Here is a 227418-nt window from a genome sequence, read left to right as displayed (position 1 = left end):
GCGGCCGGGTTCATCGCGGCCGTGCTTGAACACCGACCCGACGGCTTCGAGGGCCATCTTGAACGGGTAGCGGGCCAGGTCGTTGCTGATCGTCTCGGCTTCGGCGCTCATGACCTTGACGTCGAAGCCCGCCGATTCCTGCTGGCCACCGCGCAGGACGTAGCTGATGGCGTCGAGGCCGTGCTCGGCCAGGCCCTCGCACCAACGGTCCCAGCTCTCGGCGAGCACGGTTTCCGCGAAGGGAGCGGTGATGACGACCGGTTCGCCGATCGGCTTCTCGAGGACGGTGCGGGTGCGGCCTTCGGTGCCCCACGGGACCTGCTTGCGGGTCCATTCACGGGGGTCGCAGAGCAGGAACACGTGCATGTGCGGGTGCCAGCCGGCCTCGTCACCGACGGTGCACTCGAAGGCGCGCAGCACGAACCGCACCCCGAGCCGTTCTTTGAGCCGGCGCCACGGCCGGTCGCTGGTGACGTGCTTCCAGGCGGTGCGCTGCGCCTGGACCAGGGTCCGCAGCGAGTGCCCGAGGTGGTGGCGGACGGAGAACGTGGCCAGCACCACGGTGCCGCCAAGGGCTCCCCACAACGAGAAGGCGTGCGCGAGGTCGCGGGCGCGTCCGACGGCAATCTTCGCGCCGCAGCACAGGCACGAGTGCCACGTCGCGCACGTCTGCAGCCCGCCGACGCCGACGTCGACCGAGCCCCGGTCGTCGGTCTCCAGCCCGCGCAGCGGCAGCTCTTCGGCCTGGGCGTCGAACCGGAAGCGGCGGCAGGTGCGGACCTTGCGCAGCGGCGTCACGCTCCACATTGCCCGATGCACCGCCCACCGCACGTCGGCGTCGTCCGGGGGCGGCACCGCGGCCACAGCCGGCCCCGCGGCGGCGGTGTCGGGGGCGGGGGAGCTAAACCCCTCATTACCAAGGCGCGGTGCGCTCACGGTGCATCACCGCCAGCGGTGTAGGCCGGCGCTGGCGCGCCGGTGCCCGGCCCTTCCGGGCCGGGCACGCTTCCGCTCCTGTCTTCGACCCGCGGCGCGCGCCCGGCCCGAGGGCCGGGCGGGGCGAGGGCAGCGGCGACCACGACCACGACGGGAAGCACGGGGAGCAGCCCGGGCCAGGGAACGTGGGGGAGGGCCCGCGCGCCCGACTCACTGGCCGTGGGGCTGCTCAAGGCCGCGCGGCCGAGACCCCGGAGGAACCACCTACGGCGGGGCGGGGCGGCGGCGCGCGAGCTTGCACGGCCGTCCCTCACCAGCAAGGGCCGCCAACCATCTTCACCGGCAGACCGACGACGAACGCCGCGGATCAGAACGAGGGGCCGCTGAAGATCGTCGGCTTCCTCCCTTGCTGGCGAGCCTCCGACGGCCGAAGGGCCCGCAGGCGCGGTGGGGCCGGGACGGACCCCACCCGGGGCGCGCACCGCCGCCCCGCCGATCTCACGGGCGTTGGAGGTGGCCGGGATGCGAGTCCTCGTAGCCGGCTCGAAGTTCTGGACCGACTGGCAGACCCTGATGGCTGCGCTGTCGCTCGTGCGGGAGCCCGACGTCTTGGTGACTGGGGCGTGTTCCGAGGGTGCCGAGGACCTGGCGGTGCGCTGCTGGCGGCACTGGGGCGGACGGGTCCAGCGATGGGAGTTCGACTGAGACGAGCCGCAGGGGACCGTGGTCGCGAGCCGGCACCGGCGGATGCTCGAGGCGGGCGCCGACGTCTGCTTGGCCTTCGGCAGCGCCACGGGTCCGCACGCGCTCTCGACGATGAGCCGCGAGGCCGGCGTCCCGACGTACGCCTGGGATCGAGCGTGAGCCCAAGATCGACTCACTCCGTACCTACCGGAATCGTGCCGTAGGCACTCCGGGATGCCCGACAACCTTGAGAGTGCCGGATGAGTGTCCGTACAGCTCAGCGGCATACCGCGGGCACCAGCGGTCAGTCGAGAGAACTCATCGACTAGATGCGAAAGGTCCGGGGTTCGATTCCCCGCGCCGGCTCCAGGTCGACGAGGGCGCGCTCCGGCGAGGGATCAGGAGGGCTCGCGGCCCCGCAGGGTGGCGCGGCGGTAGTACTCGTAGAGCCCGTCGAACAGTGGCCCGGTGTGGCTGAGCAGAGTCACGTCGTCGCAGACCATCCCGAGGGCGCGGGCGACGACGTCGACGCCGGGAGCTTCCGGGGCGTCGAAGCGTTCGTCGTCGAGGTCGGCTTCGTGGACGATCTCCGCGATCCGCCACAGCACCGGGTCCGTGATCTCGTAGCGGCGCAGGATCGTCTCGAAGCTGCAGTCGCCACCGTGGTGGGACAGCTCGACCCCACGCATGTCGAACGCGGTCGCGTCGGCCGGGACCTCGGCGGGGTCGCCGACGAACACGAACTCGGCGTCCTCGTCGACGACCCGACGGATCAGCCAGGCGCAGGCCACCCGGTCGATGTGCATGTGTGCCCGGGTCGCCCACCTCATCGGGTCGCCTCCTCGTGGTCGCCGGAGGCGGCCAGCTCGTCGACCGCTCTCCGGGCCTCGGCGCGTTCCGGTGGGGGGAAGTAGTCGCGCCGGCCGATCCTGCGGAGCTCGCCGCGCAGCCGGCGCACGGTGTTCTGTCTGGCACCCTCGTCGAGGCCCGCGGACCGCGCCCGAGCGACCACGGCGCGGTACTCCGCCGCCCGGGCCTCGCTCATCGCCTCCGCCAGCTCGCGCTCGGGGTGCCGGCCGCCCGGTCGGGCGTCCCAGACGGTGGCCGCGCCTCCGCCCTCGACGACCTCGTCGGCGAGCCATTCCAACTGCTCGCGGGTGCGTGCGTCGGCGGGCAGCGCGACGACGCCGTCGGCGAGCTGGGCGACCCCGAGCCGTTTGAGCTTGCGCCACACCCCGACGCGGGCGGTCGACGGCTCCCGCGGGATCCGATAGGTCAGCAGCACCCACGCGCCCGCGCCGTCAGGATCCGCGCCGGGCATCCTCGTCCCCGTCCTCCGGGAGCCACTGCTCCAGCCACCCGCTGAGCCTCCAGGCGGCCCACGCCGAAGCGACGGACGCCACCGCGAACACCTGCAGAGCGAGCGGGGCCATCAGCAGCAGCAGGCCCACCACCAGCGCCGCGAGCCCGAGAGCGTCACGACCGCCCACGGCGGGCACGGAGTCCGGACGTCGACGACCGACCTCGGCATGCAACCACGGTTGCACAGCAACCGGGGTTTCACCAGGTGTCCGAGATGACCGATTCTTGATCACAAAGGGTGACCATGTCACCCGAAAGGGGACTGCTACCGTCGCGTCGTGGACCCCACGCGAGCGCGGAGAGCAGCGAGCTCGCTGCGGCGTGTGCGCTCGCTGGCCCTCATGGCGTCCTCGCTCGGGGTCGTGGCGGTCGCCGGCGCGTTCGACCTCCTCGCCGATGAGCGACCGGACCACACGCTGAGCCTCGTCATGGTGGCCACCGCCGTCGGCGTGCTGCGCTGGCTGCTGCGTGGCCGACTCCGTGGGCTGTTCTTCCTGGTCAACATCGCCGTGGTCGTCCAGCCCGTCGCCCACGGCATGGGCGAGCTGACCCAGGCCACCGCGGGATTGCTGCCGCACTCCCACGAGGTCCCCGAGGAGTTCTCGGGCCTGGCCCTCCAGCTCGCCGTCGCCCTCCTCGTGGTCGTGGTCGCCGGCAGCGAGCCGATCGCGACCTTCGTCGCCTCCGCCGTGATCACCGTCGCGGCTGCCGTCGCCCGGCTCCCCCTCGCGGAGTCGGCCGGGCCGGCACCGACCCCCACGGGTCCCCACCGGGTGTGGGTCCCTCCCGACGACGACGGGCTGACGCGATGTCGTCCCCGACGCGGTCCGCCCCGAGGGGTCGGGCTCACGGCCTGACCTCGTGGGCTGCCCGAGCGCGTCTCGGGTCGTCCTGCGCCGCGCTGCGCGGCGAGGTCTCGGTGTGCCCTCGCGCTGACCTCGTCCACCGGCCCGCCCGGGCCCTGCTTCTCCTGAGGCGCACCTGCCATGTCCACACCAGTCGCACATGTCCCGTCGGACCCCGCCCTCGCGCCGTCCATCCCCGCTCCCACGCCCCGAGGCGACGACGAGCCGACCCACGAGCTCGCCGGCCGGCGGGTCCTCGTCACCGGCGCGACCGGGTTCCTCGGCCGTCACCTGTGCCGCCGCCTGATCCGGCTCGGCGCCGAGGTCCACGCGCTCTCCCGCCACGCCGGACCGCACGTCGGCCTCCCACCGGCGATGTCGTGGCACCGCGGCGAGCTCGTCGACGCCGACCGCTTCACCGACATCGTCCAGCGGGTCCGCCCGGCCGCGATCATGCACCTGGCCAGCCTCGTGCAGGGCCACCGGGAGACCGCGCTCGCCCTGCCGATGCTCGACGCCAATGCCCGCGCCGCGGTCGCCGTCATGACCGCCGCGCACGCCGTCCCCGACTGCCGAGTGGTGCTCGCCGGCTCGATCGAGGAGCCCCGCGGGGAGACCCCACCGGTCTCGCCCTACGCCGCGGCGAAGAGTGCGGCCACCGGTTATGCGCGCCTGTTCCACGCCCAGTGGGAGCTGCCGGTCACGGTGCTGCGGATCGCCATGGTCTACGGCCCCGACCAACCGGACGACCGCAAGCTCGTGCCCTACGTGTGCTCCTGCCTGCTCGACGGCAGCACGCCGTCACTCAGCAGCGGCACGCGGCCGGTGGACTGGGTGTACGTCGACGACGTCGGTGACGCCTTCGTCCGCGCCGCGGCGAGGCCCGACGCCATCGGCCGCATCCTCGACATCGGCTCCGGTCACACGTCCACGATCGCCGACCTCGTCCGCACCCTGGCGGACCTCGCCGGGTACCGCGGGCCGCTCGGCTTCGGCGAGGCGGGCGACCGGCGCCACGACCTGGCGCACGTCGCCGACCCGGCGCCCGCGAGCTACTACCTCGGGTGGCGTGCCACCACCTCGCTGCGCGCCGGCCTCGCCCAGACCCTGGCGTGGCACCGGGAGCAGAACGGCCGTGCGGCGGCCGGCGCGGCTCCCGGCGCCCTGACCGTCGTTCCACGGCCCTCGCGCACGACCTGACCCGGGGAGGCGCCGCACCGTCGTCGGTCCGTCGCGCATCGTGCAAGTGCTGCTCAGAGCGCTGAGCGGATCGAGTGAGGGTCGGGTCGGGTCGCTCGTCGCGCTGCCACACTCGGCGGGACCGAACGGCGAGCAACGGAGCGCCCGATGTCGATGATCGTGATCTCGATGCCCATCCCGCCCGAGAAGTACGCGGAGTGGCGGGGTGCGATGGAGGAGTTCGCCGGGGCGCGGAGGGACGAGTACACGGCGGCCCGGGCGCGGCAGGGCGTGACCCGCCAGGGCGTCTTCGTCGACCACACCCCGGACGGGCCCCGGGAGATCATGGTGATGGAGGCCGCCGACCCCGGGTGGGCGCTCGAGCTCATGGCGACGTCCCAGGAGCCGTTCGACGTGGAGTTCCGGGACTTCCTCATGAACATCTACGGCCTGGACCTCGCGGAGCCGCCGCCCGGCCCGATGCCCGAGCTGGTCCTCGACTGGCGTGCGCCCGTCCCCGCCCAGGACGGCTGAGCCGACGACGATCGGCGATCCTCGTGTCCCTCGACGACGTCCGCGCGGCCATCGACCGCATCGACGACCAGATCGTGGCGCTGCTCGCGCGGCGGCAGGAGCAGGTCCGGGCCGCCGCCGCGTTCAAGGCCGACGACGCGGCGGTGCGGGCTCCCGACCGGCGCGCCGCCCTCCTGGCCCGCGTGCGGGAGCGGGCCGAGGCCGACGGCGCCGACCCGGACGTGGTCGCGGCGACCTACGCCGCGATGGTCGACGCCTTCATCGCCCTGGAGCTCGGGGAGCACCGCGCCCGCGGAACCCCGCGTAGGGGCGGGCGGGGACGGCCGCACATCCGGAGGAGGGGTCCATGGACCAGGAGACGGTCACGTCCCGCGACGGCACGCGCATCGCCTACCGGCGCAGCGGCCACGGACCGCCGCTCGTGCTGGTGCACGGGACGTCCGCCGACCACAGCCGGTGGGCTCCCGTCCTGCCGGCGTTCGAAGAGCGCTACACGGTCTGCGCGATCGATCGCCGCGGCCGCGGCGGCAGCGGCGACGCGGAGCACTACGCGCTCGAGCGGGAGTTCGAGGACGTGGCCGCCGTGGTGGACTCGCTGGGGGAACCGGTGACCCTCCTCGGCCACTCGCACGGTGGGCTGTGCGCGCTCGAGGCCGCCCTGCTCAGCTCCGGCATCCGGGCGTTGGTGCTCTACGAGCCCCCGTTCGAGGTGGCGGGCGCGGAGATGAACCCTCCCGAGGTCCTCGAGCGACTCGAGACGTTGCTGCAGGAAGGGGACCGGGACGGGGTGGTGGCGACCATGGCGCGCGAGGTCGCGGGAGTGCCCCCGGAGGTGATCGCGTCCATGCGGTCCCTGCCCGTGTGGCGGGCGCGGATGGCGACGGCGCACACGATCCCGCGGGAGCTGCGGGCGGTGAAGGCGTACCGGTTCGATCCGGAGCGGTTCCGGGAGCTCGCGGTGCCGACGCTGCTGCTCACCGGGAGCGAGAGCTCGCGGGAGCTGCACCTGGCGACGGAGGCCGTGGACAGGGCGCTCCCGGACTCCCGCATCGTCGTCATGGCCGGGCAGGGGCACGTGGCCATGGACACCGGCACCGACCTCTTCACCGCCGAGGTCCTCCGGTTCACCGAGAGTCCCTGACGGTGCCTCAGGCGCGCAGCGTCTCGCTCGGCGAGCAGCCGTAGCGCCGCCGGTAGGCGACGGAGAAGCGCCCGGGGTGGGTGAAGCGCCAGCGGGAGGCGATGTCGGCGACGGTCCGGCCGTCGCGGGGGTCGGCGGCGCGCAGCTCCTCGTGGGCCCCGGCCAGCCGGACGTCGCGCAGGTGGGCCAGCGGCGTGGTGGCACGCCAGCGGCGGAACGCCATCTGCAGGCCACGGGTGCCGAGCCCGGCGGCCGCGGCGACGTCGGCGACGTCGACGTCCTCCGTCGCGTGCTCCTCGAGGTAGGCGAGCGCCCGGCGCACGTTCGCGGGCTCGGCGGGGTGGACCGGTCCGGCGACCTGCTCCTGACCGAGCTCGTCGACCACCTGCTCCGCGCACGCCAGGATCGATGCTCCGGCCTCGCTGGCGCGCTCGAGGAGCAGGTCGAACGCCGCGTCGGGCGTGATCGCGTGGTGGCGGGAGAGCAGCGCACGAGCCGCGACGACGAGGTCGCGCGCCCGGACCCCCATCTCCGAGTCCGACGGGGTGAGGAGACGGTGCACGTGACGGGCGAGCTCGGCGGCGACCGCCCGGGTCGCGGCGTCGAAGGCCGCGCGCGTGTCGGAGGCGAGCGTGAGCGCCCCGTCGCCGCCGGGGAGCGGGAGGACGAGCAGCGACGCGGGCGTCCGGGTGCCGTCGCGCAGGCCGGTCCAGCGGGGGTCGGCGGCGACGTCGTCGACGACGACCGTGGTGCCCGACCGGCACGCCGCCGTGCGGGGCCCGCGGGCCAGGGCCTCGGCGGTGGTCGGCGACACGTCGCCGGCGGATGCGACCACCGGAGGCGCGCCCCGGACGGCGACCACGACCTGGGCCCACTGCACCGAGCCCGCGACCTGTAGCGCGTGCCCGCACATCCGCTCCAGGGCGCCGACGGGCACCGCCTCCGCCTCGAGCCGGGGCCGCCCGGCGCCGGGGTCGCGCTCCGGGATGCGACGGGCCTCGCGGGCCATCACCGGGGCGCGCCCGTCGAGCAGGTCGGCCAGGCCGAGGGCGTCCGACGACACGGGCGAACGCTGCTGGGTGCTCACGATCCCGGATCCGTCCCACGCGACATCCCCGCGATTTCCGGGGCGCAGTGGCTGGGCGGTCAACCGGCCCGTCACGGTAACCCACGACGGCGCCGTCCGGGAACGCACGTCGGGAGGATCCCGTCGGCGCCGATACCCTGCACGACATGCCGATCGGGACGGCCTCCGACGACGGTGCCGCGCGCGTGCGCCGGGCCGGGTGGCTGGTCACCGCGGCCGCGCTGCTCGTCGCCGTCGCCACCCTGGTCCTGGTGGGCCTCGTCCCGCCGAGCCCCGGGCGCACCGTCGCGATCGTCGTCGCGGTGGTCCTGGCCTTCGCGCTCGCCGGCTGGCGGGCGGTGCGGGCGCGCCGGGACCCGACGACCGTCGCCGGCCTGCGGCCGATCTCGAGCTGGCTCGCGGCCTTCGGATGGGGCGCGACGGTGTTCTCGGCGCTGGTCGCCCTCGCCGCGCCCGACTCCGGGGGCCGCGCGGTGATCGCCGGGATCCTCGCCGGGTGCCTGCTCGTGCTCGTCGGGCGCTCGAGCGAGCAGGTGGCGGCGCGGCGCTGACCCAGATGCTGACTCAGATCAGCCCGGCGCGCCGCCAGACCAGCTCCGACGGTCCGCCGACCATGCCCACGCCCCGCAGGAAGTCCAGCACCTTCTCGAGCATGAAGCGCTTGGTGGCGAGGTGGTGCGGGTTGGCCAGCGCCGCGGCGCGCCCGACCCGCCCGGAGATCCCGACGGAGCGGTAGACCCGGGCCTGGACCAGGGCGTTCACCACCTCCGTCGACACGAGCGCGGTCAGCCAGCGCTCCCGCTCGAGCGCGGCCCGCGACAGCGTGGGGACGAGCCGGACGAGCTCCTCGCGGGCGAACCGCACGTGGCGGGCCTCCTCGACGACGTGCACCCGGCTCACGGCGCGCAGCATCGGCTGGATGCGCTCGTCGCGCATCGACTCGCGCTGCAGGCGGTCGGTGGTCTCCTCGGCCACCAGGACGCTCGCGAACATGCTGGGCCCGGCCCCGATGTGGCCGTACAGCCCGCCGAAGCGGTGCAGGAGGCCGTGCGGGCGGTAGTCCGGCGTCCCGAGCTTGCTGACGGCCCGCGCGAACATCACCGAGTGCCGCGTCTCGTCTCCGACCTCGGTGAGCGCGTACTGGGCGTGGCCCTCGCGGAGGTCGAGGTCGTAGGCGTAGCGGGTGAGCATCTGCATGAGGATCACCTCGAACCACAGCCCGACCGAGAGCATGCTCGCGACCTCGTGCTCGGAGAGCGTGATCCGCTGCTGGTCGTCGAGGCTGTCCCACAGCTCGGTGCCGTAGAGCGAGGTGCGTTCCGGGGGCATGCCCCAGCCGCCGGGCACGAGCGGGGCGTCCCAATCGACCTCGAGGGACGGGTCGAGGGTGTGGCGGGCCGAGGACGCCAAGAGCCGGGCGGCCGTGTGCTCCCGGTCGGTCGGTGCGAGCGCGCGGGTCATGGCGTGCCTCTCGTGCCGCGGGTAAGTGCGACGCAATGTAACAGATACATGATGTTACCTGTAGTTGGTACGGCCCTGTCGGCGGTGGGACCCTCGGGAGACCATGAGCGAGACGCCCACCACCGACGGCCGGGCGCGGCGGTGGGCCGGGCACCGGGAGGCACGGCGCCTGGAGCTCGTCGACGCCGCGTGCTCGGCGATCGCCGAGCACGGTCCCGAGGTCACCACCGAGCAGATCGCCGCGCGGGCCGGGGTGTCCCGTCCCGGGCTGTACCGCCACTTCGAAGGCCGTGACGACCTGCAGAGCGCCATCGCCGCGCGCTCGGTCGAGCGGCTCGTAGCCGAGCTCGAGCCGGTGTGGCGTCCGTCGGGACGCCCGTTCGACATGCTCGCCAAGGCCCTGCGGGCGCACCTGCGCTGGCTGGGCGCCAACGGCAACGTCTACCGCTACCTCAAGCGCACGTCCTTCGGCACCGGCGGCGAGTCGGCGACCACCAACGTGCGCGCGACCGTCGCGGCGCACGTCGCCGGGATGCTCGTCGACGGCTCGCTGGGTGCGGAGATCGAGCCCGCGGTGGCCCACCCGCTCGCCTTCGGGCTCGTCGGGATGGTCGACTCGGCCAGCTCGCACTGGCTCGACGAGCCCCACGGCGCGAGCCTCGACCAGCTCGTGAGCCAGCTCACGGAGTCCTGCTGGGCGGTCATCCGCGCCTCGGTGGGGACGGACGCCGTCGCCGGTCCGTGATCGGCCCCACGCTCCGGTGCCCGACGGCGGTGCGCCACGATTGGGGCCCCCGCCGGAGAGAGGATCCGACGCATGGCGATGCGCCGCTCGTTCCCCACCGTCCTGTCCGACCGGCTGCCCGAGACGCGTGACTTCTACGTCGCGCTGCTCGGCTTCGAGGTCGCGTTCGACAGCGACTGGTACGTGGCCCTCACCCTCCTCGACGGGGACGAGGCCCACGAGCTGGCGATCTGGGCGGTCCGCCACGAGCTGGTGCCGCCCCCGTACCGCGCCGACCCCGCCGGCGTGATCCTCACGTTCCTCGTCGACGACGTGGACGCGGTGCACGCCGACGCCCGCCGGGCGCGGATCCCCGTGGTCGCCCCGCCGCGTGACCTGTTCCACGGCCGTCGCCAGATGCTGGTGACCGACCCCAACGGCATGCTCGTGGAGGTCTCCAGCCCGAGCACGCCGTCGCCCGCGTTCGCCGCGGAGCTCCTCCGCCGGGGCCGCGCCCCGGAGACCACCGGCTGAACGTGCCCCACGGTCGGGGTCCCGAGACGAACCCGCTCGCCGAACTGCTCGGTGGCAAGGGCCAGGCGATCGACGCCTCGGTGCCGTCGGTGGCGTTCGTCGCCGTCTGGCTCGCGGCGGACGCGCTCGGGTGGCCGCAGTCGGTGCTGGCGGGCGGGATCGCCGCCGTCGTCGTCGCGGGCGGGGTGGCCCTGTGGCGCCACCGGCGCGGGGAGCGTCCGCGCGCGGTCGCGGTGGGGCTGCTGCTGGCGGTCGGTGCGGCGCTGCTCGCCCTCTACACCGGACGGGCGCAGGACTTCTTCCTGCCCCGCATCATCGCCAACGCCGGGAGCCTCGCGGCCTGGCTGGTCTCGATCGCGATCCGCTGGCCCCTGCTCGGGCTGGTCGTGGGCGCCCTCACCGGCCACCCCACGCTGTGGCGCCGCGACCCGGACCTCGTGCGCGGGTACTGCCGGGCGAGCTGGGTGTGGGTCGCCCAGTACGCGGTCCGCGTGGTGGTGTTCACGGGCCTCTGGGCGGCCGACCAGGTCGTCGCGCTGGGGATCGCCCAGGTGGTGCTGACCTGGCCGCTCGTCGTGGCGTGCATCGCAGCGTCGTGGCCGTTGGTTCGCTCGGCCCTGCCGCCCGGGCACCCGGGCCCCCGGCGGCCCGTCGTCCATGAGTGAGAGCCGTTCGGATCAGCGATTGGGCCGAGTGGTGGAGACACAGATCGTCCGTGGGTGAACGCCCTCACCGACGGACAACGAGGCACGATGGGAGACGTCGTCCGTAGTGGTCGACGTGATGTCGACCTGCCCTCCGGTGCCCGCACACGGCGCCGACCGCCCCCGATCCGCGCAGCCCGGGAGCCATGTCCGACAAGACCTCCGAAGAGAAGTCCGCCGCACCAGCGTCCGGTATGGGACTGACCTTCCCGCAGATCGCAGCCAGTGCGCTGGCGGCCGCCACGGCGGCGATCCTCGGGTCGTTCATGGGTGTTCTCGGCACCATCGGTGGCGCCGCCGCCGCGTCGATCATCAGTACCGTCGGGTCGGCGCTGTACCAGCGCTCCCTCGAGGCCACGCGTGACCGGGTCAAGCAGAAGCTCGTCGTCACGAGCGCCGGCAACACCCGCGTCGCCGCCGCCGTCGGCAAGGTCGCCGGTGCCGCGGGCCCGGCGGCGGCGCCGCCCGGGCCGACCCGCGTGCAGGGCGGCCGGCCGATGGTCGGCCCGCCGACGCCCGGTCCCGGCGTGCCGATGCCGCCGCCCCCGCAGGGGCGCCCGGGCATGCCGCCGGCCGACCCGACGCGCCGCGTCCCCACCGGTCTGCCGACGGCGCGTCCCGGGCAGCCGGGCCAGCCGCAGGTGCCGCCCGGCAGGGTCGCGCTGCGGGCCGAGGGGCTCGCGGACCCGACCCGGGTGCACCCGCGGATGGACCCGAACGCGGACCCGCACGCCGCGCCCACCGAGGTGCGTCCCACGACCTTCATCCCGCAGAGCCGCCAGACCGGTACGCCGCCCGGCGGCGGCCCGACCGCGGTCATGGGGCAGCCCGGGCGTCCCGGCCCCGGCGGTCCGGGTGGCCCCTTCGGTCCGGGCGGGCCCGGCGGTCCGGGCGGGCCCGGCGGTCCGGACGACCCGGCCACGCGCGTCGCGCCGGTCGAGCCGGAGCCCGCGCGTCCGAAGTTCAGCCTGGCGGCACTGAAGGCGGGCCTGAAGGGCCTCGGCTGGAAGACCTGGCTGACGCTCGGCGGCGTCGCGGCCAGCGTGTTCGTCATCGCCCTGCTCGCCACCATCGGCGTCGAGACCGCCACCGGGCACCCCTTGTCCGGCGGATCGGGCGGCACCTCGGTGGGCAGCCTGTTCGGTCAGGAGACCGGCACGAGCGAGGCCACGACCACGCCGGCCGAGTCGTCCACCGACGACCAGGACACCGCGACGACGACGCAGGAGACCGAGCAGCAGCAGGCTCCGACGGACGGCGACACCACGACGTCGCAGTCCACGCGGTCGACCACGCAGCCGCCGCGGACCTCGCAGAACGGGATCCTCCCGAACCTCGGGGGCGGTACCGGTGGCCAGGGTTCCGGAGGCGGTTCCACCAACGGCTGACTTCTCCGGTGATCTCCCACCGACGGCCGGACGAACGTTCTAGCGTTCGTCCGGCCGTCGTCGTCTGTACGCCGGACGGCCGAACGGGCAGACGAGTCGGGGGTACGGATGGGTCGGCGGGTCCTGCTCCTGCTGGTCGTCGCCGCCGCTCTGCTGGGTGCTCCGGTCCCGGCGCTCGCGGCGCCGGCCGACACCCCCGCGGAGCTGGGGCAGGTCAAAGAGGCGATCGACGCGCTCGCCGAGCAGCGCAGCGCCCCGACGGCGGTCAGCGCGTGGTGGGTGGATGCGACGAGCCGCTCGGTGGTCCTGGCGCTCAACAGCACCCCGCGCGACGCCCGCACCTCGGGGTGGGTGGACGAGGCCCGCGCCGTCGACCCGGCCGTCCGGGTGATCGACGGTGTCGCCGCGCCGACGCCGCGCGCGGACCCGCCCGTCTACGACCTCGTGGGCGGTGACGCGATCCGGATCACCGGACGGCGCTGCTCCGTGGGCTTCTCCGCGACGGCCGCCTCCGGCGCGCAGCGGCTCGTCACGGCCGGGCACTGCACGCAGCGGGGCGGCGAGGTCGCCGGCGCCAACAACGTGCCCATCGGGCCCGTGCGCAGCTCGGTGTTCGACCGCACCGGCGACTGGTCGGTCGTCGACGTGGGCCCCGGCTGGCGCGCGACGCCGTCGGTGGCCGCCGAGGGGTCGAGCACGCGCTCGATCACCGGGACCGCGACCGCCCCCGTCGGCGCGTCCGTCTGCCGCTCGGGCTCCACCACCGGCTGGCGCTGCGGCACGGTGACCGCCGTCGACGTCACCGCCAACTACGCGGCGGGTCCCGTCCAGGGCCTCGTGCTGACCACGGCGTGCAGCGAGGGCGGGGACTCCGGCGGGCCCTTCGTGTCCGGCAGTTCGGCGCTCGGGGTGCTCTCGGGCGGGACGGGCGACTGCACCACCGCCGGCGGCACGAGCCTCTACCAGCCGATCGACGAGGTGCTGCGCGCCGAGGGGCTCCGATTGTCGACCGCCTCGTGACGAGTGCTCACAGGCGCGTGCGCAGACGGCGGGCCGCCGCCTCGGGGTCGTCGGCCTCGGTGATCGCGCGGACGACGACGACGCGGGTGGCGCCGGCGGCGAGGACCTCGTCGAGTCGGGCGTCATCGATCCCGCCGATCGCGAACCACGGCCGGGCCGGTGCCCGGGCCGCGGTCTCCCGGACCAGGTCGAGGCCGGGGGCCGGGCGCCCCGCCTTGGTCGGCGTGGGCCAGCAGGGGCCGGTGCAGAAGTAGTCGGCGCCGGGCTCGGTCGCGGCCGCGGACGCCTGGTCGGCGTCGTGGGTCGAGCGCCCGATCAGCACGTCGTCGCCCACCACCCGGCGCGCCCACGGCACCGGGAGGTCGTCCTGCCCGAGGTGCAGGACGTCGGCGTCGGCGGCGAGGGCGAGGTCGGCACGGTCGTTGACCGCCAGCAGCGCGCCGTGGCGCCGCGCGGCCCCGCCCAGCACCGCGAGCGCGGCGAGCTCGTCGCGCGCCTCGAGGCCCTTCTCGCGCAGCTGGATGATGTCGACGCCACCCCGCAGCGCCGCGTCGGCGAACTCCGCGAGATCGCCCTGCGCGGCGCGGGAGTCGGTGCACAGGTACAGCCACGCTTCCCCGAGGCGGGCGCGTCGGTCGGTGCGGCCGGCGGCTCCGGCGATCGGCGTGGCACTCACCGTGACGACGCTAGCGCGTAGCGTCGGCGGGCGTGTCGGACCGGCTCGTGATCGTGGGCGCGGGGGCGGTGGGTGCCGCCGTGGCGTGGGTCGCGGCGCGCGACGGGCTCGCGGGCGAGGTCGTGCTCGTCGACCCCGACCCGGGTTCCGGGGCCTCGCGGGTGGCGGGCGGGATGCTCGCGCCGATCAGCGAGGCGTGGCCGGGGGAGCGCGAGGTCCTCGAGCTGGGTGCGGCGTCGCTGGCGCTCTGGCCGGGGTTCGCCGAGGCCGTCGCCGCCGACGGCGGGCTCGCGGTCGGGCTGCGTCGCGAGGGCACGGTGCAGGTGGCGATCGACGCCGCGGACGTCGCCGACCTCGACCGCGTCGTCGAGCACCTGCGCGCGTGGGGCCGCGACGTCGAGCGGTGCGGGGGCCGCGAGCTGCGGCGTCGCGAGCCCACGCTGGGGCCCGCGGTGCGGGCGGGCCTGCTGATCCCCGACGACCTCGCCGTCGACAACCGCGCGCTGCTCGCCGCCCTCGAGGCCGCGGGCCGTGCGCACGGGGTGGTGGTCTCCCGGCGTTCCGTGTCGCGGGTCCTGGACGACGGGGTGCGGGTGACGGGCGTCGAGCTCGAGGACGAGGTGCTCGAGGCCGACCGGGTCGTCGTCGCCGCCGGCGCCTGGTCGGGCGCGCTGCACCCCGTCCTCGAGGGGCGGGTGCGCCCGGTGAAGGGCGAGATCCTGCGCGTGCGGGCGCGCCGGTCGTCGCTGCCGCCGCCGTCGCGCACCGTGCGCGCGGCGGTGAGCGGGCGGCCGGTGTACGCCGTGCCACGCGAGGGCGGGCGGCTGGTGGTCGGGGCGACGCAGTACGAGGCCGGCTTCGATCCCGACGTGCTCGTGGGCGGGGTCCGCGACCTCGTCGGCGACGTCGAGCGTGTCCTGCCGGGCATTGCCGACTACGCGCTCGAGGAGACCGCCGCGTCGTTCCGTCCCGGCACGGACGACAACCTGCCGCTGCTCGGGCCGGTCGGTCCCTCGGGCCTGTTCGCCGCCACCGGGCACGGGCGCAACGGGATGCTGCTGGTCGCCGTCACGGTCGGCGCGCTGGCGGCCGCCCTGCGCGGGGACCCGCTCCCCGACGAGGCCCGCGCGGCCGCGGCCGACCGCTCGGCCGTCGCGCCGGGCTGAGGTCCGCGCGTACGGTGGAAACGGACACCACGGGAGCCCCGTCAGGGGGCTGAGAGGGGGCCATCAGGGCCCCGACCGTCGAACCTGATCCGGGTCATGCCGGCGCAGGGAGTGAGGGGTAGCGATGACCACCGTCTGGCTGAACGACGAGAGCCGCGAGGTGCCGGCCGGGACGACGGTCGCGGCCCTGATGGCCGAGCACGGCGTGCCCGAGCGGGGCGTGGCCGTGGCCCTCGACGGCGCGGTGGTGCCCCGGGCGAGCTGGGCGACCGTCCGGCTGCTCGAGGGCGCGCGCCTCGAGGTGCTCACCGCGGTGCAGGGAGGATGACCATGGACCCGCTGGTGATCGGCGACCGCAAGTTCGGCTCGCGACTGATCATGGGCACCGGCGGCGCCTCCGGGCTGGCGGTGCTCGAACGCGCGCTCGTCGCGTCCGGCACCGAGCTGACGACGGTGGCGATGCGGCGCCTCGACGCCGGCGGGGGACCGGGGGTGCTGGCCCTGCTCGAGCGCCTCGGCATCGAGGTGCTGCCCAACACCGCCGGCTGCCGGACCGCCGCGGAGGCCGTGCACACCGCCCGGATGGCCCGCGAGGCGCTGGAGACCGACCTCGTCAAGCTCGAGGTCGTCCACGACGAGCGGACCCTGCTGCCCGACCCGATCGAGCTCCTCGACGCCGCCGAGCAGCTCGTCGACGACGGCTTCACCGTCCTGCCCTACACGAACGACGACCCGGTGCTCGCGGCGAAGCTCGCCGACGCCGGGTGCGCGGCGGTCATGCCCCTGGGCGCCCCGATCGGCACCGGGCTGGGCATCCGCAACCCCCACAACATCGAGATGATCACGTCGGCGGCCTCCGTGCCGGTCGTGCTCGACGCCGGGATCGGCACGGCGTCCGAGGCCGCGCAGGCGATGGAGCTGGGGTGCGACGCGGTCCTGCTCGCCACCGCCGTCACCCGCGCCTCCGACCCGGAGGCCATGGCGCACGCGATGCGCCTGGGCGTGGAGGCGGGGCGCCTGGCTCGCGGGGCGGGGCGCATCCCCCGCCGCCACTGGGCGCAGGCGTCGAGTCCCTCGGTGGAGTAGCGGCCGTGCAAGCCCTGCGTCCACGCTTGCACTGAGCGCCAGGAAATCCACATCCTCGCGAGCGCCTAGAGACCCGCGACGGCCAGGCGCCCCGCGGCGTGCATCGGCTCGGTGGAGCGCAGGGCGCGGCTGAGGACGAACGCGCCCTCGAGGGCGCAGAGGATCGCCAGCGCCCGGTCGCGGTCGCCGTCGAGGCGCTCGGTCAGGGCGTCGGTCCAGGCCGTGAACACCTCGGCGGTCGCCTGCCGGAGCAGCTCGTCGGTGCTCGCCACCTCGAGCGCGACGGTCGCGATCGGGCAGGCGTCGACGTAGTCGGTCGCCTCGAGCGTCTCGGCGGCCCCGGCGAACACGGCGCGGACGGACTCCGCGGTGGTCGCCTGCTCGTCGTAGACCGCGACGACGAGCGCCTGGAAGAACGCCCCGCTGGCCCGGATGACCTCGCCCGCCAGCTGCTGCTTCCCGCCGGGGAAGTGGTGGTACAGGGAGCCGAACGGGGCCTCGGCCTCGGCGACGACGGCCTTGAGCCCGGTGCCGGCGTAGCCCTGGCGCCGGAAGAGCTCGGCGGTGGCGACGAGGATCCGCTCGCGGGTCGGGGTCTTGTCCACGGTCACATCCTATGCTCTTCTCTCACTAGAGCGTTCTACCTAGAAGCGGGGAGTGAGTGCGATGCGAGGGATGCTGACGGGGGTCGGGATCGGCGTGGCCGCGGGCCTGGGGGCGCGGGCGGCGCTACCGGTGGTGCTGCGGAGGAAGTTCGCCGGGGACGTGGCGCGGCTCAACGAGGGCGACCCGACGGCGCTGCTCGAGGCCTACGCCGACGATGCGGTGCTGCACTTCCCGCAGGGCGACCACCGTTTCTCGGGGCCGTGGGCGGGCAAGCCGGCGATCGAACGCTTCCTGCGCATCTTCGTCGCCGCGCGGATCCAGGGCGAACTGCGCGGCGTCGCGGTCAGCGGGCCGCCGTGGGCGATGACGATCTGGGTGCGCTTCGACGACCACGCCGACGCCGAGGACGGCACGCGCCTCTACGAGAACCGGACGGTGCTCGTGCTGCGCACGCGCTGGGGCCGCGTCGTCGACCACGAGGACTTCTTCACCGACACCGAGCGGATCGCTGCCTTCGACCGCGCGCTGGCCGAGCGGGAGCCCGAGCTCGCGGTGGTCGGGTCAGCGCGCCGCTGACCGTCGAGGATGCGGATTTCCTGGCGTTGAGTGCAAGCGTGGGCGCAGGGCTTGCACCGGGTCAGTGCAGCGCGACCGGCAGGGCGTCGACGCCGTAGACGATCGAGGTCGTGCGGAAGGGCTGGTCGTCGAGGGTGCCGGCGTCGTCGGCGAGGTGCAGCTCCGGGAAGCGGCGCAGGAGGGCCGGGTAGGCCGCGCGCAGCTCCATGCGGGCGAGCTCGGCGCCGATGCAGCGGTGGATGCCGTGGCCGAAGGCGAGGTGCGGCGTCGGGGCGCGGCGGGGGTCGAAGCGCTCGGGGTCCGGGGTGAGACGCGGGTCGCGGTCGGCGCCCGAGAGCGACACGAGCAGTCCGTCGCCCTTGCTGATCGTGACGCCGCCGAGGGTCATGTCCTCGGTGGCGAACCGCGGGAACGCGATCTGGACGACGGTCAGGTAGCGCAGCAGCTCCTCGACGAACCCGTTCACGGCCTCCGGCTCGTCGCGCACGAGGGCGAAGCTGTCGGGGTCGCGCAGCAGGACCATCGCGCCGAGCGCCAGCATCGACGCCGAGGTCTCGAGACCGCCGGTGAGCAGGCCGTCGGCGAGCTCGGCGAGCTCGTCGGTGTCCAGCTCGTCGCCGTGCTCACGGATCAGCTGCCCGAGCAGCCCCTCGCCCGGCTCGATCCGCTGGCGCTCGACGACGCCGCGCAGGTACTCCAGCGAGCCGGAGATGTTGTCGAACACCGCGCCCGCGCCGCCGAAGAGGTCGAACCGGGCGGTGGAGAGCGCCTGGAACTCGTCGCGCTCCTCGTAGGGGATGCCGAGCAGCTCGCAGATGGTCAGCGACGGGATGGGCGTGGCGAAGTCGCGCACCAGGTCCACGGGCTCGCCCGCCGCCGCCAGCTCCGCCATGGCGTCGAGGCGGCCCTCGACGATCTCGGCGATCCGGGGGCGCAGTCGGCTCAGGCGCCGGTAGGTGAACTCCGGCGTCAGCAGCCGGCGCAGCCGCGTGTGCTCCGGCGGGTCGGTGAAGCCCAGCCCGCCGGGGTTCTGGCCGCCCTCGATGCCGGCCTGGCCGACGAGGTGACCGAAGTCGTTGGAGAGCCCGCGGGTGCGGCCGAGGACGGCGCGCGCCTCCTCGTGGCCGGTGATCAGCCACGCCGTCACCCCGAAGGGCAGCGGGAAGTGGCGCACCGGTGCCTCCTCGCGCGCCTCGCGCAACGCCGGCACCGGGTCCAGGCCCTCGCGCCGCAGGGGCATCAGCGCGTGGTCGGGGAGCAGCGTCACCGGGTCCAGGCCGCGGCGGCTACGCCACGCGAGGTACTGCCGGGCCGCCCACCCCACGACGCGCGACCGCAGTGCGGCCAGTCGTGAACGGTCCACCACCGTGTCCACTGTGCCCTCCCTGCCCGGTGCGACGCCGATCGGGGACCGAGGCTAGGCCGTGTGTCCCCCGGTCGGACCCGGTGGAGGGGGTGTGTCACCCCACCGTTCGTCGGGGTCGCCCCCGGGGAGATGTCCGGGCGACCGCCGTACCGGGCTGTCCGGATCGTCCCCGATGTCGCCGTTGCCGTCCACCGTCCGGGGCATCACGGGGCCCCGGACCAGCGTCGGACTGCCCAGACCGAGCCGCGAGAGCTCGAGATCGGCCAGGCGTGCGAGCACGTGGGGGTCGCCCCGACGCCATCCGCTCGCCGCACCGGGTACCGATCGGGTGAGCCTGCGGGGCGACGCGTGGGCGAGCGCCCGCAGCGCGAGGAGGTCCGCGTCGGCCTCCCCGCCGCGCAGGCCGTCACGCAGCAGGAGCACCGCGCGGGCCGAGAGCATCCACCGCACGCGCAGCCACGCCCACGCCACGACCACGGGGACGATCGCGAGCAGGGCGACCGCCCACGAGAGGCCGGAGGCCAGCGCCTCGACCGCGGCGATCTCCTGGTCCCCGGCCGCCACCAGGCCCTCGCCCGCCTGCGTGCCGTTCGAGAGCGCGCGGGCGAGGTCGTCGCCGACGAACGGGACCCCGGAGGCGGTGTCGGCGGCGCCGCCGAAGGTGTCGCGCACCTGCACCCCCGCCGCGCCGAGCTGGCGGCCCGGTCCCTGGAGGGTCAGCACCGCGTCGTAGAGCAGGATCGCGATCGAGACGACGACGGCGACCCAGGTGAGGACGGCGACGTCGGCGACGAACTGGCGCGCCCGCCGCCGCGGCCGCTCGGCGTAGACCGGCCAGCGGGCCTGCGTGGGGTTCAGGACGGGCACCGGGTCGCCGGCGTCGGGACGCACGGCGGGTGTGTGCCCCCGGGGCGCGGAGGGCACACCCGGCGCGTGCCGCAACCCCGTCGTGTCGCCGTCCTGGACGACTACCAGCAGGTCGCCTCCACCTACGCCGACTGGGACGCTCTCGGTGCGGACGAGGTGACGTTCTTCGCCGAGCACCTCGGTGACGCCGACGGCGTCGTCGCCGCACTCGAGCCCTACGACGTCGTCGTCGCGATGCGCGAGCGCACCGCGTTCCCGGCCGACGTCCTCGGCCGCCTGGGGAACCTGCGGCTGCTGGTGACGACGGGCCCGGCCAACGTCGCCATCGACGTCGAGGCCGCCCGGGCGCGGGGCGTCACGGTGTCGGGCACCGGCGGGGTCAGCCCGTCCACCCCGACCGTCGAGATGACCTGGGCGCTGATCCACGCGCTCGCCCGCCACGTCCCCGCCGAGGACCGCGCCGTGCGCGAGGGGCGCTGGCAGCACACCGTCGGGCGCGACCTCTCCGGTCGACGTCTCGGCGTGATCGGGCTCGGGGGACTCGGACGGCCCGTCGCGACCGTCGGCCTGGCCTTCGGGATGGACGTCGTCGCCTGGAGCCAGCACCTCGACCCCGAGGACGCCCGCGCCGCGGGCGTCACCGCGGTGGGCAAGGACGAGCTGCTGGAGACGTCCGACGTCGTGACGATCCACCTCAAGCTCTCGGAGCGCACCACGGGTCTGCTCGGACGTGACGAGCTGGCGCGGATGAAGCCGGACGCGCTGCTGATCAACACCTCGCGCGGGCCCGTCGTCGACGAGGACGCGCTGGTCGAGGCGCTGCACGCGGGCACGATCGGCGGCGCCGGGCTCGACGTGTTCGGCACCGAGCCGCTCCCGGCCGACTCACCGCTGCGCACGGCCCCCCGCACCGTGCTCACCCCGCACCTGGGCTACGTCACCGAGGGCACCTACGACGTCTTCTACCGCGAGGTGGTCGAGGACATCCGGGCCTGGGCGGACGGGGAGGCGATCCGCGAGCTCTGAGGGGCCGAGGGCCGTCGGCCTCGTGAGTGTTCCGGGTCGCCGGAGCGACCCAGAACACTCACGTGCGGCGGAGCCGCATCACACGTGCGCCTGCACCGCCCAGAACGGCGACACCGGGCCCACGCCGGCGCCGAGGGGGTAGGACTCGGCGACGGCGCGGCGGATGTAGCGCTCGGCGGAGGCGACGGCGTCGGGCATCGACAGGCCCCGGGCCAGCGCGGCGCAGGTCGCGCTGGCCAGGGCGTCGCCCGCGCCGTGGACGTGCGGGGTGTCGATGCGCGGCCCCGAGAACTCCCAGGTCTGCTCGCCTTCGAAGAGCAGGTCGACCACCTCGGGCGAGCCGTGCAGGTGCCCGCCCTTGACCAGCACGTACCGCGGGCCCATCGCGTGCAGGGCCTCGGCGGCCTCGCGCGCCGTCGCCGGGTCGGTCACCGTGATCCCGGCGAGCAGGCGCACCTCGTCGAGGTTCGGGGTCGCGAGCTCGGCGCGCGGGAAGAGCCGGGTGCGGATCGCCTCCATCGCGTCCTCGGTGAGCAGCGGGTCGCCGCGCATCGAGGCCGCGACCGGGTCGACGACGAACGGCGTCCGGTCCGGTCCGCGCCCGATGCCCACCTCGTCGACGACGTCGGCGACCGCGTCGATGATCTCCCGCGAGGCGAGCATCCCGGTCTTGGCGGCGCCCACGCCGATGTCGGTGACCACCGCCCGCACCTGCGCCGCGACCGTCTCGGCGGGCACCAGGTGCACGCCGGACACACCCAGCGAGTTCTGCACGGTCACCGCGGTGACCGCGACGCACCCGTGCACCCCGCAGGCGGTCATCGCCCGCAGGTCGGCCTCGAGGCCTGCGGCGCCGCCGGAGTCGGAGCCGGCGATGGTCAGCGCGCGCGGCGGGGTGGGGTTCACGGCGGTCATCCTGACCCGTCGGGGCACGGCGTCGCGCCGCCGGGACCACCGTCGCTAGCGTGGCCCGGCTCACCCGCGTGCAAGGAGGCTCCATGACCCGCGACGTCCGCGTCACCGTGCTCGGCTCCGGATCCTGGGGGACGACGGTCGCGGGCCTGGCCGCATCGAACGCGCCGACCCTGCTCTGGGCCCGCTCGCCGGAGACCGCGGAGGAGATCACCACCCGGCACACCAACAGCCGCTACCTGGGCGACCGGCGGCTCTCCTCGAAGCTGCGGGCCACCTCGGACCTCCAGGAGGCCGCCGAGCACGCCGACGTGCTCGTCGTCGGCGTGCCGTCGCACAGCATGCGGGCGGTGCTCACCGAGGCGTCCCCGCACCTGCGGCCGTGGATCCCGGTGATCTCGCTGGCCAAGGGGCTGGAGCCGGACAGCCGCAAGCGCCCCACCCAGGTCCTCGAGGAGTGCCTGCCCGGGCACTCGGTCGGTCTGCTCGCCGGCCCGAACATCGCCGGGGAGATCGCCGAGGGCCTGGCCGCCGCGGCGGTGATCGCGACGCCGGACACCGCGGTGGCGACCGCGCTGCAGCCGCTGTTCGCCCGACCCCGCTTCCGCGTCTACACCAACCATGACGTCCTGGGCTGCGAGCTCGGCGGCATCCTCAAGAACGTCGTCGCCATCGCGTCGGGGATGGGCGACGGCCTCGGGGTCGGCATGAACACCCGTGCGATGGTGATCTCCCGCGGGCTCGCCGAGATGACGCGGATCGGCGAGGCCATGGGCGCCGACCCCCGCACGTTCGCGGGGCTCACCGGCCTCGGCGACCTCATGGCCACGTGCATGAGCAGCGCGTCGCGCAACCGGCGGGTCGGCGAGGAGCTGGCGAGCGGGAAGAGCATCGACGAGGTGCTCGACGGGATGACCCAGGTCGCCGAGGGGGTCAAGACCGCACGCAGCGTCGTCGAGCTCGCCGAGGAGCACGACGTCGCCGCCCCCATCGCGGGCGAGGTCGACGGCGTCGTCAACGAGGGCCGCACGCCCGCGCAGGCCTACCGCGGCCTGCAGAAGATCGCCGCGGGCAGCGAGTACGAGGCGGCCTGAGACCGGACGGCCGGGCGCATCACGGCTCCCAGTCGGCCACCGACCACAGCGCCGACACCGGGCCGTGGCCCGCGCCGAGCGGGTAGGCGTACTCGACGGCACGGGTGATGTAGGCCTTGCCCAGCGCGACGGCGTCGACGAGCGGGAGCCCGCGCGCGAGGCCCGCGGTCACCGCCGACGCGAGCGAGTCGCCGCCACCGTGGCTGTGCTTGGTCTCGCGGCGCCGCGAGGTGAACCGGTGCTCGGTGCCGTCGGCGGTGAGCAGCAGGTCGACGACCTCGGGCGAGCCCTCGAGGTGCCCGCCCTTGACCAGCGCCGCCCCGGCGCCCAGCCCCACGAGCGCGCGGGCGGCCTCGCGCGCGGTGTCGTCGTCGACGACGTCGACGCCCACGAGCAGCCGGACCTCGTCGAGGTTGGGCGTGACGAGCGTGGCGCGCGGGATCAGGTCGTCGCGCAGCGCGCCGAGCGCGTCCGGCGCCAGCAGCGGGTGGCCGTGCATCGAGGCGGCGACGGGGTCGACGACGAACGGGATCCGCGTCCCGAGCCCGACCTCGTCCCCGGCCGCCACGACCGCATCGATGATCTCCGTCGAGGCGAGCATGCCGGTCTTCGCGGCGTCGATGCCCATGTCGCTGGCCACGGTGCGGATCTGGTCGGCGACGACGTCGGGCGGGATCGGGTGGAACCCCGAGACGCCGACGGAGTTCTGCACGGTCACCGCCGCGATCGCGACGGCGGCGTGCACCCCGCAGGCGGTGAAGGCCCGGACGTCGGCCGTGATGCCGGCGCCCCCTCCGGAGTCGGTGCCCGCGATCGCGAGGGCGACGGGCGGGGTGCGTGGTTCCGCGGTCACCCGGCCAGCTCACCCCGCGGGTCGCGAGCAGGCAACTCCTGGGGGGACAGCTCAGTGGTCGGCGAGCTCCGTCGGCACGGCGAGCACGTCGACCATCGCGGCGCCGCGCAGCACGGTGACCGGCATCGTCCGCCCGATCGAGGCCGCGAACAGGCGCCGCTGCAGGCCCTGCGCGTCAGAGACCGGCTCGCGGTCGGCGGAGACCACCAGGTCGCCCGCGCGCAGCCCGGCGAGGGCGGCGGGGCTGCCGGCGACGACCTCCGCGACGCGCAGGCCCCGCGGACGCCCCAGGCGCGCGGCGATCTCGGCCGGCAGCGGCGCCGGCGCGCCGACGAGACCGAGGTAGCCGCGCCGCACCCGGCCGTCGGCGCGCAGGGACTCGAGGATGCGCCGCGTCGTGGCCGACACCGGCACGGCGAGCCCGAGGCCGACGCCCGCGACGGCGGTGTTGATGCCGACCACGCGCCCCGAGGCGTCGGCCAGCGCGCCGCCGGAGTTGCCGGGGTTGAGCGCCGCGTCGGTCTGGATGACGTCCTCGACGACCCGGCTCGCGCGGCCGCTGCGCACCGGCAGCGCCCGTCCCAGCCCGCTGACCACGCCCGCCGTGACCGACCCGGCCAGGCCCAGCGGGTTGCCGACGGCCACCACCAGCTGGCCGACGACGAGCTCGGCGGCGTCGCCGAGCTCCAGGGGCGGTGGGGTGGGGTCGGGGGTGAGGAGGACGGCGAGGTCGGAGAGCGGGTCGGTGCCGCGCACCGTCACCGCGCCCTCCGTGCCGTCGGCGTAGGCCACCGAGCCCTCGCGGTGCCCGCCGACGACGTGCGCGTTGGTGACCAGGACCCCGTGGTCGACGACCACCGCCGATCCGCTGCCGCGCCCCGCCTGCACCGCGGCCACCGACGGGCCCACGTGCGCCGCGACCGCGCTGACCGTCCGTGAGTAGGCATCGAGCTCGTCCACACCCTCGTGCTTACACCGTTGCACGTGCTCGTGGCCGCCCTGTCCGCTGTGGGTGAACCCGTCTTCCCGCGAGCGGCGGAGCGCATCTCCTCGGCGCGGCCGACTAGTGGCCGAAGGGGTCCGGGTCGACGCCGGGCGTCCAGGAGTGGCCGGGGAGGCCCCAGCCGTGGTCGCGGACGGCGCGCTTGGCGGAGCGCCGGTACCGGCCGACGAGGCGGTCGAGGTAGGTGTAGCCGTCGAGGTGGTCGGTCTCGTGCTGCAGGCACCGGGCGAGGTAGCCCGTGCCCGTCACGACGACCTCGTGGCCCTCGACGTCGACGCCGCGGACCTCGGCGTGCTCGGCGCGGCCGGTCGGGAACGACTCGCCGGGCACCGACAGGCAGCCCTCGTGGTCGTCGTCGGGGTCGGGCATGGTCTCCGGCGGCGGGTCGGCGGTGAGCACCGGGTTGACGACGACGCCGCGGCGGTTCTCGCCGTCGAGCTCGGGGTCGGGGCAGTCGAAGACGAAGACGCGACGGTCGTCGCCGATCTGGTTCGCGGCCAGCCCGACCCCGTTGGCGGCGTCCATCGTCTCGAAGAGGTCGTCGACGAGGGTGCGCAGCGAGTCCCCGCCGAACTCCTCGGGCGTCACCGCGCGGGTCGGGCGGTGCAGCACCGGTTCTCCGACGATGACGACGGGCCTGACGGTCACGGCGGGCACCGTAGTGCCCCCGCTCGGAGGAGTTGCGGGCGAGGAGCGCCCGCGCTGTCGGGGCGCCGTGCTTGAATGGAGGGGCCCGAATGACAGGCGTGTCATTCGAGGGCCAGCGCCGGGTGAGCGGGAGGCGAGAAGCGTGGCGGACGCCGTACGGGTGCATCCTCCTCAGGACGAGCCGTCGGACGGGCTCGACCGTCGCGACCGGGAGATCCTCGCGTTCGAGCGCCAGTGGTGGAAGTACGCCGGCGCCAAGGAACAGGCGATCCGCGAGCTCTTCGACATGTCCGCGACGCGCTACTACCAGGTGCTCAACGCCCTGGTCGACCGTCCGGAGGCCCTCGCGGCCGATCCCATGCTCGTGAAGCGCCTCCGCAGGCTCCGTCAGAGCCGGCAGCGGGCCCGTGCGGCGCGTCGCCTCGGAGTCGAGCCCCGTTGATGTTCTCCTGACTCCGAGGCGGTTCTCCGCCGAGCGAGCAGGGCGGACACGGTCCGCCGAGGGGAGCACGAGATGACAGGGCCCGGGTCCGCCGACGCCTCGCGGATGCGCATCGCGGGCATCGTCCTGCTCGCGATCGCCGGCGTGGCCGCCGTGGTCGGTCTGCTCGCGCTCGGCGGGGAGGGGCCCTCGAGCCCCACGGCCGCGCCCGCGAGCCCGACCGCGACACCGCTCCCCGGTGCCAACGGCGCCCCCGCGCCCGGCGGCCCCGTCGCCCCGAACCAGGCCGGTCTGCCGCCGGCTCCGGGCACGCCCGGTGGTCCTGCCCTTCCCGGCGGCCCGGTCCCCGGTGGACCCGGTGGACCCGGTGCGCCCGCTCCCGGTACCCCCGGCGCCCCCGGCGGCGGCCCTGCCGTCGGCGCGCCGATCGTGCCCGGCGGCGGTCCCGGCGGTCCCGGCGGTCCCGGCGGTCCCGGTGGCCCCGGCGCCCCGGGCGGTGCGGGCGCGCCCGGCGGTGGCGGCGGCGTGGTGGCGGGCGGCTCGGGCGGTGGCTCCGGCGGAGGCGGCGGCGCCGTCTCGGCGGTCGGGGTCCGCGTGCTCAACAACTCGACGATCCCGGGTCTCGCCGACCGGGCGGCGGGCGAGATGCGCGCGCAGGGCTGGAACGTCGTCGAGGTCGGCAACTACCCGTGGGGCACGATCCCCGTGAGCACGGTCTACTACCGCCCCGGCACCGACGAGCAGGGCGCCGCGAGCGCCATCGCGGGCGAGTTCGGCCTGCGCTCGGAGCCCCGCTTCGACGGCATCCAGAGCGCCTCGCCCGGCGTCATCGTCATCGCCACCAACAACTGGGGCTCGAGCTAGTTCTCCCCGGCAGCTAGTTCTCTCCGGCAGCTAGTTCTCTCCGGCGTACGCCTCGAGCGCGGCGAGCTGCCGGGGGTCCAGCGAGGGCCGGACGGCCTCGCGGGCGGTGGCCAGGTCGCGCGCCGACACCTCGGTGGACTCCAGCGACGTCCGCATCGCCGTCAGGGCCGCCTCGCGGATCAGCGCGGCACAGTCGGCCGCGGAGTAGCGGTCGAGGTCCTCGGCCAGCGCGTCGATGTCGACGTCGTCGGCGAGCGGCGTGTCGCGGGACGAGGCGCGCAGGATGTCCGCGCGGGCCGCGGCGTCCGGCGGCGGCACGTACACGCGGCGCTCGAGACGCCCGGGACGCAGCAGCGCGGGATCGATGAGCTCCGGGCGGTTGGTGGCCGCGAGCACGACGACGTCGCGCAGGGGCTCGGCCCCGTCCAGCTCGGTGAGCAGGGCGGCGACGACCCGGTCGGCGACCCCGGCGTCGGTGGACCCGCCCCGGCGTGGCGCCAGGGCGTCCACCTCGTCGAGGAACACCAGCGCGGGGGCGGCGGCCGCGGCCCGGCGGAACAGCGCGCGGACCGCCCGCTCGGACTCGCCGACGTACTTGTCGAGCACCTCGGCGCCCTTGACGACGAACACGTTGAGCGCGCCCGTGCCGGCGAGCGCCCGCACGAGGAACGTCTTGCCGCAGCCGGGCGGCCCGTAGAGCAGCACGCCGCGCGGAGGCGACACCCCGAGCCGGGCGAACGAGTCGGGGTAGCGCAGCGGCCACAGCACGGTCTCCGTGAGCGCCTGCTTCGTCTCGACCATGTCGCCGACCCGCTCGAGGGTCAGCCCGCCCGAGGACAGCGTCTGCGAGCCCGACGACAGCGACGCCGGGCGCACCGAGGTCACCGCGCCGAGCAGGTCGTCGGTCTCCAGGGTGGGGTCGGGGTCGTCGGAGGAGTCGCCGGCGCCCACCCGCAGCGCCGCCCGGACCGCCGCCTCCCGTCGTAGCGCGACGAGGTCGCCCGCGACGAAGCCCGGGGTCCGCGCGCCGACCGAGGCGAGGTCGACGTCCTTCGCGAGCGGCACCCCGCGCAGCAGCACCCGGAGCAGCTCGGCGCGGTCGCGGTCGCCCGGGGCGGGCAGGGTCAGCTCGCGGTCGACGAGGTCGGGGCCGCGCAGCCGCGGGTCGAGGGACTCGGCCCGCGACGAGGTGACCACCAGCGCCACGCCCGGCGTGTTCACCGCGCGCCGCAGGGACTCGAGGACCAGCGTCGCCAGCGGCGGCGGCTCGGAGGCCGGCAGCAGCACCTCGGCGTCGGTCACGAGGAGCACGGACGGCATCGACGAGGTGGCGTCGTCCACGGCCTCGCGCACCCGGGCGGCGGCCGCGCCGGCCTCGATGGCGGCGGCGCCGGGCCCGTCGAGGCGCACCACGCGGGCGTCGGTGTCGGCGGCCACGGAGCGCACGAGCGTCGTCTTGCCCACGCCCTCGGGCCCGCTGACCAGCACGCCGAGGCGCGGGGCCGCGCCGAGGCGTTCGAGCAGCTCGGGGCGGCGGAAGACGAGGTCGAACCACTCGCCGAGACGGCGCGCGGGGTCGGCCTGCCCGACGAGGTCGCCCACGGCGACCACGGGCTCGGTGGGGACCGACTCGACGGGCTCGGTGACCACCGCCGATCCTGGCTGCGTCCCGGCGGCCTGCGTCCCGGCGGCCTGCGTCCCGGCGGCCTGCGTCCCGGCGGCCTGCGTCCCGGCGGCCTGCGTCCCGGCGGCCTGCGTCCCCGCGATCTGCGTCGGCCGGGCCTGTGCCGGCGCGACGGAGGCCCCCGCAGCGGTGCCCGTGCTCGCCCCGTTGCGCCACCGCACGACCGTCGTCGGCCCGACGCAGAGCGCCGCGGACGGGTCGGCGCTCGCGGGCGGCTCGGCGGCCGTCACCGTGACGAGCTCGGTGGTCCAGGTGCCGCCCAGGGCCGCCGCGAGCCCGCGACGGGCGCCCGCGGCGTCGGAGCCCGGGATCGGCGCGAGGTCCTGGGGCAGCAGCGAGAGCGTGTCGCCGGGCAGCAGGACCTTGCCGGTCAGCGCGAGGCGCAGCGTCTCCGGGGCGAGGGCGACGGTCGCGAGGCGGGAGCCGGCCAGCTCGATCCCGCGCGCCACGGCCACGGGCGCGGCCGCGACGCCCACGATGGCGCCGTCGACGACGCCGGCATTGACCATCGTGGTCTCGTCGAGCACCGCCGCGCCCGGTGCCGCCGGCGCGGGCGCGGGGGCGACGAGGGCGGCGGTGGTGCGCGCCCCCGTGACCCGCACGGCGTCCCAGGCCTCGACACCCAGGGCGGTGATGACCTCGGGATGCAGGCGGACGACCCCGCGGCGCGCGTCGCCCGCGGACGTGCCGAGACGCGCGAGGAGGTCGACCCCGTTCGGCGAGGTCACGGCCGGTCGTCCCGGGGCCGGTCCTCGCGGGGCCGGTCGTCGCGGTGCCGGTCGTCCCGGTGCCGGCGCAGGCCGAGCCTGCGGGAGCCCCGGGGGCGACGCCCGTCGGGGATGCCGCGCTGGGCGGGTGGCGGCGGAGGCGGCAGCGGGCCGGTGCGCTCCGGGCCCCGGGCGCGGTCGCGCTCGTAGTCCCGCTGGTAGTCGAACTCGCGGGGGTAGTCGCCGTCGCCGTTGCGGTCGCGGTCCCGGTCGCGGCCGATGTTGCGGGCGGCGGTCCCGGCGCGCGCGGCGGCGCCGGCGACCCGTCGACGCAGCGGGCGCCGGGGCGGGGCCAGCCCGAGCCGGCGGTGGGCGCGGCGCACCGCGCGGCGCTGGCGCGGGGGCACGTGCCAGACCTCGGGGTGGCGGCCCAGCCAGCGGTAGCGGTTGGCCGCGTAGGGGATGTGCAGCAGGTAGGCGCCGACGGCGACGGCGTAGACGACGAACGGGAAGGTCACCAGCGCGGCGGCCGCGAGCGCGACGGCCACGAGCAGTGGGGCGACGAGCCGCGGCGGCACCCGCACGCTCTTCAGCGACGCCGTCGGCACCCGACTGATCATCAGCGCACCGACCATCACCGTCCACACCGACACCACGATCGGCTGCGACCAGAAGCCCGGGCCGAGCTGGACGTCGAGTGCCAGCGGGGCCAGCGCGACGAGCGCGCCCGCGGGCGAGGGGACGCCGACGAAGAACTCGCCCGCGTACGGCGGGGCCTCCTCGTCGTCGGAGAGCGTGTTGAAGCGGGCGAGACGCAGCGCCGCCGAGACGACCATGGCGAGCGCGACCACCCAGCCGATGCGGATGTCGTTGAGCGTCCAGAGGAACAGGATCAGGGCGGGCGACACCCCGAACGAGATGCAGTCCGAGAGCGAGTCGAGCTCGGCGCCCATGCGGCTGGTGGCGTCGAGGAGACGGGCCAGGCGCCCGTCGAGGGCGTCGAACACCGCGGCGAGGGTGATCGCGGCGAGGGCGGCGGCGCGGTTGTCCGTGAGCATGAACTGCACGCCGGAGAGCCCGGAGCACAGCGCGAGGACGGTGACCGCGTTCGGCAGCAGGCGCACCCCGCGGCCGCCGCTGCGCTCGGCGATGTCGGGCGTCACCGGGAGAGTGTCCCGGGATCCGGGAGATCCGCGAGCACCGTCTCGCCGCCGACGGCGCGCTGGCCGGGTTCGACGCGGACGGTGCTGCCCGGCGGCAGCAGCAGGTCGACCCGCGAGCCGAACCGGATGAGCCCGTAGACGTCGCCCGCCCGCACCTCGTCACCCGGCGCCGCGTCACACAGGATGCGCCGCGCCACCAGCCCGGCGATCTGCAGGACGGCGAGGTCGTGGCCGTCGGTGCCGTGCACCCACATCGCGGTGCGGGCGTTGGTGTCGCTGGCCGCGGGCAGGTCGGCGGACAGGTAGCCGCCGGGGCGGTGCTCGACGGCCTGGACCTGGCCGTCGATCGGCACGCGCTGCACGTGGACGTCGTAGACCGAGAGGAAGACGCTCACCCGCGGTCGCGGGCCGGGCGGGAGGCCGAGGGCGACGAGGTCCTCGGGCGGCTCGGCGGTGTCGACGAGGCTCACCGTGCCGTCCGCGGGCGCCACCGCGATGCCGGCGCGGCGCGGTGTCTGCCGGTGCGGCGCGCGGAAGAAGGCGGCGACGCCTGCGGTGACGGCGAGGGCGGCGAACGTGCCCCGCCCGCGCAGGGCACGCAGGCCGAACGCGGCAGCGGCGACCGCGCCGATCACGGGCCGGCCGCCGGGGTGCAGCGGGGGCAGGGTGTCGCGGACCAGGGTCAACGCGTGGCGCACCGTGCCGCCGGGCGGGCCGGACGGGCGGTCGGCCTCTCGGGGGGAGTGGTCGGACAGGACCATCGTCGGTACGGATCCCTCTCGTCGACGGCGCGAGCAGGCAACCTATCGGCCGGGCGGGAGGTGCGACGAGGTGGGAAGGCCCGGGATGGGGCCGGGGCCGCCAACCCCCGAGTCGGCGACCCCGGCCGGGAACCGCTCGTCCGCTCCCCAGCGACAAGCGGTTGGTCCTGTGAGGGGCCCACCCGGTCAGGTGTCCGGACGCGTCGAGACCGGTCCATGACACCTGTCACACATGGTGCCCGATGTCGCGTCACGGCGGAAGTCCGGGTCGCCCCAACGGCGCAACCGAAGCGCTCGACAGGAGGGTGGACCCCCGATCGAGCCCCCTGCGTGGGGCTCCATCGAGCCCCACGCGCATCACCCGTCCAGGAGCCACACCTCGACGACCTCGCCGGCCTCGACGCGCGTCGTCTCCTCGCCGACCACGAGCAGGCAGTCCGCGCGGGCCAGCGCGGCGAGCAGGTGCGAGCCCGGCGCACCCACCGCGGTCACCGTCCCGTCGACGGCGTTCAGGCGTCCGCGCCGGAACTGGCGGCGCCCGGGCGGGGAGGCCAGGGGCTCGGTCAGGCGGGCCCGCACGCGTGGGCGACCGGGCTGCGGGTGGCCGAGGGCGGCGCGCAGGACCGGCCGGACGAAGACCTCGAACGACACCAGCGAGCTCACCGGGTTGCCCGGCAGCGTCACCACCGCGACGTCGCCGGTCGGACCGTGGTGGTGCCCGAGCCCCTGCGGCATGCCCGGCTGCATCGCGACCTTGGCGAACGTGATCCCCCGGCCCGTGAAGGCGTCCTTGACCACCTCGTAGGCCCCCGCGCTGACCCCGCCCGAGGTCAGGACGAGGTCGACGGGGTCGTCGCCGCGGGCCGCGAGGGCCTGGTCGAGGGTCCCGAGGAACTGCTCGACGTCGTCGGGCACGAAGCGCAGGAGCTCGGCGACCGCACCCGCGTCGGTGACCGCCGCGGCCAGCATCGGGCCGTTCGACTCGTGGATCTGACCGTGGCGCAGCGGCTCGCCCGGGGCGACGAGCTCGGAGCCGGTGGAGAGCACCAGCACCCGCGGCCGGCGGCGCACCGCGAGCGACCCGGCGCCGACGGCGGCGGCGAGCCCGACCTGGGCCGGACCGAGCACCGTGCCGGCGGGCAGCACGACCTGGCCCGCGGTGACGTCCTCGCCGGCGACCCGCACGTTCTGCCCGACGGCGACCGCCCGGTCGATGCGCACCCGGTCGGTGCCGGCGTCCGTCCACTCGACCTGCACCACCGCGTCCGCGCCGTCCGGCATCGCGGCGCCGGTCATGATCCGGTGCGCCGTGCCGTCGTCGAGGGCGGGGCCGTCGGTGCGCCCGGCGGGGATGTCGGCGGCGACGGGCAGCTCGGCGGGTACGTCGGCCAGGTCGGCGCTGCGCACCGCGTAGCCGTCCATCGCCGAGTTCGAGAACGGCGGCAGCGCCAGGGGGGAGACGAGGTCCTCGGCGAGGATCCGTCCCATTGCCCCGGCCAGCGGCACCGTTTCCGTCGCCGTCGGCCCCAGGAGGGCGGCCACGGCCTCGGCGTGCTCGGCGACCGGCCGCATGGCCGAGGGATTGCCGTGGTCGTGCCCGTGTCCCGTCACGGCGCGCATCGTCCCGCCCGCCGCGTGACCTCGCGATCGGGCCCCGCGATCCGGACCGGGGGAGCACCCCCGCGGCGTTAGGGTCGGCGGCGTGGCGGACCGGAACACGCAGGACCTGATCGGGCAGCGGCTCGGTCACTTCCGCGTGGACGGGGTGATCGGCCGCGGCGGGATGAGCGTGCTCTACCGCGCCACCGACACGCGTCTGGGGCGCCGCGTCGCGCTCAAGGTCATCGACGAGGCCCTCGCCGCCGACCGCGAGTTCCGCGAGCGCTTCACCGACGAGGCCCGCAACACCTCGGCCGTCGACCACTCCCACGTCGTGCCGCTCTACGACTTCGACGAGACCGACGGCCACCTCTACATCGCGATGCGCCACGTCGAGGGCCCGGACCTCGCGAGCGTCATCGACGGCAGGCCGCTGACGGTGGCGCGGACGCTGCGCCTGCTCGGACAGGTCGCCGACGCGCTCGACGCCGTGCACGCCCGCGGCCTCGTGCACCTCGACGTCAAGCCCGCCAACGTCCTGGTGACGACGCGGGAGTCCGCCGGCGAGCACGTCTACCTGGCCGACTTCGGCCTCACCCGCCGCGGCGCCACCGGCCACCGCACCTCGGGCGGCGACTTCCTGGGCTCGCCCACCTACGCGGCGCCCGAGCACCTGCGCGGTGAGCCCGTCGACGCGCGCACGGACGTCTACTCGCTGACCTGCGTCCTCTTCACCTGCCTCACCGGCCGCGCGCCCTACCTCGGCTCGGTCACCGAGGTCATCGACGGCCACCTGGGCGGCGAGGTCCCGTCGGCCGCCGAGCTCGCCGGGCTCGACCCGCGCATCGACGACGTCGTCCACCGGGGCATGGACCCCGACCGCCCGCGCCGCCACGAGTCGGCCAGCGCCGTGATCGAGGCCGCCCGGGGTGCCCTGATGGTCCCGGGCCCGGCCCCGCTGGTCGGTCCCCCGCCCCGTCGTCCCACCGCGGGCCCGCCCCGCCGGGCGGGCGTGCCCCCGGTGCGTCCGGTCGCACCCGTCGCGCCCCTCGCCCCAGTGCCGCGCGTCCCGGCCGCGAGGAACGGGACCTCGCCGGCCCGGGACGAGGCCCCCGCCGGCGAGCGGCCGTCGTCCGAAACCGAGGCCGCCCCGGTCGCGGCCTCCGCGAGCCCCCCGCCGTCGACCCCGCCGTCGCCCCCGCCGTCGACCCCACCGTCGACCTCACCGCGGGGTGCGCCGTCCGGGCCCCCGCCTGCGGGGCGTCCGCCGTCCGGTCCGTTCCCGGCGCCCGGCCGGCCCGGACACGTCGGCCCGGCGGGACACCCCGGCCCGGCGGGACACCCCGGCCCGGCGGGACACCCCGGCCCGGCGGGACACCCCGGCCCGCCGTCGGGTCCGTTGACGCGGTCGTCGGTCGCACCCCCGGTGCGCCTGCGCGACCCCGTGCCGCCGGACCGCGACGGATCGTTCGCCCGCAACACCGGGGCCGTCCCGCCGCGGGTCGTCGCCCTCGGCGGGGCCGCCGTGCTCCTGGGGCTCGTGGTGCTGCTCGTCCTGCTCCTGGCCTGAGGCCGACACCCGGGACCACGTCGGTTGCACTCGCCCGACCCGAGTGCCAGCATGAGGTTGGCACTCGGTAGTGTCGAGTGCCAGGTCGGGCCGGTGAGGCCGGCGCAATGGAGCCGGTCGTCCGTCGCGGGCACCTCCCGACCGCGCACACGTGTCCACATCGGAGGACCACCCGTATGGCCAAGATGATCGCGTTCGACGAAGAGGCCCGTCGTGGCCTCGAGCGTGGGATGAACACCCTCGCGGACGCCGTCAAGGTGACCCTCGGCCCGCGCGGCCGCAACGTCGTCCTGGAGAAGAAGTGGGGCGCCCCCACGATCACCAACGACGGCGTCTCGATCGCGAAGGAGATCGAGCTCGAGGACCCCTGGGAGAAGATCGGGGCCGAGCTCGTCAAGGAGGTCGCGAAGAAGACCGACGACGTCGCCGGTGACGGTACGACCACCGCGACCGTCCTCGCCCAGGCGCTCGTGCGCGAGGGTCTGCGCAACGTCGCCGCCGGTGCCAACCCGATGGCCCTGAAGAAGGGCATCGAGAAGGCCACCGAGGCTGTCTCGCAGCAGCTCCTGAAGTCGGCCAAGGAGGTCGAGACCAAGGAGCAGATCGCCGCCACCGCGTCGATCTCCGCCGGCGACTCGCAGATCGGCGAGCTCATCGCCGAGGCGATGGACAAGGTCGGCAAGGAAGGCGTCATCACGGTCGAGGAGTCGCAGACCTTCGGGCTCGAGCTCGAGCTCACCGAGGGCATGCGCTTCGACAAGGGCTACATCTCGCCCTACTTCGTCACCGACCAGGACCGGATGGAGGCGGAGCTCGACGACCCCTACATCCTGCTCATGTCCTCCAAGATCTCGTCGGTGAAGGACCTGCTCCCGCTGCTGGAGAAGGTCATGCAGTCCGGCAAGCCGCTCGCGATCATCTGCGAGGACGTCGAGGGCGAGGCCCTGGCCACCCTGGTCGTCAACAAGATTCGCGGCACCTTCAAGTCGGTCGCCGTCAAGGCCCCCGGCTTCGGTGACCGCCGCAAGGCGATGCTGGCCGACATGGCCATCCTCACCGGCGGCGAGGTCATCTCGGAGGAGGTCGGCCTCAAGCTCGAGACCGCCGACCTGAGCCTGCTGGGCCGCGCCCGCAAGGTCACCGTCTCCAAGGACGAGACCACGATCGTCGACGGCTCGGGCGCCGCGGACCAGATCCAGGGCCGCGTCACCCAGATCCGCTCGGAGATCGACCGCAGCGACTCGGACTACGACCGCGAGAAGCTCCAGGAGCGTCTCGCGAAGCTGGCCGGCGGCGTCGCGGTGATCCGCGCCGGTGCCGCCACCGAGGTCGAGCTCAAGGAGCGCAAGCACCGCATCGAGGACGCGGTGCGCAACGCCAAGGCCGCGGTCGAGGAGGGCATCGTCGCCGGCGGCGGCGTCGCCCTGCTGCAGGCCTCGGTCGGCGACGTCTTCTCGGGCCTCGGGCTCGACGGGGACGAGGCCACCGGCGCCAACATCGTGCGCACCGCGCTCGAGGCGCCGCTGAAGCAGATCGCCCACAACGCCGGCCACGAGCCCGGCGTCGTGGCGGAGAAGGTCCGTGGCCTCAACACCGGTGAGGGCCTCGACGCCGCCACCGGCGAGTACAAGGACCTGATCGCCGCGGGCATCATCGACCCCGCCAAGGTCACCCGCTCGGCGCTGCAGAACGCCGCGTCGATCGCCGCGCTGTTCCTGACCACGGAGGCCGTGGTCGCGGACAAGCCGGAGAAGGCCGGCGCCGGCGCCGGCGGCGACCCGACCGGCGGCATGGGCGGCATGGACTTCTGATCCACGCCACCTAGGCACTCGCGAAGGGCCGCACCCCACGGGGTGCGGCCCTTCGTGCGTTGCCGCCCGGGTACGGGTGCGCGCGCGCCGGGGAAGCAGCGAGGGACTCCCTGCCTGCCTCTCACGCAGCGAGGGAGGCCCTCGCTCGGGACCCGGACCACCCGTGGGGCTTTGGGACGCCCTCGCAGGCGACCGGAGATCACGGGCGCCTGGTGCCACCGGAACGTGTCCGTGGGGTGCGTGAGGTCGCCCGTGACAGGCGGGCGGCGTCGACGCGAACGGGGAGTTCGTGCGCCTAGAAGCAGCGGACAGCGCGTTCGCTGCAAACCCCGAGGCGACTCAGCGCGCCGGGCTCGACTCCGGACGGCGTGCCGACGAGGCCGCCGCGTCCTCCTCCGCCGAGGTCTCGTAGAGGTCGCGGCGGAAGCGCTCGCGGATGGTGGCGACGGCGAGGAACGTCACCACGGCGGTGCCGATGATGTAGAGCGACACCGACCAGGACGCGCCGGTGGCGGCGAGGAGCGCGGTCATGATGAACGGCGCGAGCCCACCCGCGAACACCGAGGCGAACTGGTAGCCCAGGGACGCGCCCGAGTAGCGGACGTCGGCCGGGAACATCTCGGCGTAGAGGCTCGCCTGCGGCCCGTACATCGTCGCGTGGATCGTGAAGCCGACGAGCAGGGCGAGGAAGACGAGCGGGACCGATCCGCTCTCGAGCAGCCAGAACAGCGGGAACGCCCAGATCGCCATCCCGACCGTGCCGGCGAGGCAGAGCCGCTTGCGCGAGCCCATCCGGTCGGTCAGCGCGCCGAAGAACGGCATCGTGATCACCTGGGTGAGCCCGGCGCCCATGACGCACAGCAGGATCGAGGTGCGCGTCATCCCGACGGTCTTGGTCGCGTAGTCCAGGACGCCGCTGATGAGGATGTAGAAGGTCGCGTTGACGACGAAGAACGCGCCGGTCGCCTGGAGGATCTCCTTCCAGTAGCGCCGGATCGCCTGGAGCAGCGGCGCCTTGCTCAGTCCGGCCTCGCGCTTCGCCGCCGCCGAGCTGGCCTGGAGGGCCTTGAACACCGGGGTGTCCTCGATCTTGAGCTGCACGTAGAGCCCGATCAGCACGAGCACCACGCCGGACAGGAACGGGACGCGCCAGCCCCAGCTCGTGAACTGCTCGTCGGACAGGGTGGCGGTGAGGACGAGGAAGAAGAGGTTGCCGGCGACGGCCCCGAGGACGGCGCCGGTCTGCACGAGGCTGCCGTAGAACCCGCGGCGCTCCACCGGCGCGTGCTCCGTGAGCAGCAGCGCCGCCCCGCCCCACTGCGCGCCGACGCCGAGGCCCTGCACGAGACGGGCGACGACGAGCAGGATCGGCGCCCAGACGCCGATGGCCGCGTAGTTCGGCAGCACGCCGATCGCGAACGTCGCCACGCCCATGACCAGCATGGCCGCGACGAGCGGGGGCTTGCGGCCGTACCGGTCGCCCGCGTGCCCCGCGATGATGCCGCCGAGGGGTCGGGCGACGAAGCCGACGGCGAAGGTCGCGAACGACGCCAGCGTCCCGGCGACCGGGTTCGACGACGGGAAGAACTGCGGCCCGAGCACCAGCGCGGCCGCGGTGGCGTAGATCAGGAAGTCGAACCACTCGAGGGTCGTCGCGAAGACGGCGGCCGTCGCGAGCCGGCCCATGCGAGGTGGGGTGTCGGGGTGGGTCTGGGTCACGGCAGGAGCCCTCCGATGGCGACGACGGCGTCGCGACGTCGGTACGAACGATCGTTCGTACGATAGGAGGGCGACACCGGGTCCAGCAAGGCTCAGCGCGGCAGCGGGCTCTCCAGCAGGGCGAGGGCGTAGCGCGCCTGCTGCTCGGCGAGCTGACCGCGCGAGAGGCGGCCGTCCGGCCGATACCAGGCGGCGACACCCGCGAGCCCCGAGAGCACGCTGCGGGCCGCGTCGGCCGGGAACGGCGTGCGGAACTCCCCGGACGCGACGCCCTGGGCGACGATGTCCTCGAACACCGCCTGGGTCGCGTCGCGGTCGAGCACCAGGCGCTCCCGGTCCTCGCCGTCGAGGTAGCGCACCTCGTTGGTGGACACGACCATCGCGAGCTGGTGGTCGACGACGAAGCGCACGTACGCGCGTACCGCCTCGCGCATCCGCGGCACCGCGTCGTCGCCGGCCTCGTCGACCGCGACGTGCAGGCGCGTGACCAGCTCGTCGTTGGCGTGGCGGAGGACCTCGGCGAGCAGGCGTGACTTCGACGGGAAGTAGTTGTAGAGGTTCGACAGGCTCGTGCCCGCCCCGCGGGCCACGTCGCGCATCGACGCCCCGTGGAACCCCTTGGCGCCGAACGCCTCGAGGGCGGCGTTGAGGATCGCGGCCTCGTGGCCCCGGCCGGTGTCGCTCACGAGCGAGGCCGTCGAACGCGCGTTCACGTCGGCCAGCCTAGAGGCCCGTCGGGCCCTCCTTGACGCCTCGGACGGCCGGATGATGGATTGGCACACGAACAGTCGTTCGTGTGCTGGGCGGAGGAGCCTGCGTGACCGATCTCGGTGAGCGGACCGTCGTGTCCGCGACGACGTCCGACGGGACCGCGGAGGGGGGTCGGTGGTTCGAGGACTTCGCGGTGGGCCAGCGGTGGACGAGCCCGCCCCGTCCGGTCACGGACGACGACCTCGCGACCTTCACCCGGCTCAGCGGCGACGACCACCCCCTGCACGCGGGCCCGGACGCGATGCTGCAGGGGCCGTTCGGGATCGCCGTGGCGATGGGCCTGCTCCAGGGGCTCGGGATCCACGGCGAGGCGGTGCTCGGGCTCCTCGACACCCACTGGGCCTACCGCCGCCCGATCCGGGTCGGCGACGTCCTCACCCTCGACGTGACGATCGTGCGTTGCCACCGGACCTCGGCGGGCGACCGCGGCGTCGTCACCCGGCACATGCGGCTCCTGGCCGACGACGGCACGACGGTCCAGGACGGGACGACGAGCGCGCTCCTCGCCGCGCGGGGCACCGGCCCCGACCCGGCCGGGCGCGCCTTCGGCACGGTGACCTGGGCCGAAACGATCACCGCGACGCTGGACGTCGCCGAGGACCTCGCCAGCTGGGACGGCACGATCGGCCTGCGGTCGGGCGACGACGAGGTGCACCTGCGCGTCTACCGAGGGCGCGTCATCGACGTCGCCCGACGCGCCCCGCGCGGTGCGACGTTCGTCCTGGGCGCCGACGCCGCGACGTGGCTCGAGATCGTCGAGGCCCCCGAGAACCCGTTCATGCGCCTGGCGATGGCCGGGCGCTTCACGGTCACCGGCGACGGCTACGAGTACCTGCGCCTGACCTCCGCGCTCCACCATCTCGTCGACGCCGCCCGGGAGATCGCGTGATGCGCGCCGAGTACCTGAGGGTGGGTGGCACCCTCGCCTTCGTCGAGCAGCACGGCGAGCCCGACGCCCCGCCCGTGCTCTGTCTGCACACCGCCGGTCAGAGCGGGGTGCAGTGGCGTCACACCGCGCCCGCCCTCGCCGCCCGCGGGTACCGGGTCGTCGTCCCCGACCTGCCCGGTCACGGCCGCTCCGAGCCCGCGCCCGGCGGGCCGGTCACCGACCTCGGTGACTACGCCGCCTGGTGCCTGGACCTCGTCGCGCACCTCGGCCTGGAACGGCCCGCGGTGGTCGGCTGCTCGATCGGCGGGAAGATCGCGCTCGACGTCGCGGTCCGCGCGCCCGACCGGCTCGCCGGCGTCGTCGCCATGGCCGCCGACGCGCACACGGGCGGGCGCCCGTCGGTGCGCGGACTGCGCCGCGAGCTCTCCGACGTCGCCGCGCCCAGCCGCACCGATCGCACTCACCTCGGGACGCTCGCGGTGATCGGCCGCCGGGTGCCCCGCGAGCGGGCCGAGCTCATCGCGACCATGCACCGGCGGGAGGATCCGGCCGTGTCCACCTCCGACCTGCTGGGCTGGGCGACCCACGACCTGCGCGAGGACCTGTCCCGGATCACGTGTCCCGCGCACCTCGTCGTGGGCGACGACGACCTGTGGCTCGACGTCGAGCGCACGCGACGGGCCGCCGCCGGCATCCCGGGCGCGCGCTGCACCGTGCTGGAGGGCATCGGGCACTACCCGATGGAGGAGATCGCGGACTTCGACGCGGTCCTCGACGGCTGGCTCCGCGAGCTCGCGCCGGCCCGGGAGGCCTCGTGACCGCCGCCGTGACCCCGCACGCCGTGAGCGCCTTCCCCGCCCCGGGCGAGCCCCCGGCCGACGTCAGTGACCTCCTCGGTCGCCTCGCCCGCCGGGACTCCGACGTCACCGCCGTCCTCGACACGACGCCCGACGGCGTGACCCACCCCGTGAGCCGAGGCGAGCTCTGGCGGCGGACCCGCGCGCTCGCCGAGGAGCTGTGCGAGCACGGGATCGGGCGCGGCGACGCCGTGGCGGTGTGGATGCCGAACTGGAGCGACGCGCTGGTCTGGCAGGCCGCCGTCGCGGCGCGCGAGGCGCACGTCGTCGGCATCAACACCCGCTACGGTCTCGAGGAGGTCACCCACCTGCTCGAACGCGCACGGCCACGGCTCGTCGCCCTGGCCCAGGGGTTCCACGGGCTCGACCTGCTCGACCGCCTCCGCGCGGCCGTCGAGCGCTCCGGTGTGGTGCCCGAGGTCGCCGTCGTCACCGGGCCGGGTGGGCCGACCCCCGAGCCGGGGACGTGCGACGTCGGCGCCGGCGCCTGGACCCCGCGGCGCGCCGACGGTCCGGACCCCGCGCCGTCGGACCCGGACGCGCTCGCCGTCGCGTTCACGACGTCCGGCTCCACGGGCCTGCCGAAGCTCGCCGCGCACACCACGCGGGCGGTGCTGACCCACGCCGCCGCCGACGCCGCCGTGCTCGGGCTCGGCGAGGGCGACGTGGTGCTCGGCGCGCTGCCGCTGTCCGGGGTCTTCGGCTACAACGCGATCATGGCGGGGCTGGCGGCCGGCGCCACGGTGCTGCTCGAGCCCACGTTCGACGCCGACCGCGTGCTCGACCACGTCGCGGCGCACCGCGTCACGCACCTCGCCAGCGGCGACGACCTCGTCCTGCGGCTGCACGAGGCCTGGTCGGCGCGGCCCCGTGACATGTCGAGCTGGCGGTGGTGGGGCGTCGCGGACTTCCAGGGCCGCTCGCACGAGCTGGCCGCCTGGCTGGGTGAGCAGGGCACGCGGGTCGCCGGGGTCTACGGCTCGTCGGAGGTGTTCGCGCTCGCGGCGACCTGGCCCGACGACGAGCCCGCGCCCGGCCGCCTCGCCGGCGGCGGGCGCGTGGTGCACCCCGACATCGCCGTCCGCGTCGTCGACCCCGACACCGACGCCGTCCTCGAGCCCGGACGCGAGGGCGAGGTGCAGTTCCGCGGCCCGAACGTCGTCGACGCCTACCTCGGCGCCGAGGTGCCCGACGCGTTCACCGCCGACGGCTGGTTCCGGTCCGGCGACCTCGGCGTGCTCGTCGACGAGGGCGCGTTCGTCTACGTCTGCCGACGGGGCGACGCCCTGCGGCTGCGCGGCTTCCTCGTCGACCCCGCCGAGATCGAGCGTCGCCTGGCGGCGCACGACGACGTCGCGACGGCGAAGGTGGTCGGTGTGCCCGGCGAGGACGGGGCCACGATCGCGGTCGGCTTCGTCGTCGCGACGGCGGGGCGGGCGCCGGTGGGGGAGGATCTGGTGGCCTGGTGCCGCGCGACGCTCGCGGGGTTCAAGGTGCCGGCGGCCGTGCACGTCGTCGAGGCCATGCCCACGACGTCCGGCACGAACGGCACCAAGATCAAGGCTGCGGAGCTGCGCCGGTGGGCGACGGAGCGGGCTCGCGAGAAGGGGTGAGGCGCCGGTGCGAGGCGTGTACCTGCCGGGCGGGCGCCGGGTGGACCTGCGCGAGGTGCCCGACCCCGAGCCCGGGCCGGGCGAGGTGGTCCTCGCGGTGCGGGCCTCGACGATCTGCGGCAGCGACCTGCGGGCGATATACCGCGAGCACCTGGGCGAGGGCCCCGAGGCCTACCAGGACGTCATCGGCGGGCACGAGCCGTGCGGGCAGGTGCTCACCGTCGGCCCGGAGGTCGAGCGGGTGCGGGTCGGCGACCGCGTCGTCGTCCACCACATCAGCGGCTGCGGGCAGTGCGACGAGTGCCGGCGCGGCTACCAGATCAGCTGCACCTCGCCGCGCCGTCAGGCGTACGGCTGGCAGCGCGACGGCGGGCACGCGGAGCAGCTGCTGGCCCGCGAGCGCGATCTCCTGCCGCTGCCCGACTCCCTGACCTTCCTCGACGGCGCGTGCGTGGCCTGCGGCTTCGCCACCGCCTACGAGGCGCTGTGCCGGGTCGCGCTCGCCGGCGGCGAGCAGGTGCTCGTCACCGGCCTCGGCCCGGTGGGACTCGCAGCCGGGATGCTCGCCTCGGCGATGGGCTCGCCGTGGGTGGTGGGCACCGATCCCTCGCCCGAGCGCCGGGCGCTGGCCCGCGAGCTGGGTGCGGTCGACGTCGCGGTGGAGTCCGACGACGAGCTCGGCGACCTCCTCGGCGACGGCGCCGAGGTGAGCGTCGAGTGCTCCGGCGCGGGCGCCGCCCAGCTGACCGCCCTGCGGCACACCCGCCGGCACGGGCGATGCGCGCTCGTCGGGGAGGGCGGGACGCTGACGGTCGACGTCAGCGAGGTCCTCATCCACCGCCAGCTCACCGTCCACGGCTCGTGGGTGGCGCCCACCTGGCGGATGTCCGAGCTCCTCGAGCGCCTCTCGCGCTGGGATCTGCACCCCGAGCGCGTGGTCACCCACCGGTTCCCGTTGGCCGAGGCCGCGCAGGCCTACGAGACCGCCGACGCCGGCGTCGGCGGCAAGGTCGGCATCGTCGCGGAGTGATGGCCTGTACCGCGAGCGCCCGGTCGCCTACGGTGCGTCGCAACAGGGCCGAGCGGGAGGGGCACGGATGAGTGAGGCGTCCGCATCGACGAGTACCGAGCGCCACCAATTACCGGTCCGCACGCTCGTGGCGGCCAGCATCGGCAACGCGGTCGAGTGGTTCGACTGGACGATCTACGCGACGTTCGCCGTCTACTTCTCCTCGCAGTTCTTCGACAAGAGCAACCCGACGCTCGCGCTGATCGGGACGACGAGCACCTACGCGCTCGCCTTCTTCTTCCGGCCGCTGGGCGGGGTGCTCCTCGGGCGCCTCGCCGACCTGCGGGGTCGCAAGTTCGCCATGCTCGTCACGATCATGCTGATGGCGGGCGGCTCGCTGCTCATCGCCGTGCTGCCCACGTACTCGGTGGTCGGCTGGCTCGCCCCGATCCTGCTGCTGCTCGCGCGCATCGCCCAGGGTCTCTCGCTGGGGGGTGAGGTCTCCAACGCCAGCGCCTACCTCGCCGAGATCGCCCCGCCGAACCGCCGCGGGCGCTACTCGAGCTTCTTCTACATCTCCACGGGCACGGCGCTGCTCGCCGCGTCGCTGCTCGGTCTACTGCTCACGACCACGCTCAGCCGCCCCGAGCTCGAGACGTACGGCTGGCGCATCGCATTTGCCGTCGGCGGGGTCCTCGGCATCGTGGGGCTCTACCTGCGCCGGACGCTCGTCGAGACCGAGCAGTTCGAGGAGAACGTCGAGAAGGCGAAGGCCACCAAGAACCCGCTGCTCAAGACGCTCACCCACTACCCGCGGTCGGTCCTGCAGCTCTTCGGCTTCACCCTGCTCTCGACGCTGTGCTACTACACGTTCTTCAGCGCCCTGACCCCGTTCGCGGTGCAGTTCCGCGACGCCGCCGGGAGCGACGTGTTCCTGGCGCTGTCGATCGGTACGGTCGTGTTCATCCTCGGCCAGTACCCCTTCGGCGCCCTGGCCGACAGATTCGGGCGCAAGCCACAGATGCTGGTGTGGTCGGGGGCGTTCGTCATCCTCACCGTTCCGCTGAGCCTGCTCATCACCGAACGTCCACCACTGATCAACCTGATCATCGTGTTCACGGTGGGCCTCGGGCTCTACTCGGTGTTCTCCTCGATCGCCCCGGCGATCATGAGTGAGATCTTCCCGACCGAGCTCCGGGCGCTGGGGATCGGCGCCTGGTACAACCTCACCGTCGCGATCTTCGGCGGCACGGCGCCGCTGCTGATCGCGGCGCTGTCCGGTGCGGGGCGTCCCGACCTGTTCTTCTGGTACGTCTCCGGTGGCGCGCTGATCGCGTTCCTGATCATCCTCACGCTGCCCGAGACGAAGGGCCGGGAGCTGACGTAGGGGACGTTTCACGCGCGTGGTGGCACCCTGGTGCCATGGCGCTGCTGCGGACCCTGCTCAACCTCGTCTGGCTGGTCCTGGCGGGGGTGTGGATGGCCCTCGGCTATCTGCTCGCCGGCATCATCTGCTGCATCCTGATCATCACGATCCCGTGGGGGATCGCGTCGTTCCGGATCGCCCTGTTCGCGCTCTGGCCCTTCGGCAGCCGCATCGAGCGCCGCCAGGACGCCGGCGTGGGCTCCACGCTGGGCAACGTCGTCTGGATCATCGTCGCCGGCTGGTGGCTGGCGATCGGGCACATCGTCACGGCCATCCCGCTGGCCGTGAGCATCATCGGCATCCCGTTCGCCTGGGCGAACCTCAAGATGATTCCGGTGTCTCTCACCCCGCTCGGCCGGCGGATCGTCGACACCGACGACCCGCAGGGCTTCGGGGTGGACGGGCACCACGCCGCACCCCCGATGGCCGCGCGCCGCTGAGCGCGTGGCCCTATCGGCGTGCTCCCTTCACTCGGACACTCGACGTCTGCGGCGCCACGCCGCTGACGCCTGTCAGTCCGTGACCGGCAGGTCGTAGCGCCGGCGGATGCTCGACCCGAGACGACGGACGTCGACGCCGTAGACGTGCAGCGAGATCGTCGTGACCGACGCGGTGTTGGTGACGCGGTGGATGTCGCCCGGTGGCAGCAGCCCGCTGACGGTCCCCGGGCCCGCGACGTCCTCGCCGTCGACCACGAGGTGCTCGGCCACCCGGCGGTAGCGGATCTCGTGCTCCGCCCCGGTGTGGACGCCGACCACGCACCACGAGAGGTGGTCGTGGATCAGGGTCGTCTGCCCGGGCAGCCACACGAGCGCCACCAGCGAGAACGCGCCGTCGGGGGCGACGTGCAGGACGTGCTGCCGGTAGTGCGCGGGGTCGCCGACGCACTGTTCCGGCCGGAGCAATCGTGGATCACCGAGGTGCGGAGCCAGGGCTCGGGCGACGGCGTCGACCCGGACCTGGCCGGGGTGTGCGCCGCGCACGGCGGCGTCGAGGTCGTCGGTCAGGGCGGTCAGCGGGGTGACGAGTGCGGTGGTCATGGTGGCCTCCTCAGGCGGCGGCGGTGAGGTGTGCGGCGGTGCGGGTCGCGCTGCCGGCGGTGAGGTCGGCGGTCAGGGTCGTCTCGTGGCCCTGGGTCTCGACGGTGACGATCGGGAGCACCGAGGCGAGCAGGACGCGCATCCCGGTGTTCTCGGTGAGCACGTCGGCGACGAGGCGCGAGTAGCCCTCCTCGCGGCCGCGGGTGGCGACGGCGCGCAGCAGGCGTCCTCCGACGCCGCGGCCCTGCCAGGTGTCGACGACCTCGATGGCGAGCTCGGCGTCACGCAGACCCAGGGAGATGAGGCGTGCGATGCCGATCGGCGCGCCGTCCGGGCCGAAGGCCGCCACCGCGATGTGTCGCCGGCCGTCGACGGCGGCGAGCTTCGTGCGCACCGCCCGGATCAGGCGCGGGGTCGCGCCGTGGAAGCGCAGATAGCGGCTGTGGTCGGAGAGGCCGGCGAACACCGTGTCCAGCACGTCGACGTCGCCGGGCCCGAGCTCGCGGACGGTGGGGGCACGACCGAGGGGCCGGGGCCCGGGTGTCTCCGGAGCCCCGGTGGTCCAGGTGCTGACGAGATGCATGGTGGGTCCTCCGTCGCGGGGCCGGACACCTCGTCCGGCGACAGGACCGAGCCTGCGGCTCGAGCACCCCCCGCCTCGTCGGTGAGCACTCCCCATCTCGGCGCGCGCCGGTCCCCATGCCGGGGGCGCGGTGCCCACGCCGAAGCGGATTTCCTGTCACCCAGTGCCAGCGAGGACGCAGGGCTTGCACGGGCACGTGCTCCGGGCGGGGAGCCGGACCACGGGGTGCTCACAGTGGTGCCAGGTCCCGGTACATCCGGATCGCGGGCCCGAAGCGCGTGGGCGCCTCGCCGACCGTGCGGAAGCCGCAGCGGGCGTAGAAGGCCTCGGCGCGGGGGTTCGCGGTGACCACGAGCAGCGGGGCGCCGGCCGCGCGGGCCGCCCGCACCGCGTCCTCGACGAGCCGGGCGCCGATGCCGTGGCGCATCAGGGCCGGGCGTACGAACAGGGCGTCGAGCTCGGCGGTCCCGTCGGGCAGGGGCAGCACTGTGGCGAAGCCGGTCACGGTGCCGTCGACCTCGTGGACGCGGACCCGACCCGCCCGCAGGTCCGCGCGCGGCACCTCGATCGCGTCGGGGTGGGCGAGCAGGTCCTCGCGGTGGTCGTCCCAGATCATCGAGGCCTCGCGCATGAGGTCCTCGAGCGCGGCGGCCTCGTCCATCCGGGCCGGGCGGAGGCGGCCGTCGTCCATCCGACGATGGTGCGGGCCGTGTCGAGCGGGTTCACAGCCCGGGAGATCGGTCGCGGAACGGTCCCCGCGGCGGCGCCCGGCTCCCCAGCCTCGGAGAACACCCCGGCACCAGGAGGACACGGTGACCACTTCTCCGACGACGCCGACGAGCGGCGCCGACCTCGTGACCCGGTTGCTGGATCTCTGGTCGCGCCCGCTGCCCGCCGACGACACCGCCGCCCTCGCCGAGTTCGGCGAGCTCTACTCCGACCCCGTCGACGTCCGGTCATCGACGTCCTGACCCTCACCGACGGCCGGATCACCGGCATCGTGATGGCCGGCGACGAGCTCGGGAACCTCGTCCGGCTCGGAGCCGTCGCGCTCGCCGACACCAGCTGAGTCGGGACGACCCGCCTACGAGGGGTCGGGCCGCTCCGTCTCGGGCTCGCCCTCGGTCTCGGTGGGCACGTCGGGGATGGCCGGCCCGAGAAGGTCGTCGGCGTCGACGATCCGGTAGGCGTAGCCCTGCTCGGCGAGGAAGCGCTGGCGGTGCGCGGCGTACTCGGCGTCGACCGAGTCCCGCGCGACCACCGAGTAGAAGTGCGCCTGCCGGCCGTCGGTCTTCGGGCGCAGGATGCGGCCGAGGCGCTGCGCCTCCTCCTGGCGGGAGCCGAACGTGCCGGACACCTGGATGGCCACCGACGCGTCGGGGAGGTCGATCGAGAAGTTCGCGACCTTCGACACCACCAGCACCGGGAGCTCGCCGCGCCGGAACTGGTCGAACAGGAGCTCGCGCTCCTTGGTCTTCGTCGAGCCCTGGATCACCGGGGCGTCGAGGGCGACGCCGAGCTCGTCGAGCTGGTCGAGGTACGCGCCGATGACCAGCGTCGGCTCGCCGGGGTGGCGCGCCAGGATGCTCTTCACCACCGGGATCTTGGTTCGCGCGCACGCGCAGAGCCGGTAGCGCTCCTCGGCCTCCGCGGTGGCGTAGATGATCCGCTCGTTGTCGGTCATCGTCACGCGGACCTCGACGCAGTCGGCGGGCGCCACCCAGCCCTGGGCCTCGATGTCGCGCCACGGCGCGTCGTAGCGCTTGGGCCCGATGAGCGAGAAGACGTCGCCCTCGCGCCCGTCCTCGCGCACGAGCGTCGCGGTGAGGCCGAGGCGGCGGCGCGACTGCAGGTCGGAGGTCATGCGGAACACCGGCGCGGGCAGCAGGTGCACCTCGTCGTAGATGATCAGGCCCCAGTCGCGGGTGTCGAACAGCTCCAGCGCCCGGAACTCGCCCTTCGTCTTGCGGGTCATCACCTGGTACGTGGCGATGGTGACCGGGCGGATCTCCTTGCGCTCGCCGGAGTACTCGCCGATCTCGTCCTCGGTGAGCGACGTGCGCGCGACGAGCTCGCGCTTCCACTGCCGCCCGGCGACGGTGTTGGTGACGAGGATCAGCGTCGTCGCCCCGGCCCGCGCCATCGCGGCGGCACCGACGAGCGTCTTGCCGGCGCCGCACGGGAGCACGACCACGCCGGACCCGCCGTGCCAGAAGCCCTCGACGGCGTCGGCCTGGTAGTCGCGCAGCTGCCAGTCGGACTGGTCGAGCTCGATCGCGTGGGCCTCGCCGTCGACGTAGCCCGCGAGGTCCTCGGCGGGCCAGCCGACCTTGAGCAGCGCCTGCTTGAGCCGCCCGCGCTCCGACGGGTGCACGACGACGGTGTCGTCGTCGATGCGGTCGCCGATCATCGGGCTGATCTTCTTGTTGCGCAGGACCTCCTCGAGCACGGCGCGGTCGTTGGAGATCATGACCAGGCCGTGCACGGGGGAGTTCGTCAGCTGCAGGCGCCCGTAGCGACCCATGGTGTCGACGACGTCGACGAGCAGGGCCTGCGGGACCGCGTAGCGGCTGTACTGCACGAGCGCGTCGACCACCTGCTCCGCGTCGTGGCCCGCCGCACGGGCGTTCCACAGCGCGAGCGGGGTGACGCGATAGGTGTGGACGTGCTCGGGTGCGCGCTCGAGCTCGGCGAACGGCGCGATCGCCTGGCGAGCGGCGGGCGCCGCCTCGTGGTCGACCTCGAGCAGCAAGGTCTTGTCGGACTGCACGATGAGCGGTCCGTTGCCGGGCTGGCTCAACCTCTCGACCTCCGGGCACATCGACGGGTGGTCCGTCCCATTGTCCTCGTCGGTACGACACACCGTCGGGCGGAGCTGGGACGCCGCTCGGGGAGCGCACGGACACGCCCGGTCATTCCCGGGGGGCACGGCGGATACAGTGAGCGCGCTCGACCCCGCCCTCGAGGAGTGACCACCCGACCCGATGGGCTCACGGCGCAGTGCCGGGGCCCGTCACCAGCGAGGACCGCCCTGCGGCCCTCGCGACGACCGCCCTGGACGCCTGACCACTCTGATGCGCCCGTTCGCCTCGTTCCCCGATCGTCGCACCGACGTGTGCCCGCGTGACGTCGCGGTGTCACCCGTGTGCCATCGCTCGATCCGGTCGGCGGCGACTGTAGACCATCGCCGGTCACCGAGCGTGGACCAGGCAGGTCTTCGGCGTGGGGGAGGGTCGGGCGAAGTCCGACCGACCGGAGGAACCGGGAGGACCCGTCCGTGACCACCCCCGAGCGAAGCCCGGACCGGGCCTCCGTCCGGTACCACGATCCGCGCGACGGTCGTCCCGGTCCGGACGGCCCCGGCGGCGGTGACTGGACGGACCGCCTGGCGCTGCGCAACTGGAGCCTGCCGGTCAAGCTCACCGCGGTCCTGCTGGTGCCGACGCTCTTCGTGCTGACCCTCGGCGTCCTCCGGATCATGGAGCAGACCCGGGACGCCGCCGAGTTCGACGGCGTCCAGCAGGCCGTGGCGCTCGAGGACGGCACGGCACGGGTGATGGGCAGCCTCGCCGACGAGCGCTCCGCCGCGGCGGTCTACGTGGCCGCGGGGCGCGCCGGCGGCTCCGGTCCGGTCGAGGAGCGCATCGGCGCCACCCGCGACGCGACGTCCGAGCTGCGGCGCTCCTCCGGGCTGGCGGACTCGCTCGACGAGCAGACCCGCACGTCGTTCGACCAGGCCGACGCCGAGCTCGACCAGCTCGACCGCCTGCGCGACGACGTCATCGACGGCCGGGTGGACGCCGCGGGCGCCATCGCCCGGTACACCGAGGTCGTCGACACCCTCGAGATCTTCGACCGGTCGCTGTCCCGGGAGGCCGCCGACCCGAGCGTCGCCGGGCTCGCCTCCGGTCTCTACTCCCTGTCGGTGGTCCGCGAGGAGGACGCCTACGTCCAGGCCGTCGTCGCCGCCGGCATCGCCGCGGGCCGCATCGACGCCCCGTCGATCGACCAGGCGCGCAATGCGACGCTGCGCCGCTCGATCGCCGTCGACGACTTCCGCTCGGCGGTGGGCACGGACAACGCCGGGCTCGCCGACGCCGTCGTGGGCCCGGACGTCGACAACCGCGACCTGCTGGCCCAGGTGGTCCTCGGCCGCGGCGCCGCGGGGCTCCCGCTGCAGGTCTCGGGGCCGGACTGGGAGCGCGCGTCCTCGGCCGTCGAGGACCGGGACGCCGCGACCTCCGAGCAGCTGCGCGGCCAGCTCCAGGAGCAGGCGGGCGCCCTGCAGCAGGCGGCGCGCAACGGCGCCGGCGTGGCCTCGGTGATCCTGCTGCTGGCCCTGATGGCCGGCGCCGCGGTGGTCTTCTTCGTCACCCGCTCGCTGCTGCGGCCGCTGCGTCTGCTGCGCCGCAGCGCGCTCGACGTCGCCGAGCGTCGCCTGCCCCAGGCCGTCCGCAGCCTGCGCGAGGGCGAGGCACCGGACACCACGATCGTCCCGACGCCGATCACCACGCGGGAGGAGATCGGCCAGGTCGCCCGCGCGTTCGACCAGGTGCACGAGCAGGCGGTCCGCCTGGCCGCCGAGCAGGCGGGTCTGCGGTCGGCGTTCAACTCGATCTTCGTGAACCTGTCGCGGCGCTCGCAGGCGCTGGTCGAGCGCCAGCTGCGCCTCATCGAGCAGCTGGAGAACTCCGAGGAGGACCCGGAGGCGCTCTCCAACCTCTTCCAGCTCGACCACCTCGCGACGCGGATGCGCCGCAACTCGGAGAACCTGCTGGTGCTCTCGGGCACCGACCTCTCGCGGCGGGGCAGCCGCCCGGTGCCGCTGGTCGACGTGCTGCGCGCCGCCGCGTCCGAGGTGGAGCAGTACCAGCGCATCGACCTCGCGCCGCCGCCCTCGGCCCAGCTGCTGGGCCGCACGGCGAGCGACGTCGTGCACCTCGTCGCCGAGCTGCTCGAGAACGCCACCACGTTCTCCGCGCCCGACACCCGGGTGCGGGTGCAGGCGACGCAGAACGGCGACGGCTCCCTGCTCGTCGAGATCATCGACTCCGGTGTCGGCATGAGCGAGGAGGACCTGCACGACGCCAACGTGCGGCTCGACTCGCCGCCGACCGTCGACGTGTCGGCCTCGCGGCGCATGGGCCTGTTCGTGGTCGGGCGCCTGGCCACCCGCCACGGCATCACCGTCTCGCTGCGCAACCGCGAGGACGGCGGCGTCGCCGCCACGGCCCTGGTGCCCGCGTCCGCGGTGCTCGCCGTCGCGCCCGAGGGCGCGGCGAGCCCGGCGGTCACGGCCGGGGCGTCCGCGGGGGCCTCGAGGTCCGTTCCCGACCAGGCCCGCGGTGGCGGCTCCGGGCTGCCGCAGCGCGGCCAGCGCCAGGGTGGCGGCGCGCCCGGGTCCTTCTTCGCGCCCGGTGTCGACCCCGAGCAGGGTGGCGGGGACGCCGCCCGCCCCGGCGGCGCGCGCGAGCGGCGGTCGATGCTGCCGCGGCGCGGGTCGGCGCCCGGCACCAACGGCTCGAACGGCCACGGGACGAACGGCACGAACGGGTCGGTGCCGGGGCCTGCCGGTCCCGGACGTCCGGGAGGACCGACCGGCCCGGGGCGTCCCGGGCCCACGCCCTCCGAGCCGCCGCGCGAGCCCGTAGGCCGCGCCCCGGCCGAGGAGCCCGACGCCCCCGAGGCGCCCGCCGAGGACACGGCCGGCGACGGCGCCGGCGAGCAGGACGAGCGGGGTCGTCACGGCCTGGTCGGTGGCGCTGCCGCCGGTGGGGCCGCGGCCCTGATCGGTGCGGCCGCCGCCCGCCGTCGCAGCCGCCGTTCCGAGGACGGCGAGGAGGGCGCCGCCTCCGACGCGGAGGCGCCCGAAGCCGACGAGGTCGCCGAGGCGGACGGCGCCGACGGCGACGCGCCGGAGTCCGGCGAGGCGGACGCGGGTCGGCACGTCCTGCGTCCCACCGGGCTCGCTCCGGGCCAGGGTCCGGGTCAGGCGCCTGGTCAGGGGCCCGCGCCGTCGCCCGGCCCGATGCCCGCGCGCCCGGGACCGGGTGGACCGGCCGGACCCGGCTGGGGTCCCCCGCCGCCCCGCGCGGCGGGCCGCCCCCGGCTGGCGCGGTCCCGGCGCCCCTCCCGGCCGCGGCCCCGCCGGTCCCGGCTGGGGCCCGCCGCCCGCGGGTCCCGGACGGCCCGCCGCCGCCGGCCCGCCGATGTGGAACGGTGCGCCCGTCGTGCCCCCGCCCGGCCCGGGTCCGGCGGAGTCGGACGAGGCGCCGGCCGAGGTCGTGGAGGACGTCGAGAACCCGGTCGAGACGCCGGCCGAGGCCTCGGTGGAGACCCCGGTCGACACGCCGGTCGACACTCCGGCCGACGAGCGGGTCGAGGAGTCGCCCGGGGCCCCCGCCACACCGAGCGAGGCCCCGGAGGCCGCGGCACCGCTGCCGACGCGGCGCGGGACCTTCCCGCTGCGCCCCCGGGTCGTGCGGCCCCAGCCGCAGGCCGACGCCGCCGAGAGGCCGGCCGAGAGCCCGGCCGACGCGACCGCGGCGACGCCCGCCGGCCCGCCCCCGGAGCCCGAGCAGGCCGTCGAGGAGCCGGCGGTCGTGGACGCCGCCGAGCCCGCCGCCGAGGACCCGGCGGCCTCCGCGGAGCCGGAGGAGTCCGAGGACGCCCGTCGCACCCGCCCGTCGGGTCGTCGCCTGTCGCCCAGCGGCGTGCCGTTCGCCCCGGGCATGGCGCCCCGCCTGCGTCCGCGACGCACGGGACCGCCGTCCGAGGGTGAGGAGGTCCCCGCCGAGCAGCAGGAGACGCCGGTCGCGGAGACCCCGGCCGACGAGCCCCCAGCTGACGAGACCCCGGCCGACGAGACCCCGGCCGGCGCGCCCGACGAGGTCGCGGCGGCGGAGCCGGAGACACCGGAGACCCCCGCCGGGCCCCCGCCCCTCCCGGGCGGGCTGCCCCGTCGCACCGCCGGTCCGCCGGCGCCGAACGGCGCACCGGCCCCGGGTGGGCTGCCGCAGCGGCCGTCCGGACCGCCGGCCCCGTCCGGTCCGTCGGCGCCCGGCGCCCTGCCGCAGCGGTCGCCCAGGCCGCCGCAGGTCCCGGCCGGCGCGAACGGGTCGGCCACCGGGTCGGGCGACGGCGCACGGCTCTTCGACGCGCCGCCACCCGCGAACGGCGAGGGCCGCACCCGCAACGGCGGCGGCGCCCCCGGCCGCGCGACGCCCGAGCGGCCCCCGGGCCGCCCCGGTGCGCCGCAGCGGGAGCGCACGCCGATCTACGACGAGGTCGCGTCGGCCTGGTTCCGGGAGGCGCCGCCCTCGGCGGGCCCGGACGAGGCCGAGTGGGCCTCGAGCTCGGGCGACGAGGGCTGGCGCGCGGCCGCGGCCACCGCGGACGCCCTGGACGCCGGCGTCAGCGCCGACGGCACCACCGAGGCGGGCCTGCCCAAGCGGCGTCCCCGAGCACAGCTCGTGCCCGGCGCCGCCCGGACCGGGGCCGCCGGTGCACCCGGCGGCGCCCCGGACGGAGCCGCCGCCGGACCGCGTCGCAACGCCGACGCGATCCGTGGGCGTCTCGCGAGCTACCAACGAGGCGTGGCCGACGGGCGTACCAGCCGTCAGGCCCGACCGGCCGACACCGGAGCAGAGCGCGACGCGCGCTCCGGGGATGAGGAGGAGCAGTGACGGGAGCCCAGTCGCAGCCGAGCCGGTTCGGCTGGTTGGTCTCGAACTTCGCCGAGCGGGTGCCCGGGGTGGCGCACGCGGTCGTGGTGTCCGCCGACGGGCTGCTGCTCACGGGGTCCAGCCGACTGCCGCGCGACCGTGCGGACCAGCTGGCGGCCGTGGCGTCGGGGCTGATCAGCCTCACGCAGGGCGCCGCGCGGTGCTTCGAGGCGGGCGATGTCGTGCAGACGGTGGTCGAGATGGAGCGCGGGATCGTGCTGCTCATGTCGATCAGCGACGGCTCGTGCCTGGCCACGCTGGCGGCCCCGAACTGCGACATCGGGCTGGTGGGGTACGAGATGACGTTGCTGGTCGACCGGGTCGGCCAGCTGCTGACCCCCGAGCTCCGTGCCGAGCTTCAGGGGTCGGCGGTGCGATGAGCACGTCGAGGGGGTGACGACCCGTGAGCGATGAACCCGGCGAGTCCTTCGCCGACGTCCTCAACGGGATCAGCGGACCGCCGCGGTCGAAGGGGCCGCGCGGCGAGCGGCGCGGGCTGTTCCGGCGTCGCCGCGACGAGCCGTCGGACGTCCCGGACGGGTCCGACGGCTCCGACGGGTCCGCCGAGGTCGCCCCCGAGACCGCGCCCGGCACCGTCGCCGCGGACGGCCACCTCGACGGGAGCGGCGAGCCCGACGGCGCGCACGCCCTCGCCGAGGGCGAGCCGCCGACCGCGCCCTACGGCGTCCCGAGCCCGGGCGGCGTGCCGCGCCACGAGCTCCCGGAGCCCGAACCGCCGGACGAGCGCGCCGACGACGTCGCGATCGTGCGCCCCTACGCCTGGACGGGCGGGCGCACCCGTCCGGCCTACGACCTGGCCATCGAGACCCTGGTCTCGGTCGGCAACGCGGGCCGCGACCCCTCGCGGTTCCCCCAGTACGAGCACCGTGCCGTGGCCGAGCTGTGTCGCGAGCCCCGATCGGTGGCGGAGGTGGCGGCGTTGCTGACGCTGCCGCTGGGCGTCGCCCGGGTCCTGATCGGCGACATGGCTTCGCAGGGCACCGTCGTGGTGCACCAGACCGCCTCGACCTCGGGCGACGTCCCGGACATGGCGTTGATGGAGAGGGTGTTGAGTGGACTTCGACGGCTCTGACGCAGCGGTCGCGGACCCCGTCCCGACCACCACCTCGGCCAAGATCGTCGTGGCCGGGGGATTCGGGGTCGGCAAGACGACGTTCGTGGGCTCGGTCTCCGAGATCGACCCGCTGACCACCGAGGCCGTGATGACCGACGCGAGCGCCGGCGTCGACGACCTCTCGGCGGTGCCGAACAAGCGCACCACCACGGTCGCCATGGACTTCGGTCGCGTCTCCCTGGACTCCGACCTGATCCTCTACCTGTTCGGCACGCCCGGGCAGGACCGGTTCTGGTTCATGTGGGACGACCTCGTGCGCGGCGCCATCGGTGCCGTGGTGCTCGCCGACACCCGCCGACTGGCCGACTGCTTCGCCGCGGTCGACTTCTTCGAGGACCGGCGCCTGCCCTACGTGCTCGGCGTCAACCTCTTCGACGGGATGCTCCGCCACGACATCGAGGACGTCCGCGAGGCCCTGGCCATCGACCCGTCCGTGCCGATCCTGACCGTCGACGCCCGCGATCGGGAGTCGACGAAGCAGGCGCTCATCTCGCTCGTCGAGCACGCCATGCAGGTCTGGGCGGTCGGCGCCCGCGCCTGATCCCCGAGGCAGCGAACGCGCTGTTCGCTGCTTCTAGGCGCACGAACTCCCCGTTCGCGTCGGCGCCTCGCCTCCGGGTCGCGTGATCAACGGGGACTTTGCGCGCGTAGAAGCAGCGAGATACCCGTTCGCTGCGAAACACCGGGACCTAGCGGTCGGCGAGGACGCTGACCGAGGTGATGCGGTGCAGGGCGAAGGACAGCGGCGAGCCGCCGATCACGTCGCCGTTGGTCTCGCCGTCGTCGGTGTCCTCGACGCCCTCGAGCACCCCGCCGCCGACGCGCAGGGGGCGCACGACGCGCTGGGACGCCGTGCCGTGGGCGTCGACGTAGCCGATCCACACGCTGCGCCCCGAGCGCGCCGCCTCGGCGAGGACCGCGACGGTGGCCGAGGTCGTCGCCGAGCGCGTGGGGTTCCCCGTCGCCCCGCGGCCCCGGGCGGCGCTCGCGGCGCGGTCGCCGGCGCGCAGCTGGGCGACGAGGGCGGTGATCTGGTCGTCGGAGAGCGTCGGCGTGGTGCCCACCGCGCGCTCGGGACGCCGCGCGGCGGTGCGCCGGCCCTTGGGGCGCAGGTCGAGCACGCCGCCGACGTCGTCCTCGGCGACGGGGGAGAGCCCCGCGGCACGCAGGGCCTCGAGCACGTCGACCAGCGGCTGGGTGCTGATCAGCACGGTGGGGGCGATGCGCCGCAGCTCGAGGCGCTCGGCCTCGGGGTGGACCATCACCTCGGCGATCAGCGCCTCGTCCTCGGAGCGCAGGAACGACGCCGCCGCCCCGCCGCGCAGGCGTCCGTGGCGGCGGGCGACGTCGTCGACGAGGTAGGTCAGGCCCTGGGGGACGGGCGTGGCCGAGCGGGTGCGGAAGAGCTCGTGCAGGTCCGCGGCCGTCTGCCCCAGGTCGAGCGCGCGGCGCACCGAGCCCTCGCTGATCCGGTAGACGGTCGCGCTGCCCGCGGACTCGACGTCGGCGACGCGGTCGAGCGCCGCCGCGAGCTCGGGTTCGAGGCGTCCGGGGGCGACGGCGGTGAGGTCGGCCTGGAGGAGCACGTGGTCGATCGGGTCGGGCAGCGCGCGGCGCAGCGCGGCGGCCGCGGCGCCGTCGGGGTCGTCGCCGGGGCTGCGGGCGACGACGAGCAGCTCGCGGGTGGCGGAGGTGACCGTGTCGTGGGCGACGAGCCCGAGCGTCGTCGCCTCGCGCAGCACCGTGCGCGCCATCTCGTCGCGCTGCCGCCCGCCCTTGCGCGGGGCGCGCCACGCGAGGGACGCGACGAGGTCGTCGGCGCTCGGGGGGCCGTCGCCGTCGTCGAACTCGCAGAGCCGGTCGAGCACCCGGCGGCGCAGCGCGGGCGCCCAGGGCCGGCGTGCCTCGTCGGAGAGCGGGCCGATGAGCTTGTCACCCACGTCGCGGGCGCCCACCAGCGACGGTGCCCGGGGCGTGTCCAGCCAGCCACGGGCGAGCGTCACCCAGCGCACGTCGGGGCCGGCGGCGAGCCACCGGTCGACGGCGCTGGTGGGCGTCCAGGCAGGATCGTTGCCCTCGGAGACGGCGACGAGCCCGGCGCCGGCGAGCACCTCGACCAGCAGGGCCGCGTCCTGCTCGGTGAGGCCGAGGTCGCGGGCCACCCGGCGCATGTCGCGCACGCCGAGCCCGCCCGAGCGCAGCACCGCGGGCGGGTGCGCCGACCACGCGGTGAGCACGGCCTCCGCGCGCCGGGTGACCTCGAGGATCTCGCCGGCGGCGGTGGCGTCGACGTCGGCCGGGTCGCGGTGGCGCGGCGGAGGCATGGGGTCGGTGACCGCGACGTCGCCGAGCGGGCGGTCGCCGCGCACCGCGAGGGCCGCCTCGCGCGTGAGCTCCACGGTCTCGAGGTCGACGCGCACGAGGATGCCCGCCGCGAGGAGCCGGCCCACCGGCCCCCTATCGGCGTGCTCCCCTGAACCGGTCCCCTGCGCGCGGCTGCGGCCGACGGGCCCGTCGGTGGCCAACGCGTCGACCACCCCGCGCTCGTCGGGGGGCAGGGCGTCGACGATCTCCGCGGGGTCGTCCGCGGTGGCGATCGCCGAGAACTCCGGGGCCGGCCGCCCGAGACCACCGGGATAGCGCACCGAGACGTCGCGCAGCGCGGGGACCGCGCGCACCCCCGCGGTGGCCGACGGGTCCGCGCGCGCCAGCTCCGGCGGCACGGTGGCGCCGTCGAACCAGGCCAGCGCCCGGCGCTCGAGGTCGGCGAGCGCGGCCCGGCCGGCGTCGGCGCGGTCGGGGCCGAGGAGCGCGAGCACGTCCCCGAGGGCGGCGGACATCTCGTCGGCGCGCACCACCAGCAGCGCGTCGACCACCTGGAGGGTGAACGCGTCGAGGTCCTCGCACGCCCGGCCCACCGACATCCGCACGCTCGCGCGGGTGGCCACGACGCCGGTGTCGGCGGGGGCGGGCAGCGCCAGGTCCGGACGCGCGCGCAACAACGCGCCCAGGGTGTCGTCGTCCTGGGCGCGCAGGTGGTCGAGCAGGGTCCGGCCGGACATCGCCTCCCCACGGTAGTCGGGCTCCGGCGCGCGCACCCTCGAGGTGCGGCAGACTGGAGCCCCGCCGTCCCGGCGGGTGTGTGTACGAGACGGCGGGAGGAGCCAGCGGCCATGGCAGACGACGACGAGACCACGACCCCGCGCCAGGATCCGTGGTGGCCCGCGGACGAGGGGGATCACCCGATCACCGAGCTGATGGCGCCCACCCAGGGCTCGCCGTCGCCGTACGGGGAGACGCAGTTCCCGCTGTCCGCCGACCAGCTCGGCTACGAGCACCCGGTCACCGAGATCAACCGCTGAGTACCACCGCCGGTCTCCTGCTCGCCGCCGGTGGCGGCCGGCGGATGGGTCGGCCCAAGGCGGCCGTCGAGCTGGACGGCGAGCCCTTGGTGGCCCGAGGCGCGCGGACGCTGCGCGACGCCGGGCTCGACCCGGTGGTCGTCGTACTCGGGGCGGGCCTGCCGGACGTCGCGGAGCTGCTGCCGGCCGGGACGCGCTGGGTGCCCGCGCCGGGCTGGGACACCGAGGGGCAGGCCGCCTCGCTGCGCGCCGGCCTGGACGCGCTGGACGCCACCGACGCGGACGCGGTGCTCGTGGCGCTCGTCGACACCCCGGGCATCGGGCCGGCGGCGCTGGCCCGGGTGGCCGCGCACGCGAGCGGCCCCGACGCCCTGGCCCGCGGCGCCGTCGACGGGCGGGCGGGGCACCCGGTGCTGCTCGGCCGGACGCACTGGGCGAGGGTGCGGGCGGCGGCCGAGGGCGACGCCGGCGCGCGGGGCTTCCTGCGCGGCCGGGACGACGTGGTGGCGGTGGACATCTCCGACGTGGCGGTGCCCGACGACCTCGACACCCCGGAGGACCTCGCGCGCTGGACGGGCGAGCAGACGACAGGAAGGGGCACACCGTGACCGTCCCGGGACCGGGGTACGCGATCACGGCCCGCGTCGAGGCGCCGGCCAGCGCCACGGCGGCGGGCGACCTCGCGGTGGCCGTCGGCCGCGTCGGCGGGGTCATGACCGCGTTCGACGTCGTCGAGTCGCGCACCGACTCGATCATCATCGACATCAGCTGCAACGCCCTCTCCGAGGAGCACGCCGGGCAGATCACCGACGCGCTCGACGTCCTCGACGGCGTCCGGGTGCGCAACGTCTCCGACCGCACGTTCCTCGTCCACCTCGGCGGCAAGATCGAGGTGACGCCGAAGGTCGGCCTGCGCACCCGCGAGGACCTCTCCCGCGCCTACACCCCCGGTGTCGCCCGCGTCTGCCAGGCGATCGCCCGCCGTCCCGACGACGCCCGCAGCCTCACCATCAAGCGCAACACGGTCGCCGTCGTCACCGACGGCTCGGCGGTGCTCGGGCTCGGCAACCTCGGCGCGGCGGCCGCGATGCCGGTGATGGAGGGCAAGGCGGCGCTGTTCAAGCGCTTCGCCGGCGTCGACGCCTGGCCGGTGTGCCTGGACACCCAGGACACCGAGGAGATCATCCGCACCGTCGAGGTCCTCGCCCCGGCGTACGGCGGGATCAACCTCGAGGACATCGCCGCGCCGCGCTGCTTCGAGATCGAGGAGCGCCTGCGCGACAAGCTCGACATCCCCGTCTTCCACGACGACCAGCACGGGACCGCCGTCGTCGTCCTCGGCGCGCTGCGCAACGCGCTGCGCGTGGTGGAGAAGGAGATGAACGACTGCCGGATCGTGGTCTGCGGCGTCGGCGCCGCCGGCTCGGCGATCATCCGGCTGCTGCTGCCGCTGGCGCCCGCCGACCTGATCGCGGTGGACGTCGACGGGATCATCCACCCGGACCGCGAGGGCCTGCACCCGAGCCTGGAGTGGGTCGCCGAGCAGACCAACCGGAAGAACCGCACCGGGACGCTGGGCGACGCGATGCCCGGCGTCGACGTCTTCATCGGGGTCTCCGCGCCGAACCTGCTCCACGAGTCCGACGTCGCCGCCATGGCCGACAAGGCGGTCGTGTTCGCGCTGGCCAACCCCGACCCCGAGATCGACCCGTCGCTGGCGCAGCGGCACGCGTCGATCGTCGCCACCGGGCGGTCGGACTACCCGAACCAGATCAACAACGTCCTCGCCTTCCCCGGCATCTTCCGCGGGCTGCTCGACGCCCAGGCCCGGGGGATCACCGACGACATGCTGCTCGCCGCCTCGGCCGCGATCGGCGACGTCGTCGCGGAGCCCAACCCGCTGTTCATCGTGCCCAGCGTCTTCGACAGCACCGTCGCCTCGGCGGTGGCCGGCGCGGTGCGCAAGACCGTCGAGCGGGCCCGCGAGCAGGGGACCGAGGCCGTCGACGTGGGCGCCGCCCTGGCTCTGGGCGAGGAGACGGCGAAGGCGGTGGAGGGTGCTGATGAGTGAGGGTCCGGGCGAGCGGAGCGACGGGGGAACGGCCAGCGGTCTCACGCACGTCGACGCCACCGGCGCGGCACGGATGGTCGACGTGGGGGACAAGGAGGTCACGCGCCGCACGGCGACGGCCACCGGGGTCCTGCGCACCACCACCGAGGTCGTCGCGGCGCTGCGGGACGACACCGTGCCGAAGGGCGACGCGCTGGGCACGGCCCGGGTCGCGGGCATCATGGGCGCGAAGCGCACGCCCGACCTGATCCCGCTGTGCCACCCGATCCCGCTCACCGGGGTCACCGTCGACCTCGACGTCGGCGACGACCACGTCGCGATCACCGCGACGGCGCGCAGCGCCGACCGCACCGGGGTGGAGATGGAGGCGCTGACCGCCGTCACCGTGGCCGGGCTGACCCTGCACGACATGATCAAGGCGCTGGATCCGGCGGCGACGCTGGACGGAGTGCGCCTCGAGCGCAAGGAGGGGGGACGTTCCGGTGTCTGGACCCGACCCGACGGCCGCTGAGGACCCCACGACCAACCCCGCGGCCGACCCCGCGGCAGACCCCACGCGCCGCGCGCGCGTCGTCACCGCGTCCAACCGTGCCGCGGGCGGTGTCTACACCGACCGCGGCGGGCCGATCATCGTCGACTGGCTGCGCGAGCAGGGCTTCACCACACCCGACCCCGTCGTGGTGCGCGACGGGGAGCCCGTGGCCGCCGCGCTGCGCGACGCCGTCGCCGACGGTGCGCACGTCGTCCTCACCACCGGCGGCACCGGCATCTCCCCGACCGACGCGACGCCGGAGGCGACGCGCGCGGTCCTCGACTACGAGATCCCGGGGCTCGCGGACGCGATCCGGCGCGCCGGCGCCGACGTGGTGCCGACGTCGGTGCTCTCACGTGGCGTGGCAGGGGTCGCGAAGCGCACCCTGGTGGTGAACCTGCCCGGCTCCCCGGGCGGGGTGCGCGACGGGCTGACGGTGCTCGCACCGGTGCTGGCCCACGCCGTCGACCAGATTCTCGGAGGGGACCACCCGTGACGTCCACAGCCCCGGCCCGCGTCCTGCGCGCCACCGTCACCGAGGAGCTCCTGGACGTCTCGGAGCACGCGGCGCTGGTCGACGACGCCGCCGCGGGCGCCGTGGTGACGTTCGCGGGCGTCGTCCGCGACCACGACCACGGCCGCTCGGTGACGGCCCTGGACTACGAGGGCCACCCGAGCGCCGCGGCCGTGGTGGAGAAGGTGGCCGCCGACGTCGCCGCCGCGTTCCCCGGGGTGCGCGCGCTCGCCGTCACCCACCGCGTCGGAGCGCTGGGCATCGGCGACGTCGCGCTGGCCTGCGCGGTCGCCGCGGAGCACCGCCGTCAGGCGTTCGACGCGTGCAGCGAGCTCGTCGACGCCGTGAAGCGCGAGCTGCCGGTGTGGAAGCGCCAGGAGTTCACCGACGGCACCGAGGAATGGGTCAACTGCCCCTGAGCCTCAGCTCATCGTCAGCGTCTGCCCCGGGAAGATGAGGTCCGGGTCGGTGGCGACGTCGGGGTTGGCCTGGGCCAGCGTGCGCCAGGTCGCGCCCTGCGAGGCGGCGATCGAGCTCAGCGTGTCCCCGGCCTTCACGGTGTAGGAGCCGGCCGAGCCCGACGTGGGCGTGTCACGCACGGTGCGGGTCTCGGGGGTGGCCTCCTCCGAGGACGAGCCGGACGACGAGCCGGAGTCGGAGTCCTCGTCGTCCGAGGCGGAGCCGGAGCCGGCATCGGAGTCGGCGTCGCTGTCGGAGGACCCCGCCGACGGCACGCTGCTGTTGGGCGAGTCGTCGGTGTTGCCCGTCTTCTTCGAGCACGTCGGCCAGGCGTTCATGCCCTGCTCGGCCTTGACGCGCTCGGCGACCTGGATCTGCTCCTCGCGGCTGGCGTCCTCGGGCTGCCCGGAGCCGCCGAAGGAGCGCCACGTCGAGTCGGTGAACTGCAGGCCGCCACCGAAGCCGTTGCCGGTGTTGATGGCCCAGTTCCCGCTGCTCTCGCACTCGGCGAGCGCGTCCCAGTCGGTGTCCGCGTGCGCGGCGGGCGCGGCGAGCAGCGCGGCGGGGACGACCGGCGCGCCCGCGGCGACGACGGCGAGGGTCGCCCGCCCGAGCAGGCCGGGACGGCGCGGCGCGCGGTGACGTCCGGTGGTGGCGGTGGGCAGCACGGCACGAACGAGGTCCACGGGTCTCCCGGAGCCGCGCCGACGCCGACGTGCTCCGGGGCCGTCGCGGGAGGGGAGCGGACGGCGCTCGGTGGTCGGTCCCTGTCCGGGCCGTGCGTCGCGGGGAGCGGGAGGCCCGTCGGACAGGGTGGCGCCCGGGCTCCGGTCGGCACCGCTCGAGCGGACCGACGCGTCGAGGCTAGATCCGCGCCGGGGCCACGGTGCGTGGCTCTCAGCTTCGTGAACCGGCCGCGAGGTCACGAACGAGTGACGAAGACGCTGCTCCGCGGTCTCGATGTCACCGAGGGCAACGTCCTTTGCACAGCCCGTCGCTGAGAAGACGTGACCGGCGTCACACACGACGGCCCCGGCTCCTGGGTGGAGCCGGGGCCGCCGGACGTGCGGGGAGGGGTCAGCCCAGCTTCAGCTGCTGCCCCGGGGAGATCGCGTCGGGGTCGGCGATGGCGTTGTTCTGGGCGATCGACTGCCACGAGACGCCGTGCGCGGCGGCCACCGAGCTCAGGGTGTCGCCGCTCGCGACGGTGTAGGCGCCGCCGGCGGAGGCCTTGGCCGGCTGGGCCGGCTGGGCCTGCGTGGTCGCGGCGATGCTCTCGGTCTCGGAGGAGCCCGAGTCGGACTCCGAGTCGGACGAGCCCGAGCCCTCGGTGTTCGCCGAGCTGTCGGTGTTGCCCGTCTTCTTCGAGCACGTCGGCCAGGCGTTCATGCCCTGCTCGGCCTTGACGCGCTCGGCCACCTGGATCTGCTCGGAGCGGCTGGCGTCCTCCGGGTCGCCAGAACCGCCGAAGGCCTTCCAGGTGGAGTCGGTGAACTGCAGACCGCCGCCGAACCCGTTGCCGGTGTTCGTGCTCCAGTCGCCGCTGCTCTCGCACTGGGCGAGTTCGTCCCAGTCGGTGTCGGCCGACGCCAGGCCGGTGCTCAGCGCCAGCGGTGCCGTCGCCATCGCGCCCACCAGGACGACCTGGGCCGCCCGCCGGGTGAAGGCGCGCGTCAGCGACTCATCGGTGTTCCGAAGCATGACCTCTCTCCGTACCGCGCCCCGCGGGAGGGACCACACGGGCGGGGTCGACGGCCGGTTCCACGCGGCCTCACCGCCCGCGGGTGCCAGGCACCCTCGGTCTCACGTCCTCGCGCCCGTCCGGTCCGCCACTTTCGTTCCGGGTCACCCGAGGCCGCTGGACGGGCATCCGGCGCGGCGACCTCGGGGGTGTCAGGCACCCGCACACACCGGTCCGGCGCGTCGTCGGGAGCCGTGTCGAACGGTACGGAGCACAGTGCGTCTTTCAAGCCGTGCAGTTGCGAGCGCGGTCACGTCGCCGACACCGTTTCGTGACCCGTCGTTGTGGACAGCGCCTGCTCAAGGGCCGACATGATCTCCCCGAAAGGCCTGTTCCGCCCGCGTGTCGCAGATCCAATCTGTGCGTGGCCTCACGGTGGGACACGGCCGTTCGGAGCAGCCGAATCTGAGGACCGCGACGGGGCGTCCTCATGGAGTGGACCGTCCGGTGGCTGTCGGAACACGCCTGCGGGATGCTGGGGGGGTGACCGCGAGTACCACACCGACCAGTCCGGACGACCTGGCGAAGGCCCTGGACGGCACGGGGTACCTGGCCGACGCGGGGCTCGCGTCGGCCGCCTTCCTCGCGCTGCGCATGGGCCGGCCCCTCTTCTGCGAGGGCGAGCCCGGGACGGGCAAGACCGCGCTGGCGCAGGCGCTCTCCGAGGCGCTGGGGCTGCCGATGGTGCGCCTGCAGTGCCACGAGGGCATCGACGCCGCCCAGGCCCTGTACGACTGGGACTTCCCGCGCCAGCTGCTGCACCTGCGTGCCCTCGAGGCCGCCGCGACCGCCTCGCAGTCGACGCTCGACGTCGACGCCGTGGAGTCCTCCCTCTACGACCGCCGCTTCCTGCTCGCGCGACCCATCCTGCAGGCCCTGCAGGACGCGCCGTGCGTGCTGCTCGTCGACGAGGTCGACCGCGCCGACGACGAGTTCGAGGCCTTCCTGCTCGAGGTGCTGGCCGAGAACTCGGTGACCATCCCCGAGGTCGGCGTCGTCCGCGCCGAGACGCCGCCGCTGGTGGTGCTGACGTCCAACCGCACGCGCGAGGTCCACGACGCCCTCAAGCGCCGTTGTCTCTACCTCTGGCTCGAGCACCCCGACCTGGCCCGAGAGACCGCGATCCTGCGTCGCCGCCTGCCCGACCTGCCCGCGGAGCTCGCCGACCAGGTCGCCCGGGCGGTGCAGGCCCTGCGCGGGCTCGACCTGCTCAAGCCGCCGGGCGTCGCCGAGTCGATCGACTGGGCGCAGGCCCTGCAGCTCGTGGGCGCGCGTCACCTCGACCTCGCCTCGGCCACCGCGACGCTGGGCGCGGTGCTGAAGTACCGCGAGGACGCCGACCGGGCGCGCGACAAGCTGGACGCCCTGCTCGCCTCATGAGCACCAGCGGCGAGCGGAGCGACGGGGCATGAGCACAGGTGACAGGGGCGGGAGCAGCGACGGGCTCGCTCCTCGCCCGCACGCCGGCGCGGTCCTGGCCTCCGGCGTCGTCGAGACGCTCGGTGGAGGCACCGACCCAGCCACCGACGCCGCCACCGGGGCCGACGGCGGTCCCGACGCCGTCCTCGAGGACTTCGTCGCCTTCACCCGCCTCGTCCGCAACGCCGGGGTGCCCGTCACCACCGACCGCGTCGCGGCGTACCTGCAGGCGCTGCGCCTGTCCGACCTCACCAGCGAGGTCTCCACGTACTGGGCGGGCCGCCTGACGCTGTGCGCGGACCCCGACGACGTCGTGCGCTACGACCACGCGTTCGCCGCCTGGTTCTCCGCCGATCCCCGCGACCAGCGGATGGGACGGCCGGCACCGCCGAAGCCGCGCATCTCGACCATGGCCGCGCTCACCGAGCCCCCGCCGGGCTCGGGCCAGGACGGCGAGGAGGAGGAGACCCCCGAGCTGCGGGTGGCCGCCTCCGGCGAGGAGATCCTGCGCGACCGGGACATCGCCGAGCTCTCGATCGGCGAGCGCGAGCACCTCAAGAGCCTCCTCGCGCTCCTGCGCCCGGCACCCCCGAAGCGCCGGGCCCGGCGGCGCCGCCCGGCCCGCCGCGGCGAGCCGGACCCGCGCCGCACCCTGCGGGCGGCGCTCGCCAACGGCGGCGAGATCGGCGAGATGCGCCGTCGCCGGCGCCGGGAACGCCCGCGTCGTGTGGTGCTGCTGGTCGACGTCTCCGGCTCGATGAGCCCCTACGCGGACACCCTGCTGCGCTTCGCCCACGTCCTCACCCGGCGCACCCCCACCTCGGTGGAGACGTTCACCCTCGGCACCCGGCTCACCCGCGTGACGCGCGAGCTGCGCCAGCGCGACCCCGAGCGTGCCCTGGGCGACGCCGCCCGCGCGATCCCCGACTGGTCCGGCGGCACCCGCCTCGGCGAGGCGCTGCGGGCGTTCCTCGACCGGTGGGGCCAGCGTGGCGTCGCGCGCCGCGCGGTCGTCGTCGTGTTCTCCGACGGCTGGGAGCGCGGCGGGGCGGAGCTGCTCGGCGAGCAGTCGGCGCGCCTCGCGCGGTTGGCCCACAAGGTCGTCTGGGTGAACCCCCACGCCGGCAAGAGCGGCTACGCCCCGGTGCAGGGGGGAATCGCGGCGGCCCTCCCGCACGTTGACCGTTTGCTGGCGGGCCACTCCCTCACCACGCTGGCCGAGCTGCTGGAGGTGCTGCGGGATGCGTGACGTTCTCCCGACCCTGGAAGGCTGGTGGGCCGAGGGCCGGCCGGTCGCCCTGGCGACCGTGGTCGGCACCTTCCGGTCCGCCCCGCGACAGCCCGGGGCGTCGATGCTCGTCGGCGACGACGGGCAGGCCGTGGGCAGCGTGTCCGGCGGCTGCGTCGAGGGCGCCGTGTACGAGCTCGGCTCCGGCATCCTCGAGGGCACCGACGACGCGACGCTGCAGCGCTACGGCGTCTCCGACGACGACGCCTTCGCCGTCGGTCTCACCTGCGGCGGCATCCTCGACGTCTACGTCGAGCGCGTCGACCGCGAGTCCTTCCCCCAGCTCGGGGCGATCGCCGAGGCCGTGCGCGAGCACCGGTCGGTCGCCGTCGCCACCGTGGTCTCCGGGCCCGCCGAGCGCGTCGGGCGCCGCCTGGTCGTCTGGCCCGACGAGGTCGAGGGCAGCACCGGGTCGGTCCGTCTCGACGACGCGCTGCGCGACGACGTCCGCGGCCTGCTCGCCGCCGGCCGGTCCGCGCTGGTGTCCTACGGCACCGACGGCGAGCGCCGCGGCGAGGGCCTGCAGGTCTTCGTGGAGTCGTTCGCGCCGCCGCCGCGCCTGATCGTCTTCGGCGCCATCGACTTCGCCGCCGCGGTCGCCCGCATGGGCACGTTCCTCGGTATGCGGGTCACGGTCTGCGACGCGCGTCCGGTGTTCGCGACGTCGAGCCGCTTTCCCGAGGCGCACGAGGTCGTCGTCGACTGGCCGCACCGCTACCTCGCCGCCGAGGCCGAGGCCGGGCGGATCGACGGGCGCACCGCGCTCGCCGTGCTCACCCACGACCCGAAGTTCGACGTGCCGCTGCTCGAGGTGGCGCTGCGCCTTCCCGAGATCGGCTACATCGGGGCGATGGGCTCGCGGCGTACGCACTCCGACCGCGAGCAGCGCCTGGTCGAGGCCGGGGTCACCGAGGCGGAGCTGGCCCGCATGTCGAGTCCGATCGGCCTGGACCTCGGGGCCCGGACGCCCGAGGAGACCGCGGTGTCGATCGCCGCGGAGATGATCGCCCACCAGTGGGGCGGACGGGGCACGCCGCTCTCGCGTCGCGACGGCCCCATCCACACCGAGTCCAACGTCGAGCCGGTGGTGTCGGCGGCCTCGTTGGGCTAGATCACGCGTGCGGTGAGCAGCAGGTACTCCCAGTCCATCACCGTCGTGCCGCTGCCGCGGTCGTGGCGCTCCGCCACCGCGGCGATGTCGGCGTCGAGCGCGGCCGTGCGCTCGGCGTCCTCGGCGTTGTTGCGGTAGGCCACGATCGTCGGCCCGTAGGTCTCCTTCCAGTACGAGCGGAAGGTGTCCGGGGAGTCGAACATCGTGACCGTCACCGTCTGCTTGCGGGCCTCGACGTCGGTGACGCGGTCGCCGAGCAGGGCGCGGACGTGCGCCTCGTCGCCCCACAACGGCGGGGGCTGGGCTCCCGGCGGAGGCGGCGGCATGTAGGCCTTCATGGTCTTGAAGAGGTCTCCGACGAAGCCCTCGGGGGTCCAGCTGATCAGGCCGATGCGTCCGCCGGGACGGGTGACGCGGGTGAGCTCGTCGGCCGCCTGCTGGTGGTGGGGCGCGAACATGACCCCGACGGACGAGGTGACGACGTCGAAGGTGTCGTCGGCGTAGGGCAGTGCCTCCGCGTCGCCCTCCTCCCAGCGCACGGCGACGCCCTGGCGCTCCGCGAACGCGCGCCCGGCGTCGAACAGCTCCGGGGTGAGGTCGGACGCGACGACGTCGGCGCCGGCGAGCGCGGCGGGCACCGCGACGTTCCCGGTCCCCGCGGCGACGTCCAGCACCCGCTCGCCGGGGCGGATCCCGGCCGCGGTGACCAGGACGGGGCCGAGCTCCGGGATGAGGCGGGAGGCCACGTCGGGGTAGTCGCCCAGGCCCCACATCGTGCGGTGCTTGGCCTTGAGAGCCCGGTCGGCGGCGGTGTCGGTGACGGTCTCGGTCATCGTGGTTCTCCCTCGTCGGTGTGATCCCGGGGACCACGGACCGTGTCGACCCCGAGGGGTCACAGAGTTCCGCGACGAGGACACCCCGGACATCGGGAACGCCTCCCCATGTTGTGGGGAGCGGACACTAGGCCATTCGGGACGTTCCCCCCGTGAGGTTGATCACGTACCGTGACGCGGGTGGAGCTGCTCGAGCGCGAGGACGAGCTGCGCCTCCTCGGCCGGGCCTGGCAGGAGGCGCGCTCCGGGGCGGGGTCGATCGTCGTGCTGGGCGGCGAGTCGGGGATCGGGAAGACCTCGCTGGCCCGCCTGTTCGCCGCCGATCCGGACGTCGGTGACGTCCTGTGGGGCGTCTGCGACCCGCTGGGCGTGCCCCGCCCCCTCGGCCCGCTGCACGACGTCGCCCACGACCTCGGCGAGCCCGCCGCGGGGCTGCTGCGCGCCGGAGCCCCGCCGCACGAGCTCCACCGCGTGCTCCTCGAGGCCCTCACCGCCCGCCCGGTGCTGCTCGTCGTCGACGACCTGCAGTGGGCGGACGAGGCGACGATCGACCTGCTGCGCTTCCTGCTCCGCCGCATCGCCGGCACCTGCTCGCTGGTCCTGGCCACCTACCGGGCGGACGAGCCGGACCCGCAGCCGGCGCTGCGCGCGCTGCTCGGGGACGTCGCGCGCACGCCCGCGGCCACGCGGATGGAGCTCGGCCCGCTGTCCGTGGCGGCGGTGACGACGCTCGTGGGGGAACGGCACATCGACCCCGACCGTCTCCACCGGCTCACGCGTGGGAACTCGTTCTTCGTCACCGAGGTCGTCAGCCAGGATCCCTCCCTGATCGACGGCGCGCTGCCCGTCTCCGTCCGCGATGCGGTGCTCGCCCGGACCGCCGGGCTCGACCCGGGCGCCCGGGACCTGGCCGACCTGCTCGCCTGCGCTCCCGGCGCCGTGCCGGACGCGCTGCTGCCCGCCCTCGGGGTCGGGATCGGCCCGCTGCGCACGCTCGACGGCGCCGGCCTGATCGCCCGCGACCGCCGGGGGATCACCTACCGCCACGACATCTGCCGGCTCGCCGTCGCGGGTGCGATCCCGCCGGGCGGCGAGATCGACCTGCACCGCCGGATGCTCGAGGCCCTCGAGACGCTGCCGGACCCGGACCCGGCGGTGCTCGCCCACCACGCCCTCGCCGCGGGCGACGACGGCCGGGTGTTCCGCTACGCCGCACGGGCGGGGCGCGTCGCGGCCGGATCGGGCGCGCACACCGAGGCCGCGCGGTTCTTCACCCAGGCCCTCGAGCGGGCGCCCCGGGAGGCCCTCAGCGCCCGGGCCGGACTCTGCGAGCTGCTCGCGCACGAGCTCTTCCTCACCAACCGGCTCGACGAGGCGATCGCGGCGTGCCACCGCGCCATCGCCTGGCACCGGGCGGAGGACGACCTCGACGGCGTCGGTGCCGGACACCGGTCGCTGGCCTCGTTCGAGTGGTACCACGGCAACCGCGACCGAGCCGTCGCGCATGCGGCCACGGCCATCGAGGTGCTCGAGCCCCGGGCCGCGCCGGGCAGCCCCGCCGCCGCCCTCCTCGGCCACGCGCTGTCGATCCAGGGGTTCCTGGCGATGCAGGACAACGACCTCGCGACTGCACGCGAGCTCCTCCGCCGCGCCCACGACGTCGCCGACGGCGTCGAGGACGACGCCCTCGAGGTCAGGATGCTGGTGGTCGACACCGTGGCCGGGATGATGGAGGGCGACCCGTCGGCGCGGGCGCGGCTCCTGGACGCGCTCGAGGCGGTCGGCGACGAGATCCAGGTCGAGCACTCCACCTGCTGGACCCAGCTCGCCCACCTCGACGTCGAGCAGCGGCGTCTCGACGCGGCCGAGACGGTCCTCGGCCGGAGCCTGCCGCTGACCGTGCAGTGGGAGTACCCGCTGTGCGAGCACTGGCAGCGCGGGATGCGTGCGCGCCTGCGCGGGATGCGCGGCGACTGGGACGAGGCCGTCCACGACGCCCGCGGCGTGCTCACCGACAGCGATTCGGTGCTGACCCACACCTGGCCCTCGCTGGTGCTGGGACTCGTCGCCCTGCGTCGCGGGGGCGACGGCGCCGACGCCCACCTCGAGCGGGGCTGGGAGCTCGCGCTGCGGTTCGGCGAGCCCCTGCGGCTGCTCCCGGCCGCGTCGGCGCTCGCCGAGCGGTGCTGGGTCACCGGCACGGCCGACCCCCGCCTCGACGGGGCGCCCGGGATCCTGGCGGGCGCGGGCGCACGGCCGGGGACGGAGTGGTCCGCGGGCGAGCTGGCGGTGTGGCTGGTCCGCCTCGGGTACACCGCGACGGTGCCGGACCTCCCGTCCGACTCCCCGTACGCCCTGGTGCTCGCGGGCGACCCGAGGGCGGCCGCCGAGCGCTGGGCGGAGCTCGGGTCGCCCTACGACCAGGCGCTCGCGCTGGTCGACACGGGCGAGCCCGCCGACGTGTTCACGGCGCTCGAGATCCTCGACCGCCTCGGGGCCGACGCCGTGGCCGCCAAGGTGCGCCGCGACCTGCGGGGACGCGGCATCACCGGGGTGCCCGCCCGGCCGCGCGCCACGACGCGCACCAACCCCGGGGGGCTCACCGCCCGCCAGGTCGACGTGCTGCGCCTCGTCGCCGAGGGCCTCACGAACGCCGGCATCGCCGCGCGGCTGTTCATCTCCGAGAAGACCGCCGACCACCACGTCTCGGCGATCCTCGCGAAGCTGGACGTGCCCACCCGCCGCGAGGCCGCGGTCGTCGCCCGCCGCCTCGGCGTCGTCCCCGAGCGCCGGCGGCGCGACCGGGGCAGCAACGGCGACAGGCCGCCGGTCGCCCAGGCCTGACCTCTCGGTGGTCGGGGCGCCGGCCTCCGGCCCTCCGGTGACCACGGGTCCGGCCGGGGGGCCGGCATGGGGACACCCCGGCGCGCGAGATGGGGAGGCGGCACCGATGTGCCCGCCACCCGGACGGCGGCATCGTCGCCGGCATGGACATCACTCTCCGTCACACCCGCCGGGTCGACGGGGTCACGGACGCCGTGCGCGACCTGGCGCCGGTCCTCCTCGGCCTCGCCCCGTTCGCGATGCTCATCGGCGTCACGGCCGTGCGCTCCGGCGTCGGCGCCGGCACCGGCGTCCTGTCGTCCGCCCTGCTCTACGGCGGCAGCGGCCAGCTCACGGCCATCACGCTGATGGGCAGCGGCGCCGGGGCCGGCGCCGTGCTCGCCGCGGTGACGCTGGTCAACGCGCGCTTCCTGCTCTACGCCGCCGCGCTCGAGCCCCACTTCCGCGACCAGCCGCGCTGGTTCCGCTGGGCGGCGGCGCACTTCGTCGTCGACCCCACCTACGCGATGGTGACGCGCCGGACCGACCTCACCGACCCGACGCGCTTCCGCCGCTACTGGCTCACGGCCGGCGGGGTGCTCGCGGTGGCGTGGGTGGCGATGACCGCCGTCGGCGGCCTGCTCGCCCCGGTGCTGCCGGCGTCGTCGGCGCTCGACGTCGCGGCCCCGGCGATGTTCCTCGCGATGCTCGTGCCGCAGCTGCGCGCCCGCCCGGCCGTGGTCGGCGCCGTCACCGCCGCCGTCACCGCCGCCCTCGCCTCGCCCCTGCCGTCGGGCCTCGGCCTGATGTGCGGCATCGGCGCCGGCGTCGTCGCCGCCAGCGTCACCCCCACTCGCACCCCCCTCACCCGCACCAGCGCCCCGTCGGAGAGCCCGTCATGACCCTGCTCGTCTCGGCCGCCGCGACCTACGGCCTGCGGGTCGTGCTCATCACCCTCGTGCCCGCGCACCGGCTGCCCGCCGTGCTGCGCCGCGGGCTGGCCCATCTGGCGCCGGCCGCGCTCGCCGCGCTGGTGGTCACCGCCCTCGTCGGCCACCGAGGTGCGACGGCCCTGGTGGTGCCCGGCCCGATGCACCTCGCGCTCGGCGTCGCCGCGGTCGTCGCGTGGCGGTTCCGCAACCCCGCCCTGCCGGTCCTGGCCGCCGTCGCGGTGATGATCGTCGTGGAGGTGCTGTCGTGACCCGCACCCTGCTCGGCGTCTGGGCCCACCCCGACGACGAGACCTTCCTGTCCTCCGGGCTCATGCTGGCCGCCCGCGAGCGGGGCGACCGCGTCGTCGTCGTCACCGCCACCCGGGGCGAGCACGGCACCGACGACCCGGACCGCTGGCCGGCCGACCGCCTCGGCGCCCTACGGGCCCGCGAGCTCGCCGAGGCCCTGGCCCTCCTGGGCGTCACCGAGCACCGCTGGCTGGGCTACGAGGACGGCGCGTGCCCGCTGGTCCTGCGGCGCACCGCGGCCGACCGCGTCGCCGCGATCGTCGACGAGGTCCGGCCGGACACGATCGTGACCTTCGCCGACGACGGGGTCACCGGGCACGCCGACCACCGGACGGTGGGCCACTGGGCCCGCCGCGCGTGGCGCGCCGCGGCACCGCACGCCGAGCTCCTCGAGGCGGTGCTCCCACCCGGCTTCACCCGGCGCTTCGCCGACATCAACGAGGCCTTCGGGGTGTTCATGGACGACCCCGCCGCGGAGGTCGATCCCGACCTGCACCTGCGGCTCGACGGTGAGCACCTCGAGCGGAAGATGGCGGCGATGCGCGCGCAGGACAGCCAGACGCGCCGCCTCGTCGACGGCGTCGGGCTCCCGACGTTCCGGCAGTGGTGGGGCGAGGAGGCCTTCCTCCGTACGACACCCGTCGCCGTGAGAGCAGCCTGATACGGACGGTGCCGAAGGATCGCTGGCCCGGGCGGAGCAGCACGAGAACCCGCTGCTCACCCTGCCGTCGCCTGCCGTCCGTCTGTAACGTGGGCAACCGTCGTCGTCCGGCAGACAAGGGGGCAGCGTGGTCCTCGTCCACAGCGTCACCCGCGCGGGGGACTCCGTCATCGCCCACCGTCGGTCCCCCGAGTCCGCGGTCGGTGCGGCGGTCACCCCGTCGCGGAGCCCGGCCGACCGGGCCACGACGCGGCCGCGGACGGAGACGCCCCGCCTGGCGAAGTTCCACGTCCCCGAGATCCTCTTCGGCCCCGGCTCGCTGAGCGAGGCCGCGCACGCCGCGGTGCGCCTGGGCGCACGTCGCCCGCTGCTCGTCACCGACCCCGGGCTCTGCGCCGCCGGCTGGCCCAACCAGCTGAGCGCGCACCTCGCGGAGGCCGGGCTGCGGACGTCGGTGTGGGAGGGGGTGACGCCCAACCCCAAGGACCACGAGATCGCCGCCGGGCACGTGCACTACCTGCAGGAGGGGTGCGACGTCATCATCGCGCTCGGCGGGGGCTCGGTGATCGACGCGGCCAAGGGCATCGCGCTGCTCGCCGGCAACGGCGGCACGATCCTCGACTACGAGGGCGTCGACCGGATGGCGCTGCCGATCCCGCCGATGGTGATGGTGCCGTCCACCTCGGGCACCGGCGCCGACGTCTCGCAGTTCTGCATCGTCACCGACACCGCCCGCAACACCAAGATCACGATCCTGGGCCGCGCGCTGGTGCCGGACATGTCGATCGTCGACCCGCACCTGCTCACCACGATGCCCGACTGGCTCAACGCCGCCACGGGCCTCGACGCGCTGACCCACGGCATCGAGGCCTACGTGTCGCGCGCGCACAACCCGCTCACCGACCACCACGCGCTGCAGGCGATCGCGCTGGTCGGCGAGAACCTCGAGCGCACGATGGACCACCCCGGCGAGGAGGCGGCGCGCACCTGCATGGCGCAGGCCGCCCTCGAGGCCGGGCTCGCGTTCACCAACGCGATCCTGGGCGCGGCGCACGCCATGAGCCACCAGGTCGGCGGCCTGCTCGACCTGCCGCACGGCGTCATCAACGGGGTGCTGCTGCCGCACGTCATCCGCTTCAACGCCGAGCCCGACCCGCACCGCTTCGTCCCGATCGCCCAGGCGCTGGGCCTGCCCGGCACCATCACGCCGGACTCCGACGCCGGGGCCGCCGAGGCCGCGGAGTGGGCGGCGCTCGAGGTCCGGCGGCTGGCCGACGAGCTCGGGGTGCCCAAGGGGCTCGCCGAGATCGGCGTCGGCGAGTCCGACATCGGCGTGCTCTCGGCGATGACGCTGGCCGACGCCTGCCTCTCGACCAACCCGCGCGAGGCCGACCAGGCGGACATCGAGACCCTGTTCCGGGCGGCGATGTAGTGGCAGCCCTGTAATGACGGAGGCCCCGCGAGGGGTGGCCAGGCGGTGAGCAACCCGATGTCCACGGATCACCACGACCTCGACCAGCTCACCGGGATCCGGTCCGGGAAACCGTCCTTCTACGTCGAGTACCTGGCCTCCGCGGAGCGCCTGCGCCGCGTCATCCACGCGCTCGACCGCATCTCGCGCGCGCTCGTGCGCACCACCGAGGGCCCCGGCACGCTCGTGCGGGCGGTGGCCGAGGCCGCCGCCGACCACCTCACCGCCCACTGGGTCGTGTTCGCGCTCGCCGACGGCGCGCTGCCCGAGGCCGCGCCGCGCCACCTCGTGCTCGGCCCCGCCGGTGAGGAGGTCGACGCCGACGACCCCGACGTGCCGCCGTGGGTCGCGGTGCACCTGCGGGCGGTCCGCTCCGGCGAGGGCCACACCCACGCCGACGACGGGGGGCCCGGCAACGGCGTCGCCGAGGCCGCCACGGACCCGCACCACCTCCACGTGCCGGTGCACCTCGACGGCGACGTCGTCGGCGAGATCGTCGCCTGGACCGGGGCCGACCGCGCGATCGACGCCACCGACGCCTCCGTGCTGCGCGTCCTCGCCGGCCAGACCGCGGCCGCGCTGCAGAACTCGGCGCTGCACCAGCGCACGATGCGGCTCTACGGCGAGGCCAGCCAGCAGGCCGACGACCTCGCGGCGCGCAACGAGCAGCTCCAGCGCACCCGCGACGCCCTCACCGTCGCGCGCCAGCGCGAGGTGCTCGACTCCGAGCGGCACCGGATCGCGCGCGAGCTGCACGACTCGGTCACCCAGTACGCGCTCTCCGCCGGCATGCAGATCGAGGTCGTGCGCTCGGAGATCCGCGACGAGCGCCAGCGCGAGCGCCTGGAGACCGCCAAGGCCCTCACCCGGCGCGCGGTGGAGCAGCTGCGCTCGGCGATCTACGCCCTGCACCACCACGGCGACCGCGGGCGGCAGAGCCTGCCCGCCATGCTCGAGGAGCTCTCCACCGTCCACATGCCCTCGGACCTGCGGGTCGAGGTGCGCATCGAGGGCCGGCCGGTGATGCTGCCGTCGGCCGCCGAACGCTCGCTCTTCCGCGTGGCCGGCGAGGCGCTGTTCAACGCCGCCGTGCACGCCGAGGCGGGCGTCGCCGTCGTGCGCCTGGCCTACCGCAAGGACCGCCTGGTGCTGTCGGTGTCCGACGACGGCCACGGCGACCCCGAGCACGTCCGCCGCTCGCTGCGCATCGCCTCCGCCGGGGACCTCGACGGCTCCCACCGAGGCCTGGTCAACATGGCCGAGCGCGCCCGCGAGATCGGCGGCACCCTGCGCATCCGGCGCGCACCCCAGGGCGGCATCCGGGTCGAGGTCGGCGTGCCCCTGGCCCCCGCCGGCCCGGCTCCCGAGCCCGTTGACACCTCCGACACCTCCGAGACGTCCGGGAGGCCGTCATGACCGAGATCCGTGTCCCCGCCCGCGCCACCGCCCGCCGGGGCGAGGTGCGCATCGTGCTCGTCGACGACCACGCGATCGTCCGCCAGGGCCTGCGCTCGGTGCTCGAGCGCGAGCCGCAGTTCGCGATCGTCGGCGAGGCGTCGAGCGCGCCCGAGGCGCTCGCCGTCGTCGCCCACCAGCGCCCGACGATCGTGCTGCTCGACCTGAAGCTCTCGACGAGCTCGGACTCCGAGGGCCTGCAGCTGTGCCGCCAGCTCACCCAGGCGCACCCCGGGGTCGGCGTGCTCGTGCTGACGACGTTCCTCGACGACCGGCTCGTCGTCGAGGCCGTCCACGCCGGCGCCCGCGGCTACGTCGTCAAGGACGTCGACACCACCGAGCTGACCAGCGCGATCCGGGCCGTGTCCCGCGGCGAGTCGGCGTTCGACTCCCGCTCGGCCGCCGCCGTCGTCCGCTCGCTCAACGGCCAGCAGCCCCACGGCGACCCGCTCACGAGCCGCGAGCTCGACGTCCTGCGCCTGCTCGCCCGCGGCATGTCGAACCGCACCATCGGCCGCGAGCTCTTCATCTCCGAGACCACGGTGAAGTTCCACGTCGGCAACCTCATGCGCAAGCTCGACGTCACCCGCCGCGCCGAGGCCGTCTACGCCGCCTCGAAGATGGGCCTGATCTAGCACCTCCGGTGCAAGCCCTGCGTCCTCGCTGGCGTTCCAACACAGCACGCCGATAGGGCCAGGAAAGCCGCTTCGTCAGAGCTGCTCGACGTCCAGGTCGGCGAGCACCTCCGGGTCGGCCATCATCTCGATCGCGGCGATGCGCCCGTCGACGATGACGAGCTCGAACGCCGAGTAGACCTTCCCGCCCGGGGCGAAGACCGCACCGAGCGCGCCGTCGAGCAGCGCCGGCCGGGCCGCGCGGGCGCGGCCGCAGAACACGCGCGCCACGGCGTCGGCACCGTGCACGGTCTCCTCGACCTCGGGGGCGCCCGGGCTGGCCTTCGCGGCCGCGACGGCGACGCGGTCGGCGCGCAGCTCGACGTCGGGGTCGAGGACGGCGAGCAGGCCGGCGAAGTCGCCCTCGCGGGCGGCGGTCAGGAACGCCTCGACCACCTCGCGGCGCCGCGCCGGATCCACCTCGGCGTCGGGCGAGCCGCCCTGGACGCGGCGACGGGCGCGGCTCGCGAGCTGGCGGGCCGCGGCGGGGCTGCGCTCGACCACCGTCGCGATCTCGGCGAACGGCACGGCGAACAGGTCGTGGAGCACGAACGCGAGGCGCTCGGCGGGGTCGAGGCGCTCGAGCACGACGTGCAGCGCCGCGCCGAGCGCGTCCGCCTGCAGCGCGCGGGTCTCGGGGTCGGGCTCGGTGTCGGGTTCCGCGCCGGCCTGGTCGAGGTCGGACTCGGCCCGGGTGCCGCGGGTCCGCAGCATCGACAGCGCGACGCGGCTCGCGACGGTGGTGAGCCAGGCGCGCAGGTTCTCCACCTCCGAGACGTCGGTGCGCGCGAGGCGCAGCCACGTCTCCTGCACCGCGTCGTCGGCCTCGGCGGGGCTGCCGAGCAGGCGCATCGTCACGGCCCGCAGGTGCGGGCGGTGGCTCTCGAAGTCCGTTGCAAGAACCGTCTCGTCCATCGGTCACATCCTCCGCTCGTGGGACGTCTCCAGGGAGAGACCGCCGGGGACCGGCGGATGTGACCACCGAACGAGGAGCTTGTCATGACCGGACGACTCGACACCTTCACCCGCGCCCTGCCCGGTCTCGGCGAGGGGATCGGCACCGTGATCGGCGCGATCCGCGGCGCCGGCGTGCCGGAGACGACGCTGGAGCTCGTCCACCTGCGCGTCAGCCAGATCAACGGCTGCGCGTTCTGCGTGGACACGGGCACGAAGGGCCTGCGCAAGAACGGGGAGCCCGACGAGCGCATCGACCTCGTCGCCGTCTGGCGGGAGGCGCCCGGCTTCACCGACGCCGAGCGCGCGGCGCTGGCCCTCGGCGAGGCGGCGACGCGGATCGCCGACCGCCCGGACCCCGTGTCGGACGACGTCTGGGATGAGGCGGCCCGGCACTTCGACCCCACGGCGCTGGCCGGGCTCGTCGCGCAGATCGCCCTGACGAACCTGTTCAACCACGCCAACGTCACCATCCGCCGGCCCGTGGGCGCCTGGTGATGGCTCCGCCACGTGAGTGAAATGGGTCGTTCTGGCCACCTACATCACTCACGTGGCCGGAGGCCCTCAGGGCAGCGGCACCAACAGGCGGTGCGGGCGGCGCAGGGCGAGGCTGACGGCGTCGTCGCGGACGTGGCGCTCGGCGTCGGCCCCGGCGTCCGGATCCAGCGGTCGCGTCTCCAGGCTCGCCGGGGCGGGCAGCGTGCCGCACGCAGGGCAGACGCCCCCGTCTGCGAGGTCGGCGCCGCCGGCCGGGCAGTCGGCGTGGCGGAAGCGTCGCCGGCCCCCGTCCGGGCCCACGCGGTGCCGGTCGCCCCACCGGGCGAGGCTGAACACCACGGGCCAGAGGTCGAGACCCGTCTCGGTGAGCATGTACTCGTCGCGCCCGGCGGCGTAGGGCCGGCGCTCGAGGATGCCGGCGTCGACGAGTGTGCCCAGACGCTCGGAGAGCACCGCGCGGGGAATGTCGAGGTGGGCGCGCAGGTCGGCGAAGCGGCGCACGCCGAAGAAGCAGTCGCGCAGCACGAGCAGCGTCCAGCGCTCGCCGACCACCTCGAGGGCGCGGGCGAGGGCGCAGTCCTGACGGTCGTAGTCGCGGCCCAGCGGCACGGTGACCAGGCTAGCAGTTCGGTTCGACCATCGAACCTGACCTGCTAGCGTCCCCCGACGTGACCCCGAGCCCGGTCGACCGGCCCCGCGCCACCCTCGCCGTCGCCGCGGCGGCCACGTTCCTCGCGCTGGTCGCGTTCACCGTGCCCCTGGCGGCGCTCCCGTCGACGGCCACCGCGCTCGGCGCCGGCCCGGGGGCGCAGGCCTGGATCCTCAGCTCGATGAGCATCGGGCTCGGCGTGGCGCTGCTGTCCGTCGGCGCGCTGGGCGACGATCTCGGCCGGCGCCGCGTCCTCGTGCTCGGCGCGACCGTCCTGGCGGCGTCCTCGGTCCTCGCCGCCCTCGCGCCGTCCGCGCTCGTCCTCGTGATCGCCCGCATCCTGCAGGGCGTCGGCGCCGCCGCGCTGGTGGCCTGCAGCCAGGGACTGCTGGGCCACGCGTTCCCCGCCGGCACGCCGGAGGCCCGCACGGCGAGCAGCGTGTGGGGCGCGAGCCTCGGCGCCGGCATCGCCTCGGGGCCGTTCCTGGCCTCGGGCCTCGATCGCCTCGTGGGGTGGACCGGGCCCTACTGGGCGACCGCGGTCGCCGCCGTCGTCCTCGCTGTCGTCACCCGGCGGGCGGTGCCCGAGTCACGCGCCGCGCAGCCCCGGCCCATCGACCTGCCGGGCGTGCTGGTCCTCGCCGCCGGGCTGGCGGCGCTGCTCGCCGGGCTCGTCGAGGGACGCTCGGGCTTCGGGCGCCCGGGTGTCGTCGCGCTGCTCGCGGTCGGGGTGGCGCTGCTCGCCGTCTTCGTGGTGCTCGAGCGCCGGCGCGCGGCGCCCATGCTCGACATGGCGCTCTTCGCCTCGCCCGCGTTCGTCTCGGCGACGGTCGGTGCGCTCGCGACCGGGATGGGCATCATCGCCACGACCTCGTTCCTGCCGACTGTCGTCGAGCGGGGCCTCGGCAGCACCGCGCTGGTGGGCGCACTGCTGCTGCTCGCGTGGTCGGGCACGAGCGTGGTGACGGCCGTGCTCGCCCGGCGTCTGCCCGCCGCGTGGTCCGGGCGGCTCCAGCTCGCCGCCGGGCTGCTCGTCGTGGCGGCGGGGCAGGCGCTGCTGCTCGGGCTCGCGCCCGGTGACGCCCCGCTCTCGCTCGTCCCGGGGCTGGCGGTGGCGGGGGCGGCGAGCGGGGTGGTCAACGCCGCGCTGGGACGCGAGGCCGTCGCGAGCGTGCCCGCCGGTCGCGGTGCCATGGGCGGCGGCGCCAACAACACCGCCCGCTACGTGGGCTCGGCCATCGGCACCACCGTCGTCGCCGTCGTGGCCACCCGCCCCTCGCTCGGCGGGGGAGCGGCCGGGCTCGTCGCGGGCTGGAACGACGCCCTGCCGATCGCGATCGCGTTCTCGCTGGTCGGGGCGGCCGCCGTCGCCGCCTGTCGCCCCCGTCGGGTGCGCCAGTCCGTGACCACCGGGTGACGGACGGGCACGACCGAGGCAGGATCGGGGTCATGGACAAGTCGAAGCTCGCCGAGACCCAGGGCCCGCTCAAGTCGCAGTACAAGGACGACCCCGAGTCGGCCGTCGTGACGCTCAAGGCCGACGGCGACGTCGACGGCTCGGGCATCGCGTGCCGGGTGCAGACGTCCCAGGCGCTCGTCGAGGCCGGCCTGCACCCCGCCACCGGCGGCGACGGCACCCAGCTGTGCTCCGGGGACATGCTGCTCGAGGCCCTCGTCGCGTGTGCCGGGGTGACGCTGCGCGCGGTGTCCACCTCGATGGGCGTCGAGATCCGCGGCGGCAACGTGCACGCCGAGGGCGACCTCGACTTCCGGGGCACGCTCGGCGTCGCCAAGGACGCCCCCGTCGGGTTCCGCGAGGTCCGCCTGCGCTTCGACATCGACACCGATGCCGACGCCGACACCCTCGCCACGCTGCACAAGCTCACCGAGCGGTACTGCGTCGTCTTCCAGACGCTGGCCAAGCCGCCGGAGCTGTCGGTCGAGATGAGCCCGCGCCAGACCGCGAGCGCCTGACCGCCCGCTCCACAGACGACACGGCGCCCCCGCTCTCGAGAGCGGGGGCGCCGTTCGTCGTGCCGGACGGGATCAGTCCGTGTGGTACGGGTCGTAGTGGATGTTGCGGAACGGCGTCCCCGCGTCGAGGAGCGCGTTGGTGGTCGCGCGCACCATGGGCGGCGAGCCACTGATGGTGATCTCGCGGTCGGCCCAGGCGCCGTAGCGGGCCACGACCTCGCCGACCGTGCCCGTCTCCGCCCCGTGCGGGCGTCCGTCGTCCTCGACGACCGGGACGACGGTGAGCCAGGGGTTCTCCTGGGCGCTGCGGCGCAGGCTCTCGATGTCGTAGAGGTCGGACCACGTGCGGCCGCCGACGAACAGGCAGACCTTGCGGTCGGTGCCCTCGAACATCAGCTGCTCGATGATCGAGCGCGCCGGGGCGAGGCCCGTGCCGCCCGCGACCATGAGCAGGTCGGAGCGCCCGCGGGGGTCGAGCGTCATCTGGCCCATGGGCGGGCCGATGCGCCACACGTCGCCGACGCGGGCGTGGGACACGATCGCGCGGCTGACCCACCCGCCCGGCACGGTGCGGACGTGGAACTCGAGCACGCAGTCCGGCCCGGGGGCGTTGGCCGGTGACATCGAGCGCCACATGCGCGGGCGCTGCGGGGTCTCGACGCTGACGTACTGGCCGGCCAGGTAGGGCACCGGCTGGCTGGTCTGCACGCGGACCACGGCGAGGTCCTGGTTGATGCGCCGGTGCTCCATGACCCGGGCCATCCACACCGCGGGCCCGCGCTCGGCGTCGGCCGCCTCGCGCATCGACTGCGCGACGATGCTGTAGGCGCCGCTCCAGGCCTCGTCGACCTCCTGGGTCCACAACGCGGGACCGGAGATCTCGCGCAGGGCGCCGAGCAGCGCCTCGCCCACCCGGTCGTAGTGCTCGCCGATGACCCCGAACTTGCGGTGGTCGCGGCCGAGCTGGCGCAGGAAGATCGAGAGCTCGTCGGGACGGTCGACCATCTGGACGACGTGCACCAGGGCCCGCAGGAGCCGGGTGCGCTGCAGCTCCATGGTGACCGGGAAGAGCTCGCGCGTCTCCGGCGCGATGCGGAACAGCCAGCCGTAGAACAGCGACGTCAGCTCGTCGGTGCGGTGCGAGATGGCGTTGAAGCTCGTCCGGATGGTCGTGACCATGTCGTGGACGTCGTTCGACGCCGCGGCCTCACGGGGCGCGGGCAGGCCGACGCCCTCCGGCGGCCCGGCGGGTACGGCCGATGCCGGCATGGGCGGCGGCGGCGCGGTCGGGATGTGACCCGGGCCCGACGGCGGGCCGGACAGCTGCCCGCCACCGCCGTACTGCGGCGGGGCCGCGACACCGGGGTAGCGGGACCGCACGCCGGCGGGCGGGCCGTGCGGCCCGGACGGGTAGGTCATCGGGCTCCCCTCGGACGCGGAGCGGAACGAACCCGTGCGATCGAGTCCGGTGCCTGACGGTACGGCGGACCCGTACGGAGCTTCGCGGCGGTCGTCGGCAATGTCGAAGACCGAGCTGTCGGTCTGGTCGGACCCACCCCGGCGGTCTGCACCGAGAGGGCGGGAGGGGGCCGGCACGGACGTCTCGTACCCGTCCGGCTCGGAGCGCCCGGGGCCACCGTGGCCGCCGCCGTACCCGGCGTCGCCGTGGCGGGGGCCGTGGTCACGGTCGGAGCGCACCCCCGTGGTCGGGTGCCCGCCGAGCGGTCCCCCGGCCAGGGAGCGATCGTCCCTCGCTGCGGTCACGTCTGGTCGACTCCTCGTCCCGGATGAGTGGGCTCCCCCGACGCCGCGCCACCCTAGCGGTTGTCCCCGACCACGAAACGCTACGCCGCGTCCCGGGCAGGACCGCTCTGCGGTGTGTTCGTGCGGTCAGCGTAGGGCCACGCCCGGTGAGCGGGATGCGGGCCCGCCCCCATCGGGTGACAGGGCCGAACGGCCGCGTCACCCGTCGTCGCCCGTCGACCGTTCCCCGTGATCTCGCCACGGCCGGCCGCGGCGGACTCGCCGTCCGTCGCCGGACGGGCCTCAGCCCGCGGTGGCGTCCTCGCCGCCGAGCGCGGATCCGGCGCCCGGGCCGTCCTCGAGGCCGTCCAGCTCGCGCTCGTCGGCCGCGGACCCCTGGTCCGACTCGTCCGCCCCGTCGGAGCGGGTGGTGGGACGCGGGGACGACGTCGAGCGCGGGGTGGGCGACGACGTGACGGTCGTCGGCTCGGCCCGCGTCGACGGGGTCGGGGACGTGGTGCTCCGCGGGCGCGACGTCGGTGTGGTCGCCCTCGGCGGACCCGCCGGGGCCGGGCGCGCCGCCTCCGCGGCCACGGACGACGGGGACACGACCTGCGCGCCGCCCGCGTCCGGCTCGAGCGCCTCGACGACGCCGGTGTTGACGGTCGGGCTCACGGCCTCGGCGGTCCCCGTGCCCTCGCCGGTCTCCGGCAGCGGGGTCTGCTCCGCGGGGACGTCGGGCATGTCGGGCAGCGCGACGCCGGTGCGCTCGGCGTCCAGGCCCAGGGCGATCCCGACGCCGCCGACGGCCACCGCGCCCATCACCGCGGCCACCGCCGGCAGCGACGACAACGACGACAGCCCGCGCCGGGTCCGCGACGAGGGGGTCGCGCGCGCCAGCAGGCGGGCCATCTCGTCGGCCCGGGCGCGCATGTGCCGCGACGGGCGGGGCCGGTGCCGGGCGGGCTCCTCGTCGGCGACGACGGCGTCGACGTCGGGACGCCCGGGGGCGGCGAGGTCGGCGATCGCGGGCACCTCGGGCACCGCCGGAGCCGTGCGCTCGGCGGGCGGCGGGGCCGGGGGCGTTCCCGGGCGGACCACCGGCAGGGCGACGGTCGGGGCGTCGGCCGGGCCGCGGGGCGCGCCCGTGGTGGGCGCGTGCGTCAGCCGCGTGCCGTCCGGCTCGTGGGCCGCGGGCCCCGGGGCTCGCGTCACGGTGCACCTCCCGGCCCCGTCCGCGCGTCGTCCCCGACGACGTGACGCGCTGTGCACGAGGCCATTACACGTTGTCGACCGGTCAGGGTGCCAGATGCGATCGACCGGCCGCTGACGACCCGCTCCGTGGGCGTCCGGGTGACGCGCCCGGTGTGTGCAGGGGGTGCCCGGACGACCCACTACAGTGGGCGCACGTGGAGCCGTCACGGGGAGCCGGGACGCGGGCGCGCCCGAGATCGGGACGCCGCGTGGCCGTCGTGGTCGCCGCGTACTCGATCGTGGTCACCGTGTTCGGGGCCACCCTGTCCACCGACATCGGCACCCGGAGGCGCTGGGGACGCAGGTTCGCGGACCACCGTCCCGGGGCGCCCGGTGCCGGCGGCGCGGCGCGGATGCGCCGAACAGACCATCAGTGTGCGCACGCCCTCGGGTGTGATTGATCCGAACGGCGAGATCCGCTTCGAGCACAGGGGCGGCACAGTGGACGACGGCCGCGCGGGGACGGCACGAGACACGGAGGTGGCATGACGCGCGGCGCGGCGATCGATGTGGTCGGCTCCGGGGACCCCGTGGTCCCCACCCCGCACCCGCGGGACCGTCGACCACAGCCCCGACCCCGGGTCCCCGAGGTCGTCGGGGCGGCCGGACCGCCGGCTCCCGTGGTGCCCCCGGGACCGCTGCACGGACCCGACCCCGCCCCCGCGGCCACGCCTCCGGCGGGTACCCCCGCGCCCCGGTCCGCCCCGGTCCCGGTGCCGGAGCAGGGCGCGCTCGCGACCGCCTCTCCCGAGAGCACGATCGAGGTCGAGCCCGGGGCGCTGCCCGCGACCGACGTCCCGGCGACCGACGTCCCGGTGCCCGGTGTGGATCCCGAGGTGGCCGAGGAGTTCGTGCGGCTGTTCCACACCGAGAACCCCACGGCCGGTCCCGCCGAGCCGCGGGTCGCGGCGGTGCGCGAGGAGATCGCCCGTACCGGCACCTATGTGCACACCCACGCCGAGCTCGAGTTCGGCGCGCGGATCGCGTGGCGCAACTCGGCGCGGTGTATCGGGCGGCTGTACTGGCGCAGCCTGCACCTGCGCGACCGGCGGCACGTCACCGCGCCCGAGCAGGTCGCGGCCGAGTGCGTGGGGCACCTGCGTGAGGCGACCCGTCGGGGGCGGATCCGCTCGACGATCACGATCTTCGCGCCGGACGGTCCGGCGGGGCCCGGGCCGCGGGTGTGGAACGAGCAGCTCATCCGCTACGCCGGCTACCGCGCCGGGGGTCGGGTGCTCGGCGACCCGCGCTATGTGGGTTTCACCGACACCGCGCGGTCGCTGGGGTGGCTGCCGCCGAGCCCGATGGGGCGCTTCGACGTGCTGCCGCTGGTCGTGAGCGGCGGCGGTGAGCACGCGGCGGCGGACCCGCAGTTCTTCGAGGTGCCCCGCGACGCGGTGCTGGAGGTGGCGCTGGCCCACGCCGAGCACCCGTGGTTCGCCGAGCTGGGGCTGCGCTGGCACGCCCTGCCCGTGATCAGCAACATGCGCCTGGACATCGGGGGCGTCTCCTACCCGGCGGCGCCGTTCAACGGCTGGTACATGGCCACCGAGATCAGCGCCCGCAACCTCGCCGACAGCGACCGCTACGACATGCTCGCCGAGGTGGCCGAGGCGATGGGCCTGGACACCTCCAGCGACCGCACCCTGTGGCGGGACCGGGCGGCGATCGAGCTGACCGCCGCGGTGCAGCACTCCTTCGACGAGGCCGGTGTCTCGCTCGCCGACCACCACGGCGAGTCGCGGCGCTTCCTGCGTTTCGTGGAGAAGGAGGAGGCCGCGGGCCGCCACTGCCCGGTCGACTGGAGCTGGATCGTCCCGCCGATCTCCGGCGGGCTCACCCCGGTGTTCCACCGGTACTACGACGAGCCCACCGACACCGGCCCGATGTTCCGCCTCGACGACCAGGCCGCCGCTCGCGGACAGGGCTGCCCGGTCTGACCTCCCCGCGTCGGGCCCGGAGCGGACCCGTCGGTCGGCCGAGCCAACCCGCTGCTCAAGGGCCGGGAGATCGAGTACTACCTCGACGACGCGGGCATCTCGGTGGTGTTCGCCTGGGACCGGGCCGCCGACGCCTCGCGCGAGGCCGCGCAGGGCCGTGACATCGAGGTGGTCGCCGTCGGCGCCGCCGGGCCCGACGCCGAGCAGTACGACGTGTCGTCCCTGCGCTCCTGCATCTCCGGCGGCTCGGCGATGCCGGTCGAGGTGCTCCGCGAGTTCGAGGAGACCTTCGGGTGCGTGGTGCTCGAGGGCTACGGGCTCTCCGAGACCTCGCCGGTGGCCTCGTTCAACCACCCCCACGCCGAGCGCAAGGCGGGGTCGGTGGGCACCCCGGTCGACGGCATGGAGCTGCGCCTGGTCGACGACGACGGCTACTACTTCATCGTCGACCGCAAGAAGGAGCTGATCATCCGGGGGGGGGCTACAACGTCTACCCGCGCGAGATCGAGGAGGCCCTCTACGAGCACTCGGCGGTCGCCGAGGTGGCCGTGGTCGGGATCCGGGACCGGGATCTCGGCGAGGAGGTCGGCGCGGCCGTCGCCCTGCGCCCCGGCGCCGAGGTCGGTGTCGACGAGCTGCGCGCCTTCGCCAAGGAACGCGTCGCGGCCTACAAGTACCCCCGCCACGTCTGGCTGCTCGACGAGCTGCCGAAGGGACCGACCGGCAAGATCCTCCGCCGCGAGATCGAGCCGCCCGAGGACCTCTAGAGGGGATGGGCGTCAGCCCACCTCGACGACCAGCCAGCCGCCGTGGTCGTCGGCGACGGCGAACGGGTGCCCGGACCGCTCGCCGAGCGCCTGCAGGGCGGCGTGGTCGAAGGTCCTCAGGTGCCCGTACACGGGCTCGGTGACGTCCTCGTAGGGCACGGCCACCACCACGCGGCGGCGGGCGACGCGCAGCGTCTCGTCGAGCACCGTCGCCGTGTCCTGCGCGGGCAGGTGCTCGAGCAGGTGCACGGCGGTGACGGTGTCCACCGAGCGGTCCGCGGCGGGCAGCCGCCGGGCGTCCGCGACGACGGTGCGCACGGCCTCGTCGCGGCGCCGGGCGACGGCGCCGAGCAGGCCCATGGTGCCCGGGGTGTGGTCCGTCGCGACCACCGCGAACCCCTCCTGGGCGAGGCGCAGCGGGAGGAACCCGAAGCACGAGCCGACGTCGAGGACGGTGCTCCCTCGGATCTCGGCGACCGCGCGCTCGTGCACCGGGGCGAAGCCCGCGAGCGACGACTCCGGCGGCGCGAGGGGGTCGGCGGGCTCGCGGGGGTGGCGGAGCACGGCGAGGCTGTTCGCGTAGAACGTCGACCACGCCGTGAGCGGGTCGCTGATCGTCGAGCGCACGATCCCGGTGAACACCCGCTCGAAGTCGGCGGCCGAGGTCACGACGCCGGTGAGCTCGCTCGCGACGAGCCCGGCGATGTCGTCGTCGAGCTCGTCGGGGCGCAGCCGGTGCAGCACGAGCAGGCGGTCGCCGGGCCGGTGGACCTCGAAGTGATCGGTGACCCGCTCCGGGGGACGCGCGGCCACCAGCCGGACGGGCACGGGGGCCCGGTCGACGTGGCAGACGACGATCCCCGCGTCCTCCCACCGCCCCGGGTGGGACGGGGCCAGCGGATCGATGCGGATCGAGCCCGCGGCCGGAGGGGTCGTGGGGGAGACGGTCATCGCCCCGTCAACGCCCGATCATCTCGGCCGCCATGTCGTGGCTGACCTCCGAGAGCCCGGTGAGGTCGCGGACGACGCGGATGCGGTCGACGAACTCCGCGTAGCGCGGCAGGTCGCACGCCCCCAGGCCCCACGAGTAGCGGGGCTCCGGGGTCAGCCAGATCGTCTCCCGCGCGCGGCGGGTGATCTCGGCGAACGCCTCCATGTTGGCGTCGTTGCCGTTGCCCCGACCGTCACCCAGGACGATCACCGTCGAGCGCCGGTTCACCGCCGACCCGTGGTCGGAGAGGAACGTCCCGAACGAGGTCCCGTAGTCGGAGTTGGCGTCCACGTCGAGCAGGTCGCCGCCGAAGATCAGCCCCAGGGCGTTCTCGACGGTGTGGTCGGCGAACAGGTCGGTGACCTCGATGAGGTCGGCCACGAACGCGAACGAGCGCACCTGGCCGAACATGTCCTGCAGGCCGTGGACGAGGTGCAGCGTGAACCGCGCCGTCGCCCGTACCGACAGCGACACGTCCGCGAGGATCACCAGGCGCGGCTTGTCCTCGGTGCGCTCGACCGTCACCGGCCGGAACGGGATGCCGTCGAAGCGCATGTTGCGCCGCATCGTGCGCCCCGGGTCGATCCGCCCGCGGGCCGACTCGCGCCGCTTGTGGGTCAGCGCGCCGTGCAGCGTCTTGGCCAGCCGGCGCAGGGAGTCCTCGAGCTGCTGGCGCTCGTGCTCCTCGGCCCGGTTGACCTCGGCCATGTGCGCGTCCTCGTCCGCGTGCCCGCCGTCCATCACCCGCTGCTCGATCTCCAGCAGGCGCTCGAGGTGGCGCTTGATGGCCTCCGGGAGGTTCTCGAGCATCCCGGCCAGACGCCGGCGCAGCGCCGTGGCGTCGCTCTCGTCACCCTCGTCGGAGATCCCGTCCTCGACACCCTGCAGCCACCCCAGCAGGGCCTCCTGCTGCGCGACGTTGAGGTCGGCGTCGACCTTCGTGCCCGACTCGGTGGCGATGTCCCCGGGCAGACCGCCGCCGTGCAGGCGGTCGGTCTCGATCTGGACCTTCTCGGTCGTCCCCGTCTGGTCGGTGGCGCCGTCCTTGGAGAAGACGATCTCGTCGGTCATCGCCGCGAGGTCGATCTTGTTGGCCTCCTGGTGCAGGTTGTACTGCTGCGCCATGTCCTCGGGGTCGAAGAACTCCTTGATGTCGACGGGAGCGCCGTGGTCGTGACCCTGCTCGGGGGTCTCGCTCGGCTCGTCGGAGAGCGTGAAGTTCTCCAGGGTCCCGTCGTCGGAGAGGTCCTCGTGGCCGTGCCCGTGGCCGTGGCCCCGGTCCTCGTCGCCGATCCGCACCAGGGCGAAGAACGCGTCGAAGATCTCGTCGAACGCCTCCTCGTCGCGGATGTCCTTCACCAGCGACACCCGCAGGGCGGCTTTGAGCGTCTCGCGGTCGGCGAGCACGCCCGGCTCCCGCGCACAGCGCATGGCATCGAGGACCTCCGAGGTGGAGATCCGCACCTGCCGGACGCGGAGCAGCCGGACGAAGCGATGGATGCTGGCCTCCATGAGCGGGGCCCTCCTCTCCGTCGGTGCGGCTAGAGCGCGCGGCGCTTGCCGAGGCCCGCGCCGAAGGAGCGGGTGCCCTGGCCGGAGCTCACCGGACGCTTCTTGGGCGGCTCGGCCTCGCCGCTGCGGGCCTTCTCCTGGTGCTCGCGACCCGGCGCGCCGTAGACGCCGGCGTGCCGGCCCTCCTGGTCCTTGGCCGCCCGGACCGCGCGGCCGTCGGGGCCGTCGTCCTCGTCATCGGCGACGGGCCGCGACGTGGCGGGCGCAGGGCCGCTCGAGTGCCCGTTGTCCTCGTGGCCGTGCCCGTGACCATGCCCGTGCCCGTGCCCGTGGCCGTGCGCGTCGGCGATCTCCGCGTTGGGGTCGACGAGCTTCGGCAGGGCGCCGAGCGCCTTGGTGACGTCCTTGTCGTACTTGACGACGACGCTCACCGTGTCGGAGAGGACCTGCGAGTTCAGCTCGTCGACGCCGAGGACGGCGAGCGTGCGAGCCCAGTCGATGGTCTCGGAGATGCTCGGCGCCTTGCGCAGCTCGAGCTCGCGCAGGCCGCGGACGACCTCGACCAGCTCGCGCGCGGCGGCCTCGGGGAGCCCGGTGTCCTTGGAGCGCACGATCTCCAGCTCGCGCTCCGCGGTGGGGTAGTCCAGGAACAGGTGCAGGCAGCGGCGCTTGAGGGCGGCGGCCAGGTCACGCGTGTTGTTGCTGGTCAGGATGACGTACGGCGCGTTCTTGGCGACGAATGTGCCGATCTCGGGCACCGAGACCTGGAACTCGCCGAGGGTCTCGAGCAGCACCGCCTCGAGAGCCTCGTCGGCGCGGTCGACCTCGTCGATCAGCAGCACGACGGGCTCGTCGGAGCGGATGGCCTCCAGCAGCGGGCGCTCGGCGAGGAAGTCCTCGGAGAAGAACACGCTGTCCTGGTTCTTGATCTTCTGCACCGAGGACGGGATGTCGGGGGCGTCCTGCACGATCTCGGCGATCTTCTCGCGGAGCATCTGCGTGTAGAGGAGCTGCTTGCCGTAGTCCCACTCGTAGAGGGCCTTGGTCTCGTCCTGGCCCTCGTAGCACTGGAGTCGCAGGAACCGGCGACCGGTGGCGACGGCGAGCATCTTGGCGAGCTCGGTCTTGCCCACACCGGCGGGGCCCTCGAGCAGCAGCGGCTTCTCGAGGCGGGTCAGCAGGAACACCGTCGTGGCCAGGCGCCGGTCGGCGATGTAGCCGTGCTCGGCGAGCGCGTCGATGACCTCGTCGACCGAGCCGAAGGGGGACGCGGTCTGTTCGGTCGGGGTGCTCACGCAGCGCTTCCTCTCGTTCGGGAGACGGGGCCCGGCCCCGTCCTCATCAGTGTGTCCCGGAAGACACGCCGGTGCCCGGCAGGGCTGAAGAAGCTCAGTCCCGCCGGGCACCGGGTGGTACATCAGCTCAGCAGGTCGTCGAGGTCACCGTTCATGCAGTGGTCGACGACGGGGCGCACCGTGGTGAAGGTGCACTCCTTGGGGTTGCCCGGCGTGCAGGCGTCCCCGAGGACGTGGTTGGTGATGCGATCCACGTCGGCGTCGTTGCCCGTGATGGTCTTCTCGTTCTCGTAGAACTTCGTCGGGCCCTTGCCCAGGCGGTTCTTCGAGTACGAGTCCTGGGTGACGTCGGTGAACTTCTCCGGGATGCCCACGTCGCGCAGCAGACGGATGGACGCGGCGAGCGCGGCCTCCGCGGCCTGGACGTCGGTCATGTGCGTGGTGTCCACGCCCATGGCCTGGGCGATGCGGGCGAAGCGCTTGTAGGCGACCGGCATGTTGAACGCCCAGACGCGGGGGAGCGCGACGGCGTTGTTCAGGCCGTGGTGGGTGTCGTAGAACGCCGACACCGCGTGCGAGATCGAGTGGATGATCCCGAGGCCACCGGAGTTGAAGGCCTGCGCGGCGATGTACTGCGCGTACATCATGCCCTGGCGGCCGGGGAGGTCCTGGCCGTTCCACACCGCTTCGCGCAGGTGGTTGTTGGTCAGCTCGATGGCGTGCAGGGCGTTGCCCAGCGACGGCTCGAAGTTCAGACGGGAGACGTAGGGCTCGGAGGCGTGCGCGAGCACGTCGAAGCCGCACTGCGCGGTGAAGTCGACCGGGCAGTCGTAGTAGAGCACCGGGTCGTCGATCGCCAGGCTGGTCACCGAGGCGTCGTCGAACGCGACGTACTTGTGCGGGTTGTTCGGGTCGGTCGTCGTGTCGGTGATGACGTACGCCCAGGAGGTCTCCGAGCCGGTGCCGGCCGTCGTGGAGACCGCGATGTGCGGGGGGTTCTTCGGGTTCTCGGACTGGTTGAAGCCCTCGAACTCGTTGACGTTGCGGCCGTCGTGGGCGACCGAGACGCGGGCGCCCTTGCAGGCGTCGTGCGAGGAACCGCCGCCGATGGAGACGAAGCTGTCGCAGGAGTTCTCCTGGTACAGCTTCACCGAGTCCATGACGTTGTAGTCCTTGGGGTTGGACTCGACCTGGTCGTAGATGACCGTCTCGATCCCGTGCCACTTCATGGACTCGGAGATCTTGTGGACGATGTCCGTCCCGCGCAGGCCCGACGTCATGATCAGGGTCTTCTTGAAGCCCATCTTCAGGGCTTCGGGGCCGATCAGCTCGTGCGATCCCGGACCCATGAGCGCCCGCGGGAACGGGTGGAACTCCTTGATCGGGAACGGCTTGAGCAGCTCGTCAACCTGCATCGGGATCCTCTCGTCGGCGTCCTGTCCGCGGAACCCGCACCGGTGCGGGTCCTCTCGCGATCCGGCGCGACGCTAAGCGTGGCCCCGGTCACGACGACAGGGGTTCGCGGTGATCCCGACCACGGCGACGGTGCCCGTCCTGCACCTTCGGACAGGTCCGGCGCCTGCCCATCGTGCAGCGTTGTCGATCGCTCGCTGTTGCCAGTCCTACGCGACAAGCGTAGCGGGTGGAAGAGTCGATCGCGGGGAACCTCCGGCGGGTGACCGAGGACCTGGCCGGCCGGTGCGCGCTCGTCGAGCCGGGGGCTCGGGCACGCGATCGCCACCGGGCTGGCGGCCTCCGGGGCCCGCGTGATCGGGATGGCCCGCGACGCCGACGCGCTCGCCGAGGCCACCGCGGCGTTCGGTGGTGAGGCGCTGGCGCACGACCTCGCCGACGTCGACGGGATCGCCGCGCGTGTCGACGGGCTCGAGGTCGACGTGCTGGTCAACGCCGCCGCGGTGATGAGCGCGAAGCGCTCGAAGACCCTCGACACGACGCTGGACGAGTGGCGCGACGTGCGCGCCGTCGACCTCGACGCCCCCTTCGCGCTGATCTCGGCGCTGGCGCCGGGGATGGCGAAGCGCCGGTGGGGTCGCGTGATCAACCTGTCGGCGTGTCTCGGGCGCATGTCCGGGCCCGGCACGGCCGGCGGGCTCGCCCCCTACCGCGTCGCCAAGGCGGGCCTCAATGCGCTGACCCGCAACCTGGCCCACGAGCTGGCGCTCGGCCGCCGCGGCGTCCTCGTCGACGCCACCTGCCCCGGCCACTGCCGCACCGACATGGGCGGGCCCGAGGCACCCCGGTCGATCTCCGACGGCGCCGACACGGCCCTGTGGCTCGCGCGCCGGGACTCGACCCCCTCCGACCCCGCGCCGACCGGGCGCCTCTGGGAGGACCGGGTCGAGGTGCCGTAGTGACCTCGGTGCCATAACCCGCGCCGAGCGCGGGTTCCGCCACCGAACCCGGCTGGCCCGCACGAGCTGGTGCCGGCCGGCGATCAGAGGTCGGCGAGGGCGGCCCTGGCGAGGTCGAGCGCGCGTTCGGGGGAGACGCCGAGGGCCGTGACGCGGTGGGCGTACTCCGCGGCCAGCTCGCGCGCCGGGTCGGGCCTGCCCTCGTCGCCGACGACGAACGTGCCCAGGCGCCCGCGGGTCTCGACGACCCCGGCGGCCTCGAGCTCGCGGTAGGCGCGGGCGACGGTGCCCGGCGCGATGTTGAGGTCGGTGGCGAGGCGGCGCACCGCCGGCAGGCGGGTGTGGGGCGCCAGCCCACCGGTCCTGGCGAGCTCGCTGATCCGCGCACGGAGCTGCTCGTAGGGCGGGTCGGTGGACGCCGGGTCGAGATCGATCAGATCGCTCACGTCGCCGAGAATCCCTGCGAGAGGGTGTCGAACGCTTCCTCGACCAGCGCGCCGAGCGCGTCGGCGTCGGCCTCCGGGCGCGTGTGCCAGGCGCTGAACACCGCGCGCATGGCCGCCACCACCGCTCGCCCGAACACCTGCGCGCGCAGCCCGCTGACGTCGACGCCCCAGCGACGAGCCGCGTCGGACGCCAGGGCCTGCTCCCAGTCGCGGTAGCGCACCGCGGCCCGGGCGGCCAGCTCCGGGACGTCCTCGATCAGCCCGAGACGCCGGCGCAGGGCGGGCAGCTCGGCGTCGGCGTAGTGGTTCACGGCGAGGAAGGCGGCGCGGGCCGCGGCCACGGGGTCGACGCCCGGCTCGGCGGCGAGGGCACGGACCAGCCCGGCCCGTCCTTCATCCAGCTCGCCGAGCACCACGTCGAGCTTGGTCGGGAAGTACCGGAAGAACGTGCGCCTGCCGACGCCCCCGGCGACCGCGAGCTCGTCGACGGTGGTCTCGTCGAAGCCCTGCGTGGCGAACAGCTCGAGCGCCACGTCCTCGAGGCGCTGGGCCACCGGGACCCGTCGCGCGCTCCTCGTCGTCACCCCAAGAGCATCGCCTACCAAGCCGCGCCCGTGAACGCCCCCACCGAACGGACAGAGGTTTCCCACCCGGTCAACCTCTGGCGGTGGCACTGAGTGCCGCTTAGCGTTCCCAGCGCCCGAGGCACCCGCTGGTGAGGAGGACGGCCATGGAGATCAAGGACGAGCACGCCGATAGGGAGCAGCTCGTCGAGGAGACCCTCGTCGAAGAGGTCTCGATCGACGGCATGTGCGGCGTCTACTGATGACGACGACGGCGGCGGGGGCCGGCCCACTGAGTCAGATCTCGGGCTCAGCCCCCGCCGGCGTCGACGACTTCGACGCGGCCGCCCCGTACCGGATCTCCGGTTCGGTGTCCGTGCGCCCGGAGTCGTTCGGCGCCCTGGTCTACGACTTCCACACCCGTCGGCTGTCGTTCCTCAAGACGCGTGCGCTCGTGCGGGTCGTCGAGGCCCTCGCCGACCAGCCCGACGTCCACGGCGCCCTCGAGGTGGCCGAGGTTCCTGCACACCAGCGGGAGCAGTACCTCAAGGCCCTCGCCGGCCTCGCGAAGGCAGGCACGATCCAGCCTCGCTCCACCACCGAGGGGGACACCACCTCATGAAGCTCGTCGAGCACTTCGTCGAAGGCCTGACCTCCCCGATCTGCCTGACCTGGGAGCTCACCTACGCCTGCAACCTGTCCTGCGTGCACTGCCTGTCCAGCTCGGGGCGGCGCGACCCGAACGAGCTGTCGACCGACGAGGCCAAGGCCGTCATCGACGAGCTGCAGCGCATGCAGGTCTTCTACGTCAACATCGGCGGCGGCGAGCCGACCGTGCGCAGCGACTTCTGGGAGCTGCTCGACTACGCGATCGCCCACGACGTCGGCGTCAAGTTCTCCACCAACGGCGTGAAGCTGGACAAGGCGCGGGCCGCCCAGCTCGCGGCGACCGACTACGTCGACGTCCAGATCTCCCTCGACGGTGCGACGGCCGAGGTCAACGACCACGTCCGCGGCCCCGGCTCGTACGCCACGGCGATCCGCGCGATGGAGAACCTGTACGAGGCGGGCTTCGGCCAGTTCAAGATCAGCGTGGTCGTCACCCGCCACAACGTCGACCAGCTCGACGACTTCAAGGCGATCGCCGACCGCTACGGCGCCCAGCTGCGGATCACCCGCTTCCGCCCGTCCGGTCGCGGCGCCGACTCGTGGGACGAGCTGCACCCCACCCGCGAGCAGCAGCGTCAGCTCTACGACTGGCTCGTCGCGCGCGGCGAGGACGTCCTCACCGGCGACTCGTTCTTCCACCTCTCCGCGTTCGGCGAGGAGCTGCCCGGGCTCAACCTGTGCGGCGCCGGGCGCGTGGTGTGCCTGATCGACCCGGTCGGCGACGTCTACGCCTGCCCGTTCGCCATCCACGAGCAGTTCCTCGCCGGCAACGTCCGCTCCGAGGGCGGGTTCAAGACCGTCTGGCAGGAGAGCGAGCTGTTCGCGGAGCTCCGCGGGCCGCAGTCGGGGGGCGCGTGCACGAAGTGCTCGCACTACGACGCCTGCCAGGGCGGCTGCATGGCCGCGAAGTTCTTCACCGGCCTGCCCCTCGACGGGCCCGACCCGGAGTGCGTGCTCGGCAACGGCGAGCGCGAGCTGGCGAAGCTGGAGATGGACACGGTCATCCCCAAGCCCTCGCTGGACCACTCCCACCGGACCAGCCCGCAGAAGAAGGACGCCGGCGGCCCGGTGCCGCTGACGTTGTCGGTGCGGCGGCCTGACCAGGATTCTCGACCGGACAGAGCGTGCGACTCCGACCCCCTGGCCGGGGAGGGCACCCGCCTGCCGGCCGGCATCCGGGTGGGCTGACCGCCCGCCGGAGAGCACCGGTCGCGACCGCGGAGGTTCCCCGCGCGCGTCCGTCGGGCCGGCCCGGGCACCCCCGGGGTCCGGGTCGGCCCACCCCACCGGCGACGTACGTAGTTCCCGCCGCAGCGATCCCTCCGTACCGGTGGGCGCGCGAACCTGAGGTGTATGCCCACGATCGCGGCCAACGGCACCACGCTCTACTACGAGCGACGGGGCGACGGCCCGCCGCTGATGTTCATCTCGGGCGCCACGGGCGACGCCGGACACTGGACGGACGTCGCGGATCTCCTGGCGGACCAGTACACGGTCGTCACCTACGACCGGCGCGCCAACTCGCGCAGTTCACGGCCCGAGGGCTACACGATCGCCTCGGTCACGCAGCAGGCGGATGACGCCGCCGCCCTGCTCGAGGAACTCGACCTCGCGCCCGCCGTGGTCTACGGCAACAGCGCGGGGGCGATGATCCTGACCGATCTCGTGGTGCGCCGTCCCGATCTGGTGCGCGGGGCGGTCCTTCACGAACCGCCGTACGTCGGCATGACATCGAGCGGCGACGAGGTCGTCGCCGGTCTCCAACAGCTCATCGGTGAGGGAATGGCCGAGGGCGGGCCGCCGAGGGCGACCGAGCTCTTCCTTCGGTGGGTCTCCGGGGACGAGGTGTACGAGTCCTTCGACGCCGACCTCCGTACCCGGATGCTGGGGAACGGCGAGGTCCTGTTCGGGATCGAGCTGGAGCCGATCTTGAGCTACAAGCCCACCGCCGAACAGATCGCGGGCGTGCACGTCCCCTGCGTCGTGGCCTCCGGCGCCGAGAACCGTGATCCCTCGGCGCCGCGGCACTGGTTCTGGGAGGCATCGGAGGGGATCGCCGAGAGACTGCGGGTGCCCGTCGTCGAGGCGCCCGGGTCGCACGTGCCACAGGCATCGCACCCCCGCGAGCTCGTGGCGACGCTCCGTCCGATTCTCGCCCGCCTCGCGACGTCCTCGTCGATCACGGCCTGACTCCGATCTGGCGAGCCGGTTCCGTCTCTTGCTGAAACAGGCCGGGGCCGAACGCACCCAATACCGATCCGTGTCGATCCGATCCCGTGGCCAGCACGGATGACGGTGCATGACCGGGTCATCACAGTCCGCGCCCGAGCCCCGGGCCGCCCTGCCGTTGCTGGCGGAGGCCGGGGTCAGCGTCTACTGGGTGCCGCTCGACGGGCGGACGGCCTGGGTGGCCGACGCGGACACCCGCCAGGTGTGGATCTCGCGCGCGATCCCGCGGGAGGCGTTGCTGCGCCACCTCGTCGAGGCTTTGCAGTTCCTCGACGACGGGGCCGTGTCGGAGCCGGAGGAGCCCGCGGGACCCGACCTGCGCCTGGTCCACTCGACGGATCGGGTCGAGCGCCGCTCGCGTCGCCGGCGGCCGGCGTTGGATGTCGTCGCCGACGGGTGAGGCGCTCAGTCCGACGAGCTGCTCGACGAGCCGGAGTCGGACGACGACCCCGAGTCGGTCGAGGAGCCGGAATCGGACGACGACGAGCCGGAGTCCGACCAGCCGGAGTCCGACCAGCCGGAGTCCGACCAGCCGCCGTGGTCGTGGTGGCCGTGGTGGTGCCCGTGGGCGTGGTGGTGGCCGGGGTGGTGGTGGCCGGAATCGGGCCACGTCTCCCACGTCGGGTCGGGCCACGGGACGCCGCCGGGACCACCGGAGCCGGAGCGCGTGCCGTACCCCCCGCCGTACCCACCGCCGGAGGACCCGCCGGCGACCCGCCCGCCGGGACCGCCCGTCCCGTAGCCACCGCCCGGCGTCGCCCGTGCGGCGACGTCGTGGAACATCACGGCCATCCGGGTGCGGATGTAGTTGATCACCGCGAGCACGGTCAGCATCGAGGCGAGGGCGAGGCAGACCACGACGGCGACGAGCGTGCCGACCGGGGAGGCGGTCAGCAGGACCGCCACGAACGCCAGCACGACGACCACCTCGAGGGCGATCGCGGCGACGAGGAGCACGAGGGCCGACCGGACGCGCCCCGTCCACGGCCGGTCGGGCTGGGGGAGCATGGCCGGGGATTGTGTCGAGGTCCCCGCCGGAGGGACAACCACCGCAGGGACGAGCACCGCAGGGGCGAGCGCCACCCCCGAGCCGGCGACCTCCCCCGCCTCCTCCACCGCGCAGGGGACGTGCGGGCGCGGCCCGGCTCCTAGCGTCGAGGACGGCCCGGGGCGGCGTTCGCGGCCCCGGATGCCACCGACGAGGGAGGCACCCGTGTCCACGACGATCGCCACCAGCCCCGCCCGCCCCGGCAGCCCCGCCCGCCCCGGCAGCCCCGCCACCACCGACCTCCGCGCGACCGCCGCGTCGCTGGTGACCGGCGGTCGCGGCATCCTCGCCGCCGACGAGAGCCCGGGGACGATGTCGCGACGTCTCGAGGGTGTCGGCGTCGAGCCGACCGAGGAGCACCGCCGGGCGTACCGCGAGCTGCTCGTCACGGGCGAGGGCCTGGCGGGTCGCATCAGCGGGGTCATCCTGTGCGACGAGACGCTGCGTCAGCAGCTCGCCGACGGTCGCCCGTTCCCGCGGGCGCTCGCCGACGCGGGGCTGCAGGCCGGCATCAAGGTCGACACCGGCACGACGGCCCTCGACGGCCCCGACGACGGGGAGACCCTCACCGAGGGGCTCGACGGCCTCGCCGAGCGGGTCGCGGAGTACGTGGCGCTCGGGGCGACGTTCGCCAAGTGGCGCGCCGTCCTGCACCTCGGCGCGGGCCGTCCGTCGGTCCGGGCGCTCGACGCGAACGCCGAGGCCCTGGCCCGCTACGCCCGCGTGTGCCAGGACGGCGGCCTCGTGCCGATCGTCGAGCCGGAGGTGCTCTCCGCGGGCGGGCACCGGCTCGAGGTGTGCGCTGCGGGCACCGCGCGGACGCTGGCGACGCTCGGCCGCGCGCTCGACGCCGCCGGTGTCGACCCGGCCGCGATGGTGCTCAAGCCCAACATGGTCACCTCGGGCGAGGGCTCGCGGCAGCCCGCCGACCCGTACGAGGTCGCCCGCGCGACCGTCGACACCCTGCGCGCCACGATGCGCCCCGAGCTGGCCGGCGTCGCGTTCCTCTCCGGCGGCCAGTCCTCGGAGACCGCGGCCGCGAACCTCGCCGCGATCCGCCGGCGGGGCGGGCCCTGGCCGCTGACGTTCTCGTTCGGCCGGGCGCTGGTCTCGCCCGCGCTGGCGGCCTGGGCCGGGGATCCGGGGCGGGTCGACGCGGGGCGTTCCGCGCTGCGCCGCGAGGTCGACCGCAACGTCCCCGCGGCCTGAGTCACGCCGGACGCCATCCCAGCGCCTCGTCGGCGAGGAGATGGCCGACGAGCAGTTCGGTGCTGGCGGTGGCGTCGGGGTGGGTCACGACGTGCCAGGGCCGCGAGATCGGGACCCCGGGCATCGGCAGCTCCACCAGCGCGCCCTCCGCGAGCAGGCGCGCCACGCCCTCGCGCGCCACCAGCGTCACCCCGAGCCCGGCCCGCGCCGCGGCGATCGTCGCCCCGTGCGACCCCATGATCAGCTGCGACGTCTCGCCGGGCAGGTCCTCGAGCAGGTTCGTGAGCGTCGTGCGGATGCCCGAGCCGTGCTCGCGCAGCAGCCACGTGGCGGCGGCGGGGTCGAACCCGTCGGCCGCCGCGGGCGCGCCGACGACGGTGAGCGTGTTGTCCCGCACCGCGCGCACGCGCGCCGGGAGGTCGCTCGGCGGGCTGCCGGCGACGACGACGTCGACCTCGTGGTGGCGCAGCATCGGCCACACCACCGCACTCGGGGCGACCTCGACGCCGAGGGTGACGTCCGGCTGGCGGGCGCGGAACGACGCCAGCAGCGCGGGGAGCAGGTGCTCGCCCGCGGTGGTCACCGCGCCCAGGCGCACGTGGCCGCGACGCGGGTCGGCCTCGCTCCACGCGGCGGCGGTGGCCTCGTCGAGCAGGCCGAGGATCCGCCGGGCGTAGCTCGCGTAGCGCGCGCCGGCGGCGGTGAGGCGCACGCCGCGCCCCTCCTTCACGAGGAGCGCGACCCCGACCTCGTCGACCAGCGCGCGCACGGCGGCGGAGACGGTGGACTCGGTGACCACGAGGGCCGACGCGGCCGCGCGCACCGACCCGTGGTCGGCGAGGGCGACGAACGCCCGCAGGCGCGCGGTGGTGGTCACGCGCGCCAGCCTCCCCCGTGAGTGGAATTCCCGGCTATAGCCGGGAATTCCACTCACGTACGGGCGAGCTACTCCGCGCGGTGGCCGCCCGCGAAGACGCGGCTGGCGCGGAGGTCGGGCGCCTCGAGGGTCGTGAGGTCCGCGAGGCCGACCTTGGTGTCCCCGCCCTCGCCGAGACGCCGGGCCTGGCGCATCCGGGCGCGGTCGAGAGCGTTGCGCACACTGCGCGCTCCCGCGAACCACGGTTGCTCGCGGCGTAGCTCCAGGTACTCGTGGAGTGCGGTGTGCGCCTCGGACGAGAAACGCAGCCCCTGGTCGGCGACCATGCCCTCGGCGATGGTCACCAGCTCGTCGGCCGAGAAGTCCGGGAAGTCGACGTGGTGCGCGACCCGGCTCTGCATCCCCGGGTTGGCCTCGAAGAACGTGGCCATCCGGTCGGCGTAGCCGGCGAGGACGACGACGAAGTCGTCGCGGTGGTCCTCCATCGCCTGCAGGAGGATCTCGATCGCCTCCCCGCCGTAGTCCCGCTCGTTGCCCGGGCGGTGCAGGTAGTACGCCTCGTCGACGAACAGCACGCCGCCCCGGGCCTTGCCGACGATCTCCTTGGTCTTCGGCGCGGTGTGCCCGACGTACTCGCCGACCAGGTCGTCGCGCGTGGCCGTGACCACGTGGCCGCGGCGCAGGAAGCCGAGGCCCGTCAGCAGCTCGCCGATCCGCTGCGCCACCGTCGTCTTGCCGGTGCCCGGGTTGCCGGTGAAGCACATGTGCAGGGTCGGCCGGTCGGTCGTGATCCCGAAGCGCTCCCGGACGCGGTCGACCACCAGCAGCGCCGCCAGCTCGCGCAGCCGCTCCTTCACCGGCGCCAGCCCGACCAGGTCGCGGTCGAGGGCGTCGAGGACGTCGTCGACACCGGCCTCCCGGCGGACCTCGCCCAGGTCGACGGTGTCGTCGGCCGAGAGCGCCTCCTCGTTCCGCCTCCGCTCCTCGGCCTCGGCCCTACTCATCTCGTTCGTGGCTGCCTCCCGCGAGACGGCGGCCGAGCGCCCGGAGGTCCCGAACGAGGTGCGTCCGTCAGCCCCGGCCATCGCCGTTGCTCCGGGCCCCGTCGTGCGAGCCGTGACGCCCGTAGCGCTGCCCCGACGGACGGTCGGTGGCGTACGCGTGGGTGGTGTAGGCGATCTGGCGGTCCTTGCCCTCCTGGCGCTCCAGGCGGAAGCCCGGTTCCTCGGAGGGCCGGTTGACCAGGAACGACAGCGCGACGGTCTGCCGGCCCAGCGAGGCGTCGTAGGCGATGACCCGGACGTAGTGCTCCGGGTGCTCGTCGCGGCAGGCGCGGACCTCGTCGAGCAGGGCCGCCGGGTCCTGCAGGTCGAACATCGGCAGGCCCCACATCTCCCAGTAGGTGTTGCGGGGGTGCGGGTCGTCGGTGAACTCGATCGACAGCGGCCACTCGTGGGCGAGCGCGTAGTCGATCTGCAGCCGGATCTCGTCGTCGGTGAGGTCCGGCAGGAACGAGAAGGTGCCCTGGGTGATGCGCACGAGAGCCTCCTTACGAGGGGGTCGGGGTGGCGTCGACGGTGTCGGTCGAGGCGTAGTCGAAGGTGATGTCGCCCCAGGTCGAGAGGGCCATCTCGAGCGGCTTGTTGCGCTTGCCGGCGTCGCGCAGGATGTCCGGGCCCTCGGCCAGGTAGTCGCGTCCCTCGTTCCGGGCCTTGATCATCGCCTCGACGGCGACGCGGTTGGCCTCGGCGCCCTGGGCGATGCCCATGGGGTGGCCGATGGTGCCGCCGCCGAACTGCAGGATCGTGTCCTCGCCGAGGTGGTGCAGCAGCTGGTGCATCTGCCCGGCGTGGATGCCGCCCGAGGCCACCGGCAGGGTCGCCGGCATCGAGGCCCACTCCTGGTCGAAGAAGAGCCCTTTCGACGGGTCGGCGGCATAGGAGTTCTTCCGCAGCACGTCGTAGAAGCCGTGGACCGACGCCGGGTCGCCCTCGAGCTTGCCGACGACGGTGCCCGCGTGGATGTGGTCGACGCCGGCGAGGCGCATCCACTTGGAGATGACGCGGAAGCTCACGCCGTGGTTCTTCTGCCGCGTGTACGTCGCGTGCCCGGCACGGTGCAGGTGCAGGATCACGCCGTTGCGCCGCGCCCACTTCGACATCGACTGGATGGCCGTGTAGCCGACGGTGAGGTCGAGCATGACGATGACGCTGCCGAGGTCGCGGGCGAACTCGGCCCGCTCGTACATGTCCTCCATGTCGCCGGCGGTGATGTTGAGGTAGTGGCCCTTCACCTCGCCCGTCTCGGCCTGGGCCTTGTTCACCGCCTCCATGCAGGCCAGGTAGCGGTCCCGCCAGCGCATGAACGGCTGCGAGTTGATGTTCTCGTCGTCCTTGGTGAAGTCCAGGCCACCGCGCAGGGCCTCGTAGACGACGCGGCCGTAGTTGCGCGAGGAGAGCCCGAGCTTGGGCTTCGTGGTGGCACCGAGCAACGGGCGCCCGAACTTGTTGAGGTACTCCCGCTCCTGGACGATGCCGTGCGGCGGGCCCTGGAACGTCTTGACGTAGTGCGTCGGGATGCGCATGTCCTCGAGGCGCAGCGCCTTGAGCGGCTTGAAGCCGAAGACGTTCCCGATGATGGAGCTGGTCAGGTTCGCGATCGACCCCTCCTCGAACAGGTCGAGGTCGTAGGCGATGTAGGCGATCCACTGGCCCTCGACGCCCGGCACGGCGTCGACGCGGTAGCACTTCGCCTGGTAGTGCTCGAAGGTCGTGAGGCGGTCGGTCCACACGACGGTCCACGTGGCGGTGCTCGACTCACCGGCGACGGCGGCACCCGCCTCCTCCGGCGGCACCCCCTCCTGCGGCGTGACGCGGAACGCGCACAGGATGTCGGTGTCCTTGGGTTCGTAGTCGGGCTGCCAGTAACCCATCTCCGCGTAGGGGATGACACCCGCACTCCATCGGTCGGCCATGCCCCGAGAGTGGGGGGTGTCCCTGAGAAGGACAATCAAGTGTTGTGCGGCGACTCTTCGTCTAAAGGCTCAGAGTCGACGGGTGCCGTGACGGTCACCGTCGTGCCCGTCCCCGGCCGCGAGGTGACCCTGACCGAGCCCCCGACGAGCTCCGCGCGCTCGCGGACCGAGGCGAGGCCGTGCCCCGTGCCGTCCCGGCCGGCCACGTCGAACCCCACGCCGTCGTCGGCGAGCTCGAGCCGCACGCCGGTCGATCCGGTGGTCAGGCGCACCGTGACCTCCTCCGCGCCGGCGTGCTTGAGGACGTTCTGCAGCGTCTCCTGGGCGATCCGGTAGAGCGCGACCTCGACGTGCTCGGGCAACCGGCGGTCCTCGAGGTCGAGGGCCACGCGCACGTCGGGCAGCCCGCGGGCGAGCGCCGCGAGAGCGCCCGCCAGGCCGAGGTCGTCGAGGACGGGCGGGCGCAGCGCCCCGATCGCGGCGCGGGCCTCGTCGAGGGTGGTGAGGACCATGTCGGACGCCGTGGTCAGGTCCTCGCGGGCCGCCGCGGCCTCGTCGCGGTCGAGGAAGGTGCGGACGGCGTCGAGGTGGTACGAGAGCGTCACCAGGCGCTGGGAGATGCCGTCGTGGATGTCGCGGGCCAGCCGCTGCCGCTCGGCCTCCTGCGCGGCGACCATCTGCTCGGCGAACCGGCCGTGCGCCTCCTCGCGCGCCGCGAGCCTGCGGTGCATCCGCGCCTGGTGCAGCGCCCCGGCGACGAGGCTGCCGATCGCGGTGAGCACGCGGACGTCGCGGTCGTCGAACTCCCGGTGCGCCACGGTGTGCACGTTGAGGACCCCGGCCAGTCCCGCAGGCTCGCTCTCCATCGGCACCGACACCATCGACGTGTACTGCTCGCCGTGCAGCTCCGGGATGGCGACGTAGCGCGGGTCCGCCCGCTTGTCGCCGGTGATCACCGCGGGTTCGCGGTGGCTCGCGACCCAGCCCGCGACGCCGGTGTCCAGCGGAAGCCGGACACGGCCGACCTGGGCGTCGAACGGCGGCGTGGCCCCGGCGAGGGTCAGCGAGCGCTCGGTGTCGTCGAGGACGTGCACGAAGCAGACGTCCGTCGCGGTGGCCCCGGTGATCACCCGGGCCACCGCCGCGGCGAGGGGCTCGACGCCCGGGCCGCTCGTGGTCGCCTCGATGATGGCGAGCAGGACCTCGTTCTCGCGCTGCGGGTCGTCGAGGCCCAGCCCCCGCGTGGTCACCGGAACACCCCCTCGCGCAGCGCCGCCGCGACGGCCGCGGTGCGGTCCGGGACCTGCAGCTTGCGCAGCAGCGAGCGCACGTGGCTCTTGACCGTCTCGTCACCGATGACGAGCTGGCCGGCGATGGCCCGGTTGCTGTGACCCGCGACGAGCAGGGCGAGGACCTCGCTCTCGCGTTGGGTCAGCCCCAGGTGCGCACCGGGCCAGAACTCGTCGCGCTCCATCCGCGCGGCCGACGCCGCCGCCCGGCCGGCCATCGTCGCGTCGACGACGGTGGTCCCCGCGGCGGCGAGCTCGAGGTGGCGCACGAGCTCCTCGCCGCCCGTGTGCTTGAGCAGGTAGCCGGCCGCGCCCGCGCGGAGCGCCTGGTAGAGGTACTGCTCGTCGTCGTACACCGAGAGCAGCACGACCTTCTGGTCCGGCGCCCGCTCGGCCAGGGTGCGGCACAGGTCGAGCCCGCTGTCACCGCGCAGCCGGACGTCGCACAGCACGATGTCGGGGGTCAGCGAGAGGGCGACGTCGAGGGCCTCCTCGGCGCCGTTCGCGGTGCCGACCACGCGGACCCGGCCCGAGAACGGCGTGAGCATGGCCTTGAGACCGACGACGACCATCTCGTGGTCGTCCACCACGACCACCCGCAGCGGACCGGCGTGCTGCGCTGTGGTCCCGGTCATCGGTCCACCCTATGGCTGTTCTCCCCCGTACCGCCCCCCGTCACGGGGGAGAGGCGAGCGGCGCGTCGCCCTAGGGTCCGTGCCGACGAGAGGAGACCTCGTGCCCGACAAGTCCCTGCGCATGCGGCGCGCCGGCGGTGACGGCCTGGTCAAGCGGCCGGTGATGCTCGCGATCGCCGGTGACAGCGCCGCGGGCAAGACGACGATGACCCGCGGGCTCGTCGAGGCCCTCGGTCCCGATCGGTGCGTGTCGCTGTGCACCGACGACTACCACCGCTACGACCGGGAGGAGCGCAAGGAGCTGCCGTTCACGGCGCTCCACCCGGACTGCAACCACCTCGACATCATGGAGCAGCACCTGCAGCTGCTCGCGACGGGCAACCCGGTGCTCAAGCCCGTGTACGACCACGCCACGGGCGAGCTGGTGCGCCCCGAGCTGGTCGAGCCGGCGGAGTTCGTCATCGTCGAGGGACTCTTCCCGCTGTGGAGCAAGCTGTCGCGGGCGTGCTTCGACGTCACCGCGTTCCTCGACCCGCCCGAGGAGATCCGGCGCGGCTGGAAGGTCGCGCGCGACACGGCCAAGCGCGGCTACACCGAGGAGAAGGTGCTCGCCGAGCTCGAGCGCCGCGAGGAGGAGTCGGCGGCGTACATCCGCCCGCAGCGGCAGAACGCCGACCTCGTCGTCCGGTTCGCGCCGGTCGAGGGCCGTGACGATCCCGAGGGCACGCCCCTGTCGGCGTCGCTGATGATGCGCCCGACCATCGACCACCCCGACCTCAACGAGGTACTGCAGTCCGGGCTGACCCGCGCGATGCACCTCAAACTCGAGCGCGACCCCGACGGTCGCCCGGTGGAGACCCTCCACGTGCACGGTTACGTGCCGCGCGAGGAGAGCCTCGCGGTGGAGAAGGCGATCTGGTCGGCGCTCGGCGAGCCCGACACCGCGACCCCGGAGTGCCTCGGGCGCCTCGGCGACGCCCGCAGCGAGCCGCTGGCGATCGCCCAGCTCCTGCTGCTCTACCACCTGACGGACGCGGCCCGGTGAACGCCGTGACCCACCTCCCCGCCGCCGTCGTCTTCGACGTCGACGGCACCCTCGCCGAGACCGAGCGCGACGGCCACCGGGTCGCGTTCAACGAGGCCTTCGACCGGCACGGCGTGGACCTGCGGTGGGACGTCGAGCGCTACCGCGAGCTCATGGTGCTCACCGGCGGGCGCCGCCGGGTCGCGTACGCGCTGCGCCAGGAGGGCGTCCCGGCGGCCGAGGCCGACGAGGTCGCCGCGCAGGTGCACCGGACGAAGACCGATCTGTTCGTCGACATCGTCCGGCGCGGCGAGATCGATCCCCGCCCGGGCCTGCCCGAGCTCCTCGACGACATGCGCTCCCACGGGGTGCGGATCGCGGTCGCGACCACCGGCCGTCGTGCGTGGGTGGAGCCGCTGCTCGCCCACCTGATCGGCGCGGACACCGCCGAGGTCGTCATCTGCGGCGACGACGTCACCGGTCTCAAGCCCGACCCCGCGGCCTACCTGCTCGCCCTGTCGCGCCTCGGTCTGGACGCCACGTGGACGATGGCGGTCGAGGACTCCGGGCCCGGGCTGCGCGCAGCTCTGGCCGCCGGGATGGCGACGGTGGTGGTCACCAACGACGACACCGCACGCCACGACGTCACCGGCGCGGCGATCGTGCGGGAGGCCTTCGACCGGCCGACCCTGCTCACCGCGGCGTGCATGGCCGAGGCCCTCACGGCGGTCCGTTCGTAGGGCCCTACCGGCCCGGCGTCGCGCCGCCCTGCTCCGAGCCGCCGCTGCCCGGCGTCGAGCCGGACCCGGAGCCGGAGCCCGAACCGGACCCGGAACCGGAGCCGGACCCGGAGCCGGAACCGGAGCCGGACCCGGAGCCGGACCCGGAGCCCGAACCGGAGCCGTGGCCGGAGCCACCGCCGGTGCCGTGCTCGCCGCCGCCGGTGGTGCCGCCGTGGCCGGTCGTTCCGTGCGAGCCGGGGCGGCTCGGCGACCCCTGGCCGCTCGACGAGCCCCCGGTGGTCGAGCGGGGGGCCCGCTCGGTGGTGGTGGTGGTGGTGGTGGTGGTGCTGCTCTGCTCGGCGACCGGGGCGACGGCTGCGGCCGTCGTGGTCGGGGTGGGCTCGGCGACGGTCGCACTCGGGGTCACCGGCGGCGGCGACGGTGCGGAGGAGACCTGCGGCAGCGGCGCCGCGGCGGCGGCCGGGGACGCGGCGCCGGTCAGCGCGAAGGCGCCGCCCCCGGCGATCCCGAGGACGATCGCCCCCGCGGCGAGGCCGATCGTGAGCCCGCGACGGGGGGCGCGGCGGCGGGGCGCCGGTGCGAGGGCGGGCGCCGGGACGTGCGCGTCGGCCGGGGCGGCCGGGAGGCTCGCGGTGTTCCGGGGACCCTGCGGAGAGGCCGGCCGGGGCCGCGCCGCCCGCGCGGCGACCACCTGGGTACGGGGGACGGGCACGGATGTCGTGGCCCCGTTCTGCTGGCCCCGCGCCGCGAGGCCGGCGGCGCCGAGCGCGACCGTGTGCTCGGGCTCGTTCTCGAGGGAGACCGGGCGCCCGAGCTCGTCGGCGAGCGCCGCCGCGATCGCGCCGGTGCGGGTGCTCCACCCCACGAGCACGACGGCGTCGAGGTCCCCGGGCAGGCGGCGGGCGCTCGCGAGGGCGCGGTGCAGGCCGGCGACGGCGGTGCCGTCGGAGGGGTGCGTGTCGGTCGGGTACGGCACGGCCTCGGGGCGCCCGCCGATCGTGAACGCCCCGCCCCGGTGCACGAGGACGGTGGCGTCGACGCTGCCGCCGCCGAGATCGACGACGGCGACCGCGCCGCCGTCGCGCAGCCCCTCACGGGCGGCGTACCGCGCCGCGGCGGCCTCCGGCTCGGAGACCAGGGAGACCGCGCCGAGCCCGAGGCTGACCGCGACGCCCGCGAACGCCTCCTGCTCCTCGTCACCCCAGGTGGCGGGGTGGGTCAGCACGATCCCGTCGGGGGCGCCGCCCTCGCGTTCGGCGACGAGGTCGACGACGCGGCGCAGCATGGCGCCGAGCAGGGCGGTGGCCGCGAAGGGCGCGCCGTCGAGGAGCAGCGGGGTCGGGTCGGCGACGCGGGGCCGCACCTCGCGCGCCGCGCGGGACGGGTCCGTCGCGGCCGCCCGCACGGCGGCGTCGCCGACCAGCGGGGGGCCGGACGCCCCCCAGTACAGGACCGAGGGCATCGCCGCGCTGTGCTCGCCGAGCGTGACGACGCCGACCTTCCCGTCCCGCGCGACGGCGGCGGTGGTGATCGTCGTGCCGAGGTCGACGCCGAGGTGGTAGGTCATGGTCGTCTCCGTGTGCGGGGTCGTGGAGGAGCGGGACGACCACGAGCCTCGCGGCGCGGCGACGATCGGGGAGTAGGGAGAACCCCACGTCAGGAGGGTGTGGACCCTCGTTCCCGGGAGACCGCCCGTGCCGCGCGGGCACCGGCGGCCGCGGCGACGGTCTCGAGCGGACCGCGGCCCGCGGTGGCCCGCCAGGCAAGGCCGAGCAGCAGCACCGCGACGACCTGCACGACGTAGCCGGGCACCGGCGCGTACACGTCGAACGGCGAGTTCAGGAACAGCACGTGCGCCGTGTAGAGGGTCAGCGTCATGGCCCCCGCGGCCGCGAGGGGCGCCCGCAGCACCGTCACGGCGGCGCGCAGCGACGGCCGCTGCACGGCGTCGAGCCAGAGCATGACCCCGATGACGGCCAGCGCGATGCCGGCGGTGCGGGCGAGGTCGAGCGGCGTCGAGGTGTGCGGGGCGTCCACCGCGAGCCACCACCACGTCGTCGTCGGGGTGGTGCCGTCGGCGCCGGACGCGAGGATCTCCTGCACGTCGGCCGGGTCGAGGCCGGACGTCGCGGACAGGGCGGCGAGACCGCCGGCGGGCCCGAGCAGGAACGCCGACGCGCCGGACGCGGCCGCCGCGAGGGCCGCGCCGCCGGCCGCGAGCCCGGCGGCGAACCGGGGCGAGCGCAGGTGGGCCCGGCCGAGCGCGAGACCGATCGCGAGGTAGGGGATCCACGTCAACGCGGGGTAGGTGCCCGTGAGCAGGAGCTCGCGCAGGAGCCCGGCCGGGTCGGTGACCAGCCGGCCCAGCGACGGGTTGTCGAGCACCGGCGGGGGCATCCCGGCGCGCACGAGGTGGCTGAGCGCGGGGAGCCCGGCCGCCCCGAGCACGGCGCCGCCGACGAGCACGGGGGTCGGCAGGAGCACGAGCGGCACGGCGAGCACGAAGAGCACGGCGTAGGCGGGGAGGATCACCGCCGCGACCTCGGCGTCGGTGACCACACCGAGCGCGAGCCCCAGCAGCCCGATCACCGCGGCGCGGGCGACCAGCGCGGCGCCCGCCCGCCGGGCCGGCCCGGCGCCCGTGACGCGGGTGCGGCCGGTCATGAAGGCGACGCCGACGCCGGCGAGCACCGCGAACAGCGCCGCGGCGTTGCCCGACGCGATCCGCCCGACCCAGGTCGGCGCGCCGGCCGCGTCGGAGACGTAGAGGGCGTGGACCGCCATCATCCCGAGCAGCGCCAGGCCACGGGCGGCGTCGATCCCGACGACGCGCCCGCGGCTGCCCGGGACGATGGGGGCCGCGTGCCGGGCGCGGCCCGGCGTGGCGGTGCCGGGGTCGCGCACCGGGGTCTCGGTGGGGGACATCGCTGTCGCTCCTGGGGACTGCTCGGGGGACTGCTCGGGGGTGGTGTGCTCAGCCGGGTGGGCGCAGCGCGCCGGCGCGGGTCAGCTGGTCGGTGACGGCGGGCAGCTCGGCGAAGCCGCGGGCCACGTCGTCGCGGGTGACGACGCGGTGGGCGTTCGCGGCGACGTAGGCCCGCACGGCCTCGTCGAAGCGGTCCTCGCCCGCCTGCTCGCGCGCGGCGACGAGGGCGGCCGCGCCCTGGGTGTAGACGCCGACGTTGTAGGGCCCGAAGCCCCGGTCGGCCCACACGGCCATCGGGTCGCCGAGCCGGCCGCGCAGGCGTGCGGGGACGTCGTCGAGGTCGTAATCGTCCTGCGTGCCGGTGGCAACGGCCTGGGCGTAGGTCGCGAAGGCCTCGTCGATCCACGGGTCGCGGCCCTGGTCGTTGCCCACCAGCGCGTAGAACCACTGGTGGGCGAGCTCGTGGGCGGCCAGCTCCCCGAGCTCCCGCGGCGGGGTGTCGCCGAACTGCAGGGCCCCGGGGTACTCGAGGCCCGACGTCTGCGAGGGCGCGATCGCCACCCACAGGTCCGGGTACGGGAACGGGCCGAACAGGTCCTGCAGCCGGCGGACCGCCCCGTCGAGCTCGGCGGCCCACCGCTCCGGGTCGGTGCGCGTGCCGGCCACGGGCGTGAACAGGTGCAGCCGCGTGCCGGCGATGTCGCGCTCGAGGACGCGGTAGGCGCCGACGGCGACGGAGACGTCGCGGACGGCGTCGGCCCGGAAGACGTGGGTCGTGGTGCCGGCCCGCGGGCCCGGGGCCGGGGGATCGGCACGTCCGGCGCCCGAGACCGCCGCGCCCTCCGGGGCGGTGACGCGCAGCGCGTCGAGCCGGAAGTCCTCGCTGACGGCGGTCTCGCCGGGGATGCGCACCGCGTCGTCGCGGACCCAGCCCTGCCCGCGCACCCAGGCGAGCATCGGGAACGCCGAGCCGAACCACGCGGTGCCGGTGGCGGGGGAGGTGCCGAGGCGCTCGTCGGCGTCGACGCCCAGGCGCAAGGTGAACCCGAGCTCGGCGCGCACGACCTCGCCGGCCGCGACGCACGCGGGCAGCGGCAGCTCGACGAGCGTGCCGGGCGCCCCGGCCGTCGCGCCCGCAGGCCGCACGACCGGGGCCGTCGGGCGTCCGCCGACCGACGCGTCGGTCACCTGCAGTGCATTGCCCTCGCCGGCGGGCGACGGCGCGTTCGGCCACGCCCGGAACACCAGCTCGCAGATCGGCTGGTCGGGCGTGAACGTCACCGTCTCGCGGCCCGTGACGCTGCGGAGGTCGGGCGCGACGTCCATCGCGAGGTCGACGGCGGGCCGCTGGTCCCATGGGGCGGCGGCCTCGGCGGGCCCGACGGAGCAGCCCGCGAGCGCGGCGAGGGCGGTGAGCAGGGACAGGAGGGCGAGCTTCACGGGCGGCCACGCTCCAGGGTGCGGTCGACGAGGTCGCGGGCGAGCTCCCGGGCGTCGTGGACGGGCAGGCCGGCGTCGGTGAACCAGTCGGGTGTGGCCTCGGGGTGCGGCCCCACCACCCCGACGCGGCCGTGGCCGTGCGGGGCGACGAGGGCCGCCGGGGGCCCGTCGGGGTAGTGGGCCAGGATCTCCACGTCGGCGTCGGCGCGCTCGTCGAGGACGAACGTCGCCGGGTCCTGGGCGAACACCGTGCGCCGGTGCCCGCCCCAGTCCACGTCGACCAGCGTGTCGTCCTCGGTGTCGAGCACGGCGTCGTCGCCGGCGACGTACTGGTCGGTGTCGCCGGGCAGCAGGCCGAACCCCGGGGACTCGCCGGCGAGGTAGGCGCCGAGACAGAAGCCGAGGTAGCGCCCGCCGCCGTGCACGTAGCTCCGCACGGCGCGGCGGTGGCGCCGCATCCGCCGCCAGCCCCGGCGCAGCGTCCCGCCGCCGGGCTGGGCGTAGAGCTCGGCCCCGGCGAGGGTCTGCTCGGTCAGCGCCAGGTCCTCCTGCGGGCCGACGAACCGCACGTCGAGGCCCCATCGCGGCTCCGCCAGCAGGGACGCGACGGCCTCGGGACATCCGGGGACGCTCGCCGGGCCCCGGTACACCAGCGCCGTCACGCCGCCTCCCCGATCCGGTCGGTCGTGACCGGCAGCTCGATGGTCTCGGGTTCGGGTTCCGCCACCCCGCGGGCCGGGATGCCGCGCCAGCGGGTGCCCTCGCCCAGCTCCTCGCCCTTCATCAGCAGGGTCAGGCCGTCGAGGTCGACGTCGCGGCCGACGCCGGCGTCGTAGAGCACGATGCTGCGCGCCCCGACGGTCGCGCCGTCGCCGACGCGGACCGTCGACATCTTCATGACGCGGTCCTCGAACAGGTGCGTCTGCAGGGACACCCCCGGTCCGACCGCGGCGTCGTCGCCGATCTCGACGAGGTCGAACTCGGTGAGGTAGGTGGTGGCGAGGTAGGTCCGCCGCCCGATGCGCGCCCCGAAGCGGCGCAGGGCCACCGGCAGGAACGGGGTGCCCACCAGGAGGCTGAGCAGCGTCGGGACGGCGGCCGCCTCGTAGAGCCCGGTGACGAACTCGGTGCGCCGTACGAACGGGTCCCACAGCGGCGCGACGCGCGGCCGGTAGGTGCCGACGACGTGGCGCTTCACCGCGACGACGTAGGCGACGACCGCGACGCTCGCGGCCGCGGCGATCAGCGGGGCGCCGAGCGCGGTCGGCAGCAGGTCGCGCCCGCGGGCCAGCGCCGAGAGCGCGAGCAGGTAGAGGTAGAGCCCGACCCCGAGCAGCGAGGCGGGGAGCGTGGCCCGGACGAACTCGACGGCCAGGCGCTCGCGCACCCGCCGGCGGGTGGGGTGGAACGTCTCCTGCTCGTCGTGGTCCCCGGAGTCCTGGCGCTGCGGCAGGTGCATGGCGGGGGAGCCCAGCCAGGAGCTGTCGTCGGGCACGCCCGCGGGCGGCGGCACCGTGTGCACGCCGACCAGCGAGCCGTGCCCGGTGCCGGTGCCCGACGGGACGAGCGCGGCGTTGCCGACGAAGGCACGGTCGCCGACGGACGTGGGGCGCAGCAGCATCCGGCCGTCGGCGAACGTCGCGGCGCCGACGCTGGCCATGTCGGCGACGAAGCTCCCCTCGCCGAGGGTCAGCAGGTCGGGGTCGAGGTGCGCCGCGGTGGAGACCTCCGCGCCGCGTCCGACCCGCGCCCCGAGCACCCGCAACCACGGAACGGTGTAGAGGGTGGCGTAGAGCGAGTTGGTGAACGTCAGGCTCTGCGCGAGCAGCGCGTCGGCGATCCACTTGCGCAGCCCCAGCGCGGAGCGCACCGGGTGGATCCCGACGGGCGTGCGCGCCAGGACGGCGCGGCGCCCGAGCGCAACCACCACGCAGACCGTCAGGACGAAGACGGGCCCGGACAGCAGCGTGGCCGCGAAACCGGCGAGGACACCGAAGCCGAGCAGCGCGGACCACACGAGCATCACCGAGGGCACGACCATCGCGATCGCGAGCACCTCGAGACCGACGAGACCGGCCAGCGCGGCGGCCAGGTGCCGTGCCCGCCAGCCCGGCAGCGGGCCGGCGTCGCGCATGGCGACCAGCGCCGCGTCCTGGGTCTCGTGCTCCTGCGGGGGCGAGCCCGCCCAGGTGCGCCCGGCCGGGACCACCTCGTCACGGCCCAGCGCCGACTGCTCGGCGAGCATCGCGGCGGGACCGATCCGGCTGCCCGGCGCGAGCACGGTGTTGGCGCCGGCCACGGCACGACGGTCGAGCCGGACGGGTCCGACGACGACCTGGCCGTCCTCGACCGACCACGGGTGCAGGGCCGCGCCGTAGCCCGCGGTGGCGTCGTCGTCGAGGTGGAGCATCCGGGGCAGCGTGAGGTCGGTGGTGGCGACGTGGGTCCGGCGGCCGACCCGGGCGCCGAGCAGGCGCAGGTAGGGGGCGAGCAGCGGCGACCCGACGAGCACCGGCAGCGGCGCGAGCCGCAGGACGAGGTCGAGCGTCCAGAGCCGGAGGAACGTCGGCCCCCACAGGCGGTAGCGGCCCGGGCGGATCCCGGCGGCCAGCGGCCGGGCGAGCAGCACCGGCAGCAGCCACCGCACGCCCATCCAGGCCACCGCGCCCGCGGCGAGCACCTGGGCGAGCACCTCGGTCGAGACCGTGCCGTCGTTGGCCGTGTAGACCCAGCTCACCGGCAGCGTCACGGCGAGCAGGAACAGGTAGAGCACCACCGCCTGGGCCGTCCCGGCCGCCACGACGCGACGCGTCGAGGACCGGACCGGACCGGGCCGGGGCGCCGCCGAGGTGGCGGTGGCGGACCCGGCGCCGGCCAGGTGGGTCGCGAGCGCCCGCACCGAGGGGTGCGCGTAGAGGTCGCGGACGGCGGGGCTGCCGCCGACGCCGCGCTCGCGCAGCAGCGTCACGGTGGTGGCCGCGAGCAGGGAGTGGCCGCCGAGCTCGTCGAAGAAGTCGGCCTCGACCGAGAGCTCGGTGGGGGCCAGCCCGAACGCCTCGGCCCACACGGCGGCGATCTGCTCCTCGAGCTCGCCCTCCGGCGCCACCACGGGGCCGGTGGCGGCGACCAGCCGGCGCCCGGTGGGGGCGGGCAGCTGCGCGCGGTCGACCTTGCCGCTGACCTGTGTGGGCAGCTCGTCGAGGACGTCGAGGGTCGCCGGGATCATGTAGGCGGGCAGGCGTTCGCGCAGCGCCGCGACCAGCCGCGCCGTGAGCGCCTCGGCGTCGGCGATCTCCCCGACCACGTAGGCGGCGAGGTCCCCGGAGCCGGCGTCACCGCCGCCGCCGGGGTCGAGCGCGACGACGGCGCTGCCGACCTCGGGGTCGGTGAGCAGCACGCTCTCGATCTCGCCGAGGTCGACGCGGTGGCCGCGGACCTTCACCTCGGCGTCCGCCCGGCCCAGGTACTCGATCTCGCCGTCGGCGGTCCACCGGCCGAGGTCGCCGGTGCGGTAGAGGGGATCGCCGGTGTCCGGGTGGGTGACGAACACCGCGGCGGTCTTCTCCGGCAGGCCCACGTACCCGCGGGCGACGCCGGGGCCGGCCAGGGCGATCTCGCCGACCTCGCCCGTGCCCACGAGGCGCGGCGTCGGGTCCTCGGCCTCGAGCAGCTCGACGCCGTAGGTGGGCAGGGGCCGGCCGATGGTGACGGGGCGGTCGGGCACGAGCTCGCACCACGTCGCCGTCACCGTCGCCTCGGTGGGCCCGTAGGTGTTGAGCAGGCGCCGCCCCGGAGCGCTCCACCGCTCGACGAGCTCGGCCGGGCAGGCCTCGCCGCCGACGAGGACGGTGCGCAGCCCGGGCAGGTCGCGCGGGACGGTGGCGAGCAGCGTCGGCACGCAGTACAGGACGCTGACGCGCGTGCTTTCGAGGTGGTCGGCGAGGTCCGCGCCCAGCCGCCGCTCGTCGTTCGGCCCGACGACGAGCGTGGCGCCGACCGCCCACGTCGGCCAGATCTCCTCGATCGAGAAGTCGAAGGAGATCGTCATGCCCTGGTGGACGCGGTCGGTGGGGCGCACGTCGTAGACGGTCGGCACGACCGCGGCGAAGTTCGTGATGCTCGACTGCGCGACCTCGACGCCCTTGGGACGCCCGCTCGAGCCGGACGTGTAGATGACGTACGCGGTGGGGTCGTCGCTGTCCTCGGGGGAGCGGTCGACGGGCCGGTGCGTGGGGGCGGCGTCGAGGGTGGCGGCCTCGCCGTCGACCGCGAGCCAGGCGCGGCCCAGCGGCGCGACGGTGTCGGCGAGCGCGGTGGAGGTGAGGAGCAGGTCGACGCCGGCGTCGTCGGCGACGTAAGCGAGGCGGTCGGCGGGCGACTCGGGGTCGACGGGCACGAAGGCCGCGCCGGCCTTGAGCGCGCCGAGCAGGGCGACGTAGGTCTCCGGCGAGCGCTCGAGGAACAGCGCCACCCGGGCGCCGGGCCGCACGCCGCGGTCGGCGAGCACGTGCGCGAGCTGGTTGGCGCGCGCGTCGAGGTCGGCGTAGCTGGTCGCCCGCCCCTCGTGCTCGACCGCCGTCGCCTCGGGCGTCGTGTCGGCGGTGCGCTCGAAGACGTGCTCGAGCCGTGCCTCCGGCAGGCGGGAGGGCCCCGTCGCCGGGTCCGGGCCCGGCTGCCGTGGCAGTGGCCGGGTCGCGTCCTCGGTGACGGCTCCCGTCATCGGCTGCCTCCCCCCGTCGGCGTCCCTCGGCGGCGCTCGGTGAGGTGGATCGGCACCGCGGGGACGTCATCGACGGCGTCGTCGCTCGTCGGAGCCCGGCGTGGTGACGCCGGCTGGGCGTGTCAGTACCTCGGCGGCCCCGGTCGCGAAACGCGACCGGCCCGGGCCGTCGGACTCGTCACAGTCGGGTAACGCGGTCACGGTGCGTGGCAGGAAGACGGACGAATCGGGACATCCGCACCACGATGGGGTCATTCGTAGAAGAGTGCCCCGCGGGTCTTGAAGGTCCCCATGCCGATCGAGCCCGTGACGTGGATCGTGGGCAGCCCGGGGCCCGCCGGGGCGCGGTGGCGGTTCTTGACCGTGCCCCAGGTCGCCTTCAGGTCCTCGGTGTCGACCGACCAGCCCTCGGGCAGGACGAGCACGACGCTGCCCATGCCGCCGCGGACGTCGAGGTCGATCCGGGTGCCCGTGACCGTGGCCTCGCGGAAGTCGAGCTTCACGTCGGACATGGCCGGCTCCGCGACGATGCGCGCCGGCACGCGCCAGGCGCCGGTGCGCTTCTCGCTCGACCAGCTCGCGCTCACGGTGAGCGGGCGCTCGTCCCTCGTCTCCGGCGCGGTCGCGGCCCGCCAGGGCAGCCTCGCCCCCGGGAGGTCCGCGACGATCGGTTCGAGCTCGGCGTAGGTCCGGGCTGCGTAGGTGCGGGTGAGGCGCTCGTCGACCTCGTGCAGATCGAGCCGGCCCTCGCCGAGCGCGGTGCGCAGGATCTCGGCGACGACCTCGCGGTCCGCGTCGCCGGCCCGCATCACGGGCGTCGGGTCATCGGTCGCCACGGGAGGACAACCTAGTCGTCGGCGCGTTCGGCCCCCGTGGCGAACGGCTACCGTCACGCCCGTGCTCGCCGATCCCGTCGTGCTCGGCGATCCGGTCGTGCTCGGCGGGCGGGCGGCGGGCAGCCGCGTGCTCTTCGGGCCGCACGTCACGAACCTCGCCGACCCGCGACGTCCGCGGGCGCTCGGCGCCGACCACGTCGGGCACTACCGGGCGCGCGCCGCCGGGGGCGCCGGGGTGGTGGTCACCGAGGTGGCGTCCGTGGTGGCCGACGACCACCCCTACGAGTACGCGCCGCTCGCCGCCGACTGCGCGGACGGCTGGGCCGCGATCGCGGACGCCTGCCGTCCCTACCGGACGCTCGTGCTCGCCGGGCTCGGTCACGCGGGGAGCCAGGGCTCGTCGGCGTACACCCGCGGGCCGCTGCGCGCGCCGTCGGCGGTGCCCGACCCGGCGTCCGGCGAGGTGCCGGCGGTGCTGGACGCGGACGGGATCGCGGCGGTGGTGTCCGGCTTCGCGGGCGCCGCCGCGGCGGCCGTGGCGGCGGGGTGCGACGGCGTCGAGATCCAGGCGGGCCAGCACGCGCTGCTGCGGCAGTTCCTGTCCGGGCTGACCAACCAGCGCGACGACGTGTACGGCGCGGACCGCGGGCTGCTGCTGGCCGAGGTGCTCGGGGCGGTGCGCGACGCCATCGGTGCGGACGCGCTGGTCGGGCTGCGCCTGGCCGTCGACGAGCTCGCGCCGTGGGCGGGCGTCACGCCGGGCGCGGCCCGGGCGGTCCTGGAGCGGGTGGCGGGGCTCGTCGACCTCGTCGTCCCCGTGCGGGGCTCGGCGCTGTCGGTCGGCGCGACGCGGCCCGACGCGCACACCCCGCCGGGCTTCCTGCGCCCGCTCCTGGCCGAGCTGCGCGTGCCGGGCGTGGCGATGGTGCTGGCGGGGAGCGTGGTGGACACCTCCGTCGCCGAGTCCGCGCTGGCCTCCGGCGACGCCGACGTCGTCGAGATGACCCGCGCCCAGCTCGCCGACGCCGACCTCGTCGCCCTCGTCCGCGCGGGCGACACACCCCGGCCGTGCGTGCTGACCAACCAGGAGTGCCGGGCGCGCGACGTCCGCAACCCGCGGGTGTCGTGCACGGTGGCGGCGCCGGAGGTGACCGAGCGGGTGGTCGCCCCTCGTGCCGACCCGGTGCTCGTCGTCGGCGCCGGCCCGGCGGGGCTCGAGGGGGCCCGGACGCTCGCGCGGGCCGGGTGCGCGGTGCGGGTGGTCGAGCGTGCCGACGCCGCCGGCGGGCTGCTGCGGTGGGTGGCCGGGCTGCCGGGTCGTGAGCGCTTCGCGCGGCTCGTCGACTGGTACCTCGACGAGGTCGCGGCGCTGGGGGTGGACGTGTCGCTGGGGACCTCGGTGGACGTCCCGTCGACCGGGCGCGTGCTGCTGGCCACCGGCGCGGTGGACCGGCCGGGGCGCGGGACACCGATCGCCGCGGCGCTGCGCGACGGCCTGCCGCCCGGTCCCGTCGTGCTCGACGACCCCCTCGGCGACGGCGCGGCCGTGGCGCTGGCCGAACGCCTGGCCGGAGAGGGCCGCGAGGTCGCGATCGTCGCGCCCGGCGTGCTCGTCGGCCCCGGTCTGGCGCGCACCGGCGACCTCGTCGACGCGCAGGTCCGCCTCGCGCGCGCCGGCGTCCGGCGGGTCACCGAGGCGCGGGTGGTCGGCTGGTCGTCCGGCTCGGCGACGGTGGCCGACGTCGTCACCGGGTCCTCCACGGTGCTGCCCGCGGCGGTGCTCGTCGACGCCGGCCCGCGCCGCGCACCGGCCGACCCGGCGCCGCGGGCGGGCCTGTACGTCGTCGGCGACGCCGTCGCCCCGCGCACCGTGGCCGAGGCCGTGCGCGAGGGCCGGGCCGCAGCGCAGGAATTGCTGTCGTGAGCGTCCTGGGCGACCCCGTGCGGCTCGGACCCCTCGTGGCGCGCAATCGCATCGTCTTCCCGGCGCACCTGACCAACGCGGCCGTGGCGCGCCTGCCCACCGCCCAGCACGCCGCGTACTACGGGGCGCGCGCGGCCGGCGGTGCCGGGCTGGTCATCACCGAGGAGCAGTCGGTCGACCCTGCCGACCGGCCCTACGAGAAGCTCGTCGACGGCACCGACCCCGCCGTCGTCCCGGGCTACCGCGCGATCGCCGACGCGGTGCACGCGCGCGGCGCGCTGGTGCTCGCGCAGCTCGGGCACAACGGCGGGCAGTCGTCGTCGCTGTACTCGCGTGCCCCGGTGGACGGGGCCGACGACGAGGCCGACCCGATGTTCCGGGAGGTCCCGCGGGCGCTCTCCGAGGACGGGCTGGCGCGGCTCGTCGCGGGGTTCGGGGTCGTGGCCGGCCACGTCGCGGCGGGCGGGCTCGACGGGGTCGAGGTGCAGTGCTCGCAGGCGTCGCTGATTCGGCAGCTGGCACCGTCGCGTGCGCTGCCGTTCCTGCTCGCGGTGCTGGCGGCGGTGCGGGAGGCGATCGGGCCCGACCGCGTGCTCGGCGTGCGCCTGCAGGGCGACGAGGGCATCCCGGGCGGCTCGACCGCCGCCGACGCCGTCCGGCTGGCCGTCGCCGTCGAGCCGCACGTCGACTACGTCAACACCGCCGTCGGCGTCGCCACCCGGACCCTGCGGCTGATCGAGCCGCCCATGGGCGTGCCCGCGGGGTACGCGGCGCACGTGCCCTCGGCGGTGCGCGCCACGGTGTCGGTGCCGGTGATCGGGGTGGGGCGGTTCACGACGCCCGCGCAGGCCCTGGACGCGGTGCGCTCGGGGTCGTGCGACCTCGTCGGCGTCGTCCGCGGCCAGATCGCCGACCCGTCCTTCGCGGCGAAGGCGGTGCGCGGGGCGCGGGTGCGGCGCTGCATCGGCTGCAACCAGGAGTGCATCGCCCGCGTGGGCCTCGACCAGCGCCTGGGGTGCGCGGTGAACCCGGCGGCCGGTCGTGAGTCTGTGGCAGCGAACGCCCTATCGGCGTGCTCCCCTCGACTCGCTGCTTCTACGCGCACGAACTCCCCGTTCGCCCGCGTCCTCGTGGTCGGCGGCGGGCCGGCGGGGCTGGCGGCGGCGGTCGCGGCGGCGCGGTGCGGGCACGCGGTGACGCTGGCCGAGCGGGGCGACGCCCTGGGCGGCCAGCTGGCCCTCGCCGCCCGGGCGCCCGAGCGCGGCGAGCTCGTGAACGTCGTGTCCGACCTGGCGTTCGAGGCCCGCGAGCTGGGGGTGGAGGTCCGGCTGCGAACGTCGGTCCGGGCCGCGGAGGACGTCGAGGACGCCGATGTCGTCGTCCTCGCGACCGGTGCCCACCCGTCCCTACCCGCCTGGGCGTCCGGGCTCGACCGCGTCGTCGACGTCACCGACGTCCTCGCCGGGCGGGTCACCCCGACCGGGCAGGTGCTCGTCGTCGACGCGGGGCGCTCGCACGCGGCGACGTCGACCGCCGAGCTGCTCGCCCGTCGGGGCGCGACGGTGACCACGCTGACCTCGGCGCTCGTCGCCGCGGGCGCCCTCGCGCCGACCCTGGATCGCGAGCGCTGGCGACGTCGTGCCGCCGACCTCGGGATCGTGGAGCACACGGATCGCGTGGTGCTGGGCGCCCGCCCCGGCCCGGTCCTCGACGTGCTCGATCACCTCACGGGCGAGGTGTCGCCGTGGCCCGCCGACTGGGTCGTGCACGCGGGCCCGCCGACGCCGGTGGTGCCGGAGCTGGGCGTGCCCGTCGTCCGCGTCGGCGACTGCCTCGCCCCCCGCGACCTCGGCGCCGCCATCCGCGAGGGCACGGCCGCCGGCGAGGGCCTCCGTGAGCGGGGGTCACGGCGATAGCCGACGCACGTCTCCGTGAGCGAAGTTCACGGCTATAGCCGTGAACTCCGCTCACATAGGGTCGGCACGTGGAGATCGCCCAGGCCCGCTGGCCGGAGTGCGAGAACGTGCCGGTGCTGCTCGTCCCGGTCGGGGCGACCGAGCAGCATGGCCCGCACCTGCCGCTCGGCACCGACACCGCGATCGCGGCGACGGTCGCGGCGCGCAGCGGTCTCCCCGTGGCCCCGGCCCTGCCCTACGGCGCGTCCGGGGAGCACGAGAGCTTCCCGGGCACGGTGTCGATCGGCACCGAGACCCTGGCCGCGGTGATCGTCGAGCTCGGGCGCTCGGCGTGCCGCTTCGCCCGCAGGCTCGTGCTCGTCAACGGGCACGGCGGCAACGTCGGCGCCCTGCGCGCCGCGGTCGCCCTGCTGCGCTCCGAGGGTCGCGACGTCGCGTGGTTCCCGTGCGGTGTCCCGGGCGCGGACGCCCATGCCGGGCACCACGAGACCGGCGTGATGCTCGCGCTGGCCCCCGACACCGTGCGCCCGGACCTCGCCGCCCCCGGCAACACCGCCCCGCTGCGCGAGCTCATGCCCGCGATCAGCGCCGGGTCGGTGCGCGACGTGAGCCCCTCGGGCGTGCTCGGCGACCCGACCGGCGCGACGGCCGGCGAGGGCGCCGAGACGGTCTCGGTGATCGTCGCCGCCCTCGTCACGGCCGTCGAGCGATGGGCCGTGGACGACGCCACGGGCCGCCTGACCTGAGCGCGTCCACGCAGCATCGCCGGCCGGACCCGCGGCGTTCTCCGACCCGGCGCAGGATCGGGCGGACGACCGGACTGCTCGCCGGCGACGACCGCCTCGCCCGCGCCCGCCGTCGCACTGCCCGACGCCCTGGGCGTCGAGTTCGACCCAGTACCTCCGGCCGGCGCGCGCCGGGCAGCGGGTCGTCGTGGTCGGCCGCCCGGCGAAGCGGGCCCGCGAGGTCGCGTTCGTGACGGTCACCGGTCTCGAGGACGCCCTGGACCGGCCGGTCGCGCCCGGCCAGGTCACCAAGTCGATCGTCGGCGGGACCTAGACTCCGGTCGGTGGCCGCCTTCGCCGATCGCGCCGACGCCGGCCGGGCCCTCGGTCGGGCGCTCGCCGAGCTCGACCTGCACCGCCCCCTGCTCGTGGGCCTCGCGCGCGGCGGCGTGCCCGTCGCCGCAGCGGCGGCCGAGGTGCTCGGGGACGGCGCGGAGGTCGACGTCGGCGTCGCCCGCAAGATCACGGCACCGGAGCGCCCGGAGGCCGGGCTCGGCGCGGTGGCCGTGGACGGCGAGCCGGTGTGGTTCGACCTCGCGGTGCAGAACGCCGGCCTGACTCCGGGCGCGCTGGACGACCTCGTCGCCGCCGAACGCGCCGAGGCCGCTCGCCGCGAGGAGGCGTACGGGTCGGGGTGGCGCGGCCGGGTGGCGGGCCGGGACGTCGTCCTCGTCGACGACGGCGTGGCGACGGGGATGACGGCGTGGGCGGCGCTCGGCGCGCTGGCCACCGGTGGCCCGTCGCGTCTGGTGCTCGGCGTGCCGGTCGCGGCGCCGCAGGCGCTCGAGCGCCTGGCCGACGACTGGGGCGGCACCGTCGTCGCCGTGCTCGTCCCGCCGGGCTTCCGCGCGGTCGGCGACGTCTACGACGACTTCGGGCAGCTGACCGACGACGACGTCCTGCGTGTCCTCGGTCGCTGACGACGCACCTCGCGGCTGCCTAGACTCGCCCGCCATCAGCGCCTCCACCGTCAGCCCCACGGCCCCCGCCACGCCGACCCGTCCCCCGCAGGGCTGGACGGTCGTGCTGGACCGTCGCGTCTGGCGCGCCGACGGCGGCCGCACCCTGATCGGGGGCTCGCCGCCGCGCGTGCTGCACCTCTCGCCCGCGGCGTACGGGCGCCTCGCCGGCCCGGACCGGATGGCGGCGGACGCGCGGCTCACGGTCACCGACGCGACGTCCGCGGCACTGGCGCGCCTGCTCACCGACGCGGGCGTCGCCCACCCCGAGCCCGGGCACCCGGACGCTCCGGCGCCCGGCGCGGTCTCGGTCGTCGTGCCCGTGCGCGATCGCCCCGGCGAGCTCGCCCGCCTGCTCGGTGCGCTCGCGGCGACCGCGCCGGGGATCGCCGAGGTGGTCGTCGTCGACGACGGCTCGACGGACCCGGACGCCACGGCCCGCGTGGCCGCCGCCCAGGGCGCGCGGGTGGTCCGCCACCCGGTCTCGCGCGGCCCCGCCGCCGCCCGCAACACCGGCGCCGCCGCCGCGACCGGCGAGCTCGTCGCGTTCCTCGACTCCGACGTCGTCCCCGAGCCCGGCTGGCTCGCGCCGCTCCTGGGTCACCTCGCCGACCCCGCCGTGGTCCTCGCCGCCCCCCGCATCGTCGCCTGGGAGACACCGCCACCACCGTCCGTCGCGACACCGCATCCTGCGGATGCAAGCCCTGCGTCCTCGCTGGCACTCAACGCCAGGAAAGCCGCATCGTCGATCGCGCGCCGGACCGTGGCCCGCTACGAGGAGCGACGCTCGAGCCTGGACCTCGGCCCTCGCGCCGCCCCGGTCACCGCCCGCTCCCGCGTCGCCTACGTCCCGAGCGCCGCGCTGGTCGTCCGCCGCGAGGCGCTGGGCGCCGGGTTCGCCGAGGACATGCCCGTCGCCGAGGACGTCGACCTCGTCTGGCGCCTCGCCGCCGCGGGCTGGCGCCTGCGCTACGAACCGTCGTCCCGCGTGGCGCACGAGCACCGCGACGCCGTCGGCGCGTGGCTCGGGCGCAAGGCGTTCTACGGCACCGGCGCCGCCCCGCTGGCCCTGCGCCACCCGCGCCGCGTGCCGCCGGTCGCGCTCGCCCCGTGGACCGCGACCGCCATGGCCCTGCTCGGCGCCCAGCGCCGGTGGAGCACCGCTGCCGCCGGCGCCGTGACGCTCCTGGCGACCGCCCGCCTGGCGCGCGGGCTGGCGCGGCCGGGCCGGGGGAACTCCCGACGCGCCGTCACCCTCGCCGCGGTGCTCGCGCCCTGGGGCCTGGGCGGGGCGGCGTGGCAGGCGGCCGGGGCACTGACGCGGCACTGGTGGCCTGCGGCGGTGGCGGGCGCGGTCGTGTCCCGCCGGGTCCGCCGCGCGCTCCTCGTCGCCGGCGTGGTCGAGGGCGTCGCCGACTGGGCCCGGTTCCGCTCGCCCGGCGACGGGCCGGGCGACGTCGTCGGCCACGTCGTCGCCCACCGGCTGGACGACCTGGCCTACGGGGCGGGGCTGTGGTGGGGCGCGTGGCGACACCGCACGGCCGCGCCCTTGCGCCCCGACCTCAGCGGGAAGGGCCCCGACCGATGACCCCGATCGTCCGCACCGTCGCCGTCGGCCGCCCGCGCGAGGTCCCGGGACCCCGCGACGGCGAGACGACGAGCACCGCCATCTGGAAGGAGCCGGTGGACGGGCCGGTCGAGGTCGGGCCCGAGAACCTCGCCGGGGACGAGCAGGCCGATCGCGTCAACCACGGCGGTCCGGAGAAGTCCGTCTACGCCTACGGCGAGGAGGACCTCGCCTGGTGGCGCGACGAGCTCGGCGCGCTCGACGACCAGGTCTTCGGGCAGAACCTCACGATTGCCGGCTACGACCTGCGCGACGCCGTCGTCGGCGAGCACTGGCGGATCGGGACCGCCGAGCTCGTCGTCGTCCAGCCGCGCACCCCGTGCTTCAAGCTCGGCCTGCGCGCCGCGGACCGGTCCGTGCCGCGCCGTTTCACCGCCGCCGTCCGGCCCGGCGTGTACCTGCGCGTCGCGACGACGGGCACGCTCGCCGCCGGCGACCCGATCGACGTCGTCGACCGGCCCGCGCACGGCGTCACCGTGTCCGAGGTGATCGCGATCGTCCACCACGAGCGTGACCGTGCGGCCCGCCTGCTCGAGGTGCCGGAGCTGCCGGCCGGCTACCACCACTGGGCCCGCGAGCGCCTCGCCCGGCGCCCTCACTGAACCCGGCGCCGGCGTGTCGTCGCCGCGACGCTGTGGCGATCCTGGCGTTGAGTGCCAGCGAGGACGCAGGGCATGCACGGGCCCGTGCACCGACCGCCCCCCACACACCGCACACGCCCCGTGCTGCCGCGTGCGTTCCGGGTGAGGTGCGAACCCCTCCGAACGGCCCGTTCGGCTACCGCCCGGAGTGTTCTTTTCCGCAGGAGTTCGCCTGCCCACGGCGTGTGTCGAGCCGCAGAAGCGGATGTTCCCATCTCCTTGACCCGCGCGTGCGGTGTACAGGTGAGTAACCACCCGGACCTGGCCATTCGGGTAGCCGACCCGCCCCCTGAGTGGATGTTGCGCCGCCCGGTGGTCGGCGGTGTGATGTGTCCGCCACCACGCCGGAGATGGGGGCACAGGCGCGCGCGAAGGCGGCGGGCGTCGTTCACACACCACCACCATGTCCTCGGTCTCGACGTCCGGGCTCCGGTGCCACGTCGTTCGGCCGAGTGAGGAGTGAGGTCCATGGCACGCATCCGGACCACCGTCGACGGCCTCGTCTACGAGGACGACGTCGAGCCGCGCATGTTGCTCGTCCAGTACCTGCGTGAACGGCTCGGCAAGACGGGCACGGTGATCGGCTGCGACACGAGCAACTGCGGGGCGTGCACCGTTCACCTCGACGGGATGAGCGTGAAGTCCTGCTCGGTGCTGGCCGTCCAGGCCAACGGCGCCGAGGTGCTCACGATCGAGGGCCTCGAGCGGGACGGCCAGCTGCACCCCGTGCAGCAGGCCTTCCACGACAACCACGCACTGCAGTGCGGTTACTGCACGCCCGGCATGATCATGCAGTCGATCGACCTGCTCGGTGACAACCCCGACCCCACCGAGCACGAGGTCCGCGAGGGCATCGAGGGCAACCTCTGCCGTTGCACCGGCTACCAGAACATCGTGCGCGCCGTCCAGGACGCCGCCTCGAAGATGAAGCCGGGGGCCGCCCCGACCGCCGAGGCCGGCGCCAAGCAGACCGTTGCCGGCGGGGGCGCCTGATGACCACCACCGAGAACCCGGCGGACGCACCGGCCAAGGAGATCGGGCGCGACCGCCGCCGCAAGGAGGACCGCCGGCTCATCACCGGGCGGACCCAGTGGACCGACAACAAGGCCCTCACCGGCCTGCTGCACATCGCGATGGTCCGCAGCCCGTTCGCGCACGCGACGATCAAGGGCATCGACACCTCGGCGGCCAAGCAGCTGCCGGGCATCGTCGGCGTCTACACGGCCGCCGACATCGGCGCCGACCAGGTGCAGCTCCCCTGCGCGTGGCCGGTCACGAAGGACATGCGTTCGCCCCAGCGTCCCGCGCTGGCCGGTAGCCGCGTGAACTTCGCCGGTGAGGGTGTCGCCGTGGTCGTCGCGCGCAGCGCGGCGATCGCCAAGGACGCCGCCGAGCTGGTCGAGGTCGACTACGACGAGCTCGAGCCGGTCCTGGACATGGAGGAGGCGCTGAAGGACGGCGCCACCCTCGTGCACCCGGAGCTGGGCACGAACTCGAACGCCCAGTGGGTGTTCGACTCCGGCGAGGCGGGCTCCGGCGGCAACGCGACGGAGGCCATCAGCAAGGCGGAGTCGGACGACGACCAGATCGTGGTCCGTCGCCGCTTCCGCCAGCAGCGCCTCGTGCCGGTGTTCATGGAGCCCCGCTCCACGGTCGTCGACCCCACGGGCGAGCAGCTCGTCATGTGGTCCTCGACCCAGGTGCCGCACATCCTCAAGACGATGCTCGCGCTGACCCTCGGCCTGCCCGAGCACAAGATCCGCGTCATCGCGCCGGACGTCGGCGGCGGTTTCGGCGGCAAGATCGCCGTGGCCCCCGAGGAGGTCGTCACCCTGCTGGTGGCCCAGAAGCTGGGCAAGCCGGTGAAGTGGACCGAGACCCGCTCGGAGTCCCTGCTCACGGCCCACCACGGCCGTGACCAGATCCAGGACCTGACGATGTCGGTCACCAGGGACGGCACGATCACCGGCCTGGACGTGAAGCTCCTGGCCGACATGGGCGCCTACCTCGGCCTCGTCGGACCGGGCGTGCCGATCCTCGGCGCGTTCATGTTCAACGCGATCTACAAGATCCCGTCCTACCGGTTCGACTGCACCAACGTCTTCACCACCAAGACGCTCACCGACGCCTACCGCGGCGCCGGACGTCCGGAGGCCACCTTCGGCATCGAGCGCCTGATGGACGAGGTCGCCCTGGAGCTCGGCATGGAGCCGATGGAGTTCCGGAAGAAGAACTGGATCAAGCACGACGAGTTCCCGTACACGACGGTCAGCACGCTGACCTACGACACGGGCAACTACGAGGCCGCGACCGACCAGGCCATGCAGATGTTCGACTACGACGGTCTGCGCAAGGAGCAGGCGGAGCGCCGCAGGCGGGGCGACGTCAAGCAGCTCGGCATCGGCATCTCGACGTTCACCGAGATGTGCGGACTCGCGCCGTCACGCGTGCTCGGCTCGCTCGACTACGGCGCCGGTGGCTGGGAGACCGCGGCCATCCGGATGCTGCCCACGGGCAAGGTCGAGGTCGTCGTCGGCGTCAGCCCGCACGGCCAGGGCCACGAGACCGCGTTCTCGCAGATCGTCGCCGACCAGCTCGGTGTCGGCTTCGACGACGTCGAGATCCTCCACGGTGACACCCAGTCGTCCTACCGGGGCCTCGACACCTACGGCTCGCGCTCGCTCGCGGTCGGCGGCATCGCCGTCGTCAAGGCGGCCGAGAAGGTCATCGAGAAGGCCAAGCCGATCGCCGCGCACATGCTCGAGGCGTCCGAGGGCGACCTCGAGTTCTCGGCCGGCAAGTTCTCGGTCAAGGGCACCGACAAGGGTGTGGGCATCCAGGACATCGCGCTCGCGGTGTTCGCCGCCCACGACTACCCGGAGGGCATCGAGCCCGACATCGACGCCCACGCGACGTTCGACCCGGAGAACTTCTCGTTCCCGCACGGCACGCACCTCTGCGCCGTCGAGGTCGACACCGAGACCGGGTTCGTCTCGATGTACAAGTACGTCTGCGTCGACGACGTCGGCAACGTGATCAACCCGCTGATCGTCGAGGGTCAGGTCCACGGTGGCCTGGCGCAGGGCATCGCTCAGGCCCTCTACGAGGAGGCCGCGTACGACGACCAGGGCACGCTGCTCTCGGGCACGCTGGTCGACTACACGCTGCCGAGCGCGGCGGACCTGATCAGCTTCGACACCGCGAACACCACCACCGCGTCGACCACCAACCCGCTCGGGGTCAAGGGCGTCGGCGAGGCGGGCACGATCGCCTCCACCCCGGCGGTCGTGAACTCGGTGCTCGACGCGATCCGGCACCTCGGTGTCAAGGACATCGACATGCCGACCACCCCCTACCGCGTCTGGAGCGCCATCCAGAAGGCGTCGGGGACCTCCGGTCGCGCCGACGAGGCGAACGTCGCCTCGCCGGGTGCCGGTCTCGGCTCCACCGCCCGTGACATGCCCGAGGGAGGCAACCTGTGATCCCGGCCCAGTTCGACTACGTCCGGCCCACCACGGTCGAGGAGGCGGTGCAGGCCCTGCGCGACGGCGGCGACGACGCCAAGCTCCTGGCCGGCGGCCAGAGCCTGCTGCCGGTGCTGCGCCTGCGCATGGCCGACCCGTCGCTGATCATCGACCTCGGGGGCATCCCGGAGCTGCGGGGTGTCCGCGAGGACGGCAACGAGGTCGTCGTGGGGGCCATGACGTCGCACCACGACGTCACCCGTGACGACATCCTGCGCCAGCACGTCGCCCTCATCCAGGAGGCGACGAAGACGGTGGCCGACCCGCAGGTGCGCCACCGCGGCACCCTCGGCGGGGCCCTCGCCCACGCCGACCCGGCCGGCGACCTCGCCGCGCCGGCGCTGGCCCTCGAGGCGAAGTTCGTCATCGCCGGGGAGAACGGCACCCGCACCGTGGCGGCGGCGGACTTCTTCGAGGACTACTTCTCCACCGCGATCGGCGAGGGCGAGCTCCTCACCGAGATCCGCTTCCCGAAGTACACGGGATGGGGAGCGCGGTACGAGAAGTTCAACCGGGTCGCCCAGGCCTGGTCGATCGTGGCCGTGGCCGCGACGATCAAGGTCGACGGGGGCACGATCTCCGACGCCCGCATCGGACTGACCAACATGGCGGGCACCCCGGTGCGCGCCACGGCCGTCGAGTCGGCACTGGTCGGTCAGAGCGCCACCGAGGACAATGTGCGCAAGGCCGCCCAGGCGGCCGCCGAGGGCACCAGCCCCACCGCGGACGCGGACGCCGGTACCGACTACCGCGAGCACCTCGCCAGGGTGCTCACCGGTCGGGCCGTCCTCGCCGCCGCGGGCTGAGTCCTCCGCGGTCCCACCCGTCCGACGATCCGATCGTCGCGACGTCCCGGCCCGCCCCCGCAGCAGCGGGGGCGGGCCGCCGTCGTGATCGCACAGGAGGTACCGAGTGAAGCTGGAGAACGAGTTCACCGTCCCGGTGGACATCGACACCGTGTTCGACGCCCTGAACGACCCGGAGAAGGTCACTCCGTGCTTCCCGGGCGCCACCCTCGACTCGCGCGACGGCGACGACTTCACCGGCACGGTGAAGGTGAAGCTCGGCCCGATCTCGATGACCTACAAGGGCAAGGGCACGTTCGTCGAGCGTGACAAGACCAACCACAAGGTCGTCGTCGACGCCCAGGGCCGCGACTCCCGCGGCAACGGCACCGCGTCGGCCAAGGCCACGCTGACGATGACCGACGACGGCGGCAAGACCAAGGTCAACGTCCTCACCGAGATGCAGGTGACGGGCAAGCCGGCCCAGTTCGGGCGCGGCGTGATGGCCGACGTCGGCGACAAGATCCTCGGGCAGTTCGCGTCCTGCCTCGCCGACGAGTTCGGCAGCAGCACGTCCGGCGGCCCCGCGGCCGCCACGGTCACCGGCACCGACACCGGGTCCACCGGCGGCAACGGCACCGGCCCCGCGCCGGAGGCCGTGGCCTCGGGCGACGCCGCGCCGGTCACCGGCCCGCCCGCGCCCGCCCCGGTCTCCTCCGGTTCGGGGGCGCCTGCCGCGGCCGCGATGCCGACCACGGTGGCCGAGGCCGCCAAGGGCGACTCGGGCGCCAAGCCCGGTGCCTCGGTCGGCGGGGCCGCGAGCGGCTCCGGTCAGGCCGCGGCGCAGCCCAGCCAGCCGCGTCGTCAGCAGGTCGAGGCGATCGACCTGCTCGACAGCTCGCGGGACGCCGTGCTCAAGCGCCTCGTTCCCGTGGGCGTCGGTGCGGGCGTGCTCGCCGCGATCATCGCGATCATCCTGGTGGTCCGCGGGCGCTCGTAGGCGTGTTCCCGGTTCTGCGCGAAGGGCACCTTCGGCCGCTCTAGTCGGCCGGAGGTGCCCTTCGCTCGTGTACGGGGCGCCGGGAACGGCAAGGCCCGGGGCATGAGCGCCCCGACCCTGCTCGCCGCCGTCCGTGACGGGACGCCGCTGGTGCACTGCGTGACCAACCTCGTGGCCACGAACTTCTCGGCCAACGCGCTGCTCGCCCTCGGGGCCTCGCCGGCGATGGTCGAGGACCAGGCCGAGGCGGCCGAGCTCGCCGCGGTCGCCGGGGCGCTGGTGGTCAACACCGGCACGATGACGCCGGAGCGCGCCGAGGGCATGCGGGCCGCGGCCTCGGCCGCCCGCGACGCCGGGACGCCGTGGCTGCTCGATCCGGTCGGGGTCGGCCCGCTGACGTGGCGCACCGACGTGGCCCGACGCCTCCTCGAGCTCGGGCCGACCGTGGTGCGGGGCAACGCGTCGGAGATCCTCGCCCTCGCCGGCCGCGAGGGCCGGGGCCGCGGAGTCGACGCGACCGTCGCGGTCGACGACGCCGCCGACGCGGCCGACGAGCTCGCGCGGCGGTGCGAGGGTGTCGTCGCGGTCAGCGGCCCGGTCGACCGGATCACGGACGGGACCAGGGTCGTCCACGTCCACGGCGGACATCCGCTCATGGGGCGGGTGACGGCGATGGGCTGCGCGCTCGGCGCCCTCACCGGGGCCTTCCTGGCGGCCGCCCGCGGCACCGGGGACGACCCGGTCGCCGCCACCGTCGCGGCCCACGCCGTCGTGGGGGCGTGTGGGGCGGCCGCCGGCGTCGCGGCCCGCGGGCCGGGCTCGTTCGTGCCGGCCTGGCTCGACGCGCTCGCGGCCCTCGACGCCCGGGGTGCCACCGCGGCCGACACCCTCATCGACCCGGCGTGACGGCCCTCGACCCGCGCCTCTACCTGGTCCTCGACCCCGTGCACGGGCCGGCGGACCCGCTCGCGGTCGTCCGCGGCGCCGTGGCCGGCGGGGTCACCGCCGTCCAGGTCCGGGCGCCCGGAGCCACCGGCCGCGAGCTCTGCGACGCCACCCGTGCCGTCGTCGACACCCTGGCCGGTGCGGGCGTCGCGGTCGTCGTCGACGACCGTCTGGACGTCGCCCTCGCGGCCGGTGCCGACGGCGTGCACCTGGGGCGACACGACGTCCCGCCCGGCGCCGCCCGTCGCGTCGCGGGACCGGACCTCTCCCTCGGCTGGTCGGTCACCGGACCCGACGACCTCGACGTCGCCCGCCACCTCGGCCCCGGCGTCGTGGACCTGCTCGGCATCGGCCCCGTGTTCACCACCGCCACGAAGCCCGACGCCGCGCCCGCCACCGGTGTCGAGGGTCTGCGTCGCCTGTGGGAGGCCGCGGCGGGGCTCGGCGTCACGGCGGTCGCGATCGGCGGGGTGCGCGCGGACAACGCCGCCGAGGTGCTCGCGACCGGCGTCCCCGGCATCGCCGTGAGCTCGGCGATCGCCGCCGCCGCAGATCCCGCGGCCGCCGCCCGCGAGCTGCGCGCCGCCGTCGACGGCAGGTGACAGGCTGTCCGCCGTGTACCCCGGCGCCACGAACACGCTCGTCGACGTCCCCGGTCTGCAGGTCGGGCACGCGGACCTCGAGGGCGAGGGCGCGCTGTCGGGCACGACGGTCGTGCTGCCCGGCCCCGAGGGCGCGGTCGCGGGTGTCGACGTCCGCGGTGGCGGCCCCGGCACCCGCGAGACCGACGCGCTCGACCCGCGCACCCTCGTCGAGCGCATCCACGCCGTGGTGCTCACCGGCGGGAGCGCCTACGGGCTCGCCGCCGCCTCCGGGGTGGCCGACGCGCTCGGGGCCGCCGGCCGCGGCTTCCCGGTCGGGCGGGGACCCGGCGAGGTCGTGCCCGTCGTCCCCGCGGCCGTGGTGTTCGACCTCGGGCGCGGTGGCCGGTTCGCGGCGCGTCCGACCGCGGAGACCGGTGCGCAGGCCCTCGCGGCCTGCACCGACGCGCCGCCGGCGCAGGGCGTGGTCGGCGCCGGGCGCGGCACGGTCGTCGGCGGGCTGAAGGGCGGGGTCGGCTCCGCCTCGTCGGTGCTCTCCGACGGCACGGTGGTGGCCGCCCTCGTCGTGGCCAACGCCGCGGGCTCGGCGGTCGACCCGGCCACCGGCGAGCTGTGGGCCGCCCGTCACCGCCACCCCGGCGACGTCGAACCCCCGGCCCTGCCCGCCGACCGGAGCGCGCTGCTCGCCGCCCTGCGGGAGGCCGCGGCGCCGCCGACGCTCAACACCACGATCGGCGTCGTGGCCACCGACGTCGGGCTGAGCGTCGCGCAGTGCGCCAAGCTCGCCGCGGTCGGCCAGAGCGGCCTCGCCCGCGCCGTGCGCCCGGCCCACGGCATGACCGACGGCGACACGTTCTTCGGCCTCGCGACCACCCGCCGCCCGGCCCCCGACCTCGCCGCGGTGCAGGAGCTGCTCATCGCCGGCGCCGACTGCGTGACCCGCGCCGTCGCCCACGCCGTCCTGGCCGCCCGCTCCGTCGAGACCTCCGGCGGGCACTGGCGGGCCTATCGCGACCTCGTCGGCTGACGGGCACCATGGACCCGTGGAGGGCTACCGCGAGCGGCCGGTCGGGCCCGGGATGGTGCTCTGGGCGAGCGACGGCGGCGCGACGACGATCCTGCCCGACGGCTGCCTCGACCTGATCTGGAACGGCCGCGCGCTCGTCGTGGCCGGCCCCGACGCCGGCGCCCGCCACCACGACGGCGGCGGCGCGCGCCACGTCGGCCTGCGCTTCTCCCACGGTCGCGGTCCCGTGAGCCTGGGCGTGCGCGCCGACGAGCTGCGCGACACCACGGTGCCCCTCGACGGGGTGTGGTCCGAGGCCGCCGCGCGCGAGCTCGCCGAACGCGCCGCCGAGGACCCCGTGCGGGTGTTCCGCGACGTCGCCGGCGGGGTCCCGGCGAGCGACGACCCCTTCGGCGCCCGCGTCTTCACCGCGCTGGCGCGGGGCGCCGACGTCGCCGGGCTCGCCGACGCGCTGGGCACCACCACCCGCACGCTGCACCGTCGCTGCCTGCCGGTGTTCGGCTACGGCCCCCAGCACCTCGGGCGCATCCTGCGCCTGCAGCGGGCGCTGGCCCGGGCCCGCGCGGGGACGCCGTGGGCCGAGGTGGCCGCCGTCGAGGGCTTCGCCGACCAGCCGCACCTCGCGCGGGAGGTCCGCACCCTCGCCGACACCACGCCGACGGAGCTCCTACTGCGGTAGCGCGGCGAAGAGGTCCACCGGGGCACGGTCGGGGTCGTCGACGACGGCGTAGCGCATGCCCCAGAACGCGTCCCAGGGCTCGAGCGCGCCGTGGTACCCGGCCCCCACGAGCTCGCGGTAGAGCGCGTCGACCTCGGCGGGGGAGTCGCACGCGAACGCCACGGAGCGCCGCGGCCCGCCGGTCGGCTCCGTCCAGGACGGGTCGAAGGACCGGACGGTGTCCACGGTGTCGAACGCGAAGCGCAGCCCGCCGGCGAGCTCGACCTCGACGTGGGGCGCGGTGTCGGCCTCGGGCGGCGCGTCGAGACCCAGGCGGCGGTAGAAGGCGAGCGAGGCGGCCATGTCGGAGACGACGAGCTCGACGACGGCGAGACGCGGAGGCATGAACGACACCGTAGGGACCGCCCGCGGCGCGGGGCTTGGAACGATCGGACACGATGCGGCGGTGCCTGTCGTGGGGTTGCACCGGACGCTCGGCTTCACCGCGCCCCTGTGCCCGGACAACCTGTTCGGCCACCTGGTCGCGACGGCCGTGCCCGGCGTCGAGGAGTGGCACGACGGCGCCTACCGCCGCACGCTCGCGCTGCCCGGCGGGCCGGGGGTGGTCGCGCTGCGGCCCGGCGACGCGGGCGTCGACGCCACCCTGACCCTCACCGACCCCGCCGACGCCGGCGCGGCCGAGCGCATCGCCCGGCGCCTGCTCGACCTCGACGCCGACCCGGCGGCCGTCGACGACACCCTGCGCGCCGACCCCGTGCTGGCCCCGCTCGTCGACGCCGCGCCGGGCCGGCGGGTCCCCGGCGCGCCCGACCCCGAGGAGTTCGCGGTGCGCGCGGTCCTCGGGCAGCAGGTCTCCACCGCCGCCGCCCGCACCCACGCCGGCCGTCTCGTGCGCGGGTACGGCACGCCGCTGCCCGACGGCGTCGCGGGTCCCGGCAGCACGCTCACCCACCTCTTCCCGTCGTCGCCCGCCCTCACGGGCGTCGACCCCGAGGAGCTGGCGATGCCCCGGACGAGGCGGCGCACGCTGCTGACGCTCGTCGCCGCCCTGGCCGACGGCGAGGTCGTCCTCGACCCGGCCGACGTCGCCGGTTCCCGCACCGCGCTCGGCGCGCTACAGGGGATCGGGCCGTGGACCGTCGACTCGGTGGCGATGCGCGCCCTGGGCGACACGGACGCGTTCCTGCCCACCGACCTCGGCATCCGTGTGGCCGCGGGACGCCTCGGGCTGCCGGTGAAGGACCGCGACCTCGTCGCCCGCGCCGAGGCCTGGCGCCCGTACCGGGCCTACGCGACCCAGTACCTCTGGGCGGCGCTGGACCACGCCGTCAACGTCATGCCAGGCTGATCACGGCCTCGCCCGAGGAGGTGGCCGTGGCGGTGGACGACGCCCTCTGGAGTGCTCTCGGCCGCGTGGCGGAGACGCCGACCCTGCTCGTGGCCTGCGTCTTCGACGGCGCGCTCGCCGCGGAGGACGGCGACCCCGCGGAGGCCCGGGCGGAGCAGCAGTCGTCCGAGGCGCTCAACGTCCTCGTGGCCCTCAGCGACACGACCGTCGCCGTGGTGTCCGACCGGCCTGCCGACGAGGTCGCCGAGCTGATGTTCCTGTCCGGCGCGAAGGGCGGCGCGCGCGTCGTCGCTCCCGAGGGCGTCGCGGCGCTGCGCGACGAGGTCGGCGCGACGGCCGTCGTCGCCGTCGGCCTGGTCCCCGACGACGAGCCGGGTGCCGGCGACGTGGTCATCGGTGTCGCCGCCGAGGCGCCTTACGAGGTCGAGGACGTCAACGACGTCTGCCTGGTGCTCGAGGAGCTGGCCGGCCTGCGTCGCGGCAGCAGCCGCCGACGCCCGGCGGTGTGAGCGGGGGATCAGAACAGGAGCTGGTCGCGCCCCTCGAGGTCGAGCAGCGTGCGCTTGCGCTCCAGCCCGCCCGCGTAGCCGGTGAGGCTGCCGTCGGCGCCGACCACGCGGTGGCACGGCACGACGATCGCGACGGGGTTGCGGGCCATGGCCCCGCCCACCCGCCGGGCGTCGACGGGCCCGAGGCCCACCGCCGCGGCGAGCTTGCCGTAGCTCACGGTCTCGCCGTAGCCGACCGAGGCCAGTCCGTCGAGCACCCGGCGGTCCCACGCGGGGTGGGTGTCGAGGTCGACGGGGACGGTGAACTCCCGCAGCGTGCCCGCGAAGTAGGCGTCGATCTCGCGGCGGGCGAGGTCGAGGACGCGCTCGGCGTCCGCGTCACGCGGCTCGTCGGACGCCGCGGGGGAGAACCCGAGCAGCGTCAGCCCGCGCGGCGAGGCGTCGAGGTGCAGCGGCCCGAGAGGGGTGTCGTGGACGATGCTCATGTCCGGGAGAACACCTCGGCGGGCCGGTGTGTGGCGCTCAGCCGCCGGCGAAGGGCGGCAGGACGTCGACGACCGCGCCCTCGGCGAGGACCAGGGTCCGGTCGCGCACGGCCACCTCGTCGAGCAGGAAGCTGGCGGCGGCGAGCACGCGGGCGAGCGCGTCGCCGTGGTCGGCGGCCAGCGCCGCGATCAGGTCGTCGACGGTGGCGCCCGCGGGGACCGTGACGTCCTCGCTGCGCGTGCCGGCGGCGGCCTTGGCCCCGGCGAAGTACCGCACGGTCAGGCTGACGGGCGGGGCCGTCGTGGCGGTGGTGGGAGCGGTGGGAGCGGTCATCATCCTCCGATCGCACTCATGGGCCGGTCGGGCTGCAGGAACCCGGGCTCGTCGATGCCGTGGCCGGGCTTCTTGCCCCACATGGCGACGCGCCACGCGTCGGCGATCTCCTCGTCGGAGCCGCCGCCGCGCAGGAACCGTCGCAGGTCGTTCTCGGTCTGCGAGAACAGGCAGTTGCGCACCTGGCCGTCGGCGGTGAGCCGCGTGCGGTCGCAGTTGCCGCAGAACGGACGGGTGACCGAGGCGATCACACCGACCTTGGCCGGGGTGCCGTCGTGGCCGGTCCACCCGTCGACGAGGAAGCGCTCGGCGGGTGCTCCGCCACGCTCGGCGGGGTCGTCGGAGAGCGTGAACCGTGTGCGCAGCGAGGCGAGGATCTGCTCGGCGGTGATCATGCGGTCGCGCTGCCACGAGTGCCCGGCGTCGAGGGGCATCTGCTCGATGATGCGCAGCTCGTAGCCCTCCTCGAGCGCCCAGGCCAGCAGGTCGGGCGCCTCGTCGTCGTTGAGGCCGGGCATGAGCACCGTATTGATCTTGATGGGGTCGAGGCCGTGCTCGCGGGCGGCCCGCAGGCCGGTGAGGACGTCGTCGAGCCGATCCCGCCGCGTGATCTCGGCGAAGCGGTCGCGGCGCAGCGTGTCCAGCGAGGCGTTGACCCGGTCCAGCCCGGCGGCCGCGAGACCGGCCGCGCGCCGGGTGAGGCCGAGCGCGTTGGTGGTCACCGACATCTCGGGCCGGGGCGTCAGCGCGGCGGTGGCCGCGACGATGTCCTCGAGGCCCTTGCGCAGGAGGGGCTCGCCGCCGGTGAACCGGATCTCCTGCACGCCGAGGCGCTCGACGGCGACGCGCACCAGGCGCACGACCTCCTCGTCGGTGAGCGCCTCCTCGCTCGGCATCCACTCCAGGCCCTCGGCGGGCATGCAGTAGGTGCAGCGCAGGTTGCAGCGGTCGGTCAGCGACACCCGCAGGTCGGTGGCCACCCGGCCCCAGGAGTCGACCAGACGCGCGTCGTCAGGCCGCCCTGAGGTGTCCGTGGTGGCGGTGGCGGACCCGGGGACGGCCGGCACACCGAGGTCGAGAACGCTCATCACTTCCCACCCTAACCGCGTCGGCGACCGCGAGTGGTCGGCGTCTCCGCAGGTCGGAGGCCCTCTCCGCAGATGCGGGCACCGCGAGGCGAGAAGATCGCAACTGCGGTGTGCGGCGCGGAGAAATGGTCCCTACGGAGTGGCGCACACGGGCGCCGGACCGGCCTCGGAGGGCACGGAGTGCCCGCCGGGGCCTGCGCCCACACGTCTACGGCGCCCGCAGTCCCCGGACGGCGGCGCGGGCGAGCGCCGCGGCCTCGGCGGAGGCGTCCGCGAGCGGGCCGGTGCCGCGGAAGGCCGTCAGGAACGCCGAGGCCTGGCACGCGCCGAGCAGGAGCAGCGCCGCGGCCCGGGGGTCGGCGGTGGGGTCGATCCGCCCGGCCCGCGCCTCGTCCGCCAGGTAGTCCGCGACCGCGTCGAAGGTCACGTGCGGGCCGGTGCCCAGGCGGTCGAGCGCGGCCCGGTGGGCGGTGAGCACCGCGGGCTCGGAGAACACCGAGGCCGCGATGGGGAAGGTCTCGCCGTAGAACGCCAGCGCCTCGCGGGCCACCCCGGCGAGGACCTCCTCGAGGTCGCCGGTGCCGACGCGCGCGGGCAGGCCGTCGAGGACCTCGCCCAGTCGCGAGGGCACCCGCTCGACGAGGACGGCGACGAAGAGCGCCGTCTTGTCGTCGAAGTGCTTGTAGAGCGCGGCCTCGGAGTAGCCGGCCTCCCGCGCGATCTCCTTCGTCGTCGCTCGGGCGACGCCGTGCGAGCGCATGACGGCGAGCGCCGCGTCGAGGATGCGCTCGCGCGTCGAGGTGCTTGACCGGGTCCGGGGCACCCCGTCATCCTAAGTTGGTGAGTGCTCACTAACCAAGGAGGGGCCGTGCGGATCGTGGTGTTCGGGGCGTCGGGAGGGACGGGGCGGCAGGTCGTGGCGCAGGCCCTCGCCGAGGGCGACGAGGTGGTGGCCGTGGCCCGTGCGGGCTCGGTGGTGCCGCCCGGGGTGGAGGTCGTGCGAGCCGGGTTCGACGAGGACGAGGTGATCGAGGACGCGGTCCGCGGGGCCGACGTCGTGGTGTCGGCGCTGGGCACGCGGGGGCGGGGGCCGACGAGCGTGTGCAGCGACGGGGTGGGCGCGGCGATCGCGGCGATGCGCCGCACCGGGGTCCGTCGTCTCCTCGTGGTGAGCGCGGCCGGGCTCCCGGGCGAGGGCGACGGCCCACTCCTGCGCGGGCTGGTCAAGCCGGTCCTGCAGTGGGTGCTGCGCGACCACTACGCCGACCTGACCCGGATGGAGGAGATCGTCCGCGCGAGCGGGCTGGACTGGACGATCGTGCGCCCGCCGCGCCTCACGGACGGGCCCCGCACCGACCGCTACCGGCGCGCCCTCGACCGGCACCTCGCCGGCGGGCACCGGGTCGCCCGCGCCGACGTCGCCACGGAGATCCTGCGCGCGGCGGCCGACCGGGACACCGTCGGGCACCTCGTCGCGATCGCCGACTGACGCCTCGTCGGCCGCCCTGACACGCCCGGGCGATCGGTTCCCTGGTCGGGGCGTCGCCGCCCACTACCGTCAGCGACCATGTCCACCGGTCGGCGCCGCCTGGGCTGGCTGCTGCCGATCGTGCTCGTGCTCCTGCTCGTGGCCGGGGTCGCCGGCACCTGGACCCTGCTGCGCCAGCCGCAACTGCTGGCCGGCTCGTCGGCGTCCGTGGTGCCGGTCGTGCGGGCCGACGTCGTCACCGAGGTCCGCGTGCCGGGCGCCGTGCGCAGCGCGGGCGAGGCCGAGGTGTCGTTCGCGGTGAGCGGCGAGGTCACGACCATCCCCGTCGTCCCGGGCACCGTCGTCCGTGCGGGGGACGTGCTCGCCACCCTCGACGACGGCCCGACCCGCGCGCGGGTCAGCGCCGCCCAGGTCGCCATCGCCACCGACGTCCGCGACCTCCAGGCCGCCCGCAACGCCGTCCCCTCCGACCCGGTCCTGCTCGGGCGCCTCGAGACGACGGCCGCGCGCGACCGGGCCGAGCTCGCCGAGGCGACCCGCGTCCTCGACGGCACCGTCCTGCGGGCCCCGCGCGACGGCACGGTGACCGCCGTCGCCGGGCAGGTCGGCGACCGGGTGCTCGCCGGCGCGCCCACCCCGGACGACGCGCCCAGCCGCCGGCCGTTCGTGCGCCTCGCCGACCTCGGCGCCCTCGTCGTCCGCGCGTCGGTGGCACCCCGCGACGTCGCCCGTGTCGCCCCGGGTCAGGCGACGGCCGCGGCCGTCGACGGGGTCGGCCCGACGGTCTTCGGCGAGGTCGTGGGCGTCGAGCCCGCGCCCGGTCCGGACGGCGCCTACGGCGTCACCGTCGCCACCGCCCTCCCGCCGGAGACGATGCGCGTCGGCCAGGCGGCCGACGTCCGCATCCTCGTGAGCCGGGCCGTCGGCGTGCTCGTGGTGCCGCCGTCGGCGGTGCGGCCCACCGGCCCGAACCGCGGCACCGTCCTCACGCCCCCGCCCGACGGCCGGGGCCCGAACCGGCTCGTCACCGTCACCACCGGCATCGCCGACGCGACCTCGATCGAGGTGCGCGAGGGCCTCCGGCTCGGCGACCGGGTCCTGGTCCCGCGCGACGGCGAGGAGCCGCGGCCGTGAGCGGGCGCGACGAGTACGCGGACCACCCCGACCACCCCGACGACTACCTGCCCGCGGACTACGAGACCGACCCCCGCGGGGAGCCGCTGCCCCCGCCGCCGACGGACCGGCGCCGCCGACCACGCCGCTGGGTGATCGGCCTGGCGGTGCTCACGGCCTTCGTCCTCGGCGGCGTCGGCGGGGTGATCGCCGACCGCCACCTCGCCGTCGGCTGCGAGACCTGCGCGCCACCCGCGGGCGAGGGCACGCCGCTGGTGGGCACGCTCGAGAGCACGTCGGACGGGCTGCTCGCCGTCCGCACCCCGGAGGGACGGCTGATCGCGGTGCGGACCTCGCCGGCCACGCGCGTCGTCGACCAGGAGCCGCGACCGGGCCCCGTCACGGCCCTGCCCCGCGGGACCCGCGTGAGCCTGATCGGCGTGCGCGACGTCGACGGCGTGCTCACCGCCCAGACGGTCGGCGTCCCGGGCTGACGCGCGCCTGGTGAGGCAGCGAGGGCGTCCTTCGCTGCGCCTGACGCACTCGAGGTGACCCTCGCTCCACCCGGGCCCGGGCTCAGAACGCCCGCGCCAGCCAGCCCATCAGGTCCGAGCCCCACCACGAGCTCGTCTCGCCCGCGTCCGACGCCGCGACGGGGAGGGGCACCGGCAGCGTCGTGGGCAGGGCCGGCAGCGCCGGCAGGCCCGGAGGCACGAGGCCCGGCGGCGGGATCACCGGCGGGGTGGTCGTGGTCGTCGTGGTGGTGCTCGTCGGCGTGGTGGTGCTCGTCGGCGTGGTGGTGGTCGGCTCGGTCGTGGTCGTCGAGGTGGCCGACGTGGTGGTCGTCGTGCTCGGCGGCGGCGTGGTGGTGGTGGTCGTCGGCTCGGCGGTGGTGGTCGTGGTCGGCCGCGTGGTGGTCGTGGTCGGCCGGGTGGTGGTCGTGGTCGGCCGGGTGGTGGTCGTGGTCGGCCGCGTGGTGGTGGTCGTCGGCCGCGTGGTGGTGGTCGTCGGCCGCGTGGTGGTGGTCGTCGGCTCGGTGGTCGTGGTCGTCGGCCGCGTGCTGGGCGAGACGGTGACGGTCGACGTCCGGGTGGTCACGCTGGTCGGCGGGGCCGCGGCGGTGGTCGTGAGCCACAGCCCGCGCAGGACCGGGCTCTCGCCGCCGTCGGCGCGGCGCAGCAGGATGCGGATCCCGATCTCGCCGGTCGGGTCGCCGAGGTCGACGGCGCCCTCGCGGGGCACCCGCACCCAGTCGCCCCACCGTCCGTCGCGCTGCAGACCACGGGCCTCGACGACCACGGCGGCGCCTCGGGGGACGTCGGCCGCGGGGACGCCGGCGATGCCGTCGACGAGCCCGAGGGTGCGTCGCGGCGCGAGCACGACCTCGCCGTTCGGGACGCCGTCGAGCCGGACGGCGCCGTCGGTGAGCACGACCCCCCGGTCGTCGCCGCCCTCGAGGGCGATCTCGGCGGACCAGCTCTCGCCGGGCGTCGCCGTGGTCGCGGCGGCGGGGACGGCGAGGATCACGGCGAGCCCGAGGGCCCCGGCGGCGACGGCGAGCGCGCCGCCCCGCAGGGAGGGATCAGCAGGACGGGACATCGCGTGCCTCCACGAGCTCGGCCGGGACGTACTGGGCGGTGCCGAGGCGGATCCACCGGGTGCCGACCCCGGTACGCCCGCCCGCGGCCTGCGCCGCGCACTCGTAGGACATGCGGGCCTGCGGGGCGACGGAGCCGACGACCGCGGCGTCGGGGGCCGGGGCGGCCCGGACGTCGAGCCGCGTGGCGCGGTCGAGCGCGGTGCCCGACGGGCCGCGGCCGGTCCAGAGGTAGGTGACGGTGACCCAGGCGTTGTCGGTGAGCCCGAGGTCGTCGCGGAACGTGCCGTCGGCGAGGTCGATGCCCGCGGGGTTGGACACGCGGCGCCCCCGGCCGTCGCGGCCGTCGCGGTAGCCGTCGGCGAATGCGGCCTCGGCGGCGGGACGTCCACGGGGCAGGTCGGCGAAGGCCCGGCGGAGCTCCGGCGGGTTCCAGTAGTCGTCGACGGTGTTCCAGGGGCCGACGTCCCACACCGGCGCCCAGGTGCAGCGCGTCGCAGTGGCGCAGACGCGCACCGTGTAGTCGCCGCCGCCGCGCGGGCTCAGGCCGCGGCGCGAGGGCAGGGCGACGAAGCGGTCGTTGCGCTCGACCTCGTGGCCGTTGGCGGTGTCGTTGCCGACGAGCCCGATACGGGTTGCGAAGACGCGGGAGGACAGCGCGGTGGCCGGGGCCGGGACGCCGAAGCGGACGGGGGAGCGGTCGGCGGTCAGCCAGAGCCGCCGCAGGGCCGGGCTCCGGCCGTCGGCGGACGCGACGAGCGTGATCCGGACCTGGATCTCCGAGGTCAGCTCGGAGAGCTGCGCCGGATCGCCCGCCGCCGCCTCGTCCCACTCGCCCCACGTGCCGTCGTCCCGGATGCCGCGCACCGCGACGACCACCTGCGCGCCCGCGGGCACGTCGGCGGTCACCTCGGCCGCGACCCGGTCGGTCACGGCGGCCGGACGGCGCGGGGCCAGGAGCAGGTCGCCCTCGGCCGGCACGTCGCCGGTGGACGTCCGGCGCGGAGCCAGCTCGCCCAGGCGCACCGCCTCGTCGCGGACGACGACGTTGCTGTCGTCGCCGCCGTCCACCGCGAGCTCGGCGGCCCACGACTCGCTCGACGGCAGGGCGGAGGCGGACGGGGCGATGAGGCCTGCCGCGAGGGCCGCACCCACCGCGACCGCGGCGAGCATGGGACGGCGACCCGGCATGAGCACTCCTCGGACCTCGGTGTCCCCGCGAGTGGAGGACGGTCGGCGCCTATGCAATGAGGTGGACGCAGCGTCGACAAGCGAAACGCAGGAGACGCATGTGGGTGATACCCGATCCGGCGACTTACACCCCTGTCATTTCCTTGATCGTCGCGCCGCGCGTCGATGCGTCGGAGATCGTCCCGATGAGGTACCTCTACCGGGGTGGGTGAGGACGGGGGGACCGGCGCGACCTGTGTGGTCCACGACGAGCGGCCGCAGGACCGCCGCCGCCTGCGTCTGCTCGTCCGCGCCGTCGCCGCTCCCGACCCGGTCGCCGCCGCCCGGGACGCGGACGATCTGCTCGCGAGGCTCGCCGCGACGCCCCGGGCGTTCGCGGTGGTCGGGATCTCCGAGACCGAGCCGACCGGGCTGGCGGTCGTGCGCCGCGTCCTCGCCGACGTCCCGGGCGCGGCCGTCCTCGTGGCGGGGTCGGCGGGCGCCGACGCGCCCGCCCAGCAGGCCCTCGCGGACGGGGCCGCGGGCTTCCTGCGCTGGGACGCGCCGCGCGCGATGATCCGCACCCTGGTGCGGAGCGTGGCGTCGACCGCGGCCGGGGACGACCTCGTGCCGCGGCCCGCGGGCGCCCCCGTCGGCGAGATCGTGAGCAGCGGGGCCCTGCGCGACGTGGTGGTCGACCTCGAGGCCCAGCAGCGCCTCGAGCTGTCCGTGCGCGAGGTGCAGGTGCTCATCGGCGTCAGCCGCGGGCTGACCAACGCCGACATCGGCCGGCGTCTCTACCTCTCCGACCACACGGTCAAGTCCCACACGGGGCACCTGTTCCGCAAGCTCGGGGCGAGCGACCGCGCGCAGGCGGTCAGCCACGCCTGGCGCCTCGGCCTGTTCTCGCCCGCACCGACCCGCTCGGCCCGCGCCTGACCCGTGAGCGATGTTCCCGGCCATCGCCGGGAACATCGCTCACGTACTCAGTGCGCCTTGATCTCCTGGCGGGCGACGGAGCGCAGGTGCACCTCGTCGGGGCCGTCGGCCAGGCGCAGGGCGCGCGCCCAGGAGTAGGCGTACGCCAGCGGGAAGTCGTCGGACACCCCGCCGCCGCCGTGGATCTGGATCGCGCGGTCGATGACGCTGCACGCCATGCGCGGGCAGATCACCTTGATCGCGGCGATCTCGGTGGCCGCGCCGCGCGAGCCGACGTTGTCGATCATCCAGGCGGCCTTGAGCACGAGCAGGCGGGCCTGCTCGATCTCGATGCGGCTCTCGGCGATCTGCTCGCGCACGACGCCCTGCTCGGAGAGCGGCTTGCCGAACGCGACGCGCTCGTTGGCCCGCCGGACCATGGCGTCCACCGCGCGCTCGGCCATGCCGATGAGGCGCATGCAGTGGTGGATGCGGCCGGGACCGAGGCGGGCCTGGGCGATGGCGAAGCCGCCGCCCTCCTCGCCGAGGAGGTTCGCCACCGGGACGCGGACCTCGTTGAGCTCGATCTCGCAGTGCCCGTGCTGGTCCTGGTAGCCGAACACCGGCAGGGCGCGGCTGATCGTCAGCCCCGGGGTGTCGCGCGGGACGAGCACCATCGACTGCTGGCGGTGCGTCGGGGCGTCGACGTCGGTCTTGCCCATGACGATGAAGATCTGGCAGCGCGGGTCGGAGGCGCCGGAGATCCACCACTTCTTGCCGGTGATGACGTACTCGTCGCCCTCGCGGCGGATCGAGGTGGTGATGTTGGTGGCGTCCGAGGAGGCGACCGCGGGCTCCGTCATCGCGAACGCGGAGCGGATCTCGCCGGCGAGCAGGGGCTCGAGCCAGTCCTGCTTCTGCTCGGGGGTGCCGAACAGGTGCAGGGTCTCCATGTTGCCGGTGTCCGGCGCCTGACAGTTGATCGCCTCGGGGGCGATGACCGGCGACCAGCCCGACACCTCGGCGACCGGCGCGTACTCGAGGTTGGACAGGCCCGAGACGTCGGGCAGGAAGAGGTTCCACAGGCCCCGGTGGCGGGCCTCGGCCTTGAGGTCCTCGACGATCGGCGGCAGCTCGTGCTCGGCGGTCGTCCCGCGCCGCTCCTCCCGCCACTCCTCGTAGACCTTCTCGGCGGGCAGCACGGCCTCGTCGAGGAAGGCCCGCATGCGGTCGGTGTAGTCCTGCGCCGCGGCACTGGGTGCGAAGTCCACCCCCGCACCATCCCACCGCTCTCGGCCTGCGCGCGAGGGCAGTGACGCCCGTCGCCGGGGCCGTCGCAGGCGTGGCACCGGACCTGCGGCGAGGTCCGGGGCTGTACAGGCGCATCGGCGGCTCTAGACTGCCCGCTCGTGACGCACTTCCGGATCGCCGAGGCCGCCCGCCTGCTGGGCGTCAGCGATGACACCGTCCGCCGGTGGACCGACGGGGGCGCCCTGCCCGTCTCGATGGACGCGAGCGGGCGCAAGGTCATCGCCGGGGCGGACCTCGCCGCGTTCGCCCGGGCCCAGGCGCACAGCGTCCCGGACCCCTCGGGCGTCGGGCGCTCGGCCCGCAACCGCTTCGTCGGCCTCGTCACCGCGATCGTCAGCGACAAGGTCATGTCGCAGGTGGAGATGCAGTGCGGGCCGCACCGGGTGGTGTCGCTGATGAGCACCGAGGCGGTCGAGGAGCTCGGGCTCGAGGTCGGCTCGCTGGCGGTCTCGGTCGTGAAGGCCACCCACATCATCGTCGAGACACCCGGAGGCATGGCGTGACCCGCGCCCCACGACTCGTCCTCGCGGCCCTGGCCGCCGCCGTCGCCCTCGGGGTCGCGGCGTGCGGGGGCTCCGGCGGCGAGCAGCAGGCGCCCCGGGCACGCACGCTCACCGTCTCGGCCGCGGCGTCGCTCACCGACGTCTACGGCCAGTTGAAGACGCAGTTCGAGCAGGCCGATCCGGGCACGGAGGTCCGCCTCAACTTCGGCGGCTCGGACACGCTGGCCCAGCAGATCGTGCAGGGCGCGCCCGCCGACGTCCTGGCCACCGCGAGCACCCGCACGATGCAGACCGTGCAGCAGGCCGGGCGCATCCAGGGCCAGCCGGTCACCTACGCGACGAACCAGCTCCAGATCGCGGTCCAGCCCGGCAACCCGAAGCAGGTCACCGGCCTGCCGTCCCTCGTCGGCCCGCAGGCCACCGAGTCGGTCTGCGCCCCGGCCGTGCCGTGCGGCGCCGCCACCGAGGCCGCCGAGCGCGCCGCGGGCGTCACCCTCGACCCGGTCAGCGAGGAGCAGGACGTCCGCTCCGTGCTCCAGCGCGTCACCACCGGCAACGTCGACGCGGGCCTCGTCTACGTCACCGACGTCAGGTCGGCGGACGGGCAGGTGCAGGGGATCGACTTCCCGCAGGCCACCGCCCAGGGTGCGGCGCAGAGCTACCTCATCGGCGCGGTCACCGGCAGCCAGAACCCCGACCTCGCCGACAGCTGGATCCGGTTCGTCACCGGACCCCAGGGTGACGCCGCGCTGACCCGGGCGGGATTCCAGCTGAAGTGACGCGCGCCGCCCCCTTGTCGCCGCGCGCCCGCAGCAGCCGCACCGGCTCGGCGGGGCACACCCTGCCGTGGCCGGTGTGGGTGCCCGCGGTCGTCGGGTTCGGGCTGATCGCGGTCCCGGTCGCGGGGCTGGTGCTGCGGGCCGACTGGCCGAACTTCCTCACGCTGATCACCAGCGACGCCGCCCTCGACGCCCTGCGGCTCTCGCTGCAAACGGGGCTGATCTCGACGGCGCTGTGTCTGCTCTTCGGGACGCCGCTCGCGCTCGTGCTCGCGCGCTCGGACCTGCCCGGACTGCCCGTCTTCCGCTCGATCGTCCTGCTGCCGCTCGTCCTCCCGCCGGTGGTCGGCGGCCTGACGCTGCTGTTCCTGCTCGGGCGCACCGGGCCGGTCGGACAGCTGCTCGACGCCTGGTTCGGGGTCACCGTGCCGTTCTCCACCGCGGCCGTGGTGATCGCCCAGACCTTCGTGGCCATGCCGTTCCTCGTGGTCAGCCTCGAGGGCGCGCTGCGCACCGCGGGCGACCGCTACGAGGCGGTGGCCGCGACCCTCGGAGCCTCGCCGATGACCGCCCTGCGCCGCGTCACCATCCCCGTCGTCCTGCCCGGCCTGGTCTCGGGCGCCGTGCTGGCCTTCGCCCGCGCGCTCGGGGAGTTCGGCGCGACCGTCGCCTTCGCCGGCAGCCTGCAGGGCACCACCCGCACCCTCCCGCTGCTGATCTACCTGGACTCCCAGGACGACCTCGACTCCGCCGTGGCGCTCTCCCTGCTGCTCGTCGTGGTGGCCGTCGTCGTCATCGTCGCCACCCGGACCCGCGACGCGAGCGGGGTCCGGTGAGCGCCGCGGGAGCCGGGCCGGAGTCGCGCGAAGGGCACCGTGAGCCGGATAGAGCGGTTGACGGTGCCCTTCGCGCGCACACCGCGGGCCTCGCCGCCCGCGTCACCACCCGCCGCGGCGGCTTCACCCTCGACGTCGCCGTCGAGGTGGCCCACGGCGAGGTCGTCGCGGTGCTCGGGCCGAACGGGTCGGGCAAGTCGACGCTGCTCGGGACGCTGGCCGGCCTGTTCGACCCCGAATCGGCGACGGTGACCCTGGCCGACCGGATCCTCACCGACACCGCGGCCGGCGTCACCGTGCCCGTCCACCGTCGACGGGTCGGGCTGCTCAGCCAGCAGGCGCTGCTCTTCCCGCACCTGTCCGCGCGCGAGAACGTCGCCTTCGGGCCGCGCTGCGCGGGGCAGGGTCGACGGGCCGCGGGGGCGGTCGCCGACCGCTGGCTCGCCGAGATGGGCGTCGCCGAGCTCGCCGACCGCCGCCCGTCGGAGCTCTCGGGCGGGCAGGCCCAGCGGGTGGCGATCGCCCGCGCCCTGGCCGTCGAGCCGGACCTGCTGCTGCTCGACGAGCCCTTCGCCGCCCTCGACGTCGACGCGGCGCCCGCCGTCCGGGCCGTGCTGCGCCGCGTCGTGCGCGACAGCGTCGTGGGAGGCCAGACCGTCCTCGTCGTCACCCACGACGTCCTCGACGCCGTCGTCCTCGCCGACCGGCTCGTCGTGCTTGCCGACGGCGGGGTCGTCGAGCAGGGCCCGACCGCGGAGGTGCTCGCCCGCCCGCGCTCGGGGTTCGCGGCCCGCATCGCCGGCCTCGACCTCGTCACGGGGACCGCCTGCGCCGACGGGCTCCACACCCCCGACGGGACCCTGGTCTCCGGGGCGGCCTCGGAGCCCCTCGACGACGGCGAGCCGGCCGTCGCGGTGTTCGCGCCGCGCTCGGTGGCCGTGCACCGCGAGCGCCCCACGGGCAGCCCGCGCAACGTCGTGCCGGTGCGGCTCGCGGCCATGGAGCCGCAGGGCGAGGTCGTCCGGCTGCGCGCCGGCGCCTCGGGGCGCGGCCCGGCGTGGGGCGACGGGCTGGCCGCCGACGTCACCCCGGCCGCCGTCGCCGAGCTGGGCGTCGGGCCCGGCGACGAGCTGTGGTTCGCGGTGAAGGCCACCGAGGTGGCGGTGCATCCGTCCGGTCGCTGAGAGTCATTTGGTTTGACCAGAACTAAATTCGAGTTAGTGTGGCTCCATCGGAAATGCCCTCGACGCGATGGAGACGTGCCATGGCCGCCACGACCACCCCGAACGCCCTCGTGAGCCGGACGCCGGGGGAGCAAGCGCCCGACCTGACCGACTACCGCGTCGTGCACCGCGCCATGACCATGGACATGACCCGCCTGGCGTCCGTGGCCGAGGAGCTGGTCCGGGCCCCGGATGGACGGCGCCTCCGGCTGCTGCGCCGCTACCTGCGCGGGGTCACCTCCGAGATCGTCAACCACCACCGGGTGGAGGATGACGACGTCTGGCCCCTGCTCGAGGAGATCGCCGGCGAGCGCACCGCGCTGGTCGCGCTCACCGAGGACCACGAGCGGCTCGACCCCCTGCTCGACCGGGCCGGGGTGCTCGCGACCGCCGAGGCGGCGACCCCGGAGCTCGCCGCGGTCCTGCGGGAGGTGGCGGACCTCCTCGTGCGCCACGTGGCCGACGAGGAGCGCGACGTCTTCCCGATCATCGTCGACCGGGTCCGGGTGGAGGACTACGCCCGGCTCCAGGAGTGGTTCCGCGGCACGCTCGGGCTCGCCACGCTCACGTTCGTGGTGCCCTGGGTGATCTGGCACGCCACCCCGGACGAGCGCTGAGGCGACTCCGTCGCACGTGAGTGAGTTGGGTCGTCATGACGACCCAACTCACTCACGTGGGCCGCAGGCCCCTCACAGGTCCGGCGGGCCGCCGAAGAGGGGCTCGTCGACGGCGCGGATCTCCTGGCCGGGCAGGCCCTCGGGGTGCTCGCGCCGCACCGACTCGAGGGCCGTCAGCGCGAGGTCGAGGTGGTGGCGCTTGGAGGCCTCGTAGAACTCCTGCGCGCCGGCGGCGAGCTTCGGCGACCCGTGGAGGGGCTTGTCCGAGACGCACAGCAGGGTGGCGTGGGGGACGCGGTAGCGGAAGCCGTTGGTCGCGATCGTCGCCGACTCCATGTCGACGGCGACGCTGCGGCTCAGGCGCATCGCGCGCAGCGCCGCCTGCTGGTTGAACTCCCAGTCGCGGTTGTCGGTGGTGTGCACGATGCCGAGGCGGTAGGGCCGGCCCGCGGCGGCCAGCGCGTCGAGCAGGAACGTGTTGAGCCGGTGGTTCGGGACCACGGGCACGTCGAGGGGCAGCACCTCGTCGAGGACGTGGTCGGCGCGCTGGTAGCCGGTGGCCAGCACGAAGTCGCCCTTCTGCTGGTGGTTCCGCAGCCCCCCGCAGTGCCCGATCATGATCATCGTGTCGGGTCGGAGCACCGCGATGTGGTCGGTCGCCGTCTTCGCGTTGGCCGGCCCGACCCCGATGTTCACGAGGCTCACGCCGTCGCCGGCCTCGGTGCGGTGGTGGTAGGCGGGCATCTGCATCCCGTCGCGCGCCGGCCGGTCCGCGTCGGGGAAGCGCTCGAGGAACGCCTCCACGTGCATCGCGTAGTTGGTGAAGAGCACGTGGCGCTGGAAGGCCGCGGCCGGGGTGCCGGTGTAGTGCCCGATCCGGTCCACCGAGAGCGCCATGCGCTCGGGGGAGAAGAGGAAGAGCTTCTTGGCCCGGATGTCGACGCGGTCCTCGTCGAGCGCGGCGAAGAACGCGGGGTCGTCGAACGGCGGCTGCGGGCGCGACGCCCGCGCGGTGATCCGCGCCCCGAGGGCGAGCAGGGACGCGAGCTCGCGGCACAGGTAGCGGTGGATGGCGCCCGCGCGGGCGAACTCGCCGTCGAGGCGCGGGTTGTGCGACGACCACGGCCGCTCGACCTCGAGCGCGCCGTACCACCCCGCCTCGTCGGCGTCGGCGAGCGTGGCGACGAGGGTCTCGGTGGCCTTCTCGACGTCGTCGGCGCTCAGCACGGCGCCGTCGACCGTCACGGGTTGGGGTCCGGACATGCCCGCATCGTCCCAGCACGCGGGGGCATCCCCGCGCGACGTCGCCGCCCCGGCGCCGGACGAGCCGAGGAGCGTGCGGATGACGGACCTGCTGCTGCGCAACGCGCGGATGACCGGCCGAGACGCGCCGGTCGACATCGCCGTCGAGGACGGGCGGATCGTGGCGATCGGAGCCGCTGATCACGACGCCCGGGAGACCGTCGACTGCGCCGGGGACGCGGTGATCCCCGGGCTGATCGAGCCGCACCTGCACCTCGACAAGGCGCTGCTCGACGCCCGGAGGCCGAACGTCGACGGCACGCTCGCCGGGGCGGTCGAGGTCACCCGGGAGCTCAAGCGCGGGTTCACCACCGAGGGGGTCCGCGCGCGGGCCGCCCAGGTCCTGGAGCAGGCCGTCGTCCACGGCACGACCGCGATCCGGGCGCACGCCGACGTCGACCCGGTCGTCGGGCTGCTCGGTCTCGAGGTGCTGCTCGGGCTCCGGGAGTCCCACGCCGACCTCGTCGACCTGCAGGTCGTCGCGTTCCCGCAGGAGGGCATCCTCCAGAGCCCGGGCACCGAGGACCTGCTCGTCGAGGGCCTGCGCGCCGGTGCCGACGTCGTCGGCGGCTGCAGCTACATGGAGGCGACGCCCGAGGAGTGTCGCGAGCACGTGGACCGCGTGTTCGCGCTGGCCGAGCGGTTCGGGGTGCCCGTCGACCTGCACGCCGACTTCGCCGACGACACCTCCGACCCCCGCTACGCCCTCGCCGCGGCCATCGCCGACCGCACCCGCGCCCACGGCATGGCGGGCCGGGTGACCGTCGGGCACATGACGTCGCTGGCGAGCCTGGGCGCCGACGCGCGGAAGCGCACCGTCGCCGACCTCGCCGACGCCGGCGTCGCCGTCGTGGTGCTCCCCGCCACCGACGTGCACCTGGGCGGGCGCTCCGACGACGCGAACGTGCGCCGGGGGATCGCCCCCGTGCGCGACCTGCTCGACGCCGGCGTGCGCACCGGCCTGTCGTCGAACAACATCCGCAACGGCTTCACCCCGTTCGGCAACGCCGACGTCCTCGAGATCGCGCTGTTCCTCGCCCAGACCGCGCACCTGGGCGGCCCGGACGACCTGGCGAGGCTGATCCGCATGGCGACCGACGACGCCGCGCGGATCCTCGGGATCGGGGACGAGTACGGCCTGCACGTCGGCGCCGTCGCCGACCTCGTCCTGCTGGCCGCACCCACCGCCACCGACGCCCTGCTCGACCGCGCGCACCGCCGGGCCGTGGTCAGGCGGGGCCGTGTCGTCGCGACCACCGAGCACACCACGCGGATGTACCGCTGAGGGCTACGAGCGCTGCGGGCTCGGCGCTGTCCGCCGGGCGACCTCGGCGGCACCGGGACCCGAGAGCGCGTCCAGCCCCACCGGGCGGCCGGTGGCGACGAGCAGCAGCTCGCCGATCGGCCCCCGCACCTCGGGGCCCTCGCCCCGCGCCCAGTCGGCGTCGGTCGCGACGGCCCGGACGCCCGCGAACCGCTTCTTCGTGCCCCAGACCGGGCTGCCCCAGCAGGCGTCGATCACGAGCAGCACCCGCTCGACGGGCATCGGCCGCACGAGGCCGAGGGGCCGGGTGATGTCCTGGGCGTGGACCAGGACGTCGTCCAGCGGGTCGGTGGGTCCGCTGAGCCCCAGCCGGTGCGGGACGTCGGCCGTGGCGCGCAGCCGCTCGAGGAGCGCCGCGGGGCTCATGGCGGCGGCGCGCTCGCGGGCCTCCCGGTCGAACACCGCGTTCATGTCGCCGCGGGCCCGGACGACCTCGACGAGCAGGGGCAGCGTCTTCTCCTCCACCGAGAAGGTCAGGTGCGCGAGGACGTCGTGCGCGGTCCACCTCCCGCAGAGCGACGGGGTCGCCCAGGCGGCGTCGTCGAGGGTCTCGAGCTGGTCGGCGAGGTCGCGGCGCTCCGCCGCCACGTGGGGCAGGAACTCGTCGATGTAGCGGCGCTGGGCGGCTCGCATGGGGGCCTGCCTCTCGGGTCGGGGTCACTCGGGAGGTGGACGGTCGCCGGGGCGGGAACTCATCGCTGCCCCGCGAACCCGTGCGGCGACATCGAGCGCGGGACGATCAGCCGGTGACGAGGAGTCGGGCCGCGTGACATCGTGGTCGGCACCACAACGTTCGCTCCCGGAGGTCGACGTGACGGCGCCCGCCCAGCCCCTCGTGCCCAGCTACACGTCGGGGATCTCCGACATCCCCCTGCTCGGGGACACGATCGGCGACAACCTCGACCGCACGGCGGGCGCCCGCCCGGACGCCGAGGCCCTGGTCGACCGCACCCGCGGCGAGCGCTACACGTGGACGGAGTTCGTCGCGGAGGTCGACGCGCTGGCGCTGGGCCTGCTCGAGCTCGGGGTGGCCGTCGGCGACCGCGTGGGCATCTGGGCGCCGAACTGCTCGCCGTGGACGCTGCTGCAGTACGCCACCGCCAAGATCGGCGCGATCCTGGTCAACATCAACCCGGCGTACCGCACCCACGAGCTGGCGTTCGTGCTCGACCAGGCCGGGGTGTCGCTGCTGGTGGCCGCGCGCAGCTTCAAGAGCTCGGACTACGCGGCGATGATCGAGGAGGTCCGCGGCGACCGTCCGGCCCTGCAGCGTGTCGTGATCATCGACTCCGACGAGTGGACGGGTCTGTTCGACCGCTCCGGGGACGTCGCCCGCGTGCGCGCGGTCCAGGCGGAGCTCACCCCGGACGACCCGATCAACATCCAGTACACGTCCGGGACGACGGGCTTCCCCAAGGGCGCGACGCTCTCGCACCACAACATCCTCAACAACGGCTTCTTCGTCGGGCAGCTCATCGGCTACTCCGACGCCGACCGCGTGTGCATCCCGGTGCCCTTCTACCACTGCTTCGGCATGGTCATGGGCAACCTCGCCTGCACCAGCTCCGGCGCGACGATGGTCATCCCGGCGCCCGGGTTCGACCCCACGCTCACGCTCGAGGCGGTCGCGCAGGAGCGCTGCACCTCGCTCTACGGCGTGCCGACGATGTTCATCGCCGAGCTGGGCCTGGACGACTTCGAGTCCTACGACCTGACCAGCCTGCGCACCGGGATCATGGCCGGCTCGCCGTGCCCCATCGAGGTGATGAAGCAGGTCGTCGAGCGGATGGGCATGAGCGAGGTCGCGATCTCCTACGGGATGACCGAGACCAGCCCCGTCTCGACCCAGACCCGCACCGACGACTCGCTGGACCGCCGGGTGTCGACGGTCGGGCGCACCATGCCCCACCTCGAGTCGAAGATCGTCGACCCGGAGACCGGGCGCACCGTGCCCCGCGGCGAGCCCGGCGAGCTGTGCACCCGCGGGTACTCGGTGATGCTCGGCTACTGGGAGCAGCCCGAGAAGACCGCCGAGGTGATCGACCGCGCCCGCTGGATGCACACCGGCGACCTCGGCGTCATGGACGACGAGGGCTACATCAACATCACCGGCCGGATCAAGGACATGGTCATCCGCGGTGGGGAGAACATCTACCCGCGCGAGATCGAGGAGTTCCTCTACACGCACCCGGACATCATCGACGCGCAGGTCATCGGGGTGCCCGACGAGCGCTACGGCGAGGAGCTCATGGCGTGGGTGCGCCAGAAGCCGAACACCGAGCCCCTCACCGCCGAGTCGATCCGGGAGTTCTCCTCGGGCCGCCTCGCCCACTACAAGATCCCGCGCTACGTCCGTGTCGTCGAGGAGTTCCCGATGACGGTCACGGGCAAGGTCCGCAAGGTCGAGATGCGCGCCGAGTCCGTCGAGCTCCTCGGCCTCGCGAACACCGCGACGGCCTGAGGCGGCCCGCGTCCACCTGCTCGCTCCGCCCGGGCGGCGCCCGCTCAGCCGAATCGCGGTACCCGGGCGGGGATAAGCTGGACGTCAGCGCTCCGGCGGTCGCCGGGGCGCTTCTTCGTCGTGAGCAGGCTCAGCGCAGAGAACGGGAGACGACGGTGCCGACCGGCAAGGTCAAGTGGTACGACGCCGAGAAGGGCTTCGGCTTCCTCACCCAGGAGGGTGGGGCCGACGTCTACGTGCCCAAGGGGGCGCTCCCGCGTGAGGTGGAGGCGCTCAAGTCCGGGCAGCGCGTCGAGTTCGGCATCGCCGAGGGCCGGCGCGGGCCGCAGGCGCTGCAGGTCCGCCTCGTCGACCCCTTGCCCTCGGTGGCCGAGGCCGCCCGCCGCTCGCCCGACGAGCTCCACGGCCTCATCGACGACATGATCAAGGTTCTGGAGGCCCGGGTCCAGCCCGACCTGCGCCGCGGCCGCTACCCGGACCGCCGGCACACCAAGCAGCTGGCCGAGGTCGTGCGCGCGGTGGCCCGGGAGCTCGAGGGCTGACGCCACGTGAGTGTTCCGGGTCGTCCTGGCGACCCGGAACACTCACGTGGGCCGGAGGCCCCTCAGTTCGCCGGGACCGCCGGGGTCGACGTGGCCGGGATCGGGGCGCTGGTCTCGGTGGTCGCCGGAGGTGTCGCCGAGGTCGGCGCCGCGGCCGCGCCCGGCACCACCAGCTCGGGCAGCAGCGGCTGGCGCGGTGTGCCTCCTCCGCCGACGCTGGTGGGGGAGTTGTTGTCGACGGCGGCGAGGGCCTGGCGGAGGCGCTGGATGTCGCGGCTCCACGCGTTCGCGGAGCTGGCGTAGACCTCGAAGTCCATGCCGTAGTCGCTGCGGAACTGCGTGCGGGTGTTCCCGCCCGGGCCGTTCTCCGCGTTGAGCGCGAAGGACGGGCCGTAGGTGTCGTCGACGACGTAGGCGCCGTAGTTCTGCAGCGTCCAGGCGATCTGGCGCCCGGGCTCGGTGGTCAGGCCCAGCGACGCGATGTCCACGGTCGGCGGGATGGCGAGCAGCGAGCCCATGCGCATCGCGGTGTTGGTGTTGCCGCCGACCGAGCCGTACCAGCCGACCGCGTAGCTGTCGGACTTCACCGCGGGCCAGCGGAAGCACTCGGCGCGCGTCGCGCACTGGGCCAGCTCGGCGCGGGCGTACAGGTTGATCTTCAGGGTGTGCCGGGGGCCCTCGGTGGTGCCGGGGCGCAGTTCGCCGACGCGGATCGAGCCGCCGAGCCCGCTCATGCCCGAGCCACCGTGGGAGCCCTGGATGCCGGGGCCGTAGATGTCCTGGTCGGGGTACCGCACGTAGCTCGAGGCGGGCCCGCCGGCGACGCAGCGCGCCAGCGGCTGGGTCGACACCACCGTCCGGCCGTCGGCGGCGAGGAACGACGCGCTCTCGTTCTTGTTGTTGCTCGGCAGCACATAGCTCGCCGGGATCGGCACGGTGGCGAGGGTGGTCTGCTGGAGCTTGCACCGGTCCCCGCCCCACCCGCCGGAGCTCGCCCGGATCGGGGTCAGCGGGGCGGTCGGGGTGAGCACGATCGGCTCGTCGTCGATCTGGGGGACCCGCGCGCCCGTGGAGCCGCCGGGCAGCGCGGGCAGGTTCGCAGGCACGTACACGGCGTCGCTGCCGATCGGCATGTTCCAGATCGAGGTCGACGCGAACGGCTGGCGCAGCGGGTCACGCCCGCCGGTCGGGGGCGGGGTGGTCGTGGTCGGCGGGGTCGTGGTGGTCGTCGTCGGTGGTGTCGTGGTCGTGGTGGTCGGCGGCGTGGTCGTCGTGGTGGTCGGGGTGGTGGTGGTCGTGGGGGTGGAGACGGCCGGGACGGTCCAGCGCTGCGCCGTCGCCGTCGAGCACCCGGTGATGACCACCGCGGTGCCGGGCGTGGCGCCGTTGCGCTGCGGGGCGAGGCACCGGTTCGCCTTCTGGTTGAGGATCGTCCCGTCGGTCCGGACCGACCACCGCTGCGACGTCGCCTCGGTGCGGCAGGCCGCGAGGACGACGGCCGTGTTGTTGCCGGACCCGCCGCCCGCGGTGTCCAGGCACAGGCCCGCCGGGGTCCGGATCGACCCGTCCGACCAGCGGCTGAACTGCTGGGCCGCCGCCGTGGTGGGGCCGCAGGTGTTCACCGTGATGCGGCTGCCCGGCGCCGTCGCGCTGTTCGGGTTCTCGAGACACCGGTCGGCGGCGTTCCGGAACTGGCCGAGGACGGTGTCGGCCACCGCCGTCGGTGCCACCACGACGGAGACGACCGCGAGGACGGCGCCGAGCACGGCGGACGCGGCGAGCGAGCGCCGCGCGTGACGCCGGCCGTGGACGGACGAAGGAGTGGTCGGTGTCGTCACCAGTCGGTCCCCCCAAGGCTCCGGCAGTCGCGACAGCGTTCAGTAACAGAACTGTCACGGGAAGGGCCGTATGGGTGACATGGGGGGTGGCGCAGAGGCGCTGACCAGCGACAGGTCGCAATCGGTCAGCGCCTCTGCTCCGTTCGGTGGCCTCAGTTGGCCGGAACGGCCGGGGTGGAGGTGACGGGCCCGGGGGCACTGGTCTCCGTCGTCGCCGGCGGGGTCGGGATCGTCGGCGGGATCGAGATCAGCGGCTCGACGAGCTCGGGCAGCAGCGGCTGGCGCGGCGTGCCGCCCCCGCCCACGGAGGACGGGCCGTTGTTGTCGACGACCTGGAGCGCCTGGCGGATGCGCTGGATGTCGCGGCTCCAGGCGTTCGCGGAGCTGGCGTAGACCTCGAAGTCCATCCCGTAGTCGCTGCGGAACTGCGTGCGGGTGTTCCCGCCCGGGCCGTTCTCCGCGTTGAGCGCGAAGGACGGGCCGTAGGTGTCGTCGACGACGTAGGCGCCGTAGTTCTGCAGCGTCCAGGCGATCTGGCGCCCGGGCACCGTGGTCAGGCCCATGTTCGCGATGTTCACCGACGGCGGGATGGCGAGCAGCGCCCCCATGCGCATCGCGGTGTTCGTGTTGCCGCCGTTGGCGCCGTACCAGCCGACCGCGTAGCTGTCGGACTTCACCGCGGGCCAGCGGAAGCACTCGGCGCGCGTCGCGCACTGGGCGAGCTCGGCGCGGGCGTACAGGTTGATCTTCAGGGTGTGCCGGGGGCCCTCGGTGGTGCCGGGGCGCAGTTCGCCGACGCGGATCGAGCCGCCGAGCCCGCTCATGCCCGAGCCACCGTGGGAGCCCTGGATGCCGGGGCCGTAGATGTCCTGGTCGGGGTACCGCACGTAGCTCGTCGCCGGCCCACCCGCGGCGCACCGGGCCAGCGGCTGGGTCTGCACGACCGTGCGCCCGTCGGCGGCGAGGAACGCGGCGCTCTGGTTCTTGTTGTCGCTCGGCAGGACGTAGTTCGCCGGGATGGGCACGGTGGCGAGCGTCGTCGGGTTGGTGACGCACCGGTTGCCGCCCCACCCGCCGGGGCTCGCCAGGATCGGGGTCAGCGGCGCCGTGGGCGTCAGCACCAGCGGCTCGTCGTCGACCTGCGGCACGCGGGCGCCGGTGCTGCCCCCGGGGAGCGCCGGCAGGTTCGCCGGCCGGTAGACCGCGCCGCTGCCGATCGGCATGTTCCAGATCGAGTTCGACGCGAACGGCTGGCGGATCGGGTCGCGCCCGGCCGCGGGCGGCGTGGTGGTGGTCGTCGTCGGCGGGACGGTCGTGGTCGTCGTCGTGGTGGTCGTGGTCGGGCGCGTGGTGGTGGTCGTCGGCGGGACGGTCGGCGTCGAGGCCGCGGGGACGCTCCAGCGCATCGCCGTCGACGTGGTGCAGGCCGCGATCACCATGCGCGTGCCGCTCGTCGCCGAGTTGTTCAGCGGGGCGAGGCAGCGGACGGCCTGCCGGTTGATCACGAGCCCGTCGGTACGGACCACCCAGTGCTGGGTCTGCAGGGCCGGGTTGCACGCCTGCAGCACCACCGAGGTGCCGGCCGCGGTCGCGTTGTTGAGGGTGCCGAGGCACCGCCCGGCCGGCGTCCTGATCGACTCGTCGACGGTCCAGCGGCTGAACTGCTGCGCCTGGTTGGTCGCGGTCCCGCAGACGTTGATCTGGATCTTGTTGTTCGTCGTCGTCGCGTTGTTGAGGTTCTCCAGGCACCGTCCGGCGGCGTTGCGGAACTGGCCGAGGACGGTCGCCGCGTCGGCGCTCGGGGCCGTGGTGACCGTCGAGAGCGCCAGGACGGCGGCGACGAGGACGCCCAGCGTGGCCAGCACGCGGGGCGCTCGTCCGTGGACCGTGGGCGTGCGTCGAGTGGCCATCAGGCAGCTTCCCCCCGGAGAGTCGCCTGTGCTGTCGCAGACGCTCACTCCAGTGTTACTGGTGAGACAGAACTATACGAGTGAGGCGCGCGGGCATCACTCGATGAGGTGTCGCTGGACCGGGTGTGGTTAGCCCTGGGTCAGCGATCGTCGACGCTGAGCACCCACGTGGCCCGCGTCGCGAACTCGAGGCCGTTCGGTCCCTGGCTGATGCGCGCCCCGTACTGCTGGACCTCGGCGCTCTCGAGCTGGTCCGCCGCGGCCGGCAGGACGAGCGTGAAGGCCGGGGTGGTGCCGGGCGCGAAGACCGGGCTGCGGCCCTGCTGGACCGCCCCGGTGGCGTCGCGGAAGGTGAACGCGAGCTGCCACGGCGTGCTCGCGACCTCCTCGGGGACGGTGACGGTCAGCGGGGTGTTCGGCGGGACCCGCAGGACGCCGGCCGCCTCGGGGTCGGAGCCGCAGTCGGTGACCTGGATGTCGCAGAACTGGCTGGCGCCGACCTCCACGCGCGCCCCGCCCGCGCCGAAGACGACGTCGCCGGGGGAGGACGGCCCGGCGGTGGCGCGCACGACGAGGACGACCACCACCGCGACGACGACCAGCACCGCCAGCCCGATCAGCACCTGGGTGCGACGGGAGAGCGCCCTCACCGCCCCACCCCGTCCTCGGGGTCGACCACGCCTGCGCTCCGTCTCCGCGGCAGCATCGACGAACCCCGGCTGATCAGCACGGTCTGCACGGTACCGAGGGCCACCACGACCGCGATCACGGTGAACCCGATCCACCACGTCGGCGGCAGCAGGACACCGAGCGCGCCGCCGAACACCCACGAGAGCTGCAGGATCGTCTCGGAGCGGCCGAACGCCGACGCCCGGCTCGCCTCGGGGACGTCGCGCTGGACGACGGCGTCCAGGCACACCTTGAGCAGCGCACTCGTCGTCGCGGCGACGAGCGCGGCGACCGCGGCGGTGGTGAGCCCGGTGACCCACGCGGCGACGACGACGGCCGCGAGGGCGAGCACGAGGCTCACGATGATCAGGATCTGCGGGCGCTCGAAGCGTTGTCGGGCCCCGACGAAGTTGCCGAGGAACCCGCCCGCCCCGGCGGCGGCGCCGACCACGCCGAGCAGGATCAGCTGATCGCCCGGCGCGCCCTGGGTCTCGTTCTTGACCACGAATGCCGAGAACAGCATGAGGAAGCCGGTGAGGCTGCGGATGGTGCCGTTCGCCCAGAGGGCGGTGACGACGTCGCGCCCCATCCGTGCGCGCCGGGGTTCGGGCTCCCGCCCGGGGATCGGCAGGAGCGTCGTCGGGACCTCGCCCTCGGTGACCTCCACCCACGCCGGGATCCGCAGGCAGAGCCACACCGCGGCCAGGCAGATCACCGCGGTGAGCCACGCGGCGCCGGGCGAGCCGAAGAGCCAGGCGATCCCGGCCGCGACCGCCCCGGCGACCCCGGACGCGACGAGCCCGAAGACGGTGAGCCGGGAGTTGGTGGTCACGAGCGTGATGCCGGGTGGGAGCACGCGTGGGGTCACGGCCGCCTTGAGCACGCCGAACGACTTCGACAGCACCATGATCCCCAGGGCGGCCGGATAGAGCACCCAGGTGTCCATCCACAGCGCGAGCACGACGGCGAGCACGCCCTGCCCGGCGGTCGAGGCCGCCATCGCCGCGCGCCGGCCGTGCTGGAGGCGGTCGAGCGCCGGACCGATGACCGGGGCCACGAGCGCGAACGGGGCGACGGTGATGAGCAGGTAGAGCGCGACCTTGCCCTTGCTCTCGGCGCTGGCGGCCGAGAAGAACAGGGTGTTGGCCAGAGCGACGGCGAGGGCCGCGTCGGAGGCGTAGTTCGCCATCCAGGCGTAGGTCAGGGCGGTGAGCCCGGAGCGGTCGGCGCCGTCGGCGGACGCGGCGCGGTGGAACGCCTGCGCGCCCCGCTGGGTCAGGCGCCGGGCCCGCCAGGCCGCGACCCGCGTGACCGTGATCTTGCGGGGACCGGGGTCGTCGTCGGGGCCCCCGTCGTCCGGCGGCCCGGCGGGCGTGTCCGTGCCGGTGCCGGGCTCCTCGGGGAACGGGCGGGTCTGGCGGGCCGTGGGGGGCAGCCGCCCGGGCCGGCGCGGCGGCGGGGGACCGTACGGATGGTGCCCGGACCCCGGCGGCGGGGTGGGCGGCGGCCGGTGGCGCGGGTCGTCGCCGGGCGGGCGCCGGAACGGTCCGGTCACGGGCCCATGATGACCGACCGGAGCGCCGGCCGGGACACCCTCGGTGACCGCGGGGCGACCGGGCGTGGCGGTAGGGGGGACCGGTCCCGGCTCCTGCGTCCCGTCGGGCACCGCGACCCCTCACCCTCGGCGGCGACACCCCGACCGACCGGTCCAGCCATCCCTGCCCCCCGGGCTGCGGAACCCCCGACAACGTCGCCCGCCTCTCGCGCACCGCCGGGTGACGGGCACAATCGACGACGTGGTCCCCGAGCTCGCCGACCCGACGTCCGCCACCGACACCCACGACGCCCACGACGCCCACGACACAGCCGATCCGTCGGAGACACCCGTGGCCGCCCACCTGGCCGCCGCGGGCGATCTCGCGCGCGTGGCGGCCATCGAGACCGCCGACGGCGACGCCGATCAGGTCGGCGAGGTCGTCGCGGTGCGCGGCGAGGACGTCCCCGACGCCGCGACCCACTACTTCGCGGCCGACAAGCCCGGGTACCGCGGCTGGTACTGGGCCGTCACCGTCGCCGGCCCCGAGAGCGACGTGAACGTCAGCGAGGTCGTCCTGCTGCCCGGGCCGGAGTCCGTGGTCGCGCCGAGCTGGGTGCCGTGGCACGAGCGGGTGCGCGCCGAGGACCTCGGCCCCGGCGACCTGCTGCCGGTCGAGGAGGACGACGAGCGTCTCGTCCCCGCCCACGCGGTGCTCGACGCCGACGACGAGGACCTCCCCGCCGACGAGGTCGTGCCCGGGCCCGGCGTCCGCGAGGTCGGCGACGAGCTCGGGATGGGCCGCCCCCGCGTGATGAGCCGCGAGGGACGTCTGGACGCGGCGGTGCGCTGGTCCGACGGTGACTTCGGGCCCGGGGCCGACATGGCCCGCGCGGCGTCGGCGCACTGCGGGACCTGCGGGTTCTACCTGCCCGTCGCCGGCTCGCTGCGCGCCGCGTTCGGGGTGTGCGGCAACGGCAACGTCCCGGCCGACGGCCACGTGGTGCACGCCGAGTACGGCTGCGGCGGGCACTCCGAGCTGCAGGTCGACAGCGGATCGATCATCGCGGTCGCGGACCTCGTCTACGACGACGGCGTCGAGATGGACTCCGAGCCCGCCGGATCGCGTCGCTAGACCGATGCCGACCGGGGACACGGCCGCCCTGGGCTACGCCGACCCGTTCGACACCGCCTCGCTGCGGCGCGCGGTGCTCGACGCCTGGACCGCCTCCCCGGCGCGCTTCCGCGAGGACGCCAACGCGGAGGAGGACCTCCTGCGCGGGGGCTACCGCGACCGGTGGTTCGTCGAGCTCGCGCAGAACGCCGCCGACGCCGCCGAGCGCGCCGGGATCACCACGACCCTGCGGGTGCGGGCGGTCGACGGTGTCCTGCACGTCGCGAACGCGGGCGCCCCGCTGGACGCCGACGGCGTCGCGGGCCTGGCCTCCCTGCGCGCGTCGGCCAAGCGCGGGTCCGGGGGTGTCGGGCGCTTCGGGGTCGGCTTCGCGGCGGTGACGGCGATCAGCGACGCCCCCCGGGTCGTGACCCGCGACGGCGGCGTCGTCTTCGACCGCGCCCGCACCGCGCGCGCCGTCGCCGACACCGGAGCACCGGGCCTCGCCGACGAGCTGGCGCGACGGGACGGCGCGGCGCCGGCCCTGCGGCTGGTGTGGCCCACCGGACCCGGCGAGGCGGAGCTCCCGCCGGGCGCCGACACGGAGGTCCGGCTGCCGCTGCGCGACGGTCTCGACGCCGACGACCTCGTGGCCGTCGCGGCGGCGCAGGCGCCCGACCTCCTGCTCGCCCTGCCCGCGCTGGCGGCGGTCGACCTGCCCGACGGGATCGTGCGGCGCACGGGTGACATCGAGGACGAGGAGGGCGACACGGTCCGTGTCGGCGCTCGGCGGTGGTACGTCGTGCGTGCCGAGGGCGAGGTGCCGTCCGCGCTGCTCGCCGGCCTCGCCGTCGAGGACCGCGCCCGCACGGTCTGGCGGGCCACCTGGGCGCTGCCCGGGGACGGGGTGCTCGCCGGGCCCGAGCGCCCGGACGTCCTGCACGCGCCGACCCCCACCGACGAGCGGACCACGCTGCCGGCCCGGTTGCTGGCCACCGTGCCGCTCGACCCCGACCGCCGCCACGTGCGCGACGGCCCGGTCACCGAGCACGTCCTCGCCGCCGCCGCCGCGCGCTACCCCGACCTCGTGCGGACCCGCCCCGCCGAGGAGCGCCCCGCCCTCGTCCCCGCGGCCGCGCTGCCCGCGTCGGCGGTCGACGCGACCCTGCGCGACGCGGTGCTCGGCGCGCTGCGGACCGCGCCGTGGTTGCCGCCCGCCTCGGGCGCCGAGGACCTCCCGCCCGCCGGCGCGCAGGTCCTCGACCTCGACCCCGCGGGCCCGCCCGAGGTCCTCGCCGCGCTCGCGGAGCGGCTCGCGGACGTCCTGCCGGGGCTCGTGGACGCCCGCCTCGCCGCGCCCCGGCACGCCGCCGCCCTGGCCGCGGTCGGCGTCGCCCGCGTGGGTCCGGCGGCGCTGGTCGACGCGCTCACCGGGCTGGACCGGCCGGTGCCGTGGTGGCGCGGTGTGCTCGCGGGCCTCGCCGCCCTGCCCGGGCTCACCGCGCCCGGGACGCGCGCGGAGCTCGCGGGCCTGCCGGTGCCGCTGGCCGACGGCCGGGTGGTCGCCGGCGCGCGCAGTGTCCTGCTGACCGGCGGCGACGAGGCGCTCGCCGCCCGCCTCGCCGCGGCCGCGATCCCGGGGCTGCGCGTGGCCGCACCCGGCCTCGACGACGACCCCGCGGCCCGCGAGCTGCTCGTGGCCCTCGGCGCGCGGCCCCTCGAGGGACCCGCGCTGCTGGCCGACCCGGCGCTGCGCGAGGCCGTCGACCGATCCGTGGACGACGCGGAGGAGGGCCCCGACGCCGACGGGCGGGCCCGGCTCGACGCCCTCGCCGCGCTGGTGCTGGACCTGGTCGCGGACGGCCACGCCGAGCAGGACCTCGGTGCCCTGGCCCTGCGCGACACCGCGGGCGGGTACCGCCGCGCCGACGAGCTCGTCCTGCCCGAGGGCCTGCTGCGCGGGCTGGTCGACCCGGACGGCCCGCTCGGGGTGCTCGACCCGGCGGCCGCGGACGCGCACCCGCGCCACGCGCTGATCGCCGTCGGCGTGCTCGACGGGTTCGCCGTCCTGCGCGACGACGCCCCCGCCGGCCCGGACCACGACCTCGACGACGAGGAGACGTGGTGGGCCGAGGAGGTCGATCCCGCCGCCGACCACGGGGGCGACGGCCCGGACCCGGGACCGCTGGTCGCCGTCCGGGACCTCGAGCTCGTCGCCGACGACCGCTGGGACGCCGCGTGGCCGGTGCTCGCCGCCGACCGCGAGGTCCGCGAGGCCCTGGGCGGCGCCCGCCCCGTCGAGGCCGCCGGCGATGCCCGGCCCTGGCCGTACACGGCGTGGTGGCTCGGGCGACACGGACGCCTGGCCGGGCAGCCGCCGACGGCCTGGCGCCTGCCCGGGGCGACCGCGGTGGAGGGCCTCTACGACCCGGTGCCCGACGACGTCGCGGCCCGCCTGGACCCGGCGCTCCTCGCGGCCGTCGGGGTGCGCGTCGAGGCCCGGGTGCGGTGCGCCGAGGACGCGGCCGACCTGCTCGCCCGCCTCGCCGACCCCGCCCGCACCGTGCCCCCGGCGCGCGCGGCCGCCGCGCACGCCGCGCTGGCCGAGGCCGTCGCCGCCGGCCGGGTCGCCGTCGCCGACGTCGACCCGCCGGACCGCGTCCGCACGGCCGACGGTGGTGTCCGCGACGCCGCCCCGGGACGCGCCGTGCCGCCCGCGGTCCTCGACCGCGCCCAGCTCGTCGCGGTGCTCCCGCCCGCCGCGCTCGTGCTGCCCGGCACGGGCGACCCGGCGGTGCTCGCCGACCTGCTCGACCTCGCGCCGGCCTCCGAGCGGGTGCGCGTGACGGTGCGTGAGGGCGGCCGCGCCGTGCCGTGGGACCAGATGCCGGCGGCCGTCGCCTGGGCGGCGGCGCTGGGCCGCCCGCTGCCCGAGGGCGTGCTGGTGCTCCACGACCGCCTGCGCGTGCTCGTCGTCGACGACGACCGCGGCGGCGCCCCCGTCGAGTACACCCCGACCGCGTGGGTCGACGACGCCGGCGCCGTGCACGCCGACGACCCGGTGCGCGGGCTGGTCGCCGCTCTGTCGTCCTAGAGGAGCGGACCGGGCCTGTCCGCCCCTCTCGGGAGGATCGATCTCGTCAGCACAGCGACGAGGAGGACCCGAGATGACGATCCTGGTGACGGGCGCGAGCGGCACGGTGGGCCGGTCCCTGGTGACCCAGCTGCTCGCGGCGGGGCACGCGGTGCGCGCGCTCACGCGCGACCCGGAGCGCGCCGCGCTCCCGGCCTCCGCGGAGGTCGTGCGCGGCGACATCACGGACGCCGCGGGCTTCGCGCGCGTGCTCGACGGCGTCGAGGCCGCCCACCTGATCACCTTCGGCGGCGACGGCTACGCGGCGCTGGAGAACGGCCCGGAGATCGTGGCGGCGCTGCGTGCAGCGGGCGTCGGCCGGGTGAGCGTCCTCGGCGGCTGGGACACCAGCACGCTCGAGCCGGCCCTCGACGCGGCCGGCGTCCCGTGGGCGCTGCTCAGTCCGGTCGAGTTCATGGCCAACACGCTCGACCACGCCGACGCGATCCGCGCCGAGGGCGAGGTCCGGGTCTACGACGGCGGGCGCACCAGTGCCGCGGTGCACGAGGCGGACATCGCTGCGGTCGCGCTCGCGGTGCTCACCGGCGCGGCGCCGACGGGGCGCCGGTACGTGCTCACGGGCGGCGAGGCGGTGACGCTCGAGCAGAAGCTCGCGGCCGTGTCGGACGCCCTCGGGCGGCCCGTGACCCTCACCCGGCTCTCCGAGGAGCAGGCCCGCGCCGACCTCGTCGCCGCGGGCCTGCCGCCCGAGGCGGTCGAGTTCACGATCGCCCTGGAGAACGACCCGCCGCCGATCGGCTCGATCCCGGTGGACACCGTGCGGGAGGTGACGGGACGCCCGCCCCGCACGTTCGCGGACTGGGCGCGCGACCACGTCGACGCCTTCCGGGCCCACGCACCGGTCTGACCAGGAGGTCAGGCGTCAGAACGTGACGCGACGGACCTCCTCGGGGTGCAGGACGACGCGCACCTGGTCCTCGGCGAGGAGGCCGTCGAGGTCCGCGGCCCGGACGGGGTCGTCGAGGTCCCAGTAGCGCGCGGCCAGGCGGGCGGCGAGGTCGTGCGCCCCGTCGGTCTCGATCGTGGCGCGGCCGGCGACGGACACCCAGCGCTCCCGCTCGTCGGCCGGCGCGGCGACGATGAGCGCGGCGCGGGGGTCGCGCCGCAGGCGCCGGACCTTCAGGGTGTCCGGCCCGGTGAAGAGCTGGACGGTCCCGTCCGGGGTGGCCTCGAACCACACCGGTCGCGACGGTGGCGGCGCCGGCCCCGCGGCCGTGGTCAGGAAGCCGAGCAGGGGACGGGCGAGGAAGGTGAGGTCGTCGGGGGTCAGGTGCTCGTCGGTCATCGTCCCCACGCCCCGGTCACGGCGGTGCGCAGGACGTAGTCCTCGAACGTCCGGGGCGCGCGGCCCAGGAGCCCGGCGAGGGCGTCGGTCGTCCCGGCGATGAGGCCCTGCTCCATGAGCACGAACATCTCGGCGACGTGGTGCGCGTCGTCCTCGCCCACACCCTGCTCGACCAGCGCCGCGGTGTACTCCGCGGGCGAGATCTGCTTGTAGACCAGGGGGCGTCCGGCGGCCCGGGAGATCAGGTCGACGGCCTCGCCGACCGTGATCGAGCGCGGCCCGGTGAGCTCGTAGGTGCGTCCGGCGTGGCGCCCGGGCTCGGTGAGCACCGCGGCCGCGGCGTCGGCGACGTCCTCGAGGTCGACGAACGGCTCGCCGACCGGCCCGGCCGGGAGGGCCAGCTCGCCGGCGAGCAGCGGGGCGTGCCAGAGCTCCTCGTCGAAGTTCTGCGCGAAGTTGGCCGGCCGCAGCACGGTCCACTCCAGCGCCGAGCCGCGCACGGCGTCCTCGGCCGAGCGCATGTCCTGCCCGAAGACCGAGTCGCCCCACGTGTCGGCGCCGTGCCCGGAGAGCAGGACCAGGCGCTGGACGCCTGCGGCCTCCGCCCGGGCGACGAACGCGTGCACGGGCCCGGGCACCGACGGCGGCACCACGTACACCGCGGTGACGCCCCGCAGGGTGGCGTCCCAGCCGGCGGGGTCGGACCAGTCGAAGCGGGTCTCGCTGGAGCGCGAGGCGGCGCGCACCGGGACGCCGCGCAGTCGCAGGCGGGCGGCGACCCGCCGGCCGGTCTTGCCGGTGGCGCCGAGGACGAGGGTGGAGTCCGTGGTCATGGCGACGAGTCAACGCCGCGCCCGTAGACGTCGCCATAGGTGAGGCGCCCGATCGCCTGTGCATTCGTCTAACCTGGCGGCGTGGACGCGTTCGGCGACATGATCCGCGGGGTGCGGGCGCAGGGCTCGCTGTTCGGCAGCTCGACCCTGACCCCGCCCTGGTCCCTGCACTTCGTGGACGGCGCCCCGCTGACGCTGTGCGCCGTCCTCGGGGGCGGCGGCTGGGTCGTGCCGGAGGGCCACCCACCCGAGCCGCTGCGTCCCGGCGACACCGTCATCGTGCGCGGGCCCGGGACGTTCACCTTCGTCGACGAGGTCGGCACCCGGGCGACGCCGGTCGCGTGCGGGGAGTTCTGCACGGCGCCCGAGGAGGGCGGCACGCGGCACCGGCGCGGGTGGCACGACCCGGGGGCCGGGGACGCGACAGGCGCCACCACGCTCATCGTGGGCGCCTACCCGGTGCGCGGCGAGATCAGCAGGCGGCTGCTCGACGCCCTGCCGACCGTGCTGCGCGTCGACTCCGGGGGCGAGGGTGACCCCGTGCTCGAGCACCTCGCCGCCGAGGTCGCCACCGACACTCCCGGCCAGCAGGTGGTGCTCGACCGGCTCCTCGACTGGCTGCTGGTGTGCTCGATCCGCACGTGGTTCGACCGGCCCGGTGGCGAGCCCCCGGCCTGGTACGCCGCCCAGCGCGACCCGGTCGTCGGCGACGCCCTGCGCCTGCTGCACGCCGATCCCGCGGCGGCGTGGACGGTCTCCTCGCTGGCCGGGCGCGCCGGCGTCTCGCGGGCCACGCTCGCGAAGCGCTTCGTCGACCTCGTGGGCGAACCGCCGCTGACCTACCTCACCCGCTGGCGCATGACGCTCGCCGCCGACCGGTTGGTCGAGCAGGAGTCCGCGACGCTCACCGAGGTCGCCCACGCCGTCGGCTACTCCGACGCGTTCGGGTTCAGCGCGGCGTTCAAGCGGACCCGGGGCGTCAGCCCGAGCGAGTACCGGCGCAGCGCAGGGGCTCCGGGCCCCGCTACAGCTACCGCCACTACAGTTTCTGGGCGCCCTTGACGCCGCGGCGCAGCGCACGTCGCTGCAGGGCGAGCACGGCGAGCCCCACCACGCCGAGACCCACGCCGACGAGCGTCGCGGCGAACCACACGTCGAGGGGCCGCACGCCCGTCGCGGCCAGGATGCCGAGCACGACGGCGACCGCGGCCCAGACCGCCGAGCCCGCGAGGATCACGGGCACGGGGTCGGTCAGGCGCTTCGGCAGGGGCGGCGGCTCGGCGTGCATGTCGAACCGGTTCACCCGCGGAACCCTACGTGAGTGATGTTCGGAGCTATAGCCGTGAAGATCACGCACATAACGATGATGTGATCCGGCTAGCCTGCCCGCCGTGCTGCAGCGCTACTTCCGCCTCAACGAGCGCGGGACCTCCGTCTCCCAGGAGGTCCGCGGTGGGCTCGTCACGTTCGTGACGATGGCCTACATCGTGGTCCTCAACCCGCTGATCCTCGGCAGCCTCGATCCCTCGAGCCCGTCGGCGAAGCGGGACGTGCTCGGGATGACCCTCTCGGTGCCGCAGGTCGCCGCGGTGACGGCGCTCGTCGCGGGCGTCATGACGATCGTCTTCGGTCTCGTCACCAACTTCCCGTTCGCGATGGCCACCGGCCTGGGCATCAACACGCTGGTCGCGGTGACGATCGCCCCGCAGGTCACGTGGCCCGAGGCGATGGGCCTCGTCGTCGTCAACGGCGTGATCATCGTGATCCTCGGTCTCACGGGGTTCCGCACGGCGGTGTTCAACGCCATCCCCGACCCGCTCAAGATCGCGATCGCCGCGGGGATCGGCGCGTTCATCGCCTTCATCGGGTTCGTCGACGCCGGGTTCGTGCGCCGCCTGCCGGACGCCGCGAACACGACCGTGCCCGTCGGGCTCGGCATCGAGGGCTCGATCGCCTCCTGGCCCACCGCGGTGTTCTGCTTCGGGCTGCTGCTCACCGGCGTGCTGGTCGCCCGCGGGGTGCGCGCGGGGATCCTCATCGGGGTGCTCGCGACGACCGTGCTCGCGATCGTGGTCGAGGCGATCGTCGCCGTCGGCCCGTCCAACGGCACGAACCCGAAGGGCTGGAACCTCGGCTACCCCGGGCTGCCCGAGTCGATCGTCTCGCTGCCCGACCTCTCGCTCGTCGGCGACGTCTCGCTCGGCGCGTTCGCCCGGCTGCCCGCGCTGGCGGTCACGCTGCTCGTCTTCACGCTCGTGCTCGCCAACTTCTTCGACGCGATGGGCACGATGACCGGGCTCGGCCGCCAGGCCGGGCTGCTCGACGACCGCGGCCAGCTGCCGAACATCGGCCGCGCGCTCGTCGTCGAGGGTGCCGGCGCCGTCGCCGGCGGCGCGGCGTCGTCGAGCTCCAACACCGTGTTCGTCGAGTCCGCGTCGGGCATCGCCGAGGGGGCCCGCACCGGGCTCGCCAACGTCGTCACCGGCCTGCTCTTCCTGGCCGCGATGTTCTTCACCCCGCTCTACGCGGTGGTCCCCGTCGAGGCGGCCGCGCCGGCGCTCGTCATCGTCGGCGCCCTCATGATCGGCGGCGTCCGCGACATCGAGTGGTCGGACTTCTCGGTGGCGCTCCCGGTGTTCCTGACGATCGTCGTCATGCCCTTCACCTACTCGATCGCCAACGGCATCGGCGCCGGGTTCATCAGCTGGGTGCTGCTGCGCACCGCGACCGGTCGCGTCCGCGAGATCCACCCGCTGATGTGGGTCGTCGCCGTCGCGTTCGTCCTCTACTTCGCCGTCACGCCATTGCGGGTGCTGTTCGGCCTGTGAGGTACTCGGTGGCGTGATCGAGCCCTACCAGGTGGTCGGCCTGATCCCGACGATGCGCGGGATCCGGTACCGGGACGAGATCAAGCACAACCTCGAGCACCTCGAGCACCTGGCGAAGGCGGCGTCGTGGCTCTCGGCGATGGCGCTGCCGGTCCGCCTGATCACCATCCCGGAAGGGGCGCTGCAGGGCTTCAACGACGAGGTGCTCGACCACGACCACGAGTGGTTCGCGCGCGAGTGCGCGATCGACATCCCGGGCCCGGAGACCGACGCGCTCGGTCGCATGGCAGCCACCTACGACGCCTACGTGATGGCGACCGCGAAGGCGCGGCACCCCGAGTTCCCCGGCCGGTTCTTCAACGTCGGGTTCGCGATCTCCCCGCAGCAGGAGATCGTGCTCATCCACCACAAGGTCACGCCGCTGCAGCCCGTCGAGCACTCGGTGACCCCGCACAACGTGTGGGACCGGTGGGTGGAGCTCTACGGCGACGGCCTGGACGCCTTCTACCCGGTCGCCGACACCGAGATCGGGCGCCTCGGGATCATGATGGCCAACGAGGCGTCGTACCCGGAGAACGCGCGCGGCCTGGCCATGAACGGCTGCGAGGTGGCCTACCGCGGCCCGTACCCGCACCCGCACGCCGGCAACGGCTTCTACGAGATCCAGAACAGGGCGCGGGCGCTGGACAACAACATGTACGTCGTCGCCAACCAGATCGGCACGTACTACCTGTACACGGACTCCGACGTCCCGATCGACACCTTCGGCTCGCCGAGCATGATCTGCGACTACCGGGGCTCCGTGGTCGGCGAGGTCGGGTACGCGGGCCACTCCACCTACGTGGCGGGCACCGTCGACATCGGGGCGCTGCGGGACTTCCGGGCGCGCGCCCAGTTCGGCAACTGGCTCAAGGACCTCACGACCGAGCAGTACCAGGCGATCTACCGGGACCCGATCTACCCGAAGAACCTCTACCTCGACCGCGCGCCCTACGACCACGCGGAGTACCGCCGCGAGGTGACCGAGAAGCAGATCGAGCTCCTGCACTCCCGCGACGTGTGGCGCCGCCCCGACCGGTCCTGATCGAGGCCTGATCGCGGTCTGATCGCATGACCGGGGTGTGACCGGCACCCGGGTCCGGTTGACAGGTCCCCGCGGTACCGGAAGCGTCGGACGCGATGGGTTGGACACCACTGACGCGCCGTCGGCACGTCGACCACGGGAAGCTCGCGACCACACTCTGTCGCTGAGCTCCGTTCTTCCTCCCCCGATCTCTGCGCGGGTCCTGCCGCGCGCCCCCACCCCTCTTCGAGGAGGCACACAGCCGTGTCCGTCGGTATCCCCACTCAGCCGCTCAAGTTCGCCTACTGGGTCCCCAACGTCTCGGGCGGGCTGGTCACCAGCGGCATCGAGCAGCGCACCGACTGGAGCTGGGACTACAACCGCGACACCGCGATCGCGGCCGAGAACAACGGCTTCGAGTACGCGCTCTCGCAGGTCCGGTACATGGCGAGCTACTCCGCCGAGTACCAGCACGAGTCCACGTCGCTGTCGCTGGCGATCATGATGGCCACCGAGCGCCTCAAGGTCATGGCCGCCGTGCACCCGGGCATGTGGCACCCCGGTGTCTTCGCCAACTTCGGGGCCACCGCCGACCACCTGACGGGCGGCCGCTTCGCCACGAACGTCGTCTCGGGCTGGTTCAAGGGCGAGTTCACCTCCTTCGGCGAGCCGTGGCTCGAGCACGACGAGCGCTACCGGCGCACCGAGGAGTTCATCTCCTGCCTCAAGGGCATCTGGGAGCAGGACCACTTCGAGTTCAAGGGCGACTTCTACCGCTTCCACGACTACTCGCTGAAGCCGAAGCCCCTGAACACCCCGGAGCGCCCGCACCCGGAGATCTTCCAGGGCGGCAACTCCACGGCCGCGCAGAAGATGGCCGGCCGCGTGTCGGACTTCTACTTCTCCAACGGCAAGGACTTCGACGGCGTCACCGAGCAGCTCGACGTCATCAACGCGACCGCGGCCGAGCACGACCGCACCGTGAAGTTCGGGCTCAACGGTTTCATGATCGTCCGGGACACCGAGAAGGAGGCCCGCGACACCCTGCGCGAGATCGTCGACAAGGCGAACGTCGAGCAGGTCGAGGGTTTCCGGCAGGCCGTGCAGCAGGCCGGCGCGTCGGCGTCGGACAAGAAGGGCATGTGGGCGGACTCGTCGTTCGAGGACCTCGTCCAGTACAACGACGGCTTCAAGACCCAGCTGATCGGTACCGCCGAGCAGGTCGCCGAGCGCCTCGTCGAGTACAAGAAGCTCGGCGTCGACCTCTCCCTGCTGTGCTTCCTGCACGTCAAGGAGGAGATCGAGCAGTTCGGCCAGAAGGTGCTGCCGATCATCCGCGAGATGGAGGCCGAGCTCCCCGACGCCGAGCCGGCGCCGGCGCTCGCCCAGGCCTGACCGTCATGTGAGCGAACTTCGGGGCCATCACCCCGAAGTTCGCTCACGTGGCCCGGAGGTGCTCGGCCGCGAGGGTCCGGAGGCGGACGAAGGCGTCCGAGCCGCGGGTGGCGATCTGGTCGCGCTCGCGGGGCAGGTCGACGGCGAGGTCCGCGACCAGCCGGGCCGGGCGCGGGGAGAGTACGACGACGCGATCGCCCAGGTACACGCTCTCGTCGATGTCGTGGGTGACGAGCAGGACGGTCACGCCGTAGTCGCGCCGTACACGCAGGAGCAGGTCCTCGAGGTCGGCGCGGGTCAGGGCGTCGACCGAGGCGAACGGCTCGTCCATCAGCAGCAGGGTCGGGCGGGCGGCGAGCGCCCGGGCGATCGCCACCCGCTGCTGCATGCCGCCCGAGAGCCGTCCGGGGCGCTGCCGGGCGACATCGGCGAGGCCCACAGCGGCGAGGGCCTCGTCGGTGCGCGCACGGCGTTCGGCGCGGTCGAGCGCGCGGGAGAGGCCGAAGTCGACGTTGCGCGCCACGCTCGCCCACGGCATCAGGGACCGCCCGTAGTCCTGGAACACGACGGCGAGCCCCTCCGGCACCCCGTCGACGACCTCGCCGCGCAGCCTCACCTCGCCGCGGTCGGGCCTGCGCAGGCCCGCGAGGCAGCGCAGGAGGGTCGACTTTCCGCACCCCGACGGCCCGAGCAGGCAGAGCACCTCGTCCGTCCCGACGGTGAGCGAGAGCCCGTCGAGCACCGTCGTCGTCCGCCCGCCGTCCCCGTAGGACACGGCCAGGTCGGTGACCTCCAGCATGGGCTTCACCACGCCAGCGCCCGCCGCTCGACGCCGAGCAGGGCCGCGTTCAGGCCGTAGCCCAGCACCCCCAGCAGGACGATCGCGGCCCACATCGCGGTGAAGTCGAACCCCCGCTGTGCGAGGACGAGCTGGTGGCCCAGGCCGTTCGTCGAGGCCACGAGCTCGGAGATCACCATGAGGATCAGCGCGAGAGCGAGGCTCACCCGCAGCCCCGCGAAGATGCGGGGTGCGGCCGCCGGGAGGATCACCTCCCGCACCCGCCGGAGACCGCCGACCCCGTAGACCTCGGCGGTGTCGATCTTCACGGGGTCGACCGCCGCGGCGCCGTCGGCGGTGTTGAGCAGCACCGGCCACAGGACGCCGAAGACGATCGTCGCGAGCTGCATCGGGGTGCCGGCGGCGAAGAGGATGAGGAAGACCGGGATCACCACCGGGGGCGGGATCGCGCGGGCGAAGGCCAGGAGCGGGGCGAGGTACTCGCTCGCGCGCCGGGAGCGGCCCAGGGCCAGGCCCAGGACGATCCCCACGACGGCGGCCAGCGCCCACCCGCCGAGGAGGCGCGCGAGGCTCGGCAGCACGTCGGCGACGGCGCCCTCGGTGAGGAAGAGCCGCGACGGCGGCCCGGAGAACCACGTCCGCCACCCGGACACCGCGATCGCCGACGGCGGCGGGAAGAACGCGCTGGGCGCGGCACGCGCGGCGATCTCCCACGCCACCACGGCGGCTGCGAACACGCACCAGCGCAGCAGGATCCGGCCGGTCACGCGACCTCGCTCCACGGCAGCCACCGCCGCCCGGCCGCGGTGAACGCCGCGTTGGCCGCGAGCCCGATCAGCCCGGCGACGACGGCTGCGGCCAGGACGAGGTCCATCCGTCCCCCTCCGGTCCCCGACTGCGAGATGAACTCGCCGATCCCGCGGCCGCCGCCCACGAGCAGCTCGGTGGAGACGACGAGGATCAGCGCGATCGCGGCGGACAGCCGCAGGCCGGTGAGGACGAACGGCGCGATCGAGGGCAGCACGATCTCGGTGAGGAGCCGCCGCCGGCCGACGCGGAACGCGGCCGCGGTCTCGCGCACCAGCGGGTCGACCTCCGCGACCGCGTAGACGGTGTTGAACAGGATCGGCCAGACCGCGGCGTAGACGGCCAGGGCGATCTTGCTGGTCGGCCCCTGCCCGACGAGCACCACTGCGAGGGGGATCAGCGCCACCGACGGGATCGGCCGCAGGAACTCCACGAGCGCCGCGGTGGCCGCGCGGACGCCGGGCACGCTGCCGAGCAGCAGGCCTGCCGGCAGCGCGATCAGCAGCGCGATCCCGAGGCTGATCGCCCAGGCCAGGACGGTGGCGACGACGTCGGCGAGGAACGCCGGGTCGCCGAGGATCTCCGCCAGCCGCGCCAGCACCACCGACGACGGCGGGAGGAACTCCGGCGCCACCAGCCCCGACCGGCCGAGGACCTCGCCGACGACGAGGAACCCGACCAGGCCCGCGAGCCCCCGGGCGACGGCGGTGCCGCGGCGGCCGATCGGCACGGGCAGCCGCACCTCAGCCCGGCCCGAGCATCGGCTGCACGTCGAACCGTCCCGGGGTCAGGGCGAACTGCTGCATCAGGTCGGCGACGCGCTGCAGACGGGTCGCGTCGAGCGACTGCGGGTAGGTCCCGATGGTGATCAGCGCCGCGGTCGACTGGTCGATCCGGATGTAGGTCGGGAGCACCTGTTCGACGTTGCGCCGGTCCGACGCCGCCTGCTGGCCCCGCGCCATGGCGCGCTGGAACGCCGCGACCGTGCGCGGGTTCTCCCGGGCGAAGGCCTCGGTGGTGCCGTAGCCCGCGATCGGGATGTCGGCGGTGGGACCGGACGCGGTGTCGAGGATCGGGACGGCACCGAGGCTGCGCGAGGCCGAGGTGATGAACGGTTCGACCATGGCGGCGGCGTCGACGCGCCCCGTGGCCAGCGCCGCCGCCATGTCCGGGAACGGGACCTCGACGAACTGCACGGAATTGGGGTCGACGCCGTTCGTCTGCAGGGCGGACCGGGCATTGAGCTCGACGATGTTACGGAACGTGTTCACCGCGACGCGACGCCCGGCGAGATCACGCGGGGTGCGCAGGACGCCGTCCGGGCGCGCGAGGATCAGGAATGTGTTCGCGTCCGCCTGATATCCGTCCGAGATCAGACGGAACTGCCCGACGCCCTGGCTCTGGGCCAGGAAGAACGAGACGTAGTTGCCGAATGCGACGTCCAGGCTCCCTCCGACCAGCCCCGGGGTCGACGCGGCCCCACCTTGCGCGGTGACCGGTTCGACGGTCAAGCCCTCCGCCTGGAAGAAGCCGCGCTGCTGCGCCAGGTAGAACGACGCCGTGTCGACGATGTTGAGCATCCCGACACGCAGTGTGGCGCGCTCCGGGCCACCTCCCGCAGATGCCTGGCCGCCGGAGTCGGACCCTCCGAGGGCGGAGCACCCGGCGAGCGCCAGGCTCAGCGAGATCATCAGTAGACGGACGAAGAATGATCGTCTCCGACTCGGCCGACAATTGGTTCGATTGCGCACGATCGACCTCCTTTCGGCCGATAGCGGCCGCGCCGCGAATCGACTCTTCGTCGTAATGAGGGAGCGCAAGCCACGATCGGGTGTCGTGTCACTCACGAACACGCTACCGTTCTTCCACAGAGTGTCAGCAATGGTCGCCGTTCGATGTGGGACACCCACCCACACATCGCAGCAGGCGGACGTGCATCGAGCGACGCGGTCGGGGGAGTCCGCGCTGACAGCCGGCGTGCCGTAACCCCGCCCGCCGGTCGCTCCGGCCGATGTGTGTCATCCCGACGATGGGGGTCGTCCGTGGGCGAGGACAGGACATCCGCGGGCGAGACGTCCGCGGACTCCCGGAGCCGACCGGCACCGTGGGCCCCCGGCCGCTGGCGGGTCCGCACCAAGGTCGTCGCCGTCGTCCTGGTCCCGCTGCTGCTGGCGCTGGTCCTGGCCACGGTCACCGTCGGCAACCAGCTCGCCGAGCGCAGCGCCCTGCAGCAGGTGGCCGCCGGCACCCGGCTCAGCGGGATGGTCGCGGGCCTCGTCGACGCCCTGCAGGTCGAGCGCAGCGAGGCCACGGCCTTCGTCGCCGCCGGCCGGCGCTCCGACCGCACGCCCCTCGACCTCGCCACCGACCGCGTCGACCGGGCCGTGGTGGGGCTGCGCGATGCCGCGCCGTCGGTGTCCGACCTCGACCCCGGCGTCCAGGACCGCTACGACGTCGCCGTCGCACGCCTCGACGGGCTCCAGCCCCTGCGCTCGGCCGCGGTCGCGACGCGGTTCCCCGCCCCGAGCGTGGTGACCGCGTACACGAGCCTCGTCGAGCCCCTGCTCGCCCTCGCCCGCGACGTCGCCGGCACGGCGGGCCAGACCGCCGTCGTGCGTCCGGCGACGAGCCTGGCGGCCCTGGGCCGTGCCAAGGAGCAGGCCGAGGTCCAGCACGCCCTGCTCCTGGTCGCGGCCTCCGGCGGGACGCTCCCGGCCGGCGACAGCGAGGCCCTGCGCGGCGCGGTCGCCGAGCAGGCCGCCGCGACCGCCGAGTTCGAGGCGGGGGCGTCGCCGGCGCAGGTCCAGGTCTTCGACGACACGGTGGCGGGCCCGGAGGTCGACCAGCGCATCCGCATCCTGCAGACCGCGCTGCTGCGCGACGCCGAGGGCCAGCCGGTGGGGGTCGACCCCGTCGCCTGGGACCGCGCCGCGGTCGCCACGCGGGAGGCGATGCGCACCGTCGAGACCGGCCTGTTCTCCGAGCTCGAGCGCACGGCCGACGCGCTGGTCTCCCGCGCCGGCACTGCCGCGCTGATCGTGGTCGTCGCGGTCGTCCTCGGCGTCCTGCTCGCCGTCCTGCTGGCGGCCCTGATCGCCGGCTCGTTGATCACTCCGCTGCGGCGCCTGCGCTACTCGGCGCTCGACGTGGCCGACCGCCGGCTGCCCGCGTCGATCCAGCGTCTCGAGGAGGGGAGCGACGACGAGGGGCACACCCCGTCCGACGTCGAGCCGGTCCCGATCGACACCGACGAGGAGGTCGGCGAGGTCGCCCGCGCGTTCGACACCGTCCACCGCGAGGCCGTGCGCCTGGCCGGCGAGCAGGCCCGGCTGCGCACCAACCTCAACGCGCTGTTCGTCAACCTCTCGCGGCGCTCCCAGGGCCTCGTGGAGCGCCAGCTGCTGCTCATCGACGCCCTCGAGGGCCGGGAGGAGGACCCGGACGTCCTCGCCGAGCTCTTCCAGCTCGACAACCTCGCCACCCGCATGCGTCGCAACGGCGAGAACCTCCTGGTCCTGGGCGGCTCGGCGCCGGCGCGGGGCGGCAGCGAGCCCGTGCCGGTGACCGACCTGGTCCGCGGGGCGGTCGGGGAGATCGAGGACTACACGCGCGTCGACGTGCGCCCGACGCCGGCCGTCCACCTCCGCGGGGGCCCCGCCGACGACCTCACCCACCTGCTCGCCGAGCTCCTGGACAACGCGACCACCTACTCGCCGCCCGGCTCCCCGGTGGTGGTCAGCGCCTCGCGGGCCCCCGACGGCGGCCTGGTCGTCGAGGTCGCCGACCAGGGGCTGGGCATGGACGACGACGAGCTCGCCGACGCGAACACCCGCCTGGAGCGCCCCGTGCTCCTCGACAGCTCTGTGCCGCGCCAGATGGGCCTGTTCGTGGTCGGTGCGCTCGCCCGCCGGCACGACATCGTCGCCCGTCTGCTCCCCGGCGACGACGGGGGCATCGTGGCGAGCGTGCAGGTGCCCGCCGCGCTCCTCGTCCACCCGGTCCGGGCGGAGCCGGACCCGGTCATCCCCGAGCCGCGGCCCGTGCGGCGCGAGGAGCCGCGCGAGGCGCCCGACGGCGACCCGCTGACCGACCGTCTCCCCGTCGTCGGTGAGGGCGACGGACCCGCCGAGAGCCCGATCTTCGAGGAGATGGTCTCGGCCTGGTTCTCCGAGACGTCCCCCGAGACCTCACCCGAGACAGGTGCGCCGGCTCCGCGGACGTCCACGGAGGACGCCGACGACGGGGCGCCGGCGTGGCGCTCGACCGCCGACGAGGGCTGGCGGGCCGTCGCCGCACGGACCGCGGGGACGACGGGGACCCCGCGTGAGCAGACCGGGGCCGGACTGCCCCGGCGCCGGCGGGGCGCGGAGCTCGTCCCGGGTGGCGCCACGTCCGCACCGGAGGACGTGCCCACGCCCCGTCGCGCCGTCGACGCCGAGGCCCTGCGCGGGCGGATGGGCTCGTTCCAGGACGGCATGCGGCGGGGGCGCCGCGAGGTCGACACCGACTCGTTCGAGCGGGTCGACGGCGAGACCGGACGCGAGATCGACCCGAGCTCCGAGCACGACACCATCGAGGCCTTCGACGCCGGGGCCGGCGCCGCCGCAGGCCCGGGGCACCACGACCCGGGAGGTCGATGACATGACCGGGACCCCTCCGACGCACCGCTTCGCCTGGCTCGTCGACGACTTCGTCGGGCGCGTCCCCGGCGTCGCCCACGCGGTGGTCGTCTCCGTTGACGGTCTGCTGCTGACCCGGTCCCGGCACCTGCCCGACGAGCGGGCGGACCAGCTGGCCGCGATCGCGTCGGGCCTCGTGAGCCTGGCCGGCGGGGCGGCGCGCTGCTTCGACGCCGGCGACGTCGTCCAGACCGTCGTGGAGATGGATCACGGCGTGGTCCTGCTCATGGCGATCCGGGACGGCTCGAGCCTCGTCTGCCTGGCCACCTCGGACTGCGACCGCGGCCTGGTCGGCTACGAGATGACGCTCCTCGCCGACCGGGTGGGGAAGGCCCTCACCCCCGCGGTGCGTCGCGAGCTGCGCACCGCGCGGGCCACATGACGTCCGGCGCCGGACCGCAGCGCTCGCCGCGCGTCCGGCCGTACACGATGACCCGCGGACGCACGCGGACCGGCGCGGCGCTCGCCGTCGAGACGCTGGTCGAGACGGCCACGGGCGCCGAGTCCCGGGGCGTGCCCCAGGAGCAGCAGGCCATCTGCCGGCTGTGCGTCCGCCCGATCTCGGTGGCCGAGGTGTCGGCCCGGGTCGCGCTGCCCCTCGGCGTCGTGCGGGTGCTCCTCGACGACATGGCCGGCGACGGTCTCGTCGTGCTGCACGTCCCCGCCACGGACCGCCCGGACCTGGCGCTGATGGAGAGGGTGCTCGATGGCCTCCAACGTCTCTGACGACCGGGCGTCGCCGGCGCCCGCGAAGATCGTCGTCGCCGGGGGGTTCGGGGTCGGGAAGACCACGTTCGTCGGCGCGGTTTCGGAGATCGACCCGCTGGTCACCGAGGCGGTGATGACGGAGGCGGGCGCCGGGGTCGACGACCTGTCGCTGACCCTCGGGAAGACGACGACGACCGTCGCCATGGACTTCGGGCGGATCTCGCTGCCCTCGGACCTCATCCTCTACCTGTTCGGCACGCCCGGGCAGGAGCGGTTCTGGTTCATGTGGGACGACCTCGTCCGCGGGGCGATCGGGGCCGTGGTGCTCGCCGATACCCGCCGCCTCGACGCGTGCTTTGCGGCGATCGACTTCTTCGAGGCCCGCGGGCTGCCCTACGTCGTCGGCGTCAACGAGTTCGACGGCGCCCGCCGGCACGACCTCGACGACGTCCGCGAGGCGATGGAGCTCCCGCCGGGCACGCCGTTGCGGTACTGCGACGCGCGCCGGCGCGAGTCGACGGTCGAGATGCTGGTCGTGCTGGTCCGGCACGCGATGGCGCGCGTGCCGTGAGCGGGCCCAGCGGCGTGGGCGGGCGTGACCCGTGCGCGTGACCACCCGACCCGTCGGGCGCCCCCGGCCGGCCACCGTCGCGGTCGTGGTCGGCGACCTGGCGATCGCCCTGGCCCTCGTCGTCGCGAGCGTCACGCTCGCGCCCGGACGGCAGGCACCGTCCCCCGATCCCCCGGCCGTGAGCCACGACCAGGGACACGCGACGCCGGTCGCGCCGCCGTACCCGTCGACAGGGGGAGGTCCCGATGGACGTCGCACGGGATGATCTCGAGCTCGAGCTGCTGGTCGCCCGCATGGACCGCCGGGAGCTCGATCTCCGATCCGATCGGTCCGCCGACGAGGAGTGGGACCGGCCCCGTCAGCAGCGCTTGATCGACACGATCCTGCGCGGGTGGTGCGTCCCGCCGGTCCATCTGGGCGACGCCGGGCCCGCTGAGCCCGAGGTCGTGCTCGACGGCGGCCAGCGGCTGCACACGATCGCGCAGTTCCTGCGCGACGAGCTGGCCTGCCCGGACGGGCTGCGGTTCAGCGAGCTGCCGGTCGAGGTGCGACGACGGGTGCGGCGCTTCCGGCTGCCGGTCGTCACGCTCTCGGGCTACCACGCCGCGGAGCTCGCCGAGCTGTTCGACCGGCTGCACGAGCCGTCGCGGGCGGTCGTGCCCGCCGTGCCCGCGCCGTCCACCGAGCCCGCGCCCGGGACGCACCGGGCCCCCGGCTCGTCCGAGCCGATCTTCGATCAGGTCTCCGCCTGGTTCGCCGACCTCTCCGACTTCTGGGGCCTCTCGACGTTCGACGACCGGTCGTGGTTATCGAGCTGGTCATCACCCGCCGACGCCGGTCACGACGCCGCCCGCGCGGCGGTGGACCCGCCCGACGCCGGTGTCACCGACGCCGGCCTCCCGCAGCGGGAGCCCCTCGCCCAGCTCGCCCCCGGGGCGGTCGGTACGCCGGGGGCCTCGGATCCCCGGTCCGACGCCCCGTCCGGCCCGGCTCCAGAGGACGTCGGCGACCGGCTCGCGAGCTACTGGGACGGCGTCGCCGAGGGCCGCGGGGACCGCCGCGGCGACGCCGTCCCGGAGCCGATCCGCCACTCGATCTTCGACGACCACCGGTGAGCACCGGATTCTCGGGGTGGCGCCCCGACGCGACGTCCGGCCGCACGGGCCGACCCTCGTGCCCATGACGACCACCGAGGCGGTCAGCGCGCCGCCGGACTTCCTCGCGTTCCTCGACCGCGTCGCCGCGGCGCTCGATGCGATCGTCGCCGGCGACCCGGCGCCCTACGCCGCGCTCTGGGCCGACATCGACGACGTGACCCTCTTCGGCGCCTGGGGCCCGATCGAGCAGGGCCACGAGCGGGTCACCCGCACGTTCACGTGGGTGGCCTCCCGCTTCCGTGACGGCGTGATGGAGCCGCCCGAGTACACCGTGGTCGCGGTCAGCGGCGACCTCGGCCTCACGGTCGGTGTCGAGCGCGGCGTCGTGCGGGTGGACGGGGGCGCGCCACAGCCGATGACGCTGCGGGTCACGCACGGGTTCCGGCGCCTCGACGGTCGCTGGTGGCTCACCCACCGGCACGCCGACTATCCGCCGGCCGACCAGCGCGGTTAGGGCAGGCGCGCGGCGAGCTCGTCGCGCCCGGTCACGCCGAGCTTGCGGTACGCGTGCCCGAGGTGGGTCTCGACGGTCTTGGTGGTGACGAACAGGGCCTGGGCCACGTCGCGGTTCGACAGCCCGTCGGCCGCGAGCTCGGCCACCCGCCGCTCGCTGGCGGTCAGCGCGTCGGCCCCGCTCACGGCCATCCGCCGCGGCCGGGCGCCTGCGGCGCGCAGCTCCTCGCCGGCGCGCTCGACGAGGGCGTCGGCGCCGCAGCGCCGGGCGAGGTCCTGGCCGGCGGCGAGCTCCGTGCGCGCCTCGACGCGGTGGTTGGCACGGCGCAGGGCGGCGCCCAGGTCGACCCGCGTGCGGGCGAGCTCGAGGCGCGCCGGCGTGGGCTCGAGCAGCACCACCGCCTCGCGCAGCGGCGCGGTCGTCCCGCTCACGAGGCCGCGGACCCGCAGGGCGATGCCGAGCGCGCGCGGGGCGGCGAAGCGGCGCGCGACGCGGACGGCCTCCTCGGCGGCGGCGACCGCCTCCGCCTCGCGGCCGAGGCGGTGCAGGGCCGAGGCCACGCCCGCCTGCCAGGGCAGCACACCGGGGTGGTGGATGCCGCGGTGGGCGAGGCGCTCGCCGCACGCGACGAAGTCGTCGACGGCCTCGGCCGCGCGCCCCAGCGCCAGGTGCACCCGCCCGCGCGCGGCGAGCAGGTACGCCGTGCTGCCGCGCACCCCGCTCGCCGCGAGGGCCTCCTGCGCCTCGGCGGCCAGGCCCCGCTCGACGAGCACGATCAGCAGCCAGGCGACGGTGTAGCGGCGCGCGGAGTGCGCCTCGTGCTCGACGGCGAGCGCGTCGGCGAGGCGCGCGTCGGCCTCCGCCTCGACGAGCTCGCCCTGCAGGTACCGGGTCTGGGCGCGCAGAACGGACGCCGCGATGAAGTCGTAGCTCGACCCGCGACGCCGCGCGCCGGCGAGGATCGACTCGGCGCACGCCCGGACCGGGGCGAGGTGGTCGATCGCCACCAGCACCATCGTCGCCGGCAGGATCACCCCCGGGTCCGGGGTGTGCTCGCGCAGCGTCGCGGCCAGCGCCTCGTGGGCGAGGTCGACGGCGCTCGCGTCCGTGTCGGTCTGCAGCGCCTCGAGGGCCGTGGTCGCGAGCAGGGCGGGGCCACCGCGGCGGGGGAGGCGCCCGTCGCGGCGCAGCGTGCGCGTGAGCTCGGCGGCCGCGGCACGGCGCGCGGGGTCCCGGCGGGCGAGCCCGACGGTCGCGGCGGCCAGCTCGGTGGCCAGGTCGCTGCCGTCGTCGACCCCGGCCCGGGCCTCGTCGAGCACGGCCAGCGCGCGCTCGAACGCCAGGGTGACGCTCAGGGCGTGGGCGAGCTCCAGGGCGATCAGCCCGCGCCGGTGCGGGTGCACGGCGGCGGCGAAGGCCTCTTCGAGCAGCGCCACGCCCTCGCGGTAGGACACCTGGGCGGTCGCGGCCCCGAGCTCGTGCAGCACCGCAGCCCGCTCCGGGGCCGGCGGGGGCTCGGCGACGGCGCGCCGCAGGTAGGTCATGGCGGTCTCGGGGACACCCTTCGCGAGCGCGGCACGCCCCGCGTCCCGCAGCCGGGCGACCACGGCGGGATTGCCGAGCGCCTCGGTGTGCAGCAGGTGCGCGGCCACGAGCTCGGCCCCGGCGCCGTCGGCGGCCAGGGCGTCCGCCGCGCGGCGGTGCCCGCGGTGGCGCTCGGCGGAGTCGGTGCCGTCCGCCACGGCCTGCGCGAACAGGGAGTGCGCGAACGTCAGGGGGCGGCCCGGGTGCAGCAGCTGCGCCCCGACCAGGGTCTGTGCCCCCCGGGCGACGACGGCCGGGTCGAGCCCGCTCACGGCCACGACGTGGCGCAGCTCGGCGCGGCCGTCGAGCAGCGCGACGGCCCGCGCGACCGTCGCGGCCTCGGTGCCGGCCTCGCGCAGCCGGCGCGCCACGAACGTCGCCACCACGGCAGGCGCGAGCGCCGCGACCGTCTCGGCACCCGCCCGGTCCGCGTCGCCGCCGGCTTCGGCGACGGCCGCGAGCAGGGCGTGGACCAGCAGCGGGTTGCCGCCCGTCACCTCGTGGCACGCGGCGGTGAAGGACGGGTCCGGCGACACGGGGAACCGGCACCGGACCAGCGCCTCTATCCCGTCGCGGCTCAGGGGTGCCGGGCGCAGGACGGCAGTCGACTCGGCGTCGCGCAGGGCGTCGACCAGCGGCGACGCGGTGTGCACGGCGGGCGGCTGGGCGCCCAGCACGATCGCCACCCCGAGCTCGGACACCCGGCGCGCGAGGTAGGCGATCGCCCGCAGCGAGGCCGCGTCCGCGACGTGCGCGTCGTCCACGACCAGCAGCACCGGCCCGGCGTCGGCGAGGTTCGCGGTGAGCCAGTAGAGCCCGTGCAGGGCGCTGCCGGCGTCGGTGTCGCCGTCCGGCCCGCCGCCCGACGCGGTCGCGGGCCCGGAGGAGACCACCGGGGCGGCGAGGCGGGCGGCGCCGGCGAGCAGCCCGGGCCGGCGGGCCACGAGCCCCTCGAACAGGCCGCGGACCACGCCGAACGCGAAGTCGCGCTCGAGGCGGGCGGCGCGGGCCGCGAGGACGGTCATGCCGAGGGCGGCGGCGCGCTCGCGGGCGGCGTCGAGCAACCGGGTCTTGCCGATGCCGGCGGGGCCCTCCACCCAGACCACGCCGCCGCGCTCCGAGGCCGCCGCACGCAGGACGTCCGAGAGCACGGCCAGCTCCTGGGCGCGCTCGAGGACGCCCTCTCCCGTCCTCGTCGCCGCGCGCGTCATGGGCGACTCCGTCGCAGTCATCGGCCACCGCCGTCCCCCGGGAGAACGACGCTAGGGGCCCCCGCGACCGGCCACCATCGGGAGATCTGACTAATCGGGTCGGCCAATCCTCGGGGTCCCACCCCGACGCCCGTGGCAGCCGGGGCCCGGTCTGCTGGACGGGACCGCCGGCCCGACCCGCCCCGGAGGCCCCGATGACGGCGCCGCACCGCACCCCGACCGCCGACCGCGCCGCGCGCGTCCACCACAGCCGGTGGCCCGCCGTCGAGGTGCCCGACGTCGGCGTACCCGAGTACCTGCTCGACCACCCGGCGGCCCGCGCCGACGCGCCGGCGGTGATCGACGGCCCGTCGGGCCGCGCGCTGACCTACGGCGACCTGCGCCGCGACGTGCACCGGTGCGCACGGGGTCTGGCCCGTCGCGGGTTCGTCCGCGGGGACGTGCTCGCGATCGTCGCGCCGAACGTGCCCGAGTGGCTCGTCGGCGCCTTCGGGGCGATGAGCGCCGGCGGGGTCGTCTCCGGCATCAACCCGCTCTCCACGCCCGAGGAGATCGCCGCCCAGCTCCGCGACGGCGGCGCCCGGTGGCTGCTCACGATCCCGCCGTTCCTGCCGCTGGTCCGCGCGGCGCGGGCGCTGGGGGACCGGCCCGTCGAGATCGTCGTGCTCGGCGACCCGGACGGCGAGACGGCGTGGGCCGACGTCCACGCCGCGGGCGCCGAGGGCCCGGGGATGCCGGGTGCGCTGATCGACCCGCGGCGCGACCTCGCCCTGCTGCCCTACTCGTCGGGGACGACAGGGCTGGCCAAGGGCGTGATGCTCACCCACCGGGCAATCGTCACTAACGTCGCGCAGATGCAGGTCGCGCTCGCGCAGACCGCCGACGACCGGGCGATGGCCGTCGCGCCGTTCTTCCACGCCGTCGGGCTCAACGTCGTCGCGGGCGTGACCCTGCGGACGGGCGGCACGATCGTGACGCTGCCCCGCTTCGACCTCGAGGCCTATCTCGGGCTCATCGAGACCCACCGGCTCACGATCTCGGTGGTGGTGCCGCCGATCGTGCTGGCGATGGCGCGCCACCCGGCGGTGGACCGCTTCGACCTGTCCTCCCTGCGCCTCGTCGGTTGCGGCGCCGCGCCGCTGTCGGCCGACCTCCAGCAGGAGTGCGCGGCCCGCGTCGGTGCCCCGGTCGGTCAGGGCTACGGGATGACCGAGGCCGTCGCGGCGATCACGCTGGTCGACACGGCCGCGCCGATCCCGCCCGGGTCGTGCGGGGTCCTGCTGCCGGGCGTGGAGGCCCGGATCGTCGACGTCATGACGGGCGAGGACCTGCCCGTCGACGGGACCGGCGAGCTCTGGGCCCGGGGCCCGCAGCTGATGACCGGCTACCTCGGCAACCCCGCGGCCACCGCCGCGACGGTCGACGCCGACGGCTGGCTGCGCACCGGCGACCTCGCCCGCATCGACGGCGCCGGGAACGTGTTCGTGGAGGACCGGCTCAAGGAGCTCATCAAGGTCAAGGGCCTGCAGGTCGCCCCGGCCGAGGTCGAGGCCGTGCTGCGGACCCACCCCGCGGTGGCGGACGCCGCCGTGATCCCGATCCCCGACGAGCGGGCCGGCGAGCGCCCCAAGGCGGTGGTGGTGGCGGCCGGCGGGGCCTCCGCCGCGGAGATCCTCGCCCACGTCGCGGCCCGCGTGGCGGCGTACAAGTGCCCGCGCGAGCTCGCCTTCGTCGACGTGATCCCCACCTCGCCGTCGGGCAAGATCCTGCGACGGCTGCTCGTCGCGCAGGAGCGCGCCGGGGCGCTCACCGCCGCCGCACCGTCGTCGACGGCCCCGGCTGCCACCCCTCCGGCCCCGACCGCCCCGGCCGAACCCGTGAGTGCGCCGTGAGCACCACCGGCTACGCCCTGCGCCTGTCCGACGACGAGCTCGCGCGCTACCGGATGATGGCCGTGCGGGCCCGCGAGCGGGAGGCGGACCTGTGGGACCTCGCGGGCCTGCGCCCCGGCGCCCGCGCCGTGGACGTCGGGTGCGGGCCCGGCGCGGTGCTCACGCTGCTCGCGGAGGCCGTGGCGCCCGCAGGCCGGGTCGTCGGCGTGGACGCCGATCCCGAGGCGGTGGCGACGGCCCGTGCCGGCCTGGACGCGGCGGGCGCCGTCGGCGCCGAGGTGCGGCAGGCGCGCGCCGAGGCCACGGGCCTGCCCGAGGGCGCGTTCGACGTCGCGGTCCTGCGCCACGTCCTGGCCCACAACGGCGGCGGCGAGCAGGCGATCGTCGACCACCTCGCCCGTCTCGTGCGCCCCGGCGGGCACGTCTACCTGCTCGACGTCGACGCCCTGAGCGCCAGCGTCGCGCCGGCTCCGCCCGACGCCGACGACCTGGTCGAGCGCTACCGGCGCTGGCACGCCGACCAGGGCAACGATCTGCGGGTGGGCCGGCGACTGGCCACGCTGGCGCGCGCGGCCGGCCTCGAGGTGCGTGAGTTCCGCGGCTGGTTCGAGATCGGGGCGGTCCCGCCGGGTGTGCGCGGCCCGGCGTGGGCGGCGCGGGAGGCCCTCGTCGCCGCCGGGCTCGCGGGCCCCGACGACCTCGCCCGCTGGGAGGCCGCCCACGCGACGATGGACGGCTGGGAGCCGCGTCCGGAGTACATGCTCGCGACGTTCGCGGCCGTCGCGCGCCGGCCGGAGGGCGCCTAGATCTCGGCCCCGTCCCGGGCGCTGCGCCGCGCCGCCACCCCCAGGCGCACCGCGTAGATCACCGCGCTGCCCAGGAAGAGGATCGCGGTGATCAGCAGCCAGTTGTCGAAGATGCCGGCCGTGCTCAGGCCGGACGTGAACCGCAGCGCGTCCTCGCCGCGACCGGTGATCGTCGGCAGGTAGATGAGGAAGAGGACGGCCGAGCCCAGCGCCGGCACCCGGATGTGGTTGATCGCCGGGACGCGCGGGGGGCGCTCGGGGCCGTAGCGGCGCCGCGCCCACCGGCTGATCGTCAGCGGCTGGTCGGCGAGGGCGTAGAGGGGGTAGAGCACGAGGTCGTGGGCGATCACGGCGCCGAGGAACCAGATCGCGAGCCAGATCGCGCTCGGGTCGGTGTACACCAGCGACACCACGTACCCGGAGAGGGCGAAGCACCCGAGCACCGAGAGCAGGTGCAGGGGGTTCTCGCCGTAGAAGCGGCGCCAGGACCGCAGGAACGTCGCCATCAGCCGGTCCCCGGACGGAAGTCGATCGACGAGACCCACTTGGTGTTGTGCACCCCGGGGAGCGCCGGGACGATCACCCGGGCCGGGAAGCCGTGGTCGGGGGCGAGGTCGACGGTCTCCTCGCCGGGGTTGCCGACACGCAGGGCGAGCAGCGAGTCCGGGTTGAGGACCTGGTTGTTCTGCAGTGTGGCGCGGGCGAAGGCGCCGCTGGTCTCGACGGACTGGACGAACGCGTTCGCCGGGTCGGGGACGCCCGCGAGGGCGGCGAGGTCACGGAGGCGGACGCCCGTCCACGTGCGGTACACCGACCAGCCCTCGACGCACGCGATCGGCAGGGTCGCGGTGTGCAACGCCATGCCGAGCAGCTGGTCGCGGGTCAGCGAGACCTCGGTCGCCCCGCCGCGCAGGGTCAGACGCCAGTCCGCACCGAGCCGCGCCGGGTCGATCCCGGAGCCCGCGAGCGTGCGGTTGATCTGGAAGTCGTTCGGGCCGGTGCCGTAGGACTGCCCGCGCGGGGAGAGCAGCGCGAGCGGACGCAGGGGATCCCACGTCTGGCCGACGCTCAGCACCGCGACCAGCGCGCTGCCGCCGCCGACCATCGCGAGCAGGCCGCGACGGCTCAGGGTCGGCCGGTTCGGGGCGAGCGGGGCGAGCTCCGCCTGGTCCATCGGCTCGGGCTCGGTCTCGGCGACCCCGTCGTTGAGCCAGCGTCCGAAGGCGCCGCTCCCGTCCGGACCCGCGCGCAGGGCCCGGACCATCGTCGGGACCTTCAGCACGACGTGGCTGACGAAGCCGGCGATGAACACCCACGCGCCGTAGTAGTGCGCGAGGTAGAAGCTGAAGCCGAACGAGTAGTCGTACTGGGTGTTCATCAGCCCGGTGACGAACTCGAACAGGATGCCGCCGACCAGGGCCAGCAGCGAGATCCGTTCGAGCAGTCCGCCGAGGCTGCGGACCGGGGGCCAGACGAACAGCTTCGGCACCACCGACCAGAGCTTGGCGAGCACGATCGGCGTCAGGATCATCCCGAGCGTCACGTGCAGGCCCTGGGTGAGCCGGTAGAGCCAGGACGGGTTCGACGGCCAGTCGAAGTACGGCAGGTGCAGGTAGCCGACGTCGGCGGGGATCGCCTGGCCGAACTGCGGTCCGTAGGCGATGTAGGAGAGCAGTCCCGTGACGATCACGATCGGCAGGCCGACGAGGAGGACCGCGCCGAACACCGAGGTCAGCCACGTCCCGCGCAGCGGACTGCGCCACGTCCTCGGGTCGGCCGGCGGGGGCACCGGGATCCGGGCCAGGGCGCGGAAGAGCGACCTCGGGAAGCCGTACTCGGGCTCGACGGCCACGCGTGGCGGCGGACCGGACCCGGTCTCGGGGGGATCCGTGGGGCGCACGGTCGTCATGACGGGACCCTAGCGCAGACTGTACCTATCGGTACAATCTCGTCCGTGGGGACGAGGACGGGTCGATGAGCCTCGACGCGGCGCACGGTCCCCCGACGGCGCGGGGTCGACGGACCCGGGAGGCGATCGTCGACGCGGCGGCCGACCTGATGCACGAGCGGGGGATCGCCGCCACCGGCGTCGGCGACGTGCTGAAGGTCAGTGGCACCGGGAAGTCGCAGCTCTACCACTACTTCGACGGCAAGTCCGACCTCGTGCTGGCCGTGATCGACCGGCAGCTCGAACGGGTGCTCGCCGCGCAGCCCGCGCTCGACCCCGCCACACTCGACCAGGCCGCGCGGGAGGACGACGTCCACGCCTGGGCGGCGTCGCTCCTCGAGCTGCACCGGGACGGCGGCGGGCCGTTCGCCTGCCCCCTGGGGGTCTTCAGCGGCCAGGTCGACGCCGAGCCACGGTGGCGCGAGTACCAGGCTGCCGCCTTCCGGCAGTGGCAGGAGCGCATCACGGCGCTGCTCGCGCGCGGGCAGGCGCAGGGGGTCGTCGACCCCGCCCGCGACGCCGGCGAGATGGCCGTGGCCGTCCTCGCCGCCGTGCAGGGCGGACTGATGCTCGCCCGGCTCCACCGCGACCTCCAGGTCCTCTCCCTCGCGCTCGGCGCGGCCGTCGACCACGTCCGTCCGCGGCCGGTGTGATCCCACCTCGACCGCCGTTACGTGGGTGTCCGCCGGAGAACGGGTATCGGTTCGGAGGACCAGTACATCGTCAGAGACCCAGGGAGCCCGTGTGGCGGACAACGCGTACAGCAAGACCGAGATCGTCGGCAGCTCGGCGGAGGGCGTCGACGAGGCCATCCGCGGCGCCATCCGTCGTGCCTCCTCGACGCTGCGTCAGGTCGAGTGGTTCGAGGTCGTCGAGATTCGTGGTCACGTGCAGGACGGCGAGGTCGGGCACTTCCAGGTGACGCTGAAGGTCGGCTTCGCCCTCGAGGACACCAAGTCCTGATCGTGCGGCGGGGTGGCGCCGCCCGTCGCCGCCATCCCGCCGACCCCCAACTCGTTAGGTAAGCTCAGGACCGTGGTGTGGGACGGCGAGACCCCGTGAGCGAGGTCGACACCACCCACACCGACCGCCGGACCGGCGCCATGTTCGCGGCGCTGCGCGTCCGCAACTACCGGCTCTTCGCCTCGGGCCAGGTCGTCTCGCTCGTCGGCACCTGGATGCAGCGGGTGGCCCAGGACTGGCTCGTCCTCGAGCTCTCCGGCGGCAGCCCCGTCGCCCTCGGCGTCGCCGCGGCCCTGCAGTTCGGGCCGACGCTGCTGCTCTCGCTCTGGGGCGGCGCCATCGCCGACCGCTACGACAAGCGCCGCCTGCTCATGGGCCTGCAGGTCGGCATGGGTGCGTGCGCGCTCGTGCTCGGCGTGCTCGACGTCGGCGGCCTGGTGACGCTCACCCAGGTCTACGTGCTGTGCGTGCTCCTCGGCTGCATCTCCGCGCTCGACGGGCCCGTGCGCCAGTCGTTCGCCGGCGAGATGGTCGGGTCGGGCGCGCTCGCCAACGCCGTCGCCCTGAACTCGATGACGTTCAACACCGCGCGCGTCGTCGGCCCGGCGGTCGCGGGCCTGCTCGTCGCCACGGTCGGCACCGGGTGGGTGTTCCTGCTCAACGCGATCACCTTCGTCGCGGTGCTCACCGGGCTCGCCCTCATGCGCCCGGCCGAGATGTTCGCCTACGCCCGCGCGCCCCGGGAGCGCGGCGCCGTGCTCTCGGGCCTGCGCGAGGTCCGGCGTCACCCCGACGTCGTGCTGCTCCTGGTGATCGTCTTCTTCGTGTCGACGCTCGGCATCAACTTCTTCGTGACGCTCGCGATCGTCGCCCGCAACGTCTTCGGCCGCGGCGCGGAGTCCTACGGCCTGCTGACCTCGGCCCTGGCCGTCGGCTGCCTGCTCGGGGCGTTCCACGCCGCGCGCCGCGTCGGCAGGCCCCGCCTGCGCACCGTCCTGCTGGCCGCCGCGGTCTTCGGCGTCTGCGAGGCCGCCGCCGGGCTGATGCCGAGCTACCTGGGCGTGGCGCTGCTGCTGATCCCCACCGGTGCGGCCCAGCTGCTGTTCACCAGCGCCGCCAACGCCGCGATCCAGCTGGGGGTCGACGAGTCCGTGCGCGGGCGGGTCATGGGCCTCTGGATGCTCGTGCTCCTCGGCGGCACCCCGGTGGGCGGTCCCGCGCTGGGCTGGCTCGCCGAGGAGTTCGGCGGCCGCGCGCCCCTGGTGCTCGGCGGGGTGGCGTCGGTGCTGGCCGCGGTGATCGCCGGGCTGTGGGTCGTCTGGCGGCGGACGAGGACCCCCGCCGCCGTGGCCGCCTAGGCGTCATGGCCCTGCGTGCCGCCACGCCTGCGGTGGCCGCCGTGATGGCGGCGGAACCGGCGCACGAAGTAGCCCGGGTCCCGGTACCCGACCCGGTGGGCGATCGCGGCGACCGTGAGGTCGTCGGACGTCAGGAGGCGGCGGGCCTCGCGCAATCCGCCGCTCGGTGAGCCACTGGCCCACGGTGCGGCCGGTGTGACGCCCGACGAGGGTCGTCAGGTGACCGGGCGTCAGGCCCACCTCGCGGGCGACGTCGGCCGGCGTGATCGGCTCGGCGAACCGGCGCTCGAGCACGTCGAACACCGCCGCGAGCACCGGACGGTCGGCCGGCGCGCCCGCCGGAGAACGGCGCCAGCAGCGGGTGGGCGCGCCACGACACCAGCGGCGCGGCCCCGCCCGGTTCCACCGCGTCCGCCGGGAAGAACACCGCCCACACGAGGCCGGTCGTCGTGTCCTCCGGTGGCGCGACGACCGCACCGGGCGCGATCACCACGACGTCGCCGTCCTCGAGCTCCCAGACCCGGTCGTCGACGGCATCGGACCCCGGCCGCGCTCGACGTGGAGCAGCACGAAGAAATCGTGGGCGTGGGTCCCACCGACCACCGCCGCGCGCCGGGCCGTCGCGTCGGACCAGCGCTCCACCGCCACCGGCGGGGCGCCGGGACCCGGGGGAGGCCCACGAGGGGAACCGAGGATCGTCCCGTCCCGCCCATGCTTCGTCCCTTGTCCGCAGGTGGGGTGCGCTCGCAGGGTGGAGGGGTCCCCGGAAGACCGTCCTCATGCCCCTGACGGAGGCCATCGTGTCCCAGTCCGCGCCCGCCGGCGAGCGCCCGTTCCTGCCGGCGATGGGCTTCGGCGCGCCCGCCGCCACCTACGACGTGTTCACCCGCGTCCTGGGGGCGCGCGCCATCCACTGGCAGCTCGTCGCGCAGGCCGGGGTCGCGCCCGGGCAGACGGTGCTGGAGCTCGGCACGGGCACCGGCGAGGTGCTGCTGCTGGCCGCCCGCGTCGCGCCCGGCGCGACGCTCGTCGGCCTCGACCCCGACCCGGCGGTGCTCGACCTGGCCCGCCGCAAGGCCGGACGGCACGGCGTCGCCCTGCGCCTGGAGCGCGGCTACGCCGACCAGCTCCCGTACGCCGACGGCTCCGTCGACCGGGTGCTCTCCTCGTTCATGTTCCACCACCTGCCGCCGGAGGAGCAGCGGGCGATGCTCGCGGAGGCCCGGCGGGTGCTGGCGCCCGGCGGGAGCCTGCACCTCGTCGACCCCGACGGCACCGACCCCGGGATCCTGGGCTGGTTCGCGCGCCACGACCACGGCGAGGGCCACGGGCACGGGCACGGTCAGGGCCACGGGCACGGGCACGGCTCGCCTCACCTCACCGGCGCCGACGACGTCGCGACGATGCTGCGCGACGCCGGCTTCACCGAGGTGGACGCCGTGGCCCGCCGGACCCGCACCTTCGGCCGGGTGGTGTTCCACCGAGCCGTGGCCCCCGGCTAGATCCCCGGCCAGGTGTGCACGGGCTCGTTGGCCTCCATGCCCTCGAGGTAGACGCGCATCATGTGCCGGATCGCGGTCGGGCGGTCGGCGCCGCGGCGCTCGGCCTCGCTCACGGCCCGGATCTGCCAGGCGGCGCCCGTGCACCGGCGCACGCAGCGCTGCTCGATCACCGACAGGTAGCGATCCGCCTCCGACCCGTCGACACCCCAGGCCGCGAGGCCCTCCCGCGCCAGCGGCAGCATGCGGCGCAGCGCGAGCTCGTCGGCCCGGACGGTGCCGAGCCCGGGCCAGTACAGCGCGGCGTCGATCCCGTGCCGCGCGCCGGCGGTGAAGTTCGCCTCGGCGGCGTCGAAGGACATCTGCTGCCACGGCGGGCGGTCGGACTCCGCGAGCGCGCGGATGAGCCCGTAGAAGAACATCGCGTTGGCGACGGCGTCGACCGCCGTGGGGCCTGCGGGCAGCACGCGGTTCTCCAGCCGCAGGTGCGCGACGCCGTCGGCGACGTCGTACACCGGCCGGTTCCAGCGCCACACCGTGCCGTTGTGCAGCCGCAGCTCGTGCAGGCTCGGCGCGCGCCCGGCCTCGAGCTCGGAGAACGGGTCCTCGTCCTCGGCGAGCGGGAGCAGCGCGCCGAAGTAGCGGACGTTCTCCTCGAAGAGGTCGTAGGCCGACTGGGCCCAGCGGTCGCCGAACCACACGCGGGGCCGCACGCCCTGGTTGCGCAGCTCCACGGGCCGGGTGTCGACGGCCTGGGTGAACAGCGGCACCCGCGTCTCGGCCCAGAGCCGGCGGCCGAGCAGGAAAGGGGAGTTCGCCGCGAGCGCCACCTGCAGGCCGGCGACGGCCTGCGCGGCGTTCCAGTACGCGGGGAAGGTCTCGGGGGTCAGCTGGAGGTGCAGCTGCAGCGACGTGCAGGCCGCCTCGGGCGCGATCGAGTCGACGTCGAGCACGAGGTGCTCGGCGGGCGAGCCGTCCGCCGGCCCGCCCCGGGCCGCGGGGGGCTCGGTGATGTCGAGGCGGAACGGCTCGCCGCGCGCGGTGAGCATCTGGCGGTTGAGCAGCGCGTAGCGCGGGTCCTCGGTGAGCTGGTCGGACGCGAGGTGCTCGGCGCCGAGCGTGGGCAGGATGCCGATCGTCACGGCGCTCGCGCCGACGCCGCGGGCGCACTCCCCGGCGCTCGACACCGCGTCGAGCATGTCCTTCTCGAGATCACGGGCGGTGGCACCGGGCAGCATCCGCGGCGGGAGGTTGATCTCGAGGTTCCAGCGGCCGAGCTCCGAGGTGAGCACGTCGGACGCGGAGCGGTCGAGCACGGCGTGGTTGAGCATCGCCGGGCGCATGTCCTCGTCGACCAGGGCGAGCTCGATCTCCACCCCGGTGCTGGGCTCGTCCGCGGCGAACCGGCCCTCGGTGACCATCCGCCCGAACGCCTCGAGGCAGCGGTGGATGCGGTGGCGGTACCGAGCCTGGTCCGAGGCGGTGAAGAGGGTGGCGGCGAGGTGCTGGCCCATGACCCGCCCGGCTCCCGTCCACGATCCGACTCGACCACCGGGTGTCGGCCACGACCGGCGCGGCACCCCCGACTCACGCGAACCCCGACGACCGGACACGCTGACACAGCCCGGAGATCGACGCCACCCGCCAAGGCCGTCCGCCCGCGGAAAGAGTCCGTTCAGCGTAGGGCATGCCCGGGGCCGACCGTTCGTCGACACAGGGTGACCTCTGGGCCACCAGGGGGACGATCGCACGTGCGCCGTTCGGCCTCGCGTCAGCCGCTGCGCCCGAAGTCCTCCGGCGAGATGTTGTCGAGGAACGCCCGGAACCGGTCGACCTCGTCCTCGTCGGCGCCGCCGGCGCTGCTGGCCGTGGTCGCGGCCTCCTCGGCCTCGTCGTCCTCGACCACCACGCCGGCGTCGGTGAGGACGCCCTCGGTCGCGTGGATCGGCACGTCGGCGTGCAGCGCGATCGCGATCGAGTCGCTGGGCCGCGCCGAGACCCGCAGCCCGCGGTCGAAGACGAGGTCGGCGTAGAACGTGCCGCCGCGCACCTCGGTGATCTCGATGCGCTCGAGACGCCGCCCGAGCGCGGAGACCACGTCCGAGATCAGCACGTGGGTCAGCGGGCGCTCGGGGAGCCGTCCCTGCTGCTCGAGGGCGATGGCCTCGGCCTCGGCCAGCCCGATCCAGATCTGGAGGCAGCGCTTGCCCTCGGTCTCCTGCAGCAGCACGACGGGGTGCCGGCTCTCGCCCGATCCGGCACCCGAGCCGCCGCCCTGCTGGGTCGCGTCGTCCACGGCCAGCACGCCGACCACCCGCATCTCGCTCACGGTCCCAGCCTCCCACGTCTCCGGGCGCTCCCGGAGAGCTTCCGTCCCGCCGAATCCCGCGGCGGCGCTTGCCGGACCCGGATGCCCCGCCCGGCCCGGACGACACACGGACCCGCTTGCTCGCCGCGCCCCGGACGGTGCCTCGCCGCCTCGGATCCCGCCAGTCGGGTCTGGGACGATACGCACGTGGCGCGTGTGGTGGCGGTCGACGACGCGGCCGACCCGCGCCTCGCCGACTTCCGCGATCTCGCCCGCGCCGACCGGCGTCCCGACCGCCCCGGCGGGCGCGGTCTCGTGCTCGCCGAGGGCACCGTGGTCGTCCGCCGCCTGCTGGCCTCGCCCTACCCGCCGCGGGCCCTGCTCGGCGTGGCCCGCCGCGTCGAGGACCTCGCCCCCGACCTGGCCGGGGCCGACGTGCCCGCCTACGTCACCGACGCCGCGACGATGGCGGAGGTCGTCGGCTTCCACCTCAACCGGGGCGTGCTCGCCAGCGCCGACCGGGCGCCCGCGCCCGACCTCGCCGCGCTGCTGGCCGGCGCCCGCCGGGTGGCGCTGCTCGAGGGCGTCAACGACCACGAGAACCTCGGCGCGCTCTTCCGCAACGCCGCCGCCCTCGGGGTCGACGCCGTGCTCGTGGGTCCCGAGTGCGCCGATCCGCTCTACCGCCGCAGCGTCCGCGTCTCGATGGGCCACGTGCTGCGCGTGCCGTTCGCCACGTGCGGGCTCGCGGCGGCCGTGACGGCCCTGCGGGGCGCGGGGTTCACCCTCGCGGCCCTCACACCCGGCGGGAACCCCGGGGCGCTGGCGGAGCTCGCCGGGCACGCGCGCGTCGCCCTCGTGCTCGGCGCCGAGGGCCCGGGGCTGTCCGACGAGGCGCTCGCCGCCGCCGACGTCCGGGTCCGCATCCCGATGGCCGGCGACGTCGACTCGCTCAACGTCGCCACGGCCGCGGCCGTCGCGTTCCACGCCACGGCGGGCCCGGTGGGGTCGGCGTCGTGAAGGTCGTCGAGGTCCGCGCCGAGCGGGGGCGGGCGATGGTGGCCGGGGTGCCGCTGGGGGAGGCCGGGGACACGGGTACCGGCGGCCGGACGTGGGGCCTGCCGCCCGACCTCGTCGACGCGCTGCGGGAGTGGGCGCGCGTGGCCGCGTCGGTCCCCGCCCAGCCCGCTGCCGCCCAGCCCGCTGCCGCCCAGCCCGCTGGCGCCCAGGCCGACCCGACCACGGAGACGATCAGCCGCCGTGGCCGCCGGCTCGCCGCACGCCTGTCCGTGGAGCTGGACGCGCCCGTCGACTACTGCGACCCCGTCACCGGGCACCGCGTGGCGCTCCGGGCCGTCACGCGGACCCCGCACCCGCCGCCGGTGCCGCCGCTGCCCGTGCGGGCGAGCGAGAACGGCAACGGGGCGACACCCCACCTGCCCCCCGAGGCCCAGGAGCTCGACGCGGCCACCGCGGCCGCCGAACCGACCCCCTGGGGAGTCGGGCTGCTCCTCGTCGCCCTCGTGGGCGGGGTCGTGCTGCTGGCGAACCTGGCCCTCGCCGCGCCGCTGGTCACCGGCCTCGGCATGATCGGGCTGGCCGTCGACGCCGCGGTCGTCGCCGGGCTCGTGCCGGCCCTGTGGCTCAACCGGCACGTACCCACCTGGCGCTGGGCGGTGTACGGGACGTTCGTCGGCACCGGGCTCGCGCTGGTGTTCCTCGCGGTGGCGGCGTTCTAGCCCCGTCAGGTGCGGGGCGAGCGCGTCCCCAGCAGGACGTCCTCCCACGACGGGACGATCGGGTGGGCGCGCCGGCCCCGGCGGCTGCCCTCGCCGGGGTCGGTGGTCGGGGTGGCGACCTCGGCCGCGGCGGGCCCGGGGTCGACCGCGGGCGCGTCGGTCTCGTCGCGCTGTCCCGCGCGGGGGACCGGCACCTGCTCGCCGCCCGAGGAGGCGGCGCGGGGGGACGCGGAGGTCGGGGGCATCGCCGGGCGGGCCGAGCGGCCCCCGCGGCGGGCGGCGCCGCGCTCGGGCCGGCGGGAGCCCTGTCCGGTGCCCTGCCCCGACGAGGCATGCCCAGTCGAGGCATGTCCAGTCGAGGCATGTCCAGTCGAGGCATGTCCAGCCGAGCCGTGCCCCGACCCCGTGGGCCGGCGCGGGGCGATGTCGCCGGAGGCGGCCATCGCGGGGGTCTGTTCGAGGGCCTCGTCGAGGGCGTCGTGGAGCGTGCCGTCGCGGGTGGCCGGGCCGTCGCCCGCCTCGGGGTCCTCCGGCTTCTCGACGCGGCGCGGGCCCGCGGTCGGCTCCTGGCCGAGCAGCTCGCGGGCGGGGTCGTCGCGCGGGTCGACGGTGCCGCCGGCGGCGCCGGGCTTGAACGCCCAGCGGGCGACGTTGTCCGAGCGCCCCGCCTGCCAGGACAGCGTCACGATCCACGACGCGCCCTCGGCCTTGCTGGCGTCCCACCGGCCGTCGTCGAGGTCCTGCCCGCGGGCGGCGAACGTCGCGGCGACGATCTCGCCGAGCGTGCGCTCGTCGGTGCGGGCGGCGTCGCCGGGGAGCAGCGGGTGGGCGCGGCGGGCGATCTCGGCGACCCGGGCGCGCTCGAGCAGCACCGGGTAGGCGAAACGCTCGACGTGTGCGGCGCTGACCCCGCCGGCCGCCGCGACGTCGTCGACCGACTCGCCGGCCCGCACCCGCGCCTGGATGTCGCGGGGCCGCAGGGGACTGGTGATCTCGATCTCCATCTGCCCCAGCCTCCGGACGTCGCCGCGCGCGGCGGCCCGCAGTCGCTCGTCCCCCGACACCGCGAAGCGCTCGTGGCGGATCGGGTCCTCGAGGATCACGGTCTCGTGGTCGTCTCCCAGGCCGACGACGCGCAGCTGACGCATCAGGCCTCCCCGTCGGCTCGCGGGCCCGGACCCCGGACGTCGGTGCCACCCTGCGGCGGCGGTGGGGTGCGGTGCTCGCCCACCGACGCTAGGCGAGCGGTCTCCTCGGACGAGGGAGGCGCGCCGCCCGTGTCTCTCGTCTGCGTGGGACGGGAGACACGGGCGGGGCGGGCGTGACGCCTGAGCTAGCCCGTTCGGCCCAGCCGACTGGTCACGACTGACGCTCGATGACCCAGTCGATGCACTGGGTCAGCTTCGTGACGTCGTCCGGCTCGACCGCGGGGAACATCCCGACGCGCAGCTGGTTGCGTCCGAGCTTGCGGTACGGCTCGGTGTCGACGACGCCGTTGGCGCGCAGGGTGGCCGCGACGGCGGCAGCGTCCACGTCGTCGGTGAAGTCGACCGTGCCGACCACCTGCGAGCGGTGCGCCGGGTCGGCGACGAACGGCGTCGCGACCGACGACTCCTCAGCCCACCGGTACAGCCGGTCCGAGGAGTCCTTGGTGCGCCCGGTGGCCCAGTCGAGCCCGCCGCCGGCGTTCATCCACTCGATCTGGTCGGCCAGCAGCAGCAGCGTCGCCACGGCCGGGGTGTTGTAGGTCTGGTCCTTGCGGGAGTTGTCCAGCGCGGTGGGCAGCGAGAGGAACTCCGGGATCCAGCGCTCGCCCGGACGGTCCTTGTCGATCTGCTCGACGCGCTCGAGCGCGGCCGGCGACATGATCGCGATCCAGAGCCCGCCGTCGGCGGCGAACGACTTCTGGGGCGCGAAGTAGTAGACGTCGGACTCGCTGATCTGTACGGGCAGCCCACCCGCGCCGGAGGTGGCGTCGATCGCGACGAGCGCGTCGCCGGACCCGCTCGGGCGCGTGACGGGCACGGCCACACCGGTCGAGGTCTCGTTGTGGGCCCAGCCGATGAGGTCGGCGCTCGGGTCGGAGGTCGGCTCCGGGGCGCTGCCCGGGTCGGCGGAGACGACGATCGGGTCGGCGAGGAACGGGGCGCCCTTGGTCACCGAGGCGAACTTCGAGGAGAACTCGCCGTAGGTCAGGTGGAGGCTGCGCTCGCGCACCAGGCCGGCGGCCGCGGCGTCCCAGAAGGCGGTGGTCCCGCCGACGCCCAGGACGACCTCGTAGCCCTCGGGGATCGAGAACAGGTCGCGCAGGCCGGACCGCACGCGCCCGACGATCGACTTGACCGGCTTCTGGCGGTGCGACGTGCCCATCACGTCACCGGCCTGGGCCAGGTGGGCGAGCTGCTCGGGGCGCACCTTCGAGGGACCGCACCCGAACCGCCCGTCACTGGGCAGGAGCTCGGCGGGAATCTGCAGCGTGTCGGTCGACGTGGTCACGCCGGACATCCTCCCAGCGTCCCGCGACGACCGCTGTCGTGTGGGCCACGTCCGGGGTGGCTCACGCGCTCCGCGCCACCTCCGCGACGCCCCGCGGGGCCGGCCCGATGTACTGCGTCGACGGGCGGACGAGGCGCCCGGTGCGGCGCTGCTCGAGGACATGGGCGGACCAGCCGGCCGTCCGGGCGCACGTGAACATCGCCGGCATCACCTCCGCCGGGACGCCCGCGAGGTCGAGCATCACGGCGGCCCAGAACTCGACGTTGGTCTCGATCGCGCGGTCCGGCCGGCGCTCGCGCAGGGCGCTCAGCGCGGCGGTCTCGAGCGCGGCGGCCGCCTCGAAGCGCGGCGCGGACAGCTCCCGGGCGGTGCGGCGCAGGACGCGGGCGCGCGGGTCCTCGGCGCGGTAGACGCGGTGGCCGAAGCCCATGAGGCGCTCGGAGCGGTCGAGGATGCCCGCCACCACCGCGTCGGCGTCGCCCGTGCGCTCGACGTCGGCGATCATCGGCAGCACCCGGGCCGGCGCGCCGCCGTGCAGCGGGCCCGACATCGCGCCGACCGCCGCGGAGAGCGAGGCGGCCGCGTCGGCGCCGGTCGAGGCCACGACGCGGGCGGTGAAGGTCGAGGCGTTGAGCCCGTGCTCGGCGGCCGAGACCCAGTAGGCGTCCAGGGCCCGGACGTGCGTCGGGTCGGCCTCGCCCCGCCAGCGCGTCAGGAAGCGCGCCACCGGGTCGTCGATCGCGGACAGCTCGGCCTCGGGCACGGCCGGCAGGCCGTCGCTGCGGGCCGAGCGGGCGACGAGCGCGAGCGCCGCCGCCGCGCTCCGGGCGAGGTCGTCGCGGGCACGCTCCGGGGTGGCGTCGAGCAGGGGCGGCAGCGACCAGCGCGACCCGAGCAGCGCGAGCCCGGCCTGCACGTCGACCCGGACGTCGCCCGAGAACGGCGGCTCGAGCCCCGGCTCCTCGCGGGGCAGCGGGCGCCCGAGGTCGCCGTCGACGAGCAGCCCGAACACGTCGCCGAACCCCACCTGGCCGACGAGGTCGGTGATGTCGACCCCGCGGTAGCGCAGGGCCCCGCCGTCGCGGTCCGGCTCGGCGATCTCGGTGCGGAACGCGACGACGCCCTCGAGCCCCGGGGAGAAGCCCGGCGGCGGGGGCGGGACGGTCGGCCCGGAGGCGGGGACGGAGGCGGTGACGGGGGCGGTGCTCAACGGGTCCTCCTCGCGTCGCGGCACGGGATCCCGGTCGGGGCCCCGCTGCCCGGACGGGCCCGCCGGTCCACCGGGGGTGGGTGGTCGTGGGCCCAGCAGCACCGTGCTCCGCGATCCGCGGCGTCGGCAACGGAGGTGTCGCCGGACGGCTTGTGTTGCTGCTCACGTGGTGTGCACCGCTCCGTCGCCTACGGTGCGGCGGGAATTCCGGACAGCACGGACAGGACCGGGTTCCGGACGGCGATCGGCGAGGGAGACGGATGGCGGGGGACACCACGGGGCTGCCGGGCATGCGCGAGGACTACCGGGCGGCGACGCTCGACGCCGCGGACCTCGCCGCCACCTGGCACGAGCAGCTGATCGCCTGGATCGGCGCCGCCCGGGAGGCCGGCATGCCCGACGCCAACGCGATGGTCCTGGCCACCGGCGACGACGAGGGCCGCCTCACCACGCGCACGGTGCTGGCCAAGGACGTCGACGGCGGCGGCGTCACGTTCTTCACCAACTACACCTCGGAGAAGAGCCACCAGCTGCGCCAGACCCGCCGGACGTCGGCGACGTTCCCGTGGATCGCGCTCCAGCGGCAGGCGACGGTGATCGGCACCGTCGAGCTGCTGTCCCGCGAGGAGACCCTCACCTACTGGCGCACCCGCCCGCGCGGCTCGCAGCTCGGGGCGTGGGCGTCGCCCCAGTCGGCGGTCGTGCGCGACCGCGCCGCCCTCGAGGACCTGCTCGCCGGGGTCGCCGACCGCTTCGCCGACGACGAGGAGATCCCGCCGCCGCCGCACTGGGGCGGTTGGCGGATCGTGCCCACGCACGTCGAGTTCTGGCAGGGCCGCACGGACCGCCTGCACGACCGGCTGCGCTTCCGGCGGACCGATCCGGGGTGGGTCGTGGAGCGCCTCGCGCCGTAGGGGCGCAGGATCGCCGCCGTGGCACGTACGGCTCGCGGCTTCCTGGCCGACACCACCCCGCTGCGGACGCCGGCCTTCAAGCGTCTCTGGATCGCCGCGATCGTCACGGTCGTCGGCGCGCAGCTGTCGGTCGTCGCCGTCCCGACGCAGCTCTACCAGCTGACCGGGTCGTCGGCGTGGGTCGGCCTGACGGGGCTCTTCGGGCTGGTGCCCCTCATCGTCTTCGGGCTCTGGGGCGGCGCGATCGCGGACGCGGTCGACCGCCGCGGGCTGCTGGTGTTCACCGGGACCGGGCTCGCGGTGACGTCGCTGCTGCTCGGGCTGGTCACGGTCACCGGGATCGGCGGGCCGTGGGAGGTGCTGTCCCTCTACGCGGTGCAGACCGCGTTCCTGGCGATCAACCAGCCCACCCGGGCGGCGGTGCTGCCGCGGATCCTCCCGCACGACCAGCTGCCCGCGGCGAACACGCTGCTGTTCACCGTCACCCAGCTCGGGGCCATCGCCGGGCCGCTCCTCGCGGGGGTCGCGCTGACGTTCACGTCGGTCGGCACGCTCTACCTCGTCGACACGGTGTGCCTGACCGCCTCGATCTGGGCCGCCTTCAACCTGCCCCGCCTCCCGGTCGGCGACGGGCCGGGCGGCGTGCGCGGGGCGTTCCTGGCGGTGCGGCGCAGCGCCGGGATCAGCGGTGTCCTGGCGGGCTTCCGCTACATCGCGATGAGCCAGGTCCTGCTCGTCTCGTTCCTCGTCGACACCGTGGCGATGGCCGTCGGCATGCCCCGCGCGGTCTTCCCGGAGGCGGCCGAGCAGACGTTCGGCGACCCCCCGGGCGGCGGCCCGGCGCTCGGGGCGCTGTTCGCCTCGATCGCGATCGGCGCCACGCTCGGCGGGCTGTTCTCGGGGCGCCTGCACGGCATCCGGCGCCAGGGCGTGGCGGTGACGCTCGCCGTCTGCGCCTGGGGTGCCGGCGTGGCCCTCTCCGGGCTGACGTCGATGCTCTGGCTCGCCGTCGCCCTGCTCGCGCTCGCGGGAGCGGCCGACCTCGTCAGCGCCGTGTTCCGGCAGACGATGCTGCAGGTGGTCGCCACCGACGAGATGCGCGGGCGCATGCAGGGCGTGTTCACCGTCGTCGTCGCGGGCGGGCCCCGCCTCGGCGACCTGTGGCACGGCCCGGCCGCCGAGGCGTGGGGCACCGGCGTCGCGACCACCGTCGGCGGCGTCGGCGTGATCGTGCTGACCGTGATCGTGGTCGCGATCTTCCCGGTCTTCTGGCGCTACCGGGCCCCGCTGGCCGGCGACGAGCCCTCCACCGAGGCCTCCGGCGAGGCGGCCTCCGCGGACCCGCCCGAACGGCCGGGGAAGGTCTCCGACGACTGAACCCCGCCGGTCTCCGGCGCCACCGTCCGGGTCGACGCGGGGCCGTGCGGGAAGCCCAGTCCGTGCTGCGGCACCTCGGGCGACGCCGAGTCCAGCGGCACGGCGGGGGAGCGCACGAGCCCGAGCTGGGCGGTCTGGCGCGGCAGCAGGACGTCGAGGAGCCAGTCCACGGCCGTGCGCACGCGGTTCCCCGGCATCGACATCAGGTGGTAGCCGCGGGCGACGACGTGGGCGGGCTTGCCGGTGAGCCGCACGCCCAACGGGTTGGCGGCCGCGTCGAAGCCGCCGAGGTCGACGACGAAGCCGAGGTCGCGGTGCTTGTAGGTCCGCGACCGCCCGTGACCGAGCGAGGCCGCGACGTTCCGGCCGGCGAGACGGCCCTGGCGCTCGGCGTGCTGCGCGGTCATCGCGGTGTACTCGCCGGGACGGGCCCGGTCGGGCACCGCGGCGGCGTCCCCGCACGCGAAGACGTGGGGGTGGTCGGGGACGCGCAGCCGGGTGTCGACGACCATCCGGCCCTGCTCGACCTGCACCCCGAGGTCGTCGATCAACGGGTCGGGCCGGACGCCGACGCACCACAGCAGCGTGCGGGTGGGGACGTGCTCGCCGGACGAGGACAGGCGTACCCCGTCGCCGGTCGCCTCGTCCACCTCCTCGTGGGTGCGGACGTCGACGCCGCGCTCGCGCAGCACCCGGTCGGCGGTGGCCGAGAGGTGCCCGGCCAGCCCGGCGAGGATCTCGCCGCGGCTGACGAGCACCCACCGTGGGACCTCCTCCAGGCCGCGGCTGGCCGCGAGCTCCTTGGTGAACAGGTAGCCCTGGGCGGTGACCTCCGTGCCCGTGTAGCCCCCGCCCACCACGACGACGGTCAACCGAGCGGCGCGCTCCTCGGGGTCCTCGCACACCGCCGCGAGCTCGACCTGCCGGATGAGGTGGTCGCGCAGGTAGAGCGCCTCGGGCACGCCGCGGAAGCCCTGCGCGTACTCGGTGACGCCGGGCACCGGCAGCACCTTGTGCACGCTGCCGGCCGCGATGACCAGGCGGTCCCAGTGCGTCTCGTGGTGCACGCCCTCGGGGTCGAGCCACCCGATCCTGTGCCCGTCGAGGTCGAGCTCGTCGACCTCCCCGGGGGCGTGGCGCACGCAGCGCGGCAGCGCGGCGGCGAGCGCCACCGAGATCCGGCGCGGCTCGAGGATGCCGGACGCCACCTCCGGTAGCAGGGGGAGGTACAGGAAATAGTTGGTGGGGCTGACGAGGGTGATGTCCACCTCGTCGCCCATGCGCTTCGCCAGGGATCGCGCCGCCTGGAAGCCCGCGAACCCGCCGCCGACGATGACCACCTTCGGCGGTCGTCCGTCCTCGGCCCCACCTCTGCCTGGGGTCTCCTCCGTCATGTCCGGCACAGTGACCGTTCCGACCGGTGCGCGAAACCCGAGAACGCTGGACGCAAACCGATCGTCACAACCGCTAGCGTGTCCCGCCGTGCACCCGACCGGCGAGCAGATCGACCTCGTCGCCGGCGCGACGCACGCCGTCGTCACCGAGATGGGGGGCGGGCTGCGGGCGCTCGAGGTCGACGGCCGGGCCCGTGTGGAGGACTTCGAGGCCGACGCGGCCCCGCCGATGGGCGCGGGCATGGTCCTCGTGCCCTGGCCCAACCGCATCGCCGGCGCGCGCTACACCTGGCGCGGGCAGGAGTACGTCCTCGAGGTCACCGAGCCGGCCCGGCGGCACGCGAGCCACGGGTTCCTGCGGCGCCGTCCCTGGACGGTCGCCGAGCGTGCGGCGGACTCCGTCACCCTCACCGCCGAGGTCGACCCGGCGTGGGGCTGGCCGGGACCGCTGCACGTCGCGACCACCTACGTCGTCGACCCCACCGGGCTGACCGTCACCCACGCCCTGACCAACACCGGTGACGGCGACGTCCCCGCCGCCCTCGGCGCCCACCCCTACCTGCGTGTCGGCGACACCCCGCCCGCCGACTGCACGCTCACCCTGGCCGCCGACCGGATCGTCGACGTCGACGACGTCCTGATCCCCACCGGCATCCGGCCCGTGACCGCCGACGAGGACCTCCGCGGCGGGCGCCGCGTCGCCGACCTCACGCTCGACACGTGCTTCGGCGCCGCCGCCGGGCCCGACGGCGTGCTCGGCGTGCTGAGCGCCCCCGACGGACGGTCGACCGCCCTGTGGGCCGACGCCGACGTGCGCTGGGTCCAGGTCTTCACTCCCGACGACCTCGACGGACGGGGCCGCGCGGTCGCCGTCGAGCCGATGACCTGCCCGCCCGACGCCCTGAACTCGGGCACCGATCTCGAGGTCCTCGCGCCGGGGCAGACGTGGAGGTTCTCGTGGGGGATCGCGGCTCGGGACGGCTCGTGACCGGGCGCGGCGTGACCGGGCGGATCGTGGTCGGTGGCGAGGCGCTGGTCGACCTGGTGCCGACCGGCGAGGAGCACGCCGGCGACCCCGCCCTGCAGCCCCTCGCCCCGCGGCTGGGCGGTGGCCCGTTCAACACCGCCGTCGGGCTGGGCCGCCTCGGCGTGCCGACGACGATGCTCACGCGGCTGTCGACGGACCCGTTCGGCGACGCGCTGGTGGCCCGCCTGCAGGCCCAGGGCGTCGACACCGCGCACGTCCAGCGCGGGCCGGAGCCGACGACGCTGGCGGTCGTGACGCTCGACGGCGACGGCGCCGCCCGCTACACGTTCCACGTCGAGGGCACCGCGGACCGCCTCGTCGCCGACCCCGGCGAGCTCCCCGAGGACACCGCCGCCGTGGCGGTCGGGACCCTCTCGCTGGTGCTCGAGCCCGGGGCGTCGCGCTACGCCGCGCTGGCCGCCCGCGAGGCCGCGCGCGGCCGGCTGGTGAGCCTCGACCCGAACCTGCGGCCCGGGCTCGTCGACGACCCCGACGCCGTGATCGCCCGCCTCGACGGGATCGCCGCGGTGGCGGGCCTGGTCAAGATGTCCGACGAGGACGCCGAGCGCTGGGGTCGTTCGCCGCAGGACGTGCTCGACGCCGGGGCGGGCGCGGTGGTGCTCACCCGCGGCGCCTCGGGTCTGACCGCGCACACGCGCGGCGGCGGGGTCGTCTCGGTGCCCTCGGACGAGATCGGTCCGCTGGTGGACACGATCGGCGCCGGCGACAGCGTGCACGCCGCGCTGCTGGCCTGGCTGGCCGACCACGACGCACTCGACCGCGCGGCTGTGACGGCGCTCGACGCCGACGCGTGGGCCGGCGCGCTCGGGTTCGCGGCCCGGGCGGCCGCCTGGACCGTGTCCCGCGCGGGTGCCGAACCGCCGTGGCGGGTCGAGCTGGATCAGGGCGCCTCGAACGACCGCCGGTAACATGGCTGTCACACAGTGACACGCACCACGTCCGGCAACGGGCCGCCTCGTGATGCGTCACAAGCCGCGCGGGCGCTACGGTTCGCGCTCGAACGACCCCGATGCTGCGGGAGCGCGCCGCGGGGAGAACCCCCGGCGGCCGGGCCGCCCCTCCCGCTCACACCAGCGTGAGAGGGACTGACTGCGAATGGCCAGCGAGGACTCCGAGAAGCGCACCGCCACGCTGTCGTACCCGGGCGGCGAGCACACGATGGAGATCGTCGAGGCGACCGAGGGCGCCTCGGGTGTCTCGCTCGGGAAGATGCTCGGCGACACGGGGCTGATCACCCTCGACCCGGGCTACGTGAACACCGGCGCCTGTCGCTCGGACATCACCTACATCGACGGTGACGCGGGCATCCTGCGCTACCGCGGCTACCCGATCGAGGACCTGGCGAAGAACTCCACCTTCGTCGAGACCAGCTACCTCCTGATCTACGGCGAGCTGCCGAACAAGCAGCAGCTCGAGGCGTTCACCGACCAGATCCAGCGGCACACGATGCTGCACGAGGACCTGAAGAAGTTCTTCGACGGCTTCCCGGTCGACGCGCACCCGATGCCGGTGCTGTCGTCGGCGGTCTCGGCGCTGTCGACCTTCTACCAGCGCGCCCTCGACCCGTTCGACGAGCCGAACGTCGACCTCTCGAGCGTCCGCCTGCTGGCCAAGGTCCCGACGATCGCGGCCTACGCCTACAAGAACTCGATCGGCCAGCCGTTCCTCTACCCGGACAACTCGCTGGGCCTGGTCGAGAACTTCCTGCGCCTGACCTTCGGCCTGCCCGCCGAGCCGTACCAGGTCGACCCGGACGTGGCCAAGGCGCTGGACATGCTGTTCATCCTCCACGCCGACCACGAGCAGAACTGCTCGACGTCGACGGTGCGCATGATCGGCTCGTCGCAGGCCAACCTCTTCGCCTCGATCTCCGGGGGCATCAACGCCCTGTTCGGCCCGCTGCACGGCGGCGCCAACGCGGCGGTGCTCACGATGCTCGAGGGCATCCGCGACAACGAGGGCAACGCCGACGAGTTCGTCCGCAAGGTCAAGAACAAGGAGCCGGGCGTCCGGCTCATGGGCTTCGGCCACCGCGTCTACAAGAACTACGACCCCCGCGCGGCGATCGTGCGCGACACCGCGCGCGGGATCATCGAGAAGCTCGGCGGCGGCGACCAGATGCTCGACATCGCCATGCGGCTCGAGGAGTACGCGCTCGAGGACGACTACTTCGTCGAGCGCAAGCTCTACCCGAACGTCGACTTCTACACCGGCCTGATCTACCAGGCGATGGGCTTCCCGACCGAGATGTTCACGGTGCTCTTCGCCATCGGCCGCCTGCCGGGCTGGATCGCCCACTGGCGCGAGATGATCGACGACCCGGACACCCGCATCGGGCGCCCCCGGCAGGTCTACACCGGGCCCACCGAGCGCGCGTACGTGAACCTCGACCAGCGGTGACCTGACGCAGCGAACGTGCTGTTCGCTGCTTCTAGGCGCACGGACTCCCCGCTGATCACACGTGGTGGCTGCCCAGGGCGTGCTCGGCGCGTTCCTGGGTAGCCACTGCTCATGGGCGACGATGTCGACGACACGGCGATCGTGTGGTTCCGCCGTGACCTGCGGGTGCACGACCAGCCGATCTTCGACGCCGCGGCGGCGCGGGCGAAGCGCTCGCTGGCGGTCTTCGTCCTCGACGAGACGTTGCTCGGCCCGTCCGGCAAGGCCCGGCGGACGTTCCTCTACCGCAGCCTGCGCGACCTCGACGAGTCGCTGGGCGGGCGCCTCCTCGTCGTCCGGGGCGACCCTGCCGAGGTGATCCCGAAGCTCGCCGGGGCCGTGAAGGCCGGCAGCGTGCACATCGCCGCCGACTTCGGGCCCTACGGACGCGAGCGCGACGAGGCCGTCGAGAAGGCCCTGGGGGAGCGCGACGTCGAGCTGGTGCGCACCGGCTCGCCGTACGCCGTGGCCCCGGGGCGGATCACGAAGTCCGACGGCGAGCCCTACAAGGTCTTCACGCCGTTCAGCCGGGCCTGGGTGCAGCACGGCTGGCGGGCACCCGCCGAGACCGACGCGTCGAGCGTCGACTGGATGGACCCCGGCGAGAAGGACGGCGGCCCGCGGGCCGTCAAGGTCCCCGACGACGACGCCCCGGAGGCCGAGCTGCCCGCCGCGGGTGAGCGTGCGGCCCGGGAGCAGTGGGAGGCGTTCGTCGACGAGCACCTGACCGACTACGACGACCTGCGCAACCGCCCCGATCGGCCGGCGACGTCGCGGATGTCGGTGTACCTGAAGTACGGCGTCATCCACCCGCGCACGATGCTCGCGGACCTGGGGGGCGCGGGGAAGGGCCCGGCGTCGTACCGCAACGAGCTCTGCTTCCGCGACTTCTACGCCGCGGTGCTCTGGTTCTGGCCCCGGTCGGCGCGCGAGAACTTCGACCCGAAGTTCGACCGGATCACCCTCGACAGCGGGAAGTCCGCCGACGAGAAGTTCCGCGCCTGGCAGGAGGGGCGCACCGGCTTCCCCGCCATCGACGCGGCGATGCGCCAGCTGCGCGGCGAGGCGTGGATGCACAACCGCATGCGCATGGCCGTCGCGTCGTTCCTCGTCAAGGACCTGCACCTGCCGTGGTGGTGGGGCGCGCGGCACTTCCTCGACCTGCTCGTCGACGGCGACCTCGCGTCGAACCAGCACGGCTGGCAGTGGGCTGCGGGCACGGGCACCGACGCGGCGCCCTACTTCCGCGTGTTCAACCCCGTGACCCAGGGGGAGCGCTTCGACCCGCAGGGCGAGTACGTCCGGCGCTGGGTGCCCGAGCTCGCCGGCGTCGAGGGCAAGAAGGTCCACCAGCCCTGGGCCCTCGCCGAGCCCCCGTCCGACTACCCGGCCCCGATCGTCGACCACAAGGCCGAGCGCCAGGAGGCCCTGACCCGCTTCAACGCCCTCTGAGCCGTCGGCACGCGGGCCGAGTGTGCGCCCATCATGATCGGAACGCTTCGTTGATCACGATGGACGCACACTCGACGCCCTCGTGTGGCGATCAGCCGCCGATCAGGCCCTGCTGCTGGAGGAACTCGGTCGCGACCTGCTGGGCGTCGCGGCCCTGGGACGAGATCTGGCCGTTGAGGTTGAGCATGACGTCGTCGGTCAGGCGCGGCGAGATCTGGTCGAAGACCTGGACGACCTGCGGGTTCCGGTCGACGACCTGCTTGCGGATGGTGTTCGACGCGTTGTACTTCGGGAAGAAGTTCTTGTCGTCGGCCAGCGACACGAGGTTCAGCGCAGGGATGCGGCCGTCGGTGGTGAACACCTCGCCGAAGAAGCAGGGGTTGCCGTTGGCGGTGGCCTGGTAGATCGCGCCGGTGTCGATGACGGTGAGGGCCGGCGGGGCGTCGTAGGGACGGGTGACGCCGTAGGTGGTCAGCAGGTTCGGCAGGCCGTCGTTGCGGCTGGCGAACTCGGCCTCGACGCAGGTGGTGGCCTGCGGGTTGCCGCTGTTGATGAAGTTGGCCCAGTCCGTGGTCGTGCGGATGTTGTTCTGGTCGGAGAAGGCCCGGGTCGTGGCGATCGCGTAGGTGTTGTTGAACGGCGTGGGGTTCGTCCAGACGATCTGGTTGCGCTGCAGGTCCTGGTCCCGCACGGCGACGTACTGCTGCTGGGAGTCGGGGATCGGCGTGGTGTTGCCGAGGTTCGTGATCCATCCGGTGCCGGTGTAGGACCAGCCCATGTCGATCTCGCCGGAGAGCAGGGCCTGACGGGCCGCGGCGGAGCCGGTGATGTTGCACCGGTCGTTGACGGTCGCGCCCACCGACTGCAGGGCCGACACGCTGATCTTGCAGAGCAGCAGCTGCTCGTCGAACTCCTGGCCGCCGACCGTGTAGGTCTGGCCGGCGAGGTTGATGCCACTGGCGGCGAGGCTGCCGCCCTCGGCGGCGGGCTGACCGGAGCCGGAGAGGCCACCACAGGCGGCGAGCAGGAACGCGAGGGCGGCGAGCGTCACTGCGGCGGCCGCGCGGTTGGACCTTCGGAGAAGCATCGGATGATCCTTGCAGGGCACGAGCCTCCCGGCGAGTACCGAACGATCTCGGAGCACCCCGAGTTCGCCGTCGACCACCGCGGTGGATCTACGTCCGGGCACGACCCCACGCCTCGCGGAGGCTCACCCGGGCGCCGGTGCGCAGCACCGAGTTCGCGTAGATGCGCCCGCCGAGGGCCAGCACGGCCGCCGTGAACGCGATCGTGAGGGCGAACGCCAGCACGACCTGACCGACCGGCGCGACGCCCAGCGCGATCCGCGCGGGCATGAACAGGGGGCTGAACGGCGGCAGCAGCGAGATGACCGTGATCGCCGTGCCCCGCGGGTCCGAGGTCAGCAGGTTGAAGCCGACGACGAAGCCGAGCAGCACCGTGATCGTGATTGGCGACAGGACGCTCTGCGTGTCCTCCTGGCGGGAGACCAGCGAGCCGGCGGCCGCGAAGACCGTCGCGTAGAGCGCGAAGCCGAGGAGGTACCAGACCACCACCGACACCACGGTGGACACGAGCCCCGCCCCGCCCGAGAGCACCCCGGCGGCGGCGGCGACCGCGAGGCCCGCGCCACCCAGCACCACGAGCTGCAGGAGGCCGACGGCCCCGAGACCGAGCACCTTCCCCAGCAGCAGCTGCCAGGGCCGGACCGACGACAGCACGATCTCGACGACCCGGCTCGCCTTCTCCTCGACCACCCCCTGCGCGACCATCGCGCCGTAGGTCTGGATGGAGAAGAACAGCAGGAACGCACCGGCGAGCCCGAGACCCAGCCGCTGCCCGGCCTGCGGGTCCGGCGGCTCCGCGGAGACCACGACGGGACCGGACTCGGCCACGGCGGCGTCCAGCCCGGCCGGGTCGACGCCCCGGCCCACCAGGTACGCGTCGCGGGCCACGGCCGTCGTCGCGTCGACGATCACGCGCTCGAGCGCGGCGTCGGGCTCGGATTCGACGTAGACCCGCGGGCGGACCGCGTCGGCACCGACCAGCGCGTCGAGGTCGCCGGCCCGCACGGCCGCCTCGCCCGCGGCGACGTCGGGCTGCAGCACGACGGTGAGCGTCAGGCCCTCGGTGGGCGCCGCGCGCTCCAGCGGGCCTGTGAGCGCCACGGCGGCACCGGTGACGCCGACGCGTGCGGTGTCCTCCCCGGAGGCGAGGGTGGCCACCACCGCCGCGTAGACGCCGAGCAGGAGCAGCACGACGAGGGTGCCGACGACGAACGCCCGGCCCTTGACCCGCGAGGCGAACTCGCGCCGGGCGATGAGCGCCACGGGGCGCAGGGCGCCGTTCATGCGGCGGCTCCGGGCGCCTCGGACGGGGCCGGCGTGCCCGTGTCGGCCACCGTGTCCCGGTAGATCTCGGCCAGCGAGGGCCGGAGGCGCCGGAACTCGAGCACGGGCCCGGTCCGGCGGGCCGCGTCCAGGACGGTGGTCAGCGTGGCGTCGGAGGGGTCGGCGAGCGTCAGCACCGTGCCCTCGTGCGTGAGACGCGTGCCGGCGACGCCGGGCAGGGCGTCCGCCCAGCCGGGCGGGGCCTGCGGCGCGACGACGAGGAGCCCGGGGGCCGAGGCGTCGCGCAGCTCCTCCACGGTGCCCTCGGCGACGGCGCGACCGGCGCGGACGATGCCGACGCGGTCGCAGAGCCGCTCGACGAGCTCGAGCTGGTGGGACGAGAACACCACCGGCGCGCCGGCGTCGCGGCGCTTGCGCAGGACCTCGCTCATGACGTCGACGGCCAGGGGATCGAGGCCCGAGAACGGCTCGTCGAGCACCAGCACGTCCGGGTCGGCGACGAGCGCGGCGGCGAGCTGGACGCGCTGCTGGTTGCCCAGGCTCAGGCGCTGGACCTCGTCGCCGCGACGGTCGGCGATCCCGAGGCGCTCGGTCCACCGGTCGGCCGCGGCGCGGGCATCGGCGGCCGACCGTCCGCGGAGCTCGGCGAGGTAGCGCAGCTGCGTCCCCACGGCCATCCGCGGGTACAGGCCCCGCTCCTCGGGCATGTAGCCGATCCGCCGGCGCGATGCGGCGTCGAGCGGGCGCCCGTCGAGCCGGACCTCGCCCGCGTCGGCGGCCAGCACGCCGAGCGCGATGCGCATCGTCGTCGTCTTGCCGGCCCCGTTGGCGCCGACGAAGCCGTAGAGCTCGCCGGGGCGCACGGTGAGGGTCATCCCGTCCAGGGCCACCGTGGACCCGAACCGCTTGGAGACCCCGTCGATCTCGAGCATCGCTCTCCCCCTCCGCGCAGGCGCGTCAGGATGTCGGAGATCACCAGCCCGGGCCACTCGGGGACCGGGACCACATCGTGACCCTGTTCGTCGTAACGAGATCTGGTGGCGGGGGCGACGTCCCGAGCAGAGTGCGGATCTCGCGGGTGCGGAGGGGAGCCGATGATGCGGCTGCTGACGGTGGCGGGTGTGACGATCCTGCTGTTGCTGGGCGCGGTGCCGCTGGCCGTACCCGGGGTCCCGCGCCTGCCCGGGATCCCCGCGCCCGTGGCCGCCGGGGCCCTGGCCCTCGCCGGGGTCGCGTTCCTCGTCGGGATCGTGTTCCTCCTCCGCGGGGCCCACGTCCGGCGCCGGGCGGAGGCGGCCGAGTCGTCGGCCGAGCCGATGCTCCCGGTCCCCGGCGCCCCCGTCCCCAGCGCCCCGGTTCCCGCCGCCCCGGTGGCCGCCGCCCCGGTCACCCCGGCCCCTCGTCCCGGCTTCGTCGCCGTGCGCACGCGTCTCTAGGGCGGCGACCACAGCCCGGACACCGGCGCGCCGGCCAGCTCTCCCCGCCAGGTCCAGAGCCAGGCGGGCGCCGACCCGCCCGTCCCGTGCACGAGCGCGCGCACCCGCCGGTAGTCCGGCCCCTCGTACTCGTCGAGCACCGGCAGCGACGCGACCGGATCGGCCAGGCGGAGCACCGTCCCGCGGGCCCGCCCCGGACCGCCCTGCCGCAGCGCGGGGTGGCCGCGCCCGGTGTCGTGGACGCGTCCCGGCAGCCAGGCCGGCTCCGGTTCACCGACGACGCGCGAGGCGATCAGGGGCCAGGCCCGCTGTCCCGGCATGAGCGTCCCGTAGACGAACACCCGGTCCGGCCACGCCGCGGGATCCGGCGCCCCGTCCTGGACGGTCACCGACCCCGGGTCGAGCGGCGCGGGCGCGCCGACGAGCTCCCGCGCGGCCTCCTGGTCGACGTCCCGGCACGCCACGGGGGCCCCGTCGACCAGCAGCGGCGCGCGCACCGGGGCGCCTGCCCAGTACGTCCAGACGCCGTCGAGCCGCGCGCCGTCCTCGGTGACCACGCCGACGCCGCGCCCCGGTCGCAGGCGCACCAGGTCGTAGCGCTCCCCGCGTCCCTCGCAGCGGTCCAGGACGGCCACCTGGTCGGGCGTCGCCATCCAGACCGCGTGTGTCTCGACCGCGCCCGGCACCGCGGCGAGCGTCGCCGGACGGGCCCCGTCGCGGGCGCGCAGGCCGGCGGCCCACACCGCGGCGAGCCCCTCCACCCGCGCCCGCAGCACGACGACCGGGCCCGCGAGCCCCAGGTGCTCGCGCAGCCAGGTCAGCTTGCCGGGACACCGGTTGGAGCCGAACGCGAGCACCGGCACCCGGTCGACCATGGACGCAGCACCGCGATCGGCGAGCCAGCGGTCGAGGTCGACGCCCGCCAGGGTCCAGCCGGCCCCGGCCGACGCCGACGGGTCGAGCCGGTGGCTGTGGGCGTCGAGGTGCACGAACGAGAAACCCGGCGCGACCCCGGGGTAGGGGTCGGCCGGGTACTCGTGATCCGGATGCTGACGCAGAGCTCTAGTAGCCCCGCTCGCGGTACTCCTCGAGGCGCGCGGCCTCGTCGCCGACCTTCGTGGTGTCGCCGTGGCCGGTGCGCACGATCGTGTCGCCCGGCAGCGAGAACACCTTGTCGGCCAGCTGCTCGATGAGCACGTTGAAGTCCGAGTACGACGGCCCGGTGGCGCCCGGCCCGCCGTTGAACAGCGTGTCGCCGGAGAACAGCGTGCCGATGTCCGGCGCGTAGAACACCGTCGACCCGGGGGAGTGCCCCGGCGTGTGGATCGCCCGCAGGTCGATCCCGGCGATCGTGAACGTCTCGCCGTCGGTGATCTCGCCGTCCGGCTCGCGGTCCGGGTACGTGAGGTTCCAGATCACCCGGTCGTCCGGGTTGAGGAGGATCGGGGCGTCGAACGCCTCCGCGATGGCCGGCGCCGCGTTGACGTGGTCGTTGTGCGAGTGGGTGCACAGGATGGCCACGACGTTGCGGTCGCCGACCGCCTTCTTGATCGCCTCGGCGTCGTGCGGGGCGTCCAGGAGGACGACCTCGGACGAGTCCCCGATGATCCAGACGTTGTTGTCGACGTCGAACGAGTTGCCGTCGATCTGGAACTGGCCGGACGTCGTCAGGTGCTCGACGCCCTCGCCGACCTTCTCGGCCGTCACAGGATCACCACCGATCGCAGCACGTCGCCGTGGTGCATCTTCTCGAAGGACTGCTCGACGTCGTCGAGCGAGATGCGCTCGGTGACGAACTTGTCGAGCGGGAACCGGCCCTGCAGCGCGAGGTCGACCAGCATCGGGAAGTCGCGGCTCGGCAGGCAGTCGCCGTACCAGGACGCCCGCAGCGACCCGCCGTGGGAGAAGAACGGCTGGAAGTCGGCCTCGAGCTTCATGTCCGGCGCCGGGACGCCGACGAGCACCAGGCGGCCGGCGAGGTCGCGGGCCTCGAAGGCCTGCTTCCACGTGGCCGGGATGCCCACGGCGTCGATGACGACGTCGGCGCCGAACCCGTCGGTGAGCTCGCGGATGCGCTCGACCGGGTCCTCGTTCTTGGCGTTGACGCCGTGGGTGGCGCCGAAGCCCTTGGCCCACTCCAGCTTCCGGTCCTCGGTGTCGACCGCGATGATCGTCGTGGCGCCGGCCAGCGCCGCACCCGCGATCGCCGCGTCGCCCACGCCACCGCAGCCGATGACCGCCACGGTCTCGCCGCGCTTCACCTCACCGGTGTTGATCGCCGCGCCCGTGCCGGCCATGATCCCGCAGCCGATGAGCCCGGCCTGCGCCGGATCGATGTTCGGGTTGACCTTCGTGCACTGGCCGGAGTGCACCAGCGTCTTCTCTGCGAACGCCCCGATGCCCAGCGCCGGCTTGAGCTCCTCGCCGGTCTCCTTGAGCGTCATCGACTGGGCGGCGTTGTGGGTGTCGAAGCACAGGTGGTGCTTGCCCTTGCGGCACGCACGACAGACCCCGCACACGGCACGCCAGTTGAGGATGACGTAGTCGCCGACCTCCAGCCCCTGCACGTCGCCCTCGCCGAGCGCCTCGACGACGCCCGCGGCCTCGTGGCCCAGCAGGAACGGATAGGCGTCCTCGATGTTGCCCTCGCGGTAGTGCAGGTCGGTGTGGCACACCCCGCACGCCTGGACCTTGACCACGGCCTCACCGGGCCCGGGATCGGGGACGACGATCGTCTCGACCGTGACCGGCTTGCCCTTCTCCCGGGATACGACTCCCCGGACCTCCTGCGGCATGTTGCCTCCGTCTTCCTCGCGTGTGCTACCGGTCACCTGTGCCCGGACGACCACCTTGGCATGCGCACCCGAGCATGGTCACTCCCCGCGGCGCCCCGTCCACCGGGGAGACCGACGGGCGGGGCCGCGCCCGGCTCCTCCCACCGGACGCGGCCCCGTACCCGGTTCGACGCACGCCCCGCGCCCGCGGTTCCCTCGAGACGCCGACGCGGGCGGCCACCGAGGTGACCGCCCGCGTCGTGTCGTGGTGATCGACGGAAGAATACGGACACTGGGTGTCAGCGACGGCACGCCGCTGACACCGAGATGCCCGTGAACTCAGACGTGCAGGATCAGCGCCGAGCCCTGGCCGCCGCCGCCGCACAGGCTCGCCACGGCGTAGCCGCCGCCGCGGCGCTGGAGCTCGTGGGCCGCGTGCACGGCGAGGCGGGCGCCGGTGGCGCCGACCGGGTGGCCGAGCGCGATGGCGCCGCCGTCGGTGTTGACCGCGTCGGAGGGCAGGCCCAGCTCGCGGGCGGACTGGATCGCGACCGCCGCGAACGCCTCGTTGATCTCCCAGAGCGAGACGTCCGAGGGCTCGATGCCCTCGCGGCGCAGCGCCTTGAACGCGGCGTTGGAGGGCTGCGAGAGCAGGGAGTTGTCGGGGCCGGCGACCCAGCCGTGGTTGCGGATCTCGGCCAGCGGCCGGATGCCGAGCTCCTCGGCCTTGCGGGCGGACATGATGACCGTCGCGGCCGCGCCGTCCGAGACCTGCGAGGAGCTGCCCGCCGTGATGGCGCCCTCCTTCGCGAACGCCGGCCTCAGCTTGCCCAGGCCCTCCGCGGTGGTGTCGCCACGGACGCCCTCGTCCTCGGTGACCTCGATGGGGTCGCCCTTGCGCTGCGGGACGGGCACCGGGGCGATCTCGGCCTCGAAGCGGCCGTTCTTCGCGGCGTCGGCCGCACGCTGGTGCGACGCGGCCGAGACCTCGTCCATCTCCTCGCGGCTCAGCCCGATGGAGGAGGCGAAGCGCTCGGTGGACGCGCCCATCGACTCGTGGTCGTAGACGTCGGTGAGGCCGTCGGACTCGGTGGCGTCGAGGATCGTCCCGCTGCCGTACTTGTAGCCGCGACGGGCCTTGGGCAGCAGGTAGGGGCCCTCGGTCATGGACTCCATGCCGCCGGCCACGACGATGTCGTACTCGCCGGCCTGGATCATCTGGTCGGCCAGCGCGATGGCGTCGAGGCCGGAGAGACACACCTTGTTGAGGGTGAACGACGGCGTCGACATCGGGATGCCCGCGTCGGTGCTCGCCTTGCGGGCCGGGTTCTGGCCGTTGCCGGCCTGGATGACCTGGCCCATGATCACGTACTCGACCTGCTCGCCGGAGATGCCGGCGGCCTCGAGCGCACCCTTGATCGCCACTGCCCCGAGGTCACCGGCGGTCATGCCGGCGAAGGCCCCGGAGAGCTTGCCGATGGGGGTGCGCTTGCCGGAGACGATGACGGAACCGGGCATGGAGGTCCTCCTGGTCGATGGGTGGCCCGACGGTGGGCCGGAGACGACCGATCACCGGTGTGATCGCGACGTGACGTCGACCACCACGGTGAGCGAGCCGGAGTGCACCGAACGTACCCACTCGGCCCGGGCCGATCCCAGGGTCGCGGGCGAAGGATCACCGCACGATCCCCGGAATCGGTCCAGGTCGCCCGGGGCAGGCTCAGTCCGTGCGTCGTGAGTGCTCGGCGACCGCGGTCATGAGCGGCGGCCACTCGTACCGCAGCGCCTGGTTGCCCATGAAGAGGCCCAGGTGGCCGCCGGGCGCGGTACGCCGCGTGACCTGGTCCGCCGGGGTGGAGACGTGGTCCGCGGCCGCGAAGACCTGCACCGGCGGGGTGATGTGGTCGGTCGCGCCGCCCAGCAGGAACAGCGGGCAGGAGATGTCGCGCATGTCCACGCGGCGCCCGTCGACCTCGAGGGTCCCGTTGATCAGCTCGTTGCCCGCGAACAGGTGCTCGACCAGCCACAGGTAGAAGGCCCCGGGGACGTCCTGGGTGTGCTTGAACCAGTCCTCGAACGCCTCGTAGCGCGCGATGGCGGCCGGGTCGTCGAGGTTCTTCAGCAGGTCGACGTGCTTGGCGATCTCGGCGTCGGGCCGGATCGCGATGAACCCGCCGAGGACGAACGAGCCCGGCATGTTGCCGCCGCCCGCGGCGACCATGGCGCGGTAGGGCAGCTGCCCGAAGCGCTGGGTCATCACCCGCGACGAGGCCCCGATGGGCGTTTCGCCGGCGTGGAAGTCGATCGGCGCGCCGGCCAGCGTGAGCGTGTTGACCTTGTCCGGGTGCATCGCGGCGTAGATCGTCGCGAGCCACCCGCCCTGGCAGTCGCCGACGAGGTTGACCGAGTCACGGCCGACGGTCTCGCGGCAGTGCTCGACGGCGCGGTCGACCACCGCGATGTAGTCGGAGATCGTCGTGCCGGAGGTCTCCCGCGTGGCGCCGACCCAGTCGAGGGTGAACGCGCGGGTCAGCCCCGCCTCGCGGATCACCATCATCTGCGACTGGCGGGGCTGGAAGTCGACGATGCACGAGTCGTGCCCGGCCTGCGGCGGGAGCACGAGCGTCGGGACGACGTCGTCAGCCGGATCCCCCGACGTGGCTGCGCCCTGCGAGAAGTCGCGCAGCCGCGCGATCGGCGTCTCGAAGACGATCTCGTGGTCGTTGTGCCACTGCGGCCGGCGGCGGGTGAGTACGTGACGCCACCAGCGGCGGGCGTCGCGCGTGTTCTGCCCGGGCGTCACCGACTGGGTCAGGGCCCGCTGGAGCACGTAGCCGGCGCCCTTGGTCATCGCCGTCGCGCCGCGGACCGCCGCGGTGGCGTGGTACCCGCGCAGGTAGGCGGCGGGGTCGGGGCTGGGGGCCTCGGACTGGGCCTCGAGCGGGTCGCCCGGAGCGCCCGCCTCGTCGATGGTGGCCGTCATCTCGCACCTCCTCGCGCCCGGGGACCGGGCGCTCGACAGCACCCGGCTCTGGGTGCTGCACGGAACGTACGGCTGCTTGGGATGTTTCGCAACGCGCGCGCTACCGGCGGGTAGACCGATCGGTTCCCTTCCCCTGGGCACGGGTTTGTGACTTCGATGGCACCCGGATCGTGTGGCGCGGACCACGCTCCGGGTACAGACACCCTCGACGACGGTGCCGAACAGCGAAGGAGCACGCATGGGAGACATGACCGGACAGGTGGCCCTGGTGACCGGGGGCGCGCGCGGGATCGGGCGCGCGATCAGCTCGCGTCTCGCCCGGCGCGGGATGAAGGTCGGTGTCGGCTACTCGTCGGACTCGTCCTCGGCCGAGGAGCTCAAGGCCGAGTTCCCGGACCAGATCACCATCCACCAGGGCAACATCGGCAGCCGCGGCGACTGCGAGCGGGTGATCGACGAGGTCATGCAGGCGCACGGACGCATCGACGTCCTCGTGAACAACGCCGGCATCACCGCCGACAAGATGGTCGCCAAGATGGAGGTCGACGACTGGGACCGCGTGGTCCAGGTCAACCTCTCGGGCACCTTCTACATGGCGCAGATCGCCTACCTGCACATGGCCGAGCGCGGCAGCGGCCGCATCGTCAACATCAGCTCGGTCATCGGCGAGGCGGGCAACGCAGGCCAGGTCAACTACGCCGCGACGAAGTCCGGCCTCTTCGGCATGACGATGTCGATGGCGCAGGAGGGCGCGCGCAAGGGCGTCACCGTCAACTGCGTGGCGCCGGGCTACATCGAGACCGACATGGTCGCCGCCGTGCCGGAGAAGGCCATCGAGAAGATCGTCTCCGGGATCCCGCTGCGCCGCCTCGGCCAGCCCGACGAGGTGGCCCGCGTCGTCGAGTTCCTCGCCGACCCGGAGTCGGAGTACATCACCGGGCAGGTCTACTCGGTCAACGGCGGCCTGCACATGTGAGCCGCTGCGCGGGCTCACGGGACCGTCGGGCCAGATCGTCGGGCCCGGTCAGGCCAGGCGGACCGTGAGCTCCGCGCAGACGTCGTCGAGGGCGGCGGCCGACGCCCGGCAGACGCCGGGGAACGACAGGAAGCCGTGCACCGCGCGGGCGTGGTCGGTGTGCTTCACCGGCACACCGGCCGCGCCCAGCCGTGCGACGTAGTCGGCGCCGTCGTCGTGCAGCGGGTCGACCGCCGCCGTGACGACGAGCGCCGGCGGCAGGTCCGCGACGTCCGGCGCGAACAGCGGGGAGCACAGCGGGTCCGTCGGGTCGCCGTCCTCGCCGAGGTAGTGGGTGCGGAAGACCTCCATGTCGGCGCGCGTGAGCACCGGCCCGGTGGCGAAGCGCTCGACCGACGGACGGGTGAACGTCAGGTCCAGCGCGGGGTAGAGCAGGACCTGCGCGTCGATGACCGGCCCGGCTTCCCGGGCCAGCAGGCAGACGACCGCCGCGAGGTTGCCGCCCGCGCTGTCGCCCATGACGGCGAGGCGGTCGGTCCGGGCGCCGAGCGCGGCCGCGTGGCGCGCCACCCACGTCACGGCGGCGTAGCCGTCCTCCCGCCCCGCGGGGTAGCGGAACTCGGGCGCCAGGCGGTAGTCGACCGACACCACGAGGGCGCCGACCCGCGAGGCGACGTGGGCGCACAGCCAGTCGGACTGGTCGAGGTTGCCCAGCGTGCCACCGCCGCCGTGGAAGTTGACGACGACGGGCAGCGCGCGGGCGGTGTGCGGGCGGTAGAGGCGCACCGGGACCGGGCCGATGTCGGTGTCGGCGACGCGGTCGGTGACGAACACCCCGCGCGGCATCGGGCCGAAGACCCGTGACGTGACCACGTTGTGGCTCATGCGCCGTGCCCGGGCCCGCGAGATCTCCTCGGGGCCCATGCGGCTGACCGCGACGGCCCCGGAGACGTCGGCGAACCACGTGAACATCCGCAACCGGACGTCGATGTCCACAGCGCCCTCCCGCGACCGTGCGTGTTCTCAGCGGCGGCGACAGCCTGCACGACGAGTTGCTGCTCACGCCCACTCGAACGGACCACCGATCGGGGTCTGTCGGTGACCGGCGCCCGAGGGACGGGGACGAGCGGGTGAGGCGCGTGTCGCAGCGGCGACACTCCTGGTGGTGCCGGTGGGCGGTTGCTCCGGTCAGAGGCGGCCCGTGCGTCGGTCGACCCACCTGACCGGGCGGCCACTCCGGTCGCCGTAGCGTCCGCATCCGTGAGCAGTCCGCGGCGCAGCGACCCGGCGGAGGCGCGGCAGCTCGAGATGCTGCTCGCCGCCGCGGTGGTCCTCGTCCTGCTCGTCGGGGCCGGGCTGGCCGGCGTGGTGGTGGCGGTCCGCCCGGGCCCCGACGACGCCCCGGCCTACGCGCAGCCCGCTGCGGCGCCCGCCCCGGCCGACGACGCCGCCCGCCGCACCTGGGCGGCCGCCGTCGAGCCCGCGACGGGGGTGCCGGCGCGGGCGCTCGTCGCCTACGCGCGGGCCGAGGTCGCCGCCCGCGACGAGCTCGCCGACTGCGGGGTGTCGTGGGTGACGCTCGCCGGGCTGGGTCGTGTCGAGTCGAACCACGGGCGCTTCGGCGGCACCGCGCTCGACGACCAGGGGCGCCCGGGCGACCCGGTGCGCGGGCCCGAGCTCGACGGCACGGGCGGGAACCGCGAGATCCGCGACACCGACGGCGGGCGCCTCGACGACGACACCACCTACGACCGCGCCGTGGGCCCGCTGCAGTTCATCCCGTCGACCTGGGCCCTGTACGGGGCCGACGGCGACGGCGACGGGGTGAACGACCCCGACGACCTCGACGACGCCGCCCTGGCCGCCGCCCGCTACCTCTGCGAGGACGACCGCGACCTGCGCCGCGGCGACGACTGGCGGGCCGCCGTCCTCGCCTACAACCGCTCGCAGGCCTACGTCGACCGCGTCCGCCGGGAGGCCGTGGCCGCCGCGGACGGGATGCGGTGACGCCGGCGGTGAACCGGCGGTGACCTACCGCCGCGCCAGCCGCCGCTCGCCCAGCGACCCGGTGCGGTACTCCAGCCCGTAGTGGCTGAAGACGCCCGGCTCGTCGGAGGCGTGCAGCTCGCCGTCGGGGTCGATGAACGGCGCCTCGCGGACCAGCTCCCGGCCGAACGCGACCTTGAGGTGGGCCGGGGTGACGACGGCCCCGCCGAGCGGGACGAACACGAGCTTGGTCTTCCCGAACAGCGACGACACCTTGATCGTCGCGAACACCGGCTCGTCGCCGAGGGTGTCGACGTACACGGCCTCGAGGTCGCCGATCTTCGCCTCGACGGGGTCGACGACGGGGCGGCCGCGCCAGTCGCGGATGTTCTCGGCGGGGATCACGGGCGGAACACTACGACGCCGCCCCGGCCGCGCGGAGTCAGATGGCCCTGGGGAGTCAGACCGGCGTCGCCGACGGGGCCGCGGTGTCCGGGCGGGTCTGCTGCGTCGACTCGTCGGTGGCGGGCAGCTCGTCGCGGCCGATCCGCCCGCCGCGGGCGAGGCCCCGCCCGACGGGGTAGGCGAGCGCGGTCGCGGGCAGCGGCCCCTCGTCGCCGCCGAGGTGCACCCGGACCTCGGCGGGCTCGCGCGAGGGGTCCTCGGGCACGCCGAGGCGTCGCAGCGCCTGCCCGGCGACGGCGCGCGAGCTGTCGTGCAGCGCGGTGCCGGGTGGCAGCGCGGCGAGGATGTCCTCGACCACCAGCGGGTAGTGCGTGCAGCCGAGCACCACCGAGCGGCAGCGCTCCGGCGTGCGGGAGGCCGCGAGGGCGACGGCCTCGCGCACCGCCGCGGCGTCGGCGTGCTCGACGGCCGTCGCGAGACCGGGGCAGGCGACCGACTCGGCCTGGCCGGGCGCGGCGAAGCGCTCGAGCAGGTCGCGCTGGTACTCGCTCACCGTGGTGCGCTCGGTGGCCCACACCGCGAAGGGCACGCCGGTGGCCCCGGCCGGCTTCACCGCGGGGACGGTGGCCACCACGGGGCGGTCGGGCTCGAGGGCGGCGCGCAGCGGCACCACCGCCGTCACCGACGCGGTGTTGCAGGGCACGACGACCGCGTCCGCGCCGCGCTCGACGGCGAGGTGCCCGGTGCCGACGACGCGGTCGACGATCCACGGCGACGGCTTGGAGCCCCACGGCATGCCCTCGGGGTCGAGGTAGAGGTCGAGGGCGAGGTCCGGGCGCAGGTGGCGCAACCAGCCCGCGGTGGGCAGCAGACCGCAGCCCGAGTCGATGAGCGCGATGCGCAGTGCGGAGCCCGCCGGGTGCCCGACCATCACCTCGAGTCTAGGACCCCGCACGTCGGGCCATCGCAGCCCTCGGACCATCGCGGCCCTCAGACCATCGCGGCCCTCAGACCATCGCGGCGCTGCCGACGTCCGGGTGCTCGCGGTGGTAGGCCACCATCGCGCCGACGTGCTCGGCGAAGGTCGGGCAGCGCACGCCGACCTCGGCGAGGAGCGCGGTGGTCGCGGTGACGTCGTAGTCGGTGGGGTGGGTCAGGTAGTCCAGCGTCGACGAGGGCAGCTTGAACAGCCGTCCGACGCCCGGCAGGTGGTCGATCGAGAAGCGCGACAGCGAGGTCGGCACGGGCACGACGCGCAGCTTCTTGTCGGTGTGCGCAGCGAAGGCCTCGCACATGCCGAGCACGGTCGGCGGGTGCGGGGCGGCGAGGGCGACGGTGCGGTCGAGGGCGCCCGGGTGCGGCGCGAGCGCGGCGATGGCGTCGACGACGAAGTCGCTGGGCACCAGGTTGAAGTGGACGCGCGAGGGGTCGCCGGGCAGCGGCATCACGGCCACGCGTCCCTGGCGGGCGATGAGCTGCAGCGCGTAGTAGGGCCCGTCGTACTTCTGGGTCTCGCCGGTGCGGCTGTCGCCGACGACCACCGAGGGCCGGTAGATCGTCACCGGCATGCCGGCCTCGCGCGCCTTGGCCACGATCCGCTCGGCCTCGTGCTTGGTGTGCTCGTAGTGGTTGGAGAACCGCTGGCCCAGCTCCAGGTCGTCCTCGAAGAAGAGGCCCGGGTAGCGCCCGGAGACGTAGCAGGTGCTGACGTACTGGAGCCGCACGAGCTCGTCGGCGCCGCGCGCGAGGTCGACGACGTTCCGGGTGCCCTCGACGTTCACCGACCAGGCGAGCTCGGGGGCGACGGACAGGTCGTACACCGCGGCGAGGTGGAAGATCTCCAGGGGCCCGCTCCGCAGGGCCGCGGCCTCGTCCTCGTCGAGCCCGAGCCCCGGCCGGGTGATGTCGCCGACGACGAGACGGGTGCGCCCGGCGAGCGCCGGCTCGGTGGCCTCGAGCCGCTCGAGCGTCCGGCGCGCCCGGTCGAGCCAGCGCTCCTGCACCAGCGCCACGGCCTGCGCGTCGGCGGAACGGCGCAGCGTGCGCGGCAGCAGGGCGCTGCCGAGGAACCCGGGGAAGCCGGTGAACAGCACGGTCGTCGGCAACGCGGCCTCCGGGGAGGATCGGGCCTCCACCGGGGACGATCGGGCGGGGGAGGGTCGGGCAGGGTCGGTGCTGCGAGGAGGACACCATGTCCTCCACGCGCGCGCTCGCCCGTCGCACCGTCGGGCGTTGTGAGTGCTGTCATGGGTGCGCGGTCGGTCGGTCCGGGAAGGTGTCCGGGCGCGGTACCAGGGGAAATCATCACGAACGACACTTGCGGGCGGACAATGCCCTCGGGGACTGATGGGAGGACGTTCGCATGAGCGCGCAGCGCATCGTGGTGGTCGGCGCGGGGTTCGCCGGCTTGAAGTGCGTCCAGCGCCTCGAACGTGAGCTCAAGGGCGAGCTGGCACGCGGCGAGGTCGAGATCGTGGTGGTCAACCCCCACGACTACATGCTCTACCTGCCCCTGCTGCCGCAGGTGGCCGCGGGCGTGATCACCGCGCAGTCGGTCACGGTGCCGCTGCCCCGGGCCATCCACCGCTCCCAGCGCCTGCCGGGCCAGGTGATCGGGCTCGACCTCGAGCGCAAGGTCGCCGTGGTCAAGAAGATCAGCGAGGACGTCGTCGACCTGCCGTACGACCGGCTGGTGATCTCCGCGGGCAGCGTCACCCGTCAGTTCGACATCCCGGGGCTCGAGGAGCACGGGCTGGGGATGAAGAACCTCGGCGAGGCCGCCTACCTGCGCGACCACGTGCTCTCGCAGCTCGAGCTGGCCAACGCGTCGACCGACCCCGAGGAGCGCGCCGCGCGCTGCCACTTCGTCGTGGTGGGCGGCGGCTACGCGGGCACCGAGACCGCCGCGTGCCTCGAGCTGCTCACCGACGCCGCGCTGAAGCGCTTCCCGCGCCTCGACCCGACGCTGGTGAAGTGGACCCTCGTCGACATCGCGCCGCGGCTCATGCCAGAGCTCGGGCAGCGTCTCGGCGAGGAGGCCCTCGACCTGCTGCGCCGCCGCGGCATCGGGGTGCGGCTCGAGACCGGCGTCGAGGAGGTCACCGCCGACAGCGTCACGCTCACCGACGGGGACACCCTGCCGACCAAGACGCTCGTGTGGACGGCCGGCGTCACCGCGAGCCCGCTGGTGAAGCAGCTCGGTGTCGAGCTCGTGCGCGGCCGGGTCAAGTGCGGCACCGATCTGCGTCTCGACGGGTACGACGAGGTGTTCGTGCTCGGCGACGCGGCCGCCGTGCCCGACCTGACCGCCGAGGACCCGGGCTCCACCCTCTGCCCGCCCACCGCCCAGCACGCGACGCGCCAGGCGGTCGTCGCCGCGGACAACGTCGTCGCCTCGCTGCGCGGCGAGTCGCTGCGCGAGTACAAGCACCACGACCTGGGGCTCGTCGTCGACCTCGGCGGCACCCAGGCGGTGGCCCACCCGCTGAAGCTGCGCCTCACCGGGATCGTCGCCCAGGCCGTGACCCGGGGCTACCACCTCTACGCGCTGCCGCTCATGCGCACGCGCGCCCGGGTCGTCGCCAACTGGATCCTGCACTTCTTCGGCGGCGACGACTTCATCCGCATCGGCTTCCTCACGGGGCGCAAGAGCGAGACGTCGTCCTTCGAGGAGACGCGCGACTACCTCTCGGAGGAGGAGATCGCGAAGCGCGCCGCCACCGCGGCCGGGTGACGCGTGACGCCCCCTGAGGACCCGGAGTACCGGGAGGACCTGCTCGCCCGCGACGGAACGCTCCTGCGCCGCTGGGACAACGGCGCGCAGGGCGTGCCCGTGGTCGTGTCCAACGGCCTCGGGGCGAGCCCGACGGCGTGGCCGTTCCTGCACGGCGCGGACTGCGGCTACCACGCGACGAGCTGGCACCACCGCGGTCTCGGTGGTTCGTCGCGCCCGGACGACGAGACGCGCATCGCCGTGGACGACCACGTCGACGACCTGCTCACCGTCATGGACGCGGCCGGGATGTCCCGGGCCCTCGTCGTCGGCTGGTCGGTGGGCGTCGCGATCGCGATCGAGGCCGCCCGGCGCGCGCCCGACCGCGTCGCGGGCCTGCTCGTCCTCGGCGGCGCGGCGACGGGGGCGTTCCGGGTGCTGCCCCAGCTCTCGCCGCTCCCGGCCCAGGTGCCCGAGGGCGTGCACCGCCGGGCGGCGCAGGTCGGGGGGTGGCTGCTGCGGGTGGTCGGGCCGCCGACGGCGGGGCTGATCAACCTGCTGCCCCGGAGCCTGGACGCGGGCCGCGAGGCGCTCGGGCGCGCCGGCGTGGACCCGGCCCAGCTCGACCCCACGGGCTCCGCCGCGCCGATGATCACCCTGGCCGAGGTGGCGCGGGAGTTCGCCCGCCACGACTGGACGTGGTTCTCGCGGCTCGTGCTCGCCGCGGCCGAGCACCCGACGCCGGACGACCTGGGCTCGCTCCGCGTGCCCGTCACGATCGTGTCCGGCGATCTCGACACGCTCGCCCCGCCCGCGGACATGACGGCGCTCGCGGCTGTCCTGCCCGACGCCCGGCTCGTGCGCCTGCCGGGCAGCCACTTCCTGCCCCTGCAGTTCCCCGACGCCCTCGCGGGCGAGCTGGCCGCGCTGGCGACCCGGGCTCAGGTCTGAGTCGTCGGGCCCGAGCCCGTCAGGGCCGAACCGTCAGATCCGGCGCACCAGTCGCTCGGCGAGGAAGCGCAGCGCGAGGTCGTACCCCGTCACCCCGGCCCCGGCGATCACGGCCGTGGCCACCGGGGACACGTAGGAGTGCGACCGGAACGCCTCGCGGGCGTGCACGTTCGACAGGTGCACCTCGACCACGGGGACCGGCAGCGCGGCCAGCGCGTCGCGCAGGGCCACGGACGTGTGGGTGTAGCCGCCCGGATTGATGATCACTCCGCCGTGGCCGGTCATGGCCTCCTGGACGGTGTCGATGAGCGCGCCCTCGTGGTTGCTCTGGCGCGCGTCGACCTCCAGACCGAACTCGGCGGCGGTGCGCCGGCAGCGCTCCTCCAGGTCGGACAGGGTGTCGGTGCCGTAGACCTCGGGTTCCCGGCGGCCCAGGAGGTTGAGGTTGGGCCCGTTGACGACCAGCACGCGGCGGGCGTTCATGCGCCACTCCATCGGGGGTTCATAACCACGCCTTTGTCATTCGGGGGTCAAGCGGACGGGTGGGACGGCCGATGAGAGGGACAGCGCCCAGCACGGGCGGTCTCCCCATCTCGGACGGAGTCTGTATGAGGACGGTTCTGATCTGCGACGACCGGCGCAGTGTCCGCGAGGGACTGACGCGCGTCATGTCCGCGGTCCCCGGCGTCCAGCGCATCGACTGTGTGTCCACGGCCGACGAGCTGCTCACCCGCTACGCCCGCCAGAGCGCGGACGTCGTCTTCGTGGGGACCCAGCGCGCCGTGGCCTCGGGCGCCGAGGCGACCCGTCGCCTCATGGCCGCGCACCCGCAGGCCAACGTCATGGTCTTCGGCGCCCCGGACGACGGCGGCAGCATCGCCGCCGCGATCGCCGGCGGCGCCCGCGGCTACCTGCGTTGGGACGCCTCGCGCCCCGAGCTGGTCGCCGCGCTCGCCCACTCGGCCGCAGGCGCCGAGGTCGGCGCCATGCCCATGCAGCGCGGCGCGCAGCCGGGCGCGGGGGTCAACCTCACCGAGCGCGAGATGCAGGTCCTGCGCGGGATGAGCCAGGGCAAGAGCAACGGCCAGATCGGCCGCGAGCTCTACCTGTCCGAGGACACGGTGAAGACCCACGCCCGCCGGCTGTTCCGCAAGCTCTCGGCGGCCGACCGGGCCCAGGCGGTGGCCCAGGGCTTCCGCTGCGGCCTCGTCTCCTGAGGCAGCTGCCGGGGGGAGACACCCGACGACGTCCCGCCGGGTCGGAGGCGGCAGGAGGTCAGTGGGGCAGGAAGTGGCTGGGCAGGACCGAGGACGGGTCGACCGGACCCGGTGGACGGGCGTACCCCGCATGCGCCCGCCCACCGGGTCCGGTCGGCGTGCCCGCAGGAGCCGGGCCGTGAGGTGCCGCCGTGACGTGTCTCAGGGGCCGACGACGGTCCGGATGGTGTCGTCCCGCAGCTCGGTGCGGGTGCGCGGGTGCGCCCCGAACCGGTGGCGGATGCCGTCGGGGCCGGCGAGCCAGCCCTGGTAGGCGTCGACGGCGTGGTCCTGCCGCTCGCCGCCCTCGCCCCGCACGGTGATCCGGTACGCGGTGTCGCGCGCGAACGTGAACCGGGGGGTCGGCGTCGTGCGCCCCGTCCGAGAGGCAGTGCGGGAGGGGGCACGGGAGGGAGCGGCCATCGCCGCTGATCGTACGGGCACGGAACACCCGTCCGCCGCCCTCGAACGGAGTAGTCGTGAGAAGGTGAGCGACGTCTCGGCTCGGCGCTGACGGAGAGGGTGGACGGGTGACGGAACCCCTCGATACTGGCCCCCTCGATCCGGTGCACGCGGCCTGGTCCGCGGGCCGCGCGGCACGCAACGGCTGGCTGACGGTCCCGGACGCCCACCTCGTCGAGGTCGTGGCCGCGTACGCCGCCGGGCACGACGTCCTCGACGCCCTGACGCTCGA

General features: G+C 74.9%; 219 protein-coding genes, 5 pseudogenes and 1 riboswitch (2 of these 225 running past the window's edge). Of the genes and pseudogenes, 128 read left to right on the top strand and 96 right to left on the bottom strand.

Going from position 1 to position 227418, the window contains the following annotated elements; all coding sequences use genetic code 11:
• Window positions 1-936, bottom strand: partial view of a hypothetical protein gene (locus OG774_RS15900; RefSeq protein WP_328302126.1) — the 5' portion only. Its footprint begins 486 nt before the window's first position; only the first 936 of its 1422 coding nucleotides appear in the window; it begins with the start codon at window positions 934-936; its stop codon lies beyond the left edge, outside the window.
• Between the two features lie 522 nt (window positions 937-1458).
• Here OG774_RS15900 and OG774_RS15895 point away from each other — a divergent pair.
• Window positions 1459-1641, top strand: coding sequence for an SLOG family protein (locus OG774_RS15895; protein ID WP_328302124.1), 183 nt, complete (start codon window positions 1459-1461; stop codon window positions 1639-1641).
• Window positions 1642-1659: 18 nt separating this feature from the next.
• Entirely contained in the window at window positions 1660-1800 is a 141-nt protein-coding gene (locus tag OG774_RS15890) for a hypothetical protein (RefSeq protein WP_328302122.1), read from the top strand.
• Between the two features lie 218 nt (window positions 1801-2018).
• Here OG774_RS15890 and OG774_RS15885 read toward each other — a convergent pair whose 3' ends face one another.
• Genes OG774_RS15885 through OG774_RS15875 form a run of 3 tightly spaced genes read right to left on the bottom strand, consistent with a single transcriptional unit; the run spans window position 2019 to window position 3110 of the window.
• The gene (locus OG774_RS15885; protein ID WP_328302120.1) at window positions 2019-2450 is read right to left on the bottom strand and encodes a chromate resistance protein ChrB domain-containing protein; all 432 of its coding nucleotides are present in this window, start codon (window positions 2448-2450) and stop codon (window positions 2019-2021) included.
• A complete protein-coding gene (locus tag OG774_RS15880; RefSeq protein ID WP_328302118.1) occupies window positions 2447-2941 on the bottom strand; it encodes a Chromate resistance protein ChrB in 495 nt (164 codons plus the stop codon). Before OG774_RS15880 ends, OG774_RS15885 begins: the two co-directional genes overlap by 4 nt.
• Complete coding sequence (locus OG774_RS15875; RefSeq protein ID WP_328302116.1) at window positions 2922-3110, bottom strand: hypothetical protein; 189 nt, start codon at window positions 3108-3110, stop codon at window positions 2922-2924. Before OG774_RS15875 ends, OG774_RS15880 begins: the two co-directional genes overlap by 20 nt.
• A 150-nt stretch (window positions 3111-3260) precedes the next feature.
• Here OG774_RS15875 and OG774_RS15870 point away from each other — a divergent pair, with 150 nt between their 5' ends.
• The 5 genes and pseudogenes from OG774_RS15870 to OG774_RS15850 all read left to right on the top strand — a co-directional run bounded on the left by OG774_RS15870 (window position 3261) and on the right by OG774_RS15850 (window position 6681).
• Window positions 3261-3839: a hypothetical protein gene (locus OG774_RS15870; protein WP_328302114.1), complete on the top strand. Its 579-nt coding sequence runs from the start codon at window positions 3261-3263 to the stop codon at window positions 3837-3839.
• Window positions 3840-3968: 129 nt separating this feature from the next.
• Window positions 3969-5027, top strand: a complete 1059-nt coding sequence (locus tag OG774_RS15865; protein ID WP_328302112.1) for an NAD-dependent epimerase/dehydratase family protein — start codon at window positions 3969-3971, stop codon at window positions 5025-5027.
• A gap of 147 nt (window positions 5028-5174) precedes the next feature.
• Window positions 5175-5540: a hypothetical protein gene (locus OG774_RS15860; protein ID WP_328302110.1), complete on the top strand. Its 366-nt coding sequence runs from the start codon at window positions 5175-5177 to the stop codon at window positions 5538-5540.
• Window positions 5541-5563: 23 nt separating this feature from the next.
• Window positions 5564-5800, top strand: a pseudogene (locus tag OG774_RS15855) (chorismate mutase); the annotation flags it as partial.
• An 86-nt stretch (window positions 5801-5886) separates the two neighbouring features.
• Complete coding sequence (locus OG774_RS15850; RefSeq protein ID WP_328302108.1) at window positions 5887-6681, top strand: alpha/beta fold hydrolase; 795 nt, start codon at window positions 5887-5889, stop codon at window positions 6679-6681.
• A gap of 7 nt (window positions 6682-6688) precedes the next feature.
• Here OG774_RS15850 and OG774_RS15845 read toward each other — a convergent pair whose 3' ends face one another.
• On the bottom strand, window positions 6689-7768 hold the full coding sequence (locus tag OG774_RS15845) for a helix-turn-helix domain-containing protein (RefSeq protein ID WP_328302106.1): 1080 nt from the start codon (window positions 7766-7768) through the stop codon (window positions 6689-6691).
• Between the two features lie 146 nt (window positions 7769-7914).
• Between OG774_RS15845 and OG774_RS15840 the strand changes: the two genes are divergently transcribed.
• Entirely contained in the window at window positions 7915-8319 is a 405-nt protein-coding gene (locus OG774_RS15840; protein ID WP_274196100.1) for a hypothetical protein, read from the top strand.
• A 13-nt stretch (window positions 8320-8332) separates the two neighbouring features.
• On the opposite strand, the gene OG774_RS15835 is transcribed toward OG774_RS15840, so the two are convergent.
• Window positions 8333-9229 carry an AurF N-oxygenase family protein gene (locus tag OG774_RS15835; RefSeq protein WP_328302102.1) on the bottom strand — a complete coding sequence of 299 codons (897 nt, stop codon included), beginning with the start codon at window positions 9227-9229 and terminating at the stop codon, window positions 8333-8335.
• A 103-nt stretch (window positions 9230-9332) separates the two neighbouring features.
• On the opposite strand from OG774_RS15835, the gene OG774_RS15830 reads away from it, so the two are divergent.
• From OG774_RS15830 to OG774_RS15810, 5 genes are all read left to right on the top strand, one after another.
• Complete coding sequence (locus OG774_RS15830; RefSeq protein ID WP_328302100.1) at window positions 9333-9974, top strand: TetR/AcrR family transcriptional regulator; 642 nt, start codon at window positions 9333-9335, stop codon at window positions 9972-9974.
• A 72-nt stretch (window positions 9975-10046) separates the two neighbouring features.
• Window positions 10047-10487, top strand: a complete 441-nt coding sequence (locus OG774_RS15825) for a VOC family protein (RefSeq protein WP_328302098.1) — start codon at window positions 10047-10049, stop codon at window positions 10485-10487.
• Window positions 10488-10489: 2 nt separating this feature from the next.
• The gene (locus OG774_RS15820; RefSeq protein WP_328302096.1) at window positions 10490-11152 is read left to right on the top strand and encodes a DUF3159 domain-containing protein; all 663 of its coding nucleotides are present in this window, start codon (window positions 10490-10492) and stop codon (window positions 11150-11152) included.
• Window positions 11153-11337: 185 nt separating this feature from the next.
• Window positions 11338-12579 carry a hypothetical protein gene (locus tag OG774_RS15815; protein WP_328302094.1) on the top strand — a complete coding sequence of 414 codons (1242 nt, stop codon included), beginning with the start codon at window positions 11338-11340 and terminating at the stop codon, window positions 12577-12579.
• A gap of 108 nt (window positions 12580-12687) precedes the next feature.
• Window positions 12688-13599: a S1 family peptidase gene (locus tag OG774_RS15810; protein ID WP_328302092.1), complete on the top strand. Its 912-nt coding sequence runs from the start codon at window positions 12688-12690 to the stop codon at window positions 13597-13599.
• Between the two features lie 7 nt (window positions 13600-13606).
• Here OG774_RS15810 and thiE (OG774_RS15805) read toward each other — a convergent pair whose 3' ends face one another.
• Window positions 13607-14275, bottom strand: coding sequence for a thiamine phosphate synthase (thiE, locus tag OG774_RS15805; protein WP_328302090.1), 669 nt, complete (start codon window positions 14273-14275; stop codon window positions 13607-13609).
• Window positions 14276-14307: 32 nt separating this feature from the next.
• Between thiE (OG774_RS15805) and thiO the strand changes: the two genes are divergently transcribed.
• The 3 genes from thiO to OG774_RS15790 all read left to right on the top strand — a co-directional run bounded on the left by thiO (window position 14308) and on the right by OG774_RS15790 (window position 16527).
• Window positions 14308-15441 (top strand): glycine oxidase ThiO, encoded by a 1134-nt coding sequence (gene thiO, locus OG774_RS15800; RefSeq protein ID WP_328302089.1) that lies wholly within the window; start codon window positions 14308-14310, stop codon window positions 15439-15441.
• 19 nt (window positions 15442-15460) lie between these two features.
• Window positions 15461-15570, top strand: a riboswitch (TPP riboswitch).
• Window positions 15566-15769, top strand: a complete 204-nt coding sequence (gene thiS, locus OG774_RS15795) for a sulfur carrier protein ThiS (protein WP_274196109.1) — start codon at window positions 15566-15568, stop codon at window positions 15767-15769. It overlaps the preceding riboswitch by 5 nt.
• A complete protein-coding gene (locus tag OG774_RS15790) occupies window positions 15766-16527 on the top strand; it encodes a thiazole synthase (RefSeq protein WP_328302086.1) in 762 nt (253 codons plus the stop codon). Before thiS ends, OG774_RS15790 begins: the two co-directional genes overlap by 4 nt.
• 65 nt (window positions 16528-16592) lie before the next feature.
• Here the strand turns inward: OG774_RS15790 and OG774_RS15785 are convergent, their stop codons facing one another.
• On the bottom strand, window positions 16593-17132 hold the full coding sequence (locus OG774_RS15785) for a TetR/AcrR family transcriptional regulator (protein ID WP_328302084.1): 540 nt from the start codon (window positions 17130-17132) through the stop codon (window positions 16593-16595).
• A 70-nt stretch (window positions 17133-17202) separates the two neighbouring features.
• Here OG774_RS15785 and OG774_RS15780 point away from each other — a divergent pair, with 70 nt between their 5' ends.
• Window positions 17203-17709 carry a nuclear transport factor 2 family protein gene (locus OG774_RS15780; protein WP_328302082.1) on the top strand — a complete coding sequence of 169 codons (507 nt, stop codon included), beginning with the start codon at window positions 17203-17205 and terminating at the stop codon, window positions 17707-17709.
• A 61-nt stretch (window positions 17710-17770) separates the two neighbouring features.
• On the opposite strand, the gene OG774_RS15775 is transcribed toward OG774_RS15780, so the two are convergent.
• Both OG774_RS15775 and OG774_RS15770 read right to left on the bottom strand, forming a co-directional pair.
• A complete protein-coding gene (locus OG774_RS15775) occupies window positions 17771-19057 on the bottom strand; it encodes a cytochrome P450 (protein WP_328310975.1) in 1287 nt (428 codons plus the stop codon).
• Between the two features lie 69 nt (window positions 19058-19126).
• Window positions 19127-19966 (bottom strand): hypothetical protein, encoded by an 840-nt coding sequence (locus OG774_RS15770; protein ID WP_328302081.1) that lies wholly within the window; start codon window positions 19964-19966, stop codon window positions 19127-19129.
• Window positions 19967-20008: 42 nt separating this feature from the next.
• Here OG774_RS15770 and OG774_RS15765 point away from each other — a divergent pair, with 42 nt between their 5' ends.
• Window positions 20009-20968, top strand: a complete 960-nt coding sequence (locus OG774_RS15765) for a D-2-hydroxyacid dehydrogenase family protein (RefSeq protein WP_328302079.1) — start codon at window positions 20009-20011, stop codon at window positions 20966-20968.
• Window positions 20969-21046: 78 nt separating this feature from the next.
• Here OG774_RS15765 and thiD (OG774_RS15760) read toward each other — a convergent pair whose 3' ends face one another.
• Window positions 21047-21874 carry a bifunctional hydroxymethylpyrimidine kinase/phosphomethylpyrimidine kinase gene (gene thiD, locus OG774_RS15760; RefSeq protein WP_328302077.1) on the bottom strand — a complete coding sequence of 276 codons (828 nt, stop codon included), beginning with the start codon at window positions 21872-21874 and terminating at the stop codon, window positions 21047-21049.
• Between the two features lie 92 nt (window positions 21875-21966).
• On the opposite strand from thiD (OG774_RS15760), the gene OG774_RS15755 reads away from it, so the two are divergent.
• Window positions 21967-22974, top strand: a complete 1008-nt coding sequence (locus OG774_RS15755; RefSeq protein WP_328302075.1) for an NAD(P)H-dependent glycerol-3-phosphate dehydrogenase — start codon at window positions 21967-21969, stop codon at window positions 22972-22974.
• 19 nt (window positions 22975-22993) lie between these two features.
• Here OG774_RS15755 and thiD (OG774_RS15750) read toward each other — a convergent pair whose 3' ends face one another.
• The 3 genes from thiD (OG774_RS15750) to OG774_RS15740 form a co-directional block, all read right to left on the bottom strand.
• Entirely contained in the window at window positions 22994-23827 is an 834-nt protein-coding gene (thiD, locus tag OG774_RS15750; protein WP_328302073.1) for a bifunctional hydroxymethylpyrimidine kinase/phosphomethylpyrimidine kinase, read from the bottom strand.
• A 51-nt stretch (window positions 23828-23878) separates the two neighbouring features.
• Window positions 23879-24787 (bottom strand): S1C family serine protease, encoded by a 909-nt coding sequence (locus OG774_RS15745; RefSeq protein ID WP_328302071.1) that lies wholly within the window; start codon window positions 24785-24787, stop codon window positions 23879-23881.
• A gap of 103 nt (window positions 24788-24890) precedes the next feature.
• Window positions 24891-25478: a peptide deformylase gene (locus OG774_RS15740; protein WP_328302069.1), complete on the bottom strand. Its 588-nt coding sequence runs from the start codon at window positions 25476-25478 to the stop codon at window positions 24891-24893.
• Window positions 25479-25638: 160 nt separating this feature from the next.
• On the opposite strand from OG774_RS15740, the gene OG774_RS15735 reads away from it, so the two are divergent.
• Window positions 25639-25920: a DUF3263 domain-containing protein gene (locus OG774_RS15735; protein ID WP_328302067.1), complete on the top strand. Its 282-nt coding sequence runs from the start codon at window positions 25639-25641 to the stop codon at window positions 25918-25920.
• 72 nt (window positions 25921-25992) lie between these two features.
• The gene (locus OG774_RS15730; protein ID WP_328302064.1) at window positions 25993-26784 is read left to right on the top strand and encodes a LytR C-terminal domain-containing protein; all 792 of its coding nucleotides are present in this window, start codon (window positions 25993-25995) and stop codon (window positions 26782-26784) included.
• A gap of 30 nt (window positions 26785-26814) precedes the next feature.
• On the opposite strand, the gene OG774_RS15725 is transcribed toward OG774_RS15730, so the two are convergent.
• From OG774_RS15725 to moeA, 4 genes are all read right to left on the bottom strand, one after another.
• Window positions 26815-29196, bottom strand: a complete 2382-nt coding sequence (locus OG774_RS15725) for an AAA family ATPase (protein ID WP_328302062.1) — start codon at window positions 29194-29196, stop codon at window positions 26815-26817.
• A complete protein-coding gene (pssA, locus tag OG774_RS15720) occupies window positions 29193-30326 on the bottom strand; it encodes a CDP-diacylglycerol--serine O-phosphatidyltransferase (RefSeq protein WP_442874003.1) in 1134 nt (377 codons plus the stop codon). The genes OG774_RS15725 and pssA overlap by 4 nt, the downstream gene beginning before the upstream one ends.
• A gap of 8 nt (window positions 30327-30334) precedes the next feature.
• Complete coding sequence (locus OG774_RS15715; protein WP_328302058.1) at window positions 30335-31099, bottom strand: phosphatidylserine decarboxylase; 765 nt, start codon at window positions 31097-31099, stop codon at window positions 30335-30337.
• A gap of 357 nt (window positions 31100-31456) precedes the next feature.
• Window positions 31457-32671 (bottom strand): molybdopterin molybdotransferase MoeA, encoded by a 1215-nt coding sequence (gene moeA / locus OG774_RS15710; RefSeq protein WP_328310973.1) that lies wholly within the window; start codon window positions 32669-32671, stop codon window positions 31457-31459.
• A gap of 130 nt (window positions 32672-32801) precedes the next feature.
• Between moeA and OG774_RS15705 the strand changes: the two genes are divergently transcribed.
• Both OG774_RS15705 and groL read left to right on the top strand, forming a co-directional pair.
• Window positions 32802-34268 (top strand): serine/threonine-protein kinase, encoded by a 1467-nt coding sequence (locus OG774_RS15705; protein WP_328302056.1) that lies wholly within the window; start codon window positions 32802-32804, stop codon window positions 34266-34268.
• 176 nt (window positions 34269-34444) lie between these two features.
• Entirely contained in the window at window positions 34445-36079 is a 1635-nt protein-coding gene (gene groL, locus OG774_RS15700; protein WP_328302054.1) for a chaperonin GroEL, read from the top strand.
• A gap of 339 nt (window positions 36080-36418) precedes the next feature.
• On the opposite strand, the gene OG774_RS15695 is transcribed toward groL, so the two are convergent.
• Together OG774_RS15695 and OG774_RS15690 are read right to left on the bottom strand one after the other, a co-directional pair.
• Window positions 36419-37798 carry an MFS transporter gene (locus OG774_RS15695; RefSeq protein ID WP_328302052.1) on the bottom strand — a complete coding sequence of 460 codons (1380 nt, stop codon included), beginning with the start codon at window positions 37796-37798 and terminating at the stop codon, window positions 36419-36421.
• 92 nt (window positions 37799-37890) lie between these two features.
• On the bottom strand, window positions 37891-38511 hold the full coding sequence (locus tag OG774_RS15690) for a TetR/AcrR family transcriptional regulator (protein ID WP_328302050.1): 621 nt from the start codon (window positions 38509-38511) through the stop codon (window positions 37891-37893).
• 104 nt (window positions 38512-38615) lie between these two features.
• On the opposite strand from OG774_RS15690, the gene OG774_RS15685 reads away from it, so the two are divergent.
• The 6 genes from OG774_RS15685 (at window position 38616) to OG774_RS15660 (ending at window position 44803) form a co-directional block, all read left to right on the top strand.
• Complete coding sequence (locus OG774_RS15685; protein WP_328302048.1) at window positions 38616-39458, top strand: MaoC/PaaZ C-terminal domain-containing protein; 843 nt, start codon at window positions 38616-38618, stop codon at window positions 39456-39458.
• Window positions 39458-40276 (top strand): alpha/beta fold hydrolase, encoded by an 819-nt coding sequence (locus OG774_RS15680; RefSeq protein WP_328310971.1) that lies wholly within the window; start codon window positions 39458-39460, stop codon window positions 40274-40276. Before OG774_RS15685 ends, OG774_RS15680 begins: the two co-directional genes overlap by 1 nt.
• Window positions 40273-41928 (top strand): AMP-binding protein, encoded by a 1656-nt coding sequence (locus OG774_RS15675; RefSeq protein ID WP_328302046.1) that lies wholly within the window; start codon window positions 40273-40275, stop codon window positions 41926-41928. Before OG774_RS15680 ends, OG774_RS15675 begins: the two co-directional genes overlap by 4 nt.
• Window positions 41929-41944: 16 nt before the next feature.
• The gene (locus OG774_RS15670) at window positions 41945-42958 is read left to right on the top strand and encodes a zinc-dependent alcohol dehydrogenase family protein (protein WP_328302044.1); all 1014 of its coding nucleotides are present in this window, start codon (window positions 41945-41947) and stop codon (window positions 42956-42958) included.
• Between the two features lie 67 nt (window positions 42959-43025).
• Window positions 43026-44324: an MFS transporter gene (locus tag OG774_RS15665; RefSeq protein WP_328302042.1), complete on the top strand. Its 1299-nt coding sequence runs from the start codon at window positions 43026-43028 to the stop codon at window positions 44322-44324.
• Window positions 44325-44368: 44 nt separating this feature from the next.
• On the top strand, window positions 44369-44803 hold the full coding sequence (locus OG774_RS15660) for a YccF domain-containing protein (protein WP_328310969.1): 435 nt from the start codon (window positions 44369-44371) through the stop codon (window positions 44801-44803).
• 72 nt (window positions 44804-44875) lie between these two features.
• Here the strand turns inward: OG774_RS15660 and OG774_RS15655 are convergent, their stop codons facing one another.
• The 3 genes from OG774_RS15655 to OG774_RS15645 all read right to left on the bottom strand — a co-directional run bounded on the left by OG774_RS15655 (window position 44876) and on the right by OG774_RS15645 (window position 46677).
• Window positions 44876-45403, bottom strand: coding sequence for a cysteine dioxygenase family protein (locus tag OG774_RS15655; RefSeq protein WP_328302040.1), 528 nt, complete (start codon window positions 45401-45403; stop codon window positions 44876-44878).
• A 10-nt stretch (window positions 45404-45413) separates the two neighbouring features.
• Entirely contained in the window at window positions 45414-45986 is a 573-nt protein-coding gene (locus tag OG774_RS15650) for a GNAT family N-acetyltransferase (protein WP_328302037.1), read from the bottom strand.
• A 229-nt stretch (window positions 45987-46215) separates the two neighbouring features.
• Entirely contained in the window at window positions 46216-46677 is a 462-nt protein-coding gene (locus tag OG774_RS15645) for a GNAT family N-acetyltransferase (protein WP_328302035.1), read from the bottom strand.
• Window positions 46678-46798: 121 nt separating this feature from the next.
• On the opposite strand from OG774_RS15645, the gene OG774_RS15640 reads away from it, so the two are divergent.
• The gene (locus tag OG774_RS15640) at window positions 46799-46957 is read left to right on the top strand and encodes a hypothetical protein (RefSeq protein ID WP_328302033.1); all 159 of its coding nucleotides are present in this window, start codon (window positions 46799-46801) and stop codon (window positions 46955-46957) included.
• A gap of 113 nt (window positions 46958-47070) precedes the next feature.
• Here OG774_RS15640 and OG774_RS15635 read toward each other — a convergent pair whose 3' ends face one another.
• Window positions 47071-48786 (bottom strand): DNA repair helicase XPB, encoded by a 1716-nt coding sequence (locus OG774_RS15635; RefSeq protein WP_274196133.1) that lies wholly within the window; start codon window positions 48784-48786, stop codon window positions 47071-47073.
• A 477-nt stretch (window positions 48787-49263) separates the two neighbouring features.
• Here OG774_RS15635 and OG774_RS15630 point away from each other — a divergent pair, with 477 nt between their 5' ends.
• The 4 genes from OG774_RS15630 to OG774_RS15615 all read left to right on the top strand — a co-directional run bounded on the left by OG774_RS15630 (window position 49264) and on the right by OG774_RS15615 (window position 55386).
• A complete protein-coding gene (locus tag OG774_RS15630; RefSeq protein ID WP_328302030.1) occupies window positions 49264-52767 on the top strand; it encodes a sensor histidine kinase in 3504 nt (1167 codons plus the stop codon).
• A gap of 900 nt (window positions 52768-53667) precedes the next feature.
• Complete coding sequence (locus OG774_RS15625) at window positions 53668-54090, top strand: roadblock/LC7 domain-containing protein (RefSeq protein ID WP_274189874.1); 423 nt, start codon at window positions 53668-53670, stop codon at window positions 54088-54090.
• A gap of 23 nt (window positions 54091-54113) precedes the next feature.
• A complete protein-coding gene (locus OG774_RS15620) occupies window positions 54114-54803 on the top strand; it encodes a DUF742 domain-containing protein (RefSeq protein ID WP_328302025.1) in 690 nt (229 codons plus the stop codon).
• Complete coding sequence (locus OG774_RS15615; protein WP_274196136.1) at window positions 54784-55386, top strand: GTP-binding protein; 603 nt, start codon at window positions 54784-54786, stop codon at window positions 55384-55386. The genes OG774_RS15620 and OG774_RS15615 overlap by 20 nt, the downstream gene beginning before the upstream one ends.
• A gap of 148 nt (window positions 55387-55534) precedes the next feature.
• Here the strand turns inward: OG774_RS15615 and OG774_RS15610 are convergent, their stop codons facing one another.
• Window positions 55535-57907, bottom strand: a complete 2373-nt coding sequence (locus tag OG774_RS15610; RefSeq protein WP_328302022.1) for a helicase-associated domain-containing protein — start codon at window positions 57905-57907, stop codon at window positions 55535-55537.
• A gap of 111 nt (window positions 57908-58018) precedes the next feature.
• Here OG774_RS15610 and OG774_RS15605 point away from each other — a divergent pair, with 111 nt between their 5' ends.
• From OG774_RS15605 to OG774_RS15585, 5 genes and pseudogenes are all read left to right on the top strand, one after another.
• Complete coding sequence (locus OG774_RS15605; RefSeq protein ID WP_328302020.1) at window positions 58019-58207, top strand: hypothetical protein; 189 nt, start codon at window positions 58019-58021, stop codon at window positions 58205-58207.
• Between the two features lie 44 nt (window positions 58208-58251).
• On the top strand, window positions 58252-58815 hold the full coding sequence (locus tag OG774_RS15600; protein ID WP_442873880.1) for a nucleotidyltransferase family protein: 564 nt from the start codon (window positions 58252-58254) through the stop codon (window positions 58813-58815).
• Window positions 58812-60278 (top strand): NAD-dependent malic enzyme, encoded by a 1467-nt coding sequence (locus tag OG774_RS15595; protein WP_328302018.1) that lies wholly within the window; start codon window positions 58812-58814, stop codon window positions 60276-60278. The genes OG774_RS15600 and OG774_RS15595 overlap by 4 nt, the downstream gene beginning before the upstream one ends.
• Window positions 60271-60789, top strand: coding sequence for a cyclic pyranopterin monophosphate synthase MoaC (gene moaC, locus OG774_RS15590; protein WP_328302016.1), 519 nt, complete (start codon window positions 60271-60273; stop codon window positions 60787-60789). Before OG774_RS15595 ends, moaC begins: the two co-directional genes overlap by 8 nt.
• Before the next feature lie 46 nt (window positions 60790-60835).
• Window positions 60836-61743, top strand: a pseudogene (locus tag OG774_RS15585) (molybdenum cofactor biosynthesis protein MoaE); the annotation flags it as partial.
• 3 nt (window positions 61744-61746) lie between these two features.
• Here the strand turns inward: OG774_RS15585 and OG774_RS15580 are convergent.
• Window positions 61747-62469: a LysM peptidoglycan-binding domain-containing protein gene (locus tag OG774_RS15580; RefSeq protein WP_328302014.1), complete on the bottom strand. Its 723-nt coding sequence runs from the start codon at window positions 62467-62469 to the stop codon at window positions 61747-61749.
• A gap of 391 nt (window positions 62470-62860) precedes the next feature.
• A complete protein-coding gene (locus OG774_RS15575; RefSeq protein ID WP_328302012.1) occupies window positions 62861-63484 on the bottom strand; it encodes a LysM peptidoglycan-binding domain-containing protein in 624 nt (207 codons plus the stop codon).
• A gap of 523 nt (window positions 63485-64007) precedes the next feature.
• Here OG774_RS15575 and OG774_RS15570 point away from each other — a divergent pair.
• The 3 genes from OG774_RS15570 to OG774_RS15560 are packed head-to-tail and all read left to right on the top strand — an operon-like array spanning window position 64008 to window position 67342.
• The gene (locus tag OG774_RS15570; RefSeq protein WP_328302010.1) at window positions 64008-64904 is read left to right on the top strand and encodes an AAA family ATPase; all 897 of its coding nucleotides are present in this window, start codon (window positions 64008-64010) and stop codon (window positions 64902-64904) included.
• A gap of 28 nt (window positions 64905-64932) precedes the next feature.
• Window positions 64933-66192, top strand: a complete 1260-nt coding sequence (locus tag OG774_RS15565; RefSeq protein WP_328302008.1) for a vWA domain-containing protein — start codon at window positions 64933-64935, stop codon at window positions 66190-66192.
• Window positions 66185-67342 carry an XdhC/CoxI family protein gene (locus OG774_RS15560; protein WP_328302007.1) on the top strand — a complete coding sequence of 386 codons (1158 nt, stop codon included), beginning with the start codon at window positions 66185-66187 and terminating at the stop codon, window positions 67340-67342. The genes OG774_RS15565 and OG774_RS15560 overlap by 8 nt, the downstream gene beginning before the upstream one ends.
• On the opposite strand, the gene OG774_RS15555 is transcribed toward OG774_RS15560, so the two are convergent.
• On the bottom strand, window positions 67339-68175 hold the full coding sequence (locus tag OG774_RS15555; protein ID WP_328302005.1) for a class I SAM-dependent methyltransferase: 837 nt from the start codon (window positions 68173-68175) through the stop codon (window positions 67339-67341). The two genes, OG774_RS15560 and OG774_RS15555, sit on opposite strands and share 4 nt — an antisense overlap.
• Window positions 68176-68355: 180 nt before the next feature.
• Between OG774_RS15555 and OG774_RS15550 the strand changes: the two genes are divergently transcribed.
• The 7 genes from OG774_RS15550 (at window position 68356) to OG774_RS15520 (ending at window position 76461) form a co-directional block, all read left to right on the top strand.
• Window positions 68356-71019 carry an ATP-binding protein gene (locus OG774_RS15550; protein WP_328302003.1) on the top strand — a complete coding sequence of 888 codons (2664 nt, stop codon included), beginning with the start codon at window positions 68356-68358 and terminating at the stop codon, window positions 71017-71019.
• A gap of 143 nt (window positions 71020-71162) precedes the next feature.
• Complete coding sequence (locus OG774_RS15545; protein WP_328302001.1) at window positions 71163-71900, top strand: AzlC family ABC transporter permease; 738 nt, start codon at window positions 71163-71165, stop codon at window positions 71898-71900.
• On the top strand, window positions 71897-72199 hold the full coding sequence (locus tag OG774_RS15540; protein ID WP_328301999.1) for an AzlD domain-containing protein: 303 nt from the start codon (window positions 71897-71899) through the stop codon (window positions 72197-72199). Before OG774_RS15545 ends, OG774_RS15540 begins: the two co-directional genes overlap by 4 nt.
• The gene (locus OG774_RS15535; protein WP_328301997.1) at window positions 72196-72900 is read left to right on the top strand and encodes a PIG-L deacetylase family protein; all 705 of its coding nucleotides are present in this window, start codon (window positions 72196-72198) and stop codon (window positions 72898-72900) included. The genes OG774_RS15540 and OG774_RS15535 overlap by 4 nt, the downstream gene beginning before the upstream one ends.
• Window positions 72901-73027: 127 nt before the next feature.
• Window positions 73028-74332, top strand: a complete 1305-nt coding sequence (locus OG774_RS15530) for an iron-containing alcohol dehydrogenase (protein ID WP_274196151.1) — start codon at window positions 73028-73030, stop codon at window positions 74330-74332.
• A 57-nt stretch (window positions 74333-74389) separates the two neighbouring features.
• Window positions 74390-75787: a MadS family sensor histidine kinase gene (locus OG774_RS15525; protein ID WP_328301995.1), complete on the top strand. Its 1398-nt coding sequence runs from the start codon at window positions 74390-74392 to the stop codon at window positions 75785-75787.
• Window positions 75784-76461 carry a MadR family response regulator transcription factor gene (locus OG774_RS15520; RefSeq protein ID WP_274196153.1) on the top strand — a complete coding sequence of 226 codons (678 nt, stop codon included), beginning with the start codon at window positions 75784-75786 and terminating at the stop codon, window positions 76459-76461. The genes OG774_RS15525 and OG774_RS15520 overlap by 4 nt, the downstream gene beginning before the upstream one ends.
• A gap of 75 nt (window positions 76462-76536) precedes the next feature.
• On the opposite strand, the gene OG774_RS15515 is transcribed toward OG774_RS15520, so the two are convergent.
• Entirely contained in the window at window positions 76537-77415 is an 879-nt protein-coding gene (locus tag OG774_RS15515) for a sigma-70 family RNA polymerase sigma factor (RefSeq protein WP_328301989.1), read from the bottom strand.
• A gap of 84 nt (window positions 77416-77499) precedes the next feature.
• Between OG774_RS15515 and OG774_RS15510 the strand changes: the two genes are divergently transcribed.
• On the top strand, window positions 77500-77952 hold the full coding sequence (locus OG774_RS15510; RefSeq protein ID WP_328301987.1) for a carboxymuconolactone decarboxylase family protein: 453 nt from the start codon (window positions 77500-77502) through the stop codon (window positions 77950-77952).
• A gap of 66 nt (window positions 77953-78018) precedes the next feature.
• Here OG774_RS15510 and OG774_RS15505 read toward each other — a convergent pair whose 3' ends face one another.
• Window positions 78019-78561 (bottom strand): winged helix-turn-helix transcriptional regulator, encoded by a 543-nt coding sequence (locus tag OG774_RS15505; RefSeq protein WP_328301985.1) that lies wholly within the window; start codon window positions 78559-78561, stop codon window positions 78019-78021.
• A 59-nt stretch (window positions 78562-78620) separates the two neighbouring features.
• On the opposite strand from OG774_RS15505, the gene OG774_RS15500 reads away from it, so the two are divergent.
• Window positions 78621-80018: an MFS transporter gene (locus OG774_RS15500; protein ID WP_328301983.1), complete on the top strand. Its 1398-nt coding sequence runs from the start codon at window positions 78621-78623 to the stop codon at window positions 80016-80018.
• A 32-nt stretch (window positions 80019-80050) separates the two neighbouring features.
• Complete coding sequence (locus tag OG774_RS15495) at window positions 80051-80575, top strand: OsmC family protein (protein ID WP_328301981.1); 525 nt, start codon at window positions 80051-80053, stop codon at window positions 80573-80575.
• A gap of 72 nt (window positions 80576-80647) precedes the next feature.
• Here the strand turns inward: OG774_RS15495 and OG774_RS15490 are convergent, their stop codons facing one another.
• A complete protein-coding gene (locus tag OG774_RS15490; RefSeq protein WP_442874002.1) occupies window positions 80648-81754 on the bottom strand; it encodes an FAD-binding oxidoreductase in 1107 nt (368 codons plus the stop codon).
• A gap of 867 nt (window positions 81755-82621) precedes the next feature.
• Complete coding sequence (locus tag OG774_RS15485) at window positions 82622-83533, bottom strand: hypothetical protein (RefSeq protein WP_328301977.1); 912 nt, start codon at window positions 83531-83533, stop codon at window positions 82622-82624.
• Window positions 83534-84057: 524 nt separating this feature from the next.
• Between OG774_RS15485 and OG774_RS15480 the strand changes: the two genes are divergently transcribed.
• The 3 genes and pseudogenes from OG774_RS15480 (at window position 84058) to OG774_RS15470 (ending at window position 86279) form a co-directional block, all read left to right on the top strand.
• Entirely contained in the window at window positions 84058-85512 is a 1455-nt protein-coding gene (locus OG774_RS15480; protein WP_328301975.1) for a nitric oxide synthase oxygenase, read from the top strand.
• 252 nt (window positions 85513-85764) lie between these two features.
• A pseudogene (locus OG774_RS15475) lies at window positions 85765-85938 on the top strand (AMP-binding protein); the annotation flags it as partial.
• Between the two features lie 122 nt (window positions 85939-86060).
• Window positions 86061-86279, top strand: a complete 219-nt coding sequence (locus OG774_RS15470) for an AMP-binding enzyme (RefSeq protein ID WP_328301973.1) — start codon at window positions 86061-86063, stop codon at window positions 86277-86279.
• A 12-nt stretch (window positions 86280-86291) separates the two neighbouring features.
• Here the strand turns inward: OG774_RS15470 and mftM are convergent, their stop codons facing one another.
• The 4 genes from mftM to mdo all read right to left on the bottom strand — a co-directional run bounded on the left by mftM (window position 86292) and on the right by mdo (window position 91492).
• The gene (mftM, locus tag OG774_RS15465; RefSeq protein WP_328301971.1) at window positions 86292-87230 is read right to left on the bottom strand and encodes a mycofactocin oligosaccharide methyltransferase MftM; all 939 of its coding nucleotides are present in this window, start codon (window positions 87228-87230) and stop codon (window positions 86292-86294) included.
• Between the two features lie 7 nt (window positions 87231-87237).
• The gene (locus tag OG774_RS15460) at window positions 87238-88782 is read right to left on the bottom strand and encodes a VWA domain-containing protein (protein WP_328301969.1); all 1545 of its coding nucleotides are present in this window, start codon (window positions 88780-88782) and stop codon (window positions 87238-87240) included.
• Window positions 88783-88811: 29 nt separating this feature from the next.
• Window positions 88812-90077 carry an AAA family ATPase gene (locus OG774_RS15455; protein ID WP_328301967.1) on the bottom strand — a complete coding sequence of 422 codons (1266 nt, stop codon included), beginning with the start codon at window positions 90075-90077 and terminating at the stop codon, window positions 88812-88814.
• Window positions 90078-90199: 122 nt separating this feature from the next.
• Window positions 90200-91492, bottom strand: coding sequence for an NDMA-dependent methanol dehydrogenase (gene mdo / locus OG774_RS15450; RefSeq protein ID WP_328301965.1), 1293 nt, complete (start codon window positions 91490-91492; stop codon window positions 90200-90202).
• Window positions 91493-91801: 309 nt separating this feature from the next.
• Here mdo and OG774_RS15445 point away from each other — a divergent pair.
• Window positions 91802-92449: pseudogene (locus OG774_RS15445) on the top strand (SDR family NAD(P)-dependent oxidoreductase); the annotation flags it as partial.
• 83 nt (window positions 92450-92532) lie between these two features.
• Here the strand turns inward: OG774_RS15445 and OG774_RS15440 are convergent.
• Window positions 92533-92895, bottom strand: a complete 363-nt coding sequence (locus tag OG774_RS15440) for a GntR family transcriptional regulator (RefSeq protein ID WP_328301963.1) — start codon at window positions 92893-92895, stop codon at window positions 92533-92535.
• Window positions 92892-93479, bottom strand: a complete 588-nt coding sequence (locus OG774_RS15435) for an acyl-CoA-like ligand-binding transcription factor (protein WP_328301961.1) — start codon at window positions 93477-93479, stop codon at window positions 92892-92894. The genes OG774_RS15440 and OG774_RS15435 overlap by 4 nt, the downstream gene beginning before the upstream one ends.
• A 146-nt stretch (window positions 93480-93625) precedes the next feature.
• On the opposite strand from OG774_RS15435, the gene mftA reads away from it, so the two are divergent.
• The 5 genes from mftA to OG774_RS15410 all read left to right on the top strand — a co-directional run bounded on the left by mftA (window position 93626) and on the right by OG774_RS15410 (window position 96756).
• Window positions 93626-93721 (top strand): mycofactocin precursor MftA, encoded by a 96-nt coding sequence (gene mftA / locus OG774_RS15430; RefSeq protein ID WP_116707181.1) that lies wholly within the window; start codon window positions 93626-93628, stop codon window positions 93719-93721.
• Window positions 93721-94080, top strand: a complete 360-nt coding sequence (gene mftB, locus OG774_RS15425; RefSeq protein WP_328301955.1) for a mycofactocin biosynthesis chaperone MftB — start codon at window positions 93721-93723, stop codon at window positions 94078-94080. Before mftA ends, mftB begins: the two co-directional genes overlap by 1 nt.
• Window positions 94077-95315 carry a mycofactocin radical SAM maturase gene (gene mftC, locus OG774_RS15420; protein WP_328301953.1) on the top strand — a complete coding sequence of 413 codons (1239 nt, stop codon included), beginning with the start codon at window positions 94077-94079 and terminating at the stop codon, window positions 95313-95315. Before mftB ends, mftC begins: the two co-directional genes overlap by 4 nt.
• A 165-nt stretch (window positions 95316-95480) precedes the next feature.
• On the top strand, window positions 95481-96317 hold the full coding sequence (locus OG774_RS15415; protein ID WP_328301951.1) for an alpha/beta fold hydrolase: 837 nt from the start codon (window positions 95481-95483) through the stop codon (window positions 96315-96317).
• A gap of 109 nt (window positions 96318-96426) precedes the next feature.
• Complete coding sequence (locus OG774_RS15410) at window positions 96427-96756, top strand: hypothetical protein (protein ID WP_328301949.1); 330 nt, start codon at window positions 96427-96429, stop codon at window positions 96754-96756.
• A 5-nt stretch (window positions 96757-96761) separates the two neighbouring features.
• Here the strand turns inward: OG774_RS15410 and OG774_RS15405 are convergent, their stop codons facing one another.
• Window positions 96762-97364 (bottom strand): hypothetical protein, encoded by a 603-nt coding sequence (locus tag OG774_RS15405; RefSeq protein ID WP_328301947.1) that lies wholly within the window; start codon window positions 97362-97364, stop codon window positions 96762-96764.
• 205 nt (window positions 97365-97569) lie between these two features.
• Here OG774_RS15405 and OG774_RS15400 point away from each other — a divergent pair, with 205 nt between their 5' ends.
• The gene (locus OG774_RS15400) at window positions 97570-98613 is read left to right on the top strand and encodes a class I fructose-bisphosphate aldolase (RefSeq protein WP_328301945.1); all 1044 of its coding nucleotides are present in this window, start codon (window positions 97570-97572) and stop codon (window positions 98611-98613) included.
• A 1-nt stretch (window position 98614) separates the two neighbouring features.
• Here OG774_RS15400 and OG774_RS15395 read toward each other — a convergent pair whose 3' ends face one another.
• The 6 genes from OG774_RS15395 to OG774_RS15370 form a co-directional block, all read right to left on the bottom strand.
• Window positions 98615-99490 carry a LysR family transcriptional regulator gene (locus OG774_RS15395; RefSeq protein WP_328301943.1) on the bottom strand — a complete coding sequence of 292 codons (876 nt, stop codon included), beginning with the start codon at window positions 99488-99490 and terminating at the stop codon, window positions 98615-98617.
• A 68-nt stretch (window positions 99491-99558) separates the two neighbouring features.
• On the bottom strand, window positions 99559-100494 hold the full coding sequence (locus OG774_RS15390) for an AAA family ATPase (RefSeq protein ID WP_328301941.1): 936 nt from the start codon (window positions 100492-100494) through the stop codon (window positions 99559-99561).
• Between the two features lie 67 nt (window positions 100495-100561).
• A complete protein-coding gene (locus OG774_RS15385; RefSeq protein ID WP_328301939.1) occupies window positions 100562-101029 on the bottom strand; it encodes a ribulose bisphosphate carboxylase small subunit in 468 nt (155 codons plus the stop codon).
• 10 nt (window positions 101030-101039) lie between these two features.
• On the bottom strand, window positions 101040-102464 hold the full coding sequence (locus OG774_RS15380; protein ID WP_328301937.1) for a form I ribulose bisphosphate carboxylase large subunit: 1425 nt from the start codon (window positions 102462-102464) through the stop codon (window positions 101040-101042).
• Window positions 102465-102499: 35 nt separating this feature from the next.
• Window positions 102500-103714 (bottom strand): GAF domain-containing sensor histidine kinase, encoded by a 1215-nt coding sequence (locus OG774_RS15375; RefSeq protein WP_328301935.1) that lies wholly within the window; start codon window positions 103712-103714, stop codon window positions 102500-102502.
• Window positions 103711-104388: a response regulator transcription factor gene (locus OG774_RS15370; RefSeq protein ID WP_328301933.1), complete on the bottom strand. Its 678-nt coding sequence runs from the start codon at window positions 104386-104388 to the stop codon at window positions 103711-103713. Before OG774_RS15370 ends, OG774_RS15375 begins: the two co-directional genes overlap by 4 nt.
• A gap of 100 nt (window positions 104389-104488) precedes the next feature.
• Here OG774_RS15370 and OG774_RS15365 point away from each other — a divergent pair, with 100 nt between their 5' ends.
• Both OG774_RS15365 and OG774_RS15360 read left to right on the top strand, forming a co-directional pair.
• The gene (locus OG774_RS15365; protein ID WP_328301931.1) at window positions 104489-105433 is read left to right on the top strand and encodes a phosphoribulokinase; all 945 of its coding nucleotides are present in this window, start codon (window positions 104489-104491) and stop codon (window positions 105431-105433) included.
• A 5-nt stretch (window positions 105434-105438) separates the two neighbouring features.
• Complete coding sequence (locus OG774_RS15360) at window positions 105439-106152, top strand: HAD-IA family hydrolase (protein ID WP_328301929.1); 714 nt, start codon at window positions 105439-105441, stop codon at window positions 106150-106152.
• A 4-nt stretch (window positions 106153-106156) separates the two neighbouring features.
• Here the strand turns inward: OG774_RS15360 and OG774_RS15355 are convergent, their stop codons facing one another.
• The 6 genes from OG774_RS15355 to OG774_RS15330 form a co-directional block, all read right to left on the bottom strand.
• Window positions 106157-107722: an Hsp70 family protein gene (locus OG774_RS15355; RefSeq protein WP_328301927.1), complete on the bottom strand. Its 1566-nt coding sequence runs from the start codon at window positions 107720-107722 to the stop codon at window positions 106157-106159.
• A gap of 89 nt (window positions 107723-107811) precedes the next feature.
• Window positions 107812-109080, bottom strand: a complete 1269-nt coding sequence (locus OG774_RS15350) for a heparan-alpha-glucosaminide N-acetyltransferase domain-containing protein (protein WP_328301925.1) — start codon at window positions 109078-109080, stop codon at window positions 107812-107814.
• A 49-nt stretch (window positions 109081-109129) separates the two neighbouring features.
• Window positions 109130-110521, bottom strand: coding sequence for a M1 family aminopeptidase (locus tag OG774_RS15345; protein WP_328301923.1), 1392 nt, complete (start codon window positions 110519-110521; stop codon window positions 109130-109132).
• Window positions 110518-111183, bottom strand: a complete 666-nt coding sequence (locus OG774_RS15340; RefSeq protein WP_328301921.1) for a BPL-N domain-containing protein — start codon at window positions 111181-111183, stop codon at window positions 110518-110520. Before OG774_RS15340 ends, OG774_RS15345 begins: the two co-directional genes overlap by 4 nt.
• Window positions 111180-115241 (bottom strand): Pls/PosA family non-ribosomal peptide synthetase, encoded by a 4062-nt coding sequence (locus tag OG774_RS15335; protein WP_328301919.1) that lies wholly within the window; start codon window positions 115239-115241, stop codon window positions 111180-111182. The genes OG774_RS15340 and OG774_RS15335 overlap by 4 nt, the downstream gene beginning before the upstream one ends.
• A gap of 251 nt (window positions 115242-115492) precedes the next feature.
• Complete coding sequence (locus OG774_RS15330) at window positions 115493-116077, bottom strand: DUF1707 SHOCT-like domain-containing protein (RefSeq protein WP_328301917.1); 585 nt, start codon at window positions 116075-116077, stop codon at window positions 115493-115495.
• 61 nt (window positions 116078-116138) lie between these two features.
• On the opposite strand from OG774_RS15330, the gene OG774_RS15325 reads away from it, so the two are divergent.
• The 15 genes and pseudogenes from OG774_RS15325 (at window position 116139) to OG774_RS15255 (ending at window position 132491) form a co-directional block, all read left to right on the top strand.
• Window positions 116139-118001: an oxidoreductase gene (locus OG774_RS15325; protein WP_328301915.1), complete on the top strand. Its 1863-nt coding sequence runs from the start codon at window positions 116139-116141 to the stop codon at window positions 117999-118001.
• Complete coding sequence (locus tag OG774_RS15320) at window positions 117998-119917, top strand: oxidoreductase (protein ID WP_328301913.1); 1920 nt, start codon at window positions 117998-118000, stop codon at window positions 119915-119917. Before OG774_RS15325 ends, OG774_RS15320 begins: the two co-directional genes overlap by 4 nt.
• Before the next feature lie 68 nt (window positions 119918-119985).
• A complete protein-coding gene (mftE, locus tag OG774_RS15315) occupies window positions 119986-120663 on the top strand; it encodes a mycofactocin biosynthesis peptidyl-dipeptidase MftE (protein ID WP_328301911.1) in 678 nt (225 codons plus the stop codon).
• Window positions 120664-120808: 145 nt separating this feature from the next.
• Window positions 120809-120976: pseudogene (locus OG774_RS15310) on the top strand (hotdog domain-containing protein); the annotation flags it as partial.
• A 10-nt stretch (window positions 120977-120986) separates the two neighbouring features.
• Window positions 120987-121622 carry a phosphoribosyltransferase gene (locus OG774_RS15305; protein WP_328301909.1) on the top strand — a complete coding sequence of 212 codons (636 nt, stop codon included), beginning with the start codon at window positions 120987-120989 and terminating at the stop codon, window positions 121620-121622.
• A 103-nt stretch (window positions 121623-121725) separates the two neighbouring features.
• Window positions 121726-123249 (top strand): glycosyltransferase, encoded by a 1524-nt coding sequence (locus tag OG774_RS15300; protein WP_328301907.1) that lies wholly within the window; start codon window positions 121726-121728, stop codon window positions 123247-123249.
• Window positions 123246-123890 carry an MOSC domain-containing protein gene (locus OG774_RS15295; RefSeq protein WP_328301905.1) on the top strand — a complete coding sequence of 215 codons (645 nt, stop codon included), beginning with the start codon at window positions 123246-123248 and terminating at the stop codon, window positions 123888-123890. The genes OG774_RS15300 and OG774_RS15295 overlap by 4 nt, the downstream gene beginning before the upstream one ends.
• 507 nt (window positions 123891-124397) lie before the next feature.
• The gene (locus OG774_RS15290; RefSeq protein ID WP_274192596.1) at window positions 124398-124922 is read left to right on the top strand and encodes a (2Fe-2S)-binding protein; all 525 of its coding nucleotides are present in this window, start codon (window positions 124398-124400) and stop codon (window positions 124920-124922) included.
• Window positions 124922-127411, top strand: a complete 2490-nt coding sequence (locus OG774_RS15285) for a xanthine dehydrogenase family protein molybdopterin-binding subunit (protein ID WP_328301901.1) — start codon at window positions 124922-124924, stop codon at window positions 127409-127411. Before OG774_RS15290 ends, OG774_RS15285 begins: the two co-directional genes overlap by 1 nt.
• Window positions 127408-128259, top strand: coding sequence for an FAD binding domain-containing protein (locus tag OG774_RS15280; RefSeq protein WP_328301899.1), 852 nt, complete (start codon window positions 127408-127410; stop codon window positions 128257-128259). The genes OG774_RS15285 and OG774_RS15280 overlap by 4 nt, the downstream gene beginning before the upstream one ends.
• Before the next feature lie 106 nt (window positions 128260-128365).
• Complete coding sequence (locus tag OG774_RS15275) at window positions 128366-129238, top strand: SRPBCC family protein (protein WP_328301897.1); 873 nt, start codon at window positions 128366-128368, stop codon at window positions 129236-129238.
• 102 nt (window positions 129239-129340) lie between these two features.
• Window positions 129341-130144, top strand: a complete 804-nt coding sequence (gene thiM / locus OG774_RS15270; RefSeq protein ID WP_328301895.1) for a hydroxyethylthiazole kinase — start codon at window positions 129341-129343, stop codon at window positions 130142-130144.
• Entirely contained in the window at window positions 130141-130785 is a 645-nt protein-coding gene (gene thiE / locus OG774_RS15265) for a thiamine phosphate synthase (protein WP_328301893.1), read from the top strand. The genes thiM and thiE (OG774_RS15265) overlap by 4 nt, the downstream gene beginning before the upstream one ends.
• 13 nt (window positions 130786-130798) lie before the next feature.
• Window positions 130799-131812 carry a P1 family peptidase gene (locus tag OG774_RS15260; RefSeq protein WP_328301891.1) on the top strand — a complete coding sequence of 338 codons (1014 nt, stop codon included), beginning with the start codon at window positions 130799-130801 and terminating at the stop codon, window positions 131810-131812.
• Between the two features lie 16 nt (window positions 131813-131828).
• The gene (locus OG774_RS15255; protein ID WP_328301889.1) at window positions 131829-132491 is read left to right on the top strand and encodes a helix-turn-helix domain-containing protein; all 663 of its coding nucleotides are present in this window, start codon (window positions 131829-131831) and stop codon (window positions 132489-132491) included.
• On the opposite strand, the gene OG774_RS15250 is transcribed toward OG774_RS15255, so the two are convergent.
• Window positions 132480-132875 carry a VOC family protein gene (locus OG774_RS15250; protein WP_328301875.1) on the bottom strand — a complete coding sequence of 132 codons (396 nt, stop codon included), beginning with the start codon at window positions 132873-132875 and terminating at the stop codon, window positions 132480-132482. The two genes, OG774_RS15255 and OG774_RS15250, sit on opposite strands and share 12 nt — an antisense overlap.
• Window positions 132876-132936: 61 nt before the next feature.
• Between OG774_RS15250 and OG774_RS15245 the strand changes: the two genes are divergently transcribed.
• Window positions 132937-133839, top strand: a complete 903-nt coding sequence (locus tag OG774_RS15245; protein WP_328301873.1) for a DNA-3-methyladenine glycosylase family protein — start codon at window positions 132937-132939, stop codon at window positions 133837-133839.
• Window positions 133840-133865: 26 nt separating this feature from the next.
• Entirely contained in the window at window positions 133866-134348 is a 483-nt protein-coding gene (locus OG774_RS15240; RefSeq protein WP_328301871.1) for a hypothetical protein, read from the top strand.
• Window positions 134349-134356: 8 nt separating this feature from the next.
• Here the strand turns inward: OG774_RS15240 and OG774_RS15235 are convergent, their stop codons facing one another.
• The 4 genes from OG774_RS15235 to OG774_RS15220 all read right to left on the bottom strand — a co-directional run bounded on the left by OG774_RS15235 (window position 134357) and on the right by OG774_RS15220 (window position 137078).
• Window positions 134357-134833 (bottom strand): methylated-DNA--[protein]-cysteine S-methyltransferase, encoded by a 477-nt coding sequence (locus tag OG774_RS15235; protein WP_328301869.1) that lies wholly within the window; start codon window positions 134831-134833, stop codon window positions 134357-134359.
• Window positions 134834-134870: 37 nt separating this feature from the next.
• Window positions 134871-135167 (bottom strand): MoaD/ThiS family protein, encoded by a 297-nt coding sequence (locus OG774_RS15230; RefSeq protein WP_328310965.1) that lies wholly within the window; start codon window positions 135165-135167, stop codon window positions 134871-134873.
• A complete protein-coding gene (moaA, locus tag OG774_RS15225; RefSeq protein ID WP_328301867.1) occupies window positions 135167-136255 on the bottom strand; it encodes a GTP 3',8-cyclase MoaA in 1089 nt (362 codons plus the stop codon). The genes OG774_RS15230 and moaA overlap by 1 nt, the downstream gene beginning before the upstream one ends.
• Before the next feature lie 208 nt (window positions 136256-136463).
• Entirely contained in the window at window positions 136464-137078 is a 615-nt protein-coding gene (locus tag OG774_RS15220) for a TetR/AcrR family transcriptional regulator (RefSeq protein ID WP_328301865.1), read from the bottom strand.
• A 45-nt stretch (window positions 137079-137123) separates the two neighbouring features.
• Between OG774_RS15220 and OG774_RS15215 the strand changes: the two genes are divergently transcribed.
• From OG774_RS15215 to OG774_RS15205, 3 genes are all read left to right on the top strand, one after another.
• Window positions 137124-137744 (top strand): NAD(P)-dependent oxidoreductase, encoded by a 621-nt coding sequence (locus OG774_RS15215; RefSeq protein WP_328301863.1) that lies wholly within the window; start codon window positions 137124-137126, stop codon window positions 137742-137744.
• A gap of 78 nt (window positions 137745-137822) precedes the next feature.
• Window positions 137823-138878 carry an efflux RND transporter periplasmic adaptor subunit gene (locus OG774_RS15210; RefSeq protein WP_328301861.1) on the top strand — a complete coding sequence of 352 codons (1056 nt, stop codon included), beginning with the start codon at window positions 137823-137825 and terminating at the stop codon, window positions 138876-138878.
• Window positions 138875-139351: a hypothetical protein gene (locus tag OG774_RS15205; protein WP_328301859.1), complete on the top strand. Its 477-nt coding sequence runs from the start codon at window positions 138875-138877 to the stop codon at window positions 139349-139351. The genes OG774_RS15210 and OG774_RS15205 overlap by 4 nt, the downstream gene beginning before the upstream one ends.
• Window positions 139352-139433: 82 nt before the next feature.
• On the opposite strand, the gene OG774_RS15200 is transcribed toward OG774_RS15205, so the two are convergent.
• Entirely contained in the window at window positions 139434-140456 is a 1023-nt protein-coding gene (locus OG774_RS15200) for a hypothetical protein (protein WP_328301857.1), read from the bottom strand.
• Entirely contained in the window at window positions 140440-141645 is a 1206-nt protein-coding gene (locus tag OG774_RS15195; RefSeq protein WP_328301855.1) for a hypothetical protein, read from the bottom strand. Before OG774_RS15195 ends, OG774_RS15200 begins: the two co-directional genes overlap by 17 nt.
• A gap of 204 nt (window positions 141646-141849) precedes the next feature.
• On the opposite strand from OG774_RS15195, the gene OG774_RS15190 reads away from it, so the two are divergent.
• Window positions 141850-142563, top strand: a complete 714-nt coding sequence (locus OG774_RS15190; RefSeq protein ID WP_328301853.1) for a helix-turn-helix transcriptional regulator — start codon at window positions 141850-141852, stop codon at window positions 142561-142563.
• 47 nt (window positions 142564-142610) lie between these two features.
• Here the strand turns inward: OG774_RS15190 and OG774_RS15185 are convergent, their stop codons facing one another.
• Complete coding sequence (locus OG774_RS15185) at window positions 142611-143813, bottom strand: acyl-CoA dehydrogenase family protein (RefSeq protein WP_328301851.1); 1203 nt, start codon at window positions 143811-143813, stop codon at window positions 142611-142613.
• A 138-nt stretch (window positions 143814-143951) separates the two neighbouring features.
• Here OG774_RS15185 and OG774_RS15180 point away from each other — a divergent pair, with 138 nt between their 5' ends.
• From OG774_RS15180 to OG774_RS15160, 5 genes are all read left to right on the top strand, one after another.
• The gene (locus OG774_RS15180) at window positions 143952-144356 is read left to right on the top strand and encodes a TOBE domain-containing protein (RefSeq protein WP_328301849.1); all 405 of its coding nucleotides are present in this window, start codon (window positions 143952-143954) and stop codon (window positions 144354-144356) included.
• Window positions 144353-145135 (top strand): molybdate ABC transporter substrate-binding protein, encoded by a 783-nt coding sequence (gene modA / locus OG774_RS15175; RefSeq protein ID WP_328301847.1) that lies wholly within the window; start codon window positions 144353-144355, stop codon window positions 145133-145135. Before OG774_RS15180 ends, modA begins: the two co-directional genes overlap by 4 nt.
• Window positions 145136-145197: 62 nt before the next feature.
• Window positions 145198-145971 carry an ABC transporter permease gene (locus OG774_RS15170; protein WP_328310963.1) on the top strand — a complete coding sequence of 258 codons (774 nt, stop codon included), beginning with the start codon at window positions 145198-145200 and terminating at the stop codon, window positions 145969-145971.
• On the top strand, window positions 145968-147155 hold the full coding sequence (locus tag OG774_RS15165; RefSeq protein ID WP_328301845.1) for a sulfate/molybdate ABC transporter ATP-binding protein: 1188 nt from the start codon (window positions 145968-145970) through the stop codon (window positions 147153-147155). Before OG774_RS15170 ends, OG774_RS15165 begins: the two co-directional genes overlap by 4 nt.
• Window positions 147156-147235: 80 nt before the next feature.
• Window positions 147236-147811 (top strand): hemerythrin domain-containing protein, encoded by a 576-nt coding sequence (locus tag OG774_RS15160; RefSeq protein WP_328301843.1) that lies wholly within the window; start codon window positions 147236-147238, stop codon window positions 147809-147811.
• Between the two features lie 72 nt (window positions 147812-147883).
• Here the strand turns inward: OG774_RS15160 and OG774_RS15155 are convergent, their stop codons facing one another.
• Window positions 147884-149074, bottom strand: coding sequence for a phosphorylase family protein (locus OG774_RS15155; protein WP_328301841.1), 1191 nt, complete (start codon window positions 149072-149074; stop codon window positions 147884-147886).
• Between the two features lie 79 nt (window positions 149075-149153).
• Here OG774_RS15155 and OG774_RS15150 point away from each other — a divergent pair, with 79 nt between their 5' ends.
• Window positions 149154-150398 (top strand): amidohydrolase family protein, encoded by a 1245-nt coding sequence (locus OG774_RS15150; protein WP_328301839.1) that lies wholly within the window; start codon window positions 149154-149156, stop codon window positions 150396-150398.
• Between the two features lie 3 nt (window positions 150399-150401).
• On the opposite strand, the gene OG774_RS15145 is transcribed toward OG774_RS15150, so the two are convergent.
• Window positions 150402-151070 (bottom strand): maleylpyruvate isomerase family mycothiol-dependent enzyme, encoded by a 669-nt coding sequence (locus OG774_RS15145; protein ID WP_328301837.1) that lies wholly within the window; start codon window positions 151068-151070, stop codon window positions 150402-150404.
• Window positions 151071-151248: 178 nt separating this feature from the next.
• Between OG774_RS15145 and OG774_RS15140 the strand changes: the two genes are divergently transcribed.
• Entirely contained in the window at window positions 151249-152898 is a 1650-nt protein-coding gene (locus OG774_RS15140; protein ID WP_328301835.1) for an AMP-binding protein, read from the top strand.
• A 155-nt stretch (window positions 152899-153053) separates the two neighbouring features.
• The gene (locus OG774_RS15135) at window positions 153054-153440 is read left to right on the top strand and encodes a cold-shock protein (protein ID WP_274192625.1); all 387 of its coding nucleotides are present in this window, start codon (window positions 153054-153056) and stop codon (window positions 153438-153440) included.
• A 62-nt stretch (window positions 153441-153502) separates the two neighbouring features.
• Here the strand turns inward: OG774_RS15135 and OG774_RS15130 are convergent, their stop codons facing one another.
• From OG774_RS15130 to OG774_RS15115, 4 genes are all read right to left on the bottom strand, one after another.
• On the bottom strand, window positions 153503-155278 hold the full coding sequence (locus tag OG774_RS15130) for an RICIN domain-containing protein (protein WP_328301832.1): 1776 nt from the start codon (window positions 155276-155278) through the stop codon (window positions 153503-153505).
• A gap of 152 nt (window positions 155279-155430) precedes the next feature.
• Window positions 155431-157188, bottom strand: a complete 1758-nt coding sequence (locus OG774_RS15125) for an RICIN domain-containing protein (protein ID WP_328301830.1) — start codon at window positions 157186-157188, stop codon at window positions 155431-155433.
• A 140-nt stretch (window positions 157189-157328) separates the two neighbouring features.
• Window positions 157329-157838, bottom strand: a complete 510-nt coding sequence (locus OG774_RS15120; RefSeq protein WP_328301828.1) for a DUF2771 family protein — start codon at window positions 157836-157838, stop codon at window positions 157329-157331.
• Window positions 157835-159412 carry an MFS transporter gene (locus tag OG774_RS15115; protein ID WP_328301826.1) on the bottom strand — a complete coding sequence of 526 codons (1578 nt, stop codon included), beginning with the start codon at window positions 159410-159412 and terminating at the stop codon, window positions 157835-157837. The genes OG774_RS15120 and OG774_RS15115 overlap by 4 nt, the downstream gene beginning before the upstream one ends.
• Before the next feature lie 241 nt (window positions 159413-159653).
• On the opposite strand from OG774_RS15115, the gene OG774_RS15110 reads away from it, so the two are divergent.
• The 3 genes from OG774_RS15110 to OG774_RS15100 all read left to right on the top strand — a co-directional run bounded on the left by OG774_RS15110 (window position 159654) and on the right by OG774_RS15100 (window position 164506).
• On the top strand, window positions 159654-160526 hold the full coding sequence (locus OG774_RS15110) for a DUF3027 domain-containing protein (RefSeq protein WP_442873879.1): 873 nt from the start codon (window positions 159654-159656) through the stop codon (window positions 160524-160526).
• A gap of 4 nt (window positions 160527-160530) precedes the next feature.
• Window positions 160531-163599, top strand: a complete 3069-nt coding sequence (locus OG774_RS15105) for a sacsin N-terminal ATP-binding-like domain-containing protein (RefSeq protein ID WP_328301824.1) — start codon at window positions 160531-160533, stop codon at window positions 163597-163599.
• A 73-nt stretch (window positions 163600-163672) separates the two neighbouring features.
• On the top strand, window positions 163673-164506 hold the full coding sequence (locus OG774_RS15100; protein ID WP_328301822.1) for an NmrA family NAD(P)-binding protein: 834 nt from the start codon (window positions 163673-163675) through the stop codon (window positions 164504-164506).
• Between the two features lie 15 nt (window positions 164507-164521).
• On the opposite strand, the gene OG774_RS15095 is transcribed toward OG774_RS15100, so the two are convergent.
• Both OG774_RS15095 and OG774_RS15090 read right to left on the bottom strand, forming a co-directional pair.
• Window positions 164522-164944, bottom strand: coding sequence for a pyridoxamine 5'-phosphate oxidase family protein (locus OG774_RS15095; protein WP_328301820.1), 423 nt, complete (start codon window positions 164942-164944; stop codon window positions 164522-164524).
• Window positions 164941-165777 (bottom strand): NAD(P)H-binding protein, encoded by an 837-nt coding sequence (locus OG774_RS15090; protein WP_328301818.1) that lies wholly within the window; start codon window positions 165775-165777, stop codon window positions 164941-164943. Before OG774_RS15090 ends, OG774_RS15095 begins: the two co-directional genes overlap by 4 nt.
• Before the next feature lie 81 nt (window positions 165778-165858).
• On the opposite strand from OG774_RS15090, the gene OG774_RS15085 reads away from it, so the two are divergent.
• Window positions 165859-166839: an AraC family transcriptional regulator gene (locus OG774_RS15085; RefSeq protein ID WP_328301816.1), complete on the top strand. Its 981-nt coding sequence runs from the start codon at window positions 165859-165861 to the stop codon at window positions 166837-166839.
• Here the strand turns inward: OG774_RS15085 and OG774_RS15080 are convergent.
• The gene (locus OG774_RS15080; protein ID WP_328301814.1) at window positions 166817-167080 is read right to left on the bottom strand and encodes a DUF2530 domain-containing protein; all 264 of its coding nucleotides are present in this window, start codon (window positions 167078-167080) and stop codon (window positions 166817-166819) included. The two genes, OG774_RS15085 and OG774_RS15080, sit on opposite strands and share 23 nt — an antisense overlap.
• A 79-nt stretch (window positions 167081-167159) precedes the next feature.
• Between OG774_RS15080 and OG774_RS15075 the strand changes: the two genes are divergently transcribed.
• From OG774_RS15075 to sfnG, 3 genes are all read left to right on the top strand, one after another.
• On the top strand, window positions 167160-168605 hold the full coding sequence (locus OG774_RS15075) for an NCS2 family permease (protein WP_328310961.1): 1446 nt from the start codon (window positions 167160-167162) through the stop codon (window positions 168603-168605).
• Window positions 168606-168618: 13 nt separating this feature from the next.
• Window positions 168619-169689 carry a nitrilase-related carbon-nitrogen hydrolase gene (locus OG774_RS15070; protein ID WP_328301812.1) on the top strand — a complete coding sequence of 357 codons (1071 nt, stop codon included), beginning with the start codon at window positions 168619-168621 and terminating at the stop codon, window positions 169687-169689.
• Window positions 169690-169932: 243 nt separating this feature from the next.
• Window positions 169933-171063 (top strand): dimethylsulfone monooxygenase SfnG, encoded by a 1131-nt coding sequence (sfnG, locus tag OG774_RS15065; RefSeq protein WP_328301810.1) that lies wholly within the window; start codon window positions 169933-169935, stop codon window positions 171061-171063.
• Window positions 171064-171106: 43 nt separating this feature from the next.
• On the opposite strand, the gene OG774_RS15060 is transcribed toward sfnG, so the two are convergent.
• The 4 genes from OG774_RS15060 to OG774_RS15045 are packed head-to-tail and all read right to left on the bottom strand — an operon-like array spanning window position 171107 to window position 174360.
• On the bottom strand, window positions 171107-171871 hold the full coding sequence (locus OG774_RS15060) for an ABC transporter ATP-binding protein (RefSeq protein WP_442874001.1): 765 nt from the start codon (window positions 171869-171871) through the stop codon (window positions 171107-171109).
• The gene (locus OG774_RS15055; RefSeq protein ID WP_328301806.1) at window positions 171868-172629 is read right to left on the bottom strand and encodes an ABC transporter permease; all 762 of its coding nucleotides are present in this window, start codon (window positions 172627-172629) and stop codon (window positions 171868-171870) included. Before OG774_RS15055 ends, OG774_RS15060 begins: the two co-directional genes overlap by 4 nt.
• A complete protein-coding gene (locus OG774_RS15050) occupies window positions 172626-173399 on the bottom strand; it encodes an ABC transporter permease (RefSeq protein ID WP_328301804.1) in 774 nt (257 codons plus the stop codon). The genes OG774_RS15055 and OG774_RS15050 overlap by 4 nt, the downstream gene beginning before the upstream one ends.
• A 13-nt stretch (window positions 173400-173412) precedes the next feature.
• A complete protein-coding gene (locus OG774_RS15045; protein ID WP_328301802.1) occupies window positions 173413-174360 on the bottom strand; it encodes an ABC transporter substrate-binding protein in 948 nt (315 codons plus the stop codon).
• A 351-nt stretch (window positions 174361-174711) separates the two neighbouring features.
• Between OG774_RS15045 and OG774_RS15040 the strand changes: the two genes are divergently transcribed.
• The 7 genes from OG774_RS15040 to OG774_RS15010 all read left to right on the top strand — a co-directional run bounded on the left by OG774_RS15040 (window position 174712) and on the right by OG774_RS15010 (window position 180238).
• Window positions 174712-177309 carry a sensor histidine kinase gene (locus tag OG774_RS15040; RefSeq protein WP_328301800.1) on the top strand — a complete coding sequence of 866 codons (2598 nt, stop codon included), beginning with the start codon at window positions 174712-174714 and terminating at the stop codon, window positions 177307-177309.
• Between the two features lies 1 nt (window position 177310).
• A complete protein-coding gene (locus OG774_RS15035) occupies window positions 177311-177730 on the top strand; it encodes a roadblock/LC7 domain-containing protein (protein ID WP_328301798.1) in 420 nt (139 codons plus the stop codon).
• Entirely contained in the window at window positions 177727-178074 is a 348-nt protein-coding gene (locus OG774_RS15030; protein WP_328301796.1) for a DUF742 domain-containing protein, read from the top strand. The genes OG774_RS15035 and OG774_RS15030 overlap by 4 nt, the downstream gene beginning before the upstream one ends.
• A complete protein-coding gene (locus tag OG774_RS15025) occupies window positions 178055-178627 on the top strand; it encodes a GTP-binding protein (protein WP_328301794.1) in 573 nt (190 codons plus the stop codon). Before OG774_RS15030 ends, OG774_RS15025 begins: the two co-directional genes overlap by 20 nt.
• 37 nt (window positions 178628-178664) lie before the next feature.
• Window positions 178665-178892, top strand: a complete 228-nt coding sequence (locus tag OG774_RS15020; RefSeq protein WP_328301792.1) for a hypothetical protein — start codon at window positions 178665-178667, stop codon at window positions 178890-178892.
• On the top strand, window positions 178873-179742 hold the full coding sequence (locus OG774_RS15015) for a DUF262 domain-containing protein (RefSeq protein WP_328301791.1): 870 nt from the start codon (window positions 178873-178875) through the stop codon (window positions 179740-179742). Before OG774_RS15020 ends, OG774_RS15015 begins: the two co-directional genes overlap by 20 nt.
• Before the next feature lie 64 nt (window positions 179743-179806).
• Window positions 179807-180238 carry a YybH family protein gene (locus OG774_RS15010; protein WP_328301789.1) on the top strand — a complete coding sequence of 144 codons (432 nt, stop codon included), beginning with the start codon at window positions 179807-179809 and terminating at the stop codon, window positions 180236-180238.
• Here the strand turns inward: OG774_RS15010 and OG774_RS15005 are convergent.
• Window positions 180235-183033 carry an ATP-binding protein gene (locus OG774_RS15005; RefSeq protein WP_328301787.1) on the bottom strand — a complete coding sequence of 933 codons (2799 nt, stop codon included), beginning with the start codon at window positions 183031-183033 and terminating at the stop codon, window positions 180235-180237. The genes OG774_RS15010 and OG774_RS15005 overlap by 4 nt on opposite strands.
• Before the next feature lie 194 nt (window positions 183034-183227).
• Here OG774_RS15005 and OG774_RS15000 point away from each other — a divergent pair, with 194 nt between their 5' ends.
• Together OG774_RS15000 and OG774_RS14995 are read left to right on the top strand one after the other, a co-directional pair.
• On the top strand, window positions 183228-184925 hold the full coding sequence (locus OG774_RS15000) for an AMP-binding protein (protein WP_328301785.1): 1698 nt from the start codon (window positions 183228-183230) through the stop codon (window positions 184923-184925).
• On the top strand, window positions 184922-185731 hold the full coding sequence (locus OG774_RS14995; RefSeq protein WP_328301783.1) for a methyltransferase domain-containing protein: 810 nt from the start codon (window positions 184922-184924) through the stop codon (window positions 185729-185731). Before OG774_RS15000 ends, OG774_RS14995 begins: the two co-directional genes overlap by 4 nt.
• On the opposite strand, the gene OG774_RS14990 is transcribed toward OG774_RS14995, so the two are convergent.
• A complete protein-coding gene (locus OG774_RS14990; protein ID WP_328301780.1) occupies window positions 185728-186237 on the bottom strand; it encodes a hypothetical protein in 510 nt (169 codons plus the stop codon). The two genes, OG774_RS14995 and OG774_RS14990, sit on opposite strands and share 4 nt — an antisense overlap.
• The gene (locus OG774_RS14985) at window positions 186237-187640 is read right to left on the bottom strand and encodes a molybdopterin-dependent oxidoreductase (RefSeq protein WP_328301779.1); all 1404 of its coding nucleotides are present in this window, start codon (window positions 187638-187640) and stop codon (window positions 186237-186239) included. Before OG774_RS14985 ends, OG774_RS14990 begins: the two co-directional genes overlap by 1 nt.
• A gap of 65 nt (window positions 187641-187705) precedes the next feature.
• Here OG774_RS14985 and OG774_RS14980 point away from each other — a divergent pair, with 65 nt between their 5' ends.
• The 3 genes from OG774_RS14980 (at window position 187706) to OG774_RS14970 (ending at window position 190000) form a co-directional block, all read left to right on the top strand.
• The gene (locus tag OG774_RS14980) at window positions 187706-188332 is read left to right on the top strand and encodes a TetR/AcrR family transcriptional regulator (protein ID WP_328301777.1); all 627 of its coding nucleotides are present in this window, start codon (window positions 187706-187708) and stop codon (window positions 188330-188332) included.
• A 91-nt stretch (window positions 188333-188423) separates the two neighbouring features.
• The gene (locus OG774_RS14975; protein WP_328301775.1) at window positions 188424-188642 is read left to right on the top strand and encodes a dodecin; all 219 of its coding nucleotides are present in this window, start codon (window positions 188424-188426) and stop codon (window positions 188640-188642) included.
• Between the two features lie 95 nt (window positions 188643-188737).
• On the top strand, window positions 188738-190000 hold the full coding sequence (locus OG774_RS14970) for an MFS transporter (protein WP_328301773.1): 1263 nt from the start codon (window positions 188738-188740) through the stop codon (window positions 189998-190000).
• Here the strand turns inward: OG774_RS14970 and OG774_RS14965 are convergent.
• Window positions 189997-190155: a helix-turn-helix domain-containing protein gene (locus OG774_RS14965; protein WP_328301771.1), complete on the bottom strand. Its 159-nt coding sequence runs from the start codon at window positions 190153-190155 to the stop codon at window positions 189997-189999. The two genes, OG774_RS14970 and OG774_RS14965, sit on opposite strands and share 4 nt — an antisense overlap.
• Before the next feature lie 645 nt (window positions 190156-190800).
• On the opposite strand from OG774_RS14965, the gene OG774_RS14960 reads away from it, so the two are divergent.
• Window positions 190801-191502 carry a class I SAM-dependent methyltransferase gene (locus OG774_RS14960; protein WP_328301769.1) on the top strand — a complete coding sequence of 234 codons (702 nt, stop codon included), beginning with the start codon at window positions 190801-190803 and terminating at the stop codon, window positions 191500-191502.
• Here OG774_RS14960 and OG774_RS14955 read toward each other — a convergent pair.
• Window positions 191499-193013, bottom strand: coding sequence for a glutamate--cysteine ligase (locus tag OG774_RS14955; protein WP_328301767.1), 1515 nt, complete (start codon window positions 193011-193013; stop codon window positions 191499-191501). The two genes, OG774_RS14960 and OG774_RS14955, sit on opposite strands and share 4 nt — an antisense overlap.
• Window positions 193014-193270: 257 nt before the next feature.
• The gene (locus tag OG774_RS14950; RefSeq protein WP_274192649.1) at window positions 193271-193828 is read right to left on the bottom strand and encodes a bifunctional nuclease family protein; all 558 of its coding nucleotides are present in this window, start codon (window positions 193826-193828) and stop codon (window positions 193271-193273) included.
• Between the two features lie 186 nt (window positions 193829-194014).
• Here OG774_RS14950 and OG774_RS14945 point away from each other — a divergent pair, with 186 nt between their 5' ends.
• Window positions 194015-194827: a TrmH family RNA methyltransferase gene (locus OG774_RS14945; RefSeq protein ID WP_328301764.1), complete on the top strand. Its 813-nt coding sequence runs from the start codon at window positions 194015-194017 to the stop codon at window positions 194825-194827.
• Window positions 194824-195546, top strand: coding sequence for a DUF2537 domain-containing protein (locus OG774_RS14940; RefSeq protein WP_328301762.1), 723 nt, complete (start codon window positions 194824-194826; stop codon window positions 195544-195546). The genes OG774_RS14945 and OG774_RS14940 overlap by 4 nt, the downstream gene beginning before the upstream one ends.
• Before the next feature lie 5 nt (window positions 195547-195551).
• On the opposite strand, the gene sepH is transcribed toward OG774_RS14940, so the two are convergent.
• The 3 genes from sepH to OG774_RS14925 form a co-directional block, all read right to left on the bottom strand.
• On the bottom strand, window positions 195552-196694 hold the full coding sequence (sepH, locus tag OG774_RS14935; protein ID WP_328301760.1) for a septation protein SepH: 1143 nt from the start codon (window positions 196692-196694) through the stop codon (window positions 195552-195554).
• Window positions 196695-196905: 211 nt separating this feature from the next.
• Window positions 196906-198051, bottom strand: a complete 1146-nt coding sequence (serC, locus tag OG774_RS14930) for a phosphoserine transaminase (protein ID WP_442873878.1) — start codon at window positions 198049-198051, stop codon at window positions 196906-196908.
• A 52-nt stretch (window positions 198052-198103) separates the two neighbouring features.
• Entirely contained in the window at window positions 198104-199252 is a 1149-nt protein-coding gene (locus OG774_RS14925) for a citrate synthase 2 (RefSeq protein ID WP_328301756.1), read from the bottom strand.
• 260 nt (window positions 199253-199512) lie between these two features.
• On the opposite strand from OG774_RS14925, the gene pdxH reads away from it, so the two are divergent.
• Both pdxH and OG774_RS14915 read left to right on the top strand, forming a co-directional pair.
• Window positions 199513-200166, top strand: a complete 654-nt coding sequence (pdxH, locus tag OG774_RS14920; RefSeq protein ID WP_328301754.1) for a pyridoxamine 5'-phosphate oxidase — start codon at window positions 199513-199515, stop codon at window positions 200164-200166.
• 18 nt (window positions 200167-200184) lie between these two features.
• Window positions 200185-201543 carry an MFS transporter gene (locus tag OG774_RS14915; protein WP_328301752.1) on the top strand — a complete coding sequence of 453 codons (1359 nt, stop codon included), beginning with the start codon at window positions 200185-200187 and terminating at the stop codon, window positions 201541-201543.
• Here the strand turns inward: OG774_RS14915 and OG774_RS14910 are convergent.
• Window positions 201441-202937 (bottom strand): NAD(P)/FAD-dependent oxidoreductase, encoded by a 1497-nt coding sequence (locus tag OG774_RS14910; protein ID WP_328301750.1) that lies wholly within the window; start codon window positions 202935-202937, stop codon window positions 201441-201443. The genes OG774_RS14915 and OG774_RS14910 overlap by 103 nt on opposite strands.
• Window positions 202938-203025: 88 nt before the next feature.
• Between OG774_RS14910 and OG774_RS14905 the strand changes: the two genes are divergently transcribed.
• The 4 genes from OG774_RS14905 to OG774_RS14890 all read left to right on the top strand — a co-directional run bounded on the left by OG774_RS14905 (window position 203026) and on the right by OG774_RS14890 (window position 207876).
• Window positions 203026-203925: an aldose 1-epimerase family protein gene (locus OG774_RS14905; RefSeq protein WP_328301748.1), complete on the top strand. Its 900-nt coding sequence runs from the start codon at window positions 203026-203028 to the stop codon at window positions 203923-203925.
• A complete protein-coding gene (locus OG774_RS14900; RefSeq protein WP_328301746.1) occupies window positions 203922-204893 on the top strand; it encodes a carbohydrate kinase family protein in 972 nt (323 codons plus the stop codon). The genes OG774_RS14905 and OG774_RS14900 overlap by 4 nt, the downstream gene beginning before the upstream one ends.
• 187 nt (window positions 204894-205080) lie before the next feature.
• Window positions 205081-206385 carry a citrate synthase gene (locus OG774_RS14895; protein ID WP_328301744.1) on the top strand — a complete coding sequence of 435 codons (1305 nt, stop codon included), beginning with the start codon at window positions 205081-205083 and terminating at the stop codon, window positions 206383-206385.
• A 111-nt stretch (window positions 206386-206496) separates the two neighbouring features.
• Window positions 206497-207876: a cryptochrome/photolyase family protein gene (locus tag OG774_RS14890; RefSeq protein WP_328301742.1), complete on the top strand. Its 1380-nt coding sequence runs from the start codon at window positions 206497-206499 to the stop codon at window positions 207874-207876.
• Window positions 207877-207967: 91 nt separating this feature from the next.
• On the opposite strand, the gene OG774_RS14885 is transcribed toward OG774_RS14890, so the two are convergent.
• The 3 genes from OG774_RS14885 to OG774_RS14875 form a co-directional block, all read right to left on the bottom strand.
• Window positions 207968-208963, bottom strand: a complete 996-nt coding sequence (locus tag OG774_RS14885; RefSeq protein WP_328301740.1) for a glycine betaine ABC transporter substrate-binding protein — start codon at window positions 208961-208963, stop codon at window positions 207968-207970.
• Window positions 208964-209051: 88 nt separating this feature from the next.
• The gene (locus tag OG774_RS14880) at window positions 209052-210245 is read right to left on the bottom strand and encodes an ABC transporter permease (protein WP_328301738.1); all 1194 of its coding nucleotides are present in this window, start codon (window positions 210243-210245) and stop codon (window positions 209052-209054) included.
• Window positions 210242-211177 carry an ABC transporter ATP-binding protein gene (locus OG774_RS14875; RefSeq protein ID WP_328301736.1) on the bottom strand — a complete coding sequence of 312 codons (936 nt, stop codon included), beginning with the start codon at window positions 211175-211177 and terminating at the stop codon, window positions 210242-210244. The genes OG774_RS14880 and OG774_RS14875 overlap by 4 nt, the downstream gene beginning before the upstream one ends.
• Before the next feature lie 162 nt (window positions 211178-211339).
• Here OG774_RS14875 and OG774_RS14870 point away from each other — a divergent pair, with 162 nt between their 5' ends.
• Complete coding sequence (locus OG774_RS14870; protein WP_328301734.1) at window positions 211340-211681, top strand: hypothetical protein; 342 nt, start codon at window positions 211340-211342, stop codon at window positions 211679-211681.
• On the opposite strand, the gene OG774_RS14865 is transcribed toward OG774_RS14870, so the two are convergent.
• From OG774_RS14865 to OG774_RS14845, 5 genes are all read right to left on the bottom strand, one after another.
• The gene (locus OG774_RS14865) at window positions 211678-212670 is read right to left on the bottom strand and encodes a gamma-glutamylcyclotransferase family protein (protein WP_328301732.1); all 993 of its coding nucleotides are present in this window, start codon (window positions 212668-212670) and stop codon (window positions 211678-211680) included. The two genes, OG774_RS14870 and OG774_RS14865, sit on opposite strands and share 4 nt — an antisense overlap.
• 73 nt (window positions 212671-212743) lie before the next feature.
• On the bottom strand, window positions 212744-213388 hold the full coding sequence (locus tag OG774_RS14860) for an MBL fold metallo-hydrolase (RefSeq protein WP_274192667.1): 645 nt from the start codon (window positions 213386-213388) through the stop codon (window positions 212744-212746).
• Window positions 213385-214476, bottom strand: a complete 1092-nt coding sequence (locus OG774_RS14855; protein ID WP_328301728.1) for an S-(hydroxymethyl)mycothiol dehydrogenase — start codon at window positions 214474-214476, stop codon at window positions 213385-213387. Before OG774_RS14855 ends, OG774_RS14860 begins: the two co-directional genes overlap by 4 nt.
• Window positions 214477-214794: 318 nt before the next feature.
• A complete protein-coding gene (locus tag OG774_RS14850; protein ID WP_328301727.1) occupies window positions 214795-215973 on the bottom strand; it encodes an acetyl-CoA C-acetyltransferase in 1179 nt (392 codons plus the stop codon).
• A 202-nt stretch (window positions 215974-216175) separates the two neighbouring features.
• Window positions 216176-217438, bottom strand: coding sequence for an alpha/beta fold hydrolase (locus OG774_RS14845; RefSeq protein ID WP_328301725.1), 1263 nt, complete (start codon window positions 217436-217438; stop codon window positions 216176-216178).
• 247 nt (window positions 217439-217685) lie between these two features.
• On the opposite strand from OG774_RS14845, the gene OG774_RS14840 reads away from it, so the two are divergent.
• Window positions 217686-218414: a beta-ketoacyl-ACP reductase gene (locus tag OG774_RS14840; RefSeq protein WP_328301723.1), complete on the top strand. Its 729-nt coding sequence runs from the start codon at window positions 217686-217688 to the stop codon at window positions 218412-218414.
• Window positions 218415-218462: 48 nt separating this feature from the next.
• Here the strand turns inward: OG774_RS14840 and OG774_RS14835 are convergent, their stop codons facing one another.
• Window positions 218463-219410 carry an alpha/beta hydrolase gene (locus OG774_RS14835; RefSeq protein ID WP_328301721.1) on the bottom strand — a complete coding sequence of 316 codons (948 nt, stop codon included), beginning with the start codon at window positions 219408-219410 and terminating at the stop codon, window positions 218463-218465.
• Window positions 219411-219674: 264 nt separating this feature from the next.
• Between OG774_RS14835 and OG774_RS14830 the strand changes: the two genes are divergently transcribed.
• Window positions 219675-220421: a lytic murein transglycosylase gene (locus tag OG774_RS14830; protein WP_328301719.1), complete on the top strand. Its 747-nt coding sequence runs from the start codon at window positions 219675-219677 to the stop codon at window positions 220419-220421.
• 24 nt (window positions 220422-220445) lie between these two features.
• Here the strand turns inward: OG774_RS14830 and OG774_RS14825 are convergent, their stop codons facing one another.
• The 3 genes from OG774_RS14825 to OG774_RS14815 form a co-directional block, all read right to left on the bottom strand.
• The gene (locus OG774_RS14825) at window positions 220446-220805 is read right to left on the bottom strand and encodes a PRC-barrel domain-containing protein (protein WP_274192674.1); all 360 of its coding nucleotides are present in this window, start codon (window positions 220803-220805) and stop codon (window positions 220446-220448) included.
• 55 nt (window positions 220806-220860) lie between these two features.
• Window positions 220861-221736: a glutamate racemase gene (locus OG774_RS14820; RefSeq protein ID WP_328301714.1), complete on the bottom strand. Its 876-nt coding sequence runs from the start codon at window positions 221734-221736 to the stop codon at window positions 220861-220863.
• A gap of 76 nt (window positions 221737-221812) precedes the next feature.
• Window positions 221813-222910, bottom strand: coding sequence for an SDR family oxidoreductase (locus tag OG774_RS14815; protein ID WP_328301712.1), 1098 nt, complete (start codon window positions 222908-222910; stop codon window positions 221813-221815).
• Between the two features lie 257 nt (window positions 222911-223167).
• Between OG774_RS14815 and OG774_RS14810 the strand changes: the two genes are divergently transcribed.
• Both OG774_RS14810 and OG774_RS14805 read left to right on the top strand, forming a co-directional pair.
• Entirely contained in the window at window positions 223168-224538 is a 1371-nt protein-coding gene (locus OG774_RS14810; protein WP_328301710.1) for an NAD(P)/FAD-dependent oxidoreductase, read from the top strand.
• Between the two features lie 3 nt (window positions 224539-224541).
• Window positions 224542-225468, top strand: a complete 927-nt coding sequence (locus OG774_RS14805; protein WP_328301708.1) for an alpha/beta fold hydrolase — start codon at window positions 224542-224544, stop codon at window positions 225466-225468.
• A 33-nt stretch (window positions 225469-225501) separates the two neighbouring features.
• Here OG774_RS14805 and aroQ read toward each other — a convergent pair whose 3' ends face one another.
• A complete protein-coding gene (aroQ, locus tag OG774_RS14800) occupies window positions 225502-225951 on the bottom strand; it encodes a type II 3-dehydroquinate dehydratase (RefSeq protein ID WP_328310687.1) in 450 nt (149 codons plus the stop codon).
• A gap of 125 nt (window positions 225952-226076) precedes the next feature.
• Between aroQ and OG774_RS14795 the strand changes: the two genes are divergently transcribed.
• Window positions 226077-226685 (top strand): response regulator transcription factor, encoded by a 609-nt coding sequence (locus OG774_RS14795; protein ID WP_274192680.1) that lies wholly within the window; start codon window positions 226077-226079, stop codon window positions 226683-226685.
• Between the two features lie 201 nt (window positions 226686-226886).
• Here OG774_RS14795 and OG774_RS14790 read toward each other — a convergent pair whose 3' ends face one another.
• Window positions 226887-227147, bottom strand: a complete 261-nt coding sequence (locus tag OG774_RS14790; protein ID WP_328310683.1) for a hypothetical protein — start codon at window positions 227145-227147, stop codon at window positions 226887-226889.
• Window positions 227148-227254: 107 nt separating this feature from the next.
• Between OG774_RS14790 and OG774_RS14785 the strand changes: the two genes are divergently transcribed.
• On the top strand, window positions 227255-227418 hold the start of the coding sequence (locus tag OG774_RS14785; RefSeq protein ID WP_328310681.1) for an HpcH/HpaI aldolase family protein. Its footprint extends 628 nt past the window's final position; the window shows 164 of its 792 coding nt (coding positions 1-164); its start codon is at window positions 227255-227257; the stop codon falls past the right edge of the window.

The organism is Actinomycetospora sp. NBC_00405 (genome assembly GCF_036044095.1).
In the GTDB taxonomy this organism is placed as follows: Bacteria; Actinomycetota; Actinomycetes; order Mycobacteriales; family Pseudonocardiaceae; genus Actinomycetospora; species Actinomycetospora callitridis.
Note: the sequence above shows the minus strand (reverse complement) of the source record. Positions and strands in the feature narration are given on the sequence as shown.

Coding starts and splice junctions, on each gene's coding strand:
- OG774_RS14850 (WP_328301727.1), bottom strand. CDS start 215,973: ATGCCCGGTTCCGTCATCGTCTCCGGCAAGCGCACCCCCATCGGCAAG.
- OG774_RS15250 (WP_328301875.1), bottom strand. CDS start 132,875: ATGCCTCCGCGTCTCGCCGTCGTCGAGCTCGTCGTCTCCGACATGGCC.
- OG774_RS15680 (WP_328310971.1), top strand. CDS start 39,458: ATGCGCGCCGAGTACCTGAGGGTGGGTGGCACCCTCGCCTTCGTCGAG.
- OG774_RS15090 (WP_328301818.1), bottom strand. CDS start 165,777: ATGACCACGGACTCCACCCTCGTCCTCGGCGCCACCGGCAAGACCGGC.
- OG774_RS15555 (WP_328302005.1), bottom strand. CDS start 68,175: ATGACCGAGACCGTCACCGACACCGCCGCCGACCGGGCTCTCAAGGCC.
- OG774_RS15370 (WP_328301933.1), bottom strand. CDS start 104,388: ATGACCGGGACCACAGCGCAGCACGCCGGTCCGCTGCGGGTGGTCGTG.
- OG774_RS15460 (WP_328301969.1), bottom strand. CDS start 88,782: ATGGAGGCCAGCATCCATCGCTTCGTCCGGCTGCTCCGCGTCCGGCAG.
- OG774_RS14840 (WP_328301723.1), top strand. CDS start 217,686: ATGACCGGACAGGTGGCCCTGGTGACCGGGGGCGCGCGCGGGATCGGG.
- OG774_RS15025 (WP_328301794.1), top strand. CDS start 178,055: ATGGCCTCCAACGTCTCTGACGACCGGGCGTCGCCGGCGCCCGCGAAG.
- OG774_RS15510 (WP_328301987.1), top strand. CDS start 77,500: ATGACCGGACGACTCGACACCTTCACCCGCGCCCTGCCCGGTCTCGGC.
- OG774_RS15105 (WP_328301824.1), top strand. CDS start 160,531: ATGCCGACCGGGGACACGGCCGCCCTGGGCTACGCCGACCCGTTCGAC.
- OG774_RS15755 (WP_328302075.1), top strand. CDS start 21,967: ATGACCCGCGACGTCCGCGTCACCGTGCTCGGCTCCGGATCCTGGGGG.
- OG774_RS14875 (WP_328301736.1), bottom strand. CDS start 211,177: ATGCTCGAGATCGACGGGGTCTCCAAGCGGTTCGGGTCCACGGTGGCC.
- mftB (WP_328301955.1), top strand. CDS start 93,721: ATGACGACGACGGCGGCGGGGGCCGGCCCACTGAGTCAGATCTCGGGC.
- mftA (WP_116707181.1), top strand. CDS start 93,626: ATGGAGATCAAGGACGAGCACGCCGATAGGGAGCAGCTCGTCGAGGAG.
- OG774_RS15030 (WP_328301796.1), top strand. CDS start 177,727: ATGACGTCCGGCGCCGGACCGCAGCGCTCGCCGCGCGTCCGGCCGTAC.
- OG774_RS15490 (WP_442874002.1), bottom strand. CDS start 81,754: ATGGTCACGACCATCCGGACGAGCTTCAACGCCATCTCGCACCGCACC.
- OG774_RS15285 (WP_328301901.1), top strand. CDS start 124,922: ATGACCACCACCGAGAACCCGGCGGACGCACCGGCCAAGGAGATCGGG.
- OG774_RS15865 (WP_328302112.1), top strand. CDS start 3,969: ATGTCCACACCAGTCGCACATGTCCCGTCGGACCCCGCCCTCGCGCCG.
- OG774_RS15195 (WP_328301855.1), bottom strand. CDS start 141,645: ATGCCGGGTCGCCGTCCCATGCTCGCCGCGGTCGCGGTGGGTGCGGCC.
- thiS (WP_274196109.1), top strand. CDS start 15,566: ATGACCACCGTCTGGCTGAACGACGAGAGCCGCGAGGTGCCGGCCGGG.
- OG774_RS15405 (WP_328301947.1), bottom strand. CDS start 97,364: ATGCTCCCCCAGCCCGACCGGCCGTGGACGGGGCGCGTCCGGTCGGCC.
- OG774_RS15895 (WP_328302124.1), top strand. CDS start 1,459: ATGCGAGTCCTCGTAGCCGGCTCGAAGTTCTGGACCGACTGGCAGACC.
- OG774_RS14895 (WP_328301744.1), top strand. CDS start 205,081: ATGGCCAGCGAGGACTCCGAGAAGCGCACCGCCACGCTGTCGTACCCG.
- OG774_RS15575 (WP_328302012.1), bottom strand. CDS start 63,484: ATGCTTCGGAACACCGATGAGTCGCTGACGCGCGCCTTCACCCGGCGG.
- OG774_RS15520 (WP_274196153.1), top strand. CDS start 75,784: ATGACCGAGATCCGTGTCCCCGCCCGCGCCACCGCCCGCCGGGGCGAG.
- OG774_RS14990 (WP_328301780.1), bottom strand. CDS start 186,237: ATGGCGACGTTCCTGCGGTCCTGGCGCCGCTTCTACGGCGAGAACCCC.
- OG774_RS15480 (WP_328301975.1), top strand. CDS start 84,058: ATGACGCGCGGCGCGGCGATCGATGTGGTCGGCTCCGGGGACCCCGTG.
- OG774_RS15645 (WP_328302035.1), bottom strand. CDS start 46,677: ATGGACGACGGCCGCCTCCGCCCGGCCCGGATGGACGAGGCCGCCGCG.
- OG774_RS15155 (WP_328301841.1), bottom strand. CDS start 149,074: ATGTCCGGACCCCAACCCGTGACGGTCGACGGCGCCGTGCTGAGCGCC.
- OG774_RS14890 (WP_328301742.1), top strand. CDS start 206,497: ATGGGCGACGATGTCGACGACACGGCGATCGTGTGGTTCCGCCGTGAC.
- OG774_RS15780 (WP_328302082.1), top strand. CDS start 17,203: ATGCTGACGGGGGTCGGGATCGGCGTGGCCGCGGGCCTGGGGGCGCGG.
- OG774_RS14885 (WP_328301740.1), bottom strand. CDS start 208,963: ATGCTTCTCCGAAGGTCCAACCGCGCGGCCGCCGCAGTGACGCTCGCC.
- OG774_RS15150 (WP_328301839.1), top strand. CDS start 149,154: ATGACGGACCTGCTGCTGCGCAACGCGCGGATGACCGGCCGAGACGCG.
- OG774_RS15415 (WP_328301951.1), top strand. CDS start 95,481: ATGCCCACGATCGCGGCCAACGGCACCACGCTCTACTACGAGCGACGG.
- OG774_RS15005 (WP_328301787.1), bottom strand. CDS start 183,033: ATGACGCGCGCGGCGACGAGGACGGGAGAGGGCGTCCTCGAGCGCGCC.
- OG774_RS15715 (WP_328302058.1), bottom strand. CDS start 31,099: ATGGTCCTGTCCGACCACTCCCCCCGAGAGGCCGACCGCCCGTCCGGC.
- OG774_RS14910 (WP_328301750.1), bottom strand. CDS start 202,937: ATGACGGAGGAGACCCCAGGCAGAGGTGGGGCCGAGGACGGACGACCG.
- serC (WP_442873878.1), bottom strand. CDS start 198,051: ATGTCCGGCGTGACCACGTCGACCGACACGCTGCAGATTCCCGCCGAG.
- OG774_RS15045 (WP_328301802.1), bottom strand. CDS start 174,360: ATGATCTCGCTGAGCCTGGCGCTCGCCGGGTGCTCCGCCCTCGGAGGG.
- OG774_RS15600 (WP_442873880.1), top strand. CDS start 58,252: ATGGGTCGGCCCAAGGCGGCCGTCGAGCTGGACGGCGAGCCCTTGGTG.
- OG774_RS15650 (WP_328302037.1), bottom strand. CDS start 45,986: ATGCATCTCGTCAGCACCTGGACCACCGGGGCTCCGGAGACACCCGGG.
- OG774_RS14870 (WP_328301734.1), top strand. CDS start 211,340: ATGATGCGGCTGCTGACGGTGGCGGGTGTGACGATCCTGCTGTTGCTG.
- OG774_RS15540 (WP_328301999.1), top strand. CDS start 71,897: ATGACCCTGCTCGTCTCGGCCGCCGCGACCTACGGCCTGCGGGTCGTG.
- OG774_RS14985 (WP_328301779.1), bottom strand. CDS start 187,640: ATGACGACCGTGCGCCCCACGGATCCCCCCGAGACCGGGTCCGGTCCG.
- OG774_RS15840 (WP_274196100.1), top strand. CDS start 7,915: ATGCCGATCGGGACGGCCTCCGACGACGGTGCCGCGCGCGTGCGCCGG.
- OG774_RS15610 (WP_328302022.1), bottom strand. CDS start 57,907: ATGTCCGGCCGGACCCTGCTCGACCACCTGCGCGCCCAGGACGACGAC.
- OG774_RS15835 (WP_328302102.1), bottom strand. CDS start 9,229: ATGACCCGCGCGCTCGCACCGACCGACCGGGAGCACACGGCCGCCCGG.
- OG774_RS15350 (WP_328301925.1), bottom strand. CDS start 109,080: ATGTCCCCCACCGAGACCCCGGTGCGCGACCCCGGCACCGCCACGCCG.
- pdxH (WP_328301754.1), top strand. CDS start 199,513: ATGGCGGGGGACACCACGGGGCTGCCGGGCATGCGCGAGGACTACCGG.
- OG774_RS15515 (WP_328301989.1), bottom strand. CDS start 77,415: ATGGACGAGACGGTTCTTGCAACGGACTTCGAGAGCCACCGCCCGCAC.
- OG774_RS15885 (WP_328302120.1), bottom strand. CDS start 2,450: ATGAGGTGGGCGACCCGGGCACACATGCACATCGACCGGGTGGCCTGC.
- OG774_RS14845 (WP_328301725.1), bottom strand. CDS start 217,438: ATGACGGCCACCATCGACGAGGCGGGCGCTCCGGGCGACCCGCTCGAG.
- OG774_RS15390 (WP_328301941.1), bottom strand. CDS start 100,494: ATGAGTAGGGCCGAGGCCGAGGAGCGGAGGCGGAACGAGGAGGCGCTC.
- OG774_RS15810 (WP_328302092.1), top strand. CDS start 12,688: ATGGGTCGGCGGGTCCTGCTCCTGCTGGTCGTCGCCGCCGCTCTGCTG.
- OG774_RS15380 (WP_328301937.1), bottom strand. CDS start 102,464: ATGGCCGACCGATGGAGTGCGGGTGTCATCCCCTACGCGGAGATGGGT.
- OG774_RS14795 (WP_274192680.1), top strand. CDS start 226,077: ATGAGGACGGTTCTGATCTGCGACGACCGGCGCAGTGTCCGCGAGGGA.
- OG774_RS15125 (WP_328301830.1), bottom strand. CDS start 157,188: ATGGCCACTCGACGCACGCCCACGGTCCACGGACGAGCGCCCCGCGTG.
- OG774_RS15015 (WP_328301791.1), top strand. CDS start 178,873: ATGGACGTCGCACGGGATGATCTCGAGCTCGAGCTGCTGGTCGCCCGC.
- OG774_RS15655 (WP_328302040.1), bottom strand. CDS start 45,403: ATGACCACCGCACTCGTCACCCCGCTGACCGCCCTGACCGACGACCTC.
- mftC (WP_328301953.1), top strand. CDS start 94,077: ATGAAGCTCGTCGAGCACTTCGTCGAAGGCCTGACCTCCCCGATCTGC.
- OG774_RS15830 (WP_328302100.1), top strand. CDS start 9,333: ATGAGCGAGACGCCCACCACCGACGGCCGGGCGCGGCGGTGGGCCGGG.
- mftM (WP_328301971.1), bottom strand. CDS start 87,230: ATGACCGTCTCCCCCACGACCCCTCCGGCCGCGGGCTCGATCCGCATC.
- OG774_RS14810 (WP_328301710.1), top strand. CDS start 223,168: ATGAGCGCGCAGCGCATCGTGGTGGTCGGCGCGGGGTTCGCCGGCTTG.
- OG774_RS15000 (WP_328301785.1), top strand. CDS start 183,228: ATGACGGCGCCGCACCGCACCCCGACCGCCGACCGCGCCGCGCGCGTC.
- OG774_RS15860 (WP_328302110.1), top strand. CDS start 5,175: ATGTCGATGATCGTGATCTCGATGCCCATCCCGCCCGAGAAGTACGCG.
- moeA (WP_328310973.1), bottom strand. CDS start 32,671: ATGCGGCCGGTCGCCGAGCACGCCGAGGCCGTGGCCGCCCTCCTGGGG.
- OG774_RS14790 (WP_328310683.1), bottom strand. CDS start 227,147: ATGGCCGCTCCCTCCCGTGCCCCCTCCCGCACTGCCTCTCGGACGGGG.
- OG774_RS15295 (WP_328301905.1), top strand. CDS start 123,246: ATGACCCCGATCGTCCGCACCGTCGCCGTCGGCCGCCCGCGCGAGGTC.
- OG774_RS15825 (WP_328302098.1), top strand. CDS start 10,047: ATGGCGATGCGCCGCTCGTTCCCCACCGTCCTGTCCGACCGGCTGCCC.
- OG774_RS15545 (WP_328302001.1), top strand. CDS start 71,163: ATGGACATCACTCTCCGTCACACCCGCCGGGTCGACGGGGTCACGGAC.
- OG774_RS15210 (WP_328301861.1), top strand. CDS start 137,823: ATGTCCACCGGTCGGCGCCGCCTGGGCTGGCTGCTGCCGATCGTGCTC.
- moaA (WP_328301867.1), bottom strand. CDS start 136,255: ATGAGCGTTCTCGACCTCGGTGTGCCGGCCGTCCCCGGGTCCGCCACC.
- thiM (WP_328301895.1), top strand. CDS start 129,341: ATGAGCGCCCCGACCCTGCTCGCCGCCGTCCGTGACGGGACGCCGCTG.
- moaC (WP_328302016.1), top strand. CDS start 60,271: ATGAGTGAGGGTCCGGGCGAGCGGAGCGACGGGGGAACGGCCAGCGGT.
- OG774_RS15560 (WP_328302007.1), top strand. CDS start 66,185: ATGCGTGACGTTCTCCCGACCCTGGAAGGCTGGTGGGCCGAGGGCCGG.
- OG774_RS15035 (WP_328301798.1), top strand. CDS start 177,311: ATGACCGGGACCCCTCCGACGCACCGCTTCGCCTGGCTCGTCGACGAC.
- OG774_RS15495 (WP_328301981.1), top strand. CDS start 80,051: ATGGACAAGTCGAAGCTCGCCGAGACCCAGGGCCCGCTCAAGTCGCAG.
- OG774_RS15880 (WP_328302118.1), bottom strand. CDS start 2,941: ATGCCCGGCGCGGATCCTGACGGCGCGGGCGCGTGGGTGCTGCTGACC.
- OG774_RS15605 (WP_328302020.1), top strand. CDS start 58,019: ATGGCAGACGACGACGAGACCACGACCCCGCGCCAGGATCCGTGGTGG.
- OG774_RS15525 (WP_328301995.1), top strand. CDS start 74,390: ATGTCCACGGATCACCACGACCTCGACCAGCTCACCGGGATCCGGTCC.
- OG774_RS15355 (WP_328301927.1), bottom strand. CDS start 107,722: ATGACCTACCACCTCGGCGTCGACCTCGGCACGACGATCACCACCGCC.
- OG774_RS15010 (WP_328301789.1), top strand. CDS start 179,807: ATGACGACCACCGAGGCGGTCAGCGCGCCGCCGGACTTCCTCGCGTTC.
- OG774_RS15665 (WP_328302042.1), top strand. CDS start 43,026: ATGAGTGAGGCGTCCGCATCGACGAGTACCGAGCGCCACCAATTACCG.
- OG774_RS15235 (WP_328301869.1), bottom strand. CDS start 134,833: ATGAGCATCGTCCACGACACCCCTCTCGGGCCGCTGCACCTCGACGCC.
- OG774_RS15730 (WP_328302064.1), top strand. CDS start 25,993: ATGACAGGGCCCGGGTCCGCCGACGCCTCGCGGATGCGCATCGCGGGC.
- OG774_RS15565 (WP_328302008.1), top strand. CDS start 64,933: ATGAGCACAGGTGACAGGGGCGGGAGCAGCGACGGGCTCGCTCCTCGC.
- OG774_RS15145 (WP_328301837.1), bottom strand. CDS start 151,070: ATGCGAGCCGCCCAGCGCCGCTACATCGACGAGTTCCTGCCCCACGTG.
- OG774_RS15850 (WP_328302108.1), top strand. CDS start 5,887: ATGGACCAGGAGACGGTCACGTCCCGCGACGGCACGCGCATCGCCTAC.
- OG774_RS15200 (WP_328301857.1), bottom strand. CDS start 140,456: ATGTCCCGTCCTGCTGATCCCTCCCTGCGGGGCGGCGCGCTCGCCGTC.
- OG774_RS15410 (WP_328301949.1), top strand. CDS start 96,427: ATGACCGGGTCATCACAGTCCGCGCCCGAGCCCCGGGCCGCCCTGCCG.
- OG774_RS15815 (WP_328302094.1), top strand. CDS start 11,338: ATGTCCGACAAGACCTCCGAAGAGAAGTCCGCCGCACCAGCGTCCGGT.
- OG774_RS15290 (WP_274192596.1), top strand. CDS start 124,398: ATGGCACGCATCCGGACCACCGTCGACGGCCTCGTCTACGAGGACGAC.
- OG774_RS15160 (WP_328301843.1), top strand. CDS start 147,236: ATGGCCGCCACGACCACCCCGAACGCCCTCGTGAGCCGGACGCCGGGG.
- OG774_RS14980 (WP_328301777.1), top strand. CDS start 187,706: ATGAGCCTCGACGCGGCGCACGGTCCCCCGACGGCGCGGGGTCGACGG.
- OG774_RS15790 (WP_328302086.1), top strand. CDS start 15,766: ATGACCATGGACCCGCTGGTGATCGGCGACCGCAAGTTCGGCTCGCGA.
- mdo (WP_328301965.1), bottom strand. CDS start 91,492: ATGCAGGTTGACGAGCTGCTCAAGCCGTTCCCGATCAAGGAGTTCCAC.
- OG774_RS15095 (WP_328301820.1), bottom strand. CDS start 164,944: ATGACCGACGAGCACCTGACCCCCGACGACCTCACCTTCCTCGCCCGT.
- OG774_RS15335 (WP_328301919.1), bottom strand. CDS start 115,241: ATGACGGGAGCCGTCACCGAGGACGCGACCCGGCCACTGCCACGGCAG.
- OG774_RS14955 (WP_328301767.1), bottom strand. CDS start 193,013: ATGGGCCAGCACCTCGCCGCCACCCTCTTCACCGCCTCGGACCAGGCT.
- OG774_RS15230 (WP_328310965.1), bottom strand. CDS start 135,167: ATGACCGCTCCCACCGCTCCCACCACCGCCACGACGGCCCCGCCCGTC.
- OG774_RS14820 (WP_328301714.1), bottom strand. CDS start 221,736: ATGGTCGGGCACCCGGCGGGCTCCGCACTGCGCATCGCGCTCATCGAC.
- aroQ (WP_328310687.1), bottom strand. CDS start 225,951: ATGAACGCCCGCCGCGTGCTGGTCGTCAACGGGCCCAACCTCAACCTC.
- sepH (WP_328301760.1), bottom strand. CDS start 196,694: ATGCGTCAGCTGCGCGTCGTCGGCCTGGGAGACGACCACGAGACCGTG.
- OG774_RS14880 (WP_328301738.1), bottom strand. CDS start 210,245: ATGAACGGCGCCCTGCGCCCCGTGGCGCTCATCGCCCGGCGCGAGTTC.
- OG774_RS14855 (WP_328301728.1), bottom strand. CDS start 214,476: ATGCCGCAGGAGGTCCGGGGAGTCGTATCCCGGGAGAAGGGCAAGCCG.
- OG774_RS15100 (WP_328301822.1), top strand. CDS start 163,673: ATGACGATCCTGGTGACGGGCGCGAGCGGCACGGTGGGCCGGTCCCTG.
- groL (WP_328302054.1), top strand. CDS start 34,445: ATGGCCAAGATGATCGCGTTCGACGAAGAGGCCCGTCGTGGCCTCGAG.